This is a genomic window from Natrinema saccharevitans (assembly GCF_001953745.1).
GTDB lineage: Archaea > Halobacteriota > Halobacteria > Halobacteriales > Natrialbaceae > Natrinema > Natrinema saccharevitans.
This window is the reverse complement of record NZ_LWLN01000001.1, coordinates 3276965-3473758: the sequence shown is the minus strand read 5'-3', so window position 1 is coordinate 3473758 and position 196794 is coordinate 3276965. Positions and strand designations below refer to the sequence as shown.

Annotated in this window: 164 protein-coding genes, 1 tRNA gene, 3 rRNA genes and 5 pseudogenes (1 of these 173 running past the window's edge); 92 read left to right on the top strand and 81 right to left on the bottom strand. The window is 66.1% G+C overall.

Going from position 1 to position 196794, the window contains the following annotated elements; all coding sequences use genetic code 11:
* The 3 genes and pseudogenes from A6E15_RS17490 to A6E15_RS21490 form a co-directional block, all read right to left on the bottom strand.
* A pseudogene (locus tag A6E15_RS17490) lies at positions 1–263 on the bottom strand (hypothetical protein); the annotation flags it as partial.
* Positions 260–2546: pseudogene (locus A6E15_RS17485) on the bottom strand (DUF6789 family protein). The pseudogenes A6E15_RS17485 and A6E15_RS17490, both read right to left, overlap by 4 nt.
* A 177-nt stretch (positions 2547–2723) precedes the next feature.
* Complete coding sequence (locus tag A6E15_RS21490; RefSeq protein WP_245800605.1) at positions 2724–2888, bottom strand: hypothetical protein; 165 nt, start codon at positions 2886–2888, stop codon at positions 2724–2726.
* Between A6E15_RS21490 and coxB the strand changes: the two are divergent.
* Positions 2829–3537, top strand: a pseudogene (gene coxB / locus A6E15_RS17480) (cytochrome c oxidase subunit II). The gene A6E15_RS21490 and the pseudogene coxB sit on opposite strands and share 60 nt — an antisense overlap.
* Before the next feature lie 474 nt (positions 3538–4011).
* Here coxB and rrf read toward each other — a convergent pair.
* The 4 genes from rrf to A6E15_RS17460 form a co-directional block, all read right to left on the bottom strand.
* Positions 4012–4136, bottom strand: a 5S ribosomal RNA gene (rrf, locus tag A6E15_RS17475).
* Positions 4137–4262: 126 nt separating this feature from the next.
* A 23S ribosomal RNA gene (locus tag A6E15_RS17470) occupies positions 4263–7187 on the bottom strand.
* Positions 7188–7411: 224 nt separating this feature from the next.
* Positions 7412–7483 (bottom strand) — tRNA-Ala (locus tag A6E15_RS17465).
* A gap of 152 nt (positions 7484–7635) precedes the next feature.
* Positions 7636–9108 (bottom strand): 16S ribosomal RNA (locus A6E15_RS17460).
* Together the 16S, 23S and 5S rRNA genes with 1 tRNA gene alongside form the textbook arrangement of a ribosomal RNA operon.
* A gap of 926 nt (positions 9109–10034) precedes the next feature.
* On the opposite strand from A6E15_RS17460, the gene A6E15_RS17455 reads away from it, so the two are divergent.
* Both A6E15_RS17455 and A6E15_RS17450 read left to right on the top strand, forming a co-directional pair.
* A complete protein-coding gene (locus tag A6E15_RS17455; RefSeq protein ID WP_076142826.1) occupies positions 10035–10412 on the top strand; it encodes a winged helix-turn-helix domain-containing protein in 378 nt (125 codons plus the stop codon).
* The gene (locus tag A6E15_RS17450; RefSeq protein WP_006648662.1) at positions 10409–10705 is read left to right on the top strand and encodes a DUF7521 family protein; all 297 of its coding nucleotides are present in this window, start codon (positions 10409–10411) and stop codon (positions 10703–10705) included. Before A6E15_RS17455 ends, A6E15_RS17450 begins: the two co-directional genes overlap by 4 nt.
* A gap of 229 nt (positions 10706–10934) precedes the next feature.
* On the opposite strand, the gene lpdA is transcribed toward A6E15_RS17450, so the two are convergent.
* The 5 genes from lpdA to lipA form a co-directional block, all read right to left on the bottom strand.
* On the bottom strand, positions 10935–12404 hold the full coding sequence (gene lpdA / locus A6E15_RS17445) for a dihydrolipoyl dehydrogenase (RefSeq protein WP_076142825.1): 1470 nt from the start codon (positions 12402–12404) through the stop codon (positions 10935–10937).
* Positions 12405–12463: 59 nt separating this feature from the next.
* Positions 12464–14128, bottom strand: coding sequence for a 2-oxo acid dehydrogenase subunit E2 (locus A6E15_RS17440; protein WP_076142824.1), 1665 nt, complete (start codon positions 14126–14128; stop codon positions 12464–12466).
* A gap of 2 nt (positions 14129–14130) precedes the next feature.
* The gene (locus A6E15_RS17435) at positions 14131–15126 is read right to left on the bottom strand and encodes an alpha-ketoacid dehydrogenase subunit beta (RefSeq protein WP_076142823.1); all 996 of its coding nucleotides are present in this window, start codon (positions 15124–15126) and stop codon (positions 14131–14133) included.
* Between the two features lie 3 nt (positions 15127–15129).
* A complete protein-coding gene (gene pdhA / locus A6E15_RS17430) occupies positions 15130–16239 on the bottom strand; it encodes a pyruvate dehydrogenase (acetyl-transferring) E1 component subunit alpha (RefSeq protein ID WP_076142822.1) in 1110 nt (369 codons plus the stop codon).
* A 358-nt stretch (positions 16240–16597) separates the two neighbouring features.
* The gene (gene lipA / locus A6E15_RS17425; RefSeq protein WP_076142821.1) at positions 16598–17566 is read right to left on the bottom strand and encodes a lipoyl synthase; all 969 of its coding nucleotides are present in this window, start codon (positions 17564–17566) and stop codon (positions 16598–16600) included.
* 156 nt (positions 17567–17722) lie between these two features.
* Between lipA and A6E15_RS17420 the strand changes: the two genes are divergently transcribed.
* The 14 genes from A6E15_RS17420 to A6E15_RS17355 all read left to right on the top strand — a co-directional run bounded on the left by A6E15_RS17420 (position 17723) and on the right by A6E15_RS17355 (position 39467).
* The gene (locus tag A6E15_RS17420) at positions 17723–18238 is read left to right on the top strand and encodes a PH domain-containing protein (RefSeq protein ID WP_076142820.1); all 516 of its coding nucleotides are present in this window, start codon (positions 17723–17725) and stop codon (positions 18236–18238) included.
* Between the two features lie 43 nt (positions 18239–18281).
* Positions 18282–18878 (top strand): hypothetical protein, encoded by a 597-nt coding sequence (locus A6E15_RS17415; protein ID WP_076148110.1) that lies wholly within the window; start codon positions 18282–18284, stop codon positions 18876–18878.
* A gap of 54 nt (positions 18879–18932) precedes the next feature.
* Positions 18933–21287, top strand: a complete 2355-nt coding sequence (locus A6E15_RS17410; protein WP_076148108.1) for a DEAD/DEAH box helicase — start codon at positions 18933–18935, stop codon at positions 21285–21287.
* Positions 21288–21420: 133 nt separating this feature from the next.
* Positions 21421–22896: a coiled-coil domain-containing protein gene (locus A6E15_RS17405; RefSeq protein ID WP_076148106.1), complete on the top strand. Its 1476-nt coding sequence runs from the start codon at positions 21421–21423 to the stop codon at positions 22894–22896.
* 218 nt (positions 22897–23114) lie between these two features.
* A complete protein-coding gene (locus A6E15_RS17400; RefSeq protein WP_076148104.1) occupies positions 23115–24710 on the top strand; it encodes an FtsZ/tubulin family protein in 1596 nt (531 codons plus the stop codon).
* A 287-nt stretch (positions 24711–24997) separates the two neighbouring features.
* On the top strand, positions 24998–27007 hold the full coding sequence (locus A6E15_RS17395; protein WP_076148102.1) for an AAA family ATPase: 2010 nt from the start codon (positions 24998–25000) through the stop codon (positions 27005–27007).
* Positions 27008–27306: 299 nt separating this feature from the next.
* Positions 27307–28704, top strand: coding sequence for an FtsZ/tubulin family protein (locus tag A6E15_RS17390; RefSeq protein ID WP_076148100.1), 1398 nt, complete (start codon positions 27307–27309; stop codon positions 28702–28704).
* On the top strand, positions 28701–28967 hold the full coding sequence (locus A6E15_RS17385) for a hypothetical protein (RefSeq protein ID WP_076148098.1): 267 nt from the start codon (positions 28701–28703) through the stop codon (positions 28965–28967). Before A6E15_RS17390 ends, A6E15_RS17385 begins: the two co-directional genes overlap by 4 nt.
* On the top strand, positions 28964–29983 hold the full coding sequence (locus A6E15_RS17380; RefSeq protein ID WP_076148096.1) for a hypothetical protein: 1020 nt from the start codon (positions 28964–28966) through the stop codon (positions 29981–29983). Before A6E15_RS17385 ends, A6E15_RS17380 begins: the two co-directional genes overlap by 4 nt.
* Positions 29980–32067, top strand: a complete 2088-nt coding sequence (locus A6E15_RS17375) for a hypothetical protein (protein WP_076148094.1) — start codon at positions 29980–29982, stop codon at positions 32065–32067. The genes A6E15_RS17380 and A6E15_RS17375 overlap by 4 nt, the downstream gene beginning before the upstream one ends.
* A gap of 3 nt (positions 32068–32070) precedes the next feature.
* Positions 32071–33297 carry an FtsZ/tubulin family protein gene (locus A6E15_RS17370; RefSeq protein ID WP_076148092.1) on the top strand — a complete coding sequence of 409 codons (1227 nt, stop codon included), beginning with the start codon at positions 32071–32073 and terminating at the stop codon, positions 33295–33297.
* Positions 33298–33299: 2 nt separating this feature from the next.
* Positions 33300–36236 carry a peptidase associated/transthyretin-like domain-containing protein gene (locus A6E15_RS17365; RefSeq protein WP_076148090.1) on the top strand — a complete coding sequence of 979 codons (2937 nt, stop codon included), beginning with the start codon at positions 33300–33302 and terminating at the stop codon, positions 36234–36236.
* A 2-nt stretch (positions 36237–36238) separates the two neighbouring features.
* Positions 36239–37231, top strand: a complete 993-nt coding sequence (locus A6E15_RS17360) for a hypothetical protein (RefSeq protein ID WP_076148088.1) — start codon at positions 36239–36241, stop codon at positions 37229–37231.
* On the top strand, positions 37224–39467 hold the full coding sequence (locus tag A6E15_RS17355; protein ID WP_076148086.1) for a COG1361 family protein: 2244 nt from the start codon (positions 37224–37226) through the stop codon (positions 39465–39467). Before A6E15_RS17360 ends, A6E15_RS17355 begins: the two co-directional genes overlap by 8 nt.
* 106 nt (positions 39468–39573) lie before the next feature.
* Here A6E15_RS17355 and A6E15_RS17350 read toward each other — a convergent pair whose 3' ends face one another.
* The 7 genes from A6E15_RS17350 to A6E15_RS17320 all read right to left on the bottom strand — a co-directional run bounded on the left by A6E15_RS17350 (position 39574) and on the right by A6E15_RS17320 (position 48803).
* The gene (locus A6E15_RS17350; protein ID WP_076148085.1) at positions 39574–42573 is read right to left on the bottom strand and encodes a hypothetical protein; all 3000 of its coding nucleotides are present in this window, start codon (positions 42571–42573) and stop codon (positions 39574–39576) included.
* A complete protein-coding gene (locus A6E15_RS17345; protein WP_076148083.1) occupies positions 42566–44275 on the bottom strand; it encodes an ATP-binding protein in 1710 nt (569 codons plus the stop codon). Before A6E15_RS17345 ends, A6E15_RS17350 begins: the two co-directional genes overlap by 8 nt.
* Complete coding sequence (locus A6E15_RS17340; protein ID WP_076148082.1) at positions 44268–44975, bottom strand: hypothetical protein; 708 nt, start codon at positions 44973–44975, stop codon at positions 44268–44270. Before A6E15_RS17340 ends, A6E15_RS17345 begins: the two co-directional genes overlap by 8 nt.
* Before the next feature lies 1 nt (position 44976).
* Positions 44977–46029: a hypothetical protein gene (locus A6E15_RS17335; protein WP_076148080.1), complete on the bottom strand. Its 1053-nt coding sequence runs from the start codon at positions 46027–46029 to the stop codon at positions 44977–44979.
* Between the two features lie 25 nt (positions 46030–46054).
* Complete coding sequence (locus tag A6E15_RS17330; RefSeq protein WP_076148079.1) at positions 46055–47173, bottom strand: hypothetical protein; 1119 nt, start codon at positions 47171–47173, stop codon at positions 46055–46057.
* 165 nt (positions 47174–47338) lie between these two features.
* Positions 47339–47992, bottom strand: a complete 654-nt coding sequence (locus A6E15_RS17325) for an HAD family hydrolase (protein ID WP_076148077.1) — start codon at positions 47990–47992, stop codon at positions 47339–47341.
* 211 nt (positions 47993–48203) lie between these two features.
* The gene (locus A6E15_RS17320) at positions 48204–48803 is read right to left on the bottom strand and encodes a DJ-1/PfpI family protein (protein ID WP_076148076.1); all 600 of its coding nucleotides are present in this window, start codon (positions 48801–48803) and stop codon (positions 48204–48206) included.
* 304 nt (positions 48804–49107) lie between these two features.
* On the opposite strand from A6E15_RS17320, the gene A6E15_RS17315 reads away from it, so the two are divergent.
* The 8 genes from A6E15_RS17315 (at position 49108) to endA (ending at position 55322) form a co-directional block, all read left to right on the top strand.
* Entirely contained in the window at positions 49108–49605 is a 498-nt protein-coding gene (locus tag A6E15_RS17315; RefSeq protein ID WP_076148074.1) for a hypothetical protein, read from the top strand.
* 24 nt (positions 49606–49629) lie between these two features.
* A complete protein-coding gene (locus tag A6E15_RS17310) occupies positions 49630–50004 on the top strand; it encodes a hypothetical protein (protein WP_076148073.1) in 375 nt (124 codons plus the stop codon).
* A 217-nt stretch (positions 50005–50221) separates the two neighbouring features.
* A complete protein-coding gene (locus tag A6E15_RS17305; protein WP_076148071.1) occupies positions 50222–50572 on the top strand; it encodes a hypothetical protein in 351 nt (116 codons plus the stop codon).
* A gap of 126 nt (positions 50573–50698) precedes the next feature.
* A complete protein-coding gene (locus tag A6E15_RS17300) occupies positions 50699–50947 on the top strand; it encodes a hypothetical protein (RefSeq protein WP_076148070.1) in 249 nt (82 codons plus the stop codon).
* Positions 50948–51058: 111 nt separating this feature from the next.
* Positions 51059–52246 (top strand): helix-turn-helix transcriptional regulator, encoded by a 1188-nt coding sequence (locus A6E15_RS17295; RefSeq protein WP_076148068.1) that lies wholly within the window; start codon positions 51059–51061, stop codon positions 52244–52246.
* A 150-nt stretch (positions 52247–52396) separates the two neighbouring features.
* The gene (locus tag A6E15_RS17290) at positions 52397–53095 is read left to right on the top strand and encodes a hypothetical protein (protein ID WP_076148067.1); all 699 of its coding nucleotides are present in this window, start codon (positions 52397–52399) and stop codon (positions 53093–53095) included.
* Positions 53096–53182: 87 nt separating this feature from the next.
* Positions 53183–53953, top strand: coding sequence for a DUF91 domain-containing protein (locus A6E15_RS17285; RefSeq protein ID WP_076148437.1), 771 nt, complete (start codon positions 53183–53185; stop codon positions 53951–53953).
* A gap of 292 nt (positions 53954–54245) precedes the next feature.
* Positions 54246–55322 (top strand): tRNA-intron lyase, encoded by a 1077-nt coding sequence (gene endA, locus A6E15_RS17280; protein ID WP_076148436.1) that lies wholly within the window; start codon positions 54246–54248, stop codon positions 55320–55322.
* Positions 55323–55547: 225 nt separating this feature from the next.
* On the opposite strand, the gene A6E15_RS17275 is transcribed toward endA, so the two are convergent.
* Positions 55548–56474 (bottom strand): ornithine cyclodeaminase family protein, encoded by a 927-nt coding sequence (locus A6E15_RS17275; RefSeq protein ID WP_076148065.1) that lies wholly within the window; start codon positions 56472–56474, stop codon positions 55548–55550.
* A gap of 61 nt (positions 56475–56535) precedes the next feature.
* Entirely contained in the window at positions 56536–57132 is a 597-nt protein-coding gene (locus tag A6E15_RS17270; RefSeq protein WP_076148064.1) for a hypothetical protein, read from the bottom strand.
* 127 nt (positions 57133–57259) lie between these two features.
* Between A6E15_RS17270 and A6E15_RS17265 the strand changes: the two genes are divergently transcribed.
* The 5 genes from A6E15_RS17265 to pheT all read left to right on the top strand — a co-directional run bounded on the left by A6E15_RS17265 (position 57260) and on the right by pheT (position 64585).
* The gene (locus A6E15_RS17265; protein ID WP_076148062.1) at positions 57260–57697 is read left to right on the top strand and encodes a helix-turn-helix domain-containing protein; all 438 of its coding nucleotides are present in this window, start codon (positions 57260–57262) and stop codon (positions 57695–57697) included.
* 168 nt (positions 57698–57865) lie between these two features.
* Positions 57866–59503, top strand: a complete 1638-nt coding sequence (locus A6E15_RS17260) for a tryptophan--tRNA ligase (RefSeq protein WP_076148061.1) — start codon at positions 57866–57868, stop codon at positions 59501–59503.
* Between the two features lie 172 nt (positions 59504–59675).
* Positions 59676–60917 (top strand): hypothetical protein, encoded by a 1242-nt coding sequence (locus A6E15_RS17255; RefSeq protein ID WP_076148058.1) that lies wholly within the window; start codon positions 59676–59678, stop codon positions 60915–60917.
* A 375-nt stretch (positions 60918–61292) separates the two neighbouring features.
* Positions 61293–62873 carry a phenylalanine--tRNA ligase subunit alpha gene (pheS, locus tag A6E15_RS17250; protein ID WP_076148057.1) on the top strand — a complete coding sequence of 527 codons (1581 nt, stop codon included), beginning with the start codon at positions 61293–61295 and terminating at the stop codon, positions 62871–62873.
* The gene (pheT, locus tag A6E15_RS17245; protein ID WP_076148055.1) at positions 62873–64585 is read left to right on the top strand and encodes a phenylalanine--tRNA ligase subunit beta; all 1713 of its coding nucleotides are present in this window, start codon (positions 62873–62875) and stop codon (positions 64583–64585) included. Before pheS ends, pheT begins: the two co-directional genes overlap by 1 nt.
* 164 nt (positions 64586–64749) lie before the next feature.
* Here the strand turns inward: pheT and A6E15_RS17240 are convergent, their stop codons facing one another.
* Positions 64750–64947, bottom strand: coding sequence for a SymE family type I addiction module toxin (locus tag A6E15_RS17240; protein WP_006183297.1), 198 nt, complete (start codon positions 64945–64947; stop codon positions 64750–64752).
* A gap of 224 nt (positions 64948–65171) precedes the next feature.
* On the opposite strand from A6E15_RS17240, the gene A6E15_RS17235 reads away from it, so the two are divergent.
* From A6E15_RS17235 to A6E15_RS17210, 6 genes are all read left to right on the top strand, one after another.
* Entirely contained in the window at positions 65172–65480 is a 309-nt protein-coding gene (locus A6E15_RS17235; RefSeq protein WP_006183296.1) for a non-histone chromosomal MC1 family protein, read from the top strand.
* A gap of 449 nt (positions 65481–65929) precedes the next feature.
* Complete coding sequence (locus tag A6E15_RS17230) at positions 65930–67237, top strand: MFS transporter (RefSeq protein ID WP_076148054.1); 1308 nt, start codon at positions 65930–65932, stop codon at positions 67235–67237.
* A 79-nt stretch (positions 67238–67316) separates the two neighbouring features.
* Positions 67317–68135, top strand: a complete 819-nt coding sequence (gene pheA, locus A6E15_RS17225) for a prephenate dehydratase (RefSeq protein ID WP_076148052.1) — start codon at positions 67317–67319, stop codon at positions 68133–68135.
* A 142-nt stretch (positions 68136–68277) separates the two neighbouring features.
* Positions 68278–68736, top strand: coding sequence for a peroxiredoxin (locus A6E15_RS17220; RefSeq protein ID WP_076148051.1), 459 nt, complete (start codon positions 68278–68280; stop codon positions 68734–68736).
* A gap of 62 nt (positions 68737–68798) precedes the next feature.
* Positions 68799–69218 carry an Hsp20/alpha crystallin family protein gene (locus A6E15_RS17215; RefSeq protein WP_076148049.1) on the top strand — a complete coding sequence of 140 codons (420 nt, stop codon included), beginning with the start codon at positions 68799–68801 and terminating at the stop codon, positions 69216–69218.
* A 157-nt stretch (positions 69219–69375) separates the two neighbouring features.
* A complete protein-coding gene (locus A6E15_RS17210; protein WP_076148048.1) occupies positions 69376–70176 on the top strand; it encodes a hypothetical protein in 801 nt (266 codons plus the stop codon).
* Between the two features lie 13 nt (positions 70177–70189).
* Here A6E15_RS17210 and A6E15_RS17205 read toward each other — a convergent pair whose 3' ends face one another.
* A complete protein-coding gene (locus tag A6E15_RS17205; RefSeq protein ID WP_076148046.1) occupies positions 70190–70960 on the bottom strand; it encodes an SDR family NAD(P)-dependent oxidoreductase in 771 nt (256 codons plus the stop codon).
* 141 nt (positions 70961–71101) lie between these two features.
* On the opposite strand from A6E15_RS17205, the gene leuS reads away from it, so the two are divergent.
* Positions 71102–73747 carry a leucine--tRNA ligase gene (gene leuS, locus A6E15_RS17200; protein ID WP_076148045.1) on the top strand — a complete coding sequence of 882 codons (2646 nt, stop codon included), beginning with the start codon at positions 71102–71104 and terminating at the stop codon, positions 73745–73747.
* A 451-nt stretch (positions 73748–74198) separates the two neighbouring features.
* Here leuS and A6E15_RS17195 read toward each other — a convergent pair whose 3' ends face one another.
* The 7 genes from A6E15_RS17195 to rio1 all read right to left on the bottom strand — a co-directional run bounded on the left by A6E15_RS17195 (position 74199) and on the right by rio1 (position 81565).
* Entirely contained in the window at positions 74199–75197 is a 999-nt protein-coding gene (locus A6E15_RS17195) for an ornithine cyclodeaminase family protein (protein ID WP_076148043.1), read from the bottom strand.
* A gap of 717 nt (positions 75198–75914) precedes the next feature.
* Positions 75915–77579: a thermosome subunit alpha gene (thsA, locus tag A6E15_RS17190; protein WP_076148042.1), complete on the bottom strand. Its 1665-nt coding sequence runs from the start codon at positions 77577–77579 to the stop codon at positions 75915–75917.
* A gap of 697 nt (positions 77580–78276) precedes the next feature.
* Complete coding sequence (locus A6E15_RS21485) at positions 78277–78627, bottom strand: hypothetical protein (protein WP_245800592.1); 351 nt, start codon at positions 78625–78627, stop codon at positions 78277–78279.
* Positions 78628–78916: 289 nt separating this feature from the next.
* Entirely contained in the window at positions 78917–79174 is a 258-nt protein-coding gene (locus A6E15_RS21480) for a hypothetical protein (protein ID WP_245800591.1), read from the bottom strand.
* Between the two features lie 294 nt (positions 79175–79468).
* The gene (locus A6E15_RS17180; protein WP_076148040.1) at positions 79469–80026 is read right to left on the bottom strand and encodes a KH domain-containing protein; all 558 of its coding nucleotides are present in this window, start codon (positions 80024–80026) and stop codon (positions 79469–79471) included.
* 107 nt (positions 80027–80133) lie between these two features.
* The gene (locus tag A6E15_RS17175) at positions 80134–80634 is read right to left on the bottom strand and encodes a metallophosphoesterase (protein ID WP_076148039.1); all 501 of its coding nucleotides are present in this window, start codon (positions 80632–80634) and stop codon (positions 80134–80136) included.
* Between the two features lie 55 nt (positions 80635–80689).
* Positions 80690–81565, bottom strand: a complete 876-nt coding sequence (gene rio1, locus A6E15_RS17170) for a serine/threonine-protein kinase Rio1 (protein WP_076148037.1) — start codon at positions 81563–81565, stop codon at positions 80690–80692.
* 128 nt (positions 81566–81693) lie between these two features.
* Here rio1 and arcD point away from each other — a divergent pair, with 128 nt between their 5' ends.
* The 6 genes from arcD (at position 81694) to ligA (ending at position 88308) form a co-directional block, all read left to right on the top strand.
* Positions 81694–83154: an arginine/ornithine antiporter ArcD gene (arcD, locus tag A6E15_RS17165; protein WP_076148035.1), complete on the top strand. Its 1461-nt coding sequence runs from the start codon at positions 81694–81696 to the stop codon at positions 83152–83154.
* A 137-nt stretch (positions 83155–83291) separates the two neighbouring features.
* Entirely contained in the window at positions 83292–83663 is a 372-nt protein-coding gene (locus tag A6E15_RS17160; RefSeq protein WP_076148033.1) for a 2Fe-2S iron-sulfur cluster-binding protein, read from the top strand.
* Positions 83664–83723: 60 nt separating this feature from the next.
* Positions 83724–85124, top strand: coding sequence for a selenium-binding protein SBP56-related protein (locus A6E15_RS17155; protein ID WP_076148031.1), 1401 nt, complete (start codon positions 83724–83726; stop codon positions 85122–85124).
* An 11-nt stretch (positions 85125–85135) separates the two neighbouring features.
* On the top strand, positions 85136–85468 hold the full coding sequence (locus A6E15_RS17150) for a 2Fe-2S iron-sulfur cluster-binding protein (protein WP_076148029.1): 333 nt from the start codon (positions 85136–85138) through the stop codon (positions 85466–85468).
* Positions 85469–85531: 63 nt separating this feature from the next.
* On the top strand, positions 85532–85957 hold the full coding sequence (locus A6E15_RS17145) for a DUF5518 domain-containing protein (RefSeq protein ID WP_076148027.1): 426 nt from the start codon (positions 85532–85534) through the stop codon (positions 85955–85957).
* A 269-nt stretch (positions 85958–86226) separates the two neighbouring features.
* Positions 86227–88308, top strand: a complete 2082-nt coding sequence (ligA, locus tag A6E15_RS17135) for an NAD-dependent DNA ligase LigA (RefSeq protein WP_076148023.1) — start codon at positions 86227–86229, stop codon at positions 88306–88308.
* A 33-nt stretch (positions 88309–88341) separates the two neighbouring features.
* On the opposite strand, the gene A6E15_RS17130 is transcribed toward ligA, so the two are convergent.
* From A6E15_RS17130 to A6E15_RS17110, 5 genes are all read right to left on the bottom strand, one after another.
* Positions 88342–88530 (bottom strand): multidrug transporter, encoded by a 189-nt coding sequence (locus A6E15_RS17130; RefSeq protein WP_076148022.1) that lies wholly within the window; start codon positions 88528–88530, stop codon positions 88342–88344.
* A gap of 60 nt (positions 88531–88590) precedes the next feature.
* Positions 88591–89550, bottom strand: a complete 960-nt coding sequence (locus tag A6E15_RS17125) for an ArsA family ATPase (RefSeq protein ID WP_076148020.1) — start codon at positions 89548–89550, stop codon at positions 88591–88593.
* A gap of 82 nt (positions 89551–89632) precedes the next feature.
* Positions 89633–90607: an ABC transporter permease gene (locus A6E15_RS17120; protein ID WP_076148018.1), complete on the bottom strand. Its 975-nt coding sequence runs from the start codon at positions 90605–90607 to the stop codon at positions 89633–89635.
* Entirely contained in the window at positions 90604–91536 is a 933-nt protein-coding gene (locus A6E15_RS17115; RefSeq protein ID WP_076148016.1) for an ABC transporter ATP-binding protein, read from the bottom strand. The genes A6E15_RS17120 and A6E15_RS17115 overlap by 4 nt, the downstream gene beginning before the upstream one ends.
* Before the next feature lie 122 nt (positions 91537–91658).
* Positions 91659–91928 (bottom strand): hypothetical protein, encoded by a 270-nt coding sequence (locus A6E15_RS17110; RefSeq protein WP_076148014.1) that lies wholly within the window; start codon positions 91926–91928, stop codon positions 91659–91661.
* Between the two features lie 120 nt (positions 91929–92048).
* Here A6E15_RS17110 and A6E15_RS17105 point away from each other — a divergent pair, with 120 nt between their 5' ends.
* From A6E15_RS17105 to A6E15_RS17065, 9 genes are all read left to right on the top strand, one after another.
* Positions 92049–92714 (top strand): hypothetical protein, encoded by a 666-nt coding sequence (locus A6E15_RS17105; RefSeq protein ID WP_076148012.1) that lies wholly within the window; start codon positions 92049–92051, stop codon positions 92712–92714.
* A gap of 26 nt (positions 92715–92740) precedes the next feature.
* A complete protein-coding gene (locus A6E15_RS17100; protein WP_076148011.1) occupies positions 92741–94495 on the top strand; it encodes an excinuclease ABC subunit C in 1755 nt (584 codons plus the stop codon).
* Positions 94496–94570: 75 nt separating this feature from the next.
* Positions 94571–94876, top strand: a complete 306-nt coding sequence (locus tag A6E15_RS17095; protein ID WP_076148009.1) for an SUI1 family translation initiation factor — start codon at positions 94571–94573, stop codon at positions 94874–94876.
* Positions 94877–94951: 75 nt separating this feature from the next.
* Positions 94952–95476 (top strand): GNAT family N-acetyltransferase, encoded by a 525-nt coding sequence (locus A6E15_RS17090; protein WP_076148007.1) that lies wholly within the window; start codon positions 94952–94954, stop codon positions 95474–95476.
* A gap of 161 nt (positions 95477–95637) precedes the next feature.
* Positions 95638–96120 carry a GNAT family N-acetyltransferase gene (locus A6E15_RS17085; protein WP_076148005.1) on the top strand — a complete coding sequence of 161 codons (483 nt, stop codon included), beginning with the start codon at positions 95638–95640 and terminating at the stop codon, positions 96118–96120.
* 98 nt (positions 96121–96218) lie between these two features.
* A complete protein-coding gene (gene nrfD / locus A6E15_RS17080; RefSeq protein WP_076148003.1) occupies positions 96219–97550 on the top strand; it encodes an NrfD/PsrC family molybdoenzyme membrane anchor subunit in 1332 nt (443 codons plus the stop codon).
* A gap of 230 nt (positions 97551–97780) precedes the next feature.
* The gene (locus tag A6E15_RS17075) at positions 97781–99007 is read left to right on the top strand and encodes a putative manganese transporter (RefSeq protein ID WP_076148001.1); all 1227 of its coding nucleotides are present in this window, start codon (positions 97781–97783) and stop codon (positions 99005–99007) included.
* Positions 99008–99144: 137 nt separating this feature from the next.
* Entirely contained in the window at positions 99145–100575 is a 1431-nt protein-coding gene (locus tag A6E15_RS17070; protein WP_076147999.1) for a metalloprotease family protein, read from the top strand.
* Between the two features lie 406 nt (positions 100576–100981).
* On the top strand, positions 100982–101242 hold the full coding sequence (locus A6E15_RS17065) for a hypothetical protein (RefSeq protein WP_245800590.1): 261 nt from the start codon (positions 100982–100984) through the stop codon (positions 101240–101242).
* A 900-nt stretch (positions 101243–102142) separates the two neighbouring features.
* Here A6E15_RS17065 and A6E15_RS17060 read toward each other — a convergent pair.
* The 6 genes from A6E15_RS17060 to A6E15_RS17035 form a co-directional block, all read right to left on the bottom strand.
* On the bottom strand, positions 102143–103210 hold the full coding sequence (locus A6E15_RS17060; protein ID WP_076147997.1) for a hypothetical protein: 1068 nt from the start codon (positions 103208–103210) through the stop codon (positions 102143–102145).
* Between the two features lie 212 nt (positions 103211–103422).
* Positions 103423–104022: a hypothetical protein gene (locus tag A6E15_RS17055; protein WP_139326623.1), complete on the bottom strand. Its 600-nt coding sequence runs from the start codon at positions 104020–104022 to the stop codon at positions 103423–103425.
* Between the two features lie 232 nt (positions 104023–104254).
* Positions 104255–104797, bottom strand: a complete 543-nt coding sequence (locus A6E15_RS17050; RefSeq protein WP_139326622.1) for a hypothetical protein — start codon at positions 104795–104797, stop codon at positions 104255–104257.
* Entirely contained in the window at positions 104790–111425 is a 6636-nt protein-coding gene (locus tag A6E15_RS17045) for a VWA domain-containing protein (protein WP_084177380.1), read from the bottom strand. The genes A6E15_RS17050 and A6E15_RS17045 overlap by 8 nt, the downstream gene beginning before the upstream one ends.
* A 208-nt stretch (positions 111426–111633) precedes the next feature.
* Entirely contained in the window at positions 111634–113691 is a 2058-nt protein-coding gene (gene uvrB, locus A6E15_RS17040) for an excinuclease ABC subunit UvrB (protein WP_076147989.1), read from the bottom strand.
* Between the two features lie 197 nt (positions 113692–113888).
* Positions 113889–114626, bottom strand: a complete 738-nt coding sequence (locus A6E15_RS17035; protein ID WP_076147987.1) for a DUF4397 domain-containing protein — start codon at positions 114624–114626, stop codon at positions 113889–113891.
* Positions 114627–114933: 307 nt separating this feature from the next.
* Between A6E15_RS17035 and A6E15_RS17030 the strand changes: the two genes are divergently transcribed.
* A complete protein-coding gene (locus A6E15_RS17030; protein WP_076148432.1) occupies positions 114934–115203 on the top strand; it encodes a DUF7553 family protein in 270 nt (89 codons plus the stop codon).
* A 27-nt stretch (positions 115204–115230) separates the two neighbouring features.
* Here A6E15_RS17030 and A6E15_RS17025 read toward each other — a convergent pair whose 3' ends face one another.
* Entirely contained in the window at positions 115231–116361 is a 1131-nt protein-coding gene (locus A6E15_RS17025; protein ID WP_076147985.1) for an ORC1-type DNA replication protein, read from the bottom strand.
* Between the two features lie 115 nt (positions 116362–116476).
* On the opposite strand from A6E15_RS17025, the gene A6E15_RS17020 reads away from it, so the two are divergent.
* Positions 116477–116827, top strand: coding sequence for a hypothetical protein (locus A6E15_RS17020; protein WP_175607282.1), 351 nt, complete (start codon positions 116477–116479; stop codon positions 116825–116827).
* A 45-nt stretch (positions 116828–116872) separates the two neighbouring features.
* Here A6E15_RS17020 and A6E15_RS17015 read toward each other — a convergent pair whose 3' ends face one another.
* Entirely contained in the window at positions 116873–118915 is a 2043-nt protein-coding gene (locus A6E15_RS17015) for a MutS-related protein (RefSeq protein WP_076147983.1), read from the bottom strand.
* A 209-nt stretch (positions 118916–119124) separates the two neighbouring features.
* Between A6E15_RS17015 and A6E15_RS17010 the strand changes: the two genes are divergently transcribed.
* Positions 119125–120084, top strand: coding sequence for a DUF368 domain-containing protein (locus A6E15_RS17010; RefSeq protein ID WP_076147981.1), 960 nt, complete (start codon positions 119125–119127; stop codon positions 120082–120084).
* 68 nt (positions 120085–120152) lie between these two features.
* Here A6E15_RS17010 and A6E15_RS17005 read toward each other — a convergent pair whose 3' ends face one another.
* Positions 120153–120722 carry a DUF6789 family protein gene (locus A6E15_RS17005; RefSeq protein ID WP_076147979.1) on the bottom strand — a complete coding sequence of 190 codons (570 nt, stop codon included), beginning with the start codon at positions 120720–120722 and terminating at the stop codon, positions 120153–120155.
* A 411-nt stretch (positions 120723–121133) separates the two neighbouring features.
* On the opposite strand from A6E15_RS17005, the gene A6E15_RS17000 reads away from it, so the two are divergent.
* Positions 121134–121490 (top strand): hypothetical protein, encoded by a 357-nt coding sequence (locus A6E15_RS17000; protein ID WP_076147978.1) that lies wholly within the window; start codon positions 121134–121136, stop codon positions 121488–121490.
* A 29-nt stretch (positions 121491–121519) separates the two neighbouring features.
* Here the strand turns inward: A6E15_RS17000 and A6E15_RS16995 are convergent, their stop codons facing one another.
* From A6E15_RS16995 to A6E15_RS16985, 3 genes are all read right to left on the bottom strand, one after another.
* Complete coding sequence (locus A6E15_RS16995) at positions 121520–121792, bottom strand: amphi-Trp domain-containing protein (protein WP_076147976.1); 273 nt, start codon at positions 121790–121792, stop codon at positions 121520–121522.
* A 108-nt stretch (positions 121793–121900) separates the two neighbouring features.
* Entirely contained in the window at positions 121901–124042 is a 2142-nt protein-coding gene (gene nasA, locus A6E15_RS16990; protein ID WP_076147975.1) for an assimilatory nitrate reductase NasA, read from the bottom strand.
* 324 nt (positions 124043–124366) lie between these two features.
* Positions 124367–125317, bottom strand: a complete 951-nt coding sequence (locus tag A6E15_RS16985; protein ID WP_076147973.1) for a twin-arginine translocase subunit TatC — start codon at positions 125315–125317, stop codon at positions 124367–124369.
* A gap of 130 nt (positions 125318–125447) precedes the next feature.
* Between A6E15_RS16985 and A6E15_RS16980 the strand changes: the two genes are divergently transcribed.
* Positions 125448–127772, top strand: coding sequence for a twin-arginine translocase subunit TatC (locus A6E15_RS16980; protein WP_076147971.1), 2325 nt, complete (start codon positions 125448–125450; stop codon positions 127770–127772).
* Between the two features lie 160 nt (positions 127773–127932).
* Positions 127933–128112 (top strand): CopG family transcriptional regulator, encoded by a 180-nt coding sequence (locus A6E15_RS16975; protein WP_076147969.1) that lies wholly within the window; start codon positions 127933–127935, stop codon positions 128110–128112.
* A gap of 1 nt (position 128113) precedes the next feature.
* Here A6E15_RS16975 and A6E15_RS16970 read toward each other — a convergent pair whose 3' ends face one another.
* Positions 128114–128935, bottom strand: a complete 822-nt coding sequence (locus A6E15_RS16970) for a 23S rRNA (uridine(2552)-2'-O)-methyltransferase (RefSeq protein ID WP_076147967.1) — start codon at positions 128933–128935, stop codon at positions 128114–128116.
* Between the two features lie 242 nt (positions 128936–129177).
* On the opposite strand from A6E15_RS16970, the gene A6E15_RS16965 reads away from it, so the two are divergent.
* The gene (locus A6E15_RS16965; RefSeq protein WP_076148428.1) at positions 129178–129921 is read left to right on the top strand and encodes a DNA polymerase sliding clamp; all 744 of its coding nucleotides are present in this window, start codon (positions 129178–129180) and stop codon (positions 129919–129921) included.
* An 82-nt stretch (positions 129922–130003) separates the two neighbouring features.
* Positions 130004–130315 carry a HalOD1 output domain-containing protein gene (locus tag A6E15_RS16960; protein ID WP_076147965.1) on the top strand — a complete coding sequence of 104 codons (312 nt, stop codon included), beginning with the start codon at positions 130004–130006 and terminating at the stop codon, positions 130313–130315.
* 16 nt (positions 130316–130331) lie between these two features.
* On the opposite strand, the gene A6E15_RS16955 is transcribed toward A6E15_RS16960, so the two are convergent.
* Positions 130332–131201: an alpha/beta fold hydrolase gene (locus A6E15_RS16955; protein WP_076147963.1), complete on the bottom strand. Its 870-nt coding sequence runs from the start codon at positions 131199–131201 to the stop codon at positions 130332–130334.
* A 255-nt stretch (positions 131202–131456) separates the two neighbouring features.
* On the opposite strand from A6E15_RS16955, the gene priL reads away from it, so the two are divergent.
* A complete protein-coding gene (gene priL / locus A6E15_RS16950; RefSeq protein WP_076147961.1) occupies positions 131457–132548 on the top strand; it encodes a DNA primase regulatory subunit PriL in 1092 nt (363 codons plus the stop codon).
* 90 nt (positions 132549–132638) lie between these two features.
* Here the strand turns inward: priL and A6E15_RS16945 are convergent, their stop codons facing one another.
* Complete coding sequence (locus A6E15_RS16945) at positions 132639–132905, bottom strand: DUF7472 family protein (RefSeq protein ID WP_076147959.1); 267 nt, start codon at positions 132903–132905, stop codon at positions 132639–132641.
* A 187-nt stretch (positions 132906–133092) separates the two neighbouring features.
* Here A6E15_RS16945 and A6E15_RS16940 point away from each other — a divergent pair, with 187 nt between their 5' ends.
* On the top strand, positions 133093–133731 hold the full coding sequence (locus A6E15_RS16940; RefSeq protein ID WP_076147957.1) for a hypothetical protein: 639 nt from the start codon (positions 133093–133095) through the stop codon (positions 133729–133731).
* A gap of 95 nt (positions 133732–133826) precedes the next feature.
* On the top strand, positions 133827–135662 hold the full coding sequence (locus tag A6E15_RS16935) for an acyl-CoA dehydrogenase family protein (RefSeq protein WP_076147955.1): 1836 nt from the start codon (positions 133827–133829) through the stop codon (positions 135660–135662).
* 6 nt (positions 135663–135668) lie between these two features.
* Here the strand turns inward: A6E15_RS16935 and hjc are convergent, their stop codons facing one another.
* The 3 genes from hjc to A6E15_RS16920 all read right to left on the bottom strand — a co-directional run bounded on the left by hjc (position 135669) and on the right by A6E15_RS16920 (position 142044).
* A complete protein-coding gene (gene hjc / locus A6E15_RS16930) occupies positions 135669–136190 on the bottom strand; it encodes a Holliday junction resolvase Hjc (RefSeq protein WP_076147953.1) in 522 nt (173 codons plus the stop codon).
* A gap of 83 nt (positions 136191–136273) precedes the next feature.
* Entirely contained in the window at positions 136274–137086 is an 813-nt protein-coding gene (locus A6E15_RS16925; protein WP_076148426.1) for a CPBP family intramembrane glutamic endopeptidase, read from the bottom strand.
* Between the two features lie 107 nt (positions 137087–137193).
* Positions 137194–142044, bottom strand: a complete 4851-nt coding sequence (locus A6E15_RS16920; protein WP_076147951.1) for a PAS domain S-box protein — start codon at positions 142042–142044, stop codon at positions 137194–137196.
* A 260-nt stretch (positions 142045–142304) separates the two neighbouring features.
* Here A6E15_RS16920 and A6E15_RS16915 point away from each other — a divergent pair, with 260 nt between their 5' ends.
* Both A6E15_RS16915 and A6E15_RS20510 read left to right on the top strand, forming a co-directional pair.
* A complete protein-coding gene (locus tag A6E15_RS16915) occupies positions 142305–142562 on the top strand; it encodes a HalOD1 output domain-containing protein (RefSeq protein WP_076147949.1) in 258 nt (85 codons plus the stop codon).
* A complete protein-coding gene (locus A6E15_RS20510; RefSeq protein WP_139326621.1) occupies positions 142549–142749 on the top strand; it encodes a hypothetical protein in 201 nt (66 codons plus the stop codon). The genes A6E15_RS16915 and A6E15_RS20510 overlap by 14 nt, the downstream gene beginning before the upstream one ends.
* 3 nt (positions 142750–142752) lie before the next feature.
* Here A6E15_RS20510 and A6E15_RS16910 read toward each other — a convergent pair whose 3' ends face one another.
* The 3 genes from A6E15_RS16910 to A6E15_RS16900 form a co-directional block, all read right to left on the bottom strand.
* Entirely contained in the window at positions 142753–144087 is a 1335-nt protein-coding gene (locus A6E15_RS16910; RefSeq protein WP_076147947.1) for an adenosylhomocysteinase, read from the bottom strand.
* 271 nt (positions 144088–144358) lie between these two features.
* On the bottom strand, positions 144359–145090 hold the full coding sequence (locus A6E15_RS16905) for a hypothetical protein (RefSeq protein WP_076147945.1): 732 nt from the start codon (positions 145088–145090) through the stop codon (positions 144359–144361).
* 150 nt (positions 145091–145240) lie between these two features.
* On the bottom strand, positions 145241–146539 hold the full coding sequence (locus A6E15_RS16900) for an amidohydrolase (RefSeq protein WP_076147943.1): 1299 nt from the start codon (positions 146537–146539) through the stop codon (positions 145241–145243).
* 214 nt (positions 146540–146753) lie between these two features.
* Between A6E15_RS16900 and A6E15_RS16895 the strand changes: the two genes are divergently transcribed.
* Both A6E15_RS16895 and A6E15_RS21120 read left to right on the top strand, forming a co-directional pair.
* Positions 146754–147431: a stage II sporulation protein M gene (locus A6E15_RS16895; protein ID WP_076147941.1), complete on the top strand. Its 678-nt coding sequence runs from the start codon at positions 146754–146756 to the stop codon at positions 147429–147431.
* 98 nt (positions 147432–147529) lie between these two features.
* Positions 147530–147685, top strand: a complete 156-nt coding sequence (locus A6E15_RS21120; RefSeq protein ID WP_175607178.1) for a hypothetical protein — start codon at positions 147530–147532, stop codon at positions 147683–147685.
* Between the two features lie 28 nt (positions 147686–147713).
* On the opposite strand, the gene A6E15_RS16890 is transcribed toward A6E15_RS21120, so the two are convergent.
* Positions 147714–150308 (bottom strand): heavy metal translocating P-type ATPase, encoded by a 2595-nt coding sequence (locus A6E15_RS16890; RefSeq protein WP_076147940.1) that lies wholly within the window; start codon positions 150306–150308, stop codon positions 147714–147716.
* A gap of 84 nt (positions 150309–150392) precedes the next feature.
* Positions 150393–150983, bottom strand: coding sequence for an AsnC family transcriptional regulator (locus A6E15_RS16885; RefSeq protein WP_076147938.1), 591 nt, complete (start codon positions 150981–150983; stop codon positions 150393–150395).
* A gap of 126 nt (positions 150984–151109) precedes the next feature.
* On the opposite strand from A6E15_RS16885, the gene A6E15_RS16880 reads away from it, so the two are divergent.
* On the top strand, positions 151110–151307 hold the full coding sequence (locus A6E15_RS16880) for a CopZ family metallochaperone (RefSeq protein WP_076147937.1): 198 nt from the start codon (positions 151110–151112) through the stop codon (positions 151305–151307).
* Between the two features lie 115 nt (positions 151308–151422).
* Here A6E15_RS16880 and A6E15_RS16875 read toward each other — a convergent pair whose 3' ends face one another.
* The gene (locus A6E15_RS16875) at positions 151423–152820 is read right to left on the bottom strand and encodes a permease (RefSeq protein ID WP_076147935.1); all 1398 of its coding nucleotides are present in this window, start codon (positions 152818–152820) and stop codon (positions 151423–151425) included.
* Between the two features lie 406 nt (positions 152821–153226).
* Here A6E15_RS16875 and A6E15_RS16870 point away from each other — a divergent pair, with 406 nt between their 5' ends.
* The gene (locus tag A6E15_RS16870) at positions 153227–153595 is read left to right on the top strand and encodes an SHOCT domain-containing protein (RefSeq protein ID WP_076147934.1); all 369 of its coding nucleotides are present in this window, start codon (positions 153227–153229) and stop codon (positions 153593–153595) included.
* Between the two features lie 81 nt (positions 153596–153676).
* Positions 153677–154534 carry an ATP phosphoribosyltransferase gene (gene hisG / locus A6E15_RS16865; RefSeq protein ID WP_076147932.1) on the top strand — a complete coding sequence of 286 codons (858 nt, stop codon included), beginning with the start codon at positions 153677–153679 and terminating at the stop codon, positions 154532–154534.
* A 32-nt stretch (positions 154535–154566) separates the two neighbouring features.
* Here the strand turns inward: hisG and A6E15_RS16860 are convergent, their stop codons facing one another.
* Together A6E15_RS16860 and A6E15_RS16855 are read right to left on the bottom strand one after the other, a co-directional pair.
* Positions 154567–154986, bottom strand: coding sequence for a DUF7344 domain-containing protein (locus tag A6E15_RS16860; protein ID WP_076147930.1), 420 nt, complete (start codon positions 154984–154986; stop codon positions 154567–154569).
* Positions 154987–155346: 360 nt separating this feature from the next.
* Positions 155347–155907, bottom strand: coding sequence for a TATA-box-binding protein (locus A6E15_RS16855; RefSeq protein WP_004267580.1), 561 nt, complete (start codon positions 155905–155907; stop codon positions 155347–155349).
* Between the two features lie 170 nt (positions 155908–156077).
* On the opposite strand from A6E15_RS16855, the gene A6E15_RS16850 reads away from it, so the two are divergent.
* Complete coding sequence (locus A6E15_RS16850) at positions 156078–157202, top strand: RNA methyltransferase (protein ID WP_076147929.1); 1125 nt, start codon at positions 156078–156080, stop codon at positions 157200–157202.
* A 317-nt stretch (positions 157203–157519) separates the two neighbouring features.
* Here A6E15_RS16850 and A6E15_RS21920 read toward each other — a convergent pair.
* Positions 157520–157780 (bottom strand): annotated as a pseudogene (locus A6E15_RS21920) (hypothetical protein); the annotation flags it as partial.
* A gap of 123 nt (positions 157781–157903) precedes the next feature.
* Between A6E15_RS21920 and A6E15_RS20500 the strand changes: the two are divergent.
* Positions 157904–158083: a hypothetical protein gene (locus tag A6E15_RS20500; protein WP_139326619.1), complete on the top strand. Its 180-nt coding sequence runs from the start codon at positions 157904–157906 to the stop codon at positions 158081–158083.
* 333 nt (positions 158084–158416) lie between these two features.
* Positions 158417–158773 carry a hypothetical protein gene (locus A6E15_RS16835; protein WP_076147924.1) on the top strand — a complete coding sequence of 119 codons (357 nt, stop codon included), beginning with the start codon at positions 158417–158419 and terminating at the stop codon, positions 158771–158773.
* A gap of 57 nt (positions 158774–158830) precedes the next feature.
* On the opposite strand, the gene A6E15_RS16830 is transcribed toward A6E15_RS16835, so the two are convergent.
* From A6E15_RS16830 to A6E15_RS16820, 3 genes are all read right to left on the bottom strand, one after another.
* On the bottom strand, positions 158831–159850 hold the full coding sequence (locus tag A6E15_RS16830) for a hypothetical protein (protein WP_076147923.1): 1020 nt from the start codon (positions 159848–159850) through the stop codon (positions 158831–158833).
* Between the two features lie 280 nt (positions 159851–160130).
* Complete coding sequence (locus tag A6E15_RS16825; protein WP_076147921.1) at positions 160131–161135, bottom strand: AAA family ATPase; 1005 nt, start codon at positions 161133–161135, stop codon at positions 160131–160133.
* Positions 161136–161199: 64 nt separating this feature from the next.
* Complete coding sequence (locus A6E15_RS16820) at positions 161200–162318, bottom strand: DUF7282 domain-containing protein (protein ID WP_076147920.1); 1119 nt, start codon at positions 162316–162318, stop codon at positions 161200–161202.
* Between the two features lie 277 nt (positions 162319–162595).
* Between A6E15_RS16820 and rnz the strand changes: the two genes are divergently transcribed.
* Together rnz and A6E15_RS16810 are read left to right on the top strand one after the other, a co-directional pair.
* Positions 162596–163534 carry a ribonuclease Z gene (rnz, locus tag A6E15_RS16815; RefSeq protein WP_076147918.1) on the top strand — a complete coding sequence of 313 codons (939 nt, stop codon included), beginning with the start codon at positions 162596–162598 and terminating at the stop codon, positions 163532–163534.
* Between the two features lie 190 nt (positions 163535–163724).
* The gene (locus tag A6E15_RS16810) at positions 163725–165701 is read left to right on the top strand and encodes a DUF460 domain-containing protein (RefSeq protein ID WP_076147916.1); all 1977 of its coding nucleotides are present in this window, start codon (positions 163725–163727) and stop codon (positions 165699–165701) included.
* 6 nt (positions 165702–165707) lie between these two features.
* Here A6E15_RS16810 and A6E15_RS16805 read toward each other — a convergent pair whose 3' ends face one another.
* On the bottom strand, positions 165708–165962 hold the full coding sequence (locus tag A6E15_RS16805) for a hypothetical protein (RefSeq protein ID WP_076147915.1): 255 nt from the start codon (positions 165960–165962) through the stop codon (positions 165708–165710).
* Positions 165963–166021: 59 nt separating this feature from the next.
* A complete protein-coding gene (locus tag A6E15_RS16800; RefSeq protein ID WP_076147913.1) occupies positions 166022–166201 on the bottom strand; it encodes a DUF7470 family protein in 180 nt (59 codons plus the stop codon).
* A 135-nt stretch (positions 166202–166336) separates the two neighbouring features.
* On the opposite strand from A6E15_RS16800, the gene eif1A reads away from it, so the two are divergent.
* Positions 166337–166627 (top strand): translation initiation factor eIF-1A, encoded by a 291-nt coding sequence (gene eif1A, locus A6E15_RS16795; RefSeq protein ID WP_066300203.1) that lies wholly within the window; start codon positions 166337–166339, stop codon positions 166625–166627.
* A 337-nt stretch (positions 166628–166964) separates the two neighbouring features.
* Positions 166965–167400: pseudogene (locus A6E15_RS21915) on the top strand (S8 family serine peptidase); the annotation flags it as partial.
* Positions 167401–167465: 65 nt separating this feature from the next.
* Here A6E15_RS21915 and A6E15_RS16785 read toward each other — a convergent pair.
* From A6E15_RS16785 to A6E15_RS16770, 4 genes are all read right to left on the bottom strand, one after another.
* Positions 167466–168578 (bottom strand): pyridoxal-phosphate-dependent aminotransferase family protein, encoded by a 1113-nt coding sequence (locus tag A6E15_RS16785; RefSeq protein WP_076148424.1) that lies wholly within the window; start codon positions 168576–168578, stop codon positions 167466–167468.
* Positions 168579–168800: 222 nt separating this feature from the next.
* Positions 168801–169460 (bottom strand): plastocyanin/azurin family copper-binding protein, encoded by a 660-nt coding sequence (locus A6E15_RS16780; protein WP_076147910.1) that lies wholly within the window; start codon positions 169458–169460, stop codon positions 168801–168803.
* Positions 169461–169632: 172 nt separating this feature from the next.
* On the bottom strand, positions 169633–170100 hold the full coding sequence (locus A6E15_RS16775) for a plastocyanin/azurin family copper-binding protein (protein WP_076147908.1): 468 nt from the start codon (positions 170098–170100) through the stop codon (positions 169633–169635).
* A gap of 193 nt (positions 170101–170293) precedes the next feature.
* Positions 170294–171526: an MFS transporter gene (locus A6E15_RS16770; protein ID WP_076147906.1), complete on the bottom strand. Its 1233-nt coding sequence runs from the start codon at positions 171524–171526 to the stop codon at positions 170294–170296.
* Positions 171527–171633: 107 nt separating this feature from the next.
* Here A6E15_RS16770 and A6E15_RS16765 point away from each other — a divergent pair, with 107 nt between their 5' ends.
* The 4 genes from A6E15_RS16765 to A6E15_RS16750 all read left to right on the top strand — a co-directional run bounded on the left by A6E15_RS16765 (position 171634) and on the right by A6E15_RS16750 (position 176126).
* Positions 171634–172290 (top strand): DUF6517 family protein, encoded by a 657-nt coding sequence (locus A6E15_RS16765; RefSeq protein ID WP_076147904.1) that lies wholly within the window; start codon positions 171634–171636, stop codon positions 172288–172290.
* A 299-nt stretch (positions 172291–172589) separates the two neighbouring features.
* Positions 172590–173969 carry an O-acetylhomoserine aminocarboxypropyltransferase/cysteine synthase family protein gene (locus A6E15_RS16760; RefSeq protein ID WP_076147903.1) on the top strand — a complete coding sequence of 460 codons (1380 nt, stop codon included), beginning with the start codon at positions 172590–172592 and terminating at the stop codon, positions 173967–173969.
* Positions 173966–175219: a homoserine O-acetyltransferase MetX gene (gene metX, locus A6E15_RS16755; protein WP_076147901.1), complete on the top strand. Its 1254-nt coding sequence runs from the start codon at positions 173966–173968 to the stop codon at positions 175217–175219. Before A6E15_RS16760 ends, metX begins: the two co-directional genes overlap by 4 nt.
* A gap of 136 nt (positions 175220–175355) precedes the next feature.
* Positions 175356–176126, top strand: a complete 771-nt coding sequence (locus tag A6E15_RS16750) for a hypothetical protein (protein WP_076147899.1) — start codon at positions 175356–175358, stop codon at positions 176124–176126.
* Positions 176127–176202: 76 nt separating this feature from the next.
* Here A6E15_RS16750 and A6E15_RS16745 read toward each other — a convergent pair whose 3' ends face one another.
* Both A6E15_RS16745 and serB read right to left on the bottom strand, forming a co-directional pair.
* Positions 176203–176592, bottom strand: coding sequence for a hypothetical protein (locus tag A6E15_RS16745; protein WP_076148423.1), 390 nt, complete (start codon positions 176590–176592; stop codon positions 176203–176205).
* A gap of 248 nt (positions 176593–176840) precedes the next feature.
* Positions 176841–177485, bottom strand: coding sequence for a phosphoserine phosphatase SerB (gene serB, locus A6E15_RS16740; protein WP_076147897.1), 645 nt, complete (start codon positions 177483–177485; stop codon positions 176841–176843).
* Positions 177486–177600: 115 nt separating this feature from the next.
* Here serB and A6E15_RS16735 point away from each other — a divergent pair, with 115 nt between their 5' ends.
* On the top strand, positions 177601–179097 hold the full coding sequence (locus A6E15_RS16735; RefSeq protein WP_139326618.1) for a PAS domain S-box protein: 1497 nt from the start codon (positions 177601–177603) through the stop codon (positions 179095–179097).
* 9 nt (positions 179098–179106) lie between these two features.
* Here the strand turns inward: A6E15_RS16735 and A6E15_RS16730 are convergent, their stop codons facing one another.
* Positions 179107–179562 carry a universal stress protein gene (locus tag A6E15_RS16730; RefSeq protein WP_076147894.1) on the bottom strand — a complete coding sequence of 152 codons (456 nt, stop codon included), beginning with the start codon at positions 179560–179562 and terminating at the stop codon, positions 179107–179109.
* A 236-nt stretch (positions 179563–179798) separates the two neighbouring features.
* Between A6E15_RS16730 and serA the strand changes: the two genes are divergently transcribed.
* A complete protein-coding gene (serA, locus tag A6E15_RS16725) occupies positions 179799–181385 on the top strand; it encodes a phosphoglycerate dehydrogenase (protein WP_076147892.1) in 1587 nt (528 codons plus the stop codon).
* A gap of 102 nt (positions 181386–181487) precedes the next feature.
* On the opposite strand, the gene A6E15_RS16720 is transcribed toward serA, so the two are convergent.
* Positions 181488–182108 (bottom strand): class I SAM-dependent methyltransferase, encoded by a 621-nt coding sequence (locus A6E15_RS16720; RefSeq protein WP_076147890.1) that lies wholly within the window; start codon positions 182106–182108, stop codon positions 181488–181490.
* A 116-nt stretch (positions 182109–182224) separates the two neighbouring features.
* On the opposite strand from A6E15_RS16720, the gene A6E15_RS16715 reads away from it, so the two are divergent.
* Positions 182225–183019, top strand: a complete 795-nt coding sequence (locus A6E15_RS16715; protein WP_076147888.1) for a hypothetical protein — start codon at positions 182225–182227, stop codon at positions 183017–183019.
* 117 nt (positions 183020–183136) lie between these two features.
* Here A6E15_RS16715 and A6E15_RS16710 read toward each other — a convergent pair whose 3' ends face one another.
* Entirely contained in the window at positions 183137–183457 is a 321-nt protein-coding gene (locus A6E15_RS16710; protein ID WP_076147886.1) for a cupin domain-containing protein, read from the bottom strand.
* A gap of 134 nt (positions 183458–183591) precedes the next feature.
* On the opposite strand from A6E15_RS16710, the gene hisI reads away from it, so the two are divergent.
* The 3 genes from hisI (at position 183592) to A6E15_RS16695 (ending at position 185623) form a co-directional block, all read left to right on the top strand.
* The gene (gene hisI, locus A6E15_RS16705) at positions 183592–183960 is read left to right on the top strand and encodes a phosphoribosyl-AMP cyclohydrolase (protein ID WP_076147885.1); all 369 of its coding nucleotides are present in this window, start codon (positions 183592–183594) and stop codon (positions 183958–183960) included.
* Position 183961: 1 nt separating this feature from the next.
* Complete coding sequence (locus A6E15_RS16700; RefSeq protein WP_076147883.1) at positions 183962–185140, top strand: DUF7118 family protein; 1179 nt, start codon at positions 183962–183964, stop codon at positions 185138–185140.
* Between the two features lie 87 nt (positions 185141–185227).
* Positions 185228–185623: a universal stress protein gene (locus A6E15_RS16695; RefSeq protein ID WP_076147881.1), complete on the top strand. Its 396-nt coding sequence runs from the start codon at positions 185228–185230 to the stop codon at positions 185621–185623.
* Between the two features lie 27 nt (positions 185624–185650).
* On the opposite strand, the gene A6E15_RS16690 is transcribed toward A6E15_RS16695, so the two are convergent.
* Complete coding sequence (locus A6E15_RS16690) at positions 185651–186094, bottom strand: pyridoxamine 5'-phosphate oxidase family protein (RefSeq protein ID WP_076147880.1); 444 nt, start codon at positions 186092–186094, stop codon at positions 185651–185653.
* 318 nt (positions 186095–186412) lie between these two features.
* Here A6E15_RS16690 and A6E15_RS16685 point away from each other — a divergent pair, with 318 nt between their 5' ends.
* Entirely contained in the window at positions 186413–186832 is a 420-nt protein-coding gene (locus A6E15_RS16685; protein WP_076147878.1) for a hypothetical protein, read from the top strand.
* 98 nt (positions 186833–186930) lie between these two features.
* On the opposite strand, the gene glmM is transcribed toward A6E15_RS16685, so the two are convergent.
* Entirely contained in the window at positions 186931–188307 is a 1377-nt protein-coding gene (glmM, locus tag A6E15_RS16680; RefSeq protein ID WP_076147876.1) for a phosphoglucosamine mutase, read from the bottom strand.
* 103 nt (positions 188308–188410) lie between these two features.
* On the opposite strand from glmM, the gene A6E15_RS16675 reads away from it, so the two are divergent.
* From A6E15_RS16675 to A6E15_RS16660, 4 genes are all read left to right on the top strand, one after another.
* Positions 188411–189241 carry an HVO_0234 family beta-propeller protein gene (locus A6E15_RS16675; protein WP_076147874.1) on the top strand — a complete coding sequence of 277 codons (831 nt, stop codon included), beginning with the start codon at positions 188411–188413 and terminating at the stop codon, positions 189239–189241.
* A 67-nt stretch (positions 189242–189308) separates the two neighbouring features.
* The gene (locus A6E15_RS16670) at positions 189309–189842 is read left to right on the top strand and encodes a hypothetical protein (RefSeq protein ID WP_076147873.1); all 534 of its coding nucleotides are present in this window, start codon (positions 189309–189311) and stop codon (positions 189840–189842) included.
* Positions 189843–189909: 67 nt separating this feature from the next.
* A complete protein-coding gene (locus A6E15_RS16665) occupies positions 189910–190767 on the top strand; it encodes a ribose-phosphate diphosphokinase (RefSeq protein WP_076147871.1) in 858 nt (285 codons plus the stop codon).
* A gap of 93 nt (positions 190768–190860) precedes the next feature.
* On the top strand, positions 190861–191400 hold the full coding sequence (locus A6E15_RS16660; RefSeq protein WP_076147869.1) for a heme NO-binding domain-containing protein: 540 nt from the start codon (positions 190861–190863) through the stop codon (positions 191398–191400).
* A 13-nt stretch (positions 191401–191413) separates the two neighbouring features.
* Here A6E15_RS16660 and A6E15_RS16655 read toward each other — a convergent pair whose 3' ends face one another.
* From A6E15_RS16655 to A6E15_RS16645, 3 genes are all read right to left on the bottom strand, one after another.
* Positions 191414–193216: a CARDB domain-containing protein gene (locus A6E15_RS16655; RefSeq protein ID WP_245800589.1), complete on the bottom strand. Its 1803-nt coding sequence runs from the start codon at positions 193214–193216 to the stop codon at positions 191414–191416.
* A 105-nt stretch (positions 193217–193321) separates the two neighbouring features.
* Positions 193322–196528 (bottom strand): isoleucine--tRNA ligase, encoded by a 3207-nt coding sequence (gene ileS, locus A6E15_RS16650; RefSeq protein ID WP_076147867.1) that lies wholly within the window; start codon positions 196526–196528, stop codon positions 193322–193324.
* 95 nt (positions 196529–196623) lie between these two features.
* Positions 196624–196794, bottom strand: partial view of a hypothetical protein gene (locus A6E15_RS16645; protein WP_076147865.1) — the 3' end only. It continues 483 nt past the right edge of the window; only the last 171 of its 654 coding nucleotides appear in the window; its start codon lies beyond the right edge, outside the window; its stop codon occupies positions 196624–196626.

Below are 196794 nucleotides of genomic sequence, written 5' to 3'. Positions count from 1 at the left end.
ATGGTCGCCAGTGCGCCCTCGTACTCGTCGGTCGGTGTCGCCGATATCGTGGGCGCGCCACAGAGCCCGATCCCGTCCTGTACGACGACGTAGCCGCCGACGATCGCCAGCGGCAGCCCCACCGCGATCAGGACGACGCCGAAAAAGGGCGCGGCGTAGGTCAACACCAGCGACTCCGAGGCCGCCGTGGGCTCGAGCGGCCCCGTCTCGTCGGTAGCCGGAGGCTCCGGTCCACTGCCCGTCGACTCGTCGTCCGAACTCATCCGTCGTCCCCCGTCGACGGACGGCGCTGGCGGCCGCCCAGAACGGCGATCGTCCCGGCCAGCCCCAGCCCGTAGATCCAGTGAGCGACGATCACGAACAGGACGTACGTCACCAGCTCGAGTCCCGACTGGCCGGTGTAAAACGCCAGGGCGAACCCCGAGGCGATGACCGTCGCGTACCACAGCCCCGTCACCAGCGTCAACTCGCCGGGCAGGTACTCGCCCAAGGAGAGAAAGAGCAGGGGCCAGACCGTCATCCCACCGGCGAGAAACAGGCCGTAGCCGAGCGCGAGGTTCGCCGGCAGCCCGACGAACGTCGCCAGCGTTGCGAACGCCTCGAGATCGAACGCCCCCAAGGCTACCGCGACGAGGAGGACGACCGTCAACGCTATCGTGCCGACGAAGCCGCCGGCCGCACCCGTCCCGGCGTCGCTTGCCACCCGCTTTGCCACCGGGACGATCCGACCGTACAGCGACGGTGGACGCTCCCCCTGCGCGGGGACGTACGACGGCCGGACCTCCTCGGGTTCGCTGGGCGGGATGCCGCGCTCGCGCTCGAGGCGATCCTCGAACCACTGCCACTCGGGAGTGAACTGCTCGGTCGCTTTCAGTTCCCACGGGTCCGCCGTCTCGACGGGCGTTCCCTGGAAGTACGACCAGAGCATGTTGTATAGCCACATGAGGACGCTGATTCCGATGATGAACGCCCCGACGGTCGCGACGACCTGCAGCCCCGAATAGCTCGGCGGATAGGTCGCGTAGCGTCGGGGCAACTCGAGGAAGCCAAGCGCCATCAGTGTCATGAACGTGACCCGCGGAGCCGACGACCAAAAGCGACGACTGGAAGATCGCGAGCCGCCGGTCGTACATCCGGCCGGTGAGCAGGGGATACCAGTAGTAGCTTGCGGCGAACATCATGAGCGGGATGATCCCCATGAGGATGAGATGGAAGTGACCGACGACGTAGTAGTAGGTGCCGTGATAGACCACGTCGATCGGGATCACAGCGAGGAAGATGCCAGTGACGCCGCCGACGATGAATAGCCCGATCGAGCCGACACAGAGGATCGTGGGTGCTGCCAGTCTGACGTCACCGTTCCACATCGTCGTGATCCAGTTGAAGACCTTGATCGCGCTGGGGACGGCGATGGCGATCGACGTCGCCATGAAACTCGCCCGGACTCGAGGGTCGACGCCGGTGACGAACATGTGGTGTGCCCAGACGCCGAACGAGAGGACGCCGATAGCGATCGTCGAGTAGACGATGAACTTGAACCCGAACAGTTTTCGCCCGACGAACTTCGGCAAGATCAGACTCATCAGCCCGGTCGCCGGGAGGAAGATGATGTACACCTCCGGATGACCCCAGAACCAGAATAGGTGCTGCCAGAGGATCGGTCCCCCGCCCTCGACCGCGAAGAACGTCGTCCCGAGGTTGCGATCGAACAGCAACATGAGCAATGCGGTGCCAAGCAGCGGGAACGCGAAGATGATGATCGCGCTCGTAACGAGAATGTTCCACGAAAAGATATCGAGGTTCGCCCACCCGATCGACTCGTCGCGCTCGTAGACGACCGTCGTGATGAAGTTGAGCGCGCCGATCGTGGTCGCGATCCCGCTCAGGTGCAGCCCCAACAGGAGGAAGTTCGTCTGCGGATTCGGTGCCAGCGACAGGGGCGGATACACCGTCCACCCGATCGCCGGCTCCTTGAACGCGAGCAAGACCGACAGTCGGTCCGCCGGGACCACGACCGCAAGTATCGCTCCCGTGACCTCGGCGATGATGCCGAACCGAGCGAGCAACAACGACGGCGGTAACAGCCAGAACCCGACGGCGTTGAGCCGCGGAAACGCCATGTCGTCGGCCCCGATCAACAGCGGCAGGAAGTAGTTCCCGATCCCGAAGAACACCGGCGTCACGAAGAAGATCAACATCGTGAGCCCGTGCATCGTGAACAGCTCGTTGTACGTCCCCTCCGTCCAGAGCGTCGCCTCGGGCGTCAGCAGATGCGTCCGGATCATCATCCCGTCGATCCCGCCCCAGATCGCCGCGACGGTCCCGAACGCGATGTAAAGCAGCCCGATCTCACGATGGTTCGTCGTCGTCGTCCACCGAACGGCCGCCGCCTTCGCGTCGGCCAGCGAAAGCCGTCGCCGCCGCTCCCGAGCGTACCCGCCGTCCGTCGATGGCTCCGCTCGCCACCGCCGGGCGAGCGCGACCGTCAAGAGACAGCCGACGAGGACGAGCCCGAACAGCGAGACTTCGGCGAGCGCGCGGTTCATCGCCGCCGGTCACCCCCGATCGCTCGAGCGCGTCGCTCTCGGCCGCACATGGCGATGGGCTCACCATCGGCTCAAATAAATATGGCCCGGCGTTTCCCTGACTGTCACCGCCCGTGACACGCCGTTTGGGAGTATCCGCTGCTTACGACCACCCCACGCTCGTGACAGTTCACCGAATCACGAAGGCCGTATATTCCGCCGGTCGTCGAATCCCCGCCCATGGGTCACCGTCGACGCACGCTCGCCGCGCTCGTCGTCGCGGCGCTCTCGGCGCTTCTCGCGATCGGTCCGGTCGCCGCTCAGTCCGAAAACAGCGACCTCATCGACGGCCTCGAGTATCAACTACTCTATGTCGCCCTGCCGCTCACTCTCTTCGTCCTCCTGATCCTCGTCTACGCGGCCGTCAAGTTTCCACGACAACGACGACCCCGAACCGACCACCGAGGACCCCGCCCTCGAGATCACCTGGACCGTCGCGACCGCGCTCATCCTCCTGTTCGTCGGCCTCTCGGGCTACAGCGTCCTCGTCAACCCCTACGTCTCCCCCTCGCAGGCCCTCGAGGGCGAAGACACCAGCCAGGAGGGGTTCGACTCGTTCGCGGACCTCCCCGAAAACGACGACGAGGAGATCCACGTCCGGGGCTACCAGTGGGAGTGGCAGGCCACCTACCCAGAGGCAAACGTCACGACCGAGTCCGAAATCGTGATCCCCGCCGACGAGGACGTCACGTTCTGGCTCACCAGCGACGACGTCATCCACTCGCTTTTCGTCCCCGATCTGGGCGTCAAACAGGACGCCTTCCCGGGAGACTACACTCGCGCCCGCACGATCGTCTCCGAACCCGGCCGTTACGACGCCGTCTGTGCCGAGTTCTGCGGGGCTGGCCACTCCCGAATGGACGGCTCCATCGTCGTCGTCGAGCGTGACACCTACGATCAGTGGCTCGCGGAGAACGAGGGTACTGTCACGGCTGCGCCCGATCCCGACTGAGACTCTCTTCGTGTGGGGGACCGAGCTACAAGAGTTAAACGGCCCACGCGCATAGGTCCGGTGCGTGCCTTCAGTCCCCGTCAGAGCAGACCCGTTTCGGGTGCGATGACAGCACGGCGAACCCGGGCACGCGACATCCGTCTACTGGAGGACTCCTCGAGTCCTTCCGCCCGGCACGAGGGTTAGCCAGCCGACGCGGCACGCCGCCACGGGATGAGGCTGGACGTTAGTGTTCCGGGCGACATTTTACTGCGACTGAGAGACCTCTCTACGAATTCTACTGGAAAGAACGACCACGTGAGCGGGCGGGAATGGGGTTTTCTCGGACGCCCATCCCAAGAGATAGCGTCACTATTCGATTATAGCGGCGATCGAAGAGCGGAATCCAGACTCAGCTCCGTATAAATACAGAAAACCCCGACAACCACTGGAGTGCAGTGGCTGTTCGGGGCTGAAAGTGAAAGTGAGTATGAATGGAGGCGGCGAATCGGGGTTCCCAGAGGGTCGCCCACTCCAGTACTGACCGAAACGCAGGCGGCGAGCTTATCTTCCGTGTTCGGGATGGGTACGGGAGGCACCTCGCCGCTATGGCCGCCGTAACGCCGACTCACGGAATCGAACCGTGATCATTCCAATATCGGTGGTGTGTCAAGACCGAGTGTACGTGTAGTCCAGTTTGCGTCCGGACCCGTTCGCGCGTCACGGATCCAATGCGATGTAGTATGAGTGTGTGGCTTGGCCGATTAGTTCTCGCGGGCTCAACACCTCGTTGCCTTGGTGCGTACACCCCGAGTCTATCGATCTCGTCTTCTACGAGTGGCCTCCGTGGTATCTCTTTTTCAGGTGGGTTTCGAGCTTAGATGCGTTCAGCTCTTACCCCGTGGTGCGTCGCTGCCCAGCGCGTGCCCTTTCGGACAGCTGGTACACGAGTGGCACCCAATCGTAGTTCCTCTCGTACTATACGATCGTTCCCGTCAGATACCGTTACACCCCCAATAGATAGCAGCCGACCTGTCTCACGACGGTCTAAACCCAGCTCACGACCTCCTTTAATAGGCGAACAACCTCACCCTTGCCCGCTTCTGCACGGGCAGGATGGAGGGAACCGACATCGAGGTAGCAAGCCACCCGGTCGATATGTGCTCTTGCGGGTGACGACTCTGTTATCCCTAAGGTAGCTTTTCTGTCAGCAATTGGCCGCATCAAGCAGCCTAATTGGTTCGCTAGACCACGCTTTCGCGTCAGCGTCCGTCGTTGTGCCGGACACTGTCAGACTTCCGTTTGCTCTTGCGCGCTCTGTTCCGCGTCTCCGACGCGGATGAGGAAATCTTGGGGCGCGCCCGATATCTTTTCAGGCGCGTACCGCCCCAGTCAAACTGCCCGGCTACCAGTGTCCTCCGCCAGGAGTGAGAGTCGCAGTCACCATCGGGTAGTATTTCAATGCTGGCTCGGTGGCCCGCTAGCGCGGGTACCTGTGTACCGCCTCCTACCTATGCTGCACAATGGCGACCACGTCTCAGTGACAGCCTGCAGTAAAGCTCTATAGGGTCTTCGCTTCCCCTTGGGGGTCTCCAGACTCCGCACTGGAACGTACAGTTCACCGGGCCCAACGTTGGGACAGTGGCGCTCTCGTTGATCCATTCATGCAAGCCGCTACTGAAGCGGCAAGGTACTACGCTACCTTAAGAGGGTCATAGTTACCCCCGCCGTTAACAGGTCCTTCGTCCCCTTGTACGGGGTGTTCAGATACCTGCACTGGGCAGGATTCAGTGACCGTACGAGTCCTTGCGGATTTGCGGTCACCTATGTTGTTACTAGACAGTCGGAGCGCCCGAGTCACTGCGACCTGCCCCATTGCAGGGCAGGCATCCCTTATTGCGAACGTACGGGACTAACTTGCCGAATTCCCTAACGTCGGTTGCTCCCGACAGACCTTGGCTTTCGCCGCCACGAGTACCTGTGTCGGATCTCGGTACGGACAGTGTGTTCGCCTTTTCACGGGCTCTAGGTTGACCTCTTGCGCTATCCTACCATTCGGTCGCTTCGTGCCATTACGGCTTCCACGAACTTCGATAGTTCGACCGGGCGAAAGCCCGGCAGAGGCGGCCCCAAAGCGTTGGCTTTGAGTACACACTGGCATAGGAATATTAACCTATTTCCCTGTTGTCAGCTTCGACTTACGGGCTGACTTAGGACCGGCTAACCCTCAGCTGATCAGCATTGCTGAGGAACCCTTACTCGTTCGGCCGTCGGGGTTTAACCCGACTAACGCTGCTACTATGACCAGGATTTTCGTTACTGAACGGTCCACACGACTTCTCAGCCGTGCTTCCACCCGAACAGAACGCCAACCTACGAGATCACCAGTCTAAGTGGTGCTGCTAGGTCTCGGTGGTAGACTTGAGCCCCGATCATTTTGGGCGCCTCAAACCTCGGCCGGTAAGCTGTTACGCTTTTCTTAGAGGGTAGCTGCTTCTAAGCTCACCTCCCGGCTGTCTAGGGCTTGAGACCACCTTCGATCGCACTTAGTCTACACTTGGGGACCTTAACCCAGCTCTGGGTTGTCTCCCTCACGGTACACAGGCTTACCCCGTGCACCGGACTCCCTGCGTCGAGCGGCGTTCGTAGGTTCGGAGTTGGACAGGGGGGCACACTCCTCTCGGAGTGCGGTCCCCCAATCCGTCGCTCTACCCCACGAACTACCTCGGCAGAGGTGATGCTTCGACATCTTTCGGTTGGAACCAGCTGTTTCCGGACTCGATGGGCCTTTCACCCCTAGACGTAGGTCACGAGAGGGTATTGTAGGACACCAACTCTAACAGGCCTCCACGTGCCTTTCGGCACGCTTCGCCTTGCCCACGCCTAGATCGTCCGGTTTCGGGTCGTGCCCGTTTGACTCCCCGCGCTTGAACACGGCGGCCCTCGTGCAACGCACTGCGGCCATGTCGGTTTCCCTTCGCCTTCCCCGATGATCGGGTTAGACTCGTCAAACAGGCACACTCCCTGGTTCGTTTTTCAAAACGTACGACAGAACACCGGCTTCCCAAACTTCTTACTACAGGTTCGCACCTGATTCATTTTCGTCCGGGACCTTTGTGTGCCCTGTCGCTCCATCGCCAACTGATTTTCACGCCCTATTGCACCTCCCTTCGTGGGGTGCTTTTCAGCGTTCGCTCACGCTACTTGTTCGCTATCGGTCTTGAGGAGTGTTTAGTCTTCGCGGTCGATGCCCGCGATATTCACGAGGGATATCCAACCCCCGATACTCTGGAACTGACTCGTTCCTTACTTGCCGACGGTACGGGACTGTCACCCTGTCTCGTGCTCTATTCCAAGAGACTTCGCGTCGCCGTTCGGGAAGTGATCGTCAGTCCGACACCACATTGCCCGTGAGGGCTTCGGTTTGGACTGTGTCGCGTTCTTTCGCCAATACTAACGACATCGCGTTTGCTTTCTTTTCCTGTCGGTACTAAGATGTTTCAATTCCCGACGTTCCCCATTGCGCGAAGCAATTGCGGTGGGGGATTCCCATTCGGAGATCCTATGTTCTTCGCCTCCGTGCGGCTCCCATAGGCTTATCGCAGCTTGGCACGTCCTTCGTCAGCTCTCAAGCCGAGCGATCCCACCAGCTGGCACAGTAGCCACGTTCATCGGATCGGCGTTTGCGACAGAGTCGCAACATCGTGACCCGGGGAACGGGTCCAGTGGACGCCTGGACTACACGTACACACGGTCTCATCTGCACGCCGGTAGACGGCCGGCCTGCATTGACCCTTCCCACCCACGCTTGCGCGGGGTGGTGCATCGGTTCGTTCGGATTAGACCGAAATCGTCTGCCCCACTTAAGGGGCACGATTCGGTCCAACCCGAGCCATGGACCCACAGGGATTCGAACCCTGGGCATCCTCCTTGCAAAGGAGGCACTCTACCACTGAGCTATGGGCCCACGTCCGCCACAAAGGCGGACAGCGGGAGTAGGTGTTAGCCTTGGTAGTTCAAAGGTGCCCGATCGGCCACGACGTGGGTCGATCGAACGTGGACTGCGTGGCGCTACGCGCCACGACTTTTGGGCCGGGGCGACGCCCCGGTCCCGGTCTGTGGAGGTGATCCAGCCGCAGATTCCCCTACGGCTACCTTGTTACGACTTAAGCCCCCTTGCGGAGCCCAGATTCGACCGGCGTTGCGTCGGCCTCATCCGGACCCCACTCGGGTGCTTTGACGGGCGGTGTGTGCAAGGAGCAGGGACGTATTCACCGCGCCCTTCTGAGGCGCGATTACTACCGAATCCAGCTTCATGAGGGCGAGTTTCAGCCCTCAATCCGAACTACGACCGAGTTTCGGAGATTAGCGCCCCCTCTCGGGGTTGCATCCCACTGTCTCGGCCATTGTAGCCCGCGTGTCGCCCAGCACATTCGGGGCATACTGACCTACCGTTGCCCGTTCCTTCCTCCAGTTTGGCACTGGCAGTCCTCCTAATGTACCCAACCACCGCTAGGTGTTGCTGGCAATTAGGAGTGCGGGTCTCGCTCGTTGCCTGACTTAACAGGACGCCTCACGGTACGAGCTGACGGCGGCCATGCACCTCCTCTCAATGGCTCCGGTAAGGTCATCAACCTGACCTTCACTGCACATTGTCGATGCTGGTGAGATGTCCGGCGTTGAGTCCAATTAAACCGCAGGCTCCTCCGGTTGTAGTGCTCCCCCGCCAATTCCTTTAAGTTTCATCCTTGCGGACGTACTTCCCAGGCGGTCTGCTTCGCGGCTTCCCTGCGGCACAGCACAGGCTCGTAGCCTGTGCCACACCTAGCAGACATCGTTTACAGCTCGGACTACCCGGGTATCTAATCCGGTTCGTGACCCGAGCTTTCGTCCCTCACCGTCGGATCCGTCTTCCAGAGGCGCTTTCGCCACCGGTGGTCCGTCCAGGATTACGGGATTTCACTCCTACCCCGGACGTACCCCTCTGGTCTTCCGGTCCCAAGCCGTGCAGTTTCCACCGGACGCCCGCGCGTTGAGCGCGCGGATTTCCCGATGGACTTGCACGGCCAGCTACGGACGCTTTAGGCCCAATAATAGCGGTCATCACTCGTGCTGCCGGTATTACCGCGGCGGCTGGCACCGGTCTTGCCCAGCACTTATTCCGCGACCTCCTTACGGTCGCAAAAAGCGAGGACTATATGCCCTCGCACTTGGAGTCCCCCTATCGCACTCGCGTGCAGTGTAAAGGTTTCGCGCCTGCTGCGCCCCGTAGGGCCCGGTATCTTGTCTCAGATACCGTCTCCGGGCTCTTGCTCTCACAACCCGTACCGATTATGGGCACGGTGGGCCGTTACCCCACCGTCTACCTAATCGGCCGCAGCCACATCCTATGGCGCCGGAGCGTTTCGGATTCACACCACTCCAGGTCGTGAATCGTATCCCGAATTAGCCTCAGTTTCCCGAGGTTATTCGGATCCATAGGGTAGTTTGGCCACGTGTTACTGAGCTATCTGCTACGAGTCTGAACTCGTGCAACTAGCATGGCTAAATCGGACTCCAATAGCAATGACCTCCGGCAGGATCAACCGGAATGCTATTTGATCTCCCCAGTTGGGGAGGGTCTGTTGGCGGTGAATGTTGGTACACACTCACACATGGGTCCACGTTCGCTGACGCCGGTCGTGTGACCGATCGGGCGTCACCGAACTACCAAGGCTAACATCAGATCCCATCTGTACGGCGGACCGCAGGGGTGGAATCCTCATTTCCTTCGGACGTATTCGTACACCGTCTGGGGTACATAACCCCTTCGGGTTCGAACTATCCGAGATGACGGACCGAGTTGAACGGCCCGTCGATCACGTCGTCTTTTGCATTCACATCCGAATGCCCTCGAGCATATAAGGGCGTCGGATCGCACCCGCACCGGAAAACACGGCCGGCGAGGGGTGTACGATCACGACTGAACGCCCGGACACGTATAAGGGCCCCGGACTGTCACGGCCGGTTCCCGGACGTGACCACGTCCTCGGTGGAGCCCTCGAGTGTCAATAAGGCCGTCGGAACGAACCGACGAAATTCGAGAGCAGATGTGCAGTTCCTCCGTGCCGGGTGACGGCCGAAGGACGCGACGGCGAGCGCCGCGTTGTTCGCATTACAATCGAGTGCCCGGGAGGTACATAAGGCCGTCGAACGATCCTCGCATCGAATCCCGATACCATAGCACGATTTTCCACGAGAACGGCCGTCGTGTTACTACTAAAACACCCCTGGCTCGAGCAGCGCGATAATCGGTCGCGAGAATGTCACGCGGGCGGAGGTCGGCCGGTCATCCCACCCTCGTAGGGAGTCGGGCCGGATGATACCCGCGTGCGTCGTCGTCGGGCGTGGACGCGCAAGAAGGCTTCGTGTCACCGACCGCTGACGGCCGTTCGTGTCAATCAGTACGGGCGGTCGGCTCGGGCGAGTGCGAGCCGCATCGATGCCGATAAACCACGTGCGTCGTAAGGTAGGGACGAATGGTCCGGGACCCGTTCGCTTCGGAGTCGACGCCGTCCGCGGAGGAGATCTGCTCTGCGCTGGACGATCCCGACTGCCGCGAGATAATCCGCAACCTCGAGGAACCCATGACTGCGTCGGAACTCACGAAGCGGTGTGAGATCCCGCAGTCGACGCTGTACCGGAAACTCGAGTTACTGACCGAGGCGACACTGCTCGAGGAGTCGACCGAGATTCGACAGGACGGCCACCACGCAAGCAAGTACTCGGTCGCGTTCGACGAGATCACGCTGGGGCTGGACGAGAAGCGGCAGCTGACGATCGAGATCGAGCGGCCGACCCGGACAGCCGACGAGCGACTCGCGGAGCTGTGGTCGGAGGTGCGAAAGGAAACATGAACCCGTTTCCTGCCGGTCCGACGGAAACGATGCTCGCGCTGGCGGTCGTGAAGACGCTCGTCCTCGTGGTCGGAAGCGTCATCACGTACTTCGCCTTCAAGGCCTATCGACGGACGCGCCAGCCGGCGCTTGGCTATCTCGCAGCCGGGTTCGGGATCGTGACGCTCGGGTTCGTTCTGGCCGGCATGCTGTACGAGGTGCTCGGTGTCGCGCTCGTGACGGGAATCTTGCTCGAGAGCCTGCTCGTGTTGATCGGCTTTCTCGTGATCGCGTACTCGATGTACGCACAGTGAGCGGTCGCCGTGCAACGGTTGCGGACGTAACGGATGGTTGTGGAGTTCTCGTCTCGGTACCGCGCTCGAGGCGCGTTTCGCTATCGCAGCGGCACGGAGATGCCACGCCGTTCCTGACCGACTTACTCGGGACTGGTCCGTGATTCGCCGGTAGCAACCTCCGGTTCAGCGCGCGCCGGCGTAGCGTTGAGCGGCTACCTCGGTCAGGTCGTCCGTTCGATGGCCGGCGTCACCGATTCAGCGTGTGAATCGCGTGCCCGAGCGCGTTCTCGGCGGCCTCCATCACGGACTCCGAGAGGGTGGGGTGGGTATGGACCGTCGCGGCGACGTCCTCGAGGGTCGCGCCGAGTTCGATCGCGAGGCCGAGTTCGGCGATCAGTTCCGAGGCTTCGGGGCCGACGATCGAAGCCCCGAGCAGGTAGCCGGCGTCCTCGTCGGCGACGATTTTGACGAACCCATCGCTCTCGCCGGTCGTCAGCGCGCGGCCGCTGGCCCGGAACGGGAACTGGCCGGTGACGGGCTCGAAGCCGGCCTCGGCGGCCTCGGACTCGGTCATTCCGACGGTCCCGATCTCGGGATCGGTGAAGACGGCGGCGGGCATGGCCTGATAGTCGATCGCGGCGGGTTCGCCGGCGATAACTTCGGCGGCGACCTTGCCCTCCGCGCTGCCCTTGTGGGCGAGCATCGGTTCGCCGGCGACGTCGCCAACGGCGAAGATATGGTCGATATTCGTGCGCGCGCGGGAATCGGTTTCGACGAACCCGTCGTCGTCGGTCTCGACGCCGGCTTCCTCGAGGTCGAGCGTGTCCGAGACGGGCCGGCGGCCGACGGCGACGAGGACCTTCTCGGTCTCGAGTTCGAGACGCTCCGCTTCGACGGCGTCGGCGCTCCCACCGTCGGCAGCGGCGTGGTAAGCGGGTTCGGCGACGACGCGGATTCCCTCCTCATCGTCTCGCTCGGCCCAGTCCGACACCGTGTACCCGAACTCGAAGTCGATCCCGAGGTCGTTGGCTCGTCCTTTGACGGGGCGTTTGAGATCGTCGTCGTACCCCGGCAGTATCGAGTCGAGCATCTCGATCACGGTCACATCGGTCCCCAGTTTGGCAAAGACGCCCGCCAGCTCCATCCCGATATAGCCCGCGCCGACGACGACGAGCGAGTCCGGTACCGACTCGAGCGCCAGCGCCTGTCTCGAGTCCAGCACGGGCTCGTCGCCGAAGTCGAAGTTGGGGATCTCGATGGGGCGGGAGCCGGTCGCGACGATGGCGTGTTCGAACTCCAGACTCTCCGAGCCCTGGCCCTCGCCGCTGTGGGAGACGCGGGCGGTGTTCTCGCCGGCGAAGCGAGCGGTGCCCTCGAGCAGGGTCACCCCATTGGCCTTGCAGAGCTTTTCGACGCCGCCCGTGAGCTGGTCGACGACGCCGTCTTTCCACGCCATCATCTCGCCGAGGTCGATCTCCGGCTCGGCGTGGATTCCCATCTCCTCGGCGGTCGCGGCGTCGTGAGCCACGTCGGTCGCAGTGATCAGGGTCTTCGACGGGATACAGCCGTAGTTCAGGCAGGTCCCGCCGTAGGCGTCCTTCTCGACGAGCGTGACGTCGAGGTCGAGCTGTCCCGCGCGGATCGCGGCCACGTAGCCCGCGGGGCCCGCGCCGATTACGAGTACGTCCGTGCCGGTCGTGACGTCTCCGACGACCATCAGCGATCCGCCTCCGTCGTGCGTGTACTGAATGTCATGTTCGGTAGCTCCGTCTTCGGTCACTCGAGCAATAGTAGGTGCGGGTTCTCGAGATACTCCATGACGGTGTTGGTAAACTGCGCGCCGACCGCACCGTCGATCAGTCGGTGATCGAACGACAGCGAGAGGGTCATCACGGAACGCGGTTCGATCGACTCCGCCCCGTCCTCGTCGGTGACGACGCGGGGCTTGCGCTTGATCTCCCCGATCGCGAGGATGCCCGCCTCGGGGTAGTTGATGACCGGCGTGGCGTACTCGCCGCCGATACCGCCGATATTGGTAATCGTAAACGTCGAGCCCCGGAGTTCGTCGGGACTGATCGTCCGGTCGCGGGCCTTCTGGACGACCTCGTTCATCTCCGAGGAGAGTTGCAGGAGCCCCTTCCGGTCGGCGTCCTCGAGGACGGGGACCATCAGTCCCACGTCGGTCGCGGTCGCGATCCCGATGTTGTAGTAGTCGCGGTAGACGATTTCCTCGCTGGCCTCGTCGATGACCGCGTTCATCTCGGGGTGTTCGTGCAGCGCCGCGACCACGGCCTTCACGATGAACGGCATGTAGGTCAGCCGGATCCCGCGCTCCTCGGCGCGCGGTTTGAGGTCCTCGCGGGCCGCGACGAGTTCGGTCACGTCGACCTCGTCGTGGTGGGTGACGTGGGGCGCGCTGTACTTGGACTCGACCATCGCGTCGGCGATCGTCTTGCGCACGCCCGTGAACGGCTCGCGGCGTTCGCGCTCGCCCTCGGCGAAGTCGGTGCCCGTCGTCCCGACCGATTCGCCCGCCTCGAGCGCTTCGCGGTCGGCTTCTTGTGCCTGCCGCTGGGCCTCGGCGTACTCGCGGACCGTCTCGGGCGTGACAAAGGCCGCGCCGTCGTGCTCCTCGTCGGTGGGGACGGCGTCGATGTCGACGCCTTCCTCCTGAGCGATCCGTCGCGTCGCGGGCGCTGCCAGCGTCTTGTCGCGGTCGGCGGGCTCGACCTGCCCCGGCGTCTCGCGTCGCCGGGCGCTCGAGTCCGCGGTCGCCGTCGTCGCGCTCCCGGCGGCCGTCTCCTCGGCGGCACCAGCGCCGACGCCGCGTCCGGTCGAATCGGCCGTCTCGGACGCGACCTCGTCTGCCGCCGCGCCGGCGCTCCGTGACTGCGACCCCGCCGTCTGGCCGCCGGACTCGCCGCCCGCCGCGGCCCGCACGTCGGCCGCGGTGATCCGCCCGCCGGGACCGCTCCCCCGAACGCTCGAGAGAGCGATCCCCTGCTCGCGAGCCATGCGGCGAACGCGCGGCGGCGCGAAAACGCGGTCGTCGGGCGGGGCGACAGCTTCGGTGTCGGCACCGGTCGCCCCGGGATCACCGGCGGCCTCGCCCTGCTGCTCGCTCGGTTCGTCGACGCCGGCGGGTTCGCCGGTCAACTCCTGCTCCGATTCGGTCTGCTCTGTGGCTCCTTCGCTCTCTTCGCCTGCGACATCGAACGAGATGATCACCGTCCCGACGGGGACGACCTCGCCCGCCTCGACGTGTAACTCGCGGACCGTACCGTCGACCGGCGCGGGGACCTCCACGAGGGCCTTGTCGGTCTCGACCTCCGCGACCGGCTGGTCCTCGGTGACCTCGTCACCCGGCTCGACCAGCCACGAGACCAGTTCGCCCTCCGCGACCCCTTCGCCGACGTCCGGTAGTTCGAACTCCCTGACCATGGTTAGAACTCCGCGGCCCGTCGAATGCCGTCCTCGATGCGCGCCGCCTCGGGGAGATAGTAGTCCTCGAGCGCGTACAGCGGGAACGGGGTGTCGAACCCGGTGACCCGTTCGATCGGCGCCTCCTGATACAGCAGCGACTCCTCCTGTAGGGTGGCGGTGATCTCCGCGCCCAGCCCGCCCGTCTTGGGGGCCTCGTGGACGACCGCCGCGCGGCCGGTCTTCTCGAAGGACTCGACGATCGTCTCCTCGTCCAACGGCGACACCGTTCGCAGGTCGACGACCTCGGCGTCGATCCCCTCCGCGGCGAGGTTCTCGGCGGCCTCGAGGGTCGGCCGGGTCATCGCGCCCCACGTGTAGACCGAGACGTCCGAGCCCTCGCGGCGGACGGCCGCCTCGCCGAGTGGCACCTCGTAGGGCTCGTCCGGGACGTCCTCACGGAACGCCCGATAGATCAGCTTCGGCTCGAGGAAGATCACCGGATCCGGGCTCCGGATCGCGCTGATCAACAGCCCCTTCGTATCGTAGGGAGTCGAGGGAACGACGACCTTGAGCCCGGGCTGGTGGACGAACATCGCCTCGGTCGACTCGGAGTGGTGTTCCGGGGCGCGAATGCCGCCGCCGTAGGGGGCCCGGATCACCATCGGGCAGGTGAATCGCCCGCGCGAGCGCGTTCGCAGGCGCGCCGCGTGCGAGACGATCTGGTCGAATCCGGGGTAGATAAAGCCGAGAAACTGGATCTCGGGGACCGGTCGCATCCCGTAGGCGGCCATCCCGATCGCCGTGCCGACGATGCCGGACTCGGCCAGCGGGGTGTCGACGACCCGGTCCTCGCCGAACTCGTCGTAGAGCCCCTCGGTCGCGCGGAAGACGCCGCCGTTTTTCCCGACGTCTTCGCCCATGACGACGACGTCGTCGTCGCGTTCCATCTCCGTGTGTAGTCCGTCCCGGACCGCCTGTACCAGCGTCAAACTCTCCGATCCTGATTCTGCTGCCATGTGTTAGCCCTCCAAGAGCGCGTCGTCGCCGTGATCCTCGCGGATCGATTCGAAGTACTCGAGTTGCCGTTGCAGCCGCCGGGGCATCCCCTCGTAGACGTGGGCGAAGATCTCCTCGGGATCGGGCCGGTCGAACGACTCGGCCCCCTCGATGGCGTCGGCCACGTCGTCCTCGATCCGGGCCTCGATCGCGTCGACCCGTTCGTCGTCGAGGATCCCGTTCGAGCGCAGATACGTCTCGAGGCGCGGGATGGGGTCCTTCTGTTTCCAGCGTTCGACCTCGTCCTCGTTGCGGTAGACGGAGGGGTCGTCGGCGGTGGTGTGGGCACCGAACCGGTACTGGACCGCCTCGATTAGCGTCGGTCGCAGTTCGTCCGCGTCGGGGTCTTTGGCCTTCTCGACGGCTTCTTTGGTAACCTTGTAGACCGCCAGCGGATCCATCCCGTCGACCTGGACACCTTCGAAGCCGTAGGCGGCGGCCTTCTGGGAGAGGGTCTCGCTCGCGGTCTGGCGCTCGCGGGGCACCGAGATGGCCCACTGGTTGTTGTTACAGAAGAAGACCGTCGGCGTGTCGAAGACGCCGGCGAAGTTCAGCCCCTCGTGGAAGTCGCCTTCCGATGTCGCGCCGTCGCCGAAGTAACAGACGAAGGCCTTCTCCTCGCCGTTGAGCTTCGAGGCCCAGGCCGCGCCGGTCGCGTGGGGGATCTGGGTCGCGATCGGAACCGCGACCGAGAACATGTTGACGTCCTCGGGGATGTAGTTGCCCTGCTCGTGGCCCATCCAGTACAACAGGGTACGCTCGAGCGAGAGGCCCCGAACCAGCCCGACGCCGTGTTCGCGGTAGCTGGGGAAGACCCAGTCGCCGTCGGCGAGTGCGTGGGCACTGCCGACCTGTGCGGCCTCCTGGCCCGACAGGGGCGGGTAGGTACCCATTCGACCCTGGCGCTGGAGGCTGACAGCCCGCTCGTCGAACCGCCGGACGAGTCGCATCTGCTCGTACATTTCGACGAGTTCCTCCTCGGAGAGGTCGGGCACGTCGGCGCCGTCGAGGACGCGGCCGGCCTCGTCGAGGACCTGTACTCGCTCACGGGGGTCGCGCTGTAACGTACTCACGGGGAAACCCACCTGTACATATCCTACTGAACTATCGCTCAGGGTAAAGGAGTTTCCCAAAATACGTTACTATTAGTGTGATTCTTCGGGGCAGTCATCGAATCACCGTTCGATACCGAACAGTATCGGTTGAAGACGTGCAAAACAGATCATTCTTTGATGTTCGTGAAATTCGAGTCGTGAGAGGGGGAGCGGATTGGACGAACTCGGACTTCGGTCGCGAGCGGGCTCGCGGCGGACTGCCGATGGACTCGAGTAGGTTCGTCGGCCGTCGCTCAGACGGATTGCTGCCCCGATGTCCCGGCGCACCCGCCGCTCGTGTCGCGGGTGCGCCGGCAATGACTGGCAGGTAGCCGTATCAGGGCTCCGTTTGCTGGGGCCTCGAGCGGCGGGCGTCGGCTCTCGCTTCCTCGAGGCTCTTGCCCTCGGCCAATACGGCGTCGACGAACAGTTCGCCGGCCTTGTACGACGAGCGGACCATCGGGCCGCTGGCGCAGTAGAGAAACCCCAGTTCTTCTTCGGCGACGCGTCGCCACGTCTCGTACTTGTGTGGATGGTCGTAGCGACGGACCGCGAGGTGGTCCCGCGAGGGCCGCAGGTACTGCCCCAGGGTGACGATGTCGACGCCGCGTTCGCGACAGTCAGCGAGGGTCCGATAGACCTCGTGGTCGTACTCGCCGTGGCCGAGCATGATCGATGTCTTGGTGAAGATGTCGGACTCGCGGTCGACCTGCTCCAGGACCGAGAGGCTCTGTTCGTAGCCCGCGCGGCGGTCCCGAACGGGGTACTGCAGGCGTTCGACGGTCTCGACGTTGTGGGCGATCACGTCCGGTTCGGCGTCGACGATCTTCCGGACGAGCCGTTTCTCACCCCGAAAGTCCGGGATCAGCACTTCGACGAGGATGCCGGGATGGCGGGCCTTGATCTCGCGGATCGTCTCGGCGAAGTGGCCCGCGCCCTGGTCGGGGAGGTCGTCGCGGTCGACGCTGGTCAACACGACGTAGTCCAGTCCGATCGTGGCGATAGCGTCGGCGACGTTTTCCGGTTCGTCTGGGTCGAGCGGCTCCATGCCGCCGGTCTCGACGTCACAGAAGTTGCAAGCGCGCGAGCAGCGATCGCCCATGAGCATGAACGTGGCCGTTCCGCCGTCCGCCGACCCGCCGCCGGGTCCCGACCGACCGGACCAGCACTCGCCCAGATTGGGACAGTTGGCCTCCTCGCAGACGGTATGGAGGTCGTACTCGCGCAACGTCTCCCGAATACCGGTAAACTCCTGACCCGACGGCGGGCGGCTCTTCAGCCAGTCGGGCTTGCGCGCGCGACGCATACCAATACATCGGGCCGCGCAGGCAAAAACCGTGGCGATCCGGTGAACGACCGCCGGGTGCAGTACGCCTCGAGTCGTCGTCGGCTCGAACGGATCGGCGGTAACGGGTCCGTTACCCCGATAGCTTTACGGACGGGCACGGAATAGGCGGGGCCGATGGCCCTCGGTTCGACGCCCGACTGGTTTCACATCAGCGACGACGAGGACGTCGTCTGGGAGAGCCGTCCCCATCCGGTCACGATGGGAACGCGGCTGCCGGTCGGGATCGCGATCGCGATCGCGGGGTTTCTCCTCGCCGGCTGGAGCGGGACCGACGGCATCGGGACCCTGACGGTCCTCGGCGTCCTCGTGACCGTCGTCGGCACGGCCGTCGCCGGTGCCCGCTATCTTCGCTGGACGAACACCCGCTACGTCATCACCTCGACGGAACTCTACAAGAAACGCGGCGTCGTCTCCAGAGACATTACCCAGTTTCGCCTCGAGCGAGTCCAGAACACCAGCCTCCGGCAGTCGTGGATCGGCCGCATGCTCGGGTACGGCGATCTGACGGTCTACACTGCGGGCTCGGGCGAGCCGGAGCTGACCTTCGAGCGGGTACCCAGTCCCGAGCGAGCGAGCAGTCGGCTCAGCGACCAGCTCGAGGCCGTCGCGACCGACGAGTCGACCGTCTGAGAACCACAAGACCCACTATTGCGGTCCCGGGAGCCCCGATACGATGTCGACGACTCGAACGGCGTCCGGCGAACCCGCGGTATCGAGCCGCTCGAGCATCGCGGCGAGTGCGGGCGTCGGCGTCCTGACGGCCGCGATCAGCTATCTCGTCACCTACCTGCTGATCGGGAGCGAGATCCGCGAGCGGTTCGGCGACGGCGTCGTCGACTGGCGGGGCGTTGCCTGGTACTTCTACGAGGCCCACATGGTCGACGTGGAAGTCACCGGGCGGGTCGGTTCGGTCGGCGGGAGCGACACGCTCGATCTCATCGCGCAAACGGGCGGAACAGCCGACCTGCTGTACGTCGTCGTCCCGCTCGCGCTGGTCGCGGCCGGGGCGGGACTGGCCGTCCGGCTGGGGGCGAGCGAGCTCGGCGACGCCATCACCATCGGCATCCCGATGATGATCGGCTACTCGGCGGTGCTGAGCGTCGGCGCGGTCGCCGCCGAGTCGACGGCCGAGGTGTCGGCGTTCGGAATCGAAGCGACGCGGACGGTCGCGCCGGCGCTCGTGCCCGCGGTCGTCCTCGGCGGCGTGATCTACCCGCTCGTCTTCGCCACGCTCGGGGCCGCGATCGCGACGGTCCTCGCGTCGCGGTAGCCGGAGACGACTCGAAGGAAACGCCTTTGACCCGCCGCTTCTCCTGTCCGTGTGATGGAGGTCGCCGAGATTCTCCCCGAGTTCGCCGACGCCTTCGCCTTCGAGGAGTTCAACCGCATGCAACGCGAGGCCCTGCCGGCCTTGCTCGAGTCGTCGGAGAACGTGGTCGCGAGCGCGCCGACGGCCTCGGGGAAGACGGCGCTCGCGGAACTGGCGATCTGTAAGTCGCTCGCGGACGGCGGTACCGCGCTCTTTATCGCGCCGATGCGAGCGCTGACCAACGAGAAGGAAGACGACTGGGACCGCTTCGAGGCGCTGGACTATTCGGTCTACGTCGTCACCGGCGAGCGCGATCTCAACCCCCGCCGCGCGCGCCGGGCGGACATCCTCGTGATGACTCCCGAGAAACTGGACTCGGCGACCCGCAAACACGACTCCCGACGCTACGACTTCGTCACCGACATCGACGTCTGCGTCATCGACGAGGTTCACTTGCTGGACGCGGATCGACGGGGCTCGGTGCTGGAGGTGACGATCTCCCGGCTGCGCCGGCTCTGTGATCCCCGCATCGTCGCGCTGTCTGCGACGATGCCCAACGTCGACGACGTGGCGGCGTGGCTCGACGCCCCCGAGGAGGCCACCTTCGAGTTCGGCGACGAGTACCGGCCCGTCGACCTCAAATCGGGCGTCAGGACCTACACCCACGGCGACAACGCCTTCGCGGACAAGTACCGCCGGCTCTACCGGGCGCTGGACCTCGCCGAACCCCACCTCCGGGAGGACGGCCAGGCGCTGGTCTTCGTCTCCTCGCGACAGGACACCGTGCAGGCGGCCAAGAAGGCCAGAGACGAGATCGCCGAACGCGACGTCTCGATGGGCGTCCGGGGGGACTACGATTTCCACACCGATCTGAAGGAAGCGATCGACAACGACACCCTCCGGCAGTCGATCCTCGACGGCGTCGCCTTCCACCACGCGGGCCTCTCGAAGGAGGAACGGGACCTCGTCGAGGAGTGGTTCAAGCAGGGCCACGTCGAACTCCTCTTCTCGACGTCGACGCTGGCGTGGGGCGTCAACCTGCCCGCCCGCTGTGTCGTGATCCGCGATACGAAGTACCACGACCCCCTCGAGGGCGAGGTCGACATGAGCCCGCTCGACGCCCTCCAGATGCTCGGCCGCGCCGGCCGGCCGGGCTACGACGACGTCGGCTACGGCTGGGTCGTCTGCGACTCGAGCGAGGCCGACAAGTACCGCCGCCTGCTCCGGGACGGCAAGGAGATCGAGTCCCGACTCGCCGAGAGCCTCGAGACGCATCTCAACGCCGAGATCGCGATGGGGACGATCACCGATCTCGAGGACGTGATGGACTGGCTCGAGACGACCTTCTACTACGTCCGCGGCCAGTCCAAACCCGACGAGTACGACTTTCCGAACCTGCGCGGGCGGGTCAGAGACTGCCTCGAGGGGCTGGTCGACCGCGGCTTCGTCGAGACCGGCGCGGACCTCTCGATCGAGGCGACGCCGCTGGGCGTGTTGACCTCGAAGTACTACCTCCGGTTGGACACTGCGGCTCGCTTCGACGTCCTCTGTGATCGGGCCGAGTCGGGCCCGATCACGACCGCGGACGTCCTCGAGACGGTCGCGACCGCCGAGGAGTTCGACTCGGTGTCGGCCCGGCAGGACGAACGCGACGCGATATCGGCGGTACTGGTCGGCGAGGACACCGACGACCTCGACGCCGGCGAGCGGAAGGTCCTCGCGATCTTGCGCGGGGCCGCGAGCGGCTCGACGCCGGCGGAACTGCGCAGCGACGCGTGGGCCATCCGGCGCAACGCGACCCGGCTCGTCTCCGCGCTGGGTGCCTTCCTCGATCGGTTCGTCGGCCCCCACGCCGCGAACCTCGCGCGCCGCGTCGAGGCCCGCATCGAGAACGGCGTCGCCGAGGACGCGGTCGGGCTCACCGCCATCGACGGCGTCGGGCCGGGCCGCGCGAGCAAGCTCGCGAAAGAGGGACTGTCGACCCCCGGCGACGTCACCGACGCCGGCGTCGAGGGGCTGATCGACGCCGGCCTCTCCGACGGCGTCGCCGAGCGCGTCGCCGAGGGCGCGGGATCGCTTCCCGCCCTCGAGATCGACTGGGGGCAGTTCCCCGAGACCGTCGCGACGGGGGAAAACGAGGTCTGCGAAGTGACGGTCCGCAACGTCGGCGAGCCGGCCCGCGCGGGGATTCGGGTGACGGTCAACGGCGTCGAGATGACGAGTACGAACGCCTACCTGCGCGACGAGGAGGCCGTCCCGGTCGGCGTCTTCGGTGCCGACGCGGACGAACTCGAGTTCACCGTCAGCGTCGCCTTCCCGGAGGAGCCGCTGGTACCGATCACGGCGAGCCGGACGGTCGACGTTCGATAGCGAGCAGGGCCCGACCCGTCGGGCCGACGCCACGGCTCTCGACGCGGGCCACACGGCGGCCGTGAACGCCGGTACCGGCGGGCCGGTTCGACAGCCGACAGTTCTTTGCGTGTTTACTGTCCACAGTTCCGATATGCAGCTCGAGTCGCGGGTGGCGGAATGGGGGACTCGACCGGACGCGGTACTCTCGCTGGCGGACGATCCGCTTCCGCTCGCGATCGCGGGGGCAGTGGTGGTACTCGTCGCGGGGATCGCGGTCGGCCGCAGACGCGGGACCGAGACGGCGGAGGGAGACGACGGTGCGGGCCCCATACCGGGAGGCGACGGCCGAGAAACGACCGCTCGCGAGGAGTCCGACGGCGCGACCTTCGAGGACCGCATCGGCGAGGCGACCCTCGAGCGGCTGGCTCCGATCGCGCCCGACGCGGTCGAACGGGTGCGCGAACTCGTCGCCGAGGGCCGCGTCGCCGACCGAGAGGGACTCGACCGCGCCGAGCGCGAACTTCGTCGCGGCCTCGAGGAGGCGCTGGCTGACGGACGCCTCGACGTGGGGGTCACCGGACCCGACGGCCGGGCGTACGAGATCGTGAACCTCCCGAGCCGATATCGGGAGCTGTCCCTGCCGCCGACCGGGGAGACGGTCCACGTCGACGCGGCCGAGCGGGCCGTCCGGGACCGGCTCGAGGACGGGTCGATCCGCGAGGCGGCCATGGCCGCCGCGGCGGTCGACGACCACCGCGAGGCGGTCCGTCGCCACGTTCGCGACCGCGAGGAAGCGATCGTCGACCGGCGACGCGAGATCGAGGCGACGCTGTCGGACGTCCGCGAGCTGGTCGACCGCCTCGAGGGTGCGCTGGCCGATCGCGTCGCGGAGTTCGTCCTCGAGGGCCGCCACGACGACGTGGTGGGGGTCAGCGAGATCGAGCGACGCATTTCCGACGCGACCCGGCAGCTGTATCGCTGTTCGTTCGACGACGCCCGGCGGGCGCTTCGGGACGCCGACGAGGCCGCCGACGAACTGCTGGTCACCGTCGACTTCCTCGGCGGGCTGGTCGGGACGATCGAACACGGGAGCGGGCGGGTCGCGATTCCGGCCGGCGTCTCGACGGCGCTGATGACCGACCTCGAGCCGATCGTCGAGCGACAGTACGACGTCGACGCGACGATCGACGGCGACGCGTTCGTCGTCGCGGATCGGGGTCCCACCGGCGAGCGTCCGTCGCCGACGGACGGCGTCGGGGAGCCGGCCGACGCGACGGCGGTCGGCGAACCGGACGACGGGTCGACGGCGGTCACGGAGAGCCGATCCGCCGTCGCACCCGAAGCGGTGGCGGACGAGATCCTGTTCGTCCTCCGGGAACTGGACGGAAGTCCCGACGGGGCGACGGTCCAGTGTCAGACCGAGCGACTCCCGGACGGGGTGGCTCGAGCGGCGGTCCTCGAGGAACTGGCCGCGTTCTGTCGCCGGCAGACGGATCTCGTCCAGGGCGTAGATTTACAGGAGGGCGCACCGCCGGGCTTCCTCGAGATCGAGTTCGCCGGTCGGACGACGCCGCGGGACGGACTGGACGCACTGCAAGAACGGTTCGTCGAGCGCCACGGCGACTGAACCGACCCCGCCGGTGGCCGCCGCCGCGCCATCGATGCCGGTCGCCCGACGGTCGCCGTCCGAGGACCCGCGTTACGGACCACTCGAGCATAAATTTCCCATCTCCATTACCAATGAGACACGAAAGCGGGAAACGACAGGGCGAAGGCATGTCACCGGCGATGACTCACACGTAATCCTTTAGATAGTTCCGACGTACGGATACGATAGTAGCCAGAATGACGAACCTCTGTAAGATCTGTATGGCACGGGAGGGGGAGTGGACGGAGTCGACCCTCGTCGACCACGTCCGGGCCGCACACGGCGACGAACCGGAATCGGTCGAACAGGTGTATCCCGAACTGTGCGAGGAAGTGTTCGCCGAGGAGGCCGACGAGGGGGACGCGACCACCGGCGAGACGCGACCGGATCCGGGACCGACCGAGACGCCGAGCGAAGACCTGCTCGACAGTTCCTACGGCAAAAAGTGGTTTCTCATTGGCGTCGGCGGGGCGGGGAACAACATCCTCGACGCGGTGCTGTTACGCCGCGAGACGCTGGCCGAGAACAACGAACGTCGCGCCCGGATCTGGGAGGGCGGACTCGCCGGTTACGGCCCCCTGAACACGAACGTCAGCGAACTCGAGCAGACCTACTACGCCCAGGAGGAGAAGGGGTACAGCCGCAACGACCTGCTGCCCAACTGCATCATCGGGTTCGGCCGCCACGACTACGCGGGCGCCGGCTACCGGTGGGACATCGGCAAGGAACTGATGGAAGCCGACTTCGAGGACGGTGCCGATCCGTTCCGGGAGCGCTGGGACATGCGGACCGATCGGATTCAGGACTCGCAGGCGGTGATGTTCATCCACAGCGTCACGAAAGGCACCGGCTGTGGCGCGACGCCGGTCGTCGCCGATCGCCTCCGAAACGACGTCCTCGGAGACGACACGATCGTTCCGAAGCCGCTCTTTAGCAGCGTCGTCATCCCCTCCGAGGGGACCGAGTACTCGAAGTACGGCGGCCGCGCGAAGGTAAACGGCGTCGTCGGGCTCGCGCGCACCTCGCGAGCGGTCGACGCAATTATCCCGTTCGACAACAATCGCCTCGAGGCCGTTCAGGCGGACATCCGCCCGCGGATCGATCGGCTCGAGGAGTTCAACCCGCCCCAGTACACGGATATCAACCGGCCGCTCGTGGCCTTCCTCGAGGCGTTTACGATGTCGTCGGTGCCGCAGTTCCTCGACCGGGACGCGACGATGTCGATCATGGGCGACGTGTTCGATCCGGCCGACAGCTTCCGGCCGGTCGAGGACAAGTACCGGCTGAACCCGGACGCGTCGTTCACGCCGGCGGTGATCCTCGCGCCGATTCTGGGCCGATCGCGCGCGAACTCGTTCGATCGCTCGAAGCTCGAGATCCTCGTCCGGAACGCGCTGTTCCAGAACAAGCTGGCCGAGTTCGACCCGACGACGGCCTGGGGCGGGACCTTCCTCCTGTACGGCCCCGCCGAGAAGATGGACGAGGTGTCGGAGTTCGTCGCCGACGGGACGGTGACTGAAATCGTCTCCGGCGAGGAGTTTCTCGACGCGGGCGACACCGCGGGGATCGAGACCGTCGACGTCCACGTCAAACAGCTCGTCACGCCCGACCTCGACGACGTCCACCTCTGGGGGACGCTGTGGAACCCAGAGATGCCGTCGCTGTCGGACATGTACGAGCGGGCCCAGCGGCTCAAACAGGAGGGCAGCAGCGAACAGGCCGAGAACGTCCGCGAGGAGTGGGACGCCGTCGAGGCGCTGTTTTCCTGTCTCGGCCGCGAGAACATGGCATAATGGGGCGGACGGAGGGTTCTACTGGTCGTACTACCGGACAAAAGCCAGGGAATACTCGATCGCGCTCGGTCGATTCCAGGGTGCGAACGACTCGTCTCGATAGTAGCCACTGAAAGTCATCGTACACTCGATCGCACGATGGCTTCGCGACCGGTGTGGAAATCATTTCAGTGGCTACGATAGCGGGTATCGATCGGGAGACCGGTTTCTTTACCGGAAATTCAGCTGAAAGACACATATCAGGGCAGAAGCTTAATCACGACCTGAACGCATTCGTTCGCTGTATAATGGCAGCGGACATCAACAATCTCCGGTGGAGGGTGGGGTGGTCGCCGTGGCGCGTGATCATCGGCGTGACGGTCGTGTTTACGATCGTCGGAGCGGCCATGGAAGCGATCGGGCCGTTCATCGGACTCGGACTGCTCGGAGGCATCGTCGTCTGGTACTGGGGCGTCAGGGAAATCAACAACAAGTACGAACCGCTCATCCAGAAGTTCATCGGCGAATCCGAGCGGAACGCGAGACGGGGCATCGAGGTCGACAGCGCGGATTTATACAATCTGACGTACAATTCCGGGAATTCGCCGCCGCTTGTCAGTCCATCCGATACGTACCACAACACGACTATCGTCATCACCGATACGTCGATCAACCTGAACAAAGGTGCGAGATATGACATGGAAGCGCGGTCGGGGTCCGGCGGCGGCACCAACGAGGAGATCTATTACGATCAGGTGACCGGCGTCCGCTCCCATCAGGACGGGACGTTCACCGAACTCGAGATCCAGACGGCCGGCGGGGAATCGACCAGAATCAGTTCGATCGCGACGGACACCGTCGACGAGGTCGTCTCCGAGGTCCGCCAGCGGGTTCGGGAGATCAAAAATCCCGGTTCGAGCCGTGGCCCCGGAACCGACCCGAACCGACGGGGGACACAGAGGGCGACGGATCGCACGGAGCCGGCGGCGGATCGGGAGTCCGGCCCGTCAGCGGTCACCGAGCAGAGCGGCGGCGAACCCGCGCCCGCTCGAGACGACGGCAACGAGCCGGCTCAGACGGCGGCGCATCCGGTGACGACGGTCGCGGACGACGTCACCTCGCGAACGCGACCGACCGACCCGATCGCCGACGAACTGTGTCGGGTTCTCTCGGACCCGGACCCGGACGAGGCGCGACTCGAGGACGCCCTCGAGGACGCGGTCGACCGGCTCGAGCAAGCGGGAGCCGTCGCCGACGCCGTCGAGGGAATCGACGATCCGACGGCGGACGCACAGCTCCAGTCGGCGAAACGTACGTTGTCCGTGCGAGAGGGGGCGATCGCCGCCGGTCTCGAACCGGTGTTCGATCGCGTCCTCGAGGGCGGTGAATCGTCGGCGGTCGAATCCGAACTCGCGGAAACGGAGGCGGCACTCTCGGAGACGGAAGCCGAGTTGGAACGGTCCGAACGGGAGTACGAGCGGATACGGACCGCGGCCGAGACGGTCTGTCGCGAGGCCGACCGAAGCGGCGCGGTCTCCTTCCGGACGGGCGACGTCGCCGACCGAACCGCGGAACTCGCGGACGCCCTCGAAAGCGGTTCGGTCGCGCTCGAGGACCCGGACGCGACGCGAACGACCGAGACGTCGGTCGCGTCGGCTGCTTCGGACCTCGAGCGGAGCGTGCGACCGGAGTCGTCACAGTCCCGCGAACTGCTCGAGACGCTGAGCGAGTCCGAACCCGACGGCGTCGAGTCGGTGTTGCGCTCGACGGTCGACTCGCTGGACGCCTACGCGGACCTGCGGGCCGTCGTCGCCGACATCGGCGAACGCGACGTGCGGCGACGGCTCGACGCGATCGACGACGAACTCGGGCGCAAGGACGGCGACGTCTACCGGCACCTCGCGGATCGGGTGCGGGAACTCGAGGCGATGCTCGATCGCGACGGTATCACCGACGTCCAGCTGTACGCAATGTATCAGGAGGCGACCTTCTACGATCGGACGCTGTTGCCGCGACTGTCCCGCTCGCTGGGCGGTGACAGCGGGGCGAACCTCGGGCAGTCGGTCGCCGAGATCGAAGAGCGGATCGACGCCATCGAACGCGAATACGTCGAGGTCAGGGCCGATCACAACCACACCATTCCGCGGCACTTCCTCTCGCTGGCCGACGATCTCCGGGACGAGGCCCAGCGCGCCGAAAGCGAGGACCCGATGCGGGCGGCCGGCCTCTGTGGGGCTGCCGATCAGGTGCTGGACCACGTCGAAGCCCTCTACGAGCGAAACGAGTACAGCGTCATGCTCCGTCGGCTCCGCGGGTAGCGGGTGTTGCGGACGAGCGACGCCGCGTCTCTCCCGGCCGGATCGGCTCGCTGGCGTGTTGCGGATCTCGGCCGGGAATCCGCGATTATTCCTGGCACAGCAATTGGAATTATAAAACTCGTATAGGTAGAAGAATCTGGCGAGTATCTGAAAGTTACTGTAACGGGAAACGATTGCCGGAAACGGCCTCGTCGCGGGCCATTACCTTTATTGTACGATACTCGAGTTACCCGGTTGATAAGACATGTACGATCCGATAATTACATTTGGAACCGGACAAGACCGGTTTTGATAGTTAGATGACGTACCTGTTCGTTGGGGCCGGACAAGCGGGGGGAGCCATCGTCGATTCGGTGTTCGATTACACCGACGATTCGCTGCTTGGGTTGTTCGACTCGGCCGACATCTCGACGGTCGGTCGGCCGCTGGTGTTCAATTCGACGATGCGGGACCTGCAGAACCTCTCGAACGTGCCGCCCGAAGATCAGTACGGGATCGCGGAACAGCACGGACTCGTCCAGGGCACCGAGGCGGGGTTCGAGGAGATGGTGACCGGCGGGTTCGGTCGAAACCCCGTCGACGCCGACGAGGTGATGGCCGAACACGCCCCGCAGATACAGACGATCCTCGGCGAGAAGTTCGAGGCCGGATCCGCGGGCTCGTTCGAAGACGCGTTCGACGATCAGGCCGAGGACGCGTTCGACGAGTCGCTCGAGGACGAGGAAGCCCTCGAAGACGGGGGCACGGAGACCGAGGGGGCACCACCGGAGCCCGACTCCGCCCAGGAGACCGATCCGACGGGGACGGGAACGGTCCAGTTCGCGTTCCTGTGTCTCGGGCTCGGGGGCGGGACCGGCTGCGGGATCGGTCCCCATCTCGCTCGCGAGATCAAGGCGTTTACCGACGGCCGGGCCAAGGTCGTCGCGATCGCGGTGTTGCCGAACACGCGCGGATCGGCCGACGAGGATGGGGCGGCCGACGGAGACAGCCCCAGTCCCGGTCGGCAAGCCTGGAACGCCCGGTACGGTCTCGATCGTCTCGAGGAGGAAGTCGACGGGATCGTGCTGGTCGACAACCAGCGGATCTCCTATCTCGACTCGGCGGGCGGGGAGTTCGGCGAGTACAACGACTACGTCGCCGCGTCGGTCTACGACATGGTCGCCGGACCGGTGTTGAGCGGGGTCGATCCCAGCGCGGTCGACGGGATCGACACCCCCGACATCGACGTGCGGGACATCGTGACGTCGCTGTCGTTCGGCGTCGCCGGCGAGGAGTCGACGCCGGGCTACGCCGCGATCGGGCGCTCGGTGACGATGACCAAGTCGCTACCGGGCTATTTGCTCCCGTTCGTCGGCAAACGCGACATCGACAGCGCGGCGCTGTCTCGGCTCTCGGCGGCCAAGCAGACGCTCGCGAAGGCCGACGTAGAGGACGCCCAGAAGGCGATCTCGCTGATCAGGGCCCCGAAATCGAACCTCGAGGCCGGCGGCAACAGCGTCGAGATCGGGACGGTCAAGGAGTATCTCGAGCGCAGTTGTGGTCTCAACGAGGTCAACATCGGCGTCGCGATGAGCGACCGGAACCTCGCGTCGGTGACGACGCTGTTGACTTACCGCCGCGAGGACATCGATCGGCTCGCGGACATCGAGGCGGCGGCCGAGGCCTACGAGGACGAGACGGAGGAGTTGCTCGCATGATCGGTCGCCGACGGACGGTGCTGTGTCTCCTCTGTCTCGTCGCCGCGACCGGACTCCTCGCGGGGACGAGCGGGGCGGCCGGCATCGGCGTGGACACGGCGACCGAGGCGACGTCCGAGGCCGCCGCCGCGATCGCGCTCGCAGAGCAGTCGCTTCCGATCGCTGTCGGCGGCTTCCTCCTCGGGGCCGGACTCGGGGCCACGATCGCCAGCGGTGCGACCTACTGGTACAAAAACCGGGAGTTCGAGGGGCGGTTGCGATGACGGGGACGCGGCGACTCGCGTGTTTCGCGGTGGTGCTGTGTGCGGCCCTCGCCGTCGGGTCGGGAGCCGTCGGCGCGACCGAACTCGACTGTCGTGCCGACGGACCGACCGTCGTCGGGGACGTCGGCGGCGAGTGGACCGCCGACGACCAGACGCTGTACGAGGGTTCGACGTTCGACCTCGCCTACTGTAACGGCGAGACGGCGTATCGGAGCGACTGGCTCGAGACCGAAGCAATCGACGACGATGACGGGTTCGCGGTCGAGCGGGCGAGCGACGAGTACGGCGACGCCGTCGTCTACACCGTCACGGTCACCGGGAACGGCCAGCGGGAGATCTCCTTCGCCGAGTACGTCAACCTCGACGCGGACGAGGCCGGCGGCCTGACGGTCGAAGTAGCGACGACCGACGCCGACGCGGACCCGCTCGAGCGGATCGACGAGGACAGCGTCGACGAGTACCGGAGCGCCCGGACGTCGCTGGCCGACGCGACGGCGGCGCTCGAGAACGCGACGACGGAGATCGAGAACGGGGACGCCGACCCCGACGCCGCCGAGACGGAACTGCAACGGCTCGATAGTACGTACGGAAACATGACTGATCGAGAGAACGCGATCACCGAATACCTCCTTGAACGGACGGGCGACTCGGGCGGATCGATGGCCGCGCTCGCGGCGGTCCGGACGAACGCGACCGCACAGCGGACCGCGGCCGACGCGGCGGTCGAGCAGTACCGTAAAGCAGTCACGGCCGAGCGGTCCGAGGCGAAATCGACGGTTCGGACGGCGACGTTCGGCTCGCTCGCGGCCGGCCTCGCGGTTGGCGTCGCGGCCGGCGTGGCGGTCCCGCTCGTCGCCGCGCGGCGCGTGGAGGAGGCCATCAAGCTGAGCCGGAACGTCTCCTACGACCGGAAGACCGCCCTGCTCCCGATGCTTGTCGGTCTCCTCCTGGCGATCATCGGTGCCGTGGTGCTTGCGGTCGTCGTCGAGCCCTCGCTGCTGGAGGTGATCCGATGAACGCCAACCTGAAGAGCGCGCTCGTGATCGGCGCGCTGGTCGTGGTCTCGTCGGCGATCGGTGCCGGCGTGTTCGTCTCGACCAGTTCCGACGTCGCCGTCTGGGTCGTCCTGGGCGGCGTCCCGCTGTTTATAGTCGGCGGAATCGCGCTGTACGTTCGCAGCGTCGTGGCCGGCAGCGGAACGAGCGAACAACAGTACGTCCGCAAGCGGGGACGGACCGTCGCACAGGACTTCCAGGAGACCGTCCGCGAACTGAACGACCTCCGCGAACGCTACCCCGACTGGGAGTTCACCGCGGACGCACAGCTCGAGTCGATCGCGGGCGACTTCCGCGCACAGGGCGTCGAGTTCGATCTCCGGTCGGGCGCGTTCGATCTGAACGGCGTCGGCGACGCCGACGTGCAGGCCTTCGAGGGCCTCTCGGCCGAGATCGACCGGCTCGAGGGCGACGCCGAGGCCGAGTTCCGATCGTTCGCGACCGCGGAACTGGACCGGATCGAGGACGCCATCGACCGGCTCGAGGACGTCGACCTCGCGAGTCGCGACGCGGCGCTGGAACGGCCGGCCGAGGACGCGGCCGTTCCGGCGTGTCGCGACGACCTCGAAGCCGGGCGAACGGCCGCGACCGAGACGATCGACGAGGCGATCGAAACCGTCCGCGAGATGGGGCGAGGCGGACAGCGGCCCGACGACGCCGACGCGATCGAGCGCGAACTCGAGGCCGCCGCCGACGCCGCCGACCGTCACGAGTACGACACGGCGGTCGAATCGGTCCTCGAGGCGCGGGACCGACTGCGCGACCAGTTCTCCGGCTCGTTCGACGCCGAGCGAGAGGCGGTGCTGACGCTGGTCGAGGCCGTCGAAGAAGCCGGCGTCGCGACGCACGTCGACGCGGCGTACCTCGAGACGGTCGACGAGGTCGAGGCGGCCGTCACCGGGATGGACTCGGCGCTCGACCTCTCGGAGGTGAGCCGCCGTCGGGCGGACCTCCGGCGGGCCTGTCTCGACATGCTCGCGGCGATGGAACGCGACCTCGAGGCCGACGTCGAGACGCTCCGGCGGGCGGAGCTGCCGCCGGGGTACTACGCGGAGCCGGCGTTGCTCGACGACGACGTCGTCGACGACCTCGAGGAAATCGACGACTTCGAACGGTTCACCGACCGCTGGCGAGACGTCGCGGGTCGGCTGGCCGACGCCGTCGACACCGCCAGCACCAAGGCCGCCGTGGTCGACGCCTACGACGACGTCGCCGACAGTATCGAGGCGGAACTCGAGTCGTCGGGCGAGGTCCGCGCGGACGACCTCCCGGTGCGAAACGCCGACGAGTTCCTCGGGCTCTACTACCGGCGCAACGAGGGCGTCGAGTTCGATCCGGCCGTGCCGGTTCTCCGGCGCGGCGACGTCGAGACGTACGACCTCACGGTCGAGGTGGCCTACGAGCGCGGCGGGGCGAAGCGAACGGCGACGCTGTCGCTGTCGGGCGCGGGGTACGACGAGACGGCGACGGTCGAGACCCGGGTCGCCGGGACGGCGTCGTTCGCGGACGTGCCGGCCGGCGATCACACGCTCGAGGCCGAGCCGGGCGACGACGCGTTCGGGCCGATCGAGCGGTCGGTTCGGGTCGACGGCGACGCGACCGTCGACGTCGAGTTCACCGAACAGAGCCTCCGCGAGCGGGTCTGTTCCGACACCGACGCGGACATGCACGAGCATCTGTCGGAGCTGCGACCGCGGCTCGAGGAACTGTTCGAGGACGAGGGCCACGTCTCGACGGCGATGGATCTGCCGGTCCGGGCGTCGCACGCGCCCTGTCTGCTTGCCGTCTGGGCCGAGGCCGACGGCTACGACGCGACCGAAACCGACGACGGCGATGTCGTCGTCTTCGATCGCGATCGGCTCGAGCGCGAACTGACTAACGTAGTCAGGTACAACCTCGAGCCGGGCGAGCGGCTCTCCTTCGACGACCTCGAGCGGAACTTCCTGACGGCACCGGTCCCGCGGTCGGTGATCCGGGCGGTCATCGCGGACGTCGGCGAGGAGCACAGCGTGACGACCAGCGGCGACGCGATCGAGTTGGAGTAACCTATGGCACAGACAGACACGTTTACGAGATGGAGCGTCATCGCCTCGGGAGAGGGTGGCGGACGCATCGCATCGCAGTTTTTCGACCGTACCGAGAACCCGGGGATCGACGATCGGATCCTCGTGATGAACACAAACAGGGCCGACCTGCGAAACACGATCGACCGGCTCAAAGCGAAGTTAAACACCACCGACGAGGAGGCGGTCATCGAGTCCCACGCCCTCGAGTTCGGCTCCCAGCAGGGGGCCGGCAACTTCTTCCCGAACGGGGAGGCCTGCGCGCGAGAGGACCTCGACCGGATCGTCAACCGGATCACGGAGTTCGGCACGAGCGACGCGTTCATGCACGTCGCGACGCTCGGCGGCGGGACCGGCAACGGATCGATCCCCTACGTGATCGACCAGTTCAAGGACGGGCTGCGTGATCTGAACGACGACAACGCCGCCCAGGAGTGGATGGACAGCGTGATCCACGCCGCGTTCGGCGTCTGGCCGTACTACTACGAGCAGCCCCAGCGACACTTCAACGCGGTCTGTGGACTCTCGCGGCTGCTCCGGACCGACGAGGACGAGCAGAACGCCGACATGGTGTTGCTCGCCTCGAACTCCCATCTCGACGACGAGGAGACCGGGGCCGGCGACCAGTACGACTCGATCAACGACGCGATCATCACCGCGATCGATCTGATGATCGGGGCCGGCCGCGAGACCCGCAGCGTCATCGACATCAAGGACTACGTCACGATCCCGTCCCAGATGGACGCCTACCACTTCACGCCCGCCGTCGCGACGGACCTCAACGGCTCCGTCTACGAACTCGAGTACATGCTCGATCAGGCGGCCGAGGGGACCTTCGTCCCCATGGACGTGGAGACGACGGCGGCGGCGTACGCGATCGTTCGCGCGCCCGAGCGGATGATCGACGACGGCGAGATCACCGAGCCGGAGGTCTACGAGGCGTTCCGCGACTGGACCGGGAAACACGACATCAACGTCGCCGGCCAGGCCAGCCTGACGCCAAAGCGGGGGCGGGGCAGCGACGTCGACGTCCTCCTGCTGCTTGGCGGATTCGACCTGAATCCCCTGCTCGATCACTCCTGGGACGACTTCGAGATGCTCGGCGAGAGCCTCGCCGGCCAGTCCCGCGGCGGCGGCGCAGACCTCACGGCCACACAGCTCGACCGGATCGTCGACAACCTCGAGAGCTACGTCGAACGGAACGCGGAGTGAGTATGACGGCGCTGGCATCCACTACCGACGGTCGCTCGCGCGCGGGTCGCGCGCTCGTCGCCCTCGTTCTGGCGCTCGTCGTCGCCGGGACGGCGGTGACGCCGGTCGCGGCCGCGGCAGCGACGGCGGTACAGGACGACGGCGGAGACGGCGGCGACGTGACGATTACCCGGGCCGACGGGAACGTCGAGGTCGACGTGGGCGGACTCGACGGCGAGTTCGACAACGTGACCGTCGGGCTCGTCAACCCAGACGGAAGCAACGAGACGGCCGCGGTCAGCGGAGGCACGGCCGAGGTACCGATCGAGAACCTCACCGCTGGCGTCGACGACGGTGCGTCGCTCGTCGGCGCGACCGTTCGAGTCACCGCCGACGGCGAGGCCTACGAGGACACGGTCGATCTCCACGACGTGACGTTCGCAGCGGACGCGCCGGTCTGGATCGACGGCGACTCCGAACTCGTTCTCCCGCTCAACGGGGACGACACCGCCGGGCTCACCGAGAACGACACCGTGACCGTCACTGCCGGCGACACCGATCTCGAGGCCGCGGTCCGAGCGGGCGGAACTCAACTGACGATCCCGCAGTCGGCCCTCGTCGACGCAGTCGATCCGAGTCCCGAAATCGACCTCGAGGTTTCGATCGCCGACCACGAGTCGACGCGAACGCTCGAGCCGGCCCTGCACGACACCGACGACGGCCTCGTCCTCTGGCACCCGCTGTTCGAGACCGGAACCGACTACGAGGTCGCGGTCGAGGACGACGGGACCAAGTACATCAACAACAGCGCGACGCCGGCCGACCCCGGTGAAATCGATCTCTCACGGCTCACGGGAGCGAGCGAGGTCGACGCGACCGTCTCGTCGGGCGACGGCACGCTGGTCGACGATCCGGAACTCCCGCTCGAGTCGTTCGAACTCTCCGCGACGATCGTCGACGACGGGTCGGCGGTCGCGTTCGAGCAGGGCGTCGACGGCCTCTCCGTGACCAACGCCGTCGTCAACGCGAGCGCGAACGGCACGTACGCGCTCGCGGGCAGCGGGACGATCGAGGACGGCCGACTCGCGCTCGAGAACGCGACGGTGTCCGCGAACGACACGCTCGTTCTGTGGACGAACGCGGGCGTCGGGACGGTCGAACTTTCGGCCGCCCCGGCCGACCCCGCCTCGAGCAGCGCCGCCGATGAATCCGACGGCGGAGACGAGTCCACTCTTCTCGAGTCGATACTCCGAATCGGCACGTTCGCCGCGCTGTTGGTCGTTCCGGGACTGATCGGGCCCGCCGTCGGCTACGGAGCCTTCCGGTTCCGCGAGGAGTGGACCCGAGACCGGCTCAAGATCACTGGCATCATCGCGGTCGGGTTTTCACTGGCGATCGCACTCGTCCTCCTCGAAACGGTCGGTGGCGGCCTGAAACCGGATGATATCGCACTAGCGGCGTTCACTCACCACGCAACCGCCCTCGTCGGCGTCGTCCTCGGGACGGCGGCGGCACCGGCGACCTACTACTACGTCGGCTTCCCGGCCGGCAGAGCGACGGGGTCGACCGGCGGGTTCACGATCGACGTGACCGTCACCGACGGCGACCGCCCGCTCGACGGACGGACGAAGATCGGCTACCGGCGGGCCGACGCCTCCGACGCCACACCGAAATCCACGACGATCAGGGACGGAACGGGACGGATCGGCGTTCCGACGCGGGGGAACTGGACGCTCGCTGCGAAACACGGCCAGCACGAGTCCGAGGCCGTCGAGGCCACCCGGCGGCGATCCAGCGTGACGCTCACCGTGCCGTTCCCGGCGACGGTGACGGTCACCGATCGCGAGGACGGTGAGCCGATCCCCGGCGCGACGGTGACCCGGCGCGACGACGGCACGACGCAGACGACGGACGAGAGCGGAGCCGTCACCCTCGAGCCCGACGGCGCCGGCTCGAGTACCGAGGTCGAGATCAGCCACGAGAAGTACGACGACCGGACCGAAACCGTCGCGTTCACACAGGACGGCGACCGCGAAGTCGCGCTCGCGCCCCGGACCGGACGGGTCCGGCTGCGCTCCCGGGTCGACGGCGCGCCCGTCGGCTCGACGCCGCTCCGACTCAGTCCGCGCGAACAGGTGCTTCGCGAGCGGTACGGGACGATCACGTTGCGGACCGGCGACGACGGGGTGGCGACGCGCGACGGACTCCTGGCGGGCCAGTACCGGGCCGAGATCGCGCCGCCGGCGGGTCGCGACGACATCTTCGACGGCGGGAAGTCGATCCTGACCGTCCGCGAGGACCGGTCGGCGACGGCGGAGGTCGACGCGACCTTCACGTGGTCGCTGTCCGCCGCCCAGCGAGAGCGGATCGACCGGCTCCGACGACGGATCCGACAGCTGTCGGACCACGCGGGCCGAGACACGACGATCCCGCGATACTACGGGTCGGTCGTCGAGGCGATGCTCGAGGCGGTCGAGCGCCTGCCGGAGGCCGGCCATCACTTCGCCCACGGAGAGACCGATCCCGACGCCGTCGCGGACTCGCTGCTGGCCGCCGCGGAGAAGTCGATCGAGGCGATCAACGACGCGATGACGACCAAGCGAAACGTCGACCTCTTCGCGGCCTGTGCCGACATGCCGGACCCCGGCCTCGAGTGGGACGGCAGGTGTGACCTCGAGACGGTCATCGACCGCCTCGAGTCCGACCTGATGACCCAGCGCAACGCGCTCAAGGACCGCTACGAGGACGTCACCGACCGGGTCGAGACCGAACGGGGCTCGGTCTCGGAGGCGGCGCCGGCCGAGGAGATGGTCCGCCACGCCTGGGAACTGGGCAGCGACGCCGGCCGCGGCGAGGAGGCGATCGCGACCATCTACGCCGCACTCTTGCTGCTCGAGGCCGTCGAGGGGCTCTTCGAGCGCGACGCGCTTCGCGAACGACTCTCACGAACGGTGTTCTAGAGATGCAAACACAGGAACGGAAACGGACGATACTACTGACGGCGCTGCTCGTCGCGACCGTCGCGACGGTACCGCTGTTAGGGGGGACTGCGACCGCACAGGAACGGACCGCCAACGGGTACTTCGAAACGCTCCGATCGATGGAGGGGACCGAGGCCTACGAGGAGTACGACGAACTGGAGACGGTCCGGACGTTCGCCGTCTCCAAGACACAGGTCACCGGCGATCTCAGCGCCGCCGAACGCGCCGAGTTCGACGCCGTCCTCGGGACGTTGCGGGCGTTCGATCGGGCCTACGTCCGCGCCGAAGAGGGCGAGTACGAGGCCAGCCTCGCGGCCGCCGAGAACGCCAGCGCACACATCGAGGACCTCGAGGAGCACGACCAGACGCAGGCGACACTCGCCGACTTCGCGCTGACGCGATTCTACGAGCGGCTCGGCGACGGCCTCTACGAGGAGGCCGAAGCGACGAACCGCACGCCGGAGCGACTCGACCGCCTCGAGCAGACCGCGACCGCCTACGAGCGGGCCGACATGCCAGACGAGGCGTCCCAGTTCCGGGTGCAGGCCGAACGGCTGGCCGCCGAGTACGACCGCGACCGCGACACGATCGCGGCCGCCGGGAACGCGTCCACGACGTTCCTCGAGAGCTGTACCGACTGTACGGACGTCCAGGCCGCGATCGGCACCAACGGTCTCGAGACGTTCGCGGCGTATCAGGACGCGCGGGCGACCGCCGGTCAGCTCGGCGACGCCCGGGATCGGGCGGTCGAACACGGGCTCGCAGACCGCGAGACGGAGTTGGCCAACGCCAGTGCCGAGGTCGACGAGGCACGAACGACGCTCGCGGCCGCGTCGGCCGCGATCCTGATCGGCTACGGCGTCGTCGCCGGGCTGTTGGGAACGATCGTCGTCGGGCGGCTCTTCGTCTGGCGACGCACGTACGAGGCCGCACAGGTCGGCTCCGTCGTTACGGTGGGTGAGAGCGATGTATAGACGGGCGCTGCTGGTCGTGGTCGCCCTCGCCATCGGACTGGCGATCGCGACCGTACCAGCGGCCGCACAGAGTACCGTCACCGTTGACGACGGGCAGGTCACGGTCGGTACCGGCACCGCGACAGAGGACGTCAAAGTCGACAACACCGGAAACGAGTCCGTCTCGATCGACGTGTCATCGCCGACCGGGATCGACGTCGATCCGAGTCAGCGTACCGTTCCCGCCGGAAGTTCCGAGACGATCACGCTCGAGATCAGTGCGGACGACGACGCGAGCGGCGGGACCGTCACCGTGAGTACCGGGGACGACTCCGAAACGATCGAGGTTACTCGACCACCGATCGCCGGCCTCGAGGACGAACCGCTCGACGTGGGCGAAGTACTCGTCGGTGGACAGGCGTCCGGCGAGGTCGACATCGAACAAATCGGCGGCGATGGGTCGTGGAGGTACGTCAGCGCGAGTGTCGATAGCTCCGATCCGGACGCGAGCTTGAACGTCTACGAAACCGGCGGGACGCTCGAGTGGACCGCCACGGTCGACGACGACGCCGCCCAGCACGAGGACCTCGAGTGGGAGGTCGAACTCGTTCCCGACGGCAACGACGACGCGGCCCGAACCGTCGACGTAGAAGGGGAAGTCATCTACCCGCCCCGGTTCGGCGACGTCGAACTCGACGACGATCAGGTCACGTTCGACGAGCCGCGGGACTCGACGGCGACGGTCACGGAGACGATCGACCTCGAGGTCGAGAACGCCGGTGACCTCGAGATGGATCTCGAGACCGTCACGGCGTCGGCCCCGAGCGGGGGAATCGATGTCTCGATCACGGACCGACCCGAGACGATCGACGGGCAGTCGACCGGGACGGTCGAAGTGGCGGTCGCTGCGGATACCGGTCTCGACGAGGGGGCCTACGATATCTCGGGAACCGCCCGCGCGTCGGATGCCACCGTTTCCGACGCGAACTTCGACGGAACGATCACCGTCGATCACGCGGTAACGCTCGAGACCCCGGACCGGATCGATATCGGAGACGTGCCGATCGGCGAGAGTACCCGTCAGACGGCGTCGATTGGGGAGACGTTGGGATACCAGAACGTTGAGGACCTCGAGATAACGCTCGAGGACGGGCCGGACAGCTGGCTGACGATCGAGGAAGCGCCGTCGCGGCTCGACGCCGGCGGGTCCCGTCCGGTGGTGTTTCAGGCCGCGTTCGACACCGACGCGGAGCTGGGTACCAGTTACGAGTGGACGTACGCCGTCGACGGAACCGGCGTCGAAGAGGAGACCGTAACGGTCACCGCATCGCCGGTGCCGGTGAACCTCGATCCGATCCGCAACGACGTCGAAGCCTACGACGGTCCCGTCGCCGAGGGAACGCTCTCGATGGTCGAGACCATGGACACGCGGATGCGCGACGGCGACATCGAGGACGACAGCATCACGACCGTGATCTCATTCGGGACGGCCTCGTCGCTGTACCTCGAGTCGATGGACGCCGCGAGCGAGCGACAGGCCGCCGGCGAGTACGATCAGGCCCAACAGGAGGTCGTCCAGGCTGCGGCCGCCTACAACACGATGACTCTCTACGCGGACGAACTCGACGGCGCGGCGTTCCGATCGGACACGGAACCGGTGCTGTCCGCGGCCGAGAGCGATCTCGACGCCGGTATCCAGGAGCAGGCACAGCACTACGAGTCCCGCCTCGAGTCCGAGAACGTCTCGCTGATCGAGAAGGCGACGATCAAGCGGCAACTCGCCCGAGTCACGCTGCTGCAGGGCGACGACGAGCGGGCGTCCGCGCTCGAGCAAGAGGCACAGTCGGCTTTCGAGAACTACACGCAGGCCGTCTCGGACGGCGAGCGTGCCCGCCAGCGCGCCGACGAGACGTGGGAGACGATGGAGTCCGAGCAGTTCGTGACGGTCGCCGGCCAGCCGCTGCTCCTGAACCCGGCCGAGTACGACACCTACACCGATCGGGTCGACGAGATGAACGTCGCCTACGAGAACGCGACGGCGACGTTCGAGCAGGCCGGCGAGACGAGCCGCGTCGAAGCGGTCGAGTCGGAGTACGCGGATCGGACCGCCACGCTCGAGGTGACCCGGTGGTCGCTGCTTGGCGCAACCGGGGTGTACGGCCTCCTCGTGATCGGCATCGTCGTCCGCACCGCACGCGGTACGTACCAGTACCTCCGGGACGCTCGCGCGTCGGTCAGCGGCGATTTCCTCGTCTGACCGGCGGCGACGCACTCCGTCGGGACGGTCTACTGTCAGTCAATACCGGTGCAACCGGGACATCGGGACAGCAAACCGTCGGGGCGTCGTCGAGAAATCGAACTCGTTACGCGCGGCGGAACGGCGTCGACAGCGACGACGGCGCGTCCGGCGATGCGGACTCGGTTTCGACACGCTCGACCGACCAGCGCTCGCGGTGGTCGTCGGTCCACGCGGCCTCGTCGTCGGTCGCCGGACCGGCCGCGCGAACGGCGGCCTCGCGGTCGGCACCGTCGACCGCGTACCGGACCGTCGCCTCGAACGACGGCTCGGACACGCCCGGTTCGATGTCGACGAAGTGTTCGATCCGGTCGCCGGGCCCGAGGCGCTCGCGGCGCGCTTCGGAGTAGAACAGGTCGTTGATCGGTTCGCCGTTCGCCGACACCGCCACGTCCGCCAGCGGCCGCTCGCCCTCGTTCTCGAAGACCAGAACGACGGTGCCGTACTCGCCGGCGACCTGCGTCCCCGACCCGATCGCGATCCGGAACGGGTCGCCGTCGTCGCCGGCGGCGTCGACACCGGCCCCCGACGCGACCGCGGCGACGATATCGACCCGCCTGGCGGTTCCGTCCTCGTCCGCGATCGCAACCGTCCCCTCGAGTGTGGCCGCGTTCGTCCCGGTCCAGCCGTCGAGCCCGCCGGTCGCGGTCGTCCGTTCGCCGGCCGCGAGCCGCGCCTCGACAGGGATCGACCGCCCATCGATCTCGAGGGCGTCGACCCGACGGGGCCGGTCCTCGCGGTTTACCAGTTCGGCGACGACGCTCCCGTCGGCCGGATCGACCGTCGCGCGAACGGCGACGCCGCCGCCGGCGTCGGCGATCGACCGGTCCGAGAGCCGCTCGCTGACCGTTCCGTCGGCACTGATCGCGGCCGGCGAGACGGTCGTTTCCGTGCCCGAGAGAATCGCGACCGACCGCTCGAGCGTCGTCCGCTCACCGGCTGCGAGCCGTCCGGCGTCGACCGTCGACTCGCCGATCTCCACGGCGACGTCGACCGTCGAATCGCCCTCGTTGGCGAGTTCGATCCGGTCGCGAACGGCGTGCCCGACCGGCGCGGAGTCGCCCTCGAGCCGCCGCGTCGCGACCAGCCCGGACTCCCCGGCCCGATCGTCGCCGCCCGCAGCGTCGTCGGCGTGGGCCGCCCCGTCGCGCGCTCTCGAGTCCGAACCCGACTCGTCAGCCGTCGACGCCTCGTCCGCCCCGGTGGCCGCGGACGTCGCGTCCGGCGCAGCGGTCGGGGACGCCGCGTCGGACTCGTCGTCGAGACCGGTCTCGGCGGTGGGCCCCGTCGAGTTCTGCCGCCCGTCCTCGCTTCGGGGAGCGGTCGATTCTCGTCCCGACGACTCGCTCGTAGGCGGGGAACTCGACGCGGCGTCGCGGTCGTTCCGCGTCGGCCCGTCGCGATCGCGGTCCCGATCGGCCGACCGGGAGCCGCCGATCCCCGACGCGCTGGCGAGGGAGGCCGGTCCGCCGGAGAGCCGGAGTCGCTCGTCGACGTCGAGCGACTCGAAGCCGATCCGGGCGGTCCCCTCGTCGAACTGCGGGACGACGAGCAGCAGTTCGTCGCGCTCGATCGTCACCTCGGTCCGGACCCGGCCCGCGCCGGGGAGTTCGATCACGAGCCGGTCGACGACCGTCACCGAACCGGCCGTGTCGACGGTCGCGCGGACCGCGTCGCCGTCGGCCTCGACGTCGACGGTCGGCGTCGGCGGCAGCGTACACGTCGGCGCGTACTCCCGCCGCCGATCCCCGCGGGCGACCTCGAGCCCGACCGAGACCCGCCGGTCGGGCTCGTAAGGACGCGTGACCGTCCCCGTCCACGTTCCGCCGGGCTCGAGTGACTCGGTCCCGGCGTCGGTCTCGAGCAGCCGGACCCCCTCGAGGGCAACGCCGCCGACGTTCTCGACGGCGACCTCGAGTTCGGCGACGCCGTGGTCGACGGCCGTCACCGCGAGGTCGGCCTCGACGGCGATCCCGCCGCTCGCGGCGTCGTCGAGTTCGACGGCGGACCGCTCGACGACCGACCCGTCCACGGCGAGTTCGACCGTCCGTTCGCCCTCCGAGCGGACCGCCTCGACCGGGAAGTCGACGATCGTCGTCTCCCCCGCCTCGAGCGCCACCGTCCGCTCGCTCGGGGACAGCGTCGCGCCTTCGACGGCGGCGGCGAGGTCGACGCGTCGCTCCCGGTCGGTCGCGTTGGTCGCTTCGACGTCGATCGTCCCGCCGACGCCGACGGCGTCGGTCGCGACCGTCAGACGGAGCCGGTCGCGGTTGTGGACGTACGTCGAGACGGTCCCGTCCCGGATCGAACAGACGAGCGAGCCGTCGGCCGTCGCGTAGCCGTCGCCCGTCGAGAGCCCCGGCACCGACGCCGTCTCCCCGTCCGGATCGACCGCGCGGATGCCGTCGGTCGTGGTCACCAGCACCGACGACTCCCCGACCGGCGCGACGTGGTCGGCCGAAAGCGCGGTCTGCCAGCGCTCCGCACCGGTCTCGAGGGCCGCCGAGACGAGCCGATCGTTCTGTAAGGCCGCGACGACAGCGTCGTCACATCGCCCCAGGCTCCGCACGACCGCCTCGAGGTTGCGATCGAAGCCGATCTCGCCGTCCGGGTCGATCCGGGTCAGGAACGACCACGTCGCGATCACGAAGCCGGCGGGCGTCCCGAGCAGGCCGTCGTCGGCCGGGCCGCCCGGCCGCGTGCGCTCGACGTCGAACCGCTCGCGGCCGGTCGCGACGTCGACGGCTCGGAGCCGATCGGGTCCGAGGACGCCGACGATTCCCTCGCCGGGAACGGTCGCGATCGCGTGGGCGTCCGCGACCGGCTGTCGTCGGATCCGATCGCCGTTCCGCGAGTAGACCGTCAGCGCGTCCGCCGAGAGGACGAGGACGCGATCGGCTACCGCGAGGTCGACGACCCGCTCGCCGTGATCGAGCTCGACGCGATCGCTTCCCGTGACGAGGACGATCCGCTCGCCGGTCCCGACGGCGATGGCCCCGTCGCCGACGGCGACGGCGTCGACGCGCTCGCTCTCGAAGGAGCCGACCTGTCGGTAGCCGTCACTCATCGTCGTCACCCCCACGTTCGCCGTCGGCAGCCTCGTCCGGGTCCGAGACGTCTATCGGCACCGACCCGGACGACGCCGGCTCCGCGTCGTCGGCGTCACCGCCGTCACCTGCCGGCTTCGCCTCAGTACTACCGCCGCCGAGCAACTCGCCCAGCGACGCGGGCTCCGATCCCAGCCGCATGTCCAGGCGCTCGGCCTGGTCCTCGACGTAGCGTTTGAGTTCGGGATACCCCTCGAGGTCGTCGATCTGGGTCCGGACGCTCGCGACGTACTGGCGGATCGTCTTGGGCTCGGTCTCGGCGAGGCGCTCGAGGAAGTAGTCGGTGTCCGGTTCGATCGGCTCGCGGTCGGGAAGGTGGACGCTCTCGACGAGTTCCCGCTGGAGTTCGCTCCCGAGGACGCGGTCGGCGATCTCGGCCGGCGTGTACCCCTCCGAGCGGGCCCCGAGTCGCTCGTACTCGATCCCGTCGGTCCCGGCCATCTCGGAGAGGTGTTTCCGCCAGACCTCGGCCATCACCGTCTCGTCGGGCTGCGGGATGAACTGCTGGATCGGAAACCGGCGGGTCGCGGCCGGATCGATGGTAAACGGCATGTTCGTCGCCCCGATCACGAGCAGGTTGTCCTCGATCTCGTTCATCTCCTGGAGGAAGGCGTTGGTCAGCGACCGCTCGTGGCGCTGCAAGGAGTCGTCACCCCGATCCGGAATGAGGGTGTCGACCTCGTCGAAAAACAGGACCGCAAAGCCCTCCTGGGCGATCCCGTGGGCCTTCTCGAAGATGGCTTCGACGCGTTTCTCGGACTCGCCGGAGTACTTCGAGAGGACGTCGCTGCCCTTGATCTCCAGGAACTTCACCTCGCCGTAGCTGTCCTCGATGTTCGAGTTGTACTTGGCCTCGTAGGCGATCGCCTCGGAGATGAGCGTCTTCCCACAGCCCGGCGGGCCGTACAGCAGCATGCTGTTGCCCCGCGAGGCGAACTCGTCGCCGTAGCGCTCGACGACCTCGTCTCGGACGTCGGGATCGAACAGGGCGAGCAGGTTCTCCGCCGTGCGTTTGACCTCCGGTAACCCGGCGACGTCTTCCTCGAAGCTGACGGTCGGCTTCTTGGGCTCGAGCGAGACCTGCACCTCCTCGTCGCCGTCTCCCTCCTGTCCGGGGCCGCCGGGTCCGGGACCGCCCCGGGCCGCCGGGGTCCGGGTCGCGCGCAGCTCCCGGAGTTCGCCGGCGTCGATGAACTCGAGGTCCGTGTCGGGCGTGACCCGTAGCGTGGCGTAATCCGTCGGCTCCATCGCAGCGACCTCGAAGGTCGCCAGCTCGTCGCCTTTCGGGACGACCTCCTCCATCCGATGGAGGAGGTAGTCGTTCTCCCGGAGGAACGGCTCGAGGTCGTCGGGCGCGATTTCGCTGGTGTGGATCTTCGCGGACGAACACTCGACGACGTCGCGTTTCGTCGCGTCGGGATCGACCAGGAAGTCCGTGCCCCGATCGATCCCGCCGAACACCGTCTTGACGTTCCGGTGCATCCGGACCTTGTTTCCGATCCCGTCGACGATCGAGTCGTCGACCGGCTCGACGTAGAAGAACGCGCGCCGGTCGTTGTGACGGATCTCGACGGTGTCGGTGTTCGGGCCGACCTTTTTGGCTCCGATCTCGATGCGTGACGTCGGCTGGTCTCGTTTCAGTATTGGCGTCAGGTTAAGCATTCTCGTCACCCCGTAGCTGCGTCGTCGCGTCCGCGATCGTCGACAGTAACTCGCCCTGTCGCTGGTCGGTCCGATCGCGGACGTACCGACCCCCGGCGTCCGCCCGCTCTACCACCAGCGAGAGCGACTCGAGCATCGCGACGATCGCCTCGCAGCCGGCCGCGAACGGCCGGTCGATCCCCGCGGCCCGCACTCGGTCCCGGACCCGCCCGAAGGCCGACCGGACCCCCTCGAGGCGGTCGAGCAGCGCCTCGATGACCGGCCGCCAGTTGAACGCGTGCGGCGCGGTCCGGGACAGGGGGACGATCACCCGCGAGTCGACGGTCTCGAGCCGATTCGCGGCCGCGATTCGGTCGGCAGTCGCGTCGTCGAACCCCTCGACGGTCGTCGCCCCGCGCTCGTACCCGGCCGCGAGGACCCGCCGGACGAGGGCGTCCTCGCAGTCTTCGTCCCCGTTCGTTCCGCCAACCCGGGAGCCGCCGTCGGGACGCGCGTCGGCGGTCCGCGCCGCCGCGTCGGGCTCGAGTCGCGGCGGAAACGGGGCCCCGGCACGCAGCAGTTCGGCGAGATCGAGGAGGGCGTCCATCGCGATCTCGACCCGTCTCGCGGGCTCGGGACCCGAAAACGTCCGCAGGGACAGCAGCCGCGAACCCTGCTCGTCGACCCGACGAACGCCGCCCAGCAGCGAGTCCCCGCGCATCCTACGACATCTCGAGTTCGCTCGTTTCCCGGTCCGTCTCCGCGACCTCCTCGCCGGCGGTCTGTTGGGCGGTCTCCCCGACGCTCTCGATATCGCCGAGGACGTCGTCGACCATCGCGTCCAGCTCGTGGTCGGCCGTGTTCTCGACCTCCTCCTCGATACCGCCGACACCGGCGAGCTGAGTCGTCAACTCTCCCATGTTGTCGACGATATTCATCGCCTCGTCGGGGAACGTCTGCTTTTTCAGCGCCTGCGTGCGGACCTGCTCGCGCTTGTTCGCGAGCGTCGTCTTGGCCGACTCGAGCATCTCGATGTTGTCGGCGAGCCGGTCGGCCCCGCTCTCGACTTTCTCCGCCAGGTTCTCCTGATCGGCTTCTTTCATCTTCTTGTGATAGATCAGCTTCCGTTTGAGCTGCTGGAAGCGTTCGCGATCGTCCTGCGGGAGTTCCGACGGGTCCTGCGGGACGCCGGGGCCGTCGCCGAGGCTCCTGAGTTCCTGGGCGGTCTCCGCTAGGTGTTCGTCGATCGTCCCCGACTCCTGGTCGATGTCGGCCATCCGGTTCTCGAGTTTCTCCTTGGCGCTCTCGACCCGCTCGATGGTCTCGGTGATCTTCTCGACGCAGGCGTCGATCGCGGCCGCCCAGTTGAGGATCATCCGCCCGTTTATCTCGTCGGGTTCGTCGCTCGGATTGCGAAGCATCACGACCCGTCCACCCTGCAGGTCGACGATATCCTCCTCGGCGAAGAACTCGAGCAACGCCTCGGCCTGCTGTTCGCTGGTGACGATATCGCCCTCGTCGTCGCTGGCCGCGGCCAGCGTCTCGATCGCCTGTCTGCGGTCGATCCGACCGTTGCCCTCCTTCAGTTCCATCGACCCCAGCAGATCTGTCTTGATGATCGCTCGGATCGCTCGCTCCCACTCCCCGTCGACGTCGTCGCCCTCGATCCAGCGGGCCTCGAGTCGAACCGGATCGGCCGTCTGATCGACCGGATCGGCGATCACGTACTCCCGTCCGTCGCTTTCGATGCGTTCGAATTCGTACTTTTGAGACATAGTGTTGAGTTCCTCTCCCGTTGTCTTACGCTGCCATTCCGCCGAACTCCTCCTCGTTGACGAGCCCCCTGTAGCGCTCCCGGACCGCGTCGCGGACGTACTCGTTGACGGCGGTCGCGTTGCTGACCTGCAGCTCCGCGACGTGGTCCTCGGCCAGTTCGACCCACTCCGGAAGCGTGCCCGGTAACTGGTCCTGCTCGGCCTTTACGTCCGCGAGGATGCGTCGGGCGTGGTCCGCGACCACGTCCTCGAACGGGTCGACCGCTTCGACCATTTCCCGGCCCTCCTCGAGCCCGAGCCGATCGACCAGCGTCTCGCGGGCCCCCTCGAGGATCTCCCCGCGGACGCTACGGGCCGTCGAGAGGACGTCGAACCGGCTGTCGATCTCGTTCTGGACGACCTGCTCGAACTCGCCGGTCCGGAGGACGTAGCTCGAGTCCTCGAACTCCGCCTCGATCGCGTCTTCGATCTGCGCGGCGAGATACTGGGCGTACTCGTCGATCGCCTCCTCGACCAGATACTCCCCGTCGAGGTCGACGATGTACCCCTCCCGGTCGAGATAGCGGATCACGTCCGCGGTCGCGTCGACGTCGATGACGCTCTCGAGATCGCTGTGGGCGATCTTCCCGTTCGCGGCCTCGCGCTCGAGCCGGGCGTCGAGGCCGACGTCGTCGGCGTGTTCTTTGAGCTGCGGGCCGATCGTGTAGTAGTCGCGCTTGCCCGCGGTGATCCGTCGGAGATAGTTGCGATCCGCGAGTTCGTCGGCGAAGAAGTCCAGATCGTCGATGGCGAGCGAGAACCGCGAGCGCAGCGTCTCCCCCGTGACGACGAGCCGCTGCCCGAACAGGTTGGTCAACTCCCGCGTGATGTTCATGTTCCCCTTGACGCCGAACGGATCGACGTAGAAGACGCCGTCGCGCAACTGCTCGAGACCGACGAACTCGGCGGCGGCCAGTTCGGTCAGCGCCTCGTGGAGATCGCTCGAGGACAGCGACCGCGCGTTGACGAGGCCGACGTCGGCGCTCTCGTAGGCTGCCTTGATCTCGCCTTTCTGATCGGAGACGTAGATAAATCCGTAGTTGTCCTGGGCGATATCCCGACAGACGTCTTCCAGGACGTCGGTGTCGACCGGTAAGAGCGTCATTACAGGAGAGTTATATGCTCGCCTACTAAACCTTGCGCCCGCGTTATTCGTTTCTCCGCGAAAATCACTATTTCAAGCGCCAGGAGGCGTAATTCGGGCGCGGCGGGCTCGGACCCGTCTCGAGGCTCGAATGGGGGCGTCGATGTCGGCCGAATCGACCGACTACTACGCCGTGACGGCCTCGAGCAGGCGATCCCGGAGCGCCGCGGGGGAATCGACGACCGCGTCGGCCCGCGAGCGGTCGATGTCGCCGTGGGCCGCGATCCGGTAGGCGACGACGGTCGCGCCCGCTCTATCGCCGGCTTCGATCCCGTTTTCGGAGTCCTCGACGACGACGCACTCCGCAGCCGGGACGCCGAGTTCGGCGGCCGCGTACTCGAAGACGTCCGGTTCGGGCTTGCTCGCCGCGTCGACGTCGTCGGCACTGATCACGCGGTCGAACGCCCCCTCGAGGTCGAAGCGCTCTGTGACCATGTCGATCCAGTCGTGGGGCGACGAGGAGACGAGCGCCGTGTCGACCCCGCGGTCGTCCAGTTCGACGAGCAGGTCGTGGCAGCCGTCCAGTAGCTCCGCGCGCTCGGTGTAGATCTCCTCGGCGGCGGCATCGAAGCGCCCGACGAACGACTCGCGGGAGATCGCCGTCCCGTACTCGGCCTCGAGGTAGTCGTAGATATCGCGGAAGTTCATCCCGCTGGTCTCGGCCACGTCGACCGCGGCGTCGGGGACGGTCGCGGGGAAGATCTCCTCGCGCTCGAACTCGACCCAGTAGTCCTCGCTGTCGACCAACACGCCGTCCATATCGAACAGCACTGCGTTCATGTGGCTCAGGCTATCCGGTCGTGACGGATAGCCGTTTGGCACGACGGGGCGAGCAGTGGCGACTCCCTTCGGTGGCGCGCGCTATCAGCCGGCCGAACGGAAGTGAGGACGGCTGCTGACACCGTGCGAGCGTGAGCGAATCGGTTGGGGAGGACGTGGCTGCTCACCGTTGCCACGGTAACAGGACGCTTCGCGTTGGTACCCCCGCCGCTCACGACGATTCGAATACGTCGCCGCGCCGTTCGTGGGCCATCTCGGCGGCCACCGCCTCGGCGATTTCCGCATCGAACTCCCGCTCGAGCAGCCACAACGCCAGATCGATGCCCGACGTCACGCCCCCCGCAGTGACGACGTCGCCGTCGTCGACGACGCGTTCGTCGACCACGGTCGCCGCGGTGGCCGCCAGGTCGTCCCGCGCGTCGGGGTGGGTCGCGGCCGGCCGACCCTCGAGGATCCCCGCCGCCGAAAGCACCATCGCGCCGGTACAGACCGAGGCGATCGTCGCCCCGTCGTCGGACCGCTCGCGGACGGCGGTCGGCAGCGCCCCGTCCTCGACGACCGTACGGACGCCGCCCTCGGTCGTCCAGCCGCCGCCGGGAACGAGCAGCAGGTCCGGCCACCCCAGCGTCCCGTCCGGTTCGACGCGACAGTCGTGGCTCGCCCGCACGAGAGCCGTCTCCGCGAGGGTCACGAGTCGCGTCTCGAGCGACGCGCCGGCCCGGGCCCCGTTCCGGAGGACCTCGTAGGGACCGATCGCGTCGAGTTCGTCGAAGCCATCGAACAGCACGATTTCGGCGGCGATATCGGCCATATGCCGTCGTCGGCGTCGGCGAGCAAATCCGTTGTGTCTCCGCGACCGTCGCCGGGCGTCCCCCGTGATTGCCAGCGGCGGCCCGTCGGTCGGCCCGCTCGAGGCGGCAGCGCGTGTCGCGCGACGCGCCGTCCCGTCGTCGTTGGAGAGCCGACCGAGCATCGCCGATTCGCCGGCAATCGGATCGCGTTAAACCGGACGAAACGGGCGAAAACGTCGGTCAAACCCCCGAAAACGGCGTCAAAGCACGTTCACGGCGGTACCCCTTCAAGTGCGTCGACCCGCCGAGAGTCGGCTGCAAGCTATGAACCGAACGACCACCATCGCAGTCGCACTCGCCGCACTGATCGCAGCCACCGGGTTCGCCGCCGCGGCGCCCGGCTCCGCTCCCGTCTCCGTAGACACGGGCGCGGACAGTACCGACGACCACCCTGCGAACGACCACGCAGGGTCCGCGGACGACCGCGACGACGGAAGCGAGAACGGGGCCGCCGCCGGCGCTGACGACCGGAACGGGCAGGGCCCCGCCGTCGACCTGCCCGAGCAGGTCCCCGACCACGTCTCCGCGATCCACGACCGCACCTCGTCGTTCCTGAGCGGCGACCTCGAGACCTCGCTCGGCGACGCGATCAGCGAGGTGACGCCGGACGACGAGAACGCTGCCGGCGGGGATGACGCGACCGAGAGCGGTGACGACGCCGACGAGAGCGACGCCACCGACGAGGACAGCGACGCTGACGCTGACGAGGACAGCACCGGCGACGAACGGCCCGACGAGGGCGACGACTCGAGCGACGAATAGACCGCCCGATAACGCTACACACCTATGCCCCCATTCGCGCAGCCGGCCCCGACCGGACTCGAGGACGGACTGCTGGCGTTCGCCGTGAGCCTGCTGGTCGGCGGCGCGGCCCTCCAGGCCGGTACCTACGTCGTCGCCGAGACCCGCGACTACGGCCACGCGGTACTGACCGCGCTGCTGGCCGCCCTCGCCTGGGCGGTCCTCGAGGCGGTGCCGCTGCTCGGCGGCCTGCTGGCGATCGTCGCCTGGGTCACGATCGTCAAGTGGCGCTACGACCTCGGCTGGCTCCGGTCGACCGGGGTCGGCGTCGCCGCCTGGGCGGCCGCCGTGGTCGTCCTCGCGGCCCTCGAGTTGCTCGGCATCGGCTCGGTGTCGGCGCTCGGCGTGCCGGGCACCTGAATCGCGCCCCCGCTGGCGTTTCCGCCCCCGTCCCGCTGACGTCCCCTCCACCACCCCGCTGACGCTTCTCCCGGACGCCCCCGTCCACGGACCGCCGTGCTGCGCAGGTGCCGGCTCGAGCCGGCGGTTCGAATCACGAGTCGTCTCGTTCACACCGACCCGAATGCGACGGCCCCGAGCGGTCCATTATACGTAGCTGGAGGCCGAACCGGTCCGTATGGTCTCCGTCATCGGCTCGTTCGTCGCGTTTCTGGTCGCACTGGTGGTCGGCGGGCTGGCGATCTACGCCAGCGCGCGGATCGTCGCCGACGTGGACGATTACTCGCACGCGCTCGTCACGGCGATCCTCGGCGGGTTTGCCTGGGGACTGACCGCGTGGATCCCGCTTTTGGGCCCGATACTCGCCCTGATCGCCTGGGTCTGGGTGATCAACTGGCGCTACCCCGGCGGCTGGGGGACGGCCGCGGCCATCGGGTTCGTCGCCTGGCTCGCCGCGATCGCGATCCTGTTCGTCCTCAACGCCGTCTTCCGGCTCGGGGTCGGCGCGTTCGGCGTCCCTGGCGCGTGAGCCCCTCGCCGTCGGCCGAGGGCGATCGATACCGGCCGCCGACGGTCGATAACCGGCACAAACCGGCGCAAATCGGGGTCACCGACTGCCCGGTTGATGAGGGAGAGTCCACGCTCTCGAGTCGTGATGCAGCGACGACCGATACTCGCGATCGCAGTGGCACTGACCCTCCTCCTCGGCGCGACGGGCGCCGCGGCGGTCCAACCCGCGGACGGCCCGCCGAACGACATGCCGGACCCCGTTCCGGAGTTCGTTGCCGACCTCCTCGGAGCGATCACCGACTTCCTCGGGAGTGTCCTCGAGGCGATCGGCGAGGCCGTTCGAACCGTCACGCCCGGCGACGACGCGGCCGTCCCGAACGGTACCAGTGAGTGACAGTTCTCCTATGTTTTCTGGTCGAATATTCCCCACACAACCGTTTCAGGGATTGAAGGTCCAGTCTCCGGCATCCGTGTGTTTTAACCGAGCTGGGAAGTACCGACCCGTATGAACGGTCGCGCCGGCGTGACGGTCGCGGTCGTCGTAATACTGCTCGTCGCTGCCGGCCCCATCGCGGCCACCGGAACGGCGGCGACGGGAGGAGCCCAGTCGGAGCCGTTTACCCTCCAGCAGGACGGGATCGACGCCGACGAGGTCCGGATGGACGTCGCGCTCCGGGCCGACGGCAGCGCCGACTGGACCCTCGAGTTCTGGATCCGACTCGACGACAACGAGAGCGAAGCGGCGTTCGAGTCGCTGCGCGAGGACATCCAAGACGACCCGGCGAACCACACGGCGCAGTTCGCCGAGCGGATGAACGGCACCGTCGCGACGGCGAGCGACGCGACCGGTCGGGAGATGGCCGCCGCCGACTTCGCCGTCGAGACCGAGCGCCAGTCGTTCGCCCGCGAGTACGGCGTCGTCAGGTACACGTTCCGCTGGGACGGGTTCACCGCCGTCGAGGGCGATCGGCTCCGTGCCGGCGACGCCGTCGCGGGGCTTTACCTCGACGACGGGACCCGCCTGCTGATCGAGTGGCCCGACGGCTACGAGCGGACGTCGGTCGCGCCCGATCCGGACGACGAGCGCGAGCGGGCCGTGATCTGGCGGGGCGACGACACCGACTTCGTCGACGACGAGCCCCGCGTCGTCGTCACCGCCGGCGGCGGGGCGACCGGCTCGAGTCCGCTGCTGATCGCGACCGGGGCGGTCGTCCTGCTCGGCCTCGGAGCCGCCGGCGCGTGGTGGTACCGGAACCGCGAGCCGACGGCGGATCGGCCCGACAGCGACGGGACCGCTGCGGCCGGTTCCGGGAGCGAGTCCGCGTCCGGTTCCGACGCCGAGTCTGCAGCCGGCCCGGACGTCGAGACGGCGGCGACCGGCGACTCGAGTCCGGCGGACGCGTCTGACCCGGCAAGCGACGCCGTGGCCGCGGGCACGGCCGAACAGGTCGATCCGGAACTGCTGAGCAACGAAGAACAGGTCCTCCGGCTGGTCAAGGAACGGGGCGGCCGGATGAAACAGCAGGCGGTCGTCGAGGAACTGGACTGGACCGACGCGAAGACCAGCAAGGTCGTCAGCGGGCTCCGCGAGGACGGCGAGCTCGAGTCGTTCCGGCTCGGCCGCGAGAACGTCCTCTCGCTGCCCGAGGTCGACGACGGGATCGTGTCGGACTCGACGGGTGAGGACGAATGACTCGCGTCGGACCGGCCGAGACGGTCGCGGGTCGAAAACCGTCGAAATCGCCGGACGGAGCCGGATCGAAAACGGCGTTGAACGGCGTTAACCGTCGATGACCCCAAGTCCTCGCCCCGCCTGGTATCGAGCGAGCGACACCCACCACCAATGAACCGACCCACATCGATCACGCTCGTCGCGGTCATACTCGTCGCAGCGGTCGCGGTCCCGCTGGCCGCGGCGACCGTCGCCCCGAGCGGCGGCGCACAGGACGGCACCGACGGCGGCGCAGGCAACGACTCGATCGCACCCGGCGAACAGTTCGCCGCGGCCGTCGGCGTCCAGAACGCCGAACTCGAGGGCGACGTCTCGGAGCGAGCCTTCGGCGTGCGGTTCGCCGGCGCCGAGACGAACGAGACGAAAGCAGCCGTGGTCGCCACGGAGGTCAACGAGAGCCGTCAGCGCCTCAACGAACTCGAGTCACGGCTCGCGACCCTGAACGAGTCCCGCGAAACCGGCGAGATCAGCGAGGGTCGCTACCGGGCGGAAGTCGCGACGACCGCCGCCGAGATGCGGAGTGTCGAGCGTCGGGCCGCCACGGCCGAAACCGCCGCGGCCGGGGTCCCCGACCGAGCGCTCGCCGACAACGACGTTGACGCCGAGTCGATCGGGCAGTTACGGGCGCGAGCCGGCGACCTCGGCGGCCCGGAAACGGCCGCGATCGCCCGCTCGATCGCCGGCAACGACGTCGGTCGTTCGATCGGGACCGATCGCGGCCCCGGCGGCCCGGTCGACGCCCCTGGTGAGGGCCGAGCCGGCGGCCCCGGCGACGGCAACGAGACGGCGACCGAACCGACCGCGGACTGACGACGGCTGGCGCGAGTGCGGACTGTCGGCGGCGAGGGCGACTACCGCGACCGCGATTTTAAGTACGATACCGCGGCCAACGCGGCCATGATCGACGACGCGATCCGCGTGCTCGCCGGCGACTGTACCGTCATCGCGGAGAACGGCGACCGCGAGGAGTATCGAGGCCGAGTGACGACGATCGTCAAGCCCGACAACACCGTACTGGTCCACGACACCGACGGCTACCAGCCCGTCGCGTGGCTGACCCGCGCCGACAGCGTCTCGAGCGACCGCACGGGCGGCTTCACCCTCGTCGCCAAAAAGGACACCCAGACGCTGCGGATCGCCGCCCACGAACAGGACGGGTTCGCCCACTACCCCTCGTCGGCGGCCGGAACCCCCGTCGGCACGTGTCCCGACTGTGGCGGGGCCTTGGTGCGCTCGAGCGGGGTCCACTGCGTCGGCTGTGGCGACGAGTACGGCGTCCCCGCCGACGCGACGGTCCGGGGGGAGCAGTGCGACTGCGGCCTCCCCAAGATGCGCGTCGAGCGCGGGCTGGCCTTTAACGTCTGTCTCGATCGGGGCTGCGGATCGCTCGACGCGGCGGTCAAACAGGCCTTCGACCGCGAGTGGAACTGCCCCGAGCCGGACTGCGACGGCGATCTCCGGATCCTCCGGCGCGGCGGGCTCATCGCCGGCTGCGAACGCTATCCCGACTGCGAGGTCGGCTTCGCCGTCCCCGCCGGCGTGGTCGACGGCGAGTGCGGCTGTGGCCTGCCGACGTTCGAGACCGCAAGCGGGATCCGCTGTCTCGACGCGACGTGTGATCGGGCGCTCGAGGGACCGCTCGAGAGCGACGCCGCGGCCGACGACTGACCGAACGGCAGCGAGAGAGGTCAGTATCCGCCGCGCGACAGCCCGCTGACCGGCCGCCGCTGCGGTGGGTGGGACTGAAAGGGGCTGACGCGGTGGGCGAACCCCGACGACGCAAGGACCGCAACGAGCGAGCGGAGCGAGCGACTGAGGACCGCAGCGAGTCGCGGGAGTCCACCGCGTCAGGGGCTTTCACAGTGTTTGCAGCGGCTTGTCACCGAAGCCGACCCGCCGGTGTGAGTGAAACGAGGAATCGATCCGCAGCCACTTAGTGCCGGCCGGCAAACACCCGGCCATGACACTCGAGGGGCGGTTCGACGCGGCCGACGACGTCGTCCGCGTGGGCGGTGACGCGCGCCAGCGGTATCACGATTCGCGGGGGTACGGCTACCCGCTCTCCGGCAACGAGATCGCGCTCGCGCCGGTCGAGGCGGCCCACCTGCTCTACCGGGGCGACCTCGAGGCGGTCGTCGACGTCGACGGGGGCGAGCGGCTGGGGTTCCGGGAGTTCATCTCGCGGGAGCCCGGCGACGACTTCGGCGTGCGCTTTCTCGTCTACGCGGACCTGCGCTCGCGGGGCTTCTACCTCTCGCCGGCGGCGGAGCCGTGGGTCGCCGACCCGCCCGGCGGCGCGGCCGACTTCGCGGTCTTCCCGCGGGGCAAGGGCCCCGGTGACGGCGAGATCGCCTACGCACTGCGGATCGTCGGCGAGCGGACGGACGTTCCCGCCGCCGAACTCCGGCCGGGCGTGCTGGCGGTCGTCGACGAGGAGAGCGAGATCACCTACTTCGAGGTCGATCGGCGCGACCCCACCGGTTCGTCGGGGGCCGACGCCGCCTTGCCCGACGGCTGCGAGGCCGACCTGCTGGCCGATCGAGTCGTCGTCTGGGAGCCGCCGCTCGAACTCTACGAGAAGACCTTCTACGGCCAGCCCCTCGAGGGTCGGGAGTACGACGAGCCGACGCTGCAGTGTTCCCTGCTCGAGGCGGCCTACCTGGCCGAACGGGGGGCGATCGACCTCGAGCCGGCGACGGTTCGCGAGCGGGGCCGCGAGGTCGAAGGCGAGCGGTTCGATCGACGGCTGCGCGTCTACGCGGCCCTGCGAGAGCGCGGCGTCGTGCCGAAGACGGGCTACAAGTTCGGCGCTGACTTCCGGACCTACGCCGACGTGGAGTCCGTCGAGAACCTGGGCCACTCCGAACTGCTGGTGCGGGTGCATCCGGCCGGCTACGTCTTCGAGCCGCGGGATCTGGCGCTGGACGTGCGGCTGGCCCACGGCGTCCGGAAGACGATGGTGTTCGCGCTGGTGGGCGAGGACTCCGCCGGTGGCGACGGGATCGAGTGGTGGTCGCTCGAGCGATTGACGCCCTAGTAACCGGCCGGGGTATCGATACCGAAGACGGGCGTTATACCGGCAGCGTGGACGAAACGACGAGTGTCCTGCTCAAACTGGCAACACGGAATAGCCACGCCCTCCCCAGCCGATTCGTTCGGTCACGCCGTTCCCTCACTCATCCCTCGCGCAACGTCGTCGGCCACCCTCACTACGTTCGGCTGGCCGACAGCGCGCGCCACCGCAGAGGACGGAGGCTGTTCGCTACGCGAACCGCTCGAGGAACCGCTTCCCGAGGACGACCTCCGTCCCGGCCAGCCCGACCGAGCAAAACAGCGTGAGGTCGTCCGCGCGCCGGCGGCCGAGATCGGGGTCCTCGAGGACGGCGGCGAGTTCGACCATCCGGTCGCGGTCCGCACCCGAAGCGATGTAGGGGCGGTCGTAGGCATCGACCTGCGGGAGCGAGTCGGTCGCGATCGCGTCGGCCCGCTCGACCACCTCGAGGGGGAGTTCGTGGGCGTCTTCGAACCGCGGGCCGATCGTCGTGACGTGGGTGCCGGGCTCGAGCCAGTCGGGATCGAACACGGGCTCTTCGCTGTTTGTCGCACAGACGAGCGCGTCGGCCTCGCGGACGACCGGCTCCGGGTCGTCGGCCGCGCGAACGGGCGGCTCGACCGCGCCGCCGAGGATCTCGGCGAAGGACGCGCGGCTCTCGGCGGTCGGACTGTAAACCGCGACCGCGTCGAAGTCGCGGGCCGCACACGCCGCGCCGACCTGCGCTCGCGCCTGAAAGCCCGTGCCCAGAATCCCCAGCGTCTCGGCGTCGGGACGGGCGAGCGCGTCGATCGCGACGCCACCGATGCCGCCGGTGCGAAGCCCGCCGACGGCGTGGCCCGCGACGAGACCCTCGAACGCACCGGTCGTCGCGTCGAAGACCGCCACCAGTTCCGTGTGATCGTCGCCGGTGCCGTGAGTCTCGTAGACGCGAAAGCCGGCGGCGTTCGTCGATCCAGTCGCGGCCCCCGCGGTAAAGACGAGGTCGCCCTCGCCGGCCGGGACCCGCCAGCGCGGCGGCGCCTCGAGCGTGCCCGCGGCTCGTTCGGCGACGGCGTCACGCATGGCGTCGACGACCTGTTCGTAGTCGAACTGCGAGTAGACGTCGCCGTCGGTGAGGAGCGGAAATCCGGTCATAGATGCCCGGTCGGACGGCGCACCCATAACGGTATGCGCTCGGTGAGCGCCCTCGCGGAACTCACGGAATTTCGTCGACGGCGTCCCGAAGTTCGTCGGCGTCGTGCCACTCGCACGCGCGGTCGCCGGTCAGCAGGAGTTCGACGTACGAGGCGGCCATTCCGTTGTCGTAGCGTTCTCGCTCGGTCGCCGGGGCCGGATAGCGCCGTTTCAGTACCCACGTTTTGTCGCGATAAGCGGGGGCAAACAGCAAGCCCAGTTCCCAGACGTATCCACCGTCGAAATCTTCGATAACGGCGACGATGTGCGTCGCCCGTCCACAGAGGATATCGAAGACGCGCGTCCACAGTTCGATCTCCTCGGGCGTGAGTCCGAACTCCTCGAGTTGCATCGCGACCGCCGGCGGATCGGACCGTGCATCGAGGCGGTCGTAGACGATCCCGCGTCTCGTGGCGGCCCCCGTTTCGCCCCCTGCACCGACGACCAGATACCGTCGCTCGTGACCCCTGATACGGTCCATCTCCGGACCGTTCACGAGGTCTTTGATCCGCTGGTGGTCGCTCGGCGTGAGGCTGACACCCTCGAGTTCGGTCAGGAGTTCGTCTTCAGCCGGGAGACCCCGGTCGGAGTCGACACCGTCATCGCCGTCCGGTTCCATCGGCCCCGAATCGTCTCGGAAACAACATCAATTGCGGGGGTAGTGGTAGACTAGTTGTGGAATCACTTGTGAAACTAAACTCATTCAGATGCAAGTGTTTATGCCAGTGGCGGTCCAACAACGGGATATGAGGCCGGAGACGGCGGTAGCCGATCCGACGCAAGGGATGGGGCACGTCACCGACGATGGGTTCGATACGTGGCGGGCACTCCAGAAGGCAACCGACAAGAAGCGAGCCGACATCATCGCGGACATCGTCGGCCACCCGAAAGGTGCCCCGAGCGTCGAGGAACTGGACTACATGAACCCACCGCTCAGTGACGACGCCATTCGGCGACACCTCGGCGCGCTTGAATCGGTCGGCGTCGTTCGGGAACGGGCGTTCGAACCCGGCGAGCGGCTTCGGGACTACCCATACAAGTTCTACGAACTCACCGACGCAGCCCGGGAACTGTTCGACCGGAACGGCCTGTTCCCGCGGGATGCGTGGCAACGACAGTACCGAGCCGTCGAGAAGACCGCCCGGATCCGCGACCTCGAGGAAATGCCCCGACCCGACGCCTGATACGGATCAGTGTCGCTGTGTACTGGTGTGTCCCCGCGACCGTCCTGCGGGGACACCGGTACTGGCTGACAGGGGACCGTATGAACGCCATCGTCCATCCGGCATCGACCGGGTATGCGAACGGCGAAGCCGAAGGCTTTTGCGCGCCGGCGCGCCAAAACGCAGGTGATGACCGGAGACGACCCACTCGAGGAGGAGTCCGGGGAACCGACGACCGGGGAACCGCTCGCTGATGGAGGGGCCACTGGTGCCGACGGCGAGGGATCTCCGATCCCTCGAGCTGACGGCGGAGCCGTCACCGACGTCGCGCTGGACCCCTGGGGATCCTCGAGCGTCTCCGACTACCGCAAGCTGTTCGAGGAGTTCGGCATCGAGGAGTTCGACGAGATCCTCGAGGACGTCCCGAACCCGCATTACCTGATGCGACGGGGCGTCATCTTCGGCCACCGGGACTACCGGCCGGTCGCCGAGGCCCTCCGGAACGACGAGCCGGCGGCGGTCCTCTCGGGCTTCATGCCGACCGGCGACCCCCACATCGGCCACAAGCTGGTCTTCGACGAGATCATCTGGCACCAACAGCAGGGAGCCGACGCCTACGCGCTGATCGCCGACCTCGAGGCCAACTCCGCCCGCGGCATGTCCTGGGAGGAAATCGACGACCACGCCCGCGATTACCTCCTTTCGCTGCTCGCGCTCGGCTTCGACCCCGAGGAGGGCGAGCTCTATCGCCAGTCGACGAATCGCGAACTGCAGGACCTGGCGTTCGAACTCGGTGCCGACGCCAACTTCTCGGAGTTCCAGGCGATCTACGGCTTCGACGGCGAGACCGACGTCTCGCACATGCAGTCGGTCGTCACCCAGATGGCCGACATCCTCTACCCGCAACTCGAGGAGCCCAAGCCGACCGTGATCCCGGTCGGTCCCGACCAGGACCCCCACGTCCGGCTGGCGCGGGATCTGGCCGAACGGATGCGCTTTTTCAAGGTGAGCGAAGCGTACGCCAGCTTCGAACTCGAGCCCGACGAACGCGCCCTCGTGGCCGAGTTCTACGCGGACCTCGAGCCCGACGAGTTCGACGACGACCAACTGCGCTGCGTTCACGTCGCCGAGGCGGTCGAGGAGACGCCGCTGTCGGAACTTACGGTCGACGCCGATACGCTGCGTTCGGTCCTGACGAAACTCGAGGAGGCCGGCATGGAGCCGATCCGGCCCCGCACCCGCTTTTTCGACCGGCGGGCGACCGACGAGGCATTCGACGCCCTGATCGACGCCGTCGAGGGCGAAAAGCGGGTCTACGAGAACCACGTCGACGCCTTCGACCTCGACCCCGCCGCGGCCGAGGAACTCGCCCGCGAGGTCGAGGTCGCAAACGGCGGCTACGGCTTCCGACCGCCCTCCTCGATCTACCATCGGTTCATGACCGGGCTGACCGGCGGCAAGATGTCCTCGTCGATCCCCGCCTCCCACATCTCCTTGCTCGACGACCCCGAGGACGGCTACGACAAGGTCAAGGCCGCGACCACCGGCGGCCGCGAGACCGCCGAGGAACAGCGCGAGAAAGGCGGGAAAGCCGACGAGTGTCCCGTCTACGAACTCTACGCCTACCTGCTGTCCGGCGACGACGACGAGTTCGCCAAGCGCGTCTACGACGAGTGCGTCGGCGGCGAACGCCTCTGTGGCGACTGCAAGGAGCAGGCCGCGCAACTGATGCGGGAGTTCCTCGAGGAACATCAGGAGAAACGCGAGGAGGTCGCGGGCCTGCTCGAGCAAACGGACATCGAACTCGAGTCGCCCCGGCGTCGCTGAGGCGGAGTATCGGCACTCGTTTCCGGGGTCGTCCCGGGACGGTTCACGTCGCGCCGGAGACGGTCGATAGATTTCCGTCCGACGCCGCTCGATCGGGTTTTCGGAGCGGGGAGCTGGGGGGAGAGCGTCTGACGAAACTATATACAGCCGTTCGTGAAACGGGACAATACTGATGGCTCGGTCCCGCCACGAGTCCGACGAACTTCTGGTTTCCGCCGACGTTCTCGGTGCGTTCGGCGTCACACCGGCGGCCCTGGACCGCGCGTCGGCCAGCGACGGGTCGCTCGAGAGGGCGCTTGCCGACGCGCTCGCGACGGGCGTCGACCAGACGACGGTGCTTCGCCGGACGATCACGGACAGCGACCGGGGGCTCGCCTGCTCGGCGCGGTACGCCGCGGTCGACCTCGAGGCCGAACTCGTCGCGGTCTTCGAGTCGATCGGCTGGTCGCTGGCCGTCTCCCACACCGGTGACGGACCCACACTCACGGCGACCGATCGCCACGGCCGCCGTCGCGAGACGACCGTCACGTATCCCGAGACGCCGCTGGGGACCGATAACCTCCCGGCAGTCCTGTGGGCGATCAACGACGCCGTCCTCGCGGGAACCGACGCGCGGTTCGTCCTGCTGTCGGCCGGAGTCGACCGCTGGCGGGCCGCGCTGATCGACGAAGCCGAACACGAGCGACTCCGCGATCGCTACGGCCCGGGAATCGAAGCGGGCGAGCGGCCGCTGTGTCCCGAATTCGGTCTCGCAGCGTACGTCCCGGACGCGTCGGCCGACGACGCGACCCGATCGAGCGACGCCGAGCCGTGGCCGCCGTGGGCACTCGAGCGGGCCGGGCACGAACCGGACACCGGAACCGGCGGTGACGACGTCGAATCGCTCATCGACGAAGCGGAGCCGGCGGCGGGTTCGGACGCGGCGTCGGGGGCCGGCGGCTCGAACGAGATCGACGGCTTCGAACTGCGAGGGACGCCTGCGCGCTCACGACACCGGGACGACCCCGACGGCGAATCCACGACCGACACCACACCGACGGGGGCCGAGGACACGAACCGAAGCCGCCGATCGACCGACACCGACGAGTTCGGCACGCTCTCGGGGACCAGCCAGACCGCGCGCGTCACGAACGACACGTTCGGAGCGGACGTCGACTGCGCGTCCGAGGACGACCGTTATCGTGCGCTCGGGGCCGCCCTCGACGCCGGCGGGACCGTCTCGGTGCGGGGACTGCTCGATGACGACGATTTCCTGCCGGAACTCCCGGCCGCCGAGTCCGAAGCGGTCCGCATCGAGTTCGCCGACGAGTTCGACCCCGCGGCTATCCCCGAGGCGACCGCAACCGCCGAGGAAGCCGGCTTCGAGTGGGTCGATACCGGCTCGCTCGAGACGACGCGCGTGCCAGACGGGTGAGGACGGCCGCGAGCCGCCGGCAGCCGAACACGAGTGGTGTGATGGCTCGTACCACAACGTTTTAGCCCGCTCGCGAATCATCCCGGATATGGCACTCGAATCCCGCAGACGACGTGCGTGTGCCGGTGTCCTGTCGAGGCGGCCGAGACAGGGCTCGGAACGCGAACGACCTGAGTGTGCCGGTGTCGGCGAGCAGCCACGGCGACCACACACGGGATTCGGTTTCTTCTTCGCCCGGTGACTCGGGCCGGTGGATCCGCGGGCGTTCACACCGGACGCCCGCTGCGAAACCGACCGTTCGACGCCCTGCCGGGAGTCGCCCCAGGCAGTATCGGAACCGCTAACTGACCGACACGCGGCCATCCAAACAAGCGAATGCAACTTCCCGAACAACAGCTCGCGGTCCTAGAGGCCGCGAGCGCGGACGAGGCAACGTCCGTCGACGCCCTCGCCGCGGCGACCGACCTGCCCCCCGAGACCGTCACGGGGGCCGTCTTCGAACTCGAGGACGAAGGATTGGTCGCCGTCAGCGAGCGGGTCGACGAAACAGTGTCGCTCACCGACGAAGGTGTCGAGTACGCCGGTGACGCTCTCCCCGAAGTGCGGCTGTACGAGGCCGCCCTCGAGGCCGGTGCCGATACCGACCCCGTCTCGATGGGGCAGATCATCGGCGCATCGGGGCTCGAGGGCGACGCGGTCGACATCGCGCTCTCGAACTACGCGCGGAAGGGCTACGGCGTCATCGACAGCGGCGAGATCACCGCCGATCCCGACGCGGACCCCGAGGCCGACGCCGAGGCGAACGCGCTGGCAGCGCTGGCCGAGGTCGGCGAGACGCCGCTCGACGGCGCCGACGCCGACGCCGATACCATCGACCAGCTCGAGCGCCGCGGACTGGTCGACCGCCGCGAGTCGACGGTCCGCGAGGTCACGCTGACCGAACGCGCCGTCACGGAACTGATGGCGGGCATCGAAACGAGCGAGACGGTCGGCGAGGTCACGCCCGAACTACTGACCAGTTGGGCGAAGCAAAGCTTCGCCGACCATTCGAGCGGCCAAGAGCCGCGAGAAGACGGCGAGTGGGAAGACGTCGAGTTCGCCGACTACAACGTCGAGGCCGACGCCGAGCGCTTCGACGGCGGCAAGGTCCACATCCTGCGCCAGACCGCCGAGCGGGTCAAGGACACCCTCGTCGGGATGGGCTTTCGGGAGATGGACGGCCCCCACGTCGACGCGGACTTCTGGATCAACGACTGCCTGTTCATGCCCCAGGACCATCCCGCGCGGACCCACTGGGACCGGTTCGCCCTCGAGAACCCGACCCACATCGACGACCTCCCCGAAGACCTCGTCGGCCGCGTCGAGCGCGCCCACAGGGAGGGCGTCGGCCCGGACGGCGAGGGCTATCACTCGCCGTGGGACGAGGACTTCGCCCGCGCGCTCGCGCTGCGGGGCCACACCACCTCGCTGTCGACCCGGTATCTCTCCGGCGAGGAGATCGGTGATCTCGAGCCGCCACAGCGCTATTTCAGCGTCGAGAAGGTCTATCGGAACGACACGCTCGACCCGACCCACCTGCTCGAGTTCTTCCAGATCGAGGGCTGGGTGATGGCCGAGGACCTCTCCGTTCGCGACCTGATGGGGACCTTCGAGGAGTTCTACTCCCAGTTCGGGATCGAGGACATCCGGTTCAAACCCCACTACAACCCCTACACGGAGCCCAGCTTCGAGCTGTTCGGCACCCACCCGACGACGGGCGAACTCGTCGAGATCGGCAACTCGGGGATCTTCCGGGAGGAGATGCTCGAGCCACTCGGCGTCGAGTGTGACGTGATGGCCTGGGGACTAGCCTTGGAGCGGCTGCTCATGTTGATGTACGGCTTCGAGGACATCCGGGACATCCACGGGACGCTGTGTGACCTGGAACTGCTGCGCGAGACGGAGGTGACCTACTGATGCCCACGGTCGACATCGACCCCGACGAACTGCGCGAGCTGACCGGCAGCGAGGAGAAAGACGACGACGAACTGAAAGACGACCTGTTCGGGCTGGGCCTCGAGTTCGAGGGCCGAACCGAGGACGGTGCGTTCGAACTCGAGTTCGCGCCCGACCGGCTCGACCGGCTCTCGGTCGAGGGAGTCGCCCGCTCGCTGCGGTACCAGTACGGCGACGCGCGGGGCATCCACGTCCCGTCGCCGAACTCGCCCGACTGGACGATCGAGGTCGACGAGTCGGTGCCGGACGAGCGGCCCTACGTCACGGGCGCGGTGATCCGCGACGTCGATCTCGACGACGAGGCCCTCGAGTCCCTGATTCAACTGCAGGAGAAACTCCACGCGACGATGGGCCGCAAGCGCGCGAAGGGCGCGATCGGAATCCACGACCTGACGATGCTCAAAGGCAGTTCCGCGACCGAAGGGAACCCGACTATCGAGTACGTGGGGCTCGAGCCCGACGAGGACCGGTTCGTCCCCCTCGATTCGGACGCCGAGATGACGCCCGCGGACGTCCTCGAGGACCACCAGACGGGCCAGACCTACGCCGATCTGGTGAGCGGATACGAGCGGTATCCGGCGATCTACGACGACATCGGGCTGTTCTCGTTCCCGCCGGTGATCAACGGCCGCCGCACCGAGGTGTCGACGGACTCCCGTGACCTGTTCGTCGAGATGACGGGCACCGACCAGTGGACGATCGACAAGATGCTGAACATCGTCTGCTACGCGCTGTCGGCCCGCGGAGCCACGATCGAGGAAGTGACGGTGGAGTACCCCGATCACGAGATCGTCCGTCCCGACTTCTCGACGAAGACGAAGACGGTCGCCCACGACCGCATCGAGACCATCCTCGGCATCGGGCTCGACCCCGAGGCGGTCATCGACCTCGCCGAGCGATCCGGGCTCGAGGCGGAGCGGGACGAAAACGAGGCAGGAGATCTCGTCTACGAGGTGACGATCCCCCCCTACCGCGTCGACGTCCTTCACCCGCTGGACGTCATCGACGACCTCGGACGGGCCTACGGCTTCAACGACCTCGAGCCCCGCTACCCCGACGTGGGGACCGTCGGCGGCCGCCACGAGCGCTCTCGGCTCGAGCGGGCGGCCCGGAACCAGCTCGTCGGGCTGGGCTTCGAGGACCTGCTGAACTTCCACATGATCAGCGAGGCGGAGAACTACGACCGGCTCGACGTGTCGCCCGGTGACGGCGTCTACGGGGCCGGCGAGCCCGCGACGATCAAAGAGCCCTACAGCGAGGACTTTACCATGCTGCGGACCTGGGTCACGCCCTCGCTGTTGATGGTGCTGGAACGAAACACCCACCGCGCCTATCCCCAGAACCTCGCGGAGATCGGCTTCGCGGCCGAGATCGACGAGAGCGAAAACACGGGCGTCGCGGAAGGCCGTCGCGTCGGAGCCGTCCTCGCCCACCACGAGGCCGGGTACGAGGACGCCAAAGCCCGGCTCCAGGCGCTGACCCGGAACTTCGACGTCGACCTCGAGACGCCGCCGACCGACCACCCGACCTTCATTTCGGGTCGAACCGCGGCGGTCGTCATCGACGGCGAGAAAGTCGGCGTGATCGGCGAGGTCCACCCGAAGGTACTCGTCGAACACGACCTCGAGGTGCCGGTCTCGGCGTTCGAGTTCGACCTCGAGGCGCTGCGCTGAGGAGAAGGCCGTTTTCTCAGTTGAGCGGTTTGCCGCGATGGCGGCCCAGATACTGTACCGCGAGCGAAGCCGAAGGCTGAGCGAGCGGCCTTTTTGGTCCAGATTTTTGCGCCGAGCGGTTCGCTCGCTCCGCGAGCGAATCCCGAAGCGTAAAAAGGTGGGTCTTAGAACTCGTGTTCGACGTCGTCCTCGTCGGCTTTCTGGATGATGATCTTGCCGTCCCGAACTCGGACGAAGACTTCGTCACCGATATCCATGCCCGCGACCTCGAGTTCGTCCTCGTGGAGGTTCAGATGGACGTTGTGATAGTTACCGTCTTCGTCTTTCGCACCGCTTGGACTCAGCTTCTTTTTCCGTACCATCGCGGGATTCTATCCCGAACTTCGCCGTAGGATATACTTAAGTGTTTTCGACGCCTCGGAACGTGACCGAGGCGGGCGAAACCACGCGGTGACGAGGGCTATCGACGCGGAAACTGCGGAAGTGTGGCGGCCGCTGTTCACTTAAACATACCGACGCAGTCGGTCGATTTGTGGGGATATCTTTATGTCGGATCGTGTGCTGGACTGACACGGAGGCGAAAATCATGGTACGCGAAGACGGGAAACGAAACTTTGCACTGCGCGAATCGGGCGGCGACGAATCGAGCGTCTTCTCGGGGAACACCCCCCGGCAGGCGGCGCTCAAGGCGGCCCGGCGACTCGAGCCCGGCTCGAGCGAGGAGTCGGCCGAGCGGGTCGAACTCAGATTACGGGAGAAAGGCACCGACAAGGTTCACATCTACGACGGCTGGGCGTGGGAGGAGACGGCACCGGACGACAAGCCCGACTGGATGCCCGACGAGATCACGGAAGCGAACGTCTCGAAGAAGGGAATCGAACACTTAGACGAGTAAGTCGCCACCTCGGTCGTTTTCTCGGCGGGAGCGACCGCCCAGCGGTACAGTCGTGAGAGCCCGTCACCGGCGTCGTCCGCGAGCGATCGGCTCCGGTCGCTCGCATCGGGAAGCTGACGAACGACCGTGGAGCCGCCGGAACTAATTCCGTATTCCATAAAGACTCGCGGAGAGAGTGCATTCGTTGAAATCATATATGGAATGATACGCGTCGGTCGTGTTGGGAGATGGGCAAAGGGTTGGAGGAGTTTTAAGTAGCGTTATACGGGCGGTCGCGCTTCGCTCGAGCATAGCATGTGGGTGAACGTCGATAGTTTCGCCGTATCGTGCAGGAGAGAAAAGAATATACTGAAGCTATTGGAGACGTTTGCCCCCCAAAGGGCGCTAACTACATTCAGATCGAAAGCGCCGGCTATGGTCGTGCTGGGAGGTGAGCAGCCGTGATCGAGATGACCAAGTGGCGGACGCTGGCGTTGGCGACGATCGGGTTCAACTTCTCGTTTCTCATCTGGTTCTCCTTCGCGCCGTTTACCGGGCCGATGGCCGAGGAGTTCGGCCTCTCGGTGGCCGAGATCGGGATTCTGGCGAGCGCGGCCATCTGGCTCGCGCCGTTCGGCCGGCTCCTGACGGGCTGGCTCTCCGATCGCTGGGGCGCGCCGACGGTGTTCGCCATCGTGTTGGCCTACGTCGGCGTGTTCTCGATGGCGTCGGCGTTCGCCGAGTCCTACGGCGTGTTCTTCGTCACGCGGCTGATCGTCGCGACGGCGGGGATCACCTTCGTCATCGGGATCCAGCACGTCTCCGAGTGGTTCGAGGAAGAGGAACTGGGCACCGCCGAGGGGATCTACGCCGGCGTCGGGAACGCCGGTGCCGCCGGCGGCGCGTTGCTCCTCCCGCGCGTGTTCGGCGAGGGCTGGAGCGGCCCCCTCTTCGAGAGCAACTGGCGGGCCGCCTTCTTCTACACCGGGATCGTCTCGATTCTACTGGCGGTCGCTTACTTCGTACTCGGTGAGGCCGCAAAGAGCGAAGAGAAGCGACAGGCGACCAAGGACAGCGCGAACTTCAAAGACTGGATCTACACCGCCACCCGCTACGGAACCGTCGTCCTCGCGCTGGCGTACGTGATGAGCTTCGGCCTCGAGCTGTCGATGAACGGCTGGCTGGCGACCTACTACCGCGAGGGCTTCGACACGGACAACCTCGTCCTCGCGAGTACCTTCGCGGCGACGTTCTCGGTTGCGGCCGGGCTGTTGCGGCCCTTCGGGGGCTACGTCAGCGACCTGCTCGCGCGCAAGGAGAAGAACATTCTCCCGGTGTTTACCGGCCGATACCGCGAGCAGTGGACGTTCGTCTCGCTGTGTTTCATCGTGCTGGCGATGATCGGGATGACGCTGGCGGGGCTCTCCGGGCAGGTCGTGCTCGCGGTCGCCGCCGGCTTCGTCGTCGGGATGGGCTGTGCGTTCGCCGAGGGCGCGATCTTTGCGCAGGTTCCGGCCATGTTCCCCAACAGTTCCGGGAGCGTCGCCGGCGTCGTCGGCGGCGTCGGGACGGTCGGCGGGATCGTCTACCCGCTCGTCTACGCCGCGCCGGTGATGCCGGACCTCCACACCGGCTACGCCGTCGTCGCGGCCACGATGCTCCCCATCGTCCTGCTGTGTGCGTGGGTCTTCCAGCCCCACGTCGCCGAGCGGGCGACCGAGGACGGCTTCGTCGCCTCGAGCGGCGGCACCGCGACGGGAGAGTCGGCTGACGACTGACTCGCGGTCCGTCGACGACTCCTCTCGGTCGTCGATGAACCCGACGGTCTTTTGACCCGTAGCCTGCTATCGGTGGGTAATGGCTGCAGTCACGCTGGGACCCGAAGGAACCTACTCACACCGGGCGACGACGGCGGTCGCCGACGACGGCGAGATCGACTTCCGTCAGTCGGTGACAGCGATCGTCGACGCCGTCGCGAGCGGCGAGTACGGCCGCGGCGTCATCCCGATCGAGAACAGTATCGAAGGATCGGTCACCGAGAGCCTCGACGCCCTCGCCGAGTACGACGTCGCCGTCGTCCGCGAGATCGTCACGCCGATCAGACACGCCCTGCTGGCGCAGGGACCCGAGTTCGACACCGTCGCGAGCCACTCGCAGGCGCTCGCGCAGTGTCGCTCCTACCTCGAGCGGGAGTACCCCGACGCGACGCTCGAGGCCGTCGCGAGTACGGCCCAGGGCGTCGAGTTCGCCCGCGACGATCCGTCGGTCGCGGGGATCGGCCACCCGGCCAACGCCGAGGACGGCGTCGACCTCGAGGTCCTGGCCGAGGATATTCAGGACCAGGACTCGAACGCGACGCGCTTCTTCGCGATCGCCCCCGCCGCGGAGCGGTCGACGGGCGGCGGGAAGACCTCGCTCGTGGTCTACCCGAACGCCAACTATCCCGGCCTGTTGCTCGAGTTGCTCGAGCCGTTCGCGGAGCGCGACATCAACCTGACCCGCGTCGAGTCGCGGCCGAGCGGCCAGCGGCTCGGCGATTACGTCTTCCACGTCGACTTCGAGGCGGGGCTCTACGAGTCCCGGACGGGGGCGGCGATCGACGACCTCGAGGAACTGGCCGAGAAGGGGTGGGTCAAACGACTCGGCTCCTACGACACGGAACACGTCGTCGAGTAACCGACGGCGCGAGCAACGACCGGAGAGCCGCCTCAACCGGTCGCCGGTCGCGGGGTCGGAGCCCGACCGCGACCGGAAGCGATCGGCAGACGCGGGCGTGTCGGACCGGAAACCGTTTTCCGCGGCCCGCCGTATCGGGGGTATGGCACTCGCTGCAGGCGACGACGCGCCGACCGTAACGGCACCGAACCAGGACGGCGAGAAAGTTACCCTCTCGTTCGAATCGCCGACGGTCCTGTATTTCTATCCGAAAGACGACACCCCCGGCTGTACGGTCGAGGCCAACCAGTTCCAGCGCGAACTCGAGACCTACCGGGAGGCCGGCGTCGACGTCTACGGCGTCTCGATCGACGGCGTCGAGTCCCACCGCGCGTTCTGCGATTCGGAGGGCCTCGAGTTCGATCTCCTCGCGGACCCCGAGGCCGAGATCGCCGACGCCTTCGACGTCGAGTTGCGCGACAGCGGCGTGACGACGCGGACGACGTTCCTGCTTTCCGACGGCGACGTGAAGGCGGCCTACGACGGCGTCGATCCCGACGGCCACGCCCGCGAGGTACTGCTCGACGCGCTCGAGGACGGCCTCGTAACGCTGCCGGAGTGACGACGCCTTCTGTCGACGCGTCGCGGGTAGAATTTATCCCCGTCGGGGTTCTAACCCTACGTATGCGACGAAATCCGTTCGACGAGATCGAGGAGATGCTCGACCGCGTGAGCAGTCAGGTCGAGGAGGGGATGACCGCCGGCGGGCTGCAGGTCCCCGGCTCGGTGCCGGTCGACGTCGCCGACACCGGCGAGGAGTTCGTCGTCACGGCCGATCTGCCCGGCTACGAGACCGACGACATCGAGCTGACGCTCGCGGACGGGACGCTCCGCCTCGAGGCCGCTCGGACCGACGAGAGCGAGTACGCCGAGAGCCGGTACGTCCGCCGCGAGCGGACCGAGACCACCGCGAATCGCCGGATCCGTCTGCCGGAGCCCGTCGACGAGGAGGCGGTCGCGGCCGGCTTCGAGAACGGCGTGCTGACGGTCCACCTCCCGAAGGTTTCGGACGGCGAGGACTCGAAGCGGATCGACATCGAGTAGTCGGCGTTTCGACCCTCGAAGCCGCCCGCGTTTCCGCCCTCGATCCGGGCCGATGAGCGATGCGGACGCGGCGACGGCACCCGTGCGGTCACCGCAGCCGTCGCGGTGATCGACAGATTCCGGACGGTTATTATGTCTCGGTTGCAACACTTCTGACATGGTCCAAGTGGTCGCACTCGTCGTCGCCGGGATCTTTCTCCTGGTCGGTGGTACCGTACTGTCTCGAGCCAGCGAACTCGACAGTCGCGAGGAGACGATCGGCGAACTCGCGTCGGCGAGCGACGAGCGGGTCGAGCCGGGCGGCGAAGCGACGGTAAGCGGTCCGGTCCGCGTCCTCGAGCCGGCGTCACCGACACGGACCGGACCCGAACCGAACCGCGGTGATTCGGCCGCCCTCTGGGCGTGGCGGGTCCGCCAAAAGGAGAACACACCGAACGGCAGCCGGTGGCGGACCGCCGAGTCCGAACTCGCGGTCGGCGAGTTCGCCGTCGATCACAGCTGGGACCGCGTCCGCGTGGACGCGACGACGCTGGCGACCGACGCGGACGGCGACCCCTTCGACTCGCCGGGGCTGTTTCTGGGCGATCCCGAGACGGAGTCCTATCTCGGCGACCTCGACCCGGTCAATCACTTCCTCGAGCGAACCGGGCTGGCGAGCGAGGACGGCGTCGTCAGCGACCTCGAGTTCAACGTGAGCGTCGGCGGAAAGACCACCATGCCCGACAAGTATCAGGCCACCGTCGTCCGTGACGGCGACGAACTGGTCGTCCGGGGCGAACTGGTCGAGACCACTGACGGGTACGTCCTGCGGGGAACCGACGAGACGCCGCTCGCGATCGCGGCCGGGAGCCTCGAAGAACAGCGCGAGCAGGTGCGCTCGTCGGTTCGGCTCCGTCGGGTTGCCGGCGGGGTTTTCGTCGGCCTCGGCCTGCTCGTCGCTGTTCTCGCCGTCCTCTGACGTTCGACCGGCGCTAGTACCACGCCCCGCCCGACGAGACGTTGATGTCCTGGCCCGTGACGTGGCGCGACGCCTCGCTCGCGAGGTGGACGGCCATGTCGGCGACCTCCTCAGGCGGGACCAGGTCGTCGATCATGAGGCTCTCGAGGACCTCCCCTTCGACCGCCTCGACGGGAACGCCCGCCTCCTCGGCCTGTCGCTCGAAGACGCCCCGAATGCGCTCGCCCTCGACTGGGCCGGGACAGATCGCGTTTACCGTCACGCCGTCGTCGCCGAACTCGGCCGCCAGCGCGCGGGTCAGGCCGATCAGCCCCATCTTCGAGGCGGCGTAAGGCCCCCGGTTGGCGTAGGGCCGCTTGCCGCCGATCGAGGAGATGTTGACGACGCTGCCCCGCTCCGACTCGCGCAGGTGTGGGGCCGCTTCCCGCGTGACGCGGGCCACCCCGACGACGTTGACATCTAGGGTCTCGAGCCACTCGTCGTCGCTCGTCGCCTCGAGCGGCGCGGTGGGGCCGGCGATCCCGGCGTTGTTCACGAGACAGTCCAGCCCGCCGAAGGTCTCGATCGTCTCGTCGACGGCGGCTTCGACCGAGTCGGGCTCGGTCACGTCCGTCTCGACCGCCAGCGTCCGCTCGGGGGCGTCGATCAGGTCCGCGGTCTCGTAGATCCCGTCGCTTCTGGCCGCGAGGACGACGTTCGCGCCCTCGTCCGCGAACGCGACGGCGATTTCTCGACCCAGTCCCTGACTCGCGCCCGTGACGAATACCGTGGAATCTGCTACCATGCCTCGAGAATGGTGGGAGGCGGAGATAAAATCCCTTGGCTACCGGAACCCGACCGGTCGCGACGACTCGAGGCGGTCGTCTGCGGGGGTGCAGTATGGAAAGCTATAGGGCGGCGTCCCCGCCTATAGCTATATAAGCAAATGAGCGACGCGGGATACGACCACGCGACGGTCGAACGGCGCTGGCAAGCGGCGTGGGACGAGGCGAACGTCTACCGGACGCCCGACGACGTCGAGGATCCGACGTACGTCCTCGGGATGTATCCGTACCCGTCGGGCAAACTCCACATGGGCCACGTCCGCAACTACACGATCACGGACGCGTACGCTCGCTTCCGACGAATGCAAGGCGACGAGGTCCTCCACCCGATGGGGTGGGACGCCTTCGGTCTCCCCGCGGAGAACGCGGCCAAAGAGCGCGATACCAACCCGCGCGACTGGACATTCGACTGCATCGAGACGATGACCGAACAGATGGAGTCGATGGGCTTTGGCTACGACTGGGACCGGGAGATCACCACCTGCACGCCCGACTACTACCAGTGGAACCAGTGGCTCTTCTCCCGGTTCCACGAGGAGGACCTGGTCGAGCGCCGCGACGCCGAAGTCAACTGGTGTCCCCACTGCGAGACCGTCCTGGCCGACGAACAGGTCGAAGGCGAGGCCGAACTCTGCTGGCGGTGTGACACCCCCGTCGAACAGCGCGAACTCGAGCAGTGGTTCCTGAAAATCACCGAGTACGCCGACGACCTGCTCGAGGCGATCGACGATCTCGAGGGGTGGCCCAACTCGGTCCGGCAAATGCAGCGCAACTGGATCGGCCGCCAGTACGGGGCGGAGGTCGACTTCGCCATCGACGGGCACGGTTCGGTGACCGCCTTCACGACCCGCATCGACACCATCCACGGCGCGACCTTCTTCGCGCTCGCGCCGGACCACCCGATCAGCGAGGTACTGGCCGAGGAGGACGACGACGTCCGGCGCTTCGTCGAGGAGGAGGCCGACCCCGACGGCGACGAACCCAACGGCGTCGAGACGGGCCTGACCGCGACCAACCCCGTCACCGGCGAGGAGATCCCCGTCTACGTCGCGGACTTCGTCCTCTCGGACGTCGGGACGGGCGCGCTGATGGCGGTGCCGGCCCACGACGAGCGCGACCACGCCTTCGCCGAGAAGAACGACATCGAGATCCGCCCGGTCATCGCGCCCGAACCCGACGACGGGGAGCCCGAGGCCCCGGACGTCGAGGACGAGGCGTTCACCGAGGACGGCGTCCTGATCGACGCCGGCGAGTACAGCGGCCTCGAGAGCGAAATCGCCCGCGAGCGACTCACCGAAGACATCGACAGCGCTGAGGAGGCCGCGCAGTATCAGCTACGTGACTGGGGGATCTCCCGCCAGCGCTACTGGGGGACGCCGATCCCGGTCGTTCACTGCGACGACTGCGGCCCCGTGACGGTCCCCGAAGCGGACCTGCCCGTCGAACTGCCGGAGTTCATCAACACGACCGGCAATCCATTAGACGCCGCCGAGGAGTGGAAGGAGACGACCTGTCCCGAGTGTGGCGGCCCGGCCGAACGGGAGACCGACACGATGGACACCTTCGTCGACTCCTCGTGGTACTTCCTGCGGTACGTCTCGCCGGACCTTGAGGATGCCCCCTTCGACATGGAGCGGGCCAACGACTGGATGCCCGTCGACCAGTACGTCGGCGGCATCGAACACGCCGTGATGCACCTGCTTTACTCGCGGTTTTTCACGAAGGTACTTGCCGACCACGAGGGACTCGAGCATCGGGAGCCGTTCACCAATCTGCTGGCACAGGGGATGGTCCAGCTCGAGGGCGAGAAGATGTCCAAGTCCAAGGGTAACGTCGTCTCGCCACAGCGGATCGTCGAGGAGTACGGGGCCGACACCGCCCGACTCTTTATGATGCAGGCCGCCCAGCCCGAGCGGGACTTCGACTGGAGCGAGGAGGGCGTCCAGTCGACGTACGCCTTCCTCGAGCGCCTGCAGGGGATGGTCGAGGGGTACGTCGCCGACGAGTCCGACGGCGACGACGATGCGATCGCGAGCTACGTCGCCGCGGAGGTCGACGCGACGATCGCCATCGCCACGGCGGAGTACGACGACCTGACGTTCAACAAGGCGCTGCGGGAAACGCAGGACCTCGTGCGAACGCTGCGCCAATACGCCGACTACACCGAGCCCCACGCCGAGACCTACGAGCGCGGGCTGTCGGCCGTGGTCCGCCTGCTCGCGCCGGTCGCGCCCCACATCGCCGAGGAACTCCACGAGACGCTCGGCGACGACGGGTTCGTCGCCGAGGCCGAGTGGCCGACCGCCGAGATCGACCGCGACCGGGTCGAAAAGCGCCGGCAGCTGGTCGAGAACACCCGCGAGGACATCCGCGACATCGTCGACGTCGCCGGGATCGAGGATCCGACGGGGATCGAGGTCGTCGTCGCCCCCGACTGGAAGTACGACGCCTTGGAGATCGCGATCGAGAGCGACGCCGACAACCTGATCGGCGAACTCATGAGCGAGTCCCACATCCGCGAACAGGGCGACGCCGCGGCCGACTACGGTCAGGATCTGCAGGCCGAACGGGAAGCGCTCTCGATGACGCTCGGTCCCGAAGACGAACACGCGACACTGGAGTCGGCCGCGTGGCTGATCGAACGGGAGTTCGACGCGCCGGTCGACGTCGTCCGCGCCATCGACGCCGACGAGGCCGCCCTCTCCAACGCCGAACCCGGACGGCCGGCGATCGAGATCGACGACTGAGGCGGGTCGCTGTAACGATGTCCCGATCGGATCCGTCTCGGGAACGGTCGGTCTATAGTAGCTCTTGAAACGATTTGCACACCGATCGCAGGACAACGTTGCGATCGGTGCGCATCGAGCTACGATAGCCGCCGAGGAGTTCGGGCCGAGCCGCCGGACTGACGGCGGGGCGGCTTCGGCCGGTGGATCAGCCGATAACGGGGTCGATTCCGCGGCGCTTGCGCGGTCGGCTCACCGACCGTCGGTCGGCCGGTCCGGGCGGCGCGTGTTGTCGATGGACCGAGCGTTATAGTAGCCGCTGAACGTCATTGCACACCTGATCGAACGACAGCGTTGCGATCAGTGTGTAAATCGTTTCAGCGGCTACTATAGAAACCGAGCGTGGACCAGTCGTACTCAGCAACTGCCGCGGTCGAACCCGAACCGACGACGCCGAAAGCCGGGTCGTTCCTTACGCCGAGTCGTCGACGCCGACGATATCGAAGGGGTGGCCGTCACCGTCCGCCGACGCCCGCTCGTAGACGACCCGCGCGGCGGCGACGTCCTGAATCGCGAGCCCGGTCGAGTCGAAGACCGTGTTGCCCGTCTCCGCCGTCCGCCCCGCTTTCGACCCGACGACGAGTTCGCCGATCTCGCCGTGGATGTCCGCGTCGGTCAGCACTCCCTCGTGGTACGGGACGTTGATCTCGCCCGAGTGGGTACACTGCTCGTGGTCGTCGATGACGATCCGCGCCGCCTCGAGCAGGGCGTCCTCGAGTTCGTGTTTCCCCTCTGCGTCGGCCCCGATGGCGTTGATGTGCGTATGGTCGCCGACGTCGTCGGGTCCGACGATCGGGTCCTCGACCGGCGTCACCGTCGACAGCACGTCGCGGTGGCCGGCCTCCGAAATCGAGCCGCCGCGAACGTCGAACCGGTCCTCGTAGGTCGCCACGAACCGGTCGACGCGCTCGTCGTCGGGATCAGAGACGACGACTTCTTCGATCGGCCGGACCTCGCTGATCGCCTCGAGCTGGGTGTAGGACTGGACGCCGGCGCCGACGAGACCGAGGCTCGTGGCGTCCTCGACGGCCAGATAGTCGGTGGCGACGGCCGCGGCGGCACCGGTCCGTTTCATGGTGAGCGTCGTCCCGTCCATGATCGCCAGCGGGAAGGCGGTCTCGGGGTCGGAGTAGATCATCGTCCCGAGGACGGTCGGCAGATCGTGGTCCGCGGGGTTGTCGGGGTGGACGTTGACCCACTTGAGCCCGGCGGCGTCCCAGTCGCCGGTATCGAGGTAGGCCGGCATCGACCGGAAGTCGCCGTTGTACTGTGGCAGGTCGATGTAGGACTTGGCCGGCATCTGCGTGTCACCGCGTTCGAAGGCCCCGAAGGCCTCTTCGACGGCGTCGATGACGGCCGCGAGCGCAGCGTGTTCGTCGACGTCGTCGCTGTCTAATAGAAGCGTGTTCATACCCGCGAATATTGCGGGCTCGTACTTAGTTCGTCGTGACTCGAGACCGCCGTGTCAGACGGGACCGTCCGGTATGGGCCCTGATTCCACGTGCTGTATAGTAGCTCTCGAAAGTCAATGTACACCCGATCGCAGGACAGCGTTGTGATCGGTGTGTGAATCGTTTCAAGAGCTACGATAGTTGCCAGTCCCGGTTTCGGGGGCCGGCAGGCCGTCGCCAGCGTCGGTCCGACACCGGCCCGGGCGACTCGGGTCGCTCACCGTCGCGAGCGTACTGGACGTTAAACGCGTCCGTGAGCGACCGGTGCAGTCACCAGCAGCGACCGGATCCGACGGCGGTCGTCGCCCGGGACAGCCACCCGATCGAGCAGTCGACAACTTCGAACGACTCGTCTCGTGGACCGCTTCGACCTCGGAGAGAAACGCTTCGGGATTCGAGAGCGGCGACAGAGAGACCGTTGAAATGAGCCGACTACAGTGGACGTCTCGAGCGGGCGAGCGCCCGCCGAACGAGCAACAGTCGAGCGACGGCAGGGAGCGAGGAGGGCTTTTATACTAAATTTTGCCGAGGGCCAGCTTCGCTGGCCCGTGGTTCGAAAGGCGCGAAGCGCCTTTCGTCATCAAGCGAGACCGAAGGTCTCGCGGACCTCGCGAATCTCCGATTCGCTCAGTCACGAGAGAGCTTCGCTCTCTCGAACGACAGAGCAAAATTTAGTCCTACATCATGCCGCCCATGCCGCCGCCCATACCGCCCATGCCGCCGCCCATGCCACCGGGGCCGCCGGCGGGCATGTCGTCGTCGTCGTCGTCGTGGGAGACCGCGAGGTCGCCCGCGGCGATGACGTCGTCGATGCGCAGCAGCATGACGGCCGCCTCGGTGGCGGACTCGATGGCCTGGGTCTTCACGCGCAGCGGCTCGTAAACGCCCTCGGCGTCCATGTCGATGGTGTCGCCGGTGTAGGCGTCGAGGCCGGCGCCGGTGTCGCCGCCGTCGTGGGCGCTGCGCAGTTCGACCAGCGAGTCGATGGGGTCGAGGCCGGCGTTCTCGGCCAGCGTGCGCGGGATGACCTCGAGCGCGTCGGCGAAGGCCTCGACGGCGAGCTGTTCGCGGCCGCCGACGGAGTCGGCGTAGTCACGCAGCGCGAGCGAGAGTTCGATCTCGGGCGCGCCGCCGCCGGCGAGCACCTTGCCGTCCTCGATGGTCGTCCGGACCACGCCGAGCGAGTCCTCGATGGCGCGGTCGATCTCGTCGATGACGTGTTCGGTGCCACCGCGGAGGATCAGGGTGACGGCCTGGGCGTCGTCGACGTCCTCGACGAAGATGCGCTGGTCGCCGGCGATCTCCTTCTGGGCGACGCTGCCCGCGGCACCGAGGTCGTCCTCGGTCAGGTCGTCGACGCTCGAGACGGGCGTCGCGCCGGTCGCGCGGGCCAGCTGGGACTGGTCGCTGGACTTGACGCGGCGGACCGCGATGATGTTCTCCTGTGCGAGGTAGTGCTGGGCCATGTCGTCGATACCGCCGTCGACGAAGACGACGTCGGCACCGGCGTCGGCGACTCCCTGGGCCATCTCCTTGAGTTGCTGTTCCTCCTGTTCGAGGAACTGCTCGAGCTGGTCGGGGTCGGTGACGTTGACCTCGGCGTCGATCTCGGTCTCTTTGATCTCCAAGTCGCCGTCGATGATCGCCACGTTGGCGTCCTCGGCGAAGTAGGGCATGTTCTCGGAGACCCGTTCCTTGTCGACGATGACGCCCTCGACGAGTTCGGAGTTCTCGACGGAGCCGCCGACGACCTTCTCGACTTTGATGTTGTCCGTGTCGACGCCGTCGTCGCCGGCGACCGCGCGGACGGCCTCGACGACGAGTCCCGAGAGCAGGTCCTTGGCGTTCTCCGCGCCCTTGCCGGTCATCGCCGTCGCGGCGATCTGCTCTAAGACCTCGGTGTCGTCCTCGTCGACGTCGATGGCGACCTCCTCGAGGGCCGCGGTGGCCTCTTCGGCGGCCTCTCGGTACCCCTGGGCGAGGGTGGTGGCGTGGATGTCCTGGTCCAGCAGATCCTCGGCCTGGCTGAGGAGTTCGCCGGCGATGACGACCGCGCTGGTGGTACCGTCACCGACTTCCTCTTCCTGGGTCTCGGCGACTTCGACGATCATGTCGGCCGCGGGGTGGTCGATCTCCATCTCCGAGAGCAGCGTGACACCGTCGTTGGTGACGATGACGTTGCCCGAGGAGTCGACGAGCATCTTGTCCATCCCCTTCGGGCCGAGCGTCGTCCGAACCGACTCGGCGACGGCCTTCCCGGCCTGCACGTTCATCGACTGCGCGTCCTCCCCGGAGGTTCGCTGGCTGTCCTCCGAGAGTACGATAAGGGGCTGGTTGCCCATCTGCTGTTGAGCCATAGTCACTCGAAGGATTGATTGTGATTCTATATAAGCATTTCGCTATAGTTCAGAATTAGTCCGACAAAGCGCCGACAGCACCCCCCTCTACTGAGTTCACGCACAATCTTTTATAGTACGATTGTGCAGGAAGTCGTGACCGGAAGAGGTCACTCATATACACGCTATAGCAGCAACTGAACGTCCCTGCACACGTGATCGCAGGCGTTGCGATCAGCGTGTACATCGTTTCAGTTGCTACTATCGATACTCGTCACCCTTCATATCGCATCCCCTCGCTAGTCGTATAGGATATCGTGAACTTTGTCGGCCCAGGGTTCTGTGTTCCTTGTGAGTTTTCAGTGATGTCAATACTACCTGAATTGTCGTCGTTGACTTCGTATTCTACTGTTCTTGCCTCAGCCGGGAAGGACTCCGTACGGAATCCCTTTCCAGGCTCGATCCGTGGGTGGCCCTCATACAAGATACGCTCTTTGGTCCCTCGAACGACGAGTTCAATCGACACCGGTTCTCGAGTGAGATTATTAACGATCAGGACTCCTTCATCCTCATGATCGGTATTAAGCACCCATTCTGAGCAACCCGGTAGCAAGACACCAATCCCGACGAACACGAGTTGAAGAATCCGTCTCCGTCTAAGATAGGACATATATGATTTCTTTTATATACTGGTGATAAAGACTCACATTACTTCTTTGGCTTTAATATGAAGGGTTTCACCATCCGGAGTATGTTGAAGTTCTTCGGACTTCTCGTACTCATTCTGCTTAAATGTAATTGATGCTGGATACGACACTGCCACGTCCGGTTCTGTCCCTTTCCACGCATATTCGTATATCCCACGAAGGGATGTCTCAGGTCTGAAATCAACGGCCTTCTCAAGAAAAACTCCAGCGACGACCATCTGACTCCAGTCCGTTTCATCGTTTCCGGTCTTCCCGGAATCGATTGATGCCTGATATCCATCAACGAGAATACCGAGTCCCGATCCGGTCCAGCTTCCCTCGTCAAACTCGGTGTAGTCATCAGTCACAACGGATTTATGAACCTTTCGATGGTCCCGTATCTCTAATCTCTTGGCCGCGGAACTGTTTTCCCACGTGAGACCGAGTGTGTCTGCCGGGTCTTCCGGTCCTGCATAGATATACCGTGGAGGGTACGATGGATCGTCTGCATACCCGTATCTAAACCGAATGAAATACGAATAGTGAAACTCTTCTCCTCGTGGATTGTAGGTCAGAGAAGACTGGACGTTAATATCAGCATCACAATCAAGTGGATCGACACAAATCGGTGGCTCGTGCGCTGGTTGTGCCCGGTCTTCATACGAAGCGTTTTTTTTGGACTGCAAACTGATGGTCCTTTTCCATGTGATTGATGCCAATTCTATCTAGATACTTCTGACGCTCCTCCAGCCCTTCTTGTTTTGCGATCTGTTGGGCCTGAATCATCTGCCTGGTAAACTTCTCACTCGGATCGTCACGTTCACGAGCAACAACTGTTCCTGAAGCACCGAATCCGACTGTTATTGCCCCGGCTGTCGCCAGCACTTTTCGTCGGGAGAGGTCGTTTTTCACCATTACGATCCACTATTATCTGCAAGTAGTATTGAATAGATATTACCGTTATCTGCCCTGTTTAGTAGGCGCAAGACATATGTAGTTTGGAATAGGACGCTCTGTATTTAGTTACAGCGACCAGTAAATGTAGATATCCACGAATGGGCTATGGACTCACAGTTATCAAGATTTCACCGGTTTGAAAACCGATCCCGGTGAATCAAATCCCTCTATAAGACCGTACTCGATAACTGGATGGAGGAAAACAATCCCCTTTACTGAACACACATAGTTCTGCGAGAATATAAGCGGCGGTTAGGACTGACCGCCGGGGAACCGGTGGTACTCCATTCCCTGGTGTTTCATCTCGTTGTGCTTCTCCTCGAGGAAGGAGTACACCGCGCCGTGGGGCGCACCGTCGAGAAGCATCTCGGCGGCGCTGCGGACGGCGTCGACCTCCTGTGGCGCGCCGATGACACCGAGCGTCGAGCCGTAGATGACGACGTCGGCCCCGGTCAGTTCCTCCATCAGTTCGCGGGTCCGGCCGCCTTCACCGATGAGTCGGCCCTTCTTGCGTTTCATGTCGTTTTTGTTGCGGGCGGCGGCGTCGATGTCGACGACGTCGAACAACATCATGTCGTCCTCGAGCAGTCGCAGGGCGTCCTCGGGCGCGAAGCCGCGGCCGATCGCGCGGACGATCTCGGGACCCTTGAGACCGAGTACGGGATCACCGACTGTTTCGACGGCGACGGAGCCGTTCTCCGAGTCGATGTCGAGTCGTACTTGCGCCTCCGCCTCGATCTCGCGCATCGTCTCGCCACCTTCACCGATGAGAACCCCGATGCGGTCCTGCGGAATCTTCACGTGCTGCATACTGTTCGATACTGGCTGGGTGAGGTTAAGCGCTTGGTCCGCGAGTACCGAGTGGGGAGTGACACCGTCACACGCGCCGTCTCGGGTGGTGTCGCGGTCGAAACCCGCTACTCGATAACCGAGCGGAACCGGACCGACTGCGATCGGGTATCGACGATCGCGACCGTCCGGTCGTCGTCGGCCGCCAGCACGTGCGCACCGGGGTTGAGGACCGTCGTCCGGCCGTCCTCCGACAACTCGCGCTCGTGATGGTGGCCGTAACAGACGAAGTCGTAGCTGTCGCCAGCCGCGATGGCTTCGACCTCCGCCTTGCTCTCGCCGTGGAGTACGGCAAAGGAGAGCCCGTCGAACTCGAGGTCGGCGAACCGGCCGTGGAGTTGGCTCTCGCCGCCCAGCGAGTCGAACGCGCGCTGGAGGTTCCGGACGTCGCCGTCGTTGTTGCCGAGGACGCCGTGGAGTTCGAACGCCTCGAAGTAGTCGATCATCAGGGGTGCGATGAAGTCGCCGCAATGAACGACGACCTCGACGCCTTCTTCGGCGAATATTTCGGTCGCACGCTCGATCGCGTCGACGTTGTCGTGGGTGTCGGAAATGATGCCGATGTGCATACGCGTTTCCGCGCGGGCGATCCACTAAGGCGTTTGGCCGCTCTCCGTCCGCGGCTCAGTCCCTCGAGGGGTCCGGCTCCGGACTCGTGACGAACTCGAGCAGATCGCTCTCGGTCACGTCGAGCCCCTGCCGCGAGAAGAAACTCGCGACGTTCCGGCAATCGCGCTCCAGGAACTCGCGGCTGTTGGGGTGGTGGACGGTGACGGCCTGCCCGAGGTCGATCAGGACCAGTTGACCCTCGGCCTCGTCGAAGACGACGTTGTACTCGCTCAGGTCGCCGTGGATCAGGCCGGCCGAGTAGAGCCGACGCATGTACTCGCGCATGACCTCGTAGGCGGTTTGCGGGTTCTCGATGTGGACCTCGCCGAGTCGTTTCGCGCGGCCGTCGTCGGTCCCGATGTACTCCATGACCAGCACGTTGCGTTCGGTCGCGATCGGTTCCGGAATCCGAACCCCGGCCGCCTTCGCCCGTCGGAGGTTCGCCAGTTCCTTTTTCGTCCACGCGAGGACGACGTCTTTCTTCTGGCCGCCCAGTCCCTCGAACCGGGGATCGCCCTCGAGGTAGTCGCGCATCTGCCGGAAGTTCGAGGCGTTGATCCGGTAGATCTTGACCGCGACCTCGCGGTCGTCGCCCAGGGCGTGGTAGACGTTTGCCTCCTTGCCCGTCGAGAGCGGTCCGCCGAAGGCCTCGACGTAGCCGTCTTGGACCAGCTTGTACAGCGCCGCGAAGGTCGCGTCGTCGAAGACCGACTGCTCGACCTTGAACTGTTCGGCGTCCTTGATCCGCTCCTCGAACTGTTCGAACTCGCGGTCGCGCTTGCGGGCGATCCGATCGGCTTCGGTATCCGAGACGTCGATCTCCTCCCACTCGTCGCCGGGGGACTCGACGTCCTCGAGGTCGACCAGTCCGAACTCCGTTCCCTGTCCCATCTGCTCGATCCTAGGCGTCCCAACGGGTAAAGTACCGGGTCCGGTCGGCGGCCCGCCCGGGAGCCGAGCCGGCGTTCGAAAGAAGATATATTTATACCCGGTATCGCAAACACGGACGAGACTCGCACATGGGAGTTGATTTCACACCGAAAGCCTACGACGACATCCCCGATGAGGACCGCCCGAGCCTGGGGGAGGCGCTCCTCCCGATCGCCGGCATGATTCTGTTCCTCTCGGTCGGGATGATCTGGCTCGAGATGGACCCGCAGATGCCGCTGTTGTGGGGGATCGCCTTCGCGGGGTTGCTCGGACGGTACTACTTCGGCTACTCATGGGAGCGCCTTTACGACGGGATTAGTCGCAGTATTCTGACCGGGCTACAAGCCATTCTCATCCTGTTTGTCATCTATATGCTCATCTCGTCGTGGATCGACTCCGGAACGATCCCCACGCTCATGTACTACGGGCTGGAGTTCCTGTCGCCGCGGATATTCCTCCCCTTTACCGTCGTGCTTTCGGCGGTCGTCGCCTTCGCGATCGGCTCGTCGTGGACGACCGCCGGGACCCTCGGCGTCGCGATGATCGGGATCGGCTCCGGGCTCGGGATCCCGGAGGCGATGACGGCCGGTGCCGTCCTCTCCGGTGCCTACACCGGCGACAAGAACTCCCCCCTCTCCGATACCACGAACCTCGCCGCCGCGGTCACGAACACGGATCTGATGGACCACATTCGGGCGATGCGCCCCGGAACGCTGATCGCGTTTACCGTCTCGCTGGTGCTGTTCGTCGCGCTGGGATTGAACGCGAGCGGAACGATCCCCGTCGACCGCGTCGCCGAGATGCAAGCCGGCCTCGCGAGCAGCTACGCCGTCTCGCCGATCACGCTCTTCCCACTGGTCGTCACGTTCGCGCTCGCGTTCTACGGATTTCCGGCGCTGCCGTCGCTCGGCGCCGGCATCTTCGCCGGCGTCGGGATCAGCACCACCGTCCAGGGAACGAGTTTCGCCGCGGCGTGGAAAACCGTTCACAACGGAACGAGTCCCGAGACCGGCCTCGAACTCACGAACGAACTGCTCGCAAGCGGCGGACTCTCGGGCTCCGTGTGGGTCATTACGATCATCGTCGCCGCGCTGGCACTCGGTGGGATCCTCCAGGAGACCGGCGTGCTGGCGTCGCTCGCGTACCACATCGGCCGGGCCGTCAGTAGCGTCGCCGGGCTGACCGCCGGAACGGCCGCGGGGACGGTCGCGATGAACTTCCTCGCCGCGGAACAGTACATGGCGATCGTCGTGCCCGGGATGACCTTACAGAACCTCTACGACGAGTACGACCTCGAGAGCCGGAACCTCTCGCGGGCGGTCGAAGCCGCCGGGACGACGACGTCGGCGTTCGTTCCCTGGGGATCGGGCGGCGTCTTCATGGCGTCGACCCTCGGCGTGCCGGTCGTCGAGTACGCGCCGTACTACTTCTTCGGGATCCTCTCGCCGCTGGTCCTGATCGCCATGGGCGTGACCGGCTGGGGGATCGCCTACAAGGAGGCTCCCGAGGCGGAACCGACGGCGGAGACGGTGACGCCGTCCGTCGACTGAGACGGCCCGTCCGAACCGAGCCGCCATCGCGAAATCGGTCGTCGAAACGCAACCGACTTTTTCTCCTTGGCCCTCGTAACGGTACACAGTGTCATGGATGAACTGTACGCACGACGGACGATAGCGGGAACGGACCGATGACGAGCCACGAGGTGACCCTCGAGTGGACCGACGGCCGGACGCGGACGCTCGACGTGGCCGAGCGCCAGTCGGTCCTCGAGGCGGCCCAGCGGGTCGGCGCGCGACTGCCCTACGACTGCCGGAGCGGGACCTGTATCACCTGCGTCGGCCGGCTGCTCGGACTCGAGGACGGCGAGAGCGACGACGAGGACGCGTCGCGGCCGGACGTGGGAGACGCCTTCGCGTATCGCCGGCAGCCGCGGGCGCTGACCGACGACGAGCGAGACGACGGCTACGTCCTGTTGTGTATCGCCTCGCCGCAGGCCGACTGCCGCATCGAGGTCGGGCCGCGGGTGCGCGCCGAGGTCGGCGACAGCCCCTGGGCCTAGGTCCGTCCGCTCGCGTCACCCCCGACCAGATTTATTTACCCGCTCGTGGTCGGGAATCTCATGAGTGACGCTAGCACGTCAGGCGACGTCGAACCCGGTCACGACCACGAACACCACCACGAGGGTCCCGGCTACGCGACGCCTCAGGCAGCGATCGAGGAGAGCGAACGGGAGCAGTTGGCGTACGTGATGAGCCTCTACGTCGGCACGGACGTCGACGCGCCGGACTTCGTCGCGGTCGTCGACCTCGATCCCGACTCCGAGACCTACTGCGAGATCGTCGATCGGGTCGAGATGCCAGAGCGCGGGGACGAACTCCACCACTTCGGGTGGAACGCCTGCTCGTCCTCGTGCCACGTGGACGGCCTCGAGCGGCGACACCTGATCGTCCCCGGCCAGCGCTCCTCGCGGATCCACGTCCTCGACGCCGCCGACCGCCGGAATCCCGAACTCGAGACGGTGATCGAACCAGAGGACGTCTTCGAGTACGACCTCTCGGCACCCCACACCGTCCACTGCATTCCGGACGGACAGATCCTGATCAGCATGCTCGGCGACGCCGACGGCGAACTGCCGGGCGGGTTCCTCGAACTGAACGAGGACTTCGAGATCGAAGGACGCTGGGAGCCGCCGGGCGAGATCGAGATGAACTACGACTACTGGTACCAGCCCCGCCAGAACGTGATGGTCTCGACCGAGTGGGCCGCCCCGAAGACCTACTATCCGGGCTTCGACCTCGAGGACGTCGAGGCCGGGAACTACGGCCGAAAGATCCACTTCTGGGACTGGGAGGACGGCACCGTCGAACAGACCATCGACCTCGGCGAGGAGGGGCAGATTCCGCTCGAGGTGCGATTCCTCCACACGCCCGAGTCGACCCACGGGTTCGTCGGGACCGCGCTCTCGTCGAATATGTTCCATTTCTTTTATGATGTCGACGCGGACGAGTACCGCGCCGAGAAGGTGATCGACTTCGAGGCCCGCGAACACGAGGACTGGGACATGCCCGTGCCGGGGCTGACGACCGACATCCTGATCTCGATGGACGACCGGTACCTGTTCGGTTCGAACTGGCTCCACGGCGACGTCTGGATGTACGACGTCTCGGACCCGTCGAACCCGCGGCGGGCCGACTCGCTGTCGGTCGGGGGCACCTTCGGCGAGGTTCAGGAAGTCCGGGGCCGGGAACTCGCCGGCGGCCCGCAGATGCTCCAGCTCTCGCTGGACGGCGAGCGCCTCTACTGGACCACCTCGCTGTTCTCCTCGTGGGACGACCAGTTCTACCCCGAGGAGGCCGAGCGCGGCTCGGTGATGCTGAAAGCCGACGTCGACCCCCGAACGGGAACGATGGAACTCGACGAGGACTTCCTCGTCGACTGGGGCGACTGTCCGGCAGGACCGGCCCGCGCCCACGAGATCCGGTGGCCCGACGGCGACTGCACGAGCGACGTCTGGCAGTGAGGGCAGTCGGGATGACGAACCACGACGCCACCCTCGAGTGGCCCGACGGCCGCAGTCGAACCATCGAGGTGCGCGAGGACGAGACGATCCTCGAGGCCGCCGAACGGAACGATATCGGACTGCCGTTCGGCTGTCGCACCGGTGCCTGCGGGACCTGTACGGGGCGGCTACTCGAGGGTGCCGCCGACGATGCCCTCGCGCACCGCCGACGGCCTCGAGCCCTGAAGGACCGACACCTGGCGGACGGCTACGTCCTGCTGTGTCTCGCCTCGCCGCGGGCCGACTGTCGGATCGCCGTCGGCTCGAGCGTTCACACTGAGCTGGTGGACAACCCCTGGAAGTAATTCAGCAGATCTTCCATTCCCCGCTCCGGTGAAAGTATGTACTATTAGAACGTAGAAACGAATATGGTGTTACCTCGCCTCGTCCACACTCTTCCTCCGGCATGGAGATTCGCGCTCATCGGTTCAATCGCTTCGCTACCCGTCATCGTCGTGCTAAACTGGCTACCGAATTCGGAGGCGACCATCGGCGGTGGGATAATGATAATCGGAGCGTTCGTCGCAGGAGTCATCGCTGCGATCCGCTCGTCGGACCCAGGTGCTGCTGGACTCCGCGCTGGTCTCATTGGTGGCGCCCTCGGACTGCTCGTATTCATCGTGACGGCAGGGACGACGGCAACCTGGTCGCTACAGAGGGTCGTATTCGTCGTCTTCGCCAGTGGAGTGGTGGTGTGTGTTGCACCCCTATTCGGTCTCGGATCCGGTCGTGTCGGTGGGTGGGTAGCAAACACCGTTGGCTCCCGACGAACGACCAACGCGGACGCATCATAACGACAGGCTGTCGGACAGCACTTCGAGACTGACCGTTCGAAGTGATCGGTCGATATCGTGAATGAGACAAACGATAGCGAGTGCACGGAACTGCTTCCACCACCGTCGTGATCGAACGAACGCATAGTCGAAGGACACTCGAGTGACTCGCATCGCGAATCCATCGCCCCACTGGAACTGACCGACGACAGTTGCCTCGAGAAACCCGGACCGACGCGGGCAAGCCCCAGTCAATAGCATTAACGGGTGCGAGCAGCAACTCTCGAGCAATGTCTGTCGCCGACGAGAACGCCGAGGACAACCCCTATCTCCGGGAGCCGCCGACCGACTTCGAACCGGTCGAGGACCTCTCGGGCGACGAGGCCCGCGAGCAGGTCACACTGCTCCGGGAGGCCGTCCGCGAACACGACCGACGCTACTACGTCGAGAACGACCCGATCATCGGCGACCGGACCTACGACGCGCTGTTTTCCCGACTGCGGGAACTCGAGGAGGCGTTCGGCCTCGACCACCCCGACAGCCCAACTCGCAGGGTCGGGGGCGAGCCGATCGAGGCGTTCGACACCGTCGAACACGTCGCGCCGATGCTCTCGATCGAAGGGAGCGGCGAGGAGGAAGACATACGCGAGTTCGACGAGCGGGTGCGACGGGAGGTCGGCGACGTCGACTACGTCTGCGAGCCCAAGTTCGACGGCGTCTCGATGGAGGTCGTCTACGAGGACGGCCGCCTCGAGCGAGCCGTGACCCGCGGCGACGGCCGCGAAGGCGACGACGTGACCGAAAACGCGCGCACGATCGGCTCCGTTCCGCAGCGGCTCCGCGGCGACTACTCCGAGTTCCTCGCGGTCCGGGGCGAGGTCTACATGCCCAAGGACGCCTTCCAGGCGTACAACCGCGAGCGCATCGAGCGCGGCGAGGACCCCTTCGCGAACCCCCGGAACGCGACCGCCGGGACGATCCGTCAGCTCGATCCGACCGTCGTCGCCGAGCGCCCGCTCGCGGTCTTCTACTTCGACGTCCTCGAGGCCAGCGACCTCGCGGACAGCCACCGCGAGGCACTCGAGCGGTTCCCCGACTACGGGCTGCGGACCAACGACCGCGTCGAGGTCGTCGAGGACATCGAGGGCGCGATCGACTACCGCGACCGCATGCTCGAGGCCCGCGACGAGCTTGACTACGAGATCGACGGGGTCGTCATCAAGGTCGACGACCGCGAGGCCCGCGAGGAACTGGGGCGGACGGCCCGCCACGACCGCTGGGCGTTCGCCTACAAGTTCCCCGCCCGCGCGGAAGTGACGACGATCGCCGACGTGGCGGTCCAGGTCGGCCGGACGGGGCGGCTGACTCCCGTCGCCCTGCTCGAGCCGGTCGACGTCGGCGGCGTCACCGTCTCGCGGGCCAGCCTGCACAACCCCGAGGAGATCGCCGAAAAGAACGTCAACGTCGGCGACACCGTCCGCGTCCAGCGCGCCGGCGACGTGATCCCCTACGTCGAGGAGGTCCTCGAGAAGGGCAGCGAGGGCCACTACGAACTCCCAGACAGCTGTCCCGTCTGCGACAGCCCCGTCGAGCGCGACGGCCCCATGGCCTTCTGTACCGGCGGGCTGGGCTGTGACGCCCAACTGCGCCGGTCGATCGAGTACTACGCGAGCGACGACGGACTCGACCTCGAGGGGCTGGGCGAAAAGAGCGTCCGCCAACTGGTCGACGCCGGCCTGCTCGAGTCGGTCGCCGACCTGTACGAACTCGATCGCGAGGACCTCACCGACCTCGAGGGCTGGGGCGAGCGAAGCGCCGAGAACCTGCTGGCCGAGATCGAGGGCGGCCGCGAGCCGCCGCTTTCCGACTTCGTCTCCGCGCTCGGGATCCCCCTCGTCGGCCCGACGACGGCCCGCGAACTCGCCCGCGAGTTCGGCACGTTCGAGGCCCTCCGCGAGGCCGCCGAGAGCGAGCCCGAGCGGCTCGAGGGCGTCGACGACGTGGGCGAAACGGTCGCCGAGACGATCCACGACTTCTTCACGAGCGAGGCCAACGCGGCCGTCGTCGACGCCGTCCTCGATCACGTCTCGCCACGGGCGGCCGAGACCGACGCCGACGCCGACGAACTCGCGGGGCTGACGCTCGTCTTCACCGGCTCGCTGACCGGCGTGACCAGGGACGAGGCCCGAGAAACCGTCGAGGCCCACGGGGCCAACGCCACCGGCAGCGTCTCGGGGAACACGGATTACCTCGTCGCCGGCGAGAACCCCGGCGCGACCAAGCGGGACGACGCGCGGGACAACGACGTGCCGATCCTCGAGGAAAGCGAGTTCCGCGAGCTACTGGCGGACCGGGGGATCGACCTCGAGTGATCGGTCGCGGCCGTCCGCGGTCCGATCGGGGCGTCAGTCGCGGCGCGCGAGGAACGCGACGACAGCGATCGCGGCGGCAACGACCCCGATCATCGTCGGCACGAGCCGTCCGTCGCCCCACTCCCAGCCGAGGAACTGCGTGCCGACGATCGCGACGACGGCGACGGCCAGTCCGATCGCGGTCTCGAGCCGAGTCGGATTTCGACCGTTGGAGAGCCCCATGCGCATACGTTGGTCCGCTGACGGGTAAAAGAACAGGGGCCGCTCGAGCCGATCACCCCCTCACGCGTCGCTGGGCAACCGCCCTGCGACCGCCGCCAGCGTCTCGAGGCCCTGCACTTCGCCCTCCCGTTCCGGCAGCGTGACGACCTCGAGGTCGGGAAAGGTCGCCCGGATCTCCGCGACTCGCTCGAGGTGTCGCTCGTGTCGCGACTGACACCGCGAACAGTCGTCTTCGGGGTCCTCGAAGACTCGATTGACGACGAGTCGGTCGATCCGCACGTCGGCCTCCCGCAGCGTCGCCACCAGCCGCTCGGACTCGGCGATCGCCATGCGCTCCGGGAGTAAGACGACCCGGAACTCGGTGCGGTCGGGATCGGTCAGCAGGTCGCGGGCGCGCTCGAGGCGCGCCCGGAACGACTCGAGGCTCTCGTCCCCGTCGTCGCGGCCGCTGCCGAACATCGACATCGGGCCGAGGACCGCGGTGCGGGCGGCGTCGCCGATCCGCTTGACCTGCCCGCGTAACGACTCGGCCGTCTCGAGGGCCAGCCCCATCACCTCGGGCGTGTCGAACAGCCGGAGGGTGTGGCCCGTCGGCGCGGTATCGAAGACGACGACGTCCCAGTCGCCGTCGTCGACGTACTCGACGAGCAGGTCCAGCGCCGCGATCTCGTCGCTGCCTGCGGGCGCGCCGCCGGCGAACAGCCGTCGAACCTCCTCGTCGTCCAGTCGGATCCCGGCGCTGCGCAGGTCCGCGGCCAGCGCCCGCGCCAGCCGTTCGTAGCGCTCCTTTCGCGCGTCGGGATCGATCTCGACGGCCCAGAGGCCCCCTTCGGTCCCGGCCTCGAGTTCGCGGGGCTCGGGACCGAGATCGGTCTCGAGCGAGTCCGAAAGCGAGTGGGCCGGATCGGTCGAGACGACGAGCGTCTCCCGCCCCGCGTCGGCGAGTCGGAGGGCCGTCGCGGCGGCGCAGGTCGTCTTGCCGACGCCGCCCTTGCCGCCGTAGAAGATGCAGTCGGTCACGACCGGGGGTATCACGGCCGGTGCCGTAAATCGCCTGCCGGCGGGAGACGAACGCGAAAAGTGAATCGGTACCGTCGACCGATCAGATGTCGACGCGGTCGAACCGGTAGAGCGCGATCGCGAGCGGGACGACGACCCAGAACAGCAGGATCAGGAACGAGAACCAGTCCTGCAGGAAGATCGGTAACTCGCCGCCGAACATCTCGGCGCTGACCGCGGACTGTTGCTCGAGCGCCTCGACGTCCGTCAGCAGCGTCAGCCCGTTATTGTACGCCTCTCCGGGGTCGAGATTCAGGACGAAGTACGCCCAGTTTTCGGGCCGGGTGAGTTCGAAGGTCCGACCCCCAGACTCAACCGTGTACGTGACGGTATCGAAAAAGAGTATGTCGCGCTCGCCGAGCAGTCTAAAGACCCTCTCCAGACCGTTCCAGACGCCGTAGAACACGAGGAAGACGGCGGCCATCGCGGCTCCGGCGACGGTCGTCGAGCGCGTCAGCGACGAGAGCGCGACGGCGATGCTCATGTAGGCGACGCCGTAGATGACCGACATCGCGAGCAGCCCGGCGTAGTCGACGATATCGAAGCCGCCGAGCAACGCGGCGACGACGGCGGCGGCGAGTACGAAGCCGACCGTCAGTGACAGCGAGAGGACGGCCGACCGTCCGAGCAGCTTCCCGAGCAGTACGTCCTTTCGGGAGTGGGGCAGCGAGAGGAGGACTTTGATGCTTCCGGACTCGCGCTCGCCCGCGATCGACTTCCAGCCCAGTACCAGCGCGATCAGGGGAACGATGACTTTCGTGATCTGGCTGACGAAGACGACCAGCATGTCGGTCGTCGCTCCCTGCGCTGCGATGTCGTCGCCGAAGTACGACAGCGCCCCGGTCACGACGACGAGGATCGTGAAGAAGAACACGGACAGCCCCCAGAACAGCCACGAGCGGACGGCGTCCTGGAAGTCCTTCTTCGCGACCGCGCGAACGCTCTCTGGGTTGATCGAACTCGTCGGCGCGCCGCTCGCCCCGGCCGACTCCCCCGGCGTCCCCGTTTCGGAACTCATCGGGCACGCACCCCCGTTTCGGCGTCGGTCGTGTACGACTGGAAGACGTCCTCGAGCGAGGCCTCGGTCGTCTCGAAGTCCGTGATCTCGATGCCGCGGTCCTCGAGCGCCGAGAGGACGGCGGTCTTCGAGCCGTCGACGGTGACGACGACCGTCGGCGGCTCGCGTCTCTCGACGGTGGCGTCGCTCACGTCCGGCAGCGAGCGGACCGCCTGGAGGGCGTCGTCGTCGATCCGGTCGACGGTGACCCGCAGCGTCGTGCCGCCCTCGACGGAGTCGCGCAGTCCCTCGACGGAGTCGACCGCGACCATCTCGCCGTCCCGGAGGATGCCGACGCGGTCACAGACCGCCTCGACCTGCTCCATGATGTGGCTCGAGAAGAAGACGGTCGCACCGCGGTCGCGCTCCTCGCGGACGATCTCGCGCATCTCGCGGGCGCCGTTGGGGTCGAGGCCGGTGGAGGGCTCGTCGAGGATCAGGAGGTCCGGCTCGCCGACCAGCGCCATCGCGAGCATGAGTCGCTGGGCCATCCCCTTGGAGTAGCCGCCGGCCTTCCGGTCGATCGCGTCGACGAGGCCGACGCGTTCGAGCAGCGCCTCGGGGTCGTCGTCGGCGTCTTTCGACTCGATCGCGAACTCGAGGTGTTGGCGGGCGGTCAGGCGGTCGTAGAGTTCGACGCCTTCGGGGAGGACGCCGGTTCGACGCCGGATCTCGCGGCTGTTGTGCTGGGCGTCCATGTCGAGGACGCTGACCTCGCCCGCGGTCGGCCGGGCGAAGTCCAAGATGACGTTGATCGTCGTCGACTTGCCAGCACCGTTGGGACCGAGGAAGCCGAACACCTCGCCCTCTCGGACCTCGAAGGAGAGATCCTCGAGCGCGAGGGTCTGACCGAAGCGTTTGGTCAGCTCGTCGACTGTGATAGCGGGCATGGCCGTGTGGTCGCAGCGTTTCCCGATAAGGTTTGTGCATCGCCGAAACGGCTGAAGACGGCGATATGTACCCTTTAGCCCTCGAGATCCGTTATTTCTCCCGGAGAGGCGAAGAATCTATCCTAGATCGGGTCGTCGGGATCGTATGTCTCCGCGGTCCGCTCGACCTCCGTCGCGTAGCGCTTGCGGGTCGCCTCGTCGGTGACCGGCTCGAGTTCGTCCTCGGGGACCTCGGTGGCCGCGGTGACCGTCGCGCCGGTCCGCAGCGCCGTCGAGGAACGCTGTCGTTGCTGGTAGCGCGAGCCGTCCGGCGTCGCGTAGACGAGCGTGACGAAGTCGCGATCGCCCAGTTCCCGTTCGACGAGCCAGCACTGTACCGTCGAGTCACTCATACGCGCCGGGTTGGCACCCGACGACCGAGAATGTACCGTGTTCGAGCGGACCGGAAGGCACGTCCTACTCGCGTGAACGGAGCCCGACGTACTTGGACCGTGGGCTGGGAGCGACGACCGATGGCCAACGTGCAGGGCGACCGGGCCGCCGCGTGGACCGATCGCGTCGAGCAGTTGTGTGACGAGGGCGAGCGGATCGCCCACCGCGCCGATCTCGAGGCGGCGACGCTCGTCGTCACGAACCGCCGACTGCTGGCGTTCACTCCCGATCGGGGCGGCCGGAACTTCCGCGCCGTCGATCGCCCGAACGTCGGAACGGTGGCCGTCGAGTCGACCGACCGACTCGCGTGGCTCGGCCTGTCGCTCGCCGCGGCGTTCGTCGGCGTCGGTCTGCTCGAGGCTGCACGGGCGGTCTCCCTCGGCGATCTCGTGCCGGTCGAGCCACCGTCCGCGCCGGCCCTCCCGCCGGTGTCCGACCTCGTCGGAGCCGTCCGCGAGGGCGTCGGGACGGCGCTGCTCGTCCTCGAGTGGGGTGCGGTCGCGCTCGCCGTCACCGCGCTGGTCCTCGCGGTCGCCCTCTTCGGGGCCTACGTCCGCTCGCGGTCGCGACGGCTGGTGATACGGGTCAGCGGCGGGGCCGACCTCGCGGTTCCCGTCACCGACACCGCGGTCGAGGACGGCGTCGTCGCCGACCTCGAGGCCGCGATCCGACCGAATCCGATCGACGGGCACGACGAGGATCGGCGCGGCGAGGGACACAAAGCGGGTCCCGATGAGTCAGGCTGAAATTCCCCCACGCCGTAGGGCCGCCGATGGAAGCCGACGGGGTTCGCGAGCGCGCCGGATCGTTGCCCCGCGAGCCCGGCGTCTACCAGTTCCGGGACGGGGAAACCACCCTCTACGTCGGGAAAGCCGTCGACCTGCGCGACCGGGTGCGGTCCTACGCCGACCCCCGCAGCGCGCGGATCAGGCGGATGGTCGACCGCGCCGACGACGTCGAGATCGCGGTCACCGACACCGAGACCCAGGCCCTGCTGCTCGAGGCGAACCTGATCAAGCGCCACCAGCCCCGCTACAACGTCCGGCTCAAGGACGACAAGTCCTACCCGATGGTCCAGTTGACCGACCACGAGGCGCCGCGGATCGAGATCACCCGCGATCCCGGCGAGTCGGCGACGGTATTCGGCCCCTACACCAGCAAGGCCCAGGTCGAGACGGTCGTGAAGGCCCTGCGGGAAACCTACGGCGTGCGGGGGTGTTCGGACCACAAGTATTCGGGCCGGGACCGACCGTGTCTGGACTACGAGATGGGGCTCTGTACCGCCCCCTGTACCCGCGAGATCGACCTCGCAAGCTACCGCGAGGACGTGACGGCGGTCGAGCGCTTCCTCGAGGGCGAGACGGGAATCCTCGCCGATCCGTTGGGCCGCGAGATGGAAGCCGCCGCCGAGGACCGGAACTTCGAGCGCGCGGCGAACCTGCGCGATCGGCTCGAGACCGTCGAGGCGTTCCACGGCGAGGGCGGCGAGGCCGTCCAGTCGGTCGGCGACGAGCGCGGCGTCGACGTGCTGGGCGTCGCCATCGCGGGCGCGGACGCCACCGTCGCCCGCCTGCGCGCCGAGGACGGCAAACTGGTCGACCGGGACCGCCACACGCTCGAGGCCCCCGGCTCCGCGGGAAGCGATGGCGAGGCCGGCGGGGGCGTTCCCGCGGTGCTGTCGGCGTTTCTCGTCCAGTACTACGCCGAGCGCGAGCTGCCCGACGCCCTCCTCCTGCCCGAACGCCACGGCGACGACGAGGTCGCCGACTGGCTCGCGGCCGAGGGCGTGTCGGTCCGCGTGCCGGGCGCGGGCCGGGAGGCCAAACTGGTCGAACTCGCCCTGAAGAACGCCCGGCGCAACGTGGGCCGGCGCGACGAGTGTGCGATGCTCGCGGACGCCCTCGAGATCGGGTCGGCGAGCCGGATCGAGGGGTTCGACGTGAGCCACGCGCAGGGGACGGCGGCGGTCGGCAGTAACGTCGCTTTCGTCGACGGCAGCGCCGAGAAGAGCGACTACCGCCGGAAGAAGTTGACGGATCAGAACGACGACTACGACAACATGCGGGCCCTGCTGGAGTGGCGCGCGACCCGCGCCGTCGAGGGACGGGACGACCGGCCCGAGCCCGACCTCCTCCTGATCGACGGCGGCGAGGGCCAGCTCGAGGCGGCCCGGGACGCGCTCGCCGAGGCGGGCTGGGACGTGCCGACAGTCGCGCTGGCGAAAGCCGAAGAGCGCGTGGTCACGCCCGATCGCACCTTCTCGTGGCCCAGCGACGCACCGCACCTCCATCTGCTCCAGCGGGTCCGCGACGAGGCCCACCGCTTCGCCGTGCAGTACCACCAGACCGTCCGCGACGAGGTCGCGACCGTGTTAGACGACGTGCAGGGAGTCGGCCCGGAGACGCGAAAGCGGCTCCTCGGACGGTTCGGCAGCGTCGAGAACGTCCGCGAGGCGAGCCTCGAGGACCTCCGGAGCGTCGAAGGGATCGGCGAGAAAACGGCCGAGACGATCAAATCGCGGCTGTAGGTCGTCGACGGTCACTTCGGCCCCGTTGCGAGGGCAAGGACAGGGCTATCCTCCGATCGGAACCCGTGATACCGTATGGCAGGCAACGACGACGACCTCGACGATCTGCTCGACGAACTCGACAGTCAGGGGGACCTCGAGACGTCCCAGCAGGTGCTGTCGATCCGGACCGAGAGCCGTCGGTACGACAAGCCGGTGACGATCGTCGAGGGGTTCGACCTCTCGAAATCGGAGATCGAATCGACCGCGTCGGATCTCAAGAGCGCGCTGGGAACCGGCGGAACGGTCGACGACAGCGAGGGTCGCATCGAACTCCAGGGCGACCACCGCGGCCGGGTGCCGGAACTGCTCCGCGATCGGGGGTTCGACGTTCGGGAGTGAGCGACCCGTTTTGGCAATACTCGCCGGCCCAGCTATGTCAGCGAGTTATTTATGTCTCACGTTCGATGATCCGGTATGAACGTTCGATCCGCGACGGAAGACGATTTCGACGCGATCACGGCAGTCGCTCGCGCGACCTGGCACGATACCTACGACGAACTCGACGCCGACACCATCGACGACACCGTCGACGCGTGGTACACCGACGACTCGATGCCGCTCGAGGCACCCGGAACGGTCGTTCTCGTCGCAGAGCGCGCGGAGCAACGGTCCGCGGAGGAGAGTCGGACGGAGTCCGATGATCGCGACGACGAACTCGTCGGCTTCACGCACGCGGTCGCACAGGGTGAGACCGCCGACGTCCTCCGGATGTACGTCCACCCCGACCACCAGGGCGAGGGGGTCGGCTCGGCGCTTCACGAGCGGCTGATGGAGACCCTCGAGGAGACCGAGGCCGAGGAGGTCCGCTCGTTCGACTTCGCCTTCAACGACGCCAGCCGCCGGTTCTACGAGGGACTGGGCTTCGAGCAGACCGACGAAGGGGAGGTCGAAATCGACGGCGAGAACTACCCCGAAGCGGTCTACACGCTCGAGCTATAGTAGCCGCTGAAAGTCATTGCACACCTAATCGCACGACAACATTGCGATCAGTGTGTAAATCGTTTCAGCGGCTACTATATAGCCGTCCGCCGCACCGATCGACGGGGAAGGCCTAACTGAGCGGGTGGAAGGGCTTTGACACTCGCTGTCGTAGTACCGGTATGGAACTCCGACCAGCCACCCGCGAGGACCGATCGGCGATCAGACGCGTCGCCCGGGCGACCTGGCACGACACCTACGACGAACTCGACGCCGACACCATCGACGACACCGTCGACGAGTGGTACGGCGACGAGGCCCTCGAGACGGCGCTATCGAAACCCGGGACGGCCTTCCTCGTCGCGGCGAAAGACGGGAATATCGTCGGCTTCACCCACGGCGTCGTCAGCGAGGACGAGGGCGACGTCCTCCGCATGTCCGTCCACCCGGACCATCAGGGCGAGGGGATCGGCACCGCGCTCTACGAGCGACTGCGCGAGGACCTTCAGGACTTCAACATGGAGCGAATGCGGGCGATCGACCTCGCCTCGAACGAGAGCGGCCGGGCGTTCTACGAGGACCGCGGGTTCGAGCCGACCGGCGAAGACGACGTCGAGATCGGCGGCGAACAGCGGCGCGAAGTCGTCTACACGCTCGAGCTGTGAGCCAACCGCTCGGTCGGTGAGACCGCGGTGATGGATATCGGCCTTGCAAATTCATACCACGGACGCAAGTGGGCCGCTGGTGAGAGATAATGTCGCATATGGGGACGAAAACGCCGAGTGAGGCCGACATTCTGCGGCCGATCGGGTCGACATCAACGACGTACTTCATCATGGTCGCCATCGCCGGGCTGGCGTTTCTCGCCTTTCTCGTCGGGTGGGCCTACCAGCTTCAGGAGGGGTTGGTCGTCACTGCCCTCGGAGACTGGGGAAGCGGCGGCGGCGCCACGTGGGGGATCTACATCGGCGCGTTCATCTGGTGGGTCGGCATCGCCCACGGCGGGATCATCCTCTCGGCCGCCGTCCGCCTGTTGGGGATGGATCGGTACATGCCGGTCGCCCGCCTCGCCGAGTTGCTGACCATCGCCGGGCTCTCCGCGGCCGGCTTTTACATCATCGTCCACCTCGGTCGGCCGGACCGGATGGTCACGAGCATCATCGGCCACTACCACATCACGATCCACGGCTCGCCGCTGGTGTGGGACGTGACCGTCATCACGGCGTACTTCGTATTGACGGCAACTTATCTCTCGCTGACGCTGCGGTACGACGTCAGTCGGCTCCGTGACGACCTTCCGGATCGTCTGGATCCGATCTACCGGTTCATGACGATCGGCTACACGGAAAAAGAGGACGCGATCGTCGAGCGGATGGTCTGGTGGCTCGCGCTCGCGATCATCATCATGGCCCCGCTGCTCCTCCACGGCGGCGTGATTCCGTGGCTGTTCGCCGTGTTGCCGAACTATCCGACCTGGTTCGGCGGCGTCCAGGGACCGCAGTTTCTCACCATCGCGCTCACGTCGGCCATCAGCGGCGTCATCATCCTCGCCTATTCGTTCCGACGCGCGTACGACTGGGATCACATCATCACCGACGACATCTTCCGTGGGTTGCTCCTCTGGCTCGGGTTCTTCTGTCTGCTCTTCCTGTGGTTGCAACTTCAGCAGAATATTACCGGCCTGTTTCAGGCCCCCATCGACCTGACGATTGCGGCGTTCGCCAGAGCCACGAACCCCATCTACCTCGCGTCGATGTCGCTGGTCTTCGTGACGCTGTCGTACATCTTCGCTCAGGCGATTCGCCCGACGCTGTTTACCAAGCGACGAGCGATCGTCTCCGGCCTCGCCGTCCTCACCGCGACGATCATGGAGAAGGTGTTGTTCGTCGTCGAGGGGTTCTTACACCCCACCTTCGACATCTACGAAGCCGTCCCGGGCGTCTACGTCCCCGGACTGATCGAGATCCTGTCGATCCTCGGGACGATCGGCATGGTGGCGCTCATCTTCCTGACCGTCTCCAAGGTCTTCCCCGTCGTCGAACTACACGCGATCGAACACCTCCGGGACAACCACCACCCGGACGACCGCGAGTAGCGACGACGCCGTCGCGATCGGGTCGACTCGACTCCGTTTTTCGCCCGCTCCGTTTTCGAACGCCAGCGTCGCGTCCCGTTCCGCGGCCGTCACCCCACTCAGCGGCCGTCTCGAGCGGCCATCGAACCCCGATTGTCGCCACCAGCAGCTATTTACCCAACGATGCTAAACCTAGGTTTAGAAATGTCTAATCTTTCGGTCGATCGGTCCTCCCGACCGGGTGAGGTCTCGTGAACGAGGTCCTGACAGTCCTCCTCGAGTCGTTGCGGGACGGCTACGTGCAGGTGAGCGCGTTCGTCGCGGTCACGGTACTGGCGTTCGGACTGATCCAGTACTGGACCGACGGGGCCGTCATCGGCGCCATCGAGGACAACGAGCGACTCCAAGTCGCCTTCGGCGGTTTGCTCGGCCTGACGCCGGGCTGTGGCGGCGCGATCGTCGTGATGCCGCTGTACGTCCGCGGGACGGTCAGCTTCGGGACCGTCGTGGCGACGCTGGGCGCGACCGCGGGCGACTCGGCGTTCGTCATCCTCGCGCTCGCACCCGAAGCAGCGCTGTACTCCTATGCCATCGCGTTCGCCGCCTCGGTCGCGACCGGCTACCTCGTCGATTCGTACGGCCTCGGCGTCGCGCGGATCGACGCCGCGGTCGCGCGGCTCTCGCCCGCCGCGACGCCGGACGGCGGCACCGTCGTCAACGGCGGCGTCGGGCCGAACCCGGCCCACGACTACGGCTGCCCCGCCCCGACCCACGCCCACGAGAGCGGTCCCGATCGCGAATCGCGGGTTCTCACCCCGCTGTCCCATCTCGCGCACGTCCTGTGGTGGATCGCCGCCGCGGCTGGGCTCGTCCTCGGCTCGCTCTATCTGTTCCGCGGCGGGCCCGAAATCCCGCTCACAACCGGCCTCGGCTTCGACGGCCTCTTTACCATCGTCGGGATCACCGGCGCGGTCCTGTCGCTGTACCTCTACCTGGTCGGCCGCCACTACGTCGGCGAAGGGGAGATCGCCCGGGCTCGAGACTCCTTCCTGTCGGTCTACGACACGCTCACCCACGCGGCGATGGAGACGAGCTTCGTCACCGTCTGGGTGCTTGTCGCCTTCCTCGTCTACGAGTACGTCGTCCTCTTCAGCGGGGTCAACGTCGCGACCCTCGCGGCGACGGCCGGCGTGCTGGCCCCGATCGGCGGCGCGGCGGTCGGGCTGATCCCCGGCTGTGGCCCGCAGATCCTGCTGGCCAGCGTCTACGCCGAGGGCGGGCTCCCCTTCTCCGCGCTGACCGCCAACGCGATCGCACAGGACGGCGACGCCCTGTTCCCGCTGCTGGCTGTCGACGCCAAAGCAGCCATCGTCGCCACGATCTACAACTTCCTGCCGGCGGTCGTCGTCGGCGTCGCGCTCCACCTGCTGTGGGGCCCGGTCTTCGGCATGGCGGAGTTCGGGTTCGGCGTGCTGTGAGCGGTGGCAGCTTATTACGATAGAGACGCGCCGTCACGGGTAGCGATACCGCTGTTAGGCTAGAAATCGCAGATACGTACATGACAACACATGAGATAGACGGTAGATATACTGTAGTTCAATTCAACTATGAAAATATGTCTTTACGAGACGTTCGTGGACGATGGGACAGCGGGCTCCATTCGTTCTGGGCGTTCGTCGGGTTGCTGTTCGCGCCAGGGATCGTCGTCCACGAACTGGCCCATGCGGGGGCATGTCGTCTCCTCGGTGTCAAACTCACTCAGACGAGACTCGTGGGGCTGCCCGTGATTCCGGCCGGCTTGACGAAACCGGCGCTTGGATGGGTGCGTCACGAACGTCCACGCTCCGCGTGGAAAGCGTTCCTGATCGCGATCGCCCCACTAGTCGTCAACACGGTGGCAGCGCTTTCCGTCTTCACCGCGGTAACGAGGTCACTCCTTCCCGTGGACGTTATCACCTATCCGAACACGGTGTCCGGCCTCGTTCGCCTCCACTGGGACATCCTCGTAGTCGAAACGGGACTGCAGACACAACTGCTGGGATTGCTCGGGCTCTGGATTGGGGTTTCGTTGGCCGTGACGGCGATGCCGAGTACTCGAGACGCGCTCAATACGGCCATTGTCTCACTCGAAACTGAGGGACTCGAGCGACGCCTCGTATACGGTCCGTCAGTCGTCCTTTTCGTTCTAGCCGCCAGCGCATTCGGGTTCGGACTCCTCTATGCAGTCGCGCTTACAGCCGTCGGACTGGGTGGAAGAGAAGCGCTCGTTGCCGTCCGCTACGATTTCATCGGATATGCCCTCGCCTCGGTCGTGATCACGCTAACGGTCGAACGGCGCGGGTTCGTCGGAATCGTTCGGAGTCGGTTGACGAATCCCAGTCGCTCGTTCCTCGAGTTGACACCTGTTGTTCTCAGCCGAATACTGTCTCTCCAACAGGAAATGGAAGCCGACGAACCACTCACCGACGAGGCAATCGCGTTCCTGGTAGCGCATCTCGATCACGGTCAGTTGGAGGTCCGCTACCAGTCGGCGTCCGCCCTCGCCACAGTGGCCTGGGAAGACCATTCCCGTCTCGGAGCGTGGATGGACCGTCTGATCGAACGAGCGGTTGCCGAGCCAGTCGACTCGGTTCGAGTCAAGTTGCTCTACAGTATCAGTGCCGGCGCTATTCCGGATACCGATCGCGAGCTACTTCGTGACGTTAGTATCGACGCGCTCACCGCCGAATCGACGGACCTTCGTCTCGTTGCAGCGCAAGTCGTCGGCCGACTCGCGAAAGCCGACCCGGGGCTGGTGGCCGCACACGTCGAGACAGTACTCGAGGCGCTCACCGACGATGAGCTATCGGAGACCGCGCGTGGAAACCTTGCGGTAGCGGTCTCGAGAATCGCGGGCGAAGTTCCGAGCGCAGTCCGGCCGTATCGTGACGACCTCGCGTCCCATCGGACGGATTCAAACGAGAAGGTCGCGACATTCGTCGAGCGGGCGCTCAAGCGAACTGCTGACGGAGCCGGTGAATCACGGTCGGACTCGCACGAGGGGTGAAGCGGTTGTAAACGGGGTTTGAGATCGGTCGCCTCAGCGAACGTGAGACAGACGCTCCAGTGACCGGCTGATTCCTCGACGGGGAAATACCTGAACCCGCCGTCGAGACGTCCGTTGTTTGTGACGGGAGAGTCATCCAGCCGTCGATCGTCGTCTCGTAGGGACGATATCCCCAGCGGCCGTGGTACTCGGACCGGAAAGTATACTTTCACCACATACACCAGTAGTTATAAGATACAACAAGTTAACATTCAACTGGAAGCCGGTCTCCGAACGCCCGACCGGTTGGGGGCGGCCGTCGAAACGCCCCGGGTGCTGGAACCACCCGAGACTGGCTTCCAAGCCGCAAGGCTTCGAAAGCCATGATTGCGTACATCCTAGCGGGATATAAACGTCCCGCACGACGGTGGAATCAACCCCGACGACCAGCGACAGCGCCCGACGGCGGGGATCGGCCGCGCTCCCCGCGGAGGGACCGATGAGCGACGACCCCGACTCGAGGCCGGTCCGCTCCGAACCGGCCGACGAGCCGGACGACGAGTGGTCGGTCCCCGACTGCCCCCGCTGCGGTCGCCCCGTCTGGGTCGTGACCGTCGCCGGCCCCGGCGTCGGCACCGCTTCGCCCTGTGGCTGTCCCGTGGTGCCCGGTAGTCTCGAGCGAGAGTAATCCGGCCGAGTCACCGGTGTCACACGCCACCCGCTACGGAGGGCGGCGTCTTGCTTTTATCGGCTCGATCGACACCGAATAGCGAACCCGAAGACGGTCGGCGTGAACGACTATTCGAGTAGCGTATCGCACATCGCTATCTTCCATTCGACGCGCCCTGAAAAGTCGATATCGTGGCGGTCGAAGTATTCGAGACCGTGTTGTTCGAAGAATCGCTTCATCGGAAGGAAGGCAGTATCGTACTTGGGGCTTGCCCCCAGTAGAGTTACGTGTCGAAGTCGATACCCTCGAACGACTCTCGAGCAGTCCGATATTCGGTGAGCGCGGTCTCATCGCCGGTCATCAGTAACGAATCGGCGGCCCACTCGTGGCCGAGACCTCGAACGAACCATTCGCTCGACGCCGACTTGCTTGTTCTCTGTACATCCTGTAACTCTCAATCGGCGTTATATAGTCAGTTCGTTCCTATATGAAATCAACCATCGACTAGTGACTCATGTAGCGTGAAAACATCATATCCTATATCATTGTTCCGAAGTTTTGTAGAGACGTGTTCCAATTGATCGTCGCGCCTTGCAGGATCTTTATCATTCTTCGACCGAAATATCTCTGAGAGTAAATCTTCAAAAGAGTTTCTCAGTTCGCATGTACCTACTTGCGTACTGTGCGCGTTGAAACTGAGGCAACAGGTATCGTCGTTGAAGGTAAATTCCAACGTGGATGTGTACACGGGGGCGGCTCCATCTTTTTTATGATATATATATCCATACGCTCGCAGCAGTTCCTCAAGTGACGCAGTGAGCGTGATAGATTTTGTCGATGTCTGCACGACGAATTGCAGACTATCGGGGAGACCGGTCATTTTCCAGCCACCATATTCGCTTTTTAACTTAAACTCGATCATGGTGGATCCGGCTTTGGAATTGACTCCGCTTGTTCATTGATATCGACATCTTCAATGATCTCACTTCCTTCGTTCGCATATTTTTTAATCATTTCTTGACGTTTGATGTAGTATTCGATAATGTCGTCAGTATGTCCTTCATATCCATCGATCGTATCGTGTGTGGGTGCGAACGCGGAAGCAACCTCACCGTCCATGACGAACAACACTATTGTGACTTCTTGGCCATTTATCGTTAACGTCTTCACATACATCCATCGGTCCTGATTCGGTTCCTTCCACACTTCGTCTGCGCCTTCGCCAGCAGTGCCCTCGATTACCTTACGAAGAGTCTCACGAACCTCGTTTTCATTTTGTCCGATTATCTCGTGATCCCAGTCGTCGTGGTCTTCGATTATATGTCGGATTGCCTCTTCCGTAATTTCGATTTCTTCACCGCGATGCGGATCTGATGCGACTTGTGCCGCAGAGACCAACAGTCCCTCGGCCACGCGCAGAATAATCTGCCCGTCTCCGCCCGGATTATCGCCGATAATCAGATCGTAGCGACCGTCTTCCTCGATCGCGTTCGGCGCACGAACGATCTCACGGACATCTCCGGGTTGGCTGATTCCCGGGAGTTCTTTGATCTGCTCCCAGCCGTGTTTGCGCTCGTGCCCGTCGTGAATTTCGTGTTCGTAGACGGCCCCGCTCGGGAGCGTAATCTCGAGGCCATCCGGCGTCTCCCACGCTTTCTCGGTCTCGGCACCGATGCTAACGCTCGAGCTGAACGTCTCTTCAGTCACCTTGCTACCGTCATTGAGGACGGTCTCTTGGGCAATTCCGTAGAGTGCTGCGCCGCCGAGGGCAGTAGTGATCACGACCGCACCGGTACCGCTCGAAACGGGCTCCGGGGTAACGACCAACCCAGCACCTACGGCGGCCGACGCCTCCACGATCTGAGGTTCGTCACCCGAAACGTCGATCACGTATTCTGCCTCTGCGCCAGCCTGGTCGCTGACGGTTATTTCGATCTTATCGGGCTGTTCATTTGCCAGTCCCTCCCGCAGGAGGTTGATGTCCACGAAGACGTCAATCTCGCCCAGTTGGAGCGAGCGGATGATCTCGTGGCGCTCGAGGGTCGGCTCAAAAACGAGTATTCCTATTCGCTATATATCGTGTCGGGATTGTCCGTGACCTCGTACACCTCGGCCGACCACTGTTGTGTTATGATTTAAATTAATTAACTCCCCTATAGACTATCAAAAACGGTCCGAATTCCAATTCCCTGCATCGATTATCTTATCGAGAATCGATTCGAAGTGATCGCGTTTGTATTGGATTCTGTCGATGAGTGACTGGTAGCGTAGATCCTTTTTTCCGAATCTGATATCTTGTAGTCAATGCTGTCCGCGAGTTCGAGAAGCACGATCATCTGGATTTCGAACTCGGGTTCAACTGACCACTGATGTGGGTTGTCAACTGTTTCGTAGTACTGCTCCGCTCGATGGTAGGCATTCTCGTATGATCCGATCTCACCAACCAACTGAAAGTCTCCGATAAGTTCGTAGCAAAGCCCTGTCCGTGGCTCGTGCGTTGGTTTTTGAAATGTCTGTTCGTGTTCCCTAATATCCTTGGTGACAAGAATACCAATTTCGCAATTGGTCCGGCAGCGATGTCGCTCGCCGGTGATCCGATAACAGAGGGAACCGAGTAACATATATATTGCAAAATGACCGAATTTATACGGAGATATTTCACCATGGTCTTCAGAGTCGACCTTTTTGAACTTCATCAAATACCCGTGAGCAGCCGATGTGTAGTAACTAGCTGCAGTTTCGAGTTTTCCGTCACTTCGCAGGTGACGAGCAGCCTCAGAGTAGTCTTGTTCAGTCATGAATATAGTTCTGACAGCGAAACCGACGGTGTACAGCGATTCACCAGAGCCGGCTCTTTCCAAACTTCGTCAGTTCCTTCCCCACCGTTTTCGATTACCTGTTGAATCGTTGTATAGACCTCTTCTCTATTATTCCCTACGATTATGTCAGGAAAATAGTTAGTCACCGGAGCCAATGACCGTCTTCGCCAGTTCGATCCGCGATTCGGTCTCGATGAGCGGACCAGCGCGTTCAGTCAGTTTCTGCGAGTACGTCCGCAGCCAGGTCCAGTTTTGCGTCGATCCGCTCCTGAAACGACATCGAGTCGGGGTTTTCGGGTAACGGTTCGTCGTAAACTCGACTGAATCGCTCGATAGCCCAATACGCGTGCATGAACTCGGGTTCGTCTCGCCAGGTTAGATCCTGCCACGTGACGGTTTCGTACTGTTCTCTGGCGTCTCGATAGTGGTCGATCGCTTCACGTTGACAGAGCATGAGTCGTCCATCACCACGCCATTCGTTCAGTAGCCCGCGCAAAACCTCGGTCTCGGCTTGGCTCTCGGCGTCGGCAATCAGCGACTCGGCGATCTGGAAGAGCCGTTCGGCTCGCCCGCGATTATCGGCGCGATGATCGCAGCTTATCGCCTGCAGGAGCATTGTGATTCCGACGCGAGTATCCCCATTCATTCGGAAGTGGGATTCGAGGCACTTCTCGAAGCCGTCGCGAGCATATGCTGTTGCTGCGGCGTCATACTCTCCTCGATCTTCAAGTTTGAACGGCGTTTCGTTAGTCATTCGGATATATTTTGTTTAATTGTTTGCTCTCGACAAGACGTTTGATAAATTCGCTCACGGCATTGATTCGCTCATATGCTGTACTCAGTACAATTCGATCATGGTCTGTTTCATCTATTTGTTTGTGATCGTAGCCGTGGACGATCTTTGCAGTCCCTTCTTCGTAGAGGACCCATACATATAGTCCGTAGCCGTTCGTATAGACTTCATCTGCCTCTTCAACAATTCGCTGAATTTCGCTATTTTGAGTGATATGTGGCTCTTCTCGATCCTCAATATGGCTCTTATCGGTCGGAATAAGGAATTCGTCTTCGACTCCCTGTGGATCTTCGACGATTTGATCAGCTGCGATGATCAGCCCCTCGGCCACGCGCAGAATAATCTGCCCGTCTCCGCCCGGATTATCGCCGATAATCAGATCGTAGCGACCGTCTTCCTCGATCGCGTTCGGCGCACGAACGATCTCACGGACATCTCCGGGTTGGCTGATTCCCGGGAGTTCTTTGATCTGCTCCCAGCCGTGTTTGCGCTCGTGCCCGTCGTGAATTTCGTGTTCGTAGACGGCCCCGCTCGGGAGCGTAATCTCGAGACCGTCGATCTCCTCTTGCCACAGCGGTTCGGTAACTGGAATGGACTGAGCGTACGCTCGTTGGCTGACCTCGCCAGCTGCGGAGCCGGTCGTCTCGGCCCACACGGCGTACCCGCCGGCAACGACGGCACCGCTAGCAATGACCGCAGCACTCGAGACGCTGATACCCGTTGCCGTTGTTACTGCCGCGTACTCTGACGACGAGACTGCGCCGACTGCCAGCCCTGCCGTCGTCGTGTCCGTGGCCGAGACTCCGGCGGCGACATCGACCGTGCCATCGTCGACATCGTGACTCGTTCCGGCTATGTTGCCGTCATCATCGACCACTGTGATTTCCACTTCCTCTGGCGAGACCCGCCCAAGCACACCGAACGTCGTCGTCACGTATACCTTGTCGCTGTTTTCGGCGTGTTTGAGGTCGTCGCCAGTGAACGTTTGATTGTGCCAGCCGTTTTCGACAAGCGGCACCCACGTGTCGATATACTGATGTACGTGAATTTCCTCGATATCGGTTGCTCCACCAGTCGGACGAGCGACGACAGCAAGTCGTTCACTTGGGTTACGGACTGTTGTCGGTAGTTGAGAGAGATCATTTATATTATAAGACTGATATTTGAACCTCGGCGGGGTCGTCTTCTCGTTCACCGCCGGGTCCACAACATCAATCAGTCCATCATCGTCGGTGTCCGCTTGGGTCGGATCCGAGTCCCAGATGCGACGTTCATCGTGATCGTTCACCTGGTCATTATCAGTGTCTGGATCGGTTGGATCCGATCGCAGCTTGTAGTACGAGAACGTCACTTTGGATCTGGTGAGACCTACTCCAGAATAGGTATGTGTTACTTCAGAATACTCGCCAACCTCTTGTCCATCCGTGAGTCCATCACCGTCGGTGTCGGCTATGTGCGGATCCGTTTTGACTCGATTACTGTTCTCGAACCCACCCCCTACCTGTGGGTTAACACCGAGCAAAATGGATTCCTGCTCGAGTTTATCCGGAAGTCCGTCTCCGTCACTGTCTCGAGGTTTATTTTCGATTCGTTCGAACGTTTCCGGTAGGTCACTGGCATTTTCGACGTGAAAGAATCCGCCGCCAGTCGTATTGGCGACCGAGCGGAGTTCTTCCTCGTCAACACTGCTCCCGAGTCCAACCGTATTGATTTCGATCCCTTGTGAAGCGGCGGCATCGGCTACTTCTAGGGGGTTTCCACTTGTTTGGCCATCTGATAGAAGAATCAACTCCTGTGGATGACTGGAATTGCTGTTTCTCTCGAGTTCATCGAGCGCTTCTCGTAATCCGACAGTCACATTCGTTCCGCCGCCAGCAGTGAGTCCGTCGAGACTCTCGTTAACTCGCTGGTGATTGGTAGTGAGGGGCTGGATAACTCGAGACGAACTATCGAATCCGACGACTCCAGTCTGTTCATCATCGTCGAGAGACATTATAAACCGACTCACAGCCTCTTTTGCGTAGCTGGTCGGTGATCCACTCATGCTACCACTCTCGTCGATGACGAACACGGTATCAACTGAACGCGAATCAGAACGATCGGAATAGCTTTCCGGCGGTCTCGCGTCCCACGTCGATGTCGCCTTTTCGATGTTAAACACAGAGAACGTCGAAAAGTGCGGCGTTGAAGCCGTCACAGTGTTGTTTTTCCGATCTACGGTTGAATTTAGGGGCACGTACATCTGTTTGGATTCGTTGTACGTGACCATCGTCAGCGGCTCATCACTATCCGTCGCGTCGTCGTATTCGATCGTGACCGTTGCGTCCTCGAACTTCTGTTCGGAGTCTAAGTGAACGATTTCGGAAGCGCTGACGTTGGTAACTCGTTCGCCAGTAATCGCATCGTTCTGTTCTGCTTCGATCGTCGTGCCGGCTGCGATGTTCCCCTGGCCGGTTAGATCGAGGTCGACGCCGACGGATTCATTGCTGGTACTCGTCGTGTAGGTCTCGTTTCCGTCGACGACTCCGTTCGCGTTCGTGTCCGGATCGAGTGGATCGGTCTCGAGTTCGAACTCCTCACTGTCTGAGAGTCCATCGTCGTCCGTATCCGCCGAACGCGGGTCGGTATCGTATTCGCGGACTTCCTCGAGATCAGTGAGACCGTCACCATCGGTATCGGAGTATCTCGGGTTAGTTCCGAGAGAGATTTCCTCTTCGTTCGAGAGACCATCACCGTCACGGTCCGCAGCGGGATCGGAGACGCCGTTTCCGCTCGAATCAGTTACGAACGGATTCAGGAAGCTGTACTGTGCTTCGACGCTATCGTTGAGCCCATCACCGTCTGTATCCGAAACGCTGGGATTTCCAGCTGCGAGCGATGGTCGCATCTGATCGTCCAGAGCCGAACCGTTGGCCGGGAAGAAACGGATTTCACGGCCATCCGCCAGACCATCACCGTCCGTATCGGCAGTTTCAGGGTCGAGAGAGACGGAAGCGGCCGCCGCGAACGGCAGTTTGAACTGCTGTTCTTCGAGGTAATCGGGTAATCCGTCTTCGTCGTCGTCCGTGAGTACGCGGACGTCACGGATCTCGGCGGGTGCGTCTCCGGAACTCCGCCCAGTAACGGTGATCTCGTCACCGGCGAACTCAGTCACCGGTACCCGTACTGTCGTCCACGTGTCTCGATCGGTCGACGTTGTACGCGTACTTCCGTTCGACGCGCGGGCGACTAGTGTCGCGTTCTCATCGGTGCGATTTGATCGGATAGCCGCTTCGATGTACGTGGAATTACTCTCCGGGACCGACACCGACCACAGCGGCGTTGTGACACCGTGAAGCGTTCTGTCGGGTCTGATTCCCGATTGAGCGGTGATATCGGTGACAGCCGTCTCAGTCGTTTGCTGCCAGTCGACGGAACCGTTCGGGGAAATTTCAGTTACCGTACCAGCTCCGGCCGCGTTGTCGGTCTCGTTTCGGACGAAAATCGTACCCGTTGCCGTCCGCTTCGTTCCGTTCCCGAATTCGTCGACGAGAGTCAGTTCGATCGTATACTTGCCGGGTTCTTCGTAGACGTGTTTGACCTGTCCAGTTGAGGATGTCGTTGTTCCATCCCCGAAATTCCAGTCAGCTTCAACGATCGTGTCGTTTTGACCGACGTTGTTTACGAAGGAGGTGAAAGATATCGGCTCGCCCGCCACCGGCTCAGTGAATTTGATTCCAGCTTGAAGTGATTTAACCGTGATCGGTTCGGTAGTTGCCTGAATATCACTGTCCACAGCGCCGACAGTGACAGTGTACTCGCCTGCAGGTACGTCGTTCAATCTAAATGTCGTCGGTCCATCCGACAATGAGAGCGACGTTTCGTAGACCGTCTGTCCAGTCGTAGAATCGACTGCAAGCGTGACGTTCCGTGATCGATCCGGATCTATCTGGACTGCCAGCGGTTCGTCCGTCGTGAACTCGTTCGGCCGAGCCGTTACTGCAAACTCGGGATCCGATGCTGATCCGTTATCATCGCTCCCGGATTCCTCAACGACCACGGTATCGGTGGAATCCTCGAGACCGCTATCGGAAACGATTCTGACCACGTACTCGCCAGCAGAGAGATCAGGAATGGATAGCTGCTGAGATTGCTGGCGAGCTGTCACGGCCGTTTCGAGTAGCGTCTGTCCACCAGTTGACTCCACAGTGAGCGTCGCGTTCCGCGTTTCGTCGGCGCGGTAGTCGACAACTAAATTCTCCGCGGTAGTGATGTTGGTTTCGAGAGCATGAATCGAGATGGGCGTTCCATCGTTACCGTCGGGACTGGAGACGGTAACTGGCTCCGTCGTGTCCGTTAGTCCGCCCGATTCGGACTCGATAGTAGCGAGATACTCGCCGGGCTGGGAAAGCGACAGCAGTAAGGTCTTTTCAGTTGTCGTCGCTTCAACCGCTGTACTGTATACTTCTTGTCCATCAGTCGTTTTGAGCGAGAGTGTCGCGTTCACCTGCTGATCTGCATAGAAGGAGAGGGACAAGTCGTCGTCAGTCGTGAGATCCATGCTAGACGTTTCTATGGATATTTCGGCCGGTTCGGCATCACCATTCGGCTGGGAGACGGTGATCGGATCGGTTGAGTCCGTCTTCGAATCCGATGTCGACTCGAGGATTGCAACGTATTCGCCGGCCTGCGGGATCGACAACTGGAATTGTTTCTGAGCATCGGTTGCCTCAACTTTCGTGCTATAGACCTCTTGTCCTGTCGATGTCTCGAGTCGAAGTGTTGCCGTTCGACTTGGATCAGCACTGAACCTCAAGGTAAGTGCATCGTCAGTAGTGATCGTCTCATCCTGGGCGGAAATCGAGAACGATTCTGATTGGGTAGATGACGTTACCGTCGAATATAATCGGGTATCACTCGCCGCACCTGCGTCGACAGGGTTGATCAGGTCTGTTCGATCAAATTCGGTTATCGCTCCGCTCTTGAGTAGAGTAGGAGATTTCGTCTCGCTGGTAATACCATCCGTAGTGAAACCTGTATATGAGCTGGTAGTTTCGGAATAAGCGTTTACCGTGTCGCCGCCATCCTGATCCGAGGAGGCCACAGTTCTGGATCCAGTGGTTTCTATGGACGACTCATCTCCTCGAATGATTCTGCTCTCAGTTCCGTGTGTCCCGATGTAAATACTCCCGTCGACGGCCGTCTCGATTCCCACGACAACCGCTTCATCGTCGACCGGGAGGGCCGTTGAATTGACGATCGCGCCATCAGTGGAGTTGACTGTGAGAAGCCTCGGCGCTGTAACGTCATCGCCCTGCTCAATCGCGTACAGCCGGTCATCGCCAGCGATTGCGAGCTCAGTTGTGCCACCCGGTATCGATGTCGACCACAGTCTGGTTCCATCGGCCGGATTGACACCGCGTATACCGGTCGACGTAGCGACGAACACGGTACCGTCAGGTCCCTGTTTCAAATCGTGGATAGTTGGGGAAATATCGGTCTCCCACGCGGTTTCGACTGAATTATTTGCGTCGTGAATACGCGTAAGACGTGTTCCGGACTCGCGGCCGTCAAAATAGAGTCCAGCATACACTGCACCGTCAGTTCCCTGCGTAATATCATCGAGGCGGTACTCTGGCCCCTGCTCACTGAAGAAAGTCATCGTCCACGGTCGATACCCATATTCCGTATCGACTATCGTGACGTTGCCACCCCTCGAAACGTTCGCGGCACTGATCACCGTATCCTCTCGAGTAGTCGAGAGTTCGAAAACACCGGGATCGAACGGAACCCGTGTCGTCGTCGAGCCGTTGAACCAGTCGATTTGATAAACAGTGCCATTCCTCGTGACTGTCCCATAAACAGCCCCGTTGGGACCTGACGCAACAACTGTGTCACCTATTTCGGAGAACTGTTTCTGCCAGACAATCGTTCCTGAATTGGGACTGATCTTACTGATCGATCCGTTTTCGCTACCGACGTAAACGGCGTTTGCCGTCTCCGGTTCAACCGGGTCTGGTCGTTGGACCCGCGTCGAATTCTTCCACGTAGTCTGATTCAGGACTGTGAAATATCCAAGCGAAGAGACTGTTGCATTTGCTCGCTGTTCCTCGACATTGAAGTCAGTCGATACTGGGCTCCAGCCGCCAACGCCAGTTCCGTCCCAACGGTAAATGGCCAGCGAATCGGTAGCATTAGACGATACCGACTCAGTCAGCGGTATAGAAACGGTTGCCTGCTCAATCTCGGCCGTTTTAGCAGTTTCCTCAGGGCCGATACGAACAGTTGGTCCTACGTTCGGGAGTTCATGATTACCAGCGTCGGAGTATGGCGTAATGGAAATATTTTCTACTTCCGTGTTCAATTGCTTAAATGAAACAGTTACGCCGGTATACGGATCCTGTATCGTTTTAGTCGGATTTGTTTGGGAGGTGTTTGAGAATGTGAATTCTCGTTCACTGAAAGAGTCGAGATCGTATTCTTCATTCGGATTTATATGATTACCAAGAGCGGAATTAGAACCTGCTGCAACCACAGGCATTGTAATCGTTGACAAAAGTAACGTGGCAGTTAGTATTAATGCGCGCCTAGTTTGCTTACTACCATCCATATGCGGTAATCATATTTCTTACTTAAATATTTTTCTATGTTACAGTTAGTTATAACTAGTAAACAGGTATATTCGAGATACCCGAAGTTCGGCGTATGCGCTGGCAGAGTCGGAAACAAACTGACGACCGGAACCGACTCGAGACCACTCGATCAGTACGATCCAGTAGAATCGGATAGTGACGGATCGCGAACCGGACAGTCGCCGCTCAGAACTCCTCGGTCGGCGGCGCGATCCCCTCGTCGTCGTCGCCTGCGAGGTCGAACTCCTCCCGGACCTCCCGGATTCGATCGCGGATGTCGGCGGCCAGCTCGAACTCGAGGTTGTTCGCTGCCTCCTGCATCTGGGTCTCGAGTTCGTCGATGTAGCGGGCGGCGTCGTCCTCGTCCGCGAGTTCCCGGCCGGAGACCTCGGTGGTGTCGGTCTTGGCCCCGGGGAGGTTGGTCTCGCCGATCTCCTTCTCGATGGTGGTCGGCTCGAGGCCGTGGTCCTCGTTGTACTGCTGTTGAATGCGGCGGCGACGCTGGGTCTCCTCGATGGCCGACTCCATGGCGTTGGAGGGCTCGTCGGCGTAGAGGACGACCTCGCCGTTGACGTTGCGGGCCGCCCGGCCCATCGTCTGGACGAGCGTGGTCTCCGAGCGGAGGAAGCCCTCCTGGTCGGCGTCGAGGATCGCCACCAGCGAGACCTCGGGGATGTCCAAGCCCTCCCGCAGGAGGTTGATGCCCACGAGGACGTCGATCTCGCCCAGGCGCAGGGAGCGGATGATCTCGTGGCGCTCTAACGTGTCGGTCTCGTCGTGCATGTAGGCCACGTCGACGCCCGCCTCCTCGAGGTACTCGGTGAGGTCCTCGGCCATCCGCTTGGTCAGCGTGGTCACGAGGGTCCGCTCGCCGCGATCGATGCGGTCGTCGATGCGATCCAGCAGATCCTCGACCTGACCCGTGGCGTCGGCGACCTCGATCGCGGGGTCCACGAGGTGGGTCGGCCGGACGATCTGTTCGACGACCTGGTCACTTTCTTCACGCTCGTAGTCGGCCGGCGTCGCGCTGACGTACAGCGTCTGGTCGGTCTTGTCTTCGAACTCCTCGAAGGTCAGCGGGCGGTTGTCGTACGCGGTGGGCAGTCGAAAGCCGTTCTCGACCAGCGAGTCCTTGCGTGACTTGTCGCCCTCGTACTGGCCCTTGATCTGAGGCAGGGTCTGGTGGGACTCGTCGACGACGGTGAGGAAGTCGTCGGGGAAGTAGTCCAGCAGGGTGTAGGGCGCTTCGCCCGACCGCCGGTCCGAGAGGTAGACCGAGTAGTTCTCGATCCCCGAGCAGTAGCCGGTCTCCGCCATCATCTCGAGGTCGAAGGTCGTCCGCTCCTCGATGCGCTGGGCGGCGATCATATCGCCCTGCCGTTCGAAGTAGGAGATCCGGTCGTCCAGATCGTCGCGGATCTCGTCCATCGCCCGCTCGAGTTTCGTCTCCGGGATCGAGTAGTGTTCCGCGGGGTGGACCAGCACCGCCTGCTGGTCGCCCTGCGTCTTGCCCTCGAGGGGGTCGACCTTGACCATGCGGTCGATCTCGTCGCCCCACAGCTCGACCCGGACCGCGTACCGGCCGTACATCGGGTAGATCTCGATCGTGTCGCCCCGGACCCGGAACGTGCCCTGCGTGAAGTCGACGTCGTTGCGCTCGTAGTTCAGATCGACCAGCTGAGCGAGCAACTCGTCGCGGCCGATCTCCTGACCGACCTCGAGGCGCAGGGACATGTCGACGTAGTTGCGGGGGTCACCGAGGCCGTAGATCGCCGACACCGAGGCGACGACGATGACGTCCTCGCGGGTCAAAAGCGAGCGGGTCGCGGAGTGGCGCAGCCGGTCGATCTCCTCGTTGATCGAGGCGTCCTTGTCGATGTAGGTGTCGCTTTGCTCGACGTAGGCCTCGGGCTGGTAGTAGTCGTAGTAAGAGACGAAGTACTCGACGGCGTTGTCCGGGAAGAGGTTCCGGAACTCCTCGTAGAGCTGGGCCGCCAGCGTCTTGTTGTGGGCGATCACCAGCGTGGGCTTCTGGATCTCCTCGACGACCCACGAGACGGTGTTGGTCTTCCCGGAGCCGGTCACCCCGAGCAGGGTCTGTTTGTCCATGCCCTCGCGAAAGCCCGCGACCAACTGCTCGATCGCTTCGGGCTGGTCGCCCGCGGGATCGAACGGCGCGTCGACCGAGAACGGCCGGTCGACGTCGGGACGGTCCGGCTGGAGGGGTCCTTGCGCGTCGCTCATTAGCGGCATCAGGGGCTCGAGCCACTTGACCCGCTCGCATGGCGTGTGGGAGCCCGCCGGCGGATCGTCGCGGTCACTGCACCCCCGGAGCCGCCGGTCCGGCTGCCGTCAACCGGGCGGCGACCGGCCCGCCGTCTTCGATGGCGCGCCGCGACGCCGATCGCGACGCCGTCGTGCGATCAGGTGCACAACGACCGTCAGTGGCTACCGTCGGTGGATTCGTCCCCCTCGTCGGCCATCGGCCCGTCGACCGTCGGCTCGACGGCGAACATCGGGTCGTCCGCGGTCGGCGGCTCGAGGTAGCCGATCGCGTAGGCGGTGTAGGCGGTCCCGCGCTCGAGGGTCACGTCGAACGAGGCCACGGCTTCCTCGCCGCCGGCCGGCCGGACCGAGACGGTGCGCGCGCCGGCCGGCACCGCGACGTAGTCCGTCGCGTCGGTAAACGCGACGTTCTCGAAGACCGGCTCACCGTCGGCGTAGACGTCGACGGCCGGCGCGTCCGGCGACGCGTGAACGAGTCGGACGAGCGCCGAACCGGCGTCGACCAGCACCGCCGGCTGGAAGGTCTCCGCACCGAGTTCGCCGATCGCGGCGACGGTATAGAACGCGGCGTCAAACGTCACGTCGCCCTCGAACGCGACCGTCTCCGGGTCGCCCGCCGCCGTGATCGTCACCGTGTAGGTTCCCGGCTCGATCTCGAGGTACGGCGAGACGTCGCCGTAGGCCACGTCCGCGAGGACCCGGTCGCCGGCCACGTAGACGTCGACGTTCGGTGCGTCCGGTGAGAAGTGCGCGACTCGAACCGCTGCACCCCCCATGTCTTTCGACTCACCGCCGTCGTCCGTCTCGTCGTGAGCCGACCGCTCGTCGTCTTCGTACTCGCCGACGGCGAACGCGGTGCCACTCGCCGCAGTCAGTCCGCCTGCGATGCCCATCGTTTTCAGGGCCGTTCGTCGTGATACTGGCATAATGCGACCGAATCGGAGGGCCGACCGGAGAAAAGCCCGACAGTTAGTATCCTGAGTAGTCCTGACGTTTCCGTGAGGGGGGTCCCCCGTACTCGGTCCCTGTCATCGGAAAGGGGACCGTATCCCACGAGCGATCGGGTGTAGTGACCGTCTACAGCCACCACGGTACTGGGGCGGGCCCGTTCGCCCCGGCGGTCCCCTCGTTGATCGCCCCGATTCGGACGTGGCGATTGCTCGCCCAACCGTTATGGCTCGAGTCGCCGTCGATCCGGCCATGACGAAGCAACTCCAGCAGGTCCGTGACGACCTCGAGGAGGCCGCGAAGTCGGCCGACAGCGACGCGGTTCGCGCGGACATCCGCGAGACGACCGACGCGTTCGCCGATTACGTGATGAGCGAGACCGCGCCCGACCACGCGATCCTCGACGAACGGCTGAACACGCTTCGGCAGGCTCGCGAGCGGGCCGAGGGGAACACCGAATCCAAACTCGAGTCGGCTATCGAGGCGGCCGAGGACTACCGCAAAACGATCGATCAGGCCTGAGTACGCGGCGTCGACCGAGAGCAGACGCTACTCCAGGCGCTCCAGTACCGCCTCTTTCTCGTAGGACAACGAGAGCGACCGGGAGCGGCCCCGGCCCTCGACGTCGGCGTAGTCGGCGTCGATCAGCCCCAGCTGGTCGAGCTTGTTGACGATCTCGGAGTAGCGCGTGTAACCGAGATCGGTCCGCTCGTGGAAGGCCTCGTAGACCGCGCCGGCCTGCTCGCCGTCGTTGTGGGCGATCACCTCGAGTAAGGCCTGCTCGGTGTCGGTCAGCCCCGACAGCGACCGCGAGAGGTTGATGTACTTGGACTTCTCGTAGGCCGTCTCGACGTCCTCGCGCTCGACGGTGCGACTGGCCCGCATCTCGGCGTTGAGTCCGGCTCGGCGCAGCAGGTCGATCCCGACCCGCAGGTCGCCGCTCTCGGCCGTGAGTTTCGCGACGTACTCGAGGGTGTCGCGGTCGATGACGCCGTCGTGGAAACCACGTGTGACACGCTCCGCGAGGATGTCGACGATCTCGGGTTGGTCGTAGACCGGGAAGTAGACGTCCTCGGGGCGGAAGACGCTCTGGACCCGCGAGTCGAGTTCGTCGATCACGTCGAGTGCGGGATCGGAGGAGACGACGACGACGCCGATCTTCGCCCCGGGGTACTCCTCGTGGGCGCGCAACAGCGAGTAGAGCGTATCGCTCGCTTCGTTCTCGTAGAAGAGGTAGTTGACGTCGTCCAGAGCGACCACGAGGACCCTGTCCTCCTCGACGAGTTTTTCGGCGATCTGACCGAACAGCTTCTTGAACGAGATACCCGAGGAGGGCGGCTCGTAGTCGAAGGTGCCCTCGAAGAGCCGCGAGAACACGGAGTAGCGGGTCGCGTTGACCTGACAGTTGACCCGGATCGTCCGGACGTCGCTCGTCTGGGCCCCAACCTCGTCGAACAGCTTCTGGATCGCCGTCGTCTTGCCCGTCCCGGGCGGGCCGCGGACGACGACGTTCAACGGTCGCGACCCCCGCACCGCCGGGCGCAAGGCGTAGGTCAGGCTCTCGGTCTGGCCCTCGCGGTGCTTGAACGTCTCGGGGACGTAGTCGATCTCGAAGACGTGTTCGTCCCTGAACACGGATTCGTCCCACGACAACATCCCCTCCTCGGGGTCGTCTCCCATCACTTTCACCCTGCTTCCGCAGCGTCTTAAGGGTTGGTGACCGGCTCACACGCACGATCGATATCGTTCCGTGTCCCTGTGTAACAATGCGCAATTGTTAATATTCCCCACATAGATGGAACGTATAGAGATGATCGGACCGGAGCAACCAGAGGCGATCCCCGACTTCCTGTTCGAGCAGTTTGCGGACTGCTCGCCCGAGACCCTGCGGGGGATCGGCCAGTACGCCCGCTCGGAGACGTACGTCGCGCCCGACGGGATGCCCGACGCCACGAAGGAGGCGTTCGCGCTGCAGGACGACGAGACGCTCGCTGCCGTCGCCGCCTACGTCGACGACCTCGCCGAGTTCCTCGAGATGAACGACGCCGACTCGCTCGCGGCGCTGACCGACGACGACGGCGACGAGGACGAGAAGTGGGGGCACAAGAAGATCCTCGAGTGGCACGGCGGGAGCCCGCAGAAGTAGGGTACGGCGGACGACCGACCGCTCGAGTCGCCGTTTCTCCGCTGACTAGTCGAACTTGTCGAGCAGGCGGTCGTAGAAGACCGGTTCGGGCTCGCCGTCGTCCGGGACGCCGCCGTTCGCCGCGACCACCTCGTCCCGGGCCTCGTCGGCCAATTTCTCCACGATTAGTTCCGGCGTCGACCGCGCCAGGTGGTCTTTGACCGGCGAGCGCTCGACCCGGAGTTCGCCGTCGACGAGGCCCACCGCCTCGATTCCGTCGACGGTCACGTCGAAGCCGGCCATCTCGCGGATCTCGCCCGCCAGATGAGAGACGAACACCGCGGTCGCGCCGTTCTCCGACAGCGCCTCGAGGATGCCCGCGATGATCTTCGCCGAGGCCCCGGGCTCGGTGATGCTCTCGAGTTCGTCGACCAGCACCAGCGAGCCCTCGCCGCCCTGTGCGAGGTCGGCGAACTCCCGGACCGTCGACTCGAAGGCCCCCGCGTCCAGCGTCCCTTGGGTCTTGGCGTGGTAGTGGACGTCGTCGAACCGCCGCAGGCGCACGTTCTCGGCGGGCACCGGCAGCCCCATGTGGGCCAGCACGACGACGCTCGCCACCAGATCCAGCGTCGAGGTCTTTCCGCCGCTGTTGACCCCCGACAGCAGCGCCACGCCCGAGACCGCGTAGTCGACGGGGTCGATCGCCTCGAGCGGTTCGTCCAGCAGCGGCGACCGCCCGCCCTCGATCGCGAAGCCGGTCGCCGTCCCCTCGTCCGCCCACGCGAACTCGGGCATCGTACACTCGAAGTCCCGCGCGAAGCGGGCGATCGCCAGCTCGACGTCCAGCTCGAGGGCGTCCCGAACCAGCCGGCGGGCCCCCTCGCGCTGGTCGGCGAGGTCGGCCGCTAACTCGCGTTTCAGGCGACCGGCGCGGCGTTCCTTGGCCGCGGTCAGTTCCTCGCGCAGTCGGCCGATCGCGTCCTCGTCGCGCTCGACGGGAAACGTGGGCTCGTCGCCGAACGCCCGGCGGGCGATCTCGGCCTCGCCCTGATCGAGATCGAGTGCGTCGATCAGGTGGTCGCGGGCCGCCTCGACGGCCGCGGCGTACTCGTCGGCCAGCTCCCGCGAGAGCAGCGAGTCGACGCCGGCCCCGCGCTCGACCAGCGAGAGCAGGTCCGAGCCCTCGATGGTGACGTCCTGTTCGCGGATCGCCTCCCGCAGGCGGTCGTTGGCGACGCTCTCGGCCGCGCTCGCCGCCGCGTCCAGATCGTCGACCGCCGTCGTCAGCCGGTCGAGTTCGTCGTCGCCCGCGACCGTGCCGTCCTCGGCCAGTCGCGAGAGACCGTCCTCCAGGGCCGCGAGGTCACAGGCCGCGTCCAGGTCGGCGGCCCGGTGGACCGCGACGGCGGCCGCCAACCGATCGCGGTTCCGCGCGAAAAAGGCCAGCGGGCGCTCGGGAACGACTTCGGCCGGGTTCTCGAGGGCGTCGGGTCGGACCTGCACGTCGCCCTCGATCGCGACGCCGGCGAAGGACTCGTCGAGGGCGATCACCGTCGAGTACCCTCTGGCGAGTTCGGCCAGCCCCTGCGCGTCCTCGACGACCTCGACGGAGAGTTCCGGGATCGCCTCCCGCGCCGCCGAGTAGCGCTCGGCGTCGGTCGTCGCCAGACACCGCTCGCGGACCCGCACGTCGCCCGGCTCCCGGAGCGGCTCGAGCCCCTCGAGGGCATCGAGGACGGCGGGGTCGGGCTCGCGCTCGATCGCCTCGGCCGCGAACGCCCGCACCTCCTCGATGCGAGAGCGCGTCGGACTCGGGTAGATCGTCTCGAGGCGCTGGGCGGCGTAGTCGGTGACGGTGCGCTCCTCGAGCAGGGCGAGGAGGGCGCGGTAGACCTCCCGGGCGCGGTCGGTCGCGAGGAAGCCGCCGGGGTCGTCGTGGTCGCGGCGGATCGCCCCCCGCGCGATGCGGGCGGCCCGCCCCTGTGAGATTCCCGGCGCGGCCGCGATCGCGGCCACGTCGCCGGCCCGCAGCGCGCGCTCGGGATCGTCGAGTTCGGCCAGCGCGCGGGCCGTCTTCTCGCCGACGCCCGGAATCGACTCGAGGTCCATGTCTCGACCGGCGTCTCGAACCGGAGCGAGAAAAAGTTCCCGCCCACGGCGGCGAGGACACGATCCGACTCGCGGATCAGTCCGGCGACACACGAGCTGACAGCGTTGTCGACCATTTATACGAGTGGGCGGGAACCTACCGGACATGCAGTCGAACCGGCGATCGCGACCGACCCCCTCCGCAGGACCGGGACAAGGGAACCGAACCCATGGAGTATGACCGAGCCGAGGCCGTCGGCGACCGCCTCGAGTTGCTCCGGACCTACGGCTACGGGCTCTGTATGGGGACCGCAGACGCTCTACCGGGCGTCTCGGGCGGCACCGTCGCGCTCCTGCTGGGCTTTTACGGCCGGCTGATCGCCGCCGTCACCGCCTTCACCCCGGGCCGAGCCATCGCCGTCCTGCGCGGCTATCGCCCCGATCGCCGGGATCGGGCGCGGGAGGCCCTGCTCGAGTTGGACCTCGGGTTCCTGCTCCCGCTGGGCGTCGGGATGGTCACCGCCGTCGTCCTCATCGCCGACCTCGTCTCGTCGCTGGCCGAGTCCCATCCGATCGCGATCTTCGGCTTCTTCACCGGGCTGATCGCCGCCTCGGCGATCACGCTCGGGCGCAGCCTCGAGTTCGCCTCGCCGACCCACGTCGCCGCCGGGATCGCGGGGACGACGCTGGCACTGCTGGTCGCCGCCGACGTCGTCCAACTGCCCGGGAGCGGCCCCGCGGTGATCCTCGTCGCCGGCGCGGTCGCGATCAGCGCGATGATCCTCCCCGGCGTGTCGGGTTCGCTGATCCTGATCCTGCTCGGTCAGTACGTCTTCCTCTCGAGCGAACTGAGCGCGTTCGTCCGCGCCGCGCTGGACCTGCTCGGCGGCGGCTCGCTCTCGGCCGTCGTCGATCCGGGGACGACCGTCGCGCTGTTCGTCGCCGGCGGGCTCGTCGGCCTCGTCACGATCGCCCGCGTCGTCCGCGCCGCGCTGACGCGCAATCGCGGGGTGACGCTGCTGTTCCTGGTCGGTCTCATCGCCGGCTCCGTCCCCGCGCCCCTGCACAACATCAGTGAAACCCACGCCTGGACGGCCGAGACGACGGCGTTGACCGCGGCGTGGGCCGCCGTCGGCGCGATCGCCCTGTTCGCGCTCGAGCGGCTCGTCGGTGGTTTCGATCCGGAGTAGCCGAGCAGGCAATCACGACAGTGAAAACGAAACTACGGGGAGCCGTAGACGGGTGATCGGCTCCGCGATCAGTTGCCGTCGTCGTACTCGTACTCCCGGTCGGGATCCTCGACGCCTTCGGTCCGGGAACCGACCCAGGACCCCAGCGAGAGCCCGTAGACGAGGTGACCGGCGTGAAACAGGGCAAGTTCGTCGGCCTCGAGGCGGACGTCGAGCAGTTTCTCCAGCATGATCTGTGCGCCGAACGCCGACAGGACCATGCCGTAGATCGATCCCCAGACGAGTCCGCGCTGTTCGGGTTCGATGGACCGACCGGCAGTGTACAGGGAAAACAGTCCGCCGAAAACCGCGCCCGAACTGACTCCGTAGACGAGATGCAGGACGAGGCCGGCCAGCGGATGCTCGTCCGGATCGCCGCCGGCGACGTACTGGGACCAGAAGTTCGCCGACGGCGGCAACGATCGCAACAGCGGCAGCCGAAAGGCGGTCATGAGCAACGTCGCGACGAACCCGCCCTGGATCCCGCGGGCCACCGCGTCGGCGAGGTGTGCCTCGCGGGAGTGGGCGTCGACGTCGCTGGTGTGTCCCTCCGTGTCAGTGATCGAACGCAACCGTCGCAGGTGGTCTGAGACAGCCATGATGGTCTGAACACGCGCCCTACCACCGACGGCGTCTTAACGGCTCGGCGCGCGGATGACGGTCGGAGCCGGAGTTCGACCACGCCGTACTCGAGCGGACGGCCACCGGACCGACGGCGTCGGCCCCGAGGGGATCCGGGGACGAACCGACCGCCACACGAGACGGCTGACGACCCGCAGGGCGTCTCGCCGTCGGAACCACCCGGTCGCGACCGAACCGACGTCGAAACCCGCCGTCAACTCTTCGGCGTTCACCGACCGTCCGCAGAGAACACCGGCACGAACACGAACAGTCAGAATGCAACCCACACCGAAGCAGAAAACCCAACACTACCGTAATATCTGGACTCGCGTCCGACAATATTGCGTATTACGACACGAACGTGGTACTCGAGATAGTACCAGTGACCGATGGAAGCCAACGTGCCGCTCGAGTGGACCACCGAAGAGTCTCGGACGTATACCCCGACCGATACGGGTCGAGAGATGCAGTATCGGACGTACGTCCACGAATCGGGAGATCTGCGGCTGAAAGTCGCGCCCGCCTCGCTGGAGGGCGAAGACCACCCCGGCTACGCGCTGACGGCCACGAGCTATCCCGGACTCGATCTCTCGGAGACGATCCGGATCAGGACAGTGCTGACGTTCGAGCGCTGTAACCGGATCGCCGGCGACTTCATGGACCTGTTTTCCGCCAGCTACGACGGCCCCGGTTCGCTCGAGGACGCGCTAGAGTATGCCTACGAGCGAACGCGCGAACACCGCTGACGGCGCGGTTCGGCCGGTCGACGAAGCGCTCACTCGATCTCCAGTTCGCCGCTCCCGCCGTCCTCGTCCCACTCGAGTTCGAACTCGACGCTCAGTTCGCCCGGGCCATCGGCCGGTCCCTCGCGCTCGGCCTTGACCTCGAAGGTGGGGCGGGCGGGCGGCTCGAGCGTCACGGAGTCGGCACCGGCCGTGAGCGTGATCGGTGCGCCGTCGTCCAAGTTGTCGGCGACGCGACGCAGCAGCGACGCGATTTCCGCTCGGCTCTGCTCGGTTTCCGATTTGAAGAGTACTTCTTCGGGCATGAGTGACAGTACGCTCCGGGAACTGATAAACGCACGCTCGAGCGATCGACGCGGACTCTCGCGGCTCTCGGGAGCGTCGTCCGCCGCCGATTTCGTCGCCGTCGGTGCTCAGGCGCTCGCTTCCGCGACTGCAGTGACGTCTCGGTCCCGCGGGGGCTCGAGACGCACCGCACACTGCTTGAAGTTCGGTTCCTTCGAGCGGGGGTCGACGTCGGGCAGCGTGAGATCGTTGATGGCGGAGTGGTGGATCGGCAGCCAGACGACGCCGGCGGAGATGGCCTCGTCGGTCTCGACGCGGGCCGTCACCGACGCTCGCCGGGAGACGACGCTGACGTACCGCGCGTCGCTCTCGTCGGCGGTCTCGACCGGACGCCCGAACTCGTCCGCGAACGCGGCCGCAGTCGCCGGGCTGATCCGGGCCGTCGGCGGTCCGTCATCGCGGGTCCGGACGCCGGTGTTGTACGCGTCCGGCCGCCGAGCGGTCGTCAGCGTGAACGGATAGGACTGGTCGGTCGGCTCCGGCAGCGGGCGGGCCTCGCCGGTCGAAAACTCGGCGCGACCCGAGGGCGTGTAGAACGACCACGACTCGTCGGCGTCGCCGGCCGAGCCGTCCCGCTCGTCGGCGTCCGGTCCCTCGTAGTAGCGGTACCCGCCCGAGACGTCCGGCTCCGGGGCCGGCCAGCGGACCGCGGTTTCCGCCTCGAGACGGTCGTAGCTGATCCCCGAGAGATCCGCGGGGGTGCCCTCGGTCAGCCCGGTGAACTCCGCAAAGACCGATTCGGGCTCGAGCGTCCCGTCGAACAGGTCGGGCGCGAGTCGATCCGCGAGCGCGCCGATCAGCTCGAGATCGGTCCGGACGCCCGGCGGCGTCTCCGTCGCGGCCCGCACGCGGGAGACGGTCCGTTCCATGTTCGTCGTCGTCCCCTCGGACTCGCCCCACGTCGCTGCCGGCAGAACGACATCGGCGTACGCGACGGTCTCGCTGCGGAAGGCGTCCTGCACGACGAGGAACGCGTCCTCGAGTTTCTCGCGGACGCGGGTCGCGTCGGGCATGCCCGCGGCGGGGTTAGTCGCGACCGCGTAGACGGCCGTGACGTCGTCGCCGACCGCGTCGACGATGCCGACCGGTCCCGGCCCGGGGTCGTCGGGGAGCCGCGAGACGGGGACGCCCCACGTCTCGGCAACCTTACGGCGGTGGGCCGGATCGGCGAACGGCCGGTGGCCGGGCCAGGACCCCTTCGAGGAGCAGACACGGGCTCCCATCGAGTTGGCCTGGCCGGTCAGCGAGAACGGGCCGGAGCCGGGTCGGAGGTTGCCGGTCGCCAGACACAGATCGATCAGCGCGCCAGCGGCCGCGGTGCCGTTGACACTCTGGTTGATCCCCATGCCCCAGTACAGCAGGGTCGGGTCGGAAAGCGCCTCGGCGAGGCGGTCGACGTCTGCCATCGAGACGCCCGCCATTTCGGCTGCCGCGGCCGCGTCGGGGAGATCCGCGCGGCGGTCCGCGAGGCCAACGGTCGCCTCGTCGACGAACTCGCGGTCGACGCGGCCGGTCTCGACGACCCGCGCCAGAACGGCTCGAGCCAGCTCGAGGTCCGCACCCGGCTCGAGCGGGACGTGGTGGTCTGCGACCGCGGCGGTCTCGCTGTGGACGGGGTCGACGACGAGCAACTCGGAGTCGTCCGCGTCGGCGGACTGGCGGATCCAGCGGAACATGACCGGGTGGGCGGCGGCCGGGTTCGCCCCCCAGACGACGTGGGTCTCGGCCGCCGGAACGTCGTCGTAGGTCGGCGGCGGCGCGTCGCTGCCGAAGGCGTCGTAGTACGCGGTGACGGCCGACGCCATACACAGCGTCGTGTTGGCGTCGTAGTAGGCCGTCCCGAAGCCGCCGCGGGCGAGTTTGCCCAGCGCGTAGGCGGCCTCGTTGGTCTGCTGACCGCTACCGAGTACCGCGATTCCGTCGTCGCCGTCCGCGAGCGCAGCGTCGAGCCCCGCCGCCGCACGCTCGAGGGCCGACTCCCACGTCGTCGGCACGAGGGCGCCGTTCTCGCGGACGAGCGGCCGGGTCAGCAACTCGCCGTCCGGATCGGCGGTCTCGCTGAGACCGCGCTGACACGCCAGCCCCTGAGTGACCGGGTGGTCGGCGTCGCCCCGGACGGTGTCGAGACCGTACCCACGGTCGGGGGCCTGCTGGACGTGTCCACAGCCGACCGCACACCGCATGCACGTCGTCGGGACCGTATCAGTCACGGGACCACCGCCGTGGGCCGGCGCGAATCACGGCGTGAGAGTTGCAATCACACCCTCCGCGAGAGTATTTGCTCGAGATCATGGGGGGCTGTTCACGGATCAGGAAAACGTTCGCACCCACTAAACGCTGATCGTTTCCCAACCATCGCTTTTCCCTCTGGGGAGGGGCTGGCCCCGACAGTATGCGAACGGACGGGAGGTGTATAAAGGAATTATCCGTCGAGTGTCGCCGGGTCGATGTGGCCGTTCGGTCACGAAACTCGAGTCCGCTGGACCGATTGGAGGCCGAATAGCGACGGCGGCGAACGGGAGCGACCCGGACGGCTACTCCGTCCCGACCCACTTGAGGACGAACAGCGTCCCCTCGAACAGCAGGATCATCGTGACCGCGACCAGGATGGGAGCCATCCCCGTCGGGTCGAGGGTGAACATGAACGACAGCCCCGCGAAGGCCGCCCAGAAGTACAGCCGCTTCTGGGCCAGCCAGCGGCGGGTCGTCACGCCCATCATGATCGCCAGCATGATAAAGAGCGGAATCTGGAAGACGATCGCCAGAAAGCCCGTCAGCGTGATGATCAGGTTGAACGTATCGCCCAGCGCGTAGGCGACGTCGGCGCTACCCTCGGCGTAGTAGGTGAAGTATCGAAAGAGGATCGGCAACACCAGCACGTACGAGAACAGCATCCCGAGCGCGCCGAGGACGACGCTCGTCGGCACGGCCGCGAGGTAATACTTCCGTTCGTGGGGGTACAGCCCCGGACGCATAAACAGGTAACACTCGTAGACGAACGCCGGCAGCGCGACCATGATCCCCAACAGCGAGGAGATCTTGATCCGGGTCAGCCACAGCTCGAGCGGGTTGTAGAGATGCGGCGGCGGCACCTCTCCCTCGGCGTAGGGGAAGACGTTGAACCAGACGTACTGGATCGCGTCGGAGGCCCACAGCAGGCCGATCGCCGTCCCGCCGGCCCCGAACAGCAACACGACCGCCAGCCGGAGGACCATCTCCTCGATGTGGTCGGCCAGCGGCATCTCCTCGTCGTCCGGCGGCGTCTCGATCCCGCCGATCTCCTCGTCGGCGTCGGGATAGGTCGGCGTCGGATCGTGTCGATCGCCGACGACGCCCTCGCCGTCCGTCTCGAGGTCGGGCCGCTCCGCGTCGGGGTCGGCGGCCGGCCCGTCGAGCTCGGATTCGGCCGGCGATTCCGAGGGAGCACCTTCCCGCGGCTCTTCGGGGCCCTCGGCGTCCCGTCCGTCCACCGGCTCGTCCGACATCTACGGGATATTGATAGGCCACCGGTTATAGGCCTTTTTCTTACGGTGACCCTGCACGAGTGAGAAGCCCGCTGACTCGCCCGTACCCACACGAAAGGTTGATAACTGGATGTCAGTTACCACCTACCCAATGAGTTCTGCCGTCGACGAGGACACCGCCCGGGCCATAAACTCCGGCCGGGAGACGATCGGCGCGCTCCTCTCGGGTGCCCAGCAACACCTCAAGAAGGTGTTCGTCGTCTTCCTGCTCGGGTTCCTCGGCTCCTTCTACGCGCTTCGTATGGTCGTCTGGGACTTCCTCGAGGCGACCGCCAAATCTCGGATGACCGAGAACGTCGCCGGATCGACCGACATCATCACCCGGACGCCGTTCGAGGTGATCCTGTTGCAGGCCAAGATCGGGATGATAACCGGGATCGTCGTCGCGATCCCCGCCCTGCTCTTTTTCTCGCGGAAAGCGCTTCGCCGCCGCGGCTACACCAGCGCCGTCCCGATCTCGAAGGGGTATATCGCCGGCTTCGTCGTGCTGGCGCTGACGCTGTTCGTGACCGGCGTCGTCTACGCCTACGCCATCTTCTTCCCGTACGCGTTCGGCTTCCTAGCGAAAAACGCCGTCAGCGCCGGCGTCAAGCCGAGTTACGGTATCACCGAGTTCACCGAGTTCATGGCACTGCTGACGCTTTCCTTCGGGCTCGCCGCCCAGCTTCCGCTGTTGATGGGGGCGCTGTCGTACACCGAGATCATTCCCTACGAGACCTTCCGGGACAAGTGGCGACACGCCGTCGTCGCGATCGTGATCTTCGGCGCCCTGTTCTCGCCGCCGGACCCGTTCACGCAGGTCATGTGGGCGATGCCGATGGTCGTCCTCTACGTCTTCAGCCTCGGGCTGGCCAAGGTCCTCACCAACGTCCGGCGACGCGGCGCGGCGAAATCGGCGGGGACGGGGACCGGCCACGTGAAAGGGCGCCTCCTCCAGTTCGGCGGGGTCCTCGCGGTCGTCGCGGTCGCGGCCGCCGCCGCCGTCAATCAGGGCGCGCTCGGCTACCTCCACGAGTCGGTGTACCCCGCGTTCCCCTCGGTGATCCGTCCCAGCGGCGCGGGGCCCCTCGAGACGATGGCGACGGCGAACGGCCTCGCCGGCGACGCGGCGGTCGGGCTGGTCGTCGCCGGCGGCGTCGGCTTCCTCGTTCTGCTGGGCTACACGATCTACGTCCTGCAACAGCCGGTCTACCCGCGGCCGGACGACATCCGGCGGGCCGACAGCCACGAGGACGTCGACTTCGAGACGCTCTCGACCGAGGACGTCGCGGACGTGTCGACACAGGTCTTCCGGACGATGAGCGAGGACCAGGCCCTGGAGTACTCCCGGCAGGCGATGTACGACGACGACCGGGAGAAAGCCCAGGCGATCCTCGATCGCTTCGATGCAATCCAGGAGTCGGCGGACTCCGGAGACGGGGCCGCCGCGGGCGGTGCAGCGGCGGGGGCGGCCGGTACCGGCGAGGGCGACGACGAGGGACTCGTCGCGAGTACCGCCGCCGGCATGCTCGATCCGTTCACGGAGGACGAGACCACCGAGGACGACATCGGCGGCTACGCCTACGACGTCGCGTTCATCTTCAACAGCCTCACCTCGAAGATGTTCCGCATCGTCGGCCTCTTCATGGTCGTCATGGGGGGGACCTTCTTCTGGCTCTACTCCGGCGGGCTCGGCGACGTGTTGCGGCTCTTCCTCGACCGCGTGCCACAGCGCGTCCTCGACGAGGTCGCGGCCCGCAACGACATCGACCCCAGCCAGATGAGCCTCGACGAACTCATCGAAGCGATGGACATCGTCGTCGCGCTCCATCCCGTCGAGGTCCTCATCTTCGAGGCCAAGGTGAGCGCGCTCGCCGGCTTCGTGGCCGTCCTCCCGCTGATCCTGTTTTACGCCTGGCCGGCCGCCAAGGAACGAGGACTGGTCTACGGCGACCGCCGCACGTTCCTCGTCTGGGGCGGCGGGCTGCTGGCCGGCTTCGCCGTCGGAACCTACCTCGGGTTCTTCTGGGTCGCGCCGTCGGTCATCTCGTATCTGGTCTCGGACGCGCTAGCCAACCGGATGGTCGTCTCCTACCGGATCAAGAGCTTCTTCTGGCTCGTGATCTTCACGACCGTCGGGATCGGCTTCCTGCTGAACATCATCGTCACGATGGCCCTGTTCCACGTCGGCGGGATCGTCAGCTACCGCTCGATGCTCGAGCGCTGGCGGCCGGTCGTCGTCGGCATCTTCACCCTCGCGGCCTTCTTCAGCCCGAAGGGCGTGCTGATGATGCTCATGTTCTCGATCCCGATCGCGCTCACCTACCTGCTCGGGCTGGGCATCCTCTATCTCCTGACCGGCGGCGGCCGGCTGTTCGGCGGTGGCGGCGGCGGCTCGACGGCCGACCCCGACGAGACCGGCGCGACTCCGGAGTAAGGGGGCCGATCGACGGTACGACACAGTTTCGAATCGCACTCCGCCCACGACAGTGGCTCGCCGCTCGAGCGATCGAGAGCCGCCAGCGCTCCCTCGAGCGAGACGAACGTCGCCGACCAGCTACGCTTAAGGCCGCGACTTGTGAACGATCGAACCACTGATGCCAAAGATCAGCGTCGAAATCCCGCAGGAACTCCTCGACGATCTCGACGATCACGTCGGCGACGACGGCAAGTTCGTCAACCGCAGCGACGCGATTCGGTCCTCGATCCGCAAGAACCTGGACATCTTGGACGAGATCGACGAACGCCACGACCGCCTCGAGTCCGCCGACGAGTGACTTACGCCCGGTCGAGTCGCTGGGCGAACCCGAACGTCGGCTTGACGTCCTCGACGCGGACCGCGACCGTCTCGCCCTCGTCGGCACCCGAGACGAACAGCCGGTACCCCTCGACCGAGGCGATACCGTCGCCCTCGCTGCCGACGTCGTCTATCTCGACCTCGAGTTCGTCGCCGGGCCGGACGGGGGCGGTGAGTCGGCCCTTCCCGATGAAGTAGACCTCGGAGGACTCGTCGCGGCTCGCGTCGGGCGAGGTCGCGCGGACGTACTGGAACTCCTCCTCGACGTCGGCCCGGAAGTCGTCGACGTCGGGGCCCTCGAAGACCTTCACGACGAAGTCGCCGCCTGCCTCGAGCAGTTCGAGCGCGGTCTCGAAGGCCTGGCGCGCGAGGTGCAGCGATCGGGCCTGATCCAGCGAGTACTCGCCGGACATGTTGGGCGCCATGTCCGAGATGACGGCGTCTGCGGGCCCGCCGGCCCGCTTCCGATCGGCGGCGGTAGCCGCCCTATCGACGCTTCCGTCGGCGGCGTCGACGACCCGCTTGCGGGTCTTGTCCTCGGTCATGTCCCCGCGGAGCGTCTCGACGTTGTCGTGGTCCTCGAAGTCGTCGATCCGCTGGAAGTCGACCCCGATGACCTGTCCCTCCGGGCCGACTTCCTCGGCGGCGACCTCGAGCCAGCCGCCGGGCGCGGCCCCGAGGTCGACGACCGTGTCGCCGCGGTCGATGACGTCCTCGAGTCGGTCGAGCTGTTTGAGCTTGTAGGCCGCCCGGGAGCGGTAGCCCTCCTGTTTGGCCTTGTTGTAGTAGTGGTCGCGAGCCATGTGTCGTTCTTAGACGGGCTAGGCGGCCGGGACGGATAGGTGTGGCGAGAGCGGCCCGCGCGGCGGCTCACTCGCTCGAGCCGTCCGAGCCGCGTCGGCGGTCGACGGCGTCGGCGGGTTCGAACGCGGCCTCGGGATCGCCGATCACGTCGGCCCGATTCGCCTCGAGGACGCACCGACGTCCCTTCCCGCCCGCGCGTAAAGGGTGCCTTTTTATGCCGACCGTCCGTACGCCGATCTATATGTTCAAGGCCATCGTGAGCGCCGAAACGCTCACCAGCGCGCTCGATTCGATCAGCGTGCTGGTCGACGAGTGCAAGATCCACCTCGAGGAAGACGGGCTGGAGATCCGGGCCGTCGATCCGGCCAACGTCGGGATGGTCGACCTCTCGCTCGATGCGTCTGCGTTCGAGTCCTACGAGGCCGACGGCGGACTGATCGGCGTGGACCTCTCGCGGCTCGAAGACATCGCGGGCATGGCCGACGCCGGCCAGCTCATCCAGCTCGAACTCGACGAGGAGACCCGCAAGCTCCACATCCAGATCGACGGACTCGAGTACACGCTCGCGCTCATCGACCCCGACTCCATCCGACAGGAGCCCGACATCCCGGACCTCGATCTCCCCGCGGAGGTCGTCCTCGAGGGCAAAGACGTCAACCGCTCGGTGACCGCCGCCGACATGGTCTCCGACCACATCGCCCTGGGCGTCGACGAGGGCGAGGAGTACTTCTACGTCGACGCGGCGGGCGACACCGACGACGTCCACCTCGAGTTGACTCGGGAAGATCTGATCGACCTCCAGCTCGGCCCCGCCCACTCGCTGTTCTCGCTGGACTATCTCAAGGACATGAACAAGGCGATCCCCGGCGACACCGAGGTCACGCTGGCGCTGGGCGAGGAGTTCCCCGTCAAGATCTACTTCGGCTTCGCCGAGGGACAGGGCCAGGTCACCTACATGCTCGCGCCGCGCATCCAGAGCGACTGACCGACTCGACCGTTCTCACAACCACTTAAACGTTCGATATGCGAAGGGGAGCGGCTACCCGACCGCCCGCCGACGATCGGGTATGCCCTCCACCAACGATACGACCGACGACCCGGAACTGGACGATCTCGAGTTCGTGACGACGTTCGATCCCGACGGCGAGCCGGCGAGCGAGGCCGTCGTCGCCGCCGTCGCCGCGGTCCGGGGCTCGAGGCCGGCCGCGCTCGAGCCGCTGCACGCGGTCGTCGATCCGGACGCGCTCGACTCGCTGGTCGACCACGCCGACCGGGTCGGCACCGCGGGCAGCCATCAGGTCTGGTTCACCTACCAGGGGCTCGACGTCGGCGTTCGCACCGGCGGCGAAATCCGGATCCGGGACGCGACGACCGACTGACGGGCGGTCGCTCGAGTCAGTCCTGCTCGTCCAGAAACGAACGCAGCAAGTCGTTGACGGCGTCGGCGTCTTCGATGAAGAACAGATGCGAACCGCCCTCGACGAGTTCGAGTCGGCTGTCGGTGATCTTCTCCTCGAGCAGTCGCGCGTTCGTGACCGGAACCACCTCGTCGTCCGTCCCGTGACAGACCAGCGTCGGCACCCGAAGTCGCTCGAGGCGGTCGCTGACGTCGAAGCCCCGGACCGCGGCGGCCTGTGCCTCGCGGGCGGGATCGTCGGCGTCCTGTTCGAGCCGCCACTCGAGGATCCGATCGATGAGATGCGGGTTGCGGTTGGTGAACCGCTCGTTGAACGCGGGCCGCATTCGATGGCGCAGCACCTGACGTTCGGTCGCGCCGTCGGGCGCGTCGAACATGTGTTCTTGCGTCTCGTCGGGGACCGGCGCGGCGTCGGGGCCGCCGTGGCTCGTACAGAACAGCGTCAGCGACTTCGCCCGGGAGTACTCGAGGGCGTAGCGCTGGGCGATCATCCCACCCATGCTCGCCCCGACGATGTGGGCGTCGTAGACCCCGGCGTCGTCGAGGACGGCCTCGAGGTCGGCCGCCAGCCCGCCGATCGAGTAGCCGGCGAGTTTGAGCAACACGAGCCCCCGAAGCGTGCCGGGCAGCCGCGCGACGAGCGGCGGGAGGCCGACGTCGGAGCGACCCGTCCCCCGATTGTCGGGGGCGATCACGTCGTACTCGTCGGCGACGGCCTCCCGCTGCCAGCGCCACATCCACCGTCCGAACCCGAGCCCCTGGAGGAAGACGACGGGCGACCGACCGTCGCCGTCGCTTCGCTCGTACTCGTAATAGATCGACACGCCGTCCCTCGTCGCCTGTGGCATGGCCGAACCGACGTGTCGAACGCCCTTGAAATCGATCCTCGAGGCGGAACGGGACGACGGTCGCCGGCCGGGATCGATCGCCAATCGGCAGACGGCGACGCGTAATATCGGATTATCGCCGCCGTGAGACCGAGCGGGAGCGATATCGACGGCGGCCCGATCGCCCGTCACGGGTCGGCATAGCGGACTGCCGCATATAAAAGACGATCCGCGTAATCAGGGCGTTTATCCCGCCGGAGTAAAACATGATTACCGATGCAGCGACTCCACGCCCGGTATCCGTTCCTCGAGGCCGCCCGCGAGACCGTCGCCACGGAAGCGGTCGATCTGGTGACCGTCGTCGAGGGGGACGAAGCGGTCGTCGACCGGGCGCGCCAACGGGTTATTACCGCGATCGAGTCGGGGGAGACGGGGGAGCCACACCGTGATACTCGGATCGAGTTGCTCTCGTATCCGGTCGCGCGGGTGCTAGTTTCGATGGTCGACGAGCGCGTCCTCGTGCGCAAGTACGCCCGCGCCGAGGCCGCGACGGCCTACGACCGGTTCACCGAGGACATGGCCGACACGACCGAACTGAAAAGCGTCGAGTCGACGGGACTCGACCTCGCGGACCTGCTCGCGGAGTTCGACCTGCGGGACGCGGTCCGGACGGCCCCCGACGGCGGGTACCGGATCGACGTCGGTACCTACCTGCCGCTGGCCGAGGACCTCCGGGACGACGGCTGGCGGCTCGTCAACCGACCCCTCGAGGCGGGCGAGGTCCCCGTCGACGAGGGCGAACTCCTGACGCTGGTCCGCGAGGCGATCCGGGGCCGGATCGACGACGGGCTCCCCTTCGAAGTGCCCGAGTCCATCGCGACCGCCCTCGAGGACGAGGCCGACGAGATCCGCGAGGTCCTCGCGGAGCTGGACCTGACACAGGACATCGACACCGTCGTTCCCGACCTCTTCCCGCCGTGTATGAAGGCGCTGCTCGACCAGATCCAGAAGGGCGAGCATCTGCCCCACCACTCCCGCTTTGCGATCACGGCCTTCCTGACGAGCATCGGGATGGACACCGACGAGATCGTCGATCTCTACCGGGTCAACTCGTCGTTCGGCGAGGAGATGACTCGCTACCAGACCGATCACATCCGCGGGGACACCTCGCCGACGGAGTACTCGCCGCCCTCGTGTGCGACCATGCAGTCCTACGGCGACTGCGTGAACAAGGACGACCTCTGCGAGCGGATCCCCCACCCGATGGCCTACTACGAACGGCGGATCGACGACGCCGACGACGAGGAGTTAGAGGACTGGCGGGAATCGGACGATGGAAGCGACGGCAGTGCCGCAAGCGGCGACTGACGGGGTCGCTCGCGCGGGTTCGTACCAGTCGGTCGATCGTCGAGAAGCGTCACCACCGAGACGAACCGAAACCAGCGGGCGAACAGTTCCTCAGAACGTCCCGTTCGTCTCCGCCTCGTCGTCGTCGGCCTCGAGGCCGTCGCCGCCGTCGTTCAGGGTGTAGGCCAGCCCGATGCCGACCGCCGTCAGCAGGAGGATGAAGCCGGTGATGGCCGCAACGAGCAGCTGTGCCCCCTCGGGGGTGAGGCTCCCGTTGTCGGCAGTGTAAGAAGAGCCGATAGCGATCATCGCTGCGAGCACGAGGAGGACCGCACCGACCGCCGAAACGATTTCGATGAGCTGCTCGCGATTTGGCATTGTCGGATCGGTTTCGTCGGCCCGGTGAAAAGCGCTTCGAAGGGGGCCTCGACGACGGTCGAGCGGTGACCGTATCGCCGGCGTTTTTAAACGTAGACCCTGCGAACGCAGGCGGACTCGTTATACTGCTCGGGGCTCTAGGGCGGTCGAGTAGCCATCCGACTGCCGATTTCACCCCTTGACGCACATGAAAACAACAGCGTCACCGAAAGCGCCGCTTCCCGTCCCGTCTACAGACCACCTCACCGGGCGGTCGCGCCGCGCCCGCACCGAACCGATGTCGGTGCTGGCGCTGGGCGACGGCCTCTACGAGGTCGAGTCCGCGAGCGATCACACCTATCTCGTCGATCTCGAGGCCGGCAGGTGTACCTGCCCGGATCACGTCTTCCGCGAGGCCCGCTGTAAGCACGTTCGCCGGGTCGCGATCGAGATCACGGAGGGGCGAACCCCGCCGCCGGGCGAGATCGCCGTCGCGTGTCACGACTGCGGCGAGACGTGCATCGTCGCCGAGGACGACGCCCCGCCGTTTTACTGCGACGACCACGCGCTCTCGCCGGGCGACACCGTCGTCGACCGCGAAACCGGCGACCGGCTCACCGTCGTCGACGTCTCCGACCTCCGTGCCGACGCCGTCGAGATCGGCGCGGCCGACTGTACCGTCGCCGAGTACGGGACCAACGAGGACTACGACCCCGACGTCCCGGTCGTCGGCGCGGTCTACCCCCACGCGACCGTCGCCGCGAACGGCGTCGTCCCCTCGTCGCTGAAGGTCTACACCTTCCCGCGAACCCGCCTCGAGCGGGCGACACCGAGGACGCGGAGCTGACGTCCGTCCCCGTCGGATCGAGAAGAAAACGGCTTGCAACGCGAGTGGCGTTGCTATCGCCCCGTTTCTTGGGGACAGGTATCGAACGCCAGACTATGGAAACGGGTATCGAGTACGGCGAGTTCGACGAGGGACGGCACGTAAACTACTGGGAACTCGACCGGACGCTCCAGCGGGAACTGCGGCGGGTGTACGACGACGACGAGTTCGAGTGGGCCGAGCCTCGGCTCGCCGAGTTCGGCGAATTGATCGGTCACACCGTCGCCGACAACGCCGATTACGTCGACGACCACGGCCCGGAACTCGAGACCTACGACAAGTACGGCGACGTACACAACGCCGTCCGGTATCCGGCCGAACAGCTCGAGAACGACGAACTGGCCTACGGGGCGGGCATCGTGGCCGACGCCTTCGAGGCCCCGCCGGGCCGCGACGAGCCGATGCCGATCAGTCACTTCCTCGGGATGTTGCAGTTACTGTGTTACGCCGACGCCGGGTTCGGCTGTCCCGTCGCGATGACCGCCGGATCGGCGCTGGTCCTCGAGCGCTTCGACGACGGCGACCTCGAGCCCTACTACCGGGCGCTGACCAGCCGCGACTACGACGACCTGATCGAGGGCGCGATGTTCCTCACGGAAGAGCAAGGCGGCAGCGACGTGGGAGCCAACGAGACGACGGCGCGGTACGACGACGAGGCGGACTGCTGGCGGCTCACCGGGGAGAAGTGGTTCTGCTCGAACATCGACGCCGAGGGGACGCTCGCGCTCGCTCGGACCGAGGACGCCCCCTCGGGGACCGACGGCCTCTCGATGTTTCTCGTGCCCCACGGCGATCCCGACGAAGGGGTCCTGACGAAGGGGGATCGCCGCGAGTTCGAGGGCCCGCCGCCGGGCGACGCGCTCAACGACCAGCTGTACCGCCGCCTGAAGGACAAACTCGGAACCACCGCGGTTCCGACCGGCGAGGTCGAGTTCGACGAGACGAAGGCCGCCCTCGTCGGCGAGGAGGAAGCCGGTTTCAGACAGATGACCGAGATGCTGAACCTCGAGCGGCTCGCGAACGCCGCGGCCTCCTGCGGACTGATGGGGCGGGCTCTGCTCGAGAGCAAGGTGCAGGCAGCCACCCGCGAGGCCTTCGGGACGACGATCGACGAGTTCCCGCTGATGCGCGAGGACCTCGTCGATATGACCGTCGACTACGAGGCCGCGACGGCGTACGTCCACGAGGTCGGACGACTGTTCTCGGCGCGCGAACGGGCCCGACGCAGCGACGCGACGACCGAGGACGAGGAGACCTACCGGTTGCTGCGATTGCTGATCCCGATCGCCAAGCTCCGCACGGGCCGGATGGCCGTCGACACCGCCTCCTACGCGATGGAGATCCAGGGCGGCAACGGCTACGTCGACGACTTCGTCACCAACCGCCTGCTCCGGGACGCGCAGGTGCTGCCGATCTGGGAGGGGACCGAGAACGTCCTCTCGCTCGACGTCGTCCGCGCCCTCGAGCGCGAGGAGGCCCACGAGCCGTTCACGGGGACCGTCGAGCGACGACTCGAGGCCGTCACCCATCCCGCGCTCGCCGACGCGGCCGAGACGGTCGCCGCGGAGTACGAGGACCTGACCGGCGCGCTCCTGGCGCTGGCCGGCGAGGATTCGGAGTACGCCCAGCTGTCGGCCAAGCGGCTCGCACACTACCTCTTCGAGGTGTTTACCGCCGCGCTGTTGCTCGAAGAGGCCCAGGCCGACCTCGAGGACGGCGACGGGCGGACGGCGATGGTCGCGCGGCGGTTCGTCACGAACGAACTCGAAACCCCGGACGCGCGGGGGATCGCGGACGGCGACCGGTTCGTCCTCGAGGCGTTCGAGCCGATCGTCCACCACGCGCCGGTCGACCCCGAGACGGTCGCGGAGGCGGTCCCGGCCGACGACTGAAACGGGCTACTCGAGGACGTCTGCGGCCTCGTCGACGTCCATCACGCCCTGCTCGACGGCGTTGAGGACGCGCCGCAGGTCCTCGTCGATGCCGTCGTCGCCGTCGGCGGCGGCCTCCTCGAGGGTGACCTTCTCCGATCGGCCGGTGAACTCGGGGAAGTCGGTGCCCTCCGCCAGCGCCGTTTCCTTCTTGACGCGGTAGTTGCCACCGTCGGTGACGTAGAGGTCGCCCGGGTGGAAGAAGTACCAGTCCTCGCGGTCGAAGCGAACGCCGATCCGGGGTTTCGCGCCGAAGTTCCGCGCGAAGAACGTCAGCGCCTCGACCTCCTCGCCGGTGAGATAGATCGGGTCGCCGGAACTCGACTTGGCCTCGATCGCGTAGAAGCGCTCGCCGTCGCCGGCCAGCACGTCGGGGAGTTCCCGCTCGGTCGCGGAGCCGCTGGCGGGCGCTCGCATCACCGCGAAGCCGGCCTCGTCGAGCGCGTTGACGAGTTCGCGCTCGCGGCGGTCGCCCTTCGCCTGAGACATGGACGATTCTCTTCCGCGGGCGGTAATAAAGGACCGGACGGCGGCGGATGGCGCAGTGAAAGTGGTCTCCGATGCAGGAGGCGTTACAGCGGGATCGCCGTGACGACCGCGAGGATCGCCTCGCCGGCCGGCGCCGCCTCCTCGAGGTCGTACTCGAGGGCGAGATACAGCAGGCCGAACTGGAGGGCGTTAAAGGCCGCGTGAGCGGCGATGGGCACCAGCAGGTTGTCGGTCTTCGCGTAGAGGTAGCCGAAGACGGCAGCACCGCCCATGACGACCGCGACCGGAACCATGGTCGCGAGCAGCGACGGCGAACTGACCGCGTAGACGGGGAAGTGGATCAGTCCGAAGACGAGACTGGCGATGGCGACCGCCTGGAGCCGGGTGAAGGCGTCGTAGAGGCGTTTCTGGACGATGTTCCGGTAGAGGAACTCCTCGGCCGGCGCGTTGAAGAAGAAGACGATCGCGATCATGACGAGGACCATCGTCTGGTCGTCGCCGATGAAGCTCGCGACCTGATTCTCCGAGGCCGGCAGCGAGAGCAGTTGAATGGTCACGCTGATCAGGACGTAAAACGCGACGCTGGCGACGATACCGAGCAGGACGTACGCCCAGCCGCGCCGCGTCGGCGGCCGGACGTCGACGTACGACCAGCCTCGGTCAGTGACGACGAGATAGACGGCCCCGACCAGCACGAACCCAGCGAAGTTGAGGACGAAAAAGAGCGTTCGGCTGGCGATCGACGTCTCGGTCGGCGCCGTGGCCAGCCGGATATCGAGCAGGAGTGCTGGCAGCGTCGTGAACTGCGTCGCGAGCAGGCCGACGACCGCGAGCCCGGCGGCGACGAGCGTCGAACGGAGCGGCCCGTCGGTCCGGCGGCGGGTAGATGTTGCCATGATCGACCGTACGGCCACCGGACCCTTGGGCGTTTCACTCCCGGCATTGAGTCGGTCGCTCGAGCCGGCTCGAGCGAGGACGGCGAGGGAGCCGGCGCCGCGGTCGCTCAGCTCGGGGCGACCGGGACCCGATCTTCGAACAGCTGTGCCAGCAGCCGGCCCTGCGCGAGCCGCAGGTGACGGTTGACCGTCGGCTGTGTCACCGCGAGCATCTCGGCGATCTCCTCGCCGGTGCTCTCGCGGGGCCACTCGAAGAAGCCGGCGAAGTAGGCGGTCCGGAGGACCTCGAGCTGGCGGTCGGTCAGGGCGTCGAACAGCGACGTCACGAGTTCGCTTCGCGTCCCCATCGAGCGCTCGACGTGGCGACGCGCCCGCAACTCGACGGCACCGCGTCCCTCCTCGAGGGTCTCGACGAACTCGCGGACGTCGGTCCCGGTCGGGACGTCGACGACGACCTCGAGCCCCTCGCCGTCGGTCCGTATCGAGCGCGGACTGCCGCCGTGACGAACCAGGCGGGCGGCCAGGGGATCGCCGGTGACGGTCGCCTCGAACCGACACGTCCCGTCGGTCTCGCTGATCAGTCGGGCGTCGGTGACCGACACGAGGTCCGCGAGCGCCGATCGAACGTCGTCGGGCGCGACACCGTCGGTCTCGACGAACAGCAGCGTCTCGTCGCTCGCGTGCGATCCAAGTCCCGCGTACTCGATACTGGCTCCCGTCTTCGCCGCGAGCCGCGAGAGGAGGTCCTCGTCGTCGTCGATCCTCAGCGTCAACTCGAGCAGCCGTTCGGCGTGGAGCGCCTCCCGGGTCTTCATCGCGGTGATCGCGTTGGCGATCCCCTCGCCCAGTTCCGTCAGGACCGTCCGCTCGAGGTCGCCGAAGGCCTCGGGCTCGTCGGCGTAGACCGTCAGCACGCCGTAGGAGTACTCCGCGTGGGACAGCGGGACGCTGATGACCGACTGGAACCCACGGTCGACCGCCTGCCGCCGCCAGGGGTCGTTCTGCAGCCCCTCGACCACGTTGGAGACGACCGTCGGCGTCCCGTCGGCGGCGGTTCGAACGGCCGGCTCGGCAGCGTCGTCCGCGAGCGAGACGTCGTCGAGATACGCCTCCCCGTCGCCGGCCCAGGCGCGGGGCTCGAGACGGGTCCCGCTCGGGTCGCGGTCGCCGATCCAGGCGAGGGCGACCGAGTCGGCCTCGAGCAATCGCTCGGGGACGGTCCGCTCGATCTCCCCCCGGCTCTCGGCCCCGATGAGGACCTGATCGATCCGCCTGATCAGTTCCGTCGTCTCGATCTGTCGGTTGAGTCGTTCGTTCCGTCGCTCGAGTTGCGCCTCGCGTTCGCGGAGGCTGGCCTCGCTCTCGAGACGGTCGAAGGCGGCCTCGGTCGTCGCCACGAGCGTCTCGATCAGCCGTCGGGCCTCGGCGTCGATCGGCTCGGCGTCGGTCGCGACCGCGAAGACGCCGTAGTCGCCGATCGGGACGACGACGCCGCTCTCGACGGCCGGACCGAATAACCGGGACCGATCGAACGACGACGGGTCGTCGACGACGGTCCCCGTCCCGGTCACGTAGGTGTTCCAGAGGGCGGACTCGCCGTCGCCGATCGGGACCGACGGCGCGTCGTTACAGAGGCGATCGAAGGCCTCGGTCGAGGCCGCGGGAACGAGTCGGTTGACCGCCGGATCGAGCCGGTAGACGGCCGCGCCCGACGCCTCGATGACCTCGACAGCGGTCTCGACGACCAGCGCCGAGACCTCCGCTTCAGTGTCGGTGCCGAGCAGATTCCTGGCCGCGTCGTGTAGCGACTCGAGTGCCAGTTCGCGCTCCTTGCGGTCGGTGATGTCGTTGTTGATCCCGACCAGACGCTGTCCCGCCTCGTCGTCGACGAGGCGACCGCGGGCCCCCACCCAGATCCGGGAGCCGTCCTCGTGGCGCAGTCTGAACTCCGTCTGAAACAGGGTATCGTTCTCGATGGCGCGCTGGGCCATCGTCTCGATTCGACCGACGTCGTCCGGATGAAGACGCTCTCTAAAGGCGTCGAAGGTTCCCTCGAACGCACCCGGATCGAGTCCGACCAGCCGCTCCAACGTCTCGTTCCAGGCGACGGTGTCACTGTCCAGATCCCACTCCCAGACGCCGGTGTTCGTCCCCTCGAGCGCGAGTTCGAGGCGGCGTTTCGTCTCGCGGAGGTCGCGTTCGCGCTCCTTGCGATCGGTGATATCCCGAGTGATCGCCAGATAGCGGTTGTCTTCCACGATATCGAGCCGAATCAGATGGACCTCGACGGGGAACGTCGAGTCGTCGCGGCGACGATACCGACCCTCGAACCGGCGTCGCTCACCGACCGCCATCTCCGCGAGCAGCGCCGAAACCTCGTCGGCGTCGAACCGGTCGTCGTGGTCCCAGATCTTCGTTCCGAGCAGGTCGGACTCGTCGTATCCCAATTCGTCGTAGAATCGCCGATTCCCGTCGACGATAGTTCCCGCTGGATCGAGGACGTCGATCATATCGGGGGAGTTCTCGAACAGCGCCTCGAGCCGTGCCCGCGTCGTTTCCAGTCGCCGTTCCCGTTCCTTGCGCGCCGTGATGTCGCGGACGACCCCCGCGGTCCCGACGAACTCGCCGTCGTCGCCCGGCAGCAACGCGATGTGGTTCTCGACGTCGATCACCTCGCCGTCGGCGGTCTCGAGGACGATCTCGACCGTCTGTGACGGCTCGTCCGACCGGAGGAGATCGCGGATCCGGTCCTGTGCCCGCTCGACGTCCGGTGAGGGGATCACCGTCGCCGCGGGTTCGCCGAGCAGTTCCGCGGGCTCGTAGCCGAGGATGGGCTTGGCGGCGTCGTTCAGATAGGTGAACCGGCCCTCGTCGTCGAGCGTGTAGACCAGTTCGTCCAGCGCCTGGACGATCGCCTCGAACCGCTCGAGATCGCGTTCGCGCTCCTTGCGGTCGGTGATATCGCGGACGACTCCCGCGGTCCCGGCGAACTCCCCGTCCTCGCTCGGCAACAGCGCCATGTGGTTTTCCGCGTCGATCACGTCGCCGTCGACGGTCTCGAGATCCATCTCGAAGGTCCGGGTTGGCTCGCCGGCGCTGCGGAGGTCACGGATCCGGTCGCGGGCCGTCTCGAGGTCGGCTTCGTCCATCACCGTCGAGACGTTCTCGCCGATCAGGTCGTCGGCCTCGTAGCCGGTGATTCCCTCGATGGCGTCGTTCAGGAAGGTGAACTCCCCGTCTTCGTCGATCGTGTAGACGAGTTCGTCCAGCGCCTGGAGGACCGTCTCGGCGCGCTCGAGATCGCGTTCGCGCTTCTTGCGGTCGGTGATATCCTGAAACGAGCCGCGGAGCGTGACGATCTCGCCGTCCTCGCGGACGGGTTCGCCGATAGACCGAACCCACCGCAGGTCGTCGTCGGCCGTCCGGGCTCGAAGCTCCAGATCGTAGGGCTCCCCGTCGGCGATCGCGCGCTCGATCGCCTCGCGGATTCGAGGCCGATCCTCGGGGTGGTAGAACTCGATCGACGCCTCGAGATCGATCGGTTCGTCCGGTGGGACGCCGAGAATGCGACGGATCTCGGTTGTCCACTGGAGGGCGTACGGCTCCGTGGAAACGTCAAGTTCCCACGCGCCGACGTCGGCCAGCCGCTGGGACTGCTCGAGCAGGGACGTCGTCCGCTCGAGGCGTCGCTCGCGTTCCCGGCGGTCGCTGATGTCGCGGCCGATTCCGACCTCGATCGGGTTCCCGTTCGGGTCCTCGAGGACCGACGCGATGAACTCGTAGGGGATTCGCTCGCCCGATTTCGTCCGCAGTTCGGCCTCGACGCGGGTCTCGCCGGTCTCGAACGCGTCCCGCATCGACTCCCGGATCGCCCCCTCGTTCTCGGCGTCGAAGAAGTCCAGGGCGTTCATCTCCGCGACCGCCGCGTCCGAATAGCCCGTCACGTCGACCAGCGTCTCGTTCCATCGCCTGAGATCGCCGTCTTCCTCGAGCAGGTAGACGACGTCGTCGACGGCGTCTAACATATCGTCGGTAAACGCCTGTGTCCGCTCGAGTCGTCGCTCCCGCTCCTCGATGGCCGCGACGTACTCGCGGCGTTCGAACGCCCCGCTGACCCACCGGGCGAGCAGATCGACGAACGATCGCTCCGCCGGCGAGAACGACCGGTCCCGCGGTTCGCTACCCACGAAACAGACCGTGCCGTAGAGGTCCCCGTCGACGAGTATCTTCCCGCCGATGTAACACCCGACGTCGGATTCGACGGCCGCTCCCGCCTCGGTGTCGGCCGCCGGCGTCTCCGAGATCCCGACCACGTCGTCCGACGTGACGGCGTTCCGGCAATGGGTCTCCGAGAGGTCCAGCACCGCCCCCTCGAGGTCGGCCCCGGTCCCGACGGCCGTCTCGACTTCGTATCGGTCGGCCGGTTCGTCGATGTGCGAGACGAGCCCCGTCTCGAGGCCGAGGCGCTCACAACCCAGTTCGAGCAGCCGACGGATCTTCGTCTCAGTCCCCGGTTCCGGATCGGACGTGATCCGGGCGAGTTCCCGCCGGTAGCGCTCGCTCTCGGCCCGTTGCCGTTCGCGGTCTCGGACCGTCGACGCCAGCTCGTCGACGGCCGCGGAGAGTCGGCCGATCTCGTCGTCCCGGTCGCGCCCGACGTCGGCCAGGTCCGGCTCGGTCGGGAGGGAGCCGCCGTCGGCGGTCGGGTCGGCGTCCTCGAGTCTCGAGACGAACCCCCGGAGTTCGTCGGTGAGTCGTTCGATGTCGGTCGGTCGGTCGGAGCCCCGGCGGGCGGCGAGCCCGAACACGACGATCCCGGGGAACGGCACGGACGGGAGCGAGACGGCCGGCGTCGTCCCGAGTGCGAGCGCGACGAGAACGCCGAGCGTCGCGACGACGACCGTGAGCCGTCCCCGCCGTTGCGCGAGCGACTCGAGCGGAGCCGCGACAGCGATCATACCACCCATACGAAATCACCCGCAATGATACGAGCGGTTATTTTCACCCCCTGTTCGACGGCCGAATAGTAACACACGAGATCCGATCGGTCGACGACTCGAGCGGCGGTTCCGGAGACGGCGGCCCGATGTCGGTCAGTCCGGTCGGCCGCCGACCGCCAGTCGTCGGGGCGACGCTATACACATAGCGTCGGGGTCGCGACGGAATTACGTGTATAACGGCCAGCCCGATACCACCGGGACGCGTTCGTCAGGCTACGATGACCAGCGCCACTCTCGACTACCACACCGACTCCATCAGTCTGCGAGTAATCGACGCGCTCGCGGACGCGACGAACACCGACGCCAGCGAACTCGAGCCGCTGTACGACGTCGTCGATCCGGAGGCGCTCGACCAGCTCTTCCAGTCGGGCTCGGGGGCGGACGTCCGCGTCGAGTTCGAGTATTACGGCATGCTCGTCGAAGTCCGAGGCGACGGGACCGTCACCGTCGACGGGACGGTCCATGAGAGTAGATAGTCCGGGACGGCTCGAACACACCGGAACTGACTGCCGACCGCACTCCGCTGCCGGTGATCGACGACGCTGGGCCCGCTCGCCGAAGCGGCCGACGACGGTGTTCGGGTACGGCCGACCGATGGACGGACTCGAGGACGGGAGTCTGGTGTTCGTCGTCGAGCGCGGCGACGACAGGCCGGAGCGCTAACCGCTATGTCCCGTGGTCCCAGCTGTCCATGTACTCGCGCTGGGTGTCCGTCAGCGAGTCGAAGTCGACGCCCTCGGCCTCGAGTTTGATCTCGGCGATCTCCTTGTCGAGTTCGTCGGGGACGTCGTGGACCCCTGCGTCGTATGCGTCGCCGTTTTCGAGCATTTCTCGGACACAGACGGCCTGAATGCCGAACGACTGGTCCATGACCTCGACGGGGTGGCCAAGCGAGACGGGCGCGGCGAGGTTCACGAGTCGTCCCTCGGCGATGACGTTCAGTTTCCGGCCGTCGGCGAGTTCGTAGGCCTCGACGCCGTCACGGGCCTCGTAGCGGTCGACCGCGAGGTCGTCCAAGGCCTCGAGGTCGATCTCGATGTCGAAGTGACCCGCGTTCGCGAGCAGGACGCCGTCTTGCATCTTCTCGAAGTGTTCCTCGACGATGACGTCGCGATTACCCGTCGTCGTCAGGAAGACGTCGCCGACTTCGGCCGCCTCCGACATGGGCATCACGTCGTAGCCCTCCATGTGGGCCTCGAGGGCGCGCCGGGGCTCGACCTCGGTGACGATGACGTTGGCGTTCTGACCCGACGCCTTCTGTGCGACGCCCTTGCCGCAGTAGCCGTAGCCGGCGACGACGACGTTCTTGCCGGCCCACGAGAGGTTCGTGGTCATGGCGATAGAGGCCAGCGAGGACTCGCCGGTGCCGTGGACGTTGTCGAAGAGTCGCTTCATCGGCGTGTCGTTGACGGCGAAGACGGGATACTCGAGCGCGTCGTCGTCGTCCATCGCGCGCAGGCGGTGGACGCCGGTGGTCGTCTCCTCCGCACCGCCGACGATGCCGTCGATCAGTTCGGGGTAGTCCTCGTGGATCGCGGCGACGAGGTCCATCCCGTCGTCGACCGTGATCGTCGGCTCGTGGGCGATGACGGCCTCGATCGCCGCGTAGTATTCGTCGTCGTCGACGCCGCGTTTGGCGTAGCTGGTGATGTTCTCGTGGGTATCCAGCGCCGCCGAGACGTCGTCGTGGGTCGAGAGCGGATTACAGCCGGTCACCGCGACCTCCGCGCCGCCCTCCGCGAGCGTCTCGACGAGGATCGCCGTCTTGGCCTCGACGTGCATCGCCATCCCGATGCGCTCGCCTTCGAAGGGCTGGTCGGCGACGAACTCCTCGCGGACGCGCTCGCAGATCGGCATGTGTTGGGCGGCCCAGTCCATCTTCCGACGGCCCTCCTCGCGAGCGGACTCGAGGTCCTGAAATGCCATTTCAGGGTTCGCTGAGCTCTGCTCGGCGGTTTCGTCGAGTTGCTCGCTGATCGGTGGATACTCGGTGTCGGTCATGGCTCGACAGAGTGGGACCGTGGCCAAAACGCTACCGAACCCGGTTCGGACACGGCCCCGGGACTCGAGGCCGTCGCGTCTCGACTCGGCGACTGCGAAAAAAGCGCAACGAACGTGGTGGGTGGATCGGCCGCACTACGTGCCTGCTCGCGGCGGTCGGGAGACGACCGCGATCGGGGACCGACACCGGCGACGACCGGGCTAATCCGCGTCGACCGGCGTCAGTCGTTCGAGTGTGATTGCAGTGGACTATTCGTCAGCGGCACCAGCGTTAGTTCGGTCCGCCCGCGTGACTCGGCGGGCCGCCGCCCGTGCTGTCGTCGCCGTCCTCGTTGTCGCCGTCGTCAGCGTCGTCCCCATCGTCAGCGTCGTCGCCGTCGTCACTCGGTCCGCCCGCGTGACTCGGCGGGCCTCGTTTATCGTCATCGCTCTCGTTGCCGTCAGCGTCGTCGGACGGCGGACCGGCGTGACTCGGCGGACCGGCGTGGCTCGGCGCGTTGCCGGGGTTGTTCGCGACCGCGAAACTCGCGACGGCGATCCCGGTCGACTCGTTGGACTCGTTCTGTTGTGTCTCGACGAAGTCGGAGACGAGCGACCCGAAGCTCGTCTCGTTGGCCGACTCGTTGTCGGTCTCGTTTCCATTCACGGTCTCGTTGCTCGCTGCGGTCAGCGTCGCCGTGGTCGAGGCCGTCCGATTGTCGGCCGTCGCCGTCACCGAGACGGTGACGTTCTCGACGGGATCGGGCAGTTCGACCTCGCCGGCGTCGCCGGTCGTGTACGTCCCGGTCCCCTCGTAGGTCGCGTTCTCGTCGGTGGTCGATACGTCGACGGTCGCGTTCGCGACCGCGGTGTCGTTTGCCGTGACGCCGCCGACGACGACGTCCTCGCCGTCGACGGACACGTCGAGGTCACCGTCGGTCTCCGCCGCGACCGTGCCCGCCGAAGCGAACACGGACGTGACCATAACGGCGACCAGTGTCATCGTGAGCAGCTTGGTCTTCATCCGCTCCGGACTTTCCCGGTCCGTTACATAAACCCGGCCGGCAGTTCTCGGCGTTTGCTTCGGATCAAAACCGAACCAGAATCCCCCTAAGCGTTTATAGACCGTTTTGAGCGTTTATCTCGAGTCGGACCGACAGGCGGTCGCCCCGGCTCACTCGCCGGCACGAGCCACCAGCGACTCGGCGGCCTCGCTCGCTCGGTCCCGGACCGTCGCCTCGTCGAGAGTCTGGACCTCGCGGTCGCGCATGAGGACCCGGCCGTCACAGACGGTGTGGCGCACGTCGGCCGCCGCGGCCGCGTACGCGAGGTGGCTCACGAGGTCGTGGCGCGGCGTCAGGTGCGGGGTCTCGAGGTCGATGACGGCCAGGTCGGCCGGTGCGCCCGCCTCGAGCCGGCCCGACTCGAGGCCGACCGCGTCGGCGCTACCGTGTGTCGCCATCTCGACGACCGCCTCGGCGGGCACCGCGCTCGCGTCGTCGGCCGCGAGCTTGCCCAGCATGGCCGCGTCGCGGGCCTCGTCGAGCATCGAGAGGTCGTTGTTCGAGGCCGCGCCGTCGGTGCCGAGGCCGACGGTGACGCCGGCCTCGCGCAGCCGCTGGACGGGTGCCATCCCGCTGGCCAATTTCATGTTCGAGGCCGGGCAGTGGATCACGCCGGTCCCGGCCTCGGCCAGCAGTTCGATCTCCCGATCGTCGACGTGGACGCCGTGAGCGATGAAGTCCTCCGACTCGAGCATGCCCCGCTCCGCGGCGTACTCGAGGGGCCGCTCGCCGTGTTCGTCGACGATCGGCGCGACCTCGTCGGCGGTCTCGTTGGCGTGGTAGTGGATCGGCACGTCGAGGTCGCGGGCCTGCGGCACGAACTCCGAGAGGTACTCGCCGTCGACGGTCGTCAGCGAGTGGGGCATGAAGGCCGAGGAGATCCGGCCGTCGCCCAGCCCGTCGATCTCCTCGGCGACCGCGAGCCCCTCGCGGGCGTCCTCGCGGGCCGCCTCGTCGTCCTTGCCCACCGAGATCACGCCGTGACCGAGCCGGGCGCGCAGGCCGGCGTCGGCGACCGTCTCGGCGATCGTCGGCACGAAGAAGTACATGTCCGCGAAGGCGGTGACGCCGGACTTGATCATCTCGAGGACGCCGAGTTCGGTCCCCGCGCGGACGGTCTCGGCGGTCAGTTCGGCCTCGGCCGGCCAGATGTCCTCCTGGAGCCAGGCATCGAGGGGTTTGTCGTCGGCGTACCCACGAAGCAGCGTCATCGCGACGTGGCAGTGGCCGTTGACGAATCCCGGCGTGACCAGCGATCCGTCGGCGTTGAGGGTCTCGTCGGCCGCGCCGCCGAGGTCGGGACCGACCTCGAGAACCTCGCCGGCGTCCCCATCGAGCAGTACGTCCGCGGTCGTCACCGACAGATCGGGCCGGAGGACCCGCCCGCCGGTGATCGCAAGCGTCGTCATTGCCCGTGGGTTCTCGCCGGGCGGCCTTATACGGATTGTTGTACCGATTTGCCGGTGCAACCGCGCCCCCCTGCGGTTGCACCGGAGCTGACGTACAACGGTCCGTATGTACTGTCGATCCCGTGGTGGCAAACCCCGATCCCACGAGCGACCGGCGGCTCGCGCCGGCCGGACCAGTCGGCGGGTTTAACAGTTCGGTGACGGAACGTCCGGTATGGACGACCCACCCCGAGAAACCGGACTCCGGGCGTTCGTCGCCGGCTACCCGCCGCGAGCGGCGCTGGCCGACGCCTGGGACGAACACGATCGGTTCGTCGGCTTCGCAGCCGGGCTGTTCGCCGTCGGCGTCGTCGTCGGCGCCCTCCTGCTGGCGGCCGGCTACAACCTCCTCGAGATAATCGCCGATCTGATCGGTGAGAGCCTCTTCCCCGAGGAGATCGCCGACTTCTCCGGGCTCGAGCTGGCGCGGTTCCTGCTCGTGAACAACACGCAGGCGTTCCTGCTCTCGATCGTCGGCGCGCTGTCGCTCGGGCTCCTGACCGCCTGGGCGATGGTGTTCAACGGGATCATCGTCGGCAACGTCGGTGCCGCCATCGCCGGCGAGGTCGGCCTCGGCTTCATTATCGTCGGCCTGCTCCCCCACGGGGTCTTCGAACTGCCCGCGCTGTTTATCGCCGCCGGCGTCGGCTTCCGCCTGCTGTACCGGGTCGGACAACGGCTCCGGGGCAGCCGCGACGCGATCGTCACGAAGCGGTACCTCTACCGGACCGGACTCCTCGTCCTCGCCGGCTGGCTCCTGCTGGTCGTCGCCGCGTTCGTCGAGGCCTTCGTCACGCCCGCCCTGCTCGAGGCGCTGTTCGCCGAGCGGCTCGGGGGGACGGGGGCACCCTAGGACGCGATCCGACGATTTCGACCAGTTCAGTCCGATGAACGGTCCTGAACGGTCCCAATCGTCGCGCCCTTTTTACCGATTACTGACCGTCACCGGCTGTGAACAGACGCACGATCCAACTGGTAGTCGTCGCGGCCCTCGTGGCCGTCGCCGGCTGTGCCGGCGGCATGGGCGGACAACCGGCGACTGACTCGGCGGACGACGGTCCCTCGATCGTGCCGCGCTCGGAGGAACGACCGGCTGACCCCTTCTAAACCGGATCGACGGTCGCTCGAGCGCCGATCAGCGCCGGAGTCGGCCGAGCAGTTCGTAGTCGCGATCCGGCGTGTACCGGCGGAACAGCAGGCTGTTCGAGAGGACCGACACCGACGACAGCGCCATCGCGCCGGCCGCGAGGACGGGCTGGAGCAGCCCGAGCGAGGCCAGCGGGATCATCGCGGTGTTGTACCCCAGCGCCCAGACGAGGTTCTGCTTGATCTTCGCCAGCGTGGCCTCGGAGATCCGTATCGCCTTCACCACGTCGAGCGGGTCGTCACGCATCAGCGTCACGTCCGCGGCCTCGATGGCCACGTCCGTCCCGGAGCCGATGGCACAGCCGACGTGGGCGACCGCCAGCGCGGGCGCGTCGTTGACCCCGTCGCCGACCATCATCGCCTTGCGGCCCGCCGACTGGATATCCTCGACGGCGTCGGCCTTGTCCCCCGGCAGGACGCCGGCGCGGACGTTGTCGGGGTCGATCCCCACCCGTTCGGCGACGGCCCGGGCCGTCCGCTCGTTGTCGCCGGTGATCAGGGCGACGTCGAGGCCGCGCTCGCGCAGGGCCGCGACCGCGTCGGCCGAACTCTCCTTGACGGTGTCGGCGTCCGCGACCACGCCCGCGACCGCGCCGTCGACCGCGACTAACATCGCCGTCTTCCCCTCGCGCTCTAACCGTTCCATCTCCTCGGCGGCGGGCGCGGGATCGACGCCCTCGCCCTCGAGCAGCCGCCGGTTGCCGACCAGCACCTCGCGGCCCTCGACGGTCGTCCGGACGCCCCGTCCGGGGACGTTTTCGAAGTCCTCGGGATCGGCTAGCTCGAGGCCCCGCTCTGCAGCGCCCTCGACGATGGCCTGCGCGAGCGGGTGTTCGCTGTCGCGCTCGGCGCTGGCAGCGAAGCGGAGGACCTCGCTCTCGTCGAGCGACTCGCGGGTCACTACCGCCCCGCCGTCGGTCGCCGTCTCGCCGCCGTCCGCCGCGGCCGCCTCGCCCTCGAGCGCGACCACGTCGGTCAGCGTCATCTCGCCGGTGGTCAGCGTCCCGGTCTTGTCGAAGACGACGGTGTCGACGTCTCGCGCGCGCTCTAAGATGTCACCGCCCTTGAACAGGACGCCGTTCTGTGCGCCCAGCGTGGAACCGACCATCGTCGCGGCCGGCGTCGCCAGCCCGAGCGCGCAGGGACAGGCGATCAGGACCGCGGAGGCGAAGACGACGATCGCGAACTCGAACGTCGAGAGGGTCGCCGGACCGCCGCCGACCAGCCCCCACAGCGGCAGCGACCCGACGACGCCGGCCAGCGCCTCGTGGAAGGAAAACCAGATAAGGCCCCAAAACGTCGCGTTCAGGATGACTGCGGGGACGAAGTACGCCGAGATCCGGTCCGCGAGGTTCTGGATCTCCGGCTGGCGCGACTGGGCCTCCTTGACGGTCTGGACGATTCCCTGCAGGGCCGTGTCCTCGCCGACCTTCGTCGCCTCGGCGACCAGCACGCCGTTCTCGTTGATCGTCGAGCCGATCACCTCGTCGCCTTCCTCCTTCTCGACGGGGACCGATTCGCCGGTCACCATCGACTCGTCGACCGCCGACTGGCCGTCCACGACGACGCCGTCCGTCGGCACCTTCTCGCCCGGCCGGACCTTCATCCGGTCGCCGACCGCCACGTCCTCGAGCGGGACCTCCTCCTCGGTGCCCTCGTCGTCGACCAGCGTGGCCGTCTCGGCCTCCATCTCGAGGAGCTTCCGCAGGGCCTCGCCGGCCTGGCCCTTCGAGCGGGCCTCGAGGTAGTTGCCCAGCGTGATGAACACGAGGATCATCGCGGCGGTGTCGAAGTAGAGGTTGCCCGCCAGCAGGTCCAGCAGGACCACGAGACTGTAAATATACGCCGTCGACGAGCCCAGCGCGATCAGCACGTCCATGTTGGCGGTGCGATTGCGCACCAGCGCCGTGTAGGAGTTGACGAGGAACTCCCGGCCCAGCAGGACGTAGACCGGCGTCGCGAGCAGGAACTCGACCCAGCCGAAGGAGACCCCGAAGACCGTCTCCGGGACGTAGGTCCCGCCGAGCAGGAACTTGTCGGTGAGAAAGAACAGGAACGGGGCCGAAAGCACCGCGCCGAAGAGGGTCAGCCGGAGCTGTTTGCGAATCTCCGTCTGACGGGCCGCGTCGCGACGGTCCTGATCGGACTCGTCGTCGCTGCCCTCGTCGCGGACGGGCGTGTAGCCGGCCGACTCGACGGCCTCGTAGAGGGCCTCGAGCGAGACGTCGGCCGGATTGTACACGACGGTCGCCTCGTCGGTCGCGTAGTTGACCTCCGCGTCGACGACGCCGGGGACGGACTCGAGGGCCGTCTCGTTAGCCTCGGCGCAGTTCGCACAGCTCATGTCGGTGATCCCGATCGAGCGGCGCGCGCGGTCGGCCTCGTAGCCGGCCTCGTCGATCGTCTCGTAGATCTCGGCCAGCGTGATCACCTCGGGGTCGTACTCGACGGTGCCGTCGTCGGTCGCGAAGTTGACGGTCGTCTCGCTCACGCCGTCTCGGGACTCCAGGGCATCGCTGATCGTCTGCGAACAGTTCGCACAGCTCATGCCCCGGATATCCAGGTGTGCGGTCCGGGTACTCATTGATGGGTTCTAGGGGACCACTCCTTACTCCCTTTACTGGTCGGAATCCAAAGTTCAGCGCGGGGCGTAGCTTCGGATCGAAAGTCAGGCTTCCGCTTCGAATCGGTCGTAGCGTTCCTCGAACCGCCCCTGACAGGACGAACAGCAGAAGTGATACACGTCGCCGTCGATCCGGCTCGATTCCCCCTCGCTGTCGACGGTGTTGCCACACTCCGCGCAGGTCAGGGCGAACTCCGTCCCCTCGAGCGAGGGCGTCCACTCGGCGTCGTCGACGAGCGTCACGTCGTACGCGAGGCCGTCCGCGTCGGGCAACAGCCCCTCGAGCCACTCGCGGACCCGTCGGACCTGCGCGCGGGCGTAGAACCAGACTCCGCCGTCGGCAGTGACGAACACGTGTTCGACGGCGTCGGCCTCGGCGGCCGCCGTCCGGCAGTCCTCGACCGCACCCGGCGGAGCCGTGACTCGCACGAACACCGGCACCCCGGCCCGGAGCTGTGACTGGTCCACGTCGATCGTAAAGCGGTTGATGATCCCGGCCGCCTCGAGGCGGTCGACGCGGTCGGAAACCGCAGGCCCGGAGAGGCCGACTTCGTCGGCGATCTCGCTGAACGGCCGGCGAGCGTTCTCGCCCAGCAGCCGCAGGATTTCCATGTCGGTCTCGTCGAGGTCGCGCATACCGTCGGATCGGCCCGCCAGACAAAGAAAGTGGCGACGATATCTTTGAGATCCAAAGCCGTGGTCGTCCACTCGCTAGCATCGAAAGCAGTAACGCACAAAGAAGGGCCGTCCCTACACTTTCGTATGAGTCAGACCATCACCGTCGAAGGGATGTCGTGTGAACACTGCGAACAGACCGTCGAGGACGCCCTCGAGGGCGTCGACGGCGTCGAGTCGGTCGACGTCGACCGAGAGAGCGAGCAGGCCACCGTCGAGGGGGATGCGGACCCGCAGGCACTCGTCAGCGCGGTCAGCGAGGCCGGCTACGACGCGTCGGCCTAAACTCGAACGCGAGTCGCGGGCGGCCGGACTGCGACGGCCGCTCGCAACCGCCCGTCGTCCGGTACCGACGCCGGAGGCCGACAAGGGACCTGTTTTTCAGCGGCTGACGGCGGTATTAGTGGTGATCGTGCGACGATCCGTCGTCCGAAACCCGCGGCGGGTGCGCCGCGAAGTCGGCCGGTGCGTCCTCGAACGCCCGCTTGCAGGTGGTCGAACAGAAGTAGTAGGTCTCGCCGTCGTGTGTCGCGCTCGGGCCGTCGTCGTCGGTTCGCATCCCACAGACCGGGTCGCGGTACTGCCCGGGGGCACCGAGCCCGCGACGGTACACGAACAGGAGGAACCCGGAGACGGCGAAGGCGACGAAGTTGAGATAGAAGGTGTAGTTCAACTCGAAGTACCGCTGCTCGGTCGCCGTCTCGCCGCCGGCCAGGTTCGGGACGATACCGAGCGCGTCGAACAGCAACTCCATGAGAAAGCCGGTAAACGCCATCGTCACGAAGAAGACGCCGAGGATGTACAGCATGACGGACCAGCCGTAGTACTTCCGGTAGACGTTCAACACCGGCACCGTGATGAGGTCGGCGTAGACGAACGCGATGACGCCGGCGAAGCTGACCCCACCGCCCCAGAGGGCGACCGCGAACGGGACGTTGCCCATGCTCCCGACGAAACTGATGACGGCGATCGCGACGCCCATGACCGCGTTCTCGGCGGTCACGAGCAGGCCGTCGCCCTCGAGGAACAGCGCGTTCCAGACCGACTGGGGGACAAACACGATGACAAAGCCAGAGACGAGAAAACCCGCGACGACATCTTTCCAGATCATCGACCACTCCTTCCGGTACTGGTTCGCGATCTTGTACCAGCCGCCCCACGATCGGAGTTCGTCGTTCCACGCGCCGCTGCTTGCCGTCTGCTGCCGATAGGTCTCGAGACAGCCCTCGGAACAGAACCGGAGCGTCTCGCCGCCGTCGGTCACGATCGCGTGTTCGTCCGATCCCTCCATGCCGCAGGTCGGGTCCGTCATCCCGCCGGCCGCACGGTCTTGGCGCTCGAGTTCCGCGCGGACCTCGTCGAACAGCGTCTCCGGGAGGGTCTGGTGAACGATGACGGCCATGACCGCGATGAGGACGAGGCCGCCGAGCAGTTCCGCGACGAGGAACTCCCATCCCAGCAGGAGCAGGATCATCAGTCCGAGTTCGACGATGAGATTCGTCGAAGCGAACATGAACGCGAGGAAATTGACCACGTGCGCGCCCTTCGCGAACAGTCCCTTTCCGATGGCGACGGCACCGAAACTACAGCCGCTGCTGGCCGCCCCGAACGCCGTCGCCGTCGCGAGACTCGAGACGTTGCTCTCCCCGAGAACGCGGGCCATCCGCTCTTTCGAGACGTAGACCTGCACGAGACTGGTGATCGTCAGTCCCATGATGATCGCCCACGCCGCCGTCCAGAGGAATCCGACGCCGATCCGGAGCGACTCGAGGGTTCCCCCGACGAGTGACGGGTCCATGTGTAGGACGTCGGGAGAATCGGCTATTGCGATTTCCCTTGGAAACCCGATGGCGTCCACCGGCCGGAACGACGGGGTCGAAAGCGGTCGCCGAACTACGCCGTTGTGGTACAGTACCGACCGTTCATCACCACTCAACATCCCGTTTCGGGGGCGCTGAGCAGTGATTTCCGGACTGCCGGCACCGTCCCACCGTGGCTGTCCCGCTTCGAATTCCCGGTCGGGCGGTAAACACCACAGTGTGACAGCGACGAATCGCGGTTCGATCGCGTCAGTGGCCGGCGGTAGAACTGTGAAAGTCGAAGTGAGTCGCCACCGACACATTGGATTCCAAGGGAGAACCGCATTGAGTGACGAACCCGTATCCGCAACTGGAGACGGACCGCTCCGTCACCGGTGAGATTGCATGGCAACCGACACATCCGACACGCGACTCGCCACGATCGTCCTCGTCGCCATCGCCGTCCTCGTGGTGCTACCGACGGCGTTCATGGGGTTCGGAATGATGAGAGCCGGCCCGATGATGGGCGGCACGTGGGGCCACGGCATGTGGAACGGCGGAACGGCACCCGGCTGGCTGCCGCTCGTCGCCGTCCTGATGCAGCTCCTGTTCGTCGCCGCCGTCGTCGGCGGCGGCTACCTCCTCTACCGGGCGATCGCCGGCGGAGACGACACCGACCGGGCGCTCGAAGAACTGCGGCTGGCGTACGCTCGGGGCGACCTGAGCGACGAGGAGTACGAACAGCGCCGAGACGCGCTCGAGCGGGACGAGTGAGCGAACGGACTGGCCGGCGAGCCCTCGAGCCGACCGCTCGGATGAAAAGACAGTTCCCCGCCGCCGTCCAAGGACGTGTATATGCGAATCGCCGTTCCCAACAAGGGCCGCCTGCACGAGCCGACGATCGACCTCCTAGAGCGGGCGGGGCTGCACCTCGAGAACGGAGCGGACCGAAAGCTCTACGCGGATACCGTCGACCCCGACGTGACGGTGCTTTTCGCCCGCGCTGCTGATATTCCGGAGTACGTCTCCGACGGCGCGGCCGACCTGGGCATCACGGGCTTCGATCAGGTGCAGGAAGCGCACGTGGACAACGTCTCGGAGCTATTGGACCTCGAGTTCGGGCGCTGCCGGCTCGTGCTGGCGGCCCCCGAGGACGGCGAGATCGATGCCGTCGCGGATCTGGCGGGCAAGACCGTCGCGACCGAGTTCCCAAACATCACCGCGGACTTCTTCGCCGACGCCGGCGTCGATCCCGACGTCGTCGAGGTCACGGGCGCAACGGAACTCACCCCCCACGTCGAGATGGCCGACGCCATCGTCGACATCACGAGTACCGGGACCACGCTGAAGATGAACCGGCTGGCGGTCGTCGATGAGGTCCTGTCCAGTTCGGTCCGACTGTTCGGCCGCGAGGACGTCCTCGAGGAGCCGAAAGTCGACGAGGTCCGGACCGCACTCGCCTCCGTCAAGCAGGCCGAAGGCAAGCGCTACCTGATGATGAACGTGCCACAGGATCGACTCGAGGCGGTCCGTGACGTCATTCCGGGACTCGGCGGCCCGACGATCATGGACATCGCAGACGACGCGGACGGCGAGAAGGTGGCCGTCCACGCGGTCGTCGACGAGAGCGACGTCTTCGAGACGATCACGGCGGTCAAGGAGGCCGGCGCGAGCGATATTCTGGTGACCGAAATCGAGCGCCTCGTCGAGTAGCCGCGGGCGAGGGCCGACCCGCGAAATACGGACTACTCGAGTCGCGCGGGGATCGGTCGCTCGAGCGAGTCGATCTCGAGGGCGGATTCGAACGCCCCGCAGTTGGCAGCGGGCCCGACGAGACTGCGGGCGCGGTCCCACGTGACGACCTCAAGGTCTTCTAACAGCGGCAGGTGGGTCCGACACAGCGAGGTGTGGATCCGCTGGCGCAGGCGGTGGATCGTCGTCCCGACGGTCGGATCGTGTTCGGCGTCGGCGAGTCGGCCGACCAGCGTCCGCAACGGGACGGGGCCGTCGGCGGCGAGGACACAGCGGATGACCTCGCGCCGCCGGTCGCTGTCAACGGCCTGATGGATCGTCTCCCGCGAGGGGGGACGGCGACCGATTCCGCCGTCGTTGCCGAGCCGAACCTCGTCCGAAACGACCGTCGGTCGATCTGGGTGGATCGTCATGGGCACGTGAGAGTCAGGGGCGGAGACCCGCATAAACGCGAGCGGTCGTTTCGACGAATCCGACTCGATTCAGGCGAGTCGGCCGCGCTGGGCGGGAATTGAACGGTCGATAATTCGATGAAAGCGACGGCCGAACGATCGACTCCCGAGGTGAGCGAGACCGACCGAACGGAACGGGCGACACCGAAAGCGGGTAAGAGGATATTACCGGCGCGGCGGAGAACGACATCGCAGCTACCATCGAGGCACTGAGAGGAACGATCGGCAACGCCGTCGGACACGCCGGTCGACATCGACGCGTCCGCGACTGATCTGGTGGTAGCGTCGGCCGCGGGTCACGCGGCGCGAAAACGGACGCCGTTACTCGAGCAGCCCGAGGTCCTCGAGCCGGGAGACGATCTTGTCGACGGCGTGTTCGGCGTCCTCGGGCTTTTTACCGCCGGTGATGACGAGCTTGCCCGAGCCGAACAGCAGCGCGACGACTTCGGGGTCGTCGAGTCGGTAGACGAGTCCGGGGAACTGCTCGGGTTCGTACTCGATGTTCTCCAGCCCCAGCCCGATCGCGATCGCGTTCAGGTTGAGGTTCCGACCCAGGTCGGCGCTGGTGACGATGTTCTGGACGACGATCTCGGGGTCCTCGTTGACCTGTATCTGGAGTTCACGGAGCTTGTCGAAGACGATTCGGAGACTCTCGTGGACGTCGTCGGTGCTTTTCGCGCCGGTACAGACGATCTTCCCCGACCGGAAGATCAGCGCGGCGGACTTGGGATTCTGGGTACGGTAGACGAGACCGGGGAACTGCTCGGGGTCGTAGTCGGCCCCCTCGAGGTCCATCGCGACGCTCTGGAGGTCGAGTTCCTGTCCGATGCCGGTCGACGCCACCACGTTTTCGATGTTGATGGTGTCCTTCGGGTCCGTCATTAGTCGCTTAAAAGGACGTATTTAAGGTTTATAAAGGTTGGTACCGCCACCTGATATATCCGGTATATACCCGCCGGGCCGAAACGTCCGAGACATCGATTCCGGGCACCTTGGGGTTTCAGGCCGTGGTATTCGGTAACAGGATCCGGTTCGCGGAAAGCGGTAGGCTCATGGCCGCGCCGCCGCGACCATCGGGCGTGTATCTGCTCGAGTTGGGCGGCGAAGACGACGCCTTCGCGGCCCGCGAGGCCGCAAGCGCCGCGGTCGGCGTCGACCGGATCGCGCCCGGGCTGGCCGTCGCCGATGCGGTCGTGCCCGAGCGGGTCCGCGGACTCGCCTACACCCACCGCGCCAGCGAACTGGTCGGCCGGGGCGCGGCCGATCTCGCGAGCGCGCGTGCGGTCCTCGAGACCGCCGCGATCGACCGCGAGGGATCGGTCGCGGTCCGGGCGACCGACGTTCACGGCTCGACGGGCGTGAGTACCGAACGCGCCGAGCGCGAACTGGGAGCGGTGTTAGTCGACCGGGGGTTCTCGGTCGACCTCGAGGACCCCGATCACTGCCTGCGGGCCGTCTTCGCCGAGGGTGCGCTCGAGGGCGGCGGTGAGGTCCTCGAGTCGGCCGGCGACGAGACGGGGGCCGATCCCGACACCGGCAGCGAACGGGTCTCGGTCTGTGCGCTGGGCTGGCTCGCGGCCGAGAGCGTCCGCGACTTCGGCATGCGCAAGCCGACGGACAAACCCTTCTTCCAGCCCGGCAGCATGGATCCCCTGCTCGCGCGGGCCGTCGCGAACGTCGCCGGCGCTCGGCCGGGGGCGACGATCCTCGATCCGATGTGTGGCACCGGCGGCGGCCTCGTCGAGGCCGGCCTCGTCGGCGCGGACGTGATCGGCACCGACGCGCAGGCGAAGATGGTCCGGGGCGCGCGCGAGAACCTGACCCACTTCCTCGAGCCCGAGCGCCCGTCGCGGACGGGCGTCGCCCGCGGAGACTGGCACGTCGCCCGCAGCGACGGCACGCGGCTCCCGCTGGCCGACGACGCGGTCGACGGCGTCGTCTTCGACGCGCCCTACGGCCGCCAGTCGAAGATCGACACCCACCGGCTCGAGGACCTCGTCGCGGGCGCGCTCGCGGAGGCCCACCGGGTCGCGCCGCGAGCGGTCGTGATCGCCGATCGCTCGTGGGCCGGCGAGGCGCGGGCCGCGGGCTGGGAGATCGAGTCAACGTTTGAGCGTCGCGTGCATCGATCGCTGACGCGGTACGTACTGGTCCTCGAGCGAGGAGAATCTCCGTAACGTCTGTCGATCGTTTGTACTAACGGATACAGAGCGACTGAGTAGTCGCTGGTATCGTGGCAACACGGAGTAGCCACGCCCTCCCCAACCGATTTCTGCTCACGGGCGCCACGCGCCCGTTCGCATGGTTCGCGGGACCTCCGGTCCCGCGCTAACACTCGTTCACTTCGTTCACTCGCTCATCCCTCGCGCAACGTTACGTCGCGGTTCGTCGACGACGAACCGCGCCCCGGCGCGCGCCACCGCAGGGATTCCGTTCAGTCCTCGATCTCGTGGACGCGGTCCCGAAGCCGTTCCCCTTTCTCGGTCTCGACCGAGAAGTCGAGTTCGTTCACGCGGGCGGTGACGCAGGTCTCGCCGGCAAAGCGCATCGCCGACATCGCGCTCACCTCGTCGAGCCGCTTCAGCAGGTTGCCGCCGCGGAGCGTGTCGTTGTTGTTCGCGTTACCTTCGAACGTAACGGTTACCCGAATTCGCCCGGCACTCGGGCGAATTCGTTCACCGACTTACGTTCGAAGGTAGTGATTGGGCTGGACGCGAAAGCGATTCCGGATATGGGTCTCGAGGAGCGTTGGCATACGGAGCCGTTCGCACGACGATCTGAAGAAAACGACCCCCACGTGTGAGATGGGAGACGGTTTTCGTACCGAACTCGGAGGAAATCCCATGAGTCGAGAGACCCCAGCCCGCGAGCCGCCGCGGTGCTTTCCCTGCTGACGGCCGCCGACGGGCAGCGGCTGGACCGCGAGTTGGCGATCACCTTCGCCGCGGCGATCCCCTTCGCGCTCGCGTTGGTTCTCTCGCGGTGCGTCTCCCTCTCGAGTCGCGCGTTCGGCGTCCTCGTCTCGGCTGCGGGGTCGGCATCGTCGGCATCGGGCTGACCGCCCACGGAACCGAGCGATCGCTCGATGCGATTAGCACCGGCGGAATCTGCCTCGTGATCGGCTGCCTGTACGTCTGGAAACCGAACGCGATGGAACGACTCGAGAACGGGACCGACTGATCGGGAATGGGTACACAGTCTGCCCGGACCGTCATCAGTCAGGCCTCTCGGCCCAGTTCGGCCAGCAGTCCCGAGACGTGGAGCCGGTCGCTGGTCCCAACCTACATCTCGAACTCGATGCCGTGACGACCAGCGCCGTCGGTTCGGCATCGGGAACCGCCGTCCCGAGTCGGGACGAAACAGTTATCAAGTATCCTCCGGGAGTTGAATTATGGAACGGGACGGCGTTAGAGAACGTCTGCTCGACGACGGTCTCAAGTGGATCCTCGTCGCCGTACTCCTCGTCGCCCTTCTGGCGTGGCTGATCGGTCTCGTAACGGGAGTAGACAATACCGAATACGACGGGTACTTTGCCGCTGGGTTCCTCCTCGTCCTGGTCTACGTACTCATGGACAGTTCCGAGAACAGTCGACTCGTCGGCGCGCTGCTGGCCGTAGCGGGATGGATCGCGTTTTGGTTAGGTGCGGTGGGTCACCTCCGTTCCGGGACCATCTACCTCGGTCTCTTTTCGATCGGCTACGGCGTGGCAATACTTGTGAAGCCCGACCTCCTCAATCGGAATCATTGAGTTCTCGCGCGGGCAGTTGTGAGTCGGTCGAGACGGCCCGGGAAGGCTCGCGTCCGCTCAGGGGATGGAGGGGCGCGACGGAGGAGACGGCAACTCGTCCCACACCCACGCAAGCGCATCCGCCGCGTCGGGGATATCGGGATCTTCGTTCGTGAGCAGGCATGCGAAACAGGCGGCGCACTCTACCTTGTCCGACACTTTGCCACACCACGCATAGTAACACGTCACGAACAGTATCGCACCGACACCAGATGCGCCGGTTCCCATGAGAGGTCTACACAGGGAGCAACCGTCTAGGATGCTGATAATGACGTTCGCACAGTCACCACAGGAATCACATTCGCGCCCCAGGAACTCGAGGCTTTCCGAGACCACCTTGTCGACGAGCCAACTCTCGATGACATCGAGAACGATATCCTTGGGATTGGGGAACGAAATCGCAGCCGTCTGGACGAGCGGTTCAACTGTCAGAATGTCAGCCGCGTCGTCCTCAACGGTGAGTACGTCCGACATCGACTCAGACCGCGGGTCGAAGTCAGGGCCGACGGAAATGACGTACTCGCGCGTATCGAGTTCGTCCGGTTCTTCGGACGCAACCTGCACGGTAGCCCGGAATCCGTTGGCCGCCGTCGTGGCGTGTACTCTCGCGCTGTCGATGTCGCCGTCGACGTCGATCACCGACAGTACGTGTTCAGTTTCGGCATCGGTGGCGTTGCGACTGAAAACGAGATCTGATCCGCTGGCACCCAGCGACGCGTTCGCTTCCGCCGCCATCGAGTACCCTGCAGGGATCCTCGCAGTGTCGAGATCGAACGTGAATACCGCACCAATTCGCTCCTCGTATTCGAATGCGTGCAAGATACCGTACGGGCGGATCTCGATCTTCCACGTGACGAGTTCACCTTCGGTGAGGCGTCCGCCGTCTTCGATTCGTCGTTTTTCGGCGCGTCCCGGTCCGGGAAGGCGCTGAACGCCGAGTTCAGTGAGAATCTTCCGCACTCCGGGCGCCTCCTCGATCTGGTCGAGATCGTCCCGAGTCGTCTTCTCGGCGCTTACAGACCCGAAAAGGGTGCTCAACGCCGATCCCGCACCGACACTGCTCGCAGCAGTTCTCCGCAAGATCTCTCGTCGGTTCAATTTATAAGTATCGTCTTTTTCATCTGCTATCTATAAGATAGTATTTTTATATTTCAGATAAAAATCCTAACATCTAATAAGATATTTCTAGTATATTTATCTAAAAATGTAATACCGGAATGTCGTACTGGTGATCAGACCGTCCGGCCGGTACTCGCCCGTCGTATCCGATCAGTTGACGCAAAAACAGTATTGATCGGTCGATTTGTCCGCTGTGACGCTACCCGTCCCGGCCGAGTTCCGCAAGCAGCCCCGAGACGTGAAGCCGATCGCTGGTCCCCTCGTGCATCTCGAAGTCGACGTCGGCCGCCAGCCGGTGGATCTCGGCGAGTTGCTCGCCCTGATACCGCTTGCGAGCGACCGCCAGGATCGCCTCGAGGACCTCGTTGCCGTCCAACCCCTCGTCGACGAGCAGGTCGTCTAACGTCGAGCGGGCGTCGGTGAAGTCGCCGGCCTCGGCGTCGTCGAGCATGGACTCGATCTCGTCCTCGAGGCCGACCTCGCCGATGGTCTCGTAGGCCGCGCTCATCGTGAGTTCGCCCGCGTCCTCGACGGTCGCCTGCGCTGCGAGAATGGCCTGCCGGAGGTCGCCGTCGGCGTAGCCCGCGACGAACTCGAGGCCGTCGTCGTCGTAGTCGACGCCCTCGCGCTCGACGATGCGCTCGAGGACGGTGACGATCTCTTCGCTGGTCGGCGAGGGGAAGGAAACGGGGAAACACCGCGAGCGGATCGGCGGGATGAGTTTGGTGGGCTGGCGCGTCCCGACGATGAACTGGGTCGTCCGGTGGTGTTGTTCCATGATCCGGCGCAGGGCCTGCTGGAAGTCCTCGCGGACGTCCTCGGCGTTGTCGAGCAAGATCGTCGTGTAGCCGCCCGAGACGGGCGCGTAGCTCGCGGACTCCTTGAGGACGTGATTGATCATGTCCCGTTTCGACATCGACGAGCGGCCGACGAGGAAGTGTTCGAACCGGGGGTCGTTCGTGATCTCGGTCTTGGTCCGGCCGAAGAAGTCGGCGACGTTGATCTCGACGAAGTCGTTGTCCGGATCGGCGTGGGCCTCGCGGGCCAGTGCGCGCGCCGCGGCGGTCTTCCCGCTCCCGGGCGGGCCCTGCAGGAGGAGGTTGATCGGCTCCTCGACGGCCCGCTCTAAGTACTCGCGGGCGTCGTCCTGTGGCAACTCGGCCAGCTCCGGGGCGTGGGTTTCGGTCCACAGCGGCGCGTCCATCGCCAGCCGATAGGGGACAGGCGGGTAAGAATCGGTCGGTTAGTCGGCGGCCGAGCGGGGTCGGCTACCCGCCGTCGGACTCGTTTCCGCCGCCGTCGTCCGCGCCGTCTCTCGCGTCCGCGATCGCGAACGTCGTTTCGACCGGCTCGCCCTCGAACTCGATCGGCGACGCCGCGTCGGCATCGTCCGGCGAGCCCGCGTAGAGGGCAGCCGTCAGTTCGTCGTCCTCGCCGATCGACGCGTTCCCGTCGAGTTCGACCGTCACGTTCTCGTGTTCGCCGGGCTCGAGTTCGTCACTGGTCCCGAGAACCGTCCCGTCGCCCTCGACGGCGACGAATCCGGTTTCGGGAGTCGCCGTCGAGACCGTCACGCGCTCGTCGCTCGCGTTCTCGACCGCGACGCTCGGGTCCGTGTGGAACTCGAGATCGATGTCCGCGACCGCGCCGTCTGCGTCGGTGTAGACGCCGATCGTCCGCTCGCCCGGCGGCGCGCCGCTCGTGTCGGTCTCGAAGGTGACGGTTCGGGACTCGCCGCCCTCGAGTTCCAGAACCTGGCGTTCGAACACGGTGCCATCGATACGGACTTCGACCGGCTGTTGGGTCTGGAACTCGGTCGGGTTGCGGACCGTCGCGTTCACCCGGATCGTCTCGTTGGTCGTCGCGGTCGCGGGCGCGTCGATCGACCCGACGGCGAACGAATCGCCCAGCGCGTCCGCCTCGCTCGTGGTCACCGTCGCGGTGTCGCTGACCGGGAACCCGGCCTCGAGGTAGGGCCGGTCCTCCTCGCCGTCGGTGTCGTCGTAGGCGTACCCGTCCTGCTCCGAGGTGTCCCGGTGGACCGTCGCCGTCAGCTGGCCGACGAGTTCGCGGGTCCCGTCGTCCGCGCGCTCGACGGTAACGTTCTCGTGGGTGCCGGCCTCGAGCCGATCCGAGACCGCGAGCGGCTCGTCGCCGCCGTCGGTGACGACGACGTAGCCGCCCTCCGAGAGCGAGACCTCGCGGATCGTGACCGCGGTGCCGTTGCCCTGTTGATCCTCGAACGTGATCGACGCCTCGGGATCCTCCTCGACGCCGAAGATGGCGGGGGCCTGCCCGACCACGATCCCGGCGGCGAGGACGATCGCGATCGCCAGCAGGATCGCGCCGATCCGCTTTACCGTGCCGAACGTCAGTTGCGGGCTCATCTGGGGGTCGTCGTCTCCCCCTTGGGGTCGACGGTGGTAAAACGCGTCGTCCGTTCGCAGGACGGCAAACCGGTTCGAATCGGTTTCTCCGAATAGTCACCGCTTACCACAGTTCGCGAGGCCTGTCGGCGACGGGTCCGTCCGAGCGTCGACTCGAGGCTCGACCGGCACGCCCCGGTCACGATGTTTGTCACTGCCTACCACGAACCAGTGTGACAGAGCGACACCCTCGAGCGATCCGAAGGCGGTTTAGTCGCGGCCCGCGGATCCTTTGGCGATGCCACTGCGCGTGACGTTTCTGGGGACGGCCGGGGCGATCCCGACGACCGACCGGAATCCGAGCAGCGTCTTCGTCGCCCGCGAGGGCGAGGAGTTGCTGTTCGACGCCGGCGAGGGGACACAGCGCCAGATGATGCGGTTCAGTACGGGGTTTTCCGTCTCGCAGCTGTTCGTCACGCATTGCCACGGGGATCACGTCCTCGGAATCCCGGGCCTGCTGCAGACGATGGCGTTCAACGACCGCGAGGAACCGCTGGCGATCCACACCCCCCACGGCACGCGCCAGCGGATCACGGAACTGGTCACCGCCCTCGGAAACCGCCCCTCGTTTCCCGTGCGGATCAACGAGGTCGGGGCCGGCGACGTCGCCTACCGCGCCGACGAGTACGAAATCCGGGCGTTCGAGACCGACCACGACACCCGTTCGGTCGGCTACGCCCTCGTCGAGGACGACCGCAAGGGCCGATTCGACCGCGAGCGCGCCGAGGAACTCGGCGTCCCCGTCGGCCCTGCGTTCTCGAAACTCCACGAGGGCGAGTCGGTCGAACTCGAGGACGGGACCGTCGTCGACCCCGAACAGGTCGTCGGCGATCCCCGTCCCGGCCGATCGATCGTCTACACCGGCGACACCCGTCCGACCGAGGCGACGATCACGGCCGCCGAGGATCCCGACCTGCTGATCCACGACGGCACCTTCGCCGACGACATGGCCGATCGGGCGGCCGAGACCGCCCACGCCACCGCGAGACAGGCCGCCGAGATGGCGAACCGAGCGGGTGCGGACCGGCTCGCACTGATGCATCTCTCCTCGCGCTATGCCGGCTCTACCGCCGATCACGAGTCGCAGGCCCGCGAGGTCTTCACCGGCGATCCCGACGCCGTGTTCGTTCCCGACGACGGGGATCGCCTCGAGATTCCGTATCCCGACAGCGAGTAGAGACGGTTTCCTGTCCGTCGTCGCTGGCGGGACCGCGACCGCCCTGCGGCCCCAACGGGGCAGCAAACCGTATGAGAGACGACTCGCGGCCGATCGAAACCGCTCGTCTGTCGGCGACGAGAGCGCACGTTCGATCGACATACTGCGAACCCGCGTCGGATTTATAGCCGCCTCGTCCCTACGCCCTCCTGTGAGTACCCGAACGAGTGCGCTCGATGCAGTCGTCTTCGGTGTCGACATCCAGAGCGGTGACGTACGCGGCGACGCGCCATCGTACGCACTGGCCGTCTACGACGGCGACGACGTCACCCGGGATGTCGTCACCCACCGGAAACTCCGGCGACTGATCGACGACGAGGAGCCGGCGATCGTCGCGACCGACAACATGTACGAGCTGGCCGCCGACAAAGACCAGCTCATCCACTTTCTGGGATCGCTGCCAGCCGACACCATGCTCGTTCAGGTGACGGGTGCCGAGCAGCCCGAACCCCTCTCGCGGGTCGCGAAACGCCACGGTATCCCCTACGGGAAGGATCCGATGCAGGAAGCCGAGGCCGCGGCCCGGCTGGCCGCCCACAACGTCGGCCACGAGGTCTCGGCCTTCACCGACACGACCGAAGTCAAGGTCGCTCGCGGCCGCTCGACAGGCAGCGGCGGCTGGAGCGAGGACCGCTACACCCGTCGCATCCACGGCTCGGTCAGAAAGCGGGCCCGCGAGGTCGAGGCCGAACTCGAGGACGCGAACCTCGCCTACGAGCGCGAGGTCCGGGAGGCCTACGGGGGCTTCGCCAACGCCGTCTTCACCGTCGAAGCGCGGCCACAGGACATCCCCGTCTCGCGCAACCGGTCGGGCGACGTCCGCGTCGAGATCGAACGGGAACGACGGGACGGCATCGAATTCCGCCCGCTCGCGAAGCGGCGCGATCACGTCGTCGTCGGCATCGACCCCGGGACGACGACCGCCGTCGCCATCGTCTCCCTCGAGGGGGAGGTGTTGGACGTCTGGAGTTCCCGGACCAGCGACACCGCCGACGTGATCGAGTGGATCGTCGAGCGCGGCCGGCCGGTCATCGTCGCCGCGGACGTGACGCCGATGCCCGAGACCGTCGAGAAGTTCCGCCGGAGCTTCGACGCCGCCGGCTGGACGCCGGACAGCGACCTCCCGGTCGACGAGAAACAGCACCGCACGCGCGAGCAGCCCTACGACGACGACCACCAGCGCGACGCGATGGCCGCCGCGCTCTATGCCATCGACGACCACGCGGATCAGTTCGAGCGGATCGCGAACAAGCTGCCGCCGGGGATCGACCGCGGGAAGGTCACCGCCCGCGTCGTCGCCGGCGAGGAGAGCGTCGAGGCCGTCCTGACCGACCTGACCGACGACGACGACGGCGAGGACGACGAGACCACCGAACACGAGCCCCGCGAACTCACCGAGGAGGAACGGCGGATCAAGGACTTGGAGCGACAGGTCGAACGCCTCCAGTCACACGTCGAGACCCTCGAGGGCCGCCTCGAGGACCGCGACGACCGCATCGACGAACTCGAATCCGAACTCTCGCTGGCCCGACGCGAGGAACGCACGCAGGTGCGCAAGGACCGCGAGGTCAGCCGGCTCGAGCGAAAGGCCACCCGTCTGGAACGCGAGCGCGACGAGGCCCGTGAAGAAGTCGAGACGCTCGAGAAGAAAGTCGAGCGCATGAAGGCGCTCTGGAAGCTCGATCACTCGAACTTCAGCGACGTCTCGGCGGAGAAGGAGGGGCTGGTCCCTGTCAAGATCGTCGAGAAGTTCACCAAGGGCGCGATCCGCGAGGCCGACGAGCAGTACGGGATCGTCAGCGGCGACGTGGTGTACATCCGGGACGCGAGCGGCGCGGGTCGCTCGACGGCCCAGCTCGTGGCGGAGTTCGACCCCCGCGTGATCCTCAAGGACGGCGGGCTCTCGGAGATCGCCGACGAGATCCTCTTCGAGGCCGAGATTCCCGTCGGTCCCGCCGACGACGTGGCGATGCAGGAGGTCGACGAGCTCGCAGTCGCCCGCGAGGACGACGTCGAGGCCGTCGTCGACGACTGGCACGACCGGGCCCGCGAGCGACGGAAACAGCGCAAGGCCTCGATGGTCGACCAGCTCATCAGCGAACACCGGGCCGGCGACAACGAGGTCTGATCGAGATCAGTCCGCCGACTCGGTCGGCGACAGCACCTGCGGAACCTCCTCCAGGTCGACCTCCTCGCCGAGGTCCTCGGCGTCGTCGACCGGGCCGTTGACAAACAGCGCGTGCCCGATGAAGGCGATGGCGACGACTCCGAGGCCGAGGATAGCCAGCGGCGACGGTACCGGCGTCGCGTAGCCGACGAGGGCACCGGTTCCGAGACTCGCCGCGATCGCGATCAACACGAGATCGTAGTAGTGAAGCGTCGGTCCCATACCGGAACCGACGAGACGCAGACGCAAAACGCTTGAGCCGAGTCGGGGGCACGAGGCCGTCAGAACATGCCGAAGCTCTGGAGCATGCCGGAGATCAGGGACCTGACGACGAGCCCGAGCCCGGCCAGTACCAGCGCGATCCCGACGGCGACGATCCAGTTCGCGTACGCGATGAGGCCGATCCCCGCGAGCAAGAGGACGATACCGACGAGACCGAGCGCGCCGAGATTACGGAGCATACGCTGGGTTGCAGAGCCGAGCGAAATAAGCGGCGTGGTTTCGGGGACCGATCGAGCGGGTCGCGACCGCAACGGCTAGCGGTTCCGTCGCGCTATCAGTAAAGCGTTAAACCCCTCGACCGCCAACCTGCGGCCATGAGCGACGACGGCGAGGGCGGTCGGAAGAACCTCCGGATGCCCGAGGACGACGAGGTCTTCGCGACCGTCACGAACATGCTCGGGGCGAATCGAGTCAAGGTACGCTGTGCCGACGGCACCGAACGCACCGCACGGATTCCCGGGAAGATGCAAAAGCGCATCTGGATCCGCGAGGACGACGTCGTGTTGGTCGAACCCTGGGACTGGCAGGACGAGAAGGCCGACATCACCTGGCGCTACGAGAAAAGCGAGGCCGACCAGCTTCGCGAAGAAGGCCACATTCAGTAGAACTAAATTTGTCTCTGCGGGCCGCCGTAGGCGGCCCTCGGCAAAATTTAGTATAAAAGCGCTCCTCCTTCCTCTCCACTCACTTCGTTCGGTCCGAGTCAGTCGTCGGCCCGCGAGCGCCATGCGGCGCTCGCGGCGAACGGCGTCGTTCGGGTTCTTCGAACCACTCACTCGCCGACGATCGCATGAACTATAGTAGCCGCTGAAACGAGTTACACACTGATCGCAACGCTGTCGTGCGATTAGGTGCGCAATGACTTTCAGCGGCTACTATAGGTTCCACCGGAGAACGCGATATCGAGAGTCGCGTCCGTACGAATCGAATCTCGATGTTCTTGAGGACGAGACGCTGGCGTCCTACAGCAGCGTCGGGTCGGCCGTCGACCTGTTGGCCCCGGGAACGGAGATCGACTCGACGGCCGTCGACAACCGGTACGCGCAGGCGAGCGGGACGAGTATGGCCTGTCCGTTCGTCACCGGCGTCGCGGCGCTCGTCTGGGAGAGCCGCGAGGAAGCGGGACCGGAACCGAGTGCGGCGGTCAGCGTCGCCCTCACTGAGTCGGCGGAGGCGGGACTCGGAGCGTGCGCGGAGGGCCACGGACTCGTGAACGCCCCGCGGGCGCTCGGTGCCGGCCCCGCGGGCGCTCGGTGCCGACCCCGAGGTCGACGGTGACAGCGGCCTCCTCGACGGCGGTGGGCCGTTGGCGATACTCGAGCGGATCGTGGACCTGATCGCGGACACCTTCGAGTGGCTCTGGGGGCTGTTCGCCTAATCGCCGATCCACGACGAAAATCTCGAATCAAAAACGGCCGACAGGTCCAACGTCCTCGAGCGTAGCTACAGCCCGGCGACGTCTTCGATCGCGTCGGTCAACTCCTTGATCGACTCGAGGTCGTGTTCTCCCATGTGGCCGATGCGGAACGTCTTCTCGCCGAGTTGCGAGCCGTAGCCGTTCGAGAAGACGAAGTCGTACTCCTCGGAGACGGCCTCGATGGTCTCGGCAACGTCGATGCCCTGCGTGTTCTCGATGCAGGACACCGTCTGCGATTCGTACCCTTCCTCGGGGAACATGTCGAAGTGGTCGCGGGCCCACTCGCGGGTGTACTCGGCCATCTCGCGGTGGCGCTCGTCCCGGGCGTCGTGACCCTCGGAGAGCATGTGTTTCATCTGCTTGCGATACGCGAGCATGATCGGGATCGCCGGCGTGGAGTGGGTCTGGCCCTTCCGCTCGTAGTAGTCGATCGTCCGCTGGAAGCCGCCGTACCACGACGCGGAGTCCTTCTCGAGTTCGCGCTCGTAGGCGTCGTCGCTGACGACACAGACCGCGAGTCCGGGGGGCATCGCGAACGCCTTCTGGGTCGACGCGAAGATGACGTCGATATTGTGTTCGTCGATGTCGACGTAGTCCCCGCCCAGCGAGGAGACGGCGTCGACGACGAAGTAGGTGTCCGGATACTCGGCGACGACGTCGCCGATCTCCTCGATGGGGTTGCGCACGCCCGTCGAGGACTCGTTCATGACCGTCGCGACGACGTCGTAGTGTTTGTCGCTCTCCTCGAGCGTCTCGCGGATATCCTCCGGTTTGATCGCCTGCCCCCAGTCGTACTCGAGGCGGTCGACGTCTTTGCCCAGCCGCTCGGCCACGTTGGCGTGGCGCTCGCTGAAGCTGCCACAGGTCGGGACGAGGATGTTCTCGTCGACGAGGTTGAGCGTCGAGGCCTCCCAGAACTCCGTGCCCGAGCCGGTCAGGATGACGACCTCGTTGTCGGTGCCGAGGAACTCCTTGGTGTCCTCGACGATGGTCGTATAGAGGTCGGTCATCCGGTCCATGCGATGGCCGAACATCGGCTCGCACATCGCCTCGATGACGTCCTCGCGCACCTCGGTCGGACCCGGGATATACAGCGTCTTGTCGGGGTAGTCGGCCGTGTATTCGCGTTTTTCGGTCACGGAAATCACCTGATACGGGCTACTGCGAAGCGAGGCGGTATGGTACTTTTGATGCCATCCTGAGAGTGCGGAGCACCGGCGGGAAGGCACCCCGACGCGGGCAGGCGGAACGGCTCGATCGGGGACGCGCTCGCCGCTCGAGGGCGATCGAACTATAGTAGCTCTTGAAAATCAATGTACATCCGATCGCAGGACAGCGTTGCGATCGGTGTGTGAATCGTTTCAAGAGCTACGATACTCGCCGCTTCGGACCCGGATAGTCCCCTGCATAGTGATGGTGTGCGGATGGCAGACGTACGCGGCCATCTCCTCGCTGGCGGTCACCGTCAGCCGCTGCCCCTCGTCGGGCTCGGCGGCCAGTTCGGTCTCGAGGCCGTCGACGACGTCCTCGTTTTCGTCCCAGATTTCGACGTTGTGTTGGGCGCCGTCTCCCTCGGTCCAGCCGATCGTGTACTCCTCGCCCGCCTCGAGAACGAGCGTCGGGTTCGCTACCCCCTCGATCGCGGACGGCTCGAGACCGACCCATTCGGTGGTCTCCCCGCCGAACAGGATCTCCGTTCCGGGTTCGATCTCGTACTCGCGATCGGTCTCGGTCGGTTCTGTCTCCCCGTCCTCTGGGTCGGTCTCCGAATCGGCGTCGGCGGCGTCGGTGGTACCGTCCCCGTCAGACGCCTCGTCACCGTCGGATCCGTCCGCTCCCGACCCGTCGTCTCCATCGGTCTCGTCCCCCGTATCGGGTTCGTCGCCATCGCCGTCGTCGGTCGAGCCGCCGGGGTCGTCGGTCGTACTCTCTTCCAGACACCCCGCGAGGACGCCGGTCGCCGCCGTCAGTCCGGCGGTTCGGAGCAGTCTACGACGAGTTCGATCACTGTCGCTTTTCACGAACTCGAGGACATATCAGTTACACTAAAAAGTGCTGATTCGACCGGGGACGGAGCGGCCACACCCGGAAACGTATACTGTAGCCCATCGGACAAAAACGTCGAAAAGCGGTCGGAAACTGCAACGGTCAGACGGTATCGACCGTTTCACCCGGGTTGCGGCGTCGATTCCGTTATTCGAGTTCGATGTTGCCCGTCATGCCGACGCTGTAGTGGGGCTCACAAACGTACTCGACGGTGTCGCTCGACGCCTCGAACTCGACCGACGCACCGGCTTCGCTGGTCTCTTCAGTCGGTCCTGCGACGGCCGACTCACTGTCGTCGTAGACCGCGAGGTTGTGCGTACCCGTCTCGTTCTCGACCCACTCGATCGTGTAGGTCTCGCCCTCGGTGAGGCTGAGGTCGGGGTTCTCCACGCCTTCGATCTGGGACGGCGCGACGCCTTCCCAGGACTGAGCCAGCGACTTGAGCTCGATGGTCGTTCCGGACTCGATCGTGAACGGGCCCTCACTGTCGCCGTTGCCGTTACCGTTGCCGTTACCGTTGCCGCCACTGCTACAACCGGCAAGGAGCGCGGTCGTCGCCGCCGCGCCCGTCACCTTCAGTGCTGTCCGCCGTGAAACCGGATTATCTCGTGCCATCACCCGGGATTTAGCTCGCGCGCATAAAAATTGATACCTTCTAGTACTGCTATGTTATGGTCACACATACCACGATCAAAGACTGTCAAGCCAACTGTTCGGACGGCCGCCTCATACGGACCGCGATCAGTCAGTGCCGGCGCAACCGCGACTACCCTGCGGTTGCACCGGTACATAGTTACAGCAAACCGTCTCAGGCGTCCCCGTGATCGCCCGACCGGAACCGTTCGGTCCGCTCGAGCGAGAGTCGCAGAAACACCGGGACGGTGACGATGGCGATCGCGATCTCCAGGCCGCCGACGACGAGGAAGGCTACCTCGTAGCCGTAGCCGCTGGCGACGGTGCCGCCGACGAGGAAGCCGCCGAGGAAGCCGAGGCTTCCGGCGAGGTTGAACCCGGCCATGGCGAGCCCGCGTTCGCTCTCGTCGGCGAGGTCGGTGACCAGCGCCATCGTCGCGGGGGAGACGAGAGCGCCGAGGACACCGACGCCGATCATCGCGACGGCGGCGGCGGCGACCGACGGGGACGCGCCGACGAGGAGGATCCCACCGCCGTAACAGGCCGATCCGACGACGATGGGGACGGTCCGTCCGATCCGGTCCGAGAGCGCGCCCATGGGGTACTGCAACAGGGCGAACGGACCGAAGAAACACGCCAGCATGAGACCGGTCGCCCCGGCGTCGAGCCCGAACGTCTCCTGGAAGTACAGCGTGCCGACGAGCGCGAAAAAGCCCGCGGTGAGCCGGTCGACGAAACCGAAGGCGTAGGGAATCGATAGGGTCGGTCGCCGCCGGACCCCGTCGATGAGGGCGCGAGCGCTCCGGCCCCGATCGGGCGTTCGGTCCTCGATACGGGTCACGAGCGTGCCGACGCAGACGAGGAGCCCGGCGGCGACCAGCAGCGGCGCGATCGGATCGATCTCGGTCAACTGGCCGCCGATCGGCGCGCCCAGCGCCGCGCCGGTGCCGATGGCGATCCCAGCCGCCCCCATGTTCCGCCCGTGTCCCCCCTCGAGGTCCATTAGCATGGTCATCGTCAGTGAGAAGGCACCGATGGTCATCGAACCCTGCAGGACCCGGAGGGCGAGGACGCCCGCGAAGGGAATCGAGCCGACCGCCGGGACCGCGGCGAGGGCCGCGTAGCCGACCGCGCCAGCGAACGAGCCCGCGACGATGAAGGGGACCCGTCGGCCGGTCGCGTCGCTTGCGACCCCCCAGAGGCCGACGAAGGCGACGTAGGCGGCGAACTCGGCCACGAGGAACCACATGCTCGCGTCCAGCGGCGTCGCGGCGAACACCGACGTCGTCGCGTCGGCCCCCAGCGTCCCGACGAGCGTCGCGACGCCCGGATAGAGCAGCAACTGGGAGAACATCACCGCGAAGACGAGAGTGGCCAACACGACACGGTCGCGGTCACTCGAGTGCACGAGCGGCCCTTCGTACTACGGGCCTATCAAGTCGTCCGTCTCGGGCGACGCCGCGTCGTCCGCACGGAACCGACGCGTTTTCGGTCACCGACGACCTCTACATAGCGATGACGCTCACGCGCCGCCGACTGCTCGTCGCGGGGACGACCGCCGGAACCGCGCTCGTTGCCGGCTGTACCGGATTCGTTGCGGACTCGTTGGCCTCGGAGGCGGCGACCGTCGCCCCGGCTGCGCTCGAGGAGACCGGCTACGAGGAACGGACCGTCGAGGAAGTACCCGTCGAACGGACCGTGAGCCGGTTCGGGATCGAGCGAACGATCGAGGCACGGAACTGGTACGCCGAGTACGACCGCTCGATTTCGCTCGACGCCGTCGGACTGACGCGCGTCCAGGCGGCGGTCGTCGCCGTCCTCTCGACGCCGCAGGTGTCGGTCCTCGGGAAGACGTTCAACCCCGTCGGCGACTACTCGACGGACGACCTCGTCGCGCTGATCCAGGACCGGTACGACCGGCTCGAGGACGTCGACCGCGTCGGCGAGGAGTCGGCGACGGTCCTTGGATCCGCGACGACGCTCGTCCGGTACGAGGCGCGTGCACAGCTCGTCGACGCCAGCGCGTCGATCGAGGTCTTCCTGCTGGTCGGCGAACCGGTGACCCACGGCGACGACTTCGTGATCCCCGTCGCGGTCTTCCCGCAGGTTCACGGCTTCGAGACCGAGTCCGGGGCCGTTCGGACGATGCTCGAGTCGATCGAACACGCGTAGGTGCGCCGAGCCGAGGTCGCGACGGAGACGAGCTACGAACGGATGTCGGCGTAGCCCTCGTCTTGCGGTCGCGTGAGTTCGCCGCCGCCCGAGGGGACCGTTTCGCCCCCCTCGACGAGGTCCTTCAGGTCCAGGTGTCGCTGCAGGCCGTGGACCGCGACGCCCGTCTCGAGCAGCGATTCGACCGTCTCGCTGCCGTCGACGGAGGGAGTCCCAGATTTTGTGCGTGTGAATGTCTAGGCTGCTGTTTTTGCCGTTACTACGATGCATATGAACGTGGAGAAGTATGCATACAGAACATGAGCGACGACGCCAGCGACGGGTGCGACGGCGATCGCGAGACGTCGGAGACGTCTCGAAGCGGAGGCGGTGACACCGCCGATCGCGAGAAGCGCGGGCTGGGCACCCGTAGCGTCCACGCGGGCCAGTCCCCGGACCCGGAAACCGGCGCGAGGGCACCGCCGATCTACCAGACGACCTCCTACGTCTTCGAGGACGCCGACACGGCCGCCGACCGCTACGCCCTCGAGGACGACGGCTACATCTACTCGCGGATGGCAAACCCCACGGTCACCACGCTCGAGGAGCGCCTCGCCGACCTCGAGGGCGGGGCGGGCGCGGTCGCGACCGGCAGCGGGATGGCCGCGCTCGACGCCGCTGTCCTGATCCTCGCGGAGGCCGGCGACAACGTGGTCTGTTCGACCGACACCTACGGCGGGACGACGGCCTACTTCTCGAAGACCGCGACGCGGCGGGACATCGAACCGAAATTCGTCCCCACGCTCGAGTACGACGCCTACGAGGCGGCGATCGACGAGAACACCGCCTTCGTCCACGTCGAGACGATCGGCAACCCCTCGCTGGTGACGCCGGACTTCGAGCGCGTCGCCGAGATCGCCCACGACAACGGCGTGCCGCTCGTGGTCGACAACACGTTCGCGACGCCGGCACTGTGTCGACCGCTGGAACACGGCGCGGACGTCGTCTGGGAGTCGACGACCAAGTGGCTCCACGGCTCCGGCACGACCGTCGGCGGCGTGCTGGTCGACGGCGGTTCCTTCCCGTGGGGCGAGCACGGCTACGACGAGATCGCGGGCCAGAACCACGCCTACCACGACGTCGACTTCTCGCGGGACTTCCCCGAAGCCCCCTTCGCGGCCGCGGCCCGTTTTCGGTCGCTGCGCAGTCTGGGGAACCAGCAGTCGCCGTTCGACGCCTGGCAGACGCTGCAAGGTCTCGAGTCGATGCCGCTGCGCGTCGCGAAACACTGCGAGAACGCCCGGATCGTTGCCGACTATCTCGACGATCACGAGGCCGTCGCCTGGGTCACCCATCCCGGCCTCGCGGACCACCCGACCCACGACAACGCGAGTCGGTACCTCGAGGACTACGGCGGGATGGTCGCGTTCGGCCTCGAGAGCGGATACGCCGCGGGAAAGGCCTTCTGCGAGAACGTCGAGTTGGCCTCGTTCCTCGCGAACATCGGCGACGCGAAGACGCTGGTGATCCACCCCGCCAGCACCACCCACGGCCAACTCACGCCCGAAGAGCGCGAGGAGGCCGGCGTCACCGACGATCTGATCCGGATGTCGGTGGGTATCGAGGACCCCGAGGACATTCTGGCGGACCTCGAGGGAGCGATCGACGCCGCGACACGAGCGGCGGGTGAGACGGCATGACGACCAAGGAGACGGTCGATCTCGGGGAGTTCCAGTTCCTCTCGGGGGAGTCGATCCCGAACCTCGAGGTGGCCTACGAGACCTACGGCGACTTCACCGGCGATAACGCGGTACTGATCTGTCACGCGCTGACCGGCAGCGCCCACGTCGCCCGCCGGCCGGACGCCGGCGACGAGACCGCGGGCCAGGCCCGAGCCTGGTGGGGCGACGTCGTCGGCCCCGGGAAGGCGATCGACACGACGGAGTACTACGTCGTCTGTGCGAACGCGCCGGGGTCGTGCTACGGGACGACCGGACCAGCCAGCGAGAACCCCGAGACGGGCGAGCCCTACGGCACCGACTTCCCGCCGGTCACGGTCGGCGACTGGACCCGCGCCCAGCGGAAACTGCTGGACGAACTCGGCGTCGGTCGGCTCCGCGCGGTCGTCGGCGGCAGCGTCGGCGGGATGAACGTCCTCGACTGGCTCCGGCGCTACCCGGACGACGTCGAACGCGCGGGGGCGGTCGCCACTGCGGCCAGACTCGATCCGCAGTGTCTCGCGCTCGATACCGTCGCCCGCCGGGCCATCACGAGCGACCCGAACTGGAACGGCGGCCACTACTACGGCGCCTCCGAGAGCGACGCGAACGGAGGGCCGTCGGACTCGTCCGGCGGGAGGGCCGAACCCGAGGACGGACTGGCTCGAGCCCGTCAGATCGGCCACATCATGTACCTCTCGAAGGCCTCGATGAGCCGGAAGTTCGGCCGACGGTCGGCGGGCCGGGAGACGGTCCGCGAGGAGCAGCCCGATCCCGCGGCAGCCTTCTTCCCGTATCGGGAGGTCGAGTCCTATCTGGACTATCAGGCCGACAAGTTCGTCGACCGGTTCGACGCCAACAGCTACCTCTACATGACCCGCGCGATGGACGACTTCGACCTCGCGGCGGGGTACGAGGGAGACGCCGACGCGCTGGCGGCCTTCGAGGGCGAGCTCCTCTTGCTCTCCTTTACCGGTGACTGGCACTTCACCACCGAACAGGCCGAAGCGCTGGCCGAAGCCGCCCGCGAGGCCGACGTCGACGTCGCGCATCACGTCGTCGAGTCCGACCACGGCCACGACGCCTTCCTCGTCGAACCCGAGAAGGTCGGCCCGCCGCTGTCGGACCTGCTCGCGGCGGGACTCGAGGGACGGGCGATCACCGACACCGAACCCGAGTCCGACGACTCCGGGGAGTTCGCGCCGGTCCACACGAGCCTGTTCTCCGAGTGAGATCGTGCCAGCCGCGATATAAGTAATTAGGTCGATAGGTTTGGGGGCGGCTCAGTCGGGATTTCGCCGGCCACTATCGGTATCAGCGGGGAATAGTGCCGTAAATTATAATACCTTTCTGACTGATGTATTGGTGATGTCAGACGGGAAGCAGCTCGATTACGAGGATGAATCGGACGTACAGCGGCAGGTCCCGCAGGACGGCGGGAGCGATCTGCCGGTCAAAGAGGGGGCGGTGTTCGGGGCCATCGCCGTCGTCGCGACGTATCTCACGCACTTGTTCTTGACGATGATTGCATCCGCACGGACGATGCCGGAGGTGAACACCACCGGGGATTCACCGGTCATGACGGATCTCGTCGGTTCGTGGATCGCGGCGGGCTGGAGTTACCTCGGAATGTTCGGTGTCGGGTTCGAGGCCAACGGAGAGTCCATCGTACTCGGAAACATTCCGAACAATGCCGCCGCGCTTACCAACACGCCGTTCCTCTTTTCGGGGGTTATTCTGTTCGCAGTTACAGTCGGAACAGTGATGGCGGCCGGCTACGGTATCGCTCGATACACCGATGCTGACGGTCCGGTCGAAGCGGCAAAGGCTGGGATCACTGTCGTTCCACCGTACCTCGTGTTCGCGGCGCTCGCTGCCTTCGTGATGACCACGACGTTCTCCGACTACGCGACGGTAATGAGTGCCCTCGAGGCCGTCCCCGTACTTGAATCGGACCAGTTCATCGACGCACAAGAGCAGACCGTCACGTCCGATATCGAGGTCGGGCCATCGACCAGCGACGCGATCCTCTTCGCTGGCATCGTCTTCCCGGCCGTCTTCGCGATCGTCGGGGCGCTCATCACGCAGGGTGAGGACATCATCGACGCCGCGATCGCGAAGGTAGACGAACAGACGTAGACCGGCGTTCAGGGGGCGCCGTTTTTTACGACCCGGTCGGCAGAATGACCAGCGACGAGGAGGACTGGAGTCGGTTTCAGGGGCGGTCGCTCTGCCCGCGTGGTTGGACGGTGTCGATCGAGACGTACTGTTCCGCGTGAGACCCGTCCGACCGTCGGCGGGCGAGCCAGTACTGGAGATCCGAGACGAACAGCGCGAGGTTCTCCCGGGCGAGTAACTTCATCGAAACGCCCTGAGGCGAGCGGAACAGCGCGATCAGCGACCACATCGTCCCGGCGGCGAACGCGCCCATCGCCGAGAAGGTCATCCCGAGCGTGAAAAACGTCGTCGCGTAGACGAAGCCGATCCCCATCGACGGCAGGCTCGTGCCGAGGGGGACCCGCGCGCTCGAGTCGCGCAGGGTCGGCGCGAGAAAGACGATCGAGAGGCCGCTGCCGAGCATGAATACGAGGTCTTGCCACATCATCATCAGAACTTACCCGATCTCGAGTTAATAACTCTCTCGGTGCGGAAATCGGCAGTTAGCCCTGAACGTCACGCCGGGCGGAAAAACGAGCCGAGACGGCGGCTATAGTAGCCGTCGAAACGATTCACACACTGATCGCAGCGCAGTCGTGCGATCAGGTGTGCAATGACGTTCAGCGGCTACTATAGAAACGGCCAGTTCCGAGAATCCGATATCGCCGAGTGAGACAACAGGGAATTACGGGTCGATCAGTCCTCGGCGAGGACGCCGTCCGCGACGAGCGCCTCGCGGGCCTCGGTCATCGTCGAGACGACGGTATCGCAGTGGGGTTCGACCGCCGGCTTGGGTTCGAACCCGATCGCCAGCCCCGCGACCTCGAGCATCGGCAGGTCGTTGGCCCCGTCGCCGATCGCGACGGTGTCGGCGAGGTCGACGCCGACCTCGGCGGCGAGGTCCGCGAGGGCGTCGTCCTTGGTGCCCTCGATCAGCGGCCCCTCGACCGCGCCGGTGAGTTTCCCCCCGCTCATCGGTAGCCGATTCGAGACGATGTGATCGACCGAGACGCCATCGCGCTCGAGGGCGGCCGCGACTCCGCGTTCGAACCCGCCGGTGAGGATGGCGGTCGTGACGCCGGCGTCGTTCAGTTCGGCGACGAGATCGGCCGCGCCCTCCCGGAGGACGACCTCGTCGAAGGCGGCCTCGGCCTCCGCTTCCGGCAGCCCCTCGAGCAGGGCCGCGCGCTTGCGCAGGCTCTCGGCGTACTCGATCTCGTCGTTCATCGCGCGCTCTGTGATCTCGTCCATGTCCGCGGCGACGCCGCGGCGATCGCCCAGCAGGACCGTCATCTCGGAGTCCGAAAGCGTCCCGTCGAAGTCGAAAGCGACGACTGTCATCGATCGCCGGTTGACGGTCCCGGGATAAACCAGTTCAGGTTTCCCGTCGCGGGACGCTGGTTGCGAACTCCGTCGTCCGCAGCGACGATCGACGCTACGATCGATCTCGGCCCGGATGGCCGGAGTTTATATAACCGTCGCGGCCCGTTTCCCTCGCGTGACCGGCGGTAATCGGGAGCGAGCGCGATCGGGTTCGGCCGCCGACCTCGAGTCGCCGCTGTTTCCCTTCGAGGAAGGCGAGTTCTTCCGGCAGTTGGTCGCCAACACCTCCGAGGGGCTGCTGACCATCGACGAGGAGAGTACCATCGTCTTCGCCAACCCCGCGATCGAGGAAATCCTCGGCTACAGCCCCGCGGACCTCATCGGCTCCTCGAAGATGACGTTGATCCCCGAGCGGCTACAGGACGCCCACGCCGCCGGGTTGGAAAAGTACCTCCGCACCGGCGAGAAACACATCGACTGGGACGGGATCGAACTCCCCGCGTTACACAAGAACGGCCACGAAGTCCACGTGCTGGTGAGTCTCCGGGAACACACCCACGAGGGCCAGCGGCTGTTCACCGGTCTCTTTCGTGACATCTCCGACCGGAAGGCCCGACAGCGCCGCTTCGAGGCCGTTTTCAACAACACCTACCAGTTCACCGGCCTCCTCGAGCCCGACGGGACCGTCCTCGAGGTCAATCGGACGGCGCTTTCCTTCGCCGGGGTCGAACGAGCCGACGTCGTCGGCGAGCCGGTCTGGGACACCTACTGGTTCCAGCTGGCCGACGGGGCACGCGAAACCGCGCTCGAAGCCGTCGAGCGCGCCGGCGAGGGGGAACTGTTCCGGGACGAACTCCGGATCCGGGGTGCCGACCGAACCGCAGTCATCGACTTCTCGATCCGGCCGATCACCGACGAACGGGGCGAGATTCAGCTTCTCGTCACGGAGGGACGGGATATCACACCGCTGAAACTCCGCGAACAGCACCTGCGAGTCCTCCACCGCCTGCTCCGGCACAACCTCCGCAACGAACTCAACGTCATCAGCGGGTTCGCGGAGACGCTGCTGACGGACCTCGAGGACGAGACCCACCGCGAGAACGCGGCCGAAATCGCGACGGCGGCCGCGTCGTTGATCGACCTCAACGAGTCGGCGAAGGAACTCGCCGACGCGACCCTCTCGGACGGCGGGCCACGGACGCCGATGACCGTCGGCGACGCCCTCGAGACGGGCGTCGCCGATCTCCGCGACCAGTATCCCGCGAGTACGATCACGATCACCGGGGACACGGACGCGGCCGTCCTCGGTGGCGCTCGGCTCGCGACCGTTCTCGAGGAACTCGTCCAGAACGCGGTCGCCCACGCCGACGAGCCGGTCGTCGAAATCGCCGTCGACGAGGGCGTCGAAACGGTCGGCGTTCACATCCGCGATACCGGCCCCGGCATCCCCGCATCCGAGCGGGCCGGGATCTTCAACGACGAGCCGGTCACGCAGGTCAGACACGGCAACGGGCTGGGACTGTGGCTCGCCAGCCTGATCGTCGACGATTACGGCGGCACTCTCGACTACACGTCACGCGACGACGGTTCGGGGAGTTGCGTCACCGTCCGCCTTCCCCGGGCGCGGTAACGAACAGCCCTACTCGCCGTCCTCGACCGGGGTCTTGACGATCGTCACCGGCCGGGACGCCAATCGTGCGACGCGATCGGTGACGCTCCCGAGCAGCTGGCGGTACTCGCCGGGCCGTTCCTTCGACCCCATCACGAGCATGTCGACGTCGGCCTCGTCGGCGTACTGGAGGATCTGTTCGTGGGGGCGGCCGTGTCTGACGACCGTCGTCGGCTCGAGGCCCGCGTCCCGGGCCGCCTCGGCCGCCGACTCGAGGGATTCCTCGCCGACGTGTTCCAGCGCGGTCTCGAGGCTCTCGAACTCGTGGACGTACTCGTCCCCGCTGTAGGAGCTATAGACGTCGCTGTCGACGACATAGAGCAAGTGAAGCTCCGCGTCGGTGTCCTCGGCGACGGTGATGGCGTGTTCGGTCGCGAGTTCCGTTCCCTCCGCGGCGTCGGTTGGAAGCAGGAGTTTGTCGTACATACGTGCTAGTGTCGTCCGTCGATTGATAACTCTTGGCCGTACTTCTCGGGCGCTGGGAGAACGAGAGCGGAAACCATGGTCGACGACGCCGAGACACGGGCCACGACATCGACGACGCGAGAGCCGACGGGTTCGGCGCCGCACATCGCCGACACGCGGACTGACAGACTGCGGTATTTTTTGCCGGTCCCGACCACAACGGAAGGGTTTACCTGTTCCGGCCGGTTGTCTCGCGCATGAAGGTTCTCGTCACGGATCCGATCGCGGACGCGGGTCTGGACGTACTCAGAGGCGCCGGCCACGAGGTCGAAACGGGCTACGAACTCGAGGGCGACGACCTCCTCGAGGCGGTCTCGGACGCCAACGGCATGATCGTTCGCTCCGGGACCGAGGTCACCGAGGAGGTCCTCGAAGCCGCCGAGGATCTGGTCATCGTCGGCCGGGCCGGCATCGGCGTCGACAACATCGACATCGACGCCGCGACGGACACCGGCGTCATCGTCGCCAACGCCCCCGAGGGTAACGTTCGGGCGGCCGCCGAACACACCGTCGCGATGACGTTCGCGACGGCGCGCTCGATCCCGCAGGCCCACATCCGCCTGAAGAACGGCGAGTGGGCCAAAAGCGACTATCTCGGCACCGAACTCGACGGCAAGACCTTAGGCGTCGTCGGCCTCGGCCGCGTCGGCCAGGAGGTCGCCAAGAAACTCGACACGCTGGGCATGGACCTCGTCGCGTTCGACCCCTACATCTCCGAGGAGCGTGCCGAACGGCTCGGCGCGGAACTCGTCGACTTCGAGCCGTGTCTCGAGCGCGCCGACTTCCTGACCATCCACACGCCGCTGACACCCGAGACGGAAGGCATGATCGGCGAATCGGAACTCGACCTCCTCGAGGGCGGCTACATCGTCAACGTCGGCCGCGGCGGTATCATCCAGGAGGACGCCCTCGCCGCCAAGATCGAGGACGGAACGCTGGCCGGCGCGGCACTTGACGTCTTCGCCGAGGAGCCCCTCCCGGCTGACTCACCGCTGCTCGAACACGACGAGATCATCGTCACCCCGCACCTGGGCGCGTCGACGGAGGCCGCACAGGAGAACGTCGCCACCTCGACGGCCGAGCAAGTAAACGCCGCGCTCGCCGAGGAACCCGTCGCCAACGCCCTGAACGCCCCCTCGATCGACGAGAGCGCGTTCCCCCGCGTCGAGCCCTACATCGAGATCAGCGAGACCGCCGGCAAGGTCGCCGCGCAACTGCTCGAGGGCCGCATCGAGGACGTCGAGGTCGTCTACGAGGGCGAGATCGCCGACGAGGACGTCGAGTTCGTCACCGCGAGCGCACTCAAGGGCGTCTTCCAGCCGCTGGAGTGGCAGGTCAACGCGGTCAACGCGCCCCAGATCGCCGAGGATCGGGGCGTCGACGTCACCGAGTCCAAGACCCGCCAGGCCGAAGACTTCCAGAGCCTGATCTCGGTGACCGTCAGCAACGACGACGACGAAGTCTCCGTCGACGGGACCCTGTTCGCCGGCAACGATCCCCGAATCGTCCGCGTGGACGGCTACCGCGTCGACGCCATCCCCCACGGCCGGATGGTCATCGCCCGCAACACCGACGAGCCCGGCGTCATCGGCCAGATCGGCTCCGTGATGGGCGAGTACGACGTCAACATCGCCGGCATGTTCAACGCCCGCGAGACTATCGGCGGCGAGGCCCTGACCGTCTACAACGTCGACAGCGAGGTCCCCGAGGCCGCAAAGGAGGAGCTCGAGTCCGACGAGCGGATCATCGGGATCAACGACATCACGCTGAACGGGCAGAACTGAGGCGGTTTACTGTACCCTATCGTACGGATTGCTGTCCCGATGTCCCGGCGCACCCGCCGCCCGGGTCGCAGGTACGCCGGCACTGACTGACAGGAAACCGTATCAGTTGCGACTGGAGCCGCGATACTCGGCCATCACGAACGGGACCGAACTCCCGAGCGGGTCGTCGACACGGCGCTCCCAGACGAGTTCGAATCCAGCCGTTTCAAGCGCTGTACGAGTCCACTCGCGGCCATGAGTGCTGAAGAACATCGATCGGCCGCTCCCGAGCCAGTCGCGCCGGACCGTCTCGTAACTGCTCGAGCCGACCGTCATGAGGAGCCGACCGCCCGGTCGAAGGACACGCGCGAACTCCGCGTAGACGGCGGGATGGTCCGCACGAGGAACGTGGAAGACGGCGTGATACGCCGTGATTCCGTCGACCGAGTCCGCCGCGATCGGGAGGGCTGTCATCTCTCCCTGGACGAGGTGCGCGCCGGGGACAGTGGCCGCGGACAACTCGAGTTGGCGACTCGAGAGGTCGAGCCCGATCCGTTCGACTCCAGTGAGGTTTGTGAGCGTTCGCATCCCGTCACCACAGCCGATGTCGAGGACGGTCGCATCCGCGGGAAGCGCCGCGAGCAGGTCGTCGATCAGGGCGGCGTCTTCTCCATCTGCCCGGCGGTTCCTGGCGTAGTCGTCGGCGACGGCGTCCCACGCCCGCCGGAGTTCTCGTCGGTCCATGGGCGGGAGATGGCCCCGGAGGGCATGGCGCTGGTGCCAAACGAGTACGGCAGTGGGCCGGCCCGATCGACCGCGTTGGCCGTACGCTCTTGTCACTCGGCGTCGTAGAGGGGGCGATGAAATCTCCCGAGATCTCGCGGCTCGCGGCCGTCATCGCTGACCTCCGTGACCGCGGCTACCGCTACCCGGATCCGATCGACGTCGAAGCGCCGGTCGTGATGACTGGTGGCGACCACCCTGCGAACGGTCCGGACGCACCGCTGTCGGTCGATCGCGTCCGGGAGGTCACGCCGCTGTCGATCGTCAGCGGACTGGCGGATGCCGCCCACGCCGGTCGCGCGCCGGTTCTCGTCGTCGACGAGTGGGGAGTCGAGGACGCCCAGGCGATCCTCGGCAGCCCGTTCTTGCTCCGCGCCCGGACGGATGGACGCCGCCAGTTCTACTCGATTCCGGACCGGATCGCGCTGACCGACGGCCGGTACGCCTGCGTGCGAACCGACACGAACCCGCAGTGGCGGGAGGAGTCGGCGACCGCGTTCGAGACTGGACGTGAGGACCCGCCGATCGAGGAGGGCCGCGATCGGACGGGGACCGACAAACCACGACTCTTGCTCGAGGCCGACGGCACGGTTCAGGCCGCCCTCGCAGCCGACGCGCTGACCTGTCCCGGTCCCGAACCGGACGCGTTCCCCTACCGGTACGGCCGCGGCGCGGACAAGCGCATCCACGTCTTCGATCGGCACCGCGAAGTCGGCCGCTACGCCGGTATTGCCGCGATGAAGGGCAACGCCTACCGGCCAGTATCCTTGCCCTTGCTACCCGAACACCACGTCAAAACGGGCGGCAAGCTGGCTCGCAGCGTGACGCTCGCCGTCGTGACGGCCGACGGTGTCGAGTACGAACGACCCTGAGACGGACCGCTGTACCGATGTCCCGGTGCAACCGCAGTGCGGGTCGCGGTTGCGCCGGCAATGACTGACAGTAGTCCGTCCGAGGAGACAGCCGCCCGCGACGGTCGACGCTGGCGATCACGGTGCGCCCATCAGCACGAATCGACTCTCGGTGTCTCCGTTGTGGATCCGGTGGGTCGCATCCGGGGCGATCCGGATCGCATCGCCTGGGTCCATTTCGACCGACTCGTCTTCGACGGTGACCGTCGCTTCGCCCTCGATCAGCAGGTAGACTTCTTCGTGGCCTTCCGCCTCGTGGGCGTGTTCTTTTCCTTCCCAGCCCGGATCGCACTCGACGACGGTCACACCCATGTTCTCGCAGTCCAGTTCGTCACGGAGGAAGTACATCCCGTTCCGATCGTCGACATCGTGGTAGTTCACTTTGGTGTAGTCGGACATCACGGACTCCTGCCCACACGACGCATTATAAACGTTGACGGTACCCACGTCCGGAGCGGACGGCGAGCGTTCGCCGTCGACATGGCGACCCGACCAGCAAAAGACCTATCGCTCGGACGAACAACGTCTCGAATATGAACGACGACGTTGCGGTCGACTTCGGCGAAGACGGGCTCGTCCCCGCCGTGGCACAGGACGCCGACTCCGGCGAGGTACTCATGCTCGCGTACGTCTCGCCGGAGGCCCTAGAGCGGACCCGCGAGACGGGTCGGGCCCACTACTACTCGCGGAGCCGCGACGAGTTGTGGGAGAAGGGTGCGACCAGCGGCCACGTCCAGTCCGTCGCGGAGATCCGCGTCGACTGCGACGCCGACACCCTGCTCTATCTGGTCGACCAGGAAGGCGGCGCGTGTCACACCGGCCACCGGTCGTGTTTCTACCGGACGATCGAGGGCGAGAACGTCGGCGAACAAGTGTTCGACCCCGACGCCGTCTACGAATAAAATGAGCGAACGCGCTCCGCCCTCCGACGCTCGCTCGAGCGCCACTGCAGGGAGCGACGGCGAACCGACCCCGCTCGAGGAACTCGAGGCCGCCCGGAACCGCCTCGAGACGATCGAGGACCGCATCGCCGACCACGGCGAGGAGACGGTCGACGAGGTCGCGACGGCCTACCGGCGGGCCGAGACCCTCCTCGAGGACTACGTCGACCGCGCGACCGGCACCGGCAAGGAGAACTTCCAGGCATACATCGAACTCGAGGGGAAGTTCGACGGGCTCGTCTCGGGACTCTCCGAGGACCTGCCCGAACACGAGGCCTTCGAGGACGCCCTCGAGGCGATCGACAAGCGCCGGCTCAGCGAGAAAGACTTCGAGCGGGCCCGCGAGGCGCTGGCCCCGGCGGCCGACTACGCCGACCTGCTCGACGATCGCGAGCGCGCCAGCGCGACCCTCGCCGAGGCCCGCAAGGACGCGAGCAAGCGCCTCCGGACCGTCAGAGAGGAGATCGAGGACCGCGAGCGGTTGCTCGAGCTGGCGACCGCGGATCTGGACGCCCCCGTCGAGCGGCTCCGCGAACCGATCGAGCGCTACAACGAGGCCGTCCGCGAGGCCGTTCGCGAGTACCGACTCGAGGCGAGCGCCCGCGAGGTGTTCGACCTCCTCGAGCGGAGCCGGTGGTACCCGTTCGTGGGCTACGAGCAGCCCCCCGCGGACCTGTCGGAGTACGTCCGCGGGAACGACGCCGGCGAGTACACGATCCCCGAACTGCTCGAGTACGCCGACTACTCCCGGTCGAAGCTCTCCCATTACGTCGACAGCGCGGACGCGCTCAAGCGGTCGGTCGCGACCCAGCAGACGTATCTCGACGGGATCGACGCCGAGCCGCTGACGATCGACTGGCCGCCCGAACCGGCCGGTGCCCTGCGTCGCCGAGCGCGGGAGTATCGCCCCTTCGTCGCCCGGATCGCCGACGAGTCGGTCGTCGCGAAACTCCGCGCGGTCCGGCTGCTCGCGACCGACCCGGACTACGACCGACTCCAGACCGCCGCCCAGGCCGTCGCACAGCTGTCGGCCGACCAGCGCCGACGGCTGACCGACGGCCGCGTCGAAGACGAACTCGAGTCCCTGCGGAACGAGCGCGATCGGCTCGAGGACGCGCTCGAAACCGAGGACCCGGTCTGAGGCGTCGACCGGACGCGAGTCTCCGCGTCGGCGCGCCCCCCTCGAGCCGCCCCCCGTACTTTAGCCGCCGCCAGCCGAACGACGCGTATGGGCAGACACGTCCTCGTTCCGATGGACGACTCCGAACCCGCGCGGGCGGCGCTGGACCACGCCCTCGAGTGGGTGCCGGCCGACCGCCTGACGGTCGTCCACGCGGTCGACGACCTCACGGCCGACTACGCGGGCATCGTCGCGGCGGACGACGAACCCGACTTCTTCGCGGACGCGCGGGCGACCGCCGCGGAGTTCGGCCGGTCGCTCGAGACGGCCGTCGTCGAGGGCGAGGGCGCGGCCGAGGCGATCCTCGAGTACGTCGACGAGGCCGACGTCGACGCGGTCGTGATGGGCAGCGAGGGGAAGGCGGGCGTCTCGCGGCTGTTGCTCGGCAGCGTCGCAGAGGGGGTTGCGCGGCGGGCCGAGGTTCCGGTAACGATTGTTCCCTGAGTCGGTCGCGCCGTTCAGTACAGATGCTTATTGGTCGTTGGGTGCGGGGGTGAAGGCGTTGAACTGTCGACCAGTGATTGAGTTTGGTGTTAAGCGATAGTAGTCCACTGCGAACTCGTCAGGTTTCGTGTCAGGATAGACGTTTAGCGTAGGAATGGAAGCGTTTTCCGTGATCGCTGTCGCGGCCTTGGGTTCTTCGTCTTCTGGGACCGGTTCGAGCGTTCCACTTACGATGACGCTCTTTGCTGGCTGTTCGTCGTAGACGGTGAACGTCGCTGTCTCTGTTGGTTCTAGGAACGCCATCTTCTTGCTCTCCGGTGTGTAGACGAACTGGAAGTACAGTGTCTCACCGTCGTAGCCGAATGATTCGGGAATTGAATACGCTTCTGTGCTGTCAGTAAGTGCTAACACACCAACGCCTGACTCGCGGAGTAAGGTATCACTCTCTGCGCGAGATAACTCAGTAGTCATATAGGTACGTACATCCTCGGCCCTTGAACATATTCTGTCCTGGGATTCCAATGAGCGATTAGTCGTTCACCTATACTGACCGTGAGTTTCGCACTGAACTCTGAATAAAGAAACCGTACTACCAACTACTGATATGTTTACACAAACCATTTCTACACTATTTCAAATGTTGAAGAGGGTGTCCTAGAACTCATCCCACGGTGTTGATTGCATCTACTTCGATGGTAGATTGAATGGTGTGTGGGGATGGTTAATTCACGCAGCATGGGTGTCCCGTGGCCCATAACAGTTTAATCAAGCGAATTGATAACTCATACTATGCCCTCACGACGTGAAACGCTCCTCGCTGGCGGACCTCTTCTGAGTTCGACGTTCGCTGGTTGTCTGGATACATTCAAAACAACTGGCTCACTTCAGGAAGTACACGTTGAACTCCACAACGGAGATGACGAAACTCACGAGTTTCACCTCGCTCTCGAACTTGAAAGCGAAATCATGGAATGGGAGTCGTACCCTGTCGACGCAGAAACCGCAAAATCGGTCGAGATTACGCCACCTGAAGATTCATCACCCGTAGCGTTACATGGAACTGCTGACGACTTCGCAGATTATGTTGAGTTCAGTGGAGTGGATGACGTTGATGAAGATTTTTGTCTTCAAGTGGCCTTCTGGTATAAGCTATCCAATAGTAATAGTGAACTCACTGACCTTATGCTATCAGCCGATAGAAGGTGCTGATACTTGGATAGCAACCGAAGAGACGAGGCGTAGTCCCGATAACTATACCACCTGTACTGAAACAGTTAGGCCGCTCGAGCGGACGATAGAAACCGGATTCAGGCGTCGGCTTTCGCGTCGGCCAACGCGTCGTACATGTCCGCGACGAGTTCCTCGGCGCGGTCGCCCTCGCGGGCCTCGGCGTAGATCCGGACGAGAGGCTCGGTGCCGGACGGACGGGCCAGCACCCACGCGTCGCCGTAATCGAGCCGGTAGCCGTCTCGAGTGTTGAGGTCCGCGTCGGCCGCTTTGGCCTGGTTGGCCGCCGCGTCGAGCATCGCGTCGCGTTCCGCCGTCGACTCGTACTCGAGGTTGCGCCGGACGTTGACGTAGCCGTCGTAGGGGGCGACGATCTCGCTGACCGGCCGTTCGGCGACGAGTTCGAGGAACCGGGCGGCGGTGAAGGCACCGTCCCGCGAGAGCCGGTAGTTCGGGAAGAAGATCCCGCCGTTGCCCTCGCCGGCGATCGGGACCCGCTTGCCCGAGTCCTCGAGTTCGCGGATGCGGGTGATGATGTTCGTCGAGCCGATCGGCGTGAGCTCGAGGTCGGCCCCGACCTCGTTCACGACGTCGACGAGCCGCTGGGAGACGTTGACCGCCGAGACGGTCGTGTCGCCGGCCTCGAGTTCGGCGGCGGCAAGCGCCGCGAGGGTGGCGTCGCCCTCGACGTACTCGCCGTCCTCGTCGAAGAAGATCGCCCGGTCGGCGTCGCCGTCGTGGGCGATCCCGACGTCGGCGTCGGTCGACCGGACGAGCCGGCCCAGATCGGCGAGGTTGTCGGGGACGGGTTCGGGGTCGCGACCGGGGAATCGACCGTCGGGCTGGCCGTTGACGGTGACGACCCGACAGCCCAGTTCCCGGAAGAACTCCGGGCTGGTCAGCGCGCCCGCGCCGTGGCCGGGGTCCAGCGCGACGGTCAGGTCGGCGTCGGCGATCGGCTCGCGATCGACGGCCGCGAGCAGCTGCTCGACGTAGGCCCGGCAAACGCCGTCGATCTCGCGGACTCGGCCCGTCTCGTCCCAGGCGGCCGCCGTGAACGACTCGGCCAGCAGCCGGTCCTCGATGGCCTCGAGAGTCGCGACCGAGAGTTCGACGCCGTCGGCCCCGACGAGTTTGATCCCGTTGTACTGGGGCGGGTTGTGCGAGGCCGTGACGACGATCACCGGGACCCCCTCGCGTTCGGCGTAGGCCTGTGCCCCCGGCGTCGGAACGATCCCCAGTCGGTCGACGTCGATGCCGATACTCGCCAGCCCGCTCGCGGCCGCATCGGCCAGCATTCGTCCGGTGTAGCGGGTATCGCGGGCGATCCCGACCCGCTTTGCACCGGCGTCCTCGACCCAGATCGTCCCCGCCGCCTTCGCGACGCGGAGAACGAACGCGGGCGTCAGCTCCTCGTTGGCGACGCCCCGCGTCCCGCTCGATCCGAATATCTCCATTACGCGTTAGTCGGCGGGGCCGCCCCATAGTGATTCCGCAAACCGATCCCGAGGGACGGCCCCGGGACGGAACGTTTTCGGCCCACCCCGTCCACGGTCAGGTATGCACTCGATCGAGGAGAAACGCGTCTACGGCGACCGCGAGGGCGCGATCACCGCCTACGTCGCGAGCGCGACCGGCGTCGTCCGCGTCCGCGTCGCCGGCGACACCGTCGGCGAGTTCGGCCTCTGCGAACGCCGTCCGGCTCGAGACGTCGCGACGACCGACGAGGCCGTCGCGATCGCGACCGACGAGGACGTCCGGGTTGCTCGACTCGAGGACGGCGAGGATACGGAGACGTTCGCCGAGACCGGGTTCGGCCCGGCGGTCGCCGTCGGCGCCGACGGCGGCGAACTGTTCGCGGCCGCCCCCGACGGCCGGATCGCCCGCCGGCCGGCCGGTACCGAGGAGTGGACCGACCTCGAGGGCGAGGGCGTCGCGGCGGTGCGGGCGATCGACGGCGACCTCGTCGGAACGGACGACGGTGTCTACCGGGTCCGCGACGGCGGGCTCGACCACGCCGGTCTGACCGACGTGCGAGACGTCTCGGCGGCCGGCGTCCCGCTCGCGGCCACCGCCGAGGGCCTGTACAAACTGGGTAACGGCTGGATGCCGATCCGAGAGGGGCCGTTCGACGCCGTTTCGGCGGACCCCCGTTCGGAGCCGGGCCGACTCGCACGCGCATACGCGATCGCTGGCGAGGAGATCTACGGCTACGCCGGCGACGACGAGTGGCGGGCGATCGAGGACGCGAGCGAACCGATCGTCGACGTCGGCTACGGAGAGACGACCTACGCCGTGACCGAAGCCGGGACGTTCCTCGCGGCCGGCGAGGACGGGTGGCGTCCCCACCCGATCGGGGTCCGCGAGGTGACCGGGCTGGCCGTTCGATAGCGGGGGCGACTGCCCGATCGGCGTCTGACGGAGGTTTAACTACGCGGGCTGACCACCCACGAGATAGATGGGAGCGATACCACGACGGCGACTGCTTGCCGTGACCGGCACTGCCCTCACCGGCGCGGTCGCCGGCTGTACGGGGAGCGACGATTCGGGGAACGGCAACGGGGACGGCTCGACGGACGGCGACGATTCGACCGGCAATGACGGGACCGACGCCGACGAGGGCGCCGGCGGGACGCTGCTCGGAAACGTCGTCGTCGAGAACTTGGACGACACGTCACACAGCGTCGACGTCATCGTCGAGTTCGACGGCGAACCCGAACACTGGTCGACCCACGGCCTCGAGGGCGGCGAGGGCGTCGATCTCGAGCGCGACTGGTCGACCGAGCCCGGCGCGTTCCGCGTGCTGGTACGCCTCGACGGCGGCGACCCGACACGGATCACTCCGGAGCGGTGGAACGGCCCCAACTGCGTCAACGTCTTCGTGTTGATCGGACGCGAGGGCGGACTGACGATCAGCGGCGATACCGGCGGCGGCCCCTGCGGGGAGGGCGAGGCGACGGTCGACGAGGCCGAGACCGGCTCCGGATCGTGAGCCCGGCGGCCGTCTCGAGCGGGTCCAGAACGAAAACTGGTTTAGCCCCCGCGCTGTCGAACCGACTATGATCGTCAGCGGCTCCGCGTCGCAGGCACTGGCCGCGGCGCTGGCACGCGAACTCGAGGAACCGCTCGCCGCCGTCGAGTACGACCGCTTTCCCGACGGCGAACTGCTCGCGGCCGCCCCCGGCGTCGCCGAGGCCGACCCAGATCGGGCCGTGATCGTCGCCTCGACCGTCTCGAGCGACGCCCACCTCGAACTGCTCCAGTTGCAAGACGCGGTCCGCGAGGCCGGCGTCGAGAAGATCGTCACCGTCCTACCCTACATGGGGTACGGCCGTCAGGACGCGCCCTTCGAGCCGGGCCATCCCGTCTCCGCGCGGGCGGTCGCCCGCGCGATCTCGACCGGGACCGACCGCGTGCTGACCGTCAATCCCCACGAGACCGCCGTCTGTGAGTTCTTCGAGCCGACGGCGACGGCCGTCGACGCGGCTGGCCAGTTGGCCGATCCCCTTCCCGACGACCTCACCGAACCCGTCTTTCTCTCGCCGGACGCCGGCGCGATCGAACTGGCCGAGACGGCCCGCGACGCCTACGGGACGGGCGAAACCGACTACTTCGAGAAGACCCGCCACTCCGGCACCGAGGTCGAGATCACGCCCAGCGATGTCGACGTAGCCGACCGCGACGTCGTCGTCGTCGACGACATCATCGCGACGGGCTCGACGATGAGCGAAGCCGTCGGCGTCCTCACCGAGCGCGACGCCGACCGCCTGTTCGTCACCTGCGTCCACCCGCTGCTCGCCCGCGACGCCGTCACGAAGCTCTCGCGGGCCGGCGTCGAGGCGATCTACGGCACCGACACCATCGAGCGGGGCGTCGATACCGTCTCGGTCGCCCCCACGCTCGCCGAACACCTGTAAGTAAACGATTAAGTAGTCGCCGGACACGGGTCTAGGTGGTATCGCGTCGCACGCCACGGTCGGATCGACCGCGCGGCGGCAACGCGGGGGAACATGCACGGAATCGTCCACAAGACCCTCGAGGAGTACGTCGTCGAACGGACCGACGACGACACCTGGGACACGATCGTCGAGCGATCGGAACTGGAGCCGAAGCTGTATCTGCCCGTCTCGCATTACGACGACGACGAGATCGACGCCATCCTCGAGACGCTCTCGGGGATGGCGACACAGGACAGGGCCGCGATCGAACGCGACTTCGGCCGGCGGCTGGCCCCGGAGCTGCTCTCGACGTTCAGCGCACACGTCGGCAGCGACTGGGACCTCCCCGAGTTGCTGGTCGGCCTCGAAGACGTCTACGACGACATCGAAACCGCCACCGACGAGACGTCACTGCCGGAGCTGTCCTGTACCCGCGAGTCCGATCACGCGACCGTCACGTACGACACTCACCGAGACCGCCGGTACTGCGGGCTCGCCCACGGCATTCTCGACGGACTCGTCGCCGCGTTCGACGCCGACGCGACCGTCACGAAGACCGACTGCGTCGAAGACGGGGCCGACGCCTGTCGGTTCCGGGTCGACTTCGAGTGAGGCGGCGCGGGCATTACCGTCGCCGCGGCGCGAACGCGATCGCGAACAGCAACAGGAGCGCACCGAGCGCCGCCGGCACCCCGAAGCCGGGAACGCCTTCGAGCGCCGCGGCCGGCCCCGTCTCGCCGACGCTGACCGTCGCCGTTCGATCGCCGGCGCCGATCTCGTACCGACCCGCCTCGTCGAACCGGAGTTGGGCTTCGACCGTCGCCGTCCCGTCGGGGCGGACCGCCACCGGTCGCTCGGCGGCGACGCCGTCGATCGTCCTGAACGCGAGGACGGCGGCTCCGGGACCGTCGGCGGCAGCCTCGACTGTTGCGGTCGCCGTCACCGCCTCGCCGGGGTCGGCCGACTCGGGCTCGAGTCGGAGGTCGGTGACGGTCACGCTCGGGGCCGAGCGGACGACGGCCGTCAGCCGGTCCGAGCCGATTCGCAGGACGTACGTCCCGGGATCGGCGGGCGTCCACGAGAGCCGGTGAGAGCGGTCCTCGCCGGGCGCGAGCGTCCCCTGCCGGTGATCGACGGTCCTGCCGTCGGCCCCCAGCGTCAGGTCGTACGTCCCCTCGCGCTCGCCAACGTTGTCGACCGTCGCCGGGACCGTCACCGCCTCGCCGGCGGGCACGACGATCGCCTCGTCAGTGCCGGCCTCGACGCCCGCTTCGGACGCCGACCACCGCGGCCACTCCTCGCCGGCGACCTCGATCGGGCCGGTGCCGAACCCGGACGCGAAGCTCGCGACCGACTGGTCGAACGCGGCCCCGTGATCCGACCGGCTCCACACGTCGGGCGTCGCGTCCGTGCGGGTGTAGCGCTCGGCGTCGGTCCGAACGGCCGTCCCGCCGTAGGCCTCGATCGACTCCAGGAGGTCCGCCTCGGTCACCGCGTCATCGTCGGCGTTCAGTTTCCGGACGACGTCCGCCAGCGTCCGATCCCCGTCGGTCGCGACCCGTAACTGTCGGTCGATCTCGCCGGCTACAAGCGCGCCGTTGACGTAATCGGTGCGCTCGTGGTCCCACGTCGCGGGGTCGGCGAGCGCGCCGTCCGCGTAAGGCGACTCCGTCCCGCGCTCGAGCAGTCGGCTGAACTGCTCGAAATCGGTGTATCCGGCCTCGAGGGCCAGCAGTCCCGCGTGGTAATCCGCCTGCCCCTCGACGACCCACTCCGTCTCGGTCGTCGTCCCGTCGGCGGTGTTTGCAAAGCGCTGGCGGACGTGGACGTACTCGTGGAGCCAGGCCGGGTTCGGACCGTCGAGCGGTTCGTCCGCGACGACCCAGGCGTCGGACTCGCCGTACTGGATGCCCCGCAGTCCCCAGTCGACGGTGTCGGGGACCGCGACGACGAACGTCTCGTCGGGTCGCGCTCCGACCTCGAGCCGGTCGCTCGCGTCGGCCAGCGCCGCGAGGATCGCGTCGGGCGACTCCTCGAGTGTCGCGGCCTCGGGGACGGCCAGCCGGAACCGCTCCCCGTCGACGGTCCGCTCGCGTTCGGTCACCGCGCCGAAGAACGCGATGTCGCCGCCGGTCGCGCCGGGGCCGTCGACGCGGACCGTCTCCTCGATGCCGACGGGATCCGTCCGGCGCAGCGAGATCGCCACGTCCGGAACCGGGACGACCGCCCACTCGCCGGTGTCGACGAAGGAATACCCCTCGCCGATCGCGTCGGCACCCCGCTCACCCGTTCGATCGGCCGGCATCGTATATCGTACCGTCGGCTCGTCGGTCGTCCCCGTCCACTCGAGGCTCCGCTCGCCGGTCCGCTCGAAGCCGGTGGTCGACTCGACGGTCGCACCTCGCTCGAGCGCGATCTCGGCATCCACCTTTTTCCGCTCGGGTCGCTCACGATGTTCGCGACCGCTCACGCAAAAATCTGGACCAAAAACCAGACCGGTCGGCTTCGCCTCCCGGTCTGTGAATTACCGGTCTCAGTCCGACGCCTCGGCGGCCGCAAGCGGCTCGAGCGCGATCTCCATCGTCACGCCCTCGACCTCCCACTCCTTGCGGTGGCCGTCCTCGACCTCGCGGCGCTCGTCGGCGCGGACTTCCTCGCTGATGAGGTCCGTGCGTTCGGCGACGAGATCGGCCACGCGATCGTCCTCGATCGTGAGATCCAGCGCGATCCGCTCCTCGACGTCGAGGTCGAGGTCCTTGCGCATCTCCTGAACCCGGCGGATGACCTCGCGGGCGTAGCCCTCGCTCTCGATGTCGTCGGTCAGCGAGGCGTCGACGTAGACGACGCCGCGGTCGTCGCCGTCGAGGCCGAAGGCGGTGCCGGCGACGTCGTCGGGGGTCTGAGTCACGAACGAGACCATCTCGTCGGAGATCTCCTCGTCGTCCTCGAGGACGTCGGACACGGCGTCTTCGATCGCCTCGAGACCCGGCTCGTCGATGCGGGCTTCGTTGAGCGCGTTCATGACCTGTCCGGCGCGGTCGCCGAAGGCCGGCCCGAGTTCGCTCATGTCGGCCTCGGCGCTGTAGGCGAGTTCGCCCCAGCGCTCGTCGGGCGAGACGAGTTCGATCTCGCGGGCGTTGAGCCGCTCCTCGAGCAGGCCGGGGTGGCGGGACACGGCCTCGACGACCCGCTCGTCGTCGGCGGCGACGACGACCCGCGGGACGGGCCAGCGAAGCTTGCGGCCGGCCTGCTGGCGGGCGTTCGCGCCGGCTTCCTCGATCGCGCGGAGGAGCGCGACGTCGGTCTCGAGTTGTTCGTCGGCCCAGTACTCCTCGACTGCGGGCCAGTCCTCCATGTGGACGGTCGGGTGGCCGTCGTCGCCGGTCAGCGTGCCGTAGATCTCCTCGCTGATGAACGGCGCGTAGGGAGCCAGCAGCGCGACCGTCTCCCGCAGCACGCGGTAGAGCGTCGCGTAGGCGGCCCGTTTCGAATCGCTGTCGGCCTCGTCCCACATGCGCTCGCGGACCGCCTGCACGTAGAATCGGGAGACGTCCTCGACGACGAACTCGAGGAGAGCGTCGATGGCCTTGTCCTGGCGGAAGTCCTCGAACGCGTCGGTCATCTCGGCCTTCGTGGACTGCAGCCGAGCGAGGACCCACTCGTCGAGGGGCTCGAGGTGGTCGTCGACCGACTCGAGGGTCGTCTCGGTGGGATCGAACTCGTCTAACCGCATGTACGGCAGCGGGAACCGGAAGACGTTCCACAGCGTCCGGAGGTGGTTCTCCATCGTCTGCATCCCGTCCCAGTCGAAGCGCATGTCCTCGCCCTGCGGGTTGTTCGACAGCAGGAACAGCCGCATCACGTCCCGGCCGTGGCGGTCGATCGCCTCGTGGGGATCGATCAGGATGTCCTTGGACTTGCTCATCGCGCGGCCGTCGGGCATCAGCGCGTGGCCGTGCATCAGCACCTCCTCGTAGGGGCTGTCGCCGAGCGCGGCGGTGCCCATCCCCAGCTGGGACCAGAACCAACCTCGGGTCTGGTCGTGGGCCTCGAGGATGAAGTCGGCGGGCCAGAGTTCGTCGAAGCGGCTGTCGTCGGAGGGGTAGTTCAGGGTGCCCCACGAGGCGACCGAGGAGTCGAGCCAGACGTCGAAAACGTCGGGGACGCGGGTATAAGTGGTCCCGTCCTCGGTGATCGTCAACTCGTCGACGGTGTCCTTGTGGAGGTCGACCTCGTCGGGGTCGATCTCCTGATCGACCCGCTCGGCGAGTTCCTCGCGGTCGCCGACGACGATGCGGTCCTCGTCGTCGTCGCGGTCCTCGGGGGTCCAGACGGGCAGCGGGATGCCCCAGTAGCGCTGGCGCGAGACGTTCCAGTCCGGCGCTTCCTCGACGAAGTCACGGAAGCGGTTGTCGCGGGCCCACTCGGGGTGCCACTCGCTGTCCTCGATGTTGTCGAGCAGCTCGTCTTTCACGTCGGTGATCGTGATGAACCACTGGTCGGTGACGATCTGGACGATGCCCGTGTCACAGCGCCAGCAGTGGCCGTAGCTGTGGGAGATCGTCTCCGACGCGAGCAGGTCGCCGTCGTCCTCGAGGTCGGCGATGATCTCCTCGTTGGCGTCGCGGACGAACTGTCCCTCGTACGCGCCGCCCTGATCGGTGTAGACGCCGTCGCTGCCGACGGGACAGAAGATCGGGAAGTCGAGTTCGCGGCCGCGCTCGAAGTCCTCCTCACCGTGGCCGGGCGCGGAGTGAACGAGGCCGGTCCCGTCGCCGTGCGTGTCGACGTAGTCCGCGGCGTAGACCTGACAGGCCCCCTCGTGGTCGGGGTGGGCGGGGACGCGGTCGGCCATCGGGTGTTCGTAGGCCCACCCGAGCAGGTCCTCGCCGGTGTGTTCCTCGACGACTTCGTAGTCGTCGTAGCGGCCCGCTTTCAGTACCTCCTCGAACTTCGGCTCGGCGACGTACAGCAGTTCCTCCTCGCCGTCTCTCTCGGCGCGGACGCCGACGTACTCGCCCTCCTCGTCGACCGCGACGAAGGTGTTGGCGGGAATCGTCCACGGCGTCGTCGTCCAGATGACGAGTTTCCCGTCCCGGTCCTCGAGGTCAAACTTGACGTAGATCGAGGGGTCCTCGACGTCCTCGTACTCGACCTCGTTGTTCGCGATCGCGGTCTCACACCGGGGGCACTGCGAGATCGATCGGTGGCCCTTCTCGACTAAGCCGCGGTCGGCGGCGTTCGAGAATCCCCACCACGCGGCCTCCATGTACTCCGGTTCGACCGTCTTGTAGGGGTCGTCCCAGTCCATCCAGACCCCGAAGTCCTGAAAGTCCGCCTGCAGGCCCTCGAGTTGCTCGTCGGCGTAGTCCTTGCACTCCTGGATGAAGTTCTCCTCGCCGAACTCCTCGATGTCCTTTTTGTTCTCGAAGCCGAGTTTCTCCTCGACGCGAGTCTCGATAGGGAGCCCGTGCATGTCGTAGCCGGGGCGGTCGGTGACGTCGTACCCCTGCATCCGGAAGAAGCGGAGGTAAACGTCTTTCAGCGACTTGTTCCAGGTCGTCCCCATGTGGGCCGACCCCGACGTGTACGGCGGGCCGTCGACGAAGAAGAAGGACTCACCGTCGGACCGATGCTCGACCGTCTGCTCGTAGGCGTCGACGTCGTCCCAGTACTCGAAGACCCGCTGCTCGAGTTCGTGGGGGTCGTACTGGTCGTCGACCTCGGCGAACCTGCTCATACCCGACCTAATCGCCTCCGGCAGTAAAGAGGAATCGATATCGCGGGTCCCGCGCGGTATAGCCGCAGTGTCGGCTCGGCGTCGTCGCAGGCAGCTCAGTCCGTGACGATGACGACCCGCTCGGCCGCCAGATCGACCTGCGCTTCGTATCGCGGCTCGCTCGATCCCGGTTCGCTGATCTCGACGGTGACGTCGTCGTCGGCGTACGACTGCTCGGCGGGCGAAATCACGACTTCGTCGTCTCCTTGCTCGACCGAGGAAGGTTC

What these genes read in the sequence shown, in the direction of transcription:
- uvrB (WP_076147989.1), bottom strand. Translation starts at nt 113,691, where the DNA reads ATGAGCGACGCGCAAGGACCCCTCCAGCCGGACCGTCCCGACGTCGAC.
- A6E15_RS16800 (WP_076147913.1), bottom strand. Translation starts at nt 166,201, where the DNA reads ATGCTCCGTAATCTCGGCGCGCTCGGTCTCGTCGGTATCGTCCTCTTG.
- A6E15_RS17390 (WP_076148100.1), top strand. Translation starts at nt 27,307, where the DNA reads ATGACGTACCTGTTCGTTGGGGCCGGACAAGCGGGGGGAGCCATCGTC.
- A6E15_RS17090 (WP_076148007.1), top strand. Translation starts at nt 94,952, where the DNA reads ATGAACGTTCGATCCGCGACGGAAGACGATTTCGACGCGATCACGGCA.
- A6E15_RS17120 (WP_076148018.1), bottom strand. Translation starts at nt 90,607, where the DNA reads ATGAGTTCCGAAACGGGGACGCCGGGGGAGTCGGCCGGGGCGAGCGGC.
- A6E15_RS17380 (WP_076148096.1), top strand. Translation starts at nt 28,964, where the DNA reads ATGACGGGGACGCGGCGACTCGCGTGTTTCGCGGTGGTGCTGTGTGCG.
- A6E15_RS16980 (WP_076147971.1), top strand. Translation starts at nt 125,448, where the DNA reads ATGAGTTCTGCCGTCGACGAGGACACCGCCCGGGCCATAAACTCCGGC.
- A6E15_RS17110 (WP_076148014.1), bottom strand. Translation starts at nt 91,928, where the DNA reads ATGAGTGACTCGACGGTACAGTGCTGGCTCGTCGAACGGGAACTGGGC.
- A6E15_RS17045 (WP_084177380.1), bottom strand. Translation starts at nt 111,425, where the DNA reads ATGGATGGTAGTAAGCAAACTAGGCGCGCATTAATACTAACTGCCACG.
- A6E15_RS16825 (WP_076147921.1), bottom strand. Translation starts at nt 161,135, where the DNA reads ATGGACGCGCCGCTGTGGACCGAAACCCACGCCCCGGAGCTGGCCGAG.
- A6E15_RS17150 (WP_076148029.1), top strand. Translation starts at nt 85,136, where the DNA reads ATGACGAACCACGACGCCACCCTCGAGTGGCCCGACGGCCGCAGTCGA.
- A6E15_RS17360 (WP_076148088.1), top strand. Translation starts at nt 36,239, where the DNA reads ATGCAAACACAGGAACGGAAACGGACGATACTACTGACGGCGCTGCTC.
- pheT (WP_076148055.1), top strand. Translation starts at nt 62,873, where the DNA reads ATGCCCACGGTCGACATCGACCCCGACGAACTGCGCGAGCTGACCGGC.
- A6E15_RS17400 (WP_076148104.1), top strand. Translation starts at nt 23,115, where the DNA reads ATGACGAACCTCTGTAAGATCTGTATGGCACGGGAGGGGGAGTGGACG.
- A6E15_RS16975 (WP_076147969.1), top strand. Translation starts at nt 127,933, where the DNA reads ATGCCAAAGATCAGCGTCGAAATCCCGCAGGAACTCCTCGACGATCTC.
- A6E15_RS17310 (WP_076148073.1), top strand. Translation starts at nt 49,630, where the DNA reads ATGCCCCCATTCGCGCAGCCGGCCCCGACCGGACTCGAGGACGGACTG.
- A6E15_RS17130 (WP_076148022.1), bottom strand. Translation starts at nt 88,530, where the DNA reads ATGGGGCTCTCCAACGGTCGAAATCCGACTCGGCTCGAGACCGCGATC.
- A6E15_RS17000 (WP_076147978.1), top strand. Translation starts at nt 121,134, where the DNA reads ATGGAAGCCAACGTGCCGCTCGAGTGGACCACCGAAGAGTCTCGGACG.
- A6E15_RS16850 (WP_076147929.1), top strand. Translation starts at nt 156,078, where the DNA reads ATGGCCGCGCCGCCGCGACCATCGGGCGTGTATCTGCTCGAGTTGGGC.
- A6E15_RS17435 (WP_076142823.1), bottom strand. Translation starts at nt 15,126, where the DNA reads ATGGCAGCAGAATCAGGATCGGAGAGTTTGACGCTGGTACAGGCGGTC.
- A6E15_RS17175 (WP_076148039.1), bottom strand. Translation starts at nt 80,634, where the DNA reads ATGCACATCGGCATCATTTCCGACACCCACGACAACGTCGACGCGATC.
- thsA (WP_076148042.1), bottom strand. Translation starts at nt 77,579, where the DNA reads ATGGGCAACCAGCCCCTTATCGTACTCTCGGAGGACAGCCAGCGAACC.
- A6E15_RS17005 (WP_076147979.1), bottom strand. Translation starts at nt 120,722, where the DNA reads ATGGCTGTCTCAGACCACCTGCGACGGTTGCGTTCGATCACTGACACG.
- A6E15_RS17230 (WP_076148054.1), top strand. Translation starts at nt 65,930, where the DNA reads ATGACCAAGTGGCGGACGCTGGCGTTGGCGACGATCGGGTTCAACTTC.
- A6E15_RS16685 (WP_076147878.1), top strand. Translation starts at nt 186,413, where the DNA reads ATGCCCTCACGACGTGAAACGCTCCTCGCTGGCGGACCTCTTCTGAGT.
- A6E15_RS17035 (WP_076147987.1), bottom strand. Translation starts at nt 114,626, where the DNA reads ATGGGCATCGCAGGCGGACTGACTGCGGCGAGTGGCACCGCGTTCGCC.
- A6E15_RS17295 (WP_076148068.1), top strand. Translation starts at nt 51,059, where the DNA reads ATGAACGGTCGCGCCGGCGTGACGGTCGCGGTCGTCGTAATACTGCTC.
- A6E15_RS17450 (WP_006648662.1), top strand. Translation starts at nt 10,409, where the DNA reads ATGAACCCGTTTCCTGCCGGTCCGACGGAAACGATGCTCGCGCTGGCG.
- A6E15_RS16710 (WP_076147886.1), bottom strand. Translation starts at nt 183,457, where the DNA reads ATGTCCGACTACACCAAAGTGAACTACCACGATGTCGACGATCGGAAC.
- A6E15_RS21480 (WP_245800591.1), bottom strand. Translation starts at nt 79,174, where the DNA reads ATGGTGAAAAACGACCTCTCCCGACGAAAAGTGCTGGCGACAGCCGGG.
- A6E15_RS16995 (WP_076147976.1), bottom strand. Translation starts at nt 121,792, where the DNA reads ATGCCCGAAGAAGTACTCTTCAAATCGGAAACCGAGCAGAGCCGAGCG.
- rio1 (WP_076148037.1), bottom strand. Translation starts at nt 81,565, where the DNA reads ATGGGACAGGGAACGGAGTTCGGACTGGTCGACCTCGAGGACGTCGAG.
- pheA (WP_076148052.1), top strand. Translation starts at nt 67,317, where the DNA reads ATGGCTGCAGTCACGCTGGGACCCGAAGGAACCTACTCACACCGGGCG.
- lpdA (WP_076142825.1), bottom strand. Translation starts at nt 12,404, where the DNA reads ATGGTCGTCGGAGACGTCACGACCGGCACGGACGTACTCGTAATCGGC.
- ligA (WP_076148023.1), top strand. Translation starts at nt 86,227, where the DNA reads ATGTCTGTCGCCGACGAGAACGCCGAGGACAACCCCTATCTCCGGGAG.
- A6E15_RS16955 (WP_076147963.1), bottom strand. Translation starts at nt 131,201, where the DNA reads ATGCCACAGGCGACGAGGGACGGCGTGTCGATCTATTACGAGTACGAG.
- A6E15_RS16915 (WP_076147949.1), top strand. Translation starts at nt 142,305, where the DNA reads ATGACCAGCGCCACTCTCGACTACCACACCGACTCCATCAGTCTGCGA.
- serB (WP_076147897.1), bottom strand. Translation starts at nt 177,485, where the DNA reads ATGACAGTCGTCGCTTTCGACTTCGACGGGACGCTTTCGGACTCCGAG.
- A6E15_RS16745 (WP_076148423.1), bottom strand. Translation starts at nt 176,592, where the DNA reads ATGATGTGGCAAGACCTCGTATTCATGCTCGGCAGCGGCCTCTCGATC.
- nrfD (WP_076148003.1), top strand. Translation starts at nt 96,219, where the DNA reads ATGGGGACGAAAACGCCGAGTGAGGCCGACATTCTGCGGCCGATCGGG.
- A6E15_RS16900 (WP_076147943.1), bottom strand. Translation starts at nt 146,539, where the DNA reads ATGACGACGCTTGCGATCACCGGCGGGCGGGTCCTCCGGCCCGATCTG.
- A6E15_RS17305 (WP_076148071.1), top strand. Translation starts at nt 50,222, where the DNA reads ATGGTCTCCGTCATCGGCTCGTTCGTCGCGTTTCTGGTCGCACTGGTG.
- pheS (WP_076148057.1), top strand. Translation starts at nt 61,293, where the DNA reads ATGCAACTTCCCGAACAACAGCTCGCGGTCCTAGAGGCCGCGAGCGCG.
- A6E15_RS17345 (WP_076148083.1), bottom strand. Translation starts at nt 44,275, where the DNA reads ATGCTTAACCTGACGCCAATACTGAAACGAGACCAGCCGACGTCACGC.
- A6E15_RS17340 (WP_076148082.1), bottom strand. Translation starts at nt 44,975, where the DNA reads ATGCGCGGGGACTCGCTGCTGGGCGGCGTTCGTCGGGTCGACGAGCAG.
- A6E15_RS16765 (WP_076147904.1), top strand. Translation starts at nt 171,634, where the DNA reads ATGACGCTCACGCGCCGCCGACTGCTCGTCGCGGGGACGACCGCCGGA.
- A6E15_RS17085 (WP_076148005.1), top strand. Translation starts at nt 95,638, where the DNA reads ATGGAACTCCGACCAGCCACCCGCGAGGACCGATCGGCGATCAGACGC.
- A6E15_RS16835 (WP_076147924.1), top strand. Translation starts at nt 158,417, where the DNA reads ATGGAACGGGACGGCGTTAGAGAACGTCTGCTCGACGACGGTCTCAAG.
- A6E15_RS17220 (WP_076148051.1), top strand. Translation starts at nt 68,278, where the DNA reads ATGGCACTCGCTGCAGGCGACGACGCGCCGACCGTAACGGCACCGAAC.
- hisI (WP_076147885.1), top strand. Translation starts at nt 183,592, where the DNA reads ATGAACGACGACGTTGCGGTCGACTTCGGCGAAGACGGGCTCGTCCCC.
- A6E15_RS17070 (WP_076147999.1), top strand. Translation starts at nt 99,145, where the DNA reads ATGTCTTTACGAGACGTTCGTGGACGATGGGACAGCGGGCTCCATTCG.
- A6E15_RS16715 (WP_076147888.1), top strand. Translation starts at nt 182,225, where the DNA reads ATGAAATCTCCCGAGATCTCGCGGCTCGCGGCCGTCATCGCTGACCTC.
- endA (WP_076148436.1), top strand. Translation starts at nt 54,246, where the DNA reads ATGACACTCGAGGGGCGGTTCGACGCGGCCGACGACGTCGTCCGCGTG.
- A6E15_RS17015 (WP_076147983.1), bottom strand. Translation starts at nt 118,915, where the DNA reads ATGGACCTCGAGTCGATTCCGGGCGTCGGCGAGAAGACGGCCCGCGCG.
- A6E15_RS17205 (WP_076148046.1), bottom strand. Translation starts at nt 70,960, where the DNA reads ATGGTAGCAGATTCCACGGTATTCGTCACGGGCGCGAGTCAGGGACTG.
- A6E15_RS16700 (WP_076147883.1), top strand. Translation starts at nt 183,962, where the DNA reads ATGAGCGAACGCGCTCCGCCCTCCGACGCTCGCTCGAGCGCCACTGCA.
- A6E15_RS16760 (WP_076147903.1), top strand. Translation starts at nt 172,590, where the DNA reads ATGAGCGACGACGCCAGCGACGGGTGCGACGGCGATCGCGAGACGTCG.
- arcD (WP_076148035.1), top strand. Translation starts at nt 81,694, where the DNA reads ATGGGAGTTGATTTCACACCGAAAGCCTACGACGACATCCCCGATGAG.
- A6E15_RS16960 (WP_076147965.1), top strand. Translation starts at nt 130,004, where the DNA reads ATGCCCTCCACCAACGATACGACCGACGACCCGGAACTGGACGATCTC.
- A6E15_RS16695 (WP_076147881.1), top strand. Translation starts at nt 185,228, where the DNA reads ATGGGCAGACACGTCCTCGTTCCGATGGACGACTCCGAACCCGCGCGG.
- A6E15_RS17320 (WP_076148076.1), bottom strand. Translation starts at nt 48,803, where the DNA reads ATGGCCGATATCGCCGCCGAAATCGTGCTGTTCGATGGCTTCGACGAA.
- A6E15_RS16750 (WP_076147899.1), top strand. Translation starts at nt 175,356, where the DNA reads ATGTCAGACGGGAAGCAGCTCGATTACGAGGATGAATCGGACGTACAG.
- A6E15_RS17255 (WP_076148058.1), top strand. Translation starts at nt 59,676, where the DNA reads ATGGCTCGGTCCCGCCACGAGTCCGACGAACTTCTGGTTTCCGCCGAC.
- ileS (WP_076147867.1), bottom strand. Translation starts at nt 196,528, where the DNA reads ATGAGCAGGTTCGCCGAGGTCGACGACCAGTACGACCCCCACGAACTC.
- A6E15_RS16670 (WP_076147873.1), top strand. Translation starts at nt 189,309, where the DNA reads ATGGGAGCGATACCACGACGGCGACTGCTTGCCGTGACCGGCACTGCC.
- hisG (WP_076147932.1), top strand. Translation starts at nt 153,677, where the DNA reads ATGCGAATCGCCGTTCCCAACAAGGGCCGCCTGCACGAGCCGACGATC.
- A6E15_RS17385 (WP_076148098.1), top strand. Translation starts at nt 28,701, where the DNA reads ATGATCGGTCGCCGACGGACGGTGCTGTGTCTCCTCTGTCTCGTCGCC.
- A6E15_RS17315 (WP_076148074.1), top strand. Translation starts at nt 49,108, where the DNA reads ATGAACCGAACGACCACCATCGCAGTCGCACTCGCCGCACTGATCGCA.
- A6E15_RS16910 (WP_076147947.1), bottom strand. Translation starts at nt 144,087, where the DNA reads ATGACCGACACCGAGTATCCACCGATCAGCGAGCAACTCGACGAAACC.
- leuS (WP_076148045.1), top strand. Translation starts at nt 71,102, where the DNA reads ATGAGCGACGCGGGATACGACCACGCGACGGTCGAACGGCGCTGGCAA.
- A6E15_RS17395 (WP_076148102.1), top strand. Translation starts at nt 24,998, where the DNA reads ATGGCAGCGGACATCAACAATCTCCGGTGGAGGGTGGGGTGGTCGCCG.
- A6E15_RS17290 (WP_076148067.1), top strand. Translation starts at nt 52,397, where the DNA reads ATGAACCGACCCACATCGATCACGCTCGTCGCGGTCATACTCGTCGCA.
- A6E15_RS16720 (WP_076147890.1), bottom strand. Translation starts at nt 182,108, where the DNA reads ATGGACCGACGAGAACTCCGGCGGGCGTGGGACGCCGTCGCCGACGAC.
- A6E15_RS17260 (WP_076148061.1), top strand. Translation starts at nt 57,866, where the DNA reads ATGACCGGAGACGACCCACTCGAGGAGGAGTCCGGGGAACCGACGACC.
- A6E15_RS16920 (WP_076147951.1), bottom strand. Translation starts at nt 142,044, where the DNA reads ATGATCGCTGTCGCGGCTCCGCTCGAGTCGCTCGCGCAACGGCGGGGA.
- A6E15_RS17355 (WP_076148086.1), top strand. Translation starts at nt 37,224, where the DNA reads ATGTATAGACGGGCGCTGCTGGTCGTGGTCGCCCTCGCCATCGGACTG.
- A6E15_RS16945 (WP_076147959.1), bottom strand. Translation starts at nt 132,905, where the DNA reads ATGCCAAATCGCGAGCAGCTCATCGAAATCGTTTCGGCGGTCGGTGCG.
- lipA (WP_076142821.1), bottom strand. Translation starts at nt 17,566, where the DNA reads ATGCGTCGCGCGCGCAAGCCCGACTGGCTGAAGAGCCGCCCGCCGTCG.
- glmM (WP_076147876.1), bottom strand. Translation starts at nt 188,307, where the DNA reads ATGGAGATATTCGGATCGAGCGGGACGCGGGGCGTCGCCAACGAGGAG.
- A6E15_RS17145 (WP_076148027.1), top strand. Translation starts at nt 85,532, where the DNA reads ATGGTGTTACCTCGCCTCGTCCACACTCTTCCTCCGGCATGGAGATTC.
- A6E15_RS17025 (WP_076147985.1), bottom strand. Translation starts at nt 116,361, where the DNA reads ATGGGAGACGACCCCGAGGAGGGGATGTTGTCGTGGGACGAATCCGTG.
- A6E15_RS16675 (WP_076147874.1), top strand. Translation starts at nt 188,411, where the DNA reads ATGCACTCGATCGAGGAGAAACGCGTCTACGGCGACCGCGAGGGCGCG.
- A6E15_RS17095 (WP_076148009.1), top strand. Translation starts at nt 94,571, where the DNA reads ATGGCAGGCAACGACGACGACCTCGACGATCTGCTCGACGAACTCGAC.
- A6E15_RS16890 (WP_076147940.1), bottom strand. Translation starts at nt 150,308, where the DNA reads ATGAGTACCCGGACCGCACACCTGGATATCCGGGGCATGAGCTGTGCG.
- A6E15_RS16940 (WP_076147957.1), top strand. Translation starts at nt 133,093, where the DNA reads ATGAAAACAACAGCGTCACCGAAAGCGCCGCTTCCCGTCCCGTCTACA.
- A6E15_RS16665 (WP_076147871.1), top strand. Translation starts at nt 189,910, where the DNA reads ATGATCGTCAGCGGCTCCGCGTCGCAGGCACTGGCCGCGGCGCTGGCA.
- A6E15_RS17020 (WP_175607282.1), top strand. Translation starts at nt 116,477, where the DNA reads ATGGAACGTATAGAGATGATCGGACCGGAGCAACCAGAGGCGATCCCC.
- A6E15_RS16660 (WP_076147869.1), top strand. Translation starts at nt 190,861, where the DNA reads ATGCACGGAATCGTCCACAAGACCCTCGAGGAGTACGTCGTCGAACGG.
- A6E15_RS17415 (WP_076148110.1), top strand. Translation starts at nt 18,282, where the DNA reads ATGTCGACGACTCGAACGGCGTCCGGCGAACCCGCGGTATCGAGCCGC.
- A6E15_RS16730 (WP_076147894.1), bottom strand. Translation starts at nt 179,562, where the DNA reads ATGTACGACAAACTCCTGCTTCCAACCGACGCCGCGGAGGGAACGGAA.
- A6E15_RS17370 (WP_076148092.1), top strand. Translation starts at nt 32,071, where the DNA reads ATGGCACAGACAGACACGTTTACGAGATGGAGCGTCATCGCCTCGGGA.
- A6E15_RS17410 (WP_076148108.1), top strand. Translation starts at nt 18,933, where the DNA reads ATGGAGGTCGCCGAGATTCTCCCCGAGTTCGCCGACGCCTTCGCCTTC.
- A6E15_RS16775 (WP_076147908.1), bottom strand. Translation starts at nt 170,100, where the DNA reads ATGGCACGAGATAATCCGGTTTCACGGCGGACAGCACTGAAGGTGACG.
- eif1A (WP_066300203.1), top strand. Translation starts at nt 166,337, where the DNA reads ATGAGCGACGACGGCGAGGGCGGTCGGAAGAACCTCCGGATGCCCGAG.
- A6E15_RS17240 (WP_006183297.1), bottom strand. Translation starts at nt 64,947, where the DNA reads ATGGTACGGAAAAAGAAGCTGAGTCCAAGCGGTGCGAAAGACGAAGAC.
- A6E15_RS17050 (WP_139326622.1), bottom strand. Translation starts at nt 104,797, where the DNA reads ATGACTAACGAAACGCCGTTCAAACTTGAAGATCGAGGAGAGTATGAC.
- A6E15_RS17055 (WP_139326623.1), bottom strand. Translation starts at nt 104,022, where the DNA reads ATGACTGAACAAGACTACTCTGAGGCTGCTCGTCACCTGCGAAGTGAC.
- A6E15_RS17285 (WP_076148437.1), top strand. Translation starts at nt 53,183, where the DNA reads ATGATCGACGACGCGATCCGCGTGCTCGCCGGCGACTGTACCGTCATC.
- A6E15_RS17270 (WP_076148064.1), bottom strand. Translation starts at nt 57,132, where the DNA reads ATGGAACCGGACGGCGATGACGGTGTCGACTCCGACCGGGGTCTCCCG.
- A6E15_RS17010 (WP_076147981.1), top strand. Translation starts at nt 119,125, where the DNA reads ATGGAGTATGACCGAGCCGAGGCCGTCGGCGACCGCCTCGAGTTGCTC.
- A6E15_RS17105 (WP_076148012.1), top strand. Translation starts at nt 92,049, where the DNA reads ATGGCCAACGTGCAGGGCGACCGGGCCGCCGCGTGGACCGATCGCGTC.
- A6E15_RS17325 (WP_076148077.1), bottom strand. Translation starts at nt 47,992, where the DNA reads ATGAACGCAGTGCTGTTCGATATGGACGGCGTGTTGGTCGACAGCGAG.
- A6E15_RS17100 (WP_076148011.1), top strand. Translation starts at nt 92,741, where the DNA reads ATGGAAGCCGACGGGGTTCGCGAGCGCGCCGGATCGTTGCCCCGCGAG.
- A6E15_RS17300 (WP_076148070.1), top strand. Translation starts at nt 50,699, where the DNA reads ATGCAGCGACGACCGATACTCGCGATCGCAGTGGCACTGACCCTCCTC.
- A6E15_RS17155 (WP_076148031.1), top strand. Translation starts at nt 83,724, where the DNA reads ATGAGTGACGCTAGCACGTCAGGCGACGTCGAACCCGGTCACGACCAC.
- A6E15_RS16820 (WP_076147920.1), bottom strand. Translation starts at nt 162,318, where the DNA reads ATGAGCCCGCAACTGACGTTCGGCACGGTAAAGCGGATCGGCGCGATC.
- metX (WP_076147901.1), top strand. Translation starts at nt 173,966, where the DNA reads ATGACGACCAAGGAGACGGTCGATCTCGGGGAGTTCCAGTTCCTCTCG.
- A6E15_RS17405 (WP_076148106.1), top strand. Translation starts at nt 21,421, where the DNA reads ATGCAGCTCGAGTCGCGGGTGGCGGAATGGGGGACTCGACCGGACGCG.
- A6E15_RS17030 (WP_076148432.1), top strand. Translation starts at nt 114,934, where the DNA reads ATGACGAAGCAACTCCAGCAGGTCCGTGACGACCTCGAGGAGGCCGCG.
- hjc (WP_076147953.1), bottom strand. Translation starts at nt 136,190, where the DNA reads ATGTCTCAGGCGAAGGGCGACCGCCGCGAGCGCGAACTCGTCAACGCG.
- A6E15_RS17440 (WP_076142824.1), bottom strand. Translation starts at nt 14,128, where the DNA reads ATGGTCAGGGAGTTCGAACTACCGGACGTCGGCGAAGGGGTCGCGGAG.
- A6E15_RS16905 (WP_076147945.1), bottom strand. Translation starts at nt 145,090, where the DNA reads ATGAAGACCAAGCTGCTCACGATGACACTGGTCGCCGTTATGGTCACG.
- priL (WP_076147961.1), top strand. Translation starts at nt 131,457, where the DNA reads ATGCAGCGACTCCACGCCCGGTATCCGTTCCTCGAGGCCGCCCGCGAG.
- serA (WP_076147892.1), top strand. Translation starts at nt 179,799, where the DNA reads ATGAAGGTTCTCGTCACGGATCCGATCGCGGACGCGGGTCTGGACGTA.
- A6E15_RS16880 (WP_076147937.1), top strand. Translation starts at nt 151,110, where the DNA reads ATGAGTCAGACCATCACCGTCGAAGGGATGTCGTGTGAACACTGCGAA.
- A6E15_RS16690 (WP_076147880.1), bottom strand. Translation starts at nt 186,094, where the DNA reads ATGACTACTGAGTTATCTCGCGCAGAGAGTGATACCTTACTCCGCGAG.
- A6E15_RS16970 (WP_076147967.1), bottom strand. Translation starts at nt 128,935, where the DNA reads ATGGCTCGCGACCACTACTACAACAAGGCCAAACAGGAGGGCTACCGC.
- A6E15_RS16870 (WP_076147934.1), top strand. Translation starts at nt 153,227, where the DNA reads ATGGCAACCGACACATCCGACACGCGACTCGCCACGATCGTCCTCGTC.
- A6E15_RS17350 (WP_076148085.1), bottom strand. Translation starts at nt 42,573, where the DNA reads ATGAGTGACGGCTACCGACAGGTCGGCTCCTTCGAGAGCGAGCGCGTC.
- A6E15_RS17215 (WP_076148049.1), top strand. Translation starts at nt 68,799, where the DNA reads ATGCGACGAAATCCGTTCGACGAGATCGAGGAGATGCTCGACCGCGTG.
- A6E15_RS17365 (WP_076148090.1), top strand. Translation starts at nt 33,300, where the DNA reads ATGACGGCGCTGGCATCCACTACCGACGGTCGCTCGCGCGCGGGTCGC.
- A6E15_RS17180 (WP_076148040.1), bottom strand. Translation starts at nt 80,026, where the DNA reads ATGCAGCACGTGAAGATTCCGCAGGACCGCATCGGGGTTCTCATCGGT.
- A6E15_RS16805 (WP_076147915.1), bottom strand. Translation starts at nt 165,962, where the DNA reads ATGGGACCGACGCTTCACTACTACGATCTCGTGTTGATCGCGATCGCG.
- A6E15_RS16885 (WP_076147938.1), bottom strand. Translation starts at nt 150,983, where the DNA reads ATGCGCGACCTCGACGAGACCGACATGGAAATCCTGCGGCTGCTGGGC.
- A6E15_RS16735 (WP_139326618.1), top strand. Translation starts at nt 177,601, where the DNA reads ATGGCCGGAGTTTATATAACCGTCGCGGCCCGTTTCCCTCGCGTGACC.
- rnz (WP_076147918.1), top strand. Translation starts at nt 162,596, where the DNA reads ATGCCACTGCGCGTGACGTTTCTGGGGACGGCCGGGGCGATCCCGACG.
- A6E15_RS17335 (WP_076148080.1), bottom strand. Translation starts at nt 46,029, where the DNA reads ATGTCTCAAAAGTACGAATTCGAACGCATCGAAAGCGACGGACGGGAG.
- A6E15_RS17160 (WP_076148033.1), top strand. Translation starts at nt 83,292, where the DNA reads ATGACGAGCCACGAGGTGACCCTCGAGTGGACCGACGGCCGGACGCGG.
- A6E15_RS17265 (WP_076148062.1), top strand. Translation starts at nt 57,260, where the DNA reads ATGAGGCCGGAGACGGCGGTAGCCGATCCGACGCAAGGGATGGGGCAC.
- A6E15_RS17115 (WP_076148016.1), bottom strand. Translation starts at nt 91,536, where the DNA reads ATGCCCGCTATCACAGTCGACGAGCTGACCAAACGCTTCGGTCAGACC.
- A6E15_RS16855 (WP_004267580.1), bottom strand. Translation starts at nt 155,907, where the DNA reads ATGACGGACCCGAAGGACACCATCAACATCGAAAACGTGGTGGCGTCG.
- A6E15_RS16985 (WP_076147973.1), bottom strand. Translation starts at nt 125,317, where the DNA reads ATGTCGGACGAGCCGGTGGACGGACGGGACGCCGAGGGCCCCGAAGAG.
- A6E15_RS16875 (WP_076147935.1), bottom strand. Translation starts at nt 152,820, where the DNA reads ATGGACCCGTCACTCGTCGGGGGAACCCTCGAGTCGCTCCGGATCGGC.
- A6E15_RS17235 (WP_006183296.1), top strand. Translation starts at nt 65,172, where the DNA reads ATGGTACGCGAAGACGGGAAACGAAACTTTGCACTGCGCGAATCGGGC.
- A6E15_RS16925 (WP_076148426.1), bottom strand. Translation starts at nt 137,086, where the DNA reads ATGGCAACATCTACCCGCCGCCGGACCGACGGGCCGCTCCGTTCGACG.
- A6E15_RS16965 (WP_076148428.1), top strand. Translation starts at nt 129,178, where the DNA reads ATGTTCAAGGCCATCGTGAGCGCCGAAACGCTCACCAGCGCGCTCGAT.
- A6E15_RS17210 (WP_076148048.1), top strand. Translation starts at nt 69,376, where the DNA reads ATGGTCCAAGTGGTCGCACTCGTCGTCGCCGGGATCTTTCTCCTGGTC.
- A6E15_RS17275 (WP_076148065.1), bottom strand. Translation starts at nt 56,474, where the DNA reads ATGACCGGATTTCCGCTCCTCACCGACGGCGACGTCTACTCGCAGTTC.
- A6E15_RS17375 (WP_076148094.1), top strand. Translation starts at nt 29,980, where the DNA reads ATGAACGCCAACCTGAAGAGCGCGCTCGTGATCGGCGCGCTGGTCGTG.
- A6E15_RS16935 (WP_076147955.1), top strand. Translation starts at nt 133,827, where the DNA reads ATGGAAACGGGTATCGAGTACGGCGAGTTCGACGAGGGACGGCACGTA.
- A6E15_RS17420 (WP_076142820.1), top strand. Translation starts at nt 17,723, where the DNA reads ATGGCCCTCGGTTCGACGCCCGACTGGTTTCACATCAGCGACGACGAG.
- A6E15_RS17455 (WP_076142826.1), top strand. Translation starts at nt 10,035, where the DNA reads ATGGTCCGGGACCCGTTCGCTTCGGAGTCGACGCCGTCCGCGGAGGAG.
- A6E15_RS17195 (WP_076148043.1), bottom strand. Translation starts at nt 75,197, where the DNA reads ATGAACACGCTTCTATTAGACAGCGACGACGTCGACGAACACGCTGCG.
- A6E15_RS20510 (WP_139326621.1), top strand. Translation starts at nt 142,549, where the DNA reads ATGAGAGTAGATAGTCCGGGACGGCTCGAACACACCGGAACTGACTGC.
- A6E15_RS16895 (WP_076147941.1), top strand. Translation starts at nt 146,754, where the DNA reads ATGGACGACCCACCCCGAGAAACCGGACTCCGGGCGTTCGTCGCCGGC.
- A6E15_RS17330 (WP_076148079.1), bottom strand. Translation starts at nt 47,173, where the DNA reads ATGACGCTCTTACCGGTCGACACCGACGTCCTGGAAGACGTCTGTCGG.
- A6E15_RS16860 (WP_076147930.1), bottom strand. Translation starts at nt 154,986, where the DNA reads ATGACGATCCACCCAGATCGACCGACGGTCGTTTCGGACGAGGTTCGG.